Genomic DNA, 230686 nt, shown 5'->3' on the forward strand with positions numbered 1-230686 from the left:
CCACCGCGGGCACGGCGGCGACAGGCACGGCGGCGACAGGCGCGCCCAGCGCGCCCGCCGACGCCGTCGTCATCCGTTCAGCCCGCGACCGGCAGCGCGGCCTGCCGCGACGCCAACTGCTCGCGTGCCGCCGTCAGCGCCGCCGCGTCCGCGCCCGCCGCCTCCAGGGCGAGCAGCCCGGCTCCGAGGATCGGCGCAGCCGTCACCAGCTCGATGTGGGCGAGCGGCGCCCGCTCGGCCAGCCCGGCCTCGACCGCGTTCAGCAGTCTGGCGTCCCGTGCGCCGATCACTCCGCCGCCGAGCACCACGGGCACCGGCCGGTCGAGCAGGTCCAGTCTGCGCAGCGTCGTGGCCGCGAACACGACGATCTCTTCCGCCTGCCGGTCGACGAGCGCGCCGGCCACCGCATCCCCTGCCCTCGCAGCGTCGAGCACGGAGGGCGCGATGCGGGAGAGGTCGCTGTTCGGGATGCGCTCGAAGTGCAGCGCCTCGATGACCTCCGTGACGCCGCCCAGCCCGTACACCGCCGGGATGTCCGTGGTCAGCCTGGTCGCCGGACCCCGCCCGTCCACCGCGCGGGCGGCGTGCCACAGCGCCTGCTCTCCGAGGTGCCAGCCGCCTCCCCAGTCGCCGGACATGATGCCGAGCGACGGATACCGCACCACCTCGCCGTCGGCGCGGACGCCGACGCAGTTGATGCCGGTGCCGCAGACCACGGCCACCGCATCCTGTTCGCTGGTCCCTGCGCGCAGCAGCGCGAACAGGTCGTTGTCGACCACCGCGTCCGCCCAGGCGAATCCCGCGATGCCCTCTCGGAACGCTGCGACCTCGGCGGGGAGGTCGAGGCCGGACAGGTAGATGTTCGCGGCGGCGATCGGGCGGACCCCTGTTTGCGCAAGCAGGTCTTCGATCAGCCCGTCGACCAGGACGGCCGCCTCCGACATCCCGATGATGTGCGGGCTCGACGTCGTTCCGCGCGCGCTCGCGATCACGGTGCCGTCGAGCTCGATCGCGACCGCGTCCGTCTTCGACCCTCCACCGTCGACCGCGATGGCGATGGGCAGCGCAGCGCTCGCGCCGCCCGCGTCGTCCGCCCGGCTCACTTCGCCCACGACAGGTGGTCCCTGTTCCTGGCGATGAGCAGGTCGGTGAGCTTCTCCGCCTTCTCGTACTGTCCGACCAGTGGATGCGCGAGCATCGCCCGCACCACCCGCTCGCGCCCGCCGTGCACTGCCGCGTCCAGCGCCAGCCGCTCGTACCCGGCGACGTGCGAGATGAGCCCGCGCAGGTCGTCGGGCAGCGGGTCGATCGGCAGCGCTGTCACGCCGCCGGCGCCGACGGTGGCCGACACCTCGATCACGTGGTCGTCCGGCAGGAACGGCAGGGAGCCGTCGTTGCGCAGGTTGACCACCTGCGTGTCCCCGCGGTCGCTGGTGAGCGACGCGATCAGGTCGACGGCGGCCTCCGAGTAGAAGGCGCCTCCGCGCTTCGCGAGCTGCTCCGGCTTGGTGTCGACGGACGGGTCGGCGTAGAGCTCCAGCAGCGCGCGCTCCACCTCCTGCACGGCCTCGGCGCGGGTGGGGGAGCCGAGCTGTTCGCGCAGCACCTCGTCGTGGGCGTAGTAGTAGCGCAGATAGTAGCTGGGCACCGTGCCGAGCATCGAGATCAGGGAGGCAGGCAGCTCGATCTCGGAGGCGAGCTCGTCGAGGTGGGTCGCCAGGAGGCCGGGGAGCGCATCCTTGGTGCCCGACGAGTCCGTCACGAATGCCGCGCGCTCCCAGGTGAGGTGGTTGAGCCCCACGTGGCCGAGCGTGATCTGCGTGTGGTCGACGCCGAGCAGGTTCGCGAAGCGGCGCTGGAAGCCGATGGCAACGTTGCAGAGGCCGACAGCGCGGTGGCCCTCCTGCAGCAGGGCGCGGGTGACGATGCCGACGGGGTTGGTGAAGTCGACGATCCACGCATCCGGTTTGGCGTGGGCGCGCACGGCGTCCGCGACGCGCAGCACGACAGGGACCGTGCGCAGCGCCTTGGCGAAGCCGCCGGGCCCCGTGGTCTCCTGCCCGATGCAGCCGCACTCGTGCGGGAACGTCTCGTCCCCGTGGCGCGCTGCCTGCCCGCCGACACGGAGCTGGATCAGCACGGCGTCCGCGTCGGAGACCCCGGCGACGAGGTCGCTCGTCGGCACGATGCGTCCGGTGTGCCCTGCCGCGCGGAACATCCGCTCGCTCATCCCGCCGACCAGCCGCAGCCTGTCGGGGTCGGTGTCGACGAGCCACAGCTCTTCGATGGGGAGGATGTCGCGCATCCTGGCGAACCCGTCGATGAGTTCTGGAGTGTAGGTGGATCCTCCACCGACGACTGCGAGTTTCACTGCTATCCCTTCACGCCTGTGAGTGTGATGCCCTCCACGAATACGCGTTGGGCGAAGAAGAAGATGAGGACGACGGGGATGGTGACGAGCATCGTCATGGCCATCGTGAGCCCCCAGTCGGTGCCGTGCACCCCGCGGAACGACGCCAGGCCGTACGCGACGGGCCAGGCCGCCGGGTTCTCCGACGTGTAGAGCAGGGGGCCGTAGTAGTCGTTCCACGAGTTGAAGAACATGAAGATCGCCGTCGCCGCGATGCCGGGCTTCGCCATCGGAAGCACCACCCGCCAGAGCACGCCGAACTCGCCGTTGCCGTCGATCCGTGCTGCGTCGGCGTACTCGCTCGGGATGGTGAGGAAGAACTGGCGAAGCAGGAAGATCGAGAACGCGTCGCCGAGAAGGTTCGGCAGGATGAGCGGCCAGAGCGTTCCGGTCAGGTTGAGCTGCGACCACATCACATAGATCGGGATGGCCGTGACCTGCGGAGGGAGCAGCATCGCGATGATGATCACGGTGAACAGCACGCCCGAACCGCGGAACTTGATCTTGGCGAGGGCGTACGCGGCAGGAACGCTCGACACCAGCATGAAGACGGTGGCGAGGATCGCGTACAGGGCGGAGTTGCCGAACCACTGCAGCAGCGGCACGGTCGTGAACACCTTCACGTAGTTGTCCCACTGGAACGGCTGCGGCCAGATGGATGCGGTCAGCGTCTGCTCGCTCGACATCAGCGAGGTGAGGAACACGAACACGATCGGGGCGGCGAACAGGATGCCGAGCGCGACCAGCACGATGTGCTCTGCGATCCAGGCGAGCACCCTGCGGCTGCGAAGTGAGCGAGGGGTCGGGATTCGCCCCTGCCGCTTGGCGGGCGCCGCTGGCGGCTTGGTCAGGGTTGCGGAGGTCATTGTGCGCCTTCCGGGGTGAACGCCTTGAACCGGCGAAGCAGGAGGATGAGGATGACGGCGGCCACGACGAACAGGAGCACCGCGAGGGCGGAGGCGTAGCCGAGCTGGTACGTGCCGAAGCCGCGGACGTAGAGCCACTGGGTGTACGTCAGCAGGGAGCCGTCCGGATAGCCGAGGTTGTTGCTGATGCCCTCGCCGATCACCGCCTTGCCTGAGGCGACCCCGGAGGCGACCGCCGCCTCCGTGAAGTACTGGATCGCCGCGATCACCCCGGTGACCACCGAGAACAGCAGGACGGGCGCGATGCTCGGCATCGTCACGTAGCGCACCTTCTGCAGGCCGTTGGCCCCGTCCAGGGATGCTGCTTCGTACTGCTCCTTCGACACGTCGAGCAGGGCGGCGAGGAAGATGATCATGATGTCGCCCATCACCCACACCCCGAGGAGCACGAGCGACGGCTTCGACCAGGCAGGGTCGTTGAACCACAGCGGACCCTGGATGCCGAAGAACTTCAGCACCTGGTTCACCGGGCCGGTGCCGGGGTTGAACAGGAACACGAACGCCACGACGCTCGCGACGGGCGGAACGAGAGCTGGGAGATAGAACAGCGTGCGCCAGAACCCGGATGCGCGCTTCGCCCTGGCGAGGAGCCCGGCGATCAGCAACGCGAAGGCCACCTTCACCGGCACCCAGATCACCACGAACCAGAGCGTGTTGAGGGTGGCCTGCCAGACGTTCGGGTCCTGCGTGAAGAGGTACTGGTAGTTGCGCAGGCCGATCCACTGCGGAGACGACACGAGGTCGAACCGGGTGAACGAGTAGTAGACGGACGCGATCAGCGGGTACACGAAGAAGATCACGAGGCCGAGGAGCGCTGGCGCGAGCAGCGCCAGCGTGACGAGCTTGCGCTTGGTGCGTGCCCGCGAGGGGCGGACGCGTGCCGCCCGCCCCTCGCGGATTGCCGTTGACGTCATGACCTTACGGACCCGTCGTCAGCGCGAGAGCGTCGTTGATCTGCTTGTCGACGTTCTTGAGACCCGCCTGCAGGTCGCCGCCCTGGCTCTGGTACTTGTTCCAGAAGTCCTGGAACGACTGCTGGTATCCGGCGCCGAGCGGGCTGGCGGGGGTGGTGGCCACGTTCGGGCTGGATGCGACGTCGAGGAACGTCTTGTACTGGTCGGAGACCTCGAGCTTCGGCGAGTTGAGCGCGTCCTTCGTGGTCGGCACGTTCTTGAGGCCGTTGGCGAGCTTGACGACCGCATCCGTGTCGGTGGTGAGGTACTTCAGCAGCGCCCAGGCGAGCTCCGGGTTCTTGGAGCCCTTCGAGATGCCGATGATGTTGCCCGTCATGTATCCGCCGCCGTACAGCTCGGTGTGGTCGTCGGCGGTCGGGAACGGAGCAGTGCCGTAGTTCAGCTTCTTCGCCTGGTCGGCGATGAACGCCGTGCGGTACTCACCGTCCATGTTCATGGCCACCTGGCCGGTCTGGAAGGCGTTGTCCGCTGAGAACTCCTGGCCGAGACCGGAGGTGAAGGTGTTCAGCTTGTCCCAGCCGATCTTGTCGACATATGCCTTCTGCCACTCCATCAGCTCTGTCCAGCCCGTGCTGGAGCTGATCGCGCTCGTGCCGTCGGACTTGAGCCAGTCGGCTCCCGCCGCTGGGCCGTAGTGCGCCGCCGCGTTCTCGTACCAGCCCATGGTCGGGTTGAAGCCCAGGGTCTTGATCGAGCCGTCCGGGTTGAACGTGGTCAGCTTGTCCGCCATCGTCTCCAGCTCGGACAGGGTCTTCGGCGGAGCGGTGAAGCCGGCCGCGGAGAGCAGATCCTTGTTGTAGTAGAGGCCGTAGACGTCGGCGAGCATCGGCATCGCGCAGCGAGTGCCCTTGAACTCGGTGTACGACTTCACGGTGTCGGAGAACTGGCTCATGTCGACGCCGTCGCGCTCGATCACCTTGTTGAGGCTGCGGAAGGCGCCGTTGGAGCAGAAGTTGCCGACGATGTCCGTCGAGTACGACAGGCCGACATCCACCTTGCTGCCGGTGGCGATGGCCTTCTGCAGCTTTTCGTCGTCCTGGCCGGAGTGCACCTCGACTTTGATCTTCGGGTTCTTCTTCTCGAAGTCGTCGACGACCGACTGGATGACCTTGGCCTCTCGGTCGGAGAAGAAGTGCCAGAACGAGACGGTGCCGGACAGCTCCTTCGGGGTGTTCGCCTCGAAGGAGGCGCTGCTGCCTCCGCCGGAGCACCCGGCGAGGGCCAGGGCCGCCGCCGCGGCGACCGCGACGGTGGCGATGATGTGACGTTGACGGTGTTTCACGGGTGGTTCCTCACTGATTCCGGTTCGTGATGCGTTCGATGGACGGGTGATGCAGTGGTGCGGGTGCTGCGGTGGAGCGTTGCCGGTGCTCCGCGCTAGGCGGAGATCCTCGACACTTCGGCGAAGAGCGCGTTGCGCACCTCCGCGAGCAGGTGTTCCCGCGCGCCGCGGAGCACGGGGTGCGCAGGCACCCCTGTCGCGACGACGGTGGACGACCCCCAGGAGGCGCGGAGCTCTGCGCTGACGAGCTCGGCGAGCGCGTCGCCGCCCGCACGTCCTGTCGGGCCGCCGAGCACGACCAGCTCTGGATCGAGCAGGGCGAGCACGGGGACCACCCCGACGGCGATGCGCGGCGCCAGTTCGGCGAGCAGCGCATCCCTGGCGGGGGAGGAGGGGATGGCCTCGACGGCGGCGGTGTAGTCGGCGGCGCGCATCCCGTGGCGTTCGGCGAGGCGGGCGACGGTCGGCCCGCCGATCAGGTCCTGCAGGTCCTGGGCGTCCTGGTCGAGCTCCGCGGCGGCGCGGGGGATGGGAAGGTAGCCGATCTCGCCCGCCCCTCCCGACGCTCCGCGGTGGACGGAGCCGCCCTGGTCGACGGAGAGGCCGAGACCGTCTCCCATCCAGAGCAGCGCGAAGCCGCCGGTGTCTCGGCCGACGCCGTCCGTCCGCTCGGCGATGGCGGCGAGGTTCACGTCGTTGTCGATGTGGACGGTGATGCCGAGCGCTGCTTCGAGGTGCGCTGTGATGCCCTGCATGGGCCAGCCTGGCAGCGTCTCGATGAAGGTCAGCTCGTCCGTGCGCGGATCGAGCGCGCCCTGCACGCCGATGCAGACAGCGCTGACGCTCTCGCCGGCGACCCCTGCCGCCTGGCAGGCGCCGTCGATCGCCTCGCGGACGTCGGACTCCGGAGTGCGGTCGGCGTCGGAGACCCGAAGCGGCGTCTCGGCGATGGGATGCTCTGTTCCGCTGGCATCGACGACCGTCGACCGGATGGTGGTGGCGTCGATGTCGATGGCGACGCCGAGCACGCGGTCGGTGCGGACGGCGTAGCTGGCCGCGTTCGGGCCGCGTCCACCTGACACTTCGCCGACGGCGTGGATGAGTCCTGCCGTCTCCAGCCGGGAGACCATCTGGGCCGCTGTCGGCTTCGAGAGGCCGGAGAGTTCGCCGATCCTGTTGCGGGTGAGCACGCCGTGCTCGAGCAGCAAGGACAGGGCTGTGCGGTCATTGGTCTCGCGGAGCCAGGACGGAGTCCCCGGCACTGGTCTGGTGGCCATCGCGCACATCCCTTCGTTGGAACAATCGTGCGTGGTGAATGTATCAGGAAAGTTTCTTAATAGTAAAGAGGCTGTTTCGATGTCGGTGGTCTCCGCCACGATGGACGCACGTCCAGATGGATGCACGCAGCTGCGAGGGGAGCCGCCATGACCGCACGACCAACGCCCATCGACCCGCCGGGCCTGCACGCCAGTCCGGCCTTCGCCCAGGGGATGCTCGCCCAGACAGGGCCGACGCTCTATGTCGGAGGGCAGAACGGCACAGACGCCGAAGGCACCCTGCTCGACGGCCTCCAGGCGCAGACCGAGCAGGCGCTCCGCAACGTCCTGGCCGTGCTCGCAGAGGCCGGCACGGGGCCGGAGTACGTGGTCAAGCTCACGATCTACCTGGCCGTCGGCATCGACCCCGGCGAGGCGTACGCGGCGACCGGCGCGGTGTGGGGAGCGCACCGCACCGCAGTGACGGTGCTCGCAGTCACGCCGGCGCGACCTGGCGCACTCGTGGAGATCGAAGCGGTGGCTGTGCTGCCCGACTGATCGGCATCGCCCGACGGAGCCGGGTCACCGGACGGAGCCGGCTCACCGGCCCGAGCCGGTTCACCGGCCCGAGCCGGCTCACCCGAAGGCGCGGGCGTGCTCCACGAGACGGTCGAACGACGCATCCAGATCGGGGTCGAGACGCTGCCTCGACGCGTCGGCGAGGAACCACTCGACGATCTCGCCTGCACCCGTCGCGAACGGCACGCGCGCCCGGAACTCCGGCACGAGCGCCTTCACCTTGCTGTTGTCGAAGACCATCGAGTTGGCCTTGTCGCCGATGAGCCCAGGACCCAGCTCCGGCACGACGGCGGCGATTGACGCGCTGGAGACGTGCACCAGCTCCGCCTCGACGCCGAGGCCCTCCGCCAGATAGCAGTAGATCTGGTTCCAGGTCGGCGCCTCGTCGGACGTGATGTGGAACGCCTCACCGACCGCCTCCGGGCGCCCGAGCAGGCCGACGTACGCCACCGCGAAGTCGGTGTTGTGCGTGATGGTCCACAGGCTGGTGCCGTCGCCGTGCACCACGACGGGCGCTCCGCGACGCATCCTGGCCAGATCGGTCCAGTGCCCGCTGGTCGGGATGGAGGTGCGGTCGTAGGTGTGCGACGGACGAACGATCGTGACGGGGAATGCGCGCTCGCGGTACGCCTCGACCAGCAGGTCCTCGCAGGCGATCTTGTCGCGCGAGTACTGCCAGAACGGGTTGCGCAGCGGCGTCGACTCCGTGACGGGCAGGCGAGACGGTGGCGTCTGGTACGCAGACGCCGAACTGATGAACACGTACTGCCCGACTCTGCCCTCGAACAGCCGGAAGTCGGTCTGGATGTGCTCTGGCGTGAACGCCAGGAACTCCGACACAACGTCGAAGCTGCGCTCGCCGAGCACGGCGTGAACGCTCTCCGGCTCGCGGATGTCCGCGTGCAGCACTTCCACCCCATCCGGCAGCGGCCGCACCCCGGAACTGCCGCGGTTGATGACGGTCACCTCGTGTCCCGCCTCGAGCGATCGGGCGACACAGGCGGAGCTGATGACCCCCGTACCGCCGATGAAGAGTGACCGTGTCGCTGCCATGCGTGCTCCTCGCTTCGTCGTCGATTTCCCCCAGAGGTCTCAGCGTAGCCCGCGCGTACACTCCGGGGCACACCCGATCCTCCGAAGGGAGCACCCGTGTTCGTCCTGCGTTCCTGGCCAGGTCTCGCCATCGCCTGCGTCGCCGCGATCATCGCCGCCGTGCTGGTCACCGCCGTCGTCGGAGGCATCTTCCGCGCCATCGCGCGGCGGAAGGGGTGGGCTGCCATGCTGATCGCGCGGGCGCGCATCCCGTTCCGCATCCTGCTGATGGTGATCGTGCTGTGGATCGCGGTGGCCATCACCCTGCCCGCCGATGTTCCTGCGGGGTGGAGGGACGCGATCCACCACACCTTCCTCATCCTCACCATCGCCGCGGGCGTCTGGTTCGCGGCGGCGCTCGCCGTCTACGTCGAGGATCTGGGGCTCGACCGCTATCGGCTGGATGTGCCGGACAATCGATACGCGAGGAAGGTGCGCACGCAGGTGCTCATCATCCGGCGGCTCACCATCGTGGCGGCGGTCGTCGTCGGTCTCGGCGCGATCCTGCTGACCTTCCCCGCTCTGCAGGCGGCGGGGGCGAGCATCCTGGCCTCTGCCGGCGTCATCGGGATCATCGCCGGTGTCGCAGCCCAGTCGACGCTCGCGAACCTGTTCGCCGGGCTGCAGCTCGCGTTCAGCGACGCCATCCGGATCGACGACGTGGTGGTGGTGGAGCAGCAGTGGGGGACCATCGAGGAGATCACTCTCACCTACGTGGTCGTGCACATCTGGGACGACCGCAGACTGGTGCTGCCCTCCAGCTACTTCACCACCAAGCCGTTCGAGAACTGGACGAGGCAGCACAGCGAACTGCTGGGCTCCGTCGAGTTCGACCTCGACTGGCGGGTGTCGCCAGGCGGGATGCGCGCTGAGCTCAACCGGGTGCTCGCCACGACCGATCTATGGGACGGCCGCACCGGGGTGCTGCAGGTGACGGATGCGGTCTCCGGCTGGGTGCGCGTGCGCGTTCTGGTGACGGCGCGGGATGCTCCGACCCTGTTCGACCTGCGCTGCCTGGTGCGCGAACGCCTCATCGACTGGATGCAGCGCTACAGTTCAGCATCGCTCCCGCGCACCCGCGTGGAGATGGTGGAGCCGCCGGAGCAGCAGACCCCTCCGCCACGCGCCAGAGCGCAGCAGGAGGCCCGCCTCTTCAGCGGCACCCCGGACGGGGAGCAGCGGGCGGCGCAGTTCACCGAGTCCATCCCGATCCTCCGCGAGGAGGACCTGGACGGCACCCGATGACCAGCGCGCCGTCGCCTCCTGCTCAGCTCACCGCATCCACGGCGGCGAGGATCGCGTCGAGCGCCGCCTGCGGCTGCGACACCATCGACACGTGCGACGCGGCCACCTCGGTGATGGTCGAGCCTGCACGTTCGGCCATGCTGCGCTGGGTCGCGGGCGGGATCACCTTGTCCTCGGTGCCGACGACGGCCCAGCTCGGCAGGCTGCGCCAGGCCGGCGCTCCGACAGGCGTGGTGTTCGCGCCGAGGGTGATCGGGCGCTGGCCGGCGACGATGAGCAGCCTGTCGGCCTCCGGAAGGTCCTGCGCGAACGCGGTGTGCACTGTCGCCGGCTTGAGGAACGCCTCGGCGTCGCCGTCCGGCGAGCCTGGGTAGCCCGCGATGTCGAGCACCGCCGTCGGGTCGGGCACGTCGAGCGCGGAGCCGGAGCCGCCGAGGATCGAGAACACGGTCTCGCCCTCCTCGGGGATGAACGCATCCACGTAGACGAGTGCCTTCACGTCGCCTCCGCCGAGCCCTGCGCCGCTGATCACCACGCCGCCGTACGAGTGGCCGACGAGCACCACCGGCCCCGTCGTTCGCTGGGCGACGAACGAGGCGACGTACGCGGAGTCGCTGATCGGGTTGCGCAGGAGGTTGGTGGGCGCGAGCACGTGGAAGCCCTGCTGCTGCAGGGACGTGGCGACGGCGTTCCAGCTGGAGGCGTCGGCCCAGGCGCCGTGGACGAGGACGATGGTGGGTTTCGCGGACATGGAAGTTCCTTCGTTCGTGCCGGTCCGCGGCCGCTCCGATCGGGCTACCGCGTCGTCAGCGGTGGGTGTGATGGTGATGGAACGTGCACAGACTAGCCCCGCGGGATGAACGCCTGGTAGAGCATCCATTGCCAGCAAACCCACAGTTTCACCGGGACCAACCGCGCGGCGGTCCGTGTTCTATCCACTGACGGCCCAGCAGCCAGCTGTGCCGGAACCCCGTCGAGGAGGACCACGTGTCACACGATTACCGCAAGACCCAGGATGCCGTCTCCCGCCTGACCCCCGAGCAGTACGCCGTCACGCAGCAGGAGGCCACGGAGCCCGCTTTCCGCAACGAGTTCTGGAACAACAAGGAGGCAGGTCTCTACGTCGACATCGTCTCCGGTGAGCCGCTGTTCGCCTCGGTGAACAAGTACGACAGCCGTTCCGGCTGGCCGAGCTTCACTGTGCCTGTCGACCCGGCCAACATCGTCGAGAAGCGCGACAGGACCTTCGGCATGGTCCGCACAGAGGTCCGCTCGGCCCACGGAGACAGCCATCTGGGCCACCTGTTCGACGATGGCCCAGCAGAAGAGGGAGGATTGCGGTACTGCATCAACTCCGCCGCCCTCCGTTTCATCCCGCTCGCCGACCTCGACACCGAGGGATACGGCGACTACCGTCACCTGTTCGAGAATGAGGAGGTCACCCGATGACCGACGCAACACCCACAACGCCTCGCACCGAGAAGGCCGTCCTCGCAGGCGGCTGTTTCTGGGGAGTGGAGGACCTGATCCGCAAGCGCCCCGGCGTGCTCGACACCCGCGTCGGCTACACAGGCGGCGACGTGCCGAACGCGACGTACCGCAACCACGGCACCCACGCCGAGGCCCTGGAGATCATCTTCGACCCGTCGAAGATCAGCTACCGCGACCTGCTGGAGTTCTTCTTCCAGATCCACGATCCGTCGACGAAGAACCGCCAGGGCAACGACGTGGGCACCAGCTACCGCTCGGCGATCTTCTACGAGAACGACGAGCAGCGCCGCATCGCTGAGGACACCATCGCCGACGTCGACGCCTCCGGTCTCTGGCCAGGCCCCGTCGTCACCGAGGTCGAGCCCGCCGGCCCGTTCTGGGAGGCGGAGCCTGAGCACCAGGACTACCTGGAGCGCATCCCGTGGGGGTACACCTGCCACTACGTGCGCCCGGACTGGAAGCTCCCGCGCCGCGAGGACGTCGCGTCGTAGCGCGCACCGCGTCGCACGCACAGAGGCCGCCCCGGAATCGGGACGGCCTCTGTGGTTTCTGGTGCCCCCAGTAGGATTTGAACCTACGGCCTTCTGCTCCGGAGGCAGACGCTCTATCCCCTGAGCTATGGGGGCCAGGGAGTGCCCATCCAGGCTAGCATCCCGCACGCGCGCCCTGTGACGCGCTCCCGCGCCTACTTCGGCACGTTGGCGAGGATGTCCTGCAGCAGGGGAGCGGCGTCGCCAGGTTCGAAGAATGCCGTCGACTCGGCGACGATCCAGTATGCGCCGCGGAAGACCTGCACCTGGCCGGCGGTTCCCTGCTTGAAGTAGCCCTCGACCTCCGGGGGAACGCCGTACGTCGGCACGGGGGTCGCGGCGGTGACCGCGGCGTTCTTCAGGCCTTCGAGCTCGCTCGCCGGCGGCTGCGCGATCGCGACTTCGATCACATCGCCGCTGGTCTGGTTCTGCCACGCGCAGGTGGCGCCTTTCCAGTCGGCGATCTGCTTCTCGAGGCTGCCGTCCTTGGGCTGGTAGCCGGGGTCCGCGCCGAAGTTGGGGTTGTACGCGTACAGCTGGTCGGCCGTGACGATCTGGTCGCAGGTGAGCGTCACCGGCGTCGGCGGGTCGGTCGGCTTCTGTGTCGGCGTCGCGCTCGGCGCCGACGTGCCCCCTGCGTTGTTCTGCGCCGGTGGCGTCGTCGCGTCGCCCGAGCTCTTCGACGGGGCGGCGCACGCGCTCAGCGCCAGCGTGCAGGCGAGGATCACCGCGACGGGCGCGGCGGCTCGGAGGGCGGTGCGGTGGTGCTTGGCCATGCGGTTTCGTTCTCCGTCGGATGGTCGGGATTCGATGAGAGAGGATGCGCGGCGGCGCACATCGCGATGACCCTATCAAGCCTCCTGGTGAGGACCGGCCGCCGTGGCCTGTTCGTTAGGCAATCGATGCAGCCGGTGCCCGGTAGAATCGTTCACCGTGACTCCTGCTGACCTCTCCGCCGCCCTGCTCGACATCGTGACCTCCGTTGTCGACGCGCGACGACAGGGAGCCGGCGACGACGCGGCGCCCGTCGTCGTCACCATCGACGACGTTCCCCTGGAGCGCCCGAAGAACCGCGACCACGGCGACTGGGCATCCAACGTGGCCATGCGTCTCGCCAAGAAGGTGGGCGCCAACCCGCGCGAGCTCGCCACCGAGATCGCCGAGGCCGCCGCATCCATCGACGGTGTCGCCTCCGCGGAGGTCGCCGGTCCAGGGTTCATCAACTTCCGGTTGGATGCTGCTGCCGCCGGGCTGCTCGCGAAGACCATCGTCGAGGCCGGTGACGAGTACGGCAACGGCCACCTCTACGACGGCCTGCTGGTCAACCTGGAGTTCGTCTCCGCCAACCCGACCGGCCCTATCCACATGGGCGGCGTGCGCTGGGCTGCCGTCGGGGACAGCCTCGCCCGCATTCTGCAGGCCGAGGGCGCGGACGTCACCCGCGAGTACTACTTCAACGACCACGGCTCGCAGATCGACCGGTTCGCCCGCAGCCTGCTCGCCGCATACCTCGGAGAGCCGACCCCGGAGGACGGCTACGGCGGAGCGTACATCGGCGACATCGCCGCGCAGGTGGTCGAGCGCTTCGACGGCGACCTCTCCGCTCTGTCGCGCGAGGAGCAGCAGGAGGTGTTCCGCTCCGTCGGCACCGAGCTGATGTTCGCCGAGATCAAGGAGAAGCTGCACGGCTTCGGCGTCGACTTCGACGTCTACTTCCACGAGGACTCGCTGCACGAGTCCGGCGCCGTCGAGCGCGCGATCGAACGCCTGCGCGAGCAGGGTCACATCTTCGAGGAGGACGGCGCCGTCTGGCTCCGTACCACCACGTTCGGCGACGACCGCGACCGCGTCATCATCCGTTCCAATGGCGAGCCGGCGTACATCTCCGGCGACCTCGGCTACTACCTGAACAAGCGGGAGCGCGGCTTCGAGCAGAACCTCATCATGCTCGGCGCAGACCACCACGGTTACGTCGGCCGCCTGATGGCCGCCGTCGAGGCGTTCGGCGACGTCCCCAACGTCAACCTGCAGATCCTGATCGGACAGATGGTCAACCTGGTGCGCGACGGCGAGCCGGTCAAGATGTCCAAGCGCGCAGGCACCATCGTCACCCTCGACGACCTGGTGGATGCGGTGGGCGTGGATGCCGGCCGCTACGCCCTCGTGCGCTCCTCCAGCGACTCGCAGCTCGACATCGACCTCGACCTGCTGAGCAAGCGCAGCAACGAGAACCCCGTCTTCTACGTGCAGTACGCGCACGCCCGCACCCGCTCCGTCGCCACCAACGCGGCAGCAGCGGGCGTGGACCGCAGCGCGTTCGCGCCGGAGCTGCTCACGCACGAGAGCGAGTCCGCTCTGCTCGGCGGTCTGCAGGAGTTCCCGCGGATCGTCGCCCAGGCGGCCGAGCTGCGCGAGCCGCACCGGGTCGCCCGCTACATCGAGGAGCTCGCCGGGCTGTACCACACTTGGTATGCCGCGACCCGCGTCATCCCGCTCGGCGACGAGCCCGTCACCGACCTGCACCGCACCCGCCTGTGGCTGAACGACGCCACCGGCCAGGTGATCCGCAACGGCCTCGGACTGCTCGGGGTCTCCGCTCCGGACAGAATGTAGCTCCGAACGATGACAGACGTGCAGTCCACCGACGTGATCGCCGGCACCGTCCAGCCGCCCAAGCGGCGGCGTACGCTGCGCCTGGTGCTCTGGATCCTCATCCCGATCGTCGCGCTCGTCGCACTGTTCTTCATCGCGGACGCCATCGTGCGCTCTGTGGCTGAGCAGCGCATCTCCGCCGAGGTGGAGAAGAGCCTGCCGGCAGAGGTGAAGGGCGACGTCTCGACGCACATCGGCGGCGTCTCGGTGCTGCAGCAGTACCTGAGCGGCCGGTTCGAGAAGGTCGTGCTCGACGCCCCGAAGCTGGCGGTCAACGGTTCGCCGATCGACGCGACGATCACGGCCACCGGCGTCCCGTCCGACTTCTCCAAGCCCGTCCAGTCGATCGCGGGCTCCCTGACGATCTCGCAGACCTCGCTCAACAAGCTCGTCACCGTCCCCGGCGTCGACGGCGACCTCGCCCTCGGCAATGGAACGCTGAGCTACGACGGCACCGCGTCGCTCCTCGGCCTGCCGATCGGCTACCAGGTCACCGTCGCCCCAGAGGCGGCAGGCAAGACCGTGAACCTGCAACCGGTGGATGCGAAAGTCACCACGGGCGGCTCAGGCGCCCTCGACCTCTCCACGCTGGTCAAGGCGCTGACCAACCGCGGCCCGATCCCGGTCTGCGTCGCCCAGTACCTCCCGGACGGCGTGCTGGTGAACGACATCGCGATCACGAAGGGCTCTGCCACCGTGACGCTGAACGCCGAGCAGTTCGTGGTGAACGAGAAGTCTCTGAAGAGCAAGGGGAGCTGCTGAGGTGGGTCAGCCTGTCTGCTCACTGCCTGTCTGCCGCACCGTCGTAACACGGACGAACCCACCGTCCTGCCCCCGATAGACTTCCGGTACTTCTCCACCGGCTTCAGGGACCAATCCGGGTCCGCTCGCCTCCGAGAGATCCCCACTCGATTCATTCCGTGAGGTTTTCCCTGTGGCTTCTGTGTCCAATCCACTCGCCCCCGGCTGGCTCGCCGTGCCCGGCGACGCCAACGACCTGCATCCCGGCCTGTGGTCGCGCACCGTGGCCAGACAGGACGGGGAGCTCGTCGTCGGCGGTGTCACCGCCACCGAGCTGGCCGCCAGGTACGGCACCCCCGTCTACATCGTCGACGAGGTGGATGCGCGGGAGCGCGCCGCCGAGGTCCGTTCCGCTCTCGTCGGCGCCTTCGAGCGCGTCGGCGGCTCTGCGAAGGTGTACTACGCGGGCAAGGCGTTCCTCAGCATCGAGGTCGCCCGCTGGATGGCGGACGCAGGGCTCAACATCGACGTGTGCAGCGGAGGGGAGCTCGCCGTCGCGCTCGCAGCCGGAGTCGCCCCCGAGCGGCTCGGCTTCCACGGCAACAACAAGTCGCTCGCCGAGATCGACAGGGCCGTCTCGCTCGGGGTCGGAGCGATCATCATCGACAGCCTGCAGGAGATCGACAGGGTCGCGGACGCCGCAGACAGGCACGGGCGCATCCAGTCGGTGCGGCTGCGGGTCAACAGCGGGGTGCACGCGCACACGCACGCGTTCCTCGCGACCGCTCACGAGGATCAGAAGTTCGGGATCGGCCTTGCGGCAGCGCCGGACGCGGTCGCGCGCATCCGGAGCCGTGGCTCGCTGAACTTCCTCGGGCTGCACTGTCACATCGGCTCGCAGATCTTCGGGTCGGACGGCTTCGCGGAGTCCGCCGCGCGGCTCCTCGCCGTGCACACCGAACTGCTCGCGGACGGACCGGTGCCCGAGCTCAACCTCGGCGGCGGGTTCGGCATCGCGTACACCTCCGTCGACGACCCTGCGCCGATCGGGGAGCTCGCGGAGACCATCGCCCAGACCGTCGCATCGCGCTGCGCAGAGCTGGGCATCCCGCTGCCCGTCGTCGCGTTCGAGCCAGGCCGGTCGATCATCGGCACGGCGGGGCTCACGCTCTACACCGCTGGGACCACCAAGGATGTGCCCGTCGCGTTCCAGGACGACGGGGAGACCGCGATTCGCCGCTACGTGAGCGTCGACGGCGGCATGAGCGACAACGCGCGCCCAGCGCTCTACGGCGCGGACTACTCCGTGCGCATCGCCGACCGGGTGTCGGACGCGCCGGCCGAACTGGTGCGCATCGCGGGCAAGCACTGCGAGAGCGGCGACATCGTCGTGGACGCCGACTACCTGCCCGGCGACGTCGCCCCAGGCGACCTGCTCGCCGTACCGGCGACCGGCGCATACTGCTGGTCGCTCGCGAGCAACTACAACTATCTCGGCAGACCGGCCGTGATCGCCGTCCGCGACGGAGCGTCGCGGGTGATCGTGCGGGCGGAGACCGAGGCCGACCTGCTGTCGAGAGACGCCGCGTACGAAGGAGCACAGGCATGATCGAGTACCGCAACCTCCGGGTGGCCCTGCTTGGCGCGGGCTCCGTCGGCTCGCAGGTGGCGCGGCTGCTGCTCGAGCAGGGTGACGAGTTCGCCTCCCGGATCGGGGCGAAGCTCGAACTGGTGGGCATCGCCGTGCGCGACCTGGATGCGCAGCGCGACGTCGACCTGCCGCGCGAGCTGTTCACCACGGACGCGTCGTCGCTCATCCTCGGCGCCGACATCGTCGTGGAGCTGATGGGCGGGGTCGAACCGGCCCGAGGCTACGTGCTCCAGGCGCTCAACTCGGGCGCGGACGTCATCACCGCCAACAAGGCGCTGCTCGCCACGCACGGCCCTGAGCTGTTCGAGGCGGCGGAGCAGGTCGGCGCCCAGCTCTACTACGAGGCCGCCGTCGCCGGCGCCATCCCGATCATCCGCCCGCTGCGCGACAGCCTCGCCGGCGACAGGGTCAACCGCATCCTCGGCATCGTCAACGGCACCACCAACTTCATCCTCGACCGCATGGATGTGCACGGAGAGTCCCTGGCGGACGCCCTCGCCACCGCCACCGACCGCGGATACGCCGAGGCCGACCCCACAGCGGACATCGGCGGCTACGACGCGGCGCAGAAGGCGGCGATCCTCGCCAGCCTCGCGTTCCACACCACCGTGCCGCTGGAATCGGTCTACCGCGAGGGCATCACCTCCGTCACCACCGCGCAGGTGGACGCCGCCAGGGAGGCGGGCTCCGTCATCAAGCTGCTCGCGATCTGCGAGCGCCTGACCGACCCCGAGACGGGAGAAGAGGGCGTCTCCGCCCGCGTGTATCCCGCGCTGATCAGCCGCGACCATCCACTGGCCGCCGTGCACGGGGCGCACAACGCGGTGTTCGTCCAGGCCGCCGCCGCAGGCGACCTCATGTTCTACGGCGCGGGAGCAGGGGGAGTGGAGACGGCGTCCGCCGTGCTCGGCGACCTGGTCTCCGCCGCGCGCCGCCACGTCGTCGGTGGCCCGGGCGTCGCGGAGTCGACGCACGCGCAACTGCCCGTGCTCGACATCGGCCGCGTCGTCACCCGCTACCAGATCACTCTGGATGTGGCCGACCAGCCCGGCGTGCTCGCCGCCGTCGCGCGCATCCTGAGCGACGGCGGGGTGAGCGTCGAGACGGTGCAGCAGTCGGTGCCGAGCACCACGGGACCTGTTCCGCTCCCCGGCGCCGTCGTCATCGCGGGCAACGCTCCGGTTCACGGCAACGGCGCACCCACCGCTACCCTGGTTATCGGCACCCACGAGGCCGAGGAGGCCGCACTCGCGGCCACCGTGGAGGCTCTCGCGGCGAGCGACGCCGTGACAGCCATCTCATCCGTACTCCGAGTCGAAGGATCGTAATGCCCGAGAAAGCGAATAGTCGTCAGTGGCGGGGCGTCCTGCGTGAATACGCGGACCGCCTGAACATCACAGAGGCCACTCCGATCGTGACGCTCGGCGAAGGCGGCACTCCGCTCCTTCCCGCTCCCGCGCTCTCCGCGCGCACGGGTGCGAACGTGTTCGTCAAGTTCGAGGGCATGAACCCGACTGGTTCCTTCAAGGACCGCGGCATGACGATGGCCATCTCGAAGGCCGTCGAGCACGGTGCGAAGGCCGTGATCTGCGCATCCACAGGCAACACCTCTGCGTCGGCGGCCGCGTACGCGACACACGCGGGCATCCAGGCCGTCGTGCTCGTGCCGGAGGGCAAGATCGCGCTGGGCAAGCTCAGCCAGGCCATCGCGCACAACGCGCAGCTGCTGCAGGTGCAGGGCAACTTCGACGACTGTCTCGACATCGCCCGCGACCTCGCCACCAACTACCCCGTCCACCTCGTCAACTCGGTCAACCCCGACCGCATCGAGGGCCAGAAGACGGCGGCCTTCGAGGTCGTCGAGGTCCTGGGAGACGCACCAGACTTCCACATCGTCCCCGTCGGCAACGCGGGCAACTACACGGCGTACCACCGCGGATACACCGAGGAGTTGCAGCGCGGAGAGGCCACCAAGCTGCCCAGGATGTTCGGCTTCCAGGCAGCGGGCAGCGCCCCGATCGTCCTCGGCCAGCCGGTGAAGAACCCGGACACCATCGCCACCGCCATCCGCATCGGCAATCCGGCGTCGTGGGAGCTCGCGCTCAACGCGCGCGACGACAGCGACGGCTACTTCGGCGCGATCTCGGACGAGCACATCCTCGAGGCGCAGCGCATTCTCTCGGCCGAGGTCGGCATCTTCGTCGAGCCGGCGTCGGCGATCAGCGTCGCCGGGCTGCTCGAGCGCTCAGCGGCCGGTGTGATCCCGGCCGGAGCGACGGTCGTCCTCACGGTGACCGGCCACGGTCTGAAGGACCCGCAGTGGGCGCTGCGCACGGCGGACGGCTCCGACGTGCAGCCGACCGTCGTCCCGGTCGACACCACCACCATCGCCGACGTGCTCGGTCTGGTGGCGGCCGAGAAGGCGAACGCGTGACCTTCCAGGCCGCCGACCTGAGCGGCCGTGCCGTCACGGTCAAGGTCCCGGCGACCAGCGCCAACCTGGGCCCAGGCTTCGACACCCTCGGCCTCGCGCTCGCGCTCTACGACGAGCTGCGGGTGTCCGTCCGCGACGAGCCTGGCGCGACCGTCGAGGTCATCGGCGTCGGTGCAGGCGAGGTGCCGACGGACGAGACGAACCTCGTCGTCCGCGCCATCGCGCACACCTTCGAGTCGGTCGGGCTCCCCATGCCCGGCCTCGACCTGGTCGCCCGCAACAGCATCCCGCACGGCAGGGGGATGGGGTCGTCCGGAGCGGCGATCGTGTCCGGCATCATGGCGGCCAAGGGGCTGCTGGAGGGCGTCGTCGACATCGACGCCCAGGGCCTCCTCGCCCTCGCCAACGACATGGAGGGCCACCCGGACAACGTCGCGCCTGCGCTCTTCGGTGGCCTGACGATCGCGTGGGTCACCCCGGAGGGTCCCCGGTTCAAGAAGCTGATCGTGCACCGCGGCGTCTCGCCGCTCGTGCTGGTTCCGCAGCACGTGATGTCGACGGCGCTCGCCCGCAGCCTGCAGCCGCAGTCGGTGCCCCACGAGGATGCGGTCTTCAACGTCTCGCGCTCCGCCCTGCTCGTCGCGGCCCTCATCCAGAGCCCAGAGCTACTGCACGCAGCAACGGAGGACAAGCTCCACCAGAGCTACCGTGCCTCCGCGATGCCGGAGACCGACCGGCTGATCACGCTGCTGCGCGAGAACGGCTTCGCCGCCGTCGTCTCCGGCGCCGGCCCGTCCGTCCTCGTGCTCTGCAGCGACCCGAGCCAGCGGCTCGCCGCCGCGGAGCTCGCCGCCGCGCACTCGGAGACGCCGTGGCAGGCGCTCATGCTCGCGGTCGACTTCAAGGGCGCGACGGTGACGCAGTTCGCGAAACAGGCGGACACGCCGGCCGCCTAGCGTCAAGAGCAGCCCGGCAACAGTGGTAAACTGTGCGTGCACCCGCAGAAACCTCTCCATGAGCGAATCTGATCTTCGGGTGATTTCTAGCAATCATGCCGTCACTCCTACCTGTGCACCCGAGTACCTTTCGGTGACACCACAGAAGCGGTAGTTCATGTGACGAGTGCTCCAGAACGACGGCGAGAATCGCGCGTCGGGGGAAAGGAATCCTCTTCAGTGACTGATGTCGAACTCCACGCCGGGGGCGTGGACACCAGCGACCTGACCTCCCTCAAGGTGGCAGAGCTTCAGGCTCTCGCCGCCCAGTTGGGACTTCAGGGAGCGACCAAGCTTCGCAAGGGCGAGCTCGTTGCGGCCATCGCCGCAGCGCGCACGGAGGCCGCGGGTTCCGCGACCGCCGACGCCCCTGCTGCCGACTCCGCGGACGCACCCGTGGCCGGGCAGGAGAATGCACGCGCAGCATCCCAGGTGCTCATCGAGCCGCTCATCGCAGAGCCGGTCTCCGCTGAGCCGCACGTCGGCGAGGCCGTCCTGCCGGACGCAGCGCCCGCCGAGCAGGCGCCGCGTCGCCGTGGCTCCCGCCGCGCATCCAGTGCGGACGGAACGGGCATCGCAGCAGCGACGCACGTGAACACCGGCGCCACCGGCGTCGAGTCGCTCATCCCCGATGTGGATGCGCTGCTCGACTCCGCGCTCGCCAATCGCGAGTCCGCTGCTCAGCAGGCGACGGCTGGCGCAGAGGGCGACAAGCAGGCGGAGCAGGGCCAGGGTCAGGGGCGCAACCGCCGCCGCGGACGGGGTCAGGCCGGCGACCAGAACGCCCAGCAGGACCAGGGCGAGAAGGCCGAGAACGGTGCAGCCGCGCAGGACGCTGCTGACACGCAGGCCCAGGGCGACGCCCAGGGCGAAGGCGACCAGCAGCCCCGCCAGGGCCGCAACCGCAATCGGAACCGGAACAAGAACTCCCAGAACCAGGGCGGCCAGAACGGTCAGAACCAGGGCGGCCAGCAGGGCGGAGACGGCCAGCAGGCGCAGAACCAGCAGAGCCAGGGTCAGCAGGCCGACCGCGACGACCAGAAGCAGGGCGGCCAGAACGGCCAGCAGAACCGCAACGGTCAGCAGAACCGCAACGGCGGCCAGGACGCGAACCAGGCGGACGACCGCTCCGGCCGCAGCCGCTACCGCGACCGCAAGCGTCGCGGCGGCGTCGGCACGGACGACTTCGAGCCGGAGATCAGCGATGACGACGTCCTCATCCCCGTCGCCGGCATCCTGGACGTGCTCGACAACTACGCCTTCGTCCGCACCTCCGGCTACCTGCCTGGCGCGAGCGACGTCTACGTCTCCCTCGGCCAGGTCAAGAAGTACAACCTGCGCAAGGGCGACGCCGTGGTCGGTGCAATCCGCCAGCCGCGCGAGGGCGAGAACAACGCCCGCCAGAAGTACAACGCGATCGTCAAGGTCGACTCGATCAACGGCCAGACCATCGAAGAGGCCGCCGGTCGCGTCGAGTTCGGCAAGCTGACCCCGCTCTACCCGCAGGAGCGCCTGCGCCTCGAGACGGAGCCCGGCAAGCTGACCCAGCGCATCATCGACCTCGTCGCCCCGATCGGCAAGGGCCAGCGCGGCCTCATCGTCGCGCCCCCGAAGGCCGGCAAGACGATCGTCATGCAGCAGATCGCGAACGCCATCACCACGAACAACCCAGAGGTGCACCTCATGGTCGTCCTGGTGGACGAGCGTCCCGAAGAGGTCACCGACATGCAGCGCACGGTGAAGGGCGAGGTCATCGCCTCCACCTTCGACCGCCCTGCGGAGGACCACACCACGGTCGCCGAGCTCGCCATCGAGCGCGCGAAGCGTCTGGTGGAGCTCGGTCACGACGTCGTCGTGCTGCTCGACTCGATCACCCGCCTGGGACGCGCATACAACCTGGCTGCTCCGGCATCCGGTCGCATCCTCTCCGGTGGTGTCGACGCCTCGGCGCTGTACCCGCCGAAGCGCTTCTTCGGCGCGGCCCGCAACATCGAGCACGGCGGATCGCTCACGATCCTCGCCTCTGCTCTCGTGGAGACCGGGTCCAAGATGGACGAGGTCATCTTCGAGGAGTTCAAGGGCACCGGCAACATGGAGCTCCGCCTCTCGCGTCAGCTCGCCGACAAGCGGATCTTCCCCGCTGTCGACGTCAACGCATCCGGCACCCGCCGCGAAGAGATGCTGATGGGCGCCGACGAGGTCAAGATCACCTGGAAGCTGCGTCGTGCCCTCGCCGGCCTCGACCAGCAGCAGGCGCTCGAGATCGTGCTCGGCCGCCTCAAGGAGACCTCGAGCAACGTCGAGTTCCTGATGCAGGTGCAGAAGTCGATGCCGGCGCCGGCCAACGGTCACGGCACCGCGCACTCGCACGGCCACGAGAACGACCACCGCTAGCTGAGGAGTGCCCGCCGACGTCGCCGCGCGCGATTGTCGACGGGCACTTTTCCGTTCCCGGACACGCTCGTCCCCCTCCAGAAAGCCCGACCCTTCCAGAAAGAAGTCCCATGTTCGAATCGGTGAACAGCCTGATCGCCGAGCACGACGACCTGCAGGAGCAGCTCGCCGACCCTGAACTGCACAGCGACCCCGTGCGCTCCAAGAAGGTCAACCGGCGCTACGCAGAGCTCAGCCGCATCGTCGCCGCGTACCACCAGTGGAAGCAGCTCGAGGACGACCTCGCCGCTGCCAAGGAGCTCGCGGCGGAGGATGAGGCGTTCGCCGAGGAGGTCCCAGGACTCGAGGCGAGCCTGGAGGAGTCGGGGGAGAAGCTGCGCAGGCTCCTCATCCCGCGCGACCCCAACGACAGCCGCGACGTCATCATGGAGATCAAGATGGGCGAAGGCGGGGCGGAGTCCGCGCTGTTCGCGGCCGATCTTCTCCGGATGTATCTGCACTACGCGGAGTCCAAGAAGTGGAAGACCGAGATCCTGGAGCAGACCTCCAGTGACCTCGGCGGCATCAAGGACGTCCAGCTCGCGATCAAGGGCTCGTCCAGCGATCCGGCGGAGGGGGTCTGGGCGCACCTCAAGTACGAGGGCGGCGTGCACCGTGTGCAGCGTGTCCCGGCGACCGAGTCGCAGGGGCGCATCCACACGTCGGCGGCCGGCGTGCTCGTCTTCCCCGAGGTGGACGAGCCGGAGGAGGTCGAGATCAACCAGAACGACCTCAAGATCGACGTCTACCGGTCGAGCGGCCCCGGCGGCCAGTCGGTGAACACCACGGACTCCGCCGTGCGCATCACGCACCTTCCGACGGGCATCGTCGTCGCCATGCAGAACGAGAAGAGCCAGCTGCAGAACCGCGAGGCAGGGATGCGCGTGCTGCGCGCCCGCGTGCTCGCCCGCCAGCAGGAGGAACTGGATGCGGAGGCCGCCGCCGTCCGCAAGAGCCAGATCCGCACGATGGACCGTTCGGAGCGCATCCGCACGTACAACTTCCCGGAGAACCGCATCGCGGACCACCGCACCGGGTACAAGGCGTACAACCTCGACGCCGTCATGAACGGCGCCCTGGAGCCCGTCATCGACTCCTGCATCGCCGCCGACGAGGAATCCCGCCTCGCCGACCTCGCCACCGACTAAAGAATCGACTCCGAAGTTGTTCAGGCGACACGCCGATGGCGAGCCTGAACAACTTCGGAGTCGATTGCGTGGGGACGGGCCTGGTCAGATGTAGATGGCCGGGTCGATCCAGTCGTCGCCGGGGATCTGCTCATGGCCCGTTCGCGGGCGCGCGCGGGCGGGGACGCCGGTGAGGACGGAGCCCTCAGGGGCGTCGTGGATGACGACGGCGTTCGCGCCGACGACACTGTGCGCCCCGAGCGTGATCGCGCCGAGCACCTTCGCACCGGCTCCGACGATCACGCCATTGCCGATGGTGGGATGCCGCTTGCCGTGACCACTGCCCTTCCCGCCCAGCGTGACGCCGTGGTAGAGCATTACGTCGTCGCCGACGAACGTGGTCTCGCCGATCACCACGCCCATCCCGTGGTCGATGAAGAAGCGTCGGCCGATCGTCGCGCCCGGGTGGATCTCGATGCCGGTCAGGAACCGGGTGAACTGCGAGAGGAACCTGGCCGGCATCTTCATGCCGGACCGCCACATCCGGTGCGCCAGACGGTACGACCAGATCGCGTGCAGCCCGGAGTACGCCGTGAAGACCTCGAAGCCGCTGCGCGCCGCAGGGTCGTGCTTGCGCGCGTTCGCGATGTCCTCACGGACGCGGGAGATGAACGCCAACGCCGGTCAGTCCAGCAGGTCGGCCCAGAGCGGGGTCGAGATGTAGCGCTCACCGGTGTCGCACACGACGGCGACGATGGTCTTGCCCGCGTTCTCCGGCCGCTTGGCCAGCTCGAGAGCCGCCCAGACGATCGCGCCCGACGAGATCCCGGCGAGGATGCCCTCCTCGCTGGCGAGCTTCTTGGCGACGTCGATCGCGTCGTCGAACGACGCGTCGATGACCTCGTCGTAGACGGTCGTGTCGAGGATCTCCGGCACGAAGTTGGCGCCGATGCCCTGGATCTTGTGCGGTCCGGGCTTGCCGCCGTTCAGGATGGGGGAGTCGATCGGCTCGACGGCGACCACCTGCACGCCGGGCTTGCGCTCCTTGAGCACCTGGCCGACGCCGGTGATGGTGCCGCCCGTTCCGACTCCGGCGACGAAGATGTCGACGCCGCCGTCGGTGTCCTCCCAGATCTCCTCGGCCGTCGTCGCGCGGTGGATGGCCGGGTTGGCCTCGTTCGCGAACTGCTGCGCCCAGATGGCGTTCTCGGTGGTCGCGACGATCTCCTTGGCCTTCTCGACCGCTCCGCGCATCCCATCGGGACCGGGGGTGAGGACGATCTGTGCACCGAACGCGCGCAACAGCACGCGGCGCTCCTTGCTCATCGTCTCCGGCATCGTGAGGATGACCGTGTATCCGCGGGCAGCGCCGACCATCGCGAGCGCGATGCCGGTGTTGCCGCTCGTGCCCTCCACGATCGTGCCGCCGGGGCGCAGCGCCCCTGCCTTCTCCGCCGCGTCGATGATGGCGACGCCGATGCGGTCCTTGACGCTGCCGGCCGGGTTGTAGAACTCCAGCTTGGCGAGCACGGTCGCCCCCGTGCCCTCCGCGATGCGATTGAGCTTGACGAGCGGGGTCTTCCCGACCGCTTCGGTGATGTTGTCGTAGACGTGACCTGTCATGGCTCTTCCTCGTTGACGCTGGTGGACGGTGTGAAAGCCTTACAACTCTATTCCGTCCCGGAGGGCAGCGGCCTGTGTGACGCCGCCTGACGTGCCGTAGGCTCGATGGGCCATGTCATCCGCAGCGCCAGCAGAGCCCACCGTCCGCGCCGTCCGCGACGAGGTCGTCGCGCTCCTCTCCAGCGCGGGCGTCCCCGACCCCGAGGTCGACGCCGACCTGCTGGTCGGCCACGTGCTCGGCGAGGGGCGCGGGAGGGTGCAGGCCCTCATCCACCTGGATGCGACGGTCGGGGATGCGGACGCGTCGCGCATCAGGAAACTGGCACAACGCCGCGCCACCAGGGAGCCGCTGCAGCACATCACGGGAAAGGCGCCGTTCCGCTCGCTGGAGCTCGCCGTCGGCCCCGGCGTGTTCGTGCCGCGACCGGAGACCGAGCATGTCGTGCAGTTCGCGATCGACGCGCTGCGCGCCGTGCCGAGTCCTGAGCCGATCGGCGTCGACCTCGGCACCGGAAGCGGGGCGATCGCGCTGGCGATGGCGACGGAGGTGCCGCACGCTCGCATCCACGCTGTCGAGAACTCGCCGGAGGCCTTCATCTGGGCGAAGCGCAACGTCGAGGAGTCCGGCGCGACCAACGCCCGTGTCGTGTTCATCGACCTGGCGGACGCGCTGCCGGAGCTCGACGGGACAGTCGACGTCGTCATCTCGAACCCGCCGTACATCCCCGCGGAGGCCATCCCGCGCGACCCGGAGGTGCGGCTGTACGACCCGCCTGCCGCGCTCTACGGCGGACAGGACGGGCTGGATGTAGTGCGCACGATCTCGCGCGTCGCCTGGCGCCTGCTGCACGAGGGAGGGACGCTCGTGCTGGAGCACGGGGAACTGCAGGGCGCGGAGATCCGCGAACTGCTCACCGCGGACGGCTGGCGCGCCGCCGCGACGCACCGCGACCTCACCACGCGCGACCGCACCACGACGGCAGTCCGCTAGCGCTCCGCTCCGCTAGCCGCGGTCGCGCGCTCGGCGCTCCTCCTCCTTGGCCAGCCGCTCGCGCACCTTCGCGATGACCTCGCGCTCGCGCTTGCGCGCCTCCCGCAGCCGGGATTCCGCCTCTCTGCGCGCCTTGGCCGCCTCGCGGATCGCCTTGTCGTTCGGCACCGGCTCCGGGCGCGGCTCGTACGCCACGACCTCCTCGCCGCTGCGCCGCGACGCCACGTAGTGCTCGATGCCGTCCAGGATGCGTTCGAGCCCGAACGCGAAGTCGTCCTGCTCGTCCTCGCCCTCCGCGTCGCTGTATACGCCGGACAGCACCAGCGGTGCCAGGTTCGGGAATCGCCCCGGTGTGACCAGCTCCGCGAGGGCGGCGGTGAACGCCTCCCCGCGTTTCGGCGGGCCGTCGACCTGCCGCGACCTGGTCACATCCCGCTCAACGACGGCAGTGGCACGCGCATACGAGCTCAGCAGCAGCGCCGTCGACATCTTCTCCGGCTCAGTGAGCGGCAGGTCCTTCATCACCCGAAGGCCCCAGTCGAGCACCGCGAGGTTGTTCGGCATGAGCGGCATCCCGGAGATCGGGATGTCGGGGAACCACGGATGCGCCTGGATGACCTGGATGCTCGCCATCGCCCAGAGGCGCAGGCCGCTGCGCCAGTCCGTGTCCTCCTCCTCTGGCGGGATCGGCACGGCGCAGACCGCGTCCTGCATCAGCGCGAGCACGTCGTCCTTGCTGGTGACATAGCGGTAGAGCGACATGGTGGTGAAGCCGAGTGTCGTCGCGATCTTGCTCATCGAGACGGCGGAGAGGCCCTCGTCGTCGGCGAGCTGGATCGCCGCATCCACAATCCGTTCGATGCTCAGCTCGCGCTTCGGCCCGCGCTGCGGACGCTCGGCGACGCCCCAGCTCAGCGCGACGGCGCGGGGGAGTGCTTCTTCGACAGCATCGGCCATGTCGCGCCCTTTCGGTTGTTGACACCCATCCTAGAACTGTGTATACCTTAAACAAAACCGTGTGCAGCATAAACAGTTTGCGTCGTACTCAATAAGACTCGACGCGGAAAGGAACCGATCATGACAGCTCAAGCGATCCAGATCGCCGGTCTCCGGAAGTCGTTCGGCGACCAGCGGGTGCTGGACGGCATCGACCTCACGGTCGCGGCGGGAAGCGTCTTCGCGCTTCTCGGGCCGAACGGCGCGGGCAAGACGACGCTCATCAACATCCTGTCAACGCTGGTCGCGCCGGACGACGGCGCTGCGAGCGTCTGCGGCCACGACGTCGTCCACGACAGAGAGGGCGTCAAACGCTCGATCAGCCTCACCGGCCAGTCCGCGGCCGTCGACGATGTGCTCACCGGCGAGGAGAACCTGCGCATGATGGCGCGGCTCTCCGGATACACGGCGGCCGGCGCCCGCGCGCGGACGGCCGAGCTCATCGAGCGCTTCGACCTCGCCGACGCCGCCCGCAAGCGCGTCAAGGCGTACTCAGGCGGGATGCGCCGCAGGCTGGACCTCGCGCTCAGCCTGGTCGCCACGCCTCCCGTCATCTTCCTCGACGAGCCGACCACCGGCCTCGACACGCGCAGCAGGCAGGCGCTCTGGGCGATGATCCTCGACCTCGCGGCCCAGGGCATCACCATCCTCCTCACCACGCAGTATCTGGAAGAGGCCGACCAGCTCGCCGACCGCATCGCCGTGATCGACCGCGGCGTCGTCGTGGCGGAGGGAACCGCGGCGGAACTCAAGTCGCGCGTCGGGGGAGAAGTCGTCGAGCTGAGGGACGCCGACGACGAGATCGTCCGCGAACTGCCGACCGACGGCACCGTCCACGGACTGCGCGCCGCCATCGACCAGTTGGATGCGGCCGCCCTGCCAGGCGCGAGCGTCAGCATCCGCAAGCCCAGCATGGACGACGTGTTCCTCGCACTCACCTCCGGCGCAGCGACGCCGGCAGCCACCGCAGTCACCGCATCCCGTGCAGCAGAAGAAATGGAGGTCACCCGATGACCGTCGCACTGGAGACCCGCACCACCGCCACCCAGGTCGCCACCGTCGACCGCGCCGTCTCCCGCCTGACCAGCACCGTTGTGTTCATCGGCAGGAGCCTGCGCCACACCGTCCGCAACGTCGAAGCTCTCACGATGGCGATCCTGCTCCCGATCATGTTGATGCTGCTGTTCACCTACGTGTTCGGCGGCGCGATCGACGGCGGGGGAGACTACGTGAACTACGTGGTCCCCGGCATCATCCTGCTCTGCGCGGGGTTCGGCTCGTCGAGCACAGCGGTCGACGTCGCCGACGACATGACGAACGGCATCGTCGACCGGTTCCGCACCATGCCGCTGCACGCCAACGGGGTCATCACCGGCCACGTGGTGGCGAGCCTGGTGCGCAATCTGCTGGCGACGGGCGTCGTCATCGGCGTCGCCCTGGCCGTCGGCTTCCGGCCGACCGCGAACGTCGCGGAATGGCTCGGGGCCATCGGCGTCATCGCGCTGTTCATCCTCGCGATCACCTGGCTGTACGCCGCCATCGGCCTCGCTGCCAAGAACCCGACCGCGGCGAACGGCTACGGATTCGCCCTGCTGTTCCTGCCGTACCTGTCCAGCGCGTTCGTGCCGACGGACACGATGCCGAGCTGGCTGCAGTGGATCGCGGACAACCAGCCGATCACGCCCATCATCGAGACCATCCGCAGCCTGCTCTTCGGCACGGATGCCGGCACCAGGCCGCTCTGGGCGCTCGGCTGGTGCGTCGTCATCATCCTCGGCGCATACCTCTGGGCCGCCTGGCAGTTCCGCCGCAAGGCCGGCCGCCGCTGACCCCCTCCCCGAACAATCGAGCCGGGACTTGTGCACGCGACACGCCGAAGGCAGGCGTGCACAAGTCCCGGCTCGATTGTTCAGGAGGCGGGACGGGTGCGGCCGGCGAACGCGTGGATGGCGGCGCGGAGGCCGTCGGTGTCGAAGGTGCCATCGTCGCGCTTGGTGAAGTGGAATGCGTGCATCCCGGCCTCGCGGGCGCCCTCGACGTTGGCGAGGGAGTCGTCGAACAGGATCGCGTCGCCGGCTGCGACCCCGAAGCGGCCGAGCGCGCGGGTGTAGATGCGGCGCTCCGGCTTGCGGGCGCCGAGCACGGCGGAGACGAGGTCGTTGCCCTGCAGCACGTCGACGATCTCCGGCGTCAGCACGGGGAGCGAGTCCTTGAACGGGATCGGGTTGTTCGACAGCAGCGACACCGTGCCGAGGGTCGCGGCCTCGTGCAGAGCGTCGATCGAGCCCTGGATGGGCGTCATGGCGGCCTTCCTGGCCTCCTGCCACTGCTCGAGGGTGAGGCGGGCGCCTGTCACGTCGGCGAACGCATCCAGGTACTCTGCGCTGGTCGAGTACTCGCCGATCTCGGCCGCGCGCTCGAAGCCTCCCGCCCACCAGCTCGACGCCAAATGGTACTGGCTCACGCCGCCCAGGCTCGCCAGCGCAGGCAGGCGCTTGTGGAAGTCGTAGTCGTAGAGGGTCTTGTCGCAGTCGAAGAAGTAGACATCCATCACGACAAGTATCGACCTCCAGACAGGGAACGCCCTGATCGCTCAACTATCATGGTTCCGACATGGCTCCCATCTACGACTGCTCGGTCGACTCCGAACTCCTTTCCGGCATGAGGCTGGCTCGCGCCGCCATCGGGCGGGGCGAGCTCGTCGTCATTCCGACGGACACCGTTTACGGCGTCGCAGCAGACGCCTTCAACCCCGCCGCCGTCCAACGGCTGCTGGATGCGAAGGGTCGCGGCCGCCAGTCGCCTCCGCCTGTCCTCATCCCCGGCATCCCCACCCTGGCCGCGCTGGCAGAGGATGTCCCGCAGGCCGTGACCGACCTGGTCCAGGAGTTCTGGCCAGGCGGACTCACCGTCGTGCTTCCCGCCCAGCCGTCGCTCGTCTGGGACCTGGGCGAGACCAGAGGCACCGTCGCCCTGCGGATGCCGAGCGACACCATCGCGCTCGAACTCCTCTCCGAGACCGGTCCGCTCGCCGTCTCGTCCGCCAACCTCACCGGCCGCCCCGCCGCCCGCACCGCCGCGGAAGCAGAGGCCATGCTCGCCGACTCCGTCTCCGTGTACCTCGACGGGGGAGAGGCGGGCGCCGGTTACGACCGCGTCGACGGCAAGGACAGCTCGTCCACGATCGTCGACGCGACTGCGCTGGCCGCGGGAACGGGAAAGCTCCGCATCCTGCGTCACGGCGTGATCTCGGCGGAGCAGATCCGTGCCGTCGTCGGCGACCAGCTCGCGGACGACAGCGTGGAGGAGCCCACCGAGACGTCGACGGACGCCTGAGCCGTGACCCTCCTCCTCGCCCTCGCGCTCATCTCGGCCGTCATCACGTTCGGGATGTCGCTGGTCGTCTACAAGCTGAGCCTCAAGTACCGGCTGTACCCGAAGATCCGGGCACGGGATGTGCACACCAGGCCGACCCCGAGGCTCGGCGGCATCGCGATGTTCCTCGGCATCCTGGTGGCGTTCGGCGTCGCCTGGCTGCTGTCGAGCCAGTTCGGCGTCCTGACGCTGATCTTCTCGGACTCCGGGCCGATCCTCGCGATCCTCGGCGCCTCCCTGCTGATCGTGGTGATCGGCGTCGCAGACGACATCTGGGATCTCGACTGGATGACCAAGCTCGCCGGTCAGTTCGTCGCCGCGGGCCTCGTTGCCTGGCTGGGCGTGCAGATCTACTCGCTGCCGATCGGCGGTCTGACGGTCGGGTCGCCGGTGATGAGCATCATCATCACGCTGTTCGCGATCGTGCTGGTGATGAACGCCATCAACTTCATCGACGGCCTCGACGGTCTCGTCGCCGGCGTCGCGCTCATCGCCAACGGCTCGTTCCTGGTCTACACGTATCTGTTGCAGCGCGAGATCAGCCCGCAGAACTACTTCAGCCTCGCCGGGGTGATCGCTGCGATCCTCGTCGGCGCGTGCGCCGGATTCCTTCCGCTCAACTGGCACCCGGCGAAGATGTTCATGGGGGACGCCGGCGCGCTGCTGATCGGCCTGCTGATGGCGACATCGGCGATCTCCGTCACAGGCACGATCAACCCGGAGGCGCTGCAGACGCTCGGCAAGTCGTCGCTCGTCCCCGCGTTCATCCCGATCATCCTGCCGTTCGCCGTGCTGATCGTGCCCCTGCTCGACTTCGGACTCGCCGTCATCAGGCGGCTGCGCGCAGGCAAGTCGCCGTTCAGCGCCGACCGCAAGCACCTGCACCACCGCCTGCTCGACATGGGGCACACGCACCTGCACGCCGTGCTGATCTTCTACGGCTGGACGGCCGTGCTGTCGATCGGCTGCCTGCTGTTCTTCTTCGACCCGTACTGGATGGCGATCGTGTTCATCGCCGTCGGCCTGGTTGTCTGCGCCGCGTTCACGCTCGCCCCGCTGAGCCGCAGGAAAGCCAACGAGGCCGCGGCGGAGCTCGCGCCGGCCGGCACGGACGAAGCGGACGCCACCGCCCGCTACGACCAGCTCGACGCCGCGAGCGAGCACGCCCCCGGCACCGCTCCGACCTCCGCACAGACCACCACCCCCGCACCGCTCAGCAAGGAGACACGATGACCGACCACGACGGCGGAACCCCCGCCGACGGCCGGCCCGCCGAACCAGTCACGCCGCCCGCGGCTGCGCAGGCCGCACTGCCCGCCCAGCCGTCCTCGACGCCCATCCTCAAGGACGTGCTCAAGTACGGCCTCATCCTCGCGGTGATCATCGCCGTGGTCGGGATGATCCTCGGCGGCGTCTTCGCGGGATGGATCGGCGTCACCAGCGCGCTCATCGGCACCGCGATGGCCGTCGTCTTCCTCAGCATCACCGCCCTGAGCATCCTGATCGCCAACAAGTTCGTGGGCACCGACCTGTTCGTCGGCCTCTTCTTCGGCATCGTCCTCGGCGGCTGGCTCCTGAAATTCGTGCTGTTCCTGGTGCTCGCGTTCGTGCTCAGGGACCAGCCGTGGATCAACCCCGTCGTGCTGTTCCTCAGCCTCATCGCCGGGGTGATCGGCTCGCTCGTCGTCGACATGATCGTCGTCTTCCGCTCCCGCGTGCCATACGTCAGCGACGTCACGCTGCCCGGCGAGAAGCGCTGAGCTGTGTCCGATTCGTTACCCTGCGAAAACTCTTGTAGAGTTGTGGTGATTCCCCACCCGCATAGCGCCTCAGGCACCATTTGGCGCATGATCCCGGGTGTCCAAATGTTCGTCGCTGCGAGAGCTTTGGCTCGACGCCCCGAAACAGGAGATAGCGCTGTTAGCTAACGCTGTGAACCTGCTGGTCCAGACCGCAAGCTCCGATGATGGCAGCTTCCACGGTCCGTCGATCGATGAGTTCTTCCCGCCCGCAATCTTTTCCATCGGTGGCTTCGAGGTCAACCGGATCATGGTCATCCGCTTCATCGCGGTGCTGGCCATCGTCCTGATCTTCTGGCTCGGCACCCGTCGCATGAAGATCGTCCCAGGACGATTCCAGTCCGTGGTGGAGATGGGACTCGACTTCGTTCGGGTCAACATCGCAGAGGACCTGCTCGGCAAGAAGGACGGCCGTCGCTTCCTGCCGATCCTCACCACCATCTTCTTCATGGTGCTGTTCATGAACCTGACCGGCATCATCCCCGGTCTGAACATCGCAGGCACCTCGGTGATCGGCGTTCCGCTGGTGCTCGCGATCGTCGCGTACATCTCGTTCATCTACGCAGGTATCAAGGCGAGCCCTGGCAACTTCTTCAAGAACTCGCTGTTCCCGCCCGGTGTGCCGAAGGCGCTGTACATCATCGTCACGCCGATCGAGTTCATCTCGACCTTCGTCCTGCGTCCGATCACCCTGACGCTCCGACTCCTGATGAACATGGTCGTCGGCCACCTGCTCCTCGTGCTGTTCTTCAGCGCGACGGCGTTCTTCCTCTTCACCGCCGGAAGCTGGTGGTCGCTCTTCGGAATCGGCACCTTCGCGTTCGGCTTCGCATTCACCCTGTTCGAGATCCTGGTCGCAGTCCTCCAGGCCTACGTCTTCGCACTGCTCACGGCTGTCTACATTCAGCTCGCAGTCGCCGAGGAACACTAATAACGTTCCGCGCACTCGCACGGAACGCCATCACGGAAGGAAACACATAACGTGGACATCGCTGCTATCTCCGGCAACATTGCCACCGTTGGATACGGTCTCGCGGCCATCGGCCCGGCCATCGGCGTCGGCATCGTGGTCGGCAAGACCATCGAGGGCGTCGCTCGCCAGCCCGAGCTCGCCGGCCGCCTCCAGGTTCTGATGTACATCGGTATCGCATTCACCGAGGCGCTCGCGTTCATCGGTATCGCTACCTACTTCATCTTCACCTCCTAATCAGCCCTCTTTATCTCTCTCAGTAAGGAGGAATGATGCTCCACGGTGTGGTTATCGCCGCAACGGAGGCACCGCGTAATCCGCTCATCCCCGAGTGGTACGACGTCATCGGTTCGCTGATCTGCTTCCTCATCATCCTGTTCTTCTTCTGGAAGCTCGTGCTTCCGCGCGTGAAGAAGCTCCTGGATGAGCGTGCAGAGGCGATCGAGGGCAACATCGCGAAGGCCGACGAGGCTCAGCACAAGGCCGAGGCGCTCCTCGAGGAGTACACCGCTCAGCTCGCCGACGCGCGCGCCGAAGCGGCCAAGATCCGTGAGCAGGCTCGCACCGACGGTCAGAAGATCGTCGCTGAGGCGAAGGACAACGCGACGGTCGAGGCCGCCCGCGTCACCGCCAACGCCCAGGCGCAGATCGAGGCAGAGCGCCAGTCCGCCGTCGTCGCTCTCCGCAGCGAGGTCGGCTCGCTCGCGATCGACCTGGCCTCCGGTGTCATCGGTGAGGCTCTCAACGACGACAAGAAGTCGCAGGCGATCGTCGACCGCTTCCTGGCCGACCTGGACGCCAGCGAAAAGGCAGGGTCGAACAAGTAATGGGAAGCGCCTCCAGAGAAGCACTGGCCAGGTCCGTGTCGGCTCTCGCCGCGCAGGGCTCCAAGGCCGATCTGGCGACGGCCGAAGACCTGTTCGCCGCAGGACGAGTCGTCGCAGACTCCGCCCAGCTCCGAGCAGTGGTCAGCGATCCATCGGCAGACCCCGCAGGCAAGACGGCGCTCGTGCAGCGCGTCTTCGGCTCGCTCTCGGCTCCGGCCGTCGAGCTCCTCGGCGTGATCGCCGCTGAGCGCTGGTCGAGTCAGAACGATGTGCTCGCCGCGATCGAAGAGCTCGGTGTCCGGTCGATCGCCCAGTCGGCGCCGAAGGGCGTCGACATCGCAGCAGAGCTGTTCGCGTTCGGGGGAGCCGTGACCTCCGACGCACAGCTCGAACTCGCGCTGCGCAGCAAGCTCGCGGACCCGACGGCCAAGAGCGAGCTGGTCGAGCGTCTGCTCAACGGCAAGGCGTCCGTCCAGACGGTCGCCATCGTGCGCCAGCTCGTGCTGCAGCCGCGCGGTCGCAGCATCCGCGAAGGTCTTCGCGAAGCCGCCCGCGTCGTGGCAGCTCAGTCCGGCCTCACCGTCGCGACGGTCTTCACCGCGAAGCAGCTCCCCGCTGCGCAGGCCGAGCGCCTGCAGGCTGGGCTCGCAGCGAAGTACGGACAGAAACTCAAGATCAACCAGGTCGTCGACCCCACCATCCTCGGTGGGCTGCGTGTGCAGATCGGCGACGACGTGATCGACGGCAGCATCGCCTCGCGCATCACCGATTTACGACTTCAGCTGGCGGGCTGACCGCCCCAAGATAGGGAACAACGATGGCAGAACTAACGATCAGCCCCGACGAGATCCGGGACGCGCTCAAGGACTTCGTCACCAAGTACGAGCCCACGAAGGCCGCGACCACCGAGGTCGGACACGTCATCGACGCGTCCGACGGCATCGCGCACGTCGAGGGTCTCCCCGGCGTGATGGCGAACGAGCTCATCCGCTTCTCCGACGGCACCCTGGGCCTCGCCCAGAACCTCGACGAGAACGAGATCGGCGTCGTCGTCCTCGGTGAGTTCGACGGCATCGTCGAGGGCATGGAGGTGACCCGCACAGGCGAGGTCCTCTCCGTCCCCGTCGGAGACGGCTACCTCGGCCGCGTCGTCGACCCGCTGGGCAAGCCCATCGACGGTCTCGGCGAGATCGCGTCCGAGGGCCGCCGCGCACTCGAGCTGCAGGCGCCTGGCGTCATGCAGCGCAAGAGCGTGCACGAGCCGCTGCAGACGGGTATCAAGGCGATCGACGCCATGATCCCCGTCGGCCGTGGCCAGCGTCAGCTCATCATCGGCGACCGCCAGACCGGTAAGACGGCCATCGCGATCGACACGATCATCAACCAGAAGGCCAACTGGGAGTCCGGCGACGTCAACAAGCAGGTTCGCTGCATCTACGTCGCCATCGGCCAGAAGGGCTCGACCATCGCCTCGGTGAAGGGCGCGCTCGAGGACGCAGGCGCGATGGAGTACACCACCATCGTCGCAGCTCCTGCCTCCGACCCCGCCGGCTTCAAGTACCTCGCTCCGTACACCGGCTCGGCCATCGGCCAGCACTGGATGTACGGCGGCAAGCACGTCCTCATCATCTTCGACGACCTGTCGAAGCAGGCTGAGGCATACCGCGCCGTTTCGCTCCTCCTGCGTCGTCCGCCGGGACGCGAGGCATACCCCGGTGACGTGTTCTACCTGCACTCCCGCCTGCTCGAGCGTTGCGCCAAGCTGTCCGATGAGCTCGGCGCAGGCTCGATGACCGGACTCCCGATCATCGAGACCAAGGCGAACGACGTCTCGGCGTACATCCCGACCAACGTGATCTCGATCACCGACGGTCAGATCTTCCTGCAGTCCGACCTCTTCAACGCCAACCAGCGTCCGGCGGTCGACGTGGGTATCTCCGTCTCCCGTGTCGGTGGCGACGCGCAGGTGAAGTCGATCAAGAAGGTCTCCGGCACGCTCAAGCTCGAGCTGGCGCAGTACCGCTCGCTCGAGGCGTTCGCGATGTTCGCATCCGACCTCGACCAGGCCAGCCGTCGTCAGCTCGCCAGGGGCGCACGCCTCACCGAGCTGCTCAAGCAGCCGCAGTACTCGCCGTTCCCCGTCGAGGAGCAGGTCGTCTCGATCTGGGCAGGCACCAACGGCAAGCTGGACGAGGTCGCCGTCGAAGACGTGCTGCGCTTCGAGTCCGAACTGCTCGACCACCTGCGTCGCAACACGGACGTCCTGAACGTCCTGCGCGAGACCAACCAGCTCTCCGACGAGACCGTCGCGACGCTCGAGGCAGAGGTCGACAAGTTCAAGCTCGAGTTCCAGACCGGTGAGGGCAAGCCCCTCGCCTCGGTCGGGCGCGAAGAGTTCGAAGCGATCGCCGAAGAGGATGTCAACCAGGAGCGCATCGTCAAGGCGAAGCGCTGAGCCGCGGCACCGCCCGGCGACAGCAGATAGTTACCTAGGAGAGACATGGGAGCGCAACTTCGGGTCTACCGGCAGAAGATCAAGTCTGCCCAGACGACCAAGAAGATCACTCGGGCCATGGAGCTGATCTCCGCCTCACGCATCCAGAAGGCGCAGGCGAGAGTCGCTGCGTCGTCGCCGTACGCCCGCGCCATCACGCGCGCGGTGTCGGCGGTGGCGACGTACTCGAACGTCGAGCACGTCCTCACCACGGAACCGGAGAAGATCGAGCGCGCAGCGATCGTCATCTTCTCCTCCGACCGTGGCCTCGCAGGCGCGTTCAACACGAACGTGCTCAAGGAGTCGGAGAAGCTCGCTGAGCTGCTCCGCAGCCAGGGCAAGGATGTCGTCTACTTCCTGGTCGGACGCAAGGCGAGCGGATACTTCAGTTTCCGCCGCCGCGCGTTCGAGCGGGTCTGGACGGGCGGAACGGACGCTCCGGAGTTCGAGCAGGCCAAGGAGATCGCTGACGCGATCCTCGAATCCTTCCTTCGCGACGCGTCGGACGGCGGCGTGGACGAGATCCACGTCATCTACAACCGCTTCGTGAGCATGCTCACGCAGGAGCCGGAAGTCGTCCGTCTGCTCCCGCTCGAGGTCGTGGAAGGCGTCGAGGAGCCGGGCGACAAGCAGATCCTCCCGCTCTACGAGTTCGAGCCAGACGTCGCAACCGTGCTCGACTCGCTCCTCCCGGTGTACATCGAGAGCCGTATCTTCAACGCCATGCTGCAGTCGGCCGCTTCGAAGCACGCCGCGACGCAGAAGGCGATGAAGTCCGCGAGCGACAACGCGGACAAGCTCATCACCGACTACACCCGCCTGGCCAACAACGCGCGCCAGTCCGAGATCACCCAGCAGATTTCCGAGATCGTCGGCGGTGCGGACGCACTGAGCTCCGCCAAGTAACTCGGACGACACACGTTTAGCAAACGAGAAGAGAAGACACCATGACTACCGCAACCGCCGAAGCCCAGGCTTCGACCGCGCAGCCGGCAGGCGTCGGGCGCATCGCCCGCGTCACCGGCCCTGTGGTCGACATCGAGTTCCCCCACGACTCGATCCCTGGCATCTACAACGCCCTCAAGACGACGATCACCATCGGCGAGGAATCGACCGAGATCACGCTCGAGGTCGCACAGCACCTCGGCGACGACCTCGTCCGCGCCATCGCGCTCAAGCCGACCGACGGCCTGGTCCGCGGCGGAGAGGTCCGCGACACCGGCGCACCGATCTCGGTGCCCGTCGGCGACGTGACCAAGGGCAAGGTGTTCAACGTCACGGGCGACGTTCTCAACGCAGAGCCTGGCGAGACCATCGAGATCACCGAGCGCTGGCCGATCCACCGCCAGCCGCCGGCGTTCGACCAGCTCGAGTCGAAGACCCAGCTCTTCGAGACCGGCATCAAGGTCATCGACCTCCTCACCCCGTACGTGCAGGGTGGAAAGATCGGCCTCTTCGGTGGTGCGGGCGTCGGCAAGACCGTCCTCATCCAGGAGATGATCCAGCGCGTCGCGCAGGACCACGGTGGTGTGTCGGTGTTCGCTGGTGTCGGCGAGCGCACCCGTGAGGGCAACGACCTCATCCACGAGATGGAGGAGGCGGGCGTCTTCGACAAGACGGCCCTCGTCTTCGGCCAGATGGACGAGCCGCCGGGAACGCGTCTGCGCGTCGCCCTGTCCGCGCTGACAATGGCGGAGTACTTCCGCGATGTCCAGAAGCAGGACGTGCTGCTCTTCATCGACAACATCTTCCGCTTCACGCAGGCAGGCTCCGAGGTCTCCACGCTGCTCGGCCGCATGCCGTCCGCCGTGGGTTACCAGCCGAACCTCGCCGACGAGATGGGCCTCCTCCAGGAGCGCATCACCTCGACCCGTGGACACTCGATCACCTCGCTGCAGGCGATCTACGTCCCCGCCGACGACTACACCGACCCGGCTCCGGCGACCACGTTCGCCCACCTCGACGCCACCACGGAGCTCTCCCGTGAGATCGCGTCGAAGGGTCTGTACCCGGCCGTCGACCCGCTGACCTCGACGTCGCGCATCCTCGACCCCCGCTACTTGGGCGCCGACCACTACCGCGTCGCCACCACGGTCAAGCAGATCCTCCAGAAGAACAAGGAACTGCAGGAGATCATCGCCATCCTCGGTGTCGACGAGCTCTCCGAGGAAGACAAGATCACGGTGTCGCGTGCGCGCCGCATCCAGCAGTTCCTCTCGCAGAACACCTACATGGCGAAGAAGTTCACCGGTGTCGAGGGTTCGACGGTTCCGCTCAAGGACACCATCGAGTCGTTCGACGCCATCGCCAAGGGCGAGTTCGACCACGTGGCGGAGCAGGCGTTCTTCAACGTCGGCGCGATCACCGACGTCGAAGAGAAGTGGGCTCAGATCCAGAAGGAGAACGGCTAACAATGGCTGTCCTCAATGTCAGCGTCGTCGCCGCCGACCACGAAGTGTGGTCGGGCGAGGCGAGCATGGTCGTCGCGAAGACGGTCGAGGGTGAGATCGGTATTCTCCCCGGCCACGAACCGCTGCTGGCCATCCTCGCCTCCGGCGAGGTGCGTGTGACCCTGAACGGTGGGGAGTCGATCAAGGCCCAGGCCGACGATGGCTTCCTCTCCGTGGAGAACAACACGGTCACGGTGGTGGCCCGCCAGGCGGAGCTCGTCTGACATGACCGAGCAGCCCGTCATCGTCGATCGTCAGTTCGGCGACGTCCGCGTCCCCATCCTGATCGCGATGGCGGGCCTGCCCGGCTCCGGCAAGTCGACCATCGCCGAGATCATCGGCGCCCGCCTCGGCGCGACCACGGTGTCGGTCGACCCGATCGAGGTGTCGATTCTGCGCGCCGGCATCGACTCCGACCAGCCGACCGGCCTCGCGGCCTACCTCGTGGCCGAGACGATGGCTGAGCAGGTGCTGCAGTCCGGTCACTCCGTGATCGTCGACGCGGTGAACGCCGTGGAGCCCGCCCGGTTGCAGTGGCGCGACCTCGCGGAGCGCTCTGGCGTGAAGCTGCGCGTCATCGAGGTCGTCTGCTCGGACGACGAACTGCACCAGTCGCGCCTCGCGAAGCGTCAGGGTCTCACGGCCGCGTACGCCGTGGAACAGAGCGTCGACGAGTACGACGAGTGGAGGGGCGCGTGCGCCACCCTGCCGCGCGTGACGATCGACACGGCAGCCCCGCTCGGCCAGAACGTCGAGATCGCTCTCGACTTCCTGGTGGCCTAGGTTGCTCATTCTCCTTCCGCCCTCCGAGACCAAGCGCGACGGGGGAGCGGAAGTCCCGCTCGACCTCGACCGACTACGTTTCGGCGCCCTCAAACCGGTCCGCAGGAGCGTGCTCGCCGCTGTCGCTGCGCTCTCCAGGAACCGCGAGCACAGCATCCGGGCGTTGAAGCTCGGTCCCAAGCAGGCCGCCGAGGTCGACCGGAACCGCGCGATCCGTTCGTCGGCGACGATGCCCGCGCTCCGCAGATACACCGGCGTGCTCTACGACGCACTGGATGCGGAGAGCCTGACGGACGACCAGTGGGCGTTCGCGGGAGCGACGGTGGTGGTCCAGTCCGCGCTGCTCGGTCCGGTCGCGGCGACCGACCTCATCCCTGCGTACCGGCTGTCGTTCGACTCGCGCCTGTCGCTCGAGAAGGGCGTCGCGACGCTGAAGAAGCGGTGGGCGCCCGCCGTGGCTGCGGTGTTCGACGCGCATCCCGGGCTGATCATCGACCTGCGGTCGGAAGGCTACGCCGCGCTCGGACCCATTCCTGAGCGGCCGGATGCCCACTACGTGCGCGTGCTCGCCAGGGACGCAGGCGGCCACGTCCGCGCGCTGAACCACTTCAACAAGCAGGCGAAGGGTCTGCTGACCCGCGCGCTGATCGAGGCTGGCATCGACTTCGCGACCACGGACGAGCTGCTCGCCTGGGCCGCGGCGGAAGGCTACGAGTTGCGGAAGGCGGACGACGCCTCAGGCGACCTGGAGCTGATCGTGCCAGAGGTGGCGGGGGAGCCCGGCAAGTTGATGGCTGTGCTCCGCTGAGTCCTTGCCAGCCGCTGAGTGCGCCGGGCGTGCGCGCGGCGGCCGATCCGCGCAGTGGACGTGTGCGGGACGGGAAGCGGGCGTGGGCCCGGTGTCGAAATTGTGCGTGAATCAGTGGTGGAGTTTCAAAAACTGAGATATGCTCAATGGTAGGTGAAGCGTCTCGGATAGCTTCGCATCGGGTAATGCGAGCAATGAGGAGGAGCCAGCCAGCCAACGGGGTGATGGGGGGCGTTCGAAGTCGAACGGTCGCTTCATCTCGTTTATCAGTCGGGCCGACGTCACGGAAACCCGGCGTGATCCCCTCACGCCGATCTCCCAGGCCGGATGCGCGATGACACACTAGTTTCCGCCTGCGGTCGGGCACGTGCGGAGGTGTCATCGCGAGCGAGAATCCGGCGCTTCGAAACGAGTACCGTCGTCGGCCCGACCCTCTTCCGCTGGTCGGCTCATGAGCGCGCTGGTCGGACCGCCTTCGCTGGACGGACCCGGCATCCCGCTGGCATGGGCCTCGTGGTCGGGTGAGCGTCCCGCGCCGGCGTCAGGCGCGGAAGCAGCCTTCGAAGTGGTCGTCGACCATGCCGGTGGCCTGCATCAGGGCGTACATGGTTGTGGGGCCGACGAAGCGCAAGCCGCGGCGACGAAGCTCTTTGCTGAGTGCTGTCGACTCAGCGGTGACAGCTGGCACCTCCGACCAGGCGCGCGGCCGACGGTGGTCCGTCGCTGCGGGCGCGAAGCTCCACATCAGGTCGTTCAGCGGCACATCCAGGGCGAGCACGGCGCGTGCGTTGGAGATGGTGGCGGTGATCTTGCCCCGGTGGCGGATGATCCGCGCATCCTGGAGCAGCCGCTCGACGTCGTCCTCGGTCATGGAGGCGACCGCCTCGACGTCGAACCCGTGGAAGACCTCGCGGAACGCCGGTCGCCTGCGCAGGATGGTGATCCAGGAGAGGCCGGCCTGGAAGCCCTCGAGGCAGAGCTTCTCGTACAGTGCACGGGAGTCGCGCTGCTCGCGGCCCCACTCCTCGTCGTGATAGCGGCGGTACTCGGCGTCGCTCGCCGACCAGGAGCACCTGGCCAGGCCGTCGTCCCCGACGACGACAGCACGACTCGCCGAAACAACGGGACTCGCCGGGTCGGCAGGGCTGGCGGGGACGGGTGCTGGCTGTGTTGGTTCGGTGGTCGCAGAGGTCATGCTGCCAGCATGATCCCTTCGTGGGTGAGCAGCCACAGCTTGGTGGGGATACCGTCGCCTCCGCTGTAGCCGGTGATCTTGCCGGACGACGACAGCACGCGGTGGCAGCCGATGATGATCGGGATGGGGTTCGCGCCGACGGCCCCGCCGATCGCGCGACCGGAGCCGGGGCGGCCGATGCCGTGGCCGAGTTCGCCGTAGGAGGTGAAGGTGCCGAACTCGAGGTCGGCGAGCTGCTGCCAGACCGCGCGCTGGAACTCCGTGCCCTCGAGGGTGACCGGCAGGTCGAAGTCTTTGCGATCGCCGGCGAAATACTCCTGCAGTTGCAGTTCGGCGCGTTCGAGGACCTCGGTCGTGCGCTCAGGGTGCTCTTCGAGGGGGAGGTGCCCTGAACGTTCGATGGAGAGGGAAGTGATGGCGTGACCATCGCTGGTCAGCTCGATGCGGCCGATCGGACTCGGCATCCGTGTGAGATAGGCGAAGGAAGTGCTCATGAGAAGACTCTACGGCGGGCCACCGACGTGTTCTCGCGGAAAACGGACATGGGGGATAAGTCGTCCGACCCCACCGGTTGTGGAGGGATCGGCAGCGCTGCATAGACTTGGAGCATGGCAGAAATCGACTACCGTCCTCTCGGAAACTCGGGGCTCATCGTCTCGACCATCGGCCTTGGCTGCAACAACTTCGGGCGGGAAGGGACCGCATCCGAAACCCAGCAGGGCACGGACGCGGTGATCGGCGCGGCGATCGACGCCGGCGTCACGTTCTTCGACACCGCGGACATCTACGGCAAGGAACGCGGGCTCTCCGAGACCCTGATGGGCACGTCGCTGGCCGGGAAGCGCGACAAGATCGTGCTCGCCACCAAGTTCGGGATGGACATGGCGGGCAGCAACGGACCCGACTGGGGCGTGCGCGGCTCGCGTCGCTACATCCGGCTCGCCGTCGAGGCGTCGCTGCGACGGCTCCGCACCGACTGGATCGACCTCTACCAGTTGCACCAGCCTGACCCCATCACCCCGATCGAGGAGACGCTGGCGGCGCTCGACGACCTCATCACCGAGGGCAAGATCCGCTACATCGGTCACTCGAACCTGGCCGGCTGGCAGATCGCGGAGGCGGAGTTCACCGCCGAGCTGAACGGGCATCCGAAGTTCATCTCGTCGCAGAACGAGTACAGCCTGCTCGTGCGCGACGCCGAGCGCGAGGTGCTTCCTGCCGTCAACCAGTACGGGCTCGGCTTCCTGCCGTACTTCCCGCTCTACAACGGCCTGTTCACGGGGAAGTTCTCGCGCGATGGCGGCCCGGCAGACAGCCGCATCATGATGATCAGGCGACACCTCGTCGACAACGCTCCGTGGGATGCGATCGAGCGCTACCAGGCGTTCTGCGACGAGCGCGGCGTGACCATGCTGGCGGCGACGTTCGCCTGGCTGCTCGCCCAGCCCGGCCTCACCAGCGTGATCGCCGGAGCCACCAAGCCGGAGCAGATCACCGCGAACGCGGAGGCCGCCACCGCCTGGCGCCCCAGTGCGGAGGACCTCGCGGCCATCACCGACATCTTCACCCCTTCCGCCTAGCCGCTTTCATCCCATCGAGCCCAGCTCTCGCCGCTCGCACCGGCGGTGGGACCTGGGCTCGACTGCGTTGGGAGACACTCTGTTCGCTCACAGCGAACGAATTCGTCGTTGTGAGTGAGTACTCACTCCGCGTAGGATCAGCGCGTGGATCTGACGGACGACGAGCTGAAACGTACGCCCCGCGCCCAGCCCCTGAGCGTGGAGGACAGGCGCGCGATGATCGTCGACGCGGTCATCCCGCTGCTGGTCGAACACGGGCGCGGCGTCACGTCGAAGCAGATCGCCGAGGCGGCTGGCATCGCCGAGGGCACGATCTTCCGGGCGTTCGGGGACAAGGAGACGCTGGTGCAGGCCGCGATCGAGAAGTACCTCGATCCTGAGCCGCTCCGGGATGCCCTCCGCGCCATCGACCCCGCCCTCCCGTTCGAGCACAAGATCCGCGCCGTGCTCTACCTGCTGCGCGAGCGGTTCGAGAGCGTCATGCGCATCATGGCCGTCGTCGGCCCGCAACGCCCGCCCGTCCCGCAGGAACGGGGCCAGTTCGTGGCCATCATCGGCCGGCTGCTCGAGCCGGAGGCCGACCGGCTGAACTGGCCGCCGGAGCGCGTCGCCCACCTCCTGCGACTCATCAGCTTCTCGTCTGCTTTCCCCGCCCTCAACGAGGGGATCGAGTTCAGCATCGACGACCTCGCCCGCTTCGCGATGGTCGGCATCGCCGGAGAACCGCTCGACGTCGCCGACTTCCCCGACCTAGCCGACCTTCCCACCGCGGATTCCGGCTACGCGCCGGAGACAGAGCCGGCAACACACACCGCACCAGAAACACAGCCCGCATCCGCACCCTAGGAGATCCCATGCTTCTCAAACTCCTCGGCCGGTTCCTCCGACCGCACTGGCCGCTCCTCGTCGGGGTGGTGGTCTTCCAGCTCGCTCAAGCGCTGCTGTCGCTGTGGCTGCCGACGTTGAACGCCGACATCACAGACAACGGCATCGCCAAGGGCGACACCAACTACATCGTCTGGGTCGGCGCAGGGATGCTCGGGGTCACCCTCGTGCAGGTCGCCTGCTCCATCACCGCGGTGTACTTCGGGGCGAAGGTCGCCATGCGGGTCGGTCGCGACCTGCGCGGCTCGATCTTCCAGAAGGTGGGCGAGTTCTCCGAGCGCGAGGTGTCGAAGTTCGGCGCTCCGTCGCTGATCACCCGCAACACGAACGACGTGCAGCAGGTGCAGATGCTGGTGCTGATGACCTGCACGCTGCTGGTCTCCGCGCCGATCCTGGCGATCGGCGGCATCATCCTCGCGATGCAGCAGGACATCCAGCTCTCCTGGCTGATCGCGGTGAGCGTCCCCATCCTGCTGGTGGCCGTCGGGCTCATCATCTCGCGCATGGTCCCGCTGTTCCGCAAGATGCAGGAGCGGATCGACAGGGTCAACCGGGTGCTGCGCGAACAGCTCACCGGCATCAGGGTGGTGCGCGCGTTCGTCCGCGAAGACATCGAGTCCGGCAGGTTCCAGAAGGCGAACGCGGACGTCACGGACACCGCACTGCGCGCGGGGCGGCTGTTCGCGCTGATGTTCCCGATCGTGATGCTCGTGCTGAACGTCTCGAGCGTCGCGGTGATCTGGTTCGGCGGGTTCCGCATCCAGGACGGGTCGATGCAGATCGGCACGCTGACGGCGTTCCTGCAATACCTGATGCAGATCCTGATGGCGGTGATGATGGCGACGTTCATGGCCGTGCTCGTGCCGCGTGCCGCCGTCTGCGCCGACCGCATCGGCGAGGTGCTCGGCACCGAGTCGTCTGTGCGCATCCCGGAGTCCCCGATCACCGAGCTGGACGCGCACGGCACCCTGGAGTTCGTCGATGTCGGCTTCTCGTACCCGGGAGCGGAGCAGCCGGTGCTGAGCGACGTGACCTTCCTGGCGAAGGCCGGGCAGACCACGGCGATCATCGGAAGCACCGGTTCCGGCAAGACGACGCTGGTCAACCTCATCCCGAGGCTGTTCGACGCGACGAGCGGTATCGTGCTCGTCGACGGCGTGGATGTGGCGGAGCTCGACCCCGACCTGCTCTGGTCGCGCATCGGGCTGGTGCCGCAGAAGCCGTACCTGTTCTCCGGCACGGTCGCATCCAACCTGCGCTACGGCAAGCCTGACGCGACGGACGAGGAACTGTGGCAGGCGCTGGAGATCGCGCAGGCGCGCGACTTCGTCCAGGCGATGGGGGAGAAGCTGGACGCACCGATCGCCCAGGGAGGCACGAACGTCTCCGGCGGTCAGCGGCAGCGGCTCGCCATCGCACGCGCCCTGGTGAAGCGTCCGGAGATCTACGTGTTCGACGACTCGTTCTCCGCGCTCGACACGGCGACGGATGCGCGACTGAGGCACGCGCTGTCGCGTCAGGTCTCCGACGCGACCATGATCGTCGTCGCGCAGCGGGTGTCGACCATCGTCGACGCCGACCAGATCATCGTGCTGGAGGACGGCCGCGTGGTCGGCCGGGGAACGCACGACGAACTCCTGCAGTCCAATGAGACGTACGCCGAGATCGTGTCGTCGCAGCTCACCGCGGAGGAAGCAGCATGAGCGAGAACACCGAAACAGAGGAGCGCGTCCCCGCGCGTCCGCCCGTCCGCCGAGGCCCTGGCGGCGGAGGTCCGTTCGGCGGGATGCAGGGGCCGGTCGAGAAGTCGATGAACTTCGGCCCGTCCGCCAAGCGGCTCGTCGGCCGGCTGCGGCCGGAGGCGATCGGCATCGCGTTCGTCACACTGCTCGCCGTGGTGAGCGTCGTGTTCGCGGTGCTCGGGCCGAAGCTGCTCGGCAACGCGATCAACCTCGTCTTCGCCGGAGCGCTGTCGTCGCAGTTCCCGAAGGGTGCGACGCAGGAGCAGGTGATCGCCGGGCTGCGCGCATCGCACCAGTCCCAGCTCGCCGACCTGCTCTCCGGCACGACCTTCACCCCCGGCGCCGGCATCGACTTCACCGCGGTCGGCGGCGTTCTGATGTGGGTGCTCGCCCTCTACATCCTGTCGTCGGTGTTCAGCTACCTGCAGGCGTACGTGCTCAACGGGATCACCCAGCGCACGGTGTACCGTCTGCGCGAAGAAGTGGAGGCGAAGATCCACCGCCTCCCTCTGCGCTATTTCGACGGGATGCAGCGCGGCGAGCTGCTGAGCCGGGTCACCAACGACATCGACAACATCTCGCAGACCCTGCAGCAGTCGATGAGCCAGCTGCTCACCTCCCTGCTCACCGTCGTCGGCGTGATCGTGATGATGTTCGTCGTCTCCCCGCTGCTCGCCGTGATCGCGCTCATCACCATCCCGCTGACGCTGATCATCACCACGGTGATCGCGAAGCGGTCGCAGAAGCTGTTCGTCGCCCAATGGAAGAACACCGGCGAGCTGAACGGTCAGATCGAGGAGGCCTTCACCGGCCACGCCCTGGTGAAGGTGTTCGGCCGTCACCGCGAGGTGGAGGAGCAGTTCCGGCTGAAGAACGAGGAGATGTACCGGGCGAGCTTCGGCGCTCAGTTCATCTCCGGAATCATCATGCCCGCGATGATGTTCGTCGGGAACCTGATGTACGTCGTGATCGCGGTCGTCGGCGGTCTGCAGGTGGCGAGCGGCGCGATGCAGCTCGGTGACGTGACCGCGTTCATCCAGTACTCGCGTCAGTTCACGCAGCCGCTCACGCAGCTCGGCTCGATGGCCAACCTGCTGCAGTCCGGCGTCGCATCCGCCGAGCGCGTGTTCGAGCTGCTGGATGCGGACGAGCAGTCGAGCGACCCCGCCGACCCGGAGAGCCCGCAGGGCACCAAGGGCCGCCTGGCGTTCGAGGACGTCTCGTTCCGTTACACGGAGGACAAGCCGCTGATCGAGGACCTGTCGCTGGTGGCGCAGCCTGGGCAGACGGTCGCCATCGTCGGCCCGACCGGCGCTGGCAAGACCACGCTGGTGAACCTGATGATGCGGTTCTACGAGCTGGACTCCGGACGCATCACGCTGGACGGCGTAGACATCGCGTCGATGACCAGGCGCGACCTGCGCAGCCGGATGGGCATGGTGCTCCAGGACACCTGGCTGTTCAACGGGACGATCCGCGAGAACATCGCGTACGGCCGGCCGGATGCGACGGAGGAGGAGATCCTCGACGCTGCCCGTGCCACATACGTCGACCGGTTCGTGCACTCGCTGCCGGACGGCTACGACACGGTGCTGGACGACGAGGGCGGCAACGTCTCCGCCGGTGAGAAGCAGCTGCTGACCATCGCGCGGGCGTTCCTCGCCAGGCCGAGCGTCCTCATCCTGGACGAGGCCACGTCGTCGGTCGACACCCGCACCGAGGTGCTGGTGCAGAAGGCGATGGCGGCGCTGCGCACCGACCGCACCTCGTTCGTGATCGCACACCGTCTGTCCACGATCCGGGATGCGGACCTCATCCTGGTGATGGAGGCCGGCCGCATCGTGGAGCAGGGCACGCACAACGAGCTCCTCGCGGCAGGCGGCGCGTACTACACCCTCTACAACGCCCAGTTCGCCGCCCCCGTCTCCGACGAGGCCTGACCCCGGTCCCCTCCACCCCGGGGAGGGGGTCAGTGGCCGGTGAGGGGGGCCATCAGGCGGGCGGCGATGGATGGGCGGCCGGTGACGCGCTCCTCGAGGTCGGCGAGCTCTGTGCCGACGAGGCCGGCGTTCGCGCCGGCGAAGCGGAGCGGCTCCGGCTCCCACTGCGGGGAGCGGTGGCCGACCCAGGGGAGAGCCGTCAGCGCGGTGCGGCGGCCGCCGATCAGATCGGCGATCGTGCGCCCGGCGAGGTTGGTGGTGCTGAGGCCGTCGCCGACGTACCCGCCCGCCCACGCCTCTCGCGCATCCCGGTCGTAGCCGACGCTCGCGTGCCAGTCGCGCGGGACGCCCAGCGGGCCACCCCAGTGGTGCGTGATGCGTGCGCCCGCCGCATCCGGGAACAGCTCGAACAGAGCGCGCATGAGGTGGTCGCGCACGCGAGGGGCACGGTCGTACTCCGGCAGGATCGTGCTGCCGAGGTGGTAGCGGGCGCCCCGGCCGCCGAACGCGAAGCGGTTGTCCGCTGTGCGCTGCCCGTAGATGATGAGGTGCCGGAAGTCGGCGAAGGTCTGGCCGTGCTCGATGCCGATGCTGTCCCAGACGTCGTCGGAGAGCGGCTCGGTCGCGATCATCAGCGAGTACAGCGGCAGGATGCGCCTGCCCACCTGAGGCAGCTGCGAGCCGTACCCCTCTGTCGCGTTCACCACGGTGCCGGCCCTGACCGTGCGCACCAGTCCGCCGGAGACCGTGGTGACGACGCCGTCCGTCCAGGACGTCGCCTCGGTCTTCTCCGCGATGGTCGCACCGCGCGCCTCGACGACCCTGGCGAGACCGCGCACCAGTTTGGCCGGGTGGATGCGCGCGCAATCCGGCGTGAACGTCGCGGCGACCGCATCCGTCGCCCCGAACCTGCTGCGCACGGTGTCCGTGCCGAGGATCGACACCGTGTCGACGCCGAACTCCGCCGCCTCGGCGTACTCCGCCCGTGCCGCGGCGAGCTGGACGCGCGAGCGGGCGAAGGTGACCGTGCCTCCGCGGACGTAGTCGCAGTCGATGCCTTCCTTCTCCGAGACGCGGCCGACCTCGCCGACTGTGTCGATCATCGCGCGGCGCTGGGCGACGGCCGCGGCGAAGCCATAGCGGGCCTGCAGCGCGGAGGCCGACCAGGGGAAGAGCGCTGAGCACCAGCCGCCGTTGCGGCCGGAGGCGCCGAACCCGGCGACCTCCTTCTCCAGCAGCACGATGCGCAGCGACGGGTCGGCCTCCTGCAGGTAGTACGCCGTCCACAGCCCCGTGAGGCCGGCGCCGACGATCGCGACGTCCGCCTCCACGTCCTCACCCAGCCCCGGACGGGGACGGAACCCGTCCTCCGCCTCACTGATCGACTCGAACCAGTACCCGACCCGCTCGTACCCCACGCGCGTCCCCTCTCGTCTCGCCAAAAGATCGAGTCCGGACTTATGCAGGCGACACGCCGTGAAACGCATGCACAAGTCCGGACTCGATTGTGTGGTGGGTGGTTACAGGTGGTTCTCGGCCTCGGTGAGGACGGACTCCAGGATCTGACGGATCTCGGTGAACTCGGCAGGGCCGATGGTGAGCGGCGGGGCGAGCTGGACGACGGGGTCGCCACGGTCGTCCGCGCGGCAGTACAGACCGGCCTCGAACAGCGCCTTCGACAGGAAGCCGCGGAGCAGTCGCTCCGACTCGTCGTCGTCGAACGTCTCCTTGGTCGCCTTGTCCTTCACCAGCTCGATGCCGAAGAAGTAGCCGTCGCCGCGCACATCTCCGACGATCGGCAGCGCGAGCAGCTTCTCCAGCTCTGCGCGGAACAGCGGCGAGTTCTCGCGGACGCGCTCGTTGAGCTTCTCCTCCTCGAAGATGTCGAGGTTCTCCATCGCGACAGCGGCGGAGACGGGGTGACCGCCGAACGTATAGCCGTGGTAGAACGACGTGTTGCCGTGCTTGAACGGCTCGTACAGCTTGTCGCTGATGATCGTCGCGCCGATGGGGGAGTATCCGCTGGTCATCGCCTTCGCGCAGGTGATCATGTCCGGAACGTAGCCGTACTCGTTGCAGGCGAACATGTGGCCGATGCGGCCGAAGGCGCAGATGACCTCGTCGCTGACCATCAGCACGTCGTACTTGTCGCAGATCTCGCGCACACGCTGGAAGTATCCGGGGGGCGGAGGGAAGCATCCGCCGGAGTTCTGCACCGGCTCGAGGAAGATCGCGGCGACGGTCTCAGGACCCTCGAACTGGATCATCTCCTCGATGCGGTTCGCCGCCCACACGCCGAACTGCTCGACATCGTCCGTCGGTGCGCCCATCTCGCCTGCGCGGTAGAAGTTCGTGTTCGGAACGCGGAAGCCGCCGGGCGTCAGGGGCTCGAACATCTCCTTCATGGCGGGGATGCCCGTGATCGCGAGGGCGCCCTGCGGGGTGCCGTGGTACGCGACGGCGCGGGAGAGCACCTTGTGCTTGGTGGGGCGGCCCTGCAGCTTCCAGTAGTACTTGGCGAGCTTGAACGCTGTCTCGACCGCCTCGCCTCCTCCGGTGGAGAAGAAGACGCGGTTGAGGTCGCCCGGCGCGTAGTGCGCGAGGCGGTCGGCGAGCTCGATGGCATTCGGATGCGCGTACGACCAGATCGGGAAGAACGCCAGCTCCTCCGCCTGCTTGGCCGCGGCAGCAGCGAGCCGCTTGCGCCCGTGGCCCGCGTTGACCACGAACAGCCCGGAGAGGCCGTCGATGTACTTCCGGCCGCGGGAGTCGAAGATGTGGTGGCCTTCGCCGCGCGTGATGATGGGGACTCCGTGGCCGTCCTCCATCACCGACTGGCGCGCGAAGTGCATCCAGAGGTGGTCCTTCGCCTTGGCCTGGAGGGCGTCCTCGTCGGCCGTCGAGATGGCGGGGTTTTCTGTGGTGATTGTCATCGTGTTCCCCAGTTGTAGAACTGTTTGTGGAGTTTGAGATAGACGAACGTCTCTGTCGAGAGCACGCCCTCGATGGTTCGGATCTCGGAGTTGAGCATGGTGATCAGATCCAGGTCGTTCTCGCAGACCACCTCGGCGAGGATGTCGAACGTCCCCGCCGTGAGGACCACGTAGTCCACGGACGGCATCGCCGCCAGCTTGTCGGCGACCGCCCTGGTGTCTCCTGTCACCCGCACGCCGATCATCGCCTGCCGGTAGAACCCGAGTTGCATCGGGTCCGTGACGGCGACGATCTGCATGACCCCCGACTCGGTCAGCTTCTGCACGCGCTGGCGCACAGCCGCCTCGCTGAGACCGACGGCTTTGCCGATCTCCGCGTATGAGCGACGGCCGTCGACCTGCAGCTGCTCGATGATCGCCTTCGAGACGTCGTCGATCTGGACAGGCTTGGCGGCAGTGACTGCCCGAGGGGAACTCATGGAGCGATTCTGTCAGTGAGATGACCTTCGGGCAAGCGAATCCGCACGAATCTGTACCGTTTTCTATCGAAATCAGTAGACTTCCGGCATGACAACGCGAGAACTCCGCAATTTCGTGAACGGCTCCTTCACCGATTCGAGGTCCGACGAGCGCCTTCCGCTCATCGACCCGGCGACCGAGGAGGTCTACGCGACCTCACCCGTCTCGACGGCGGACGACGTCGCCGACGCATACCGCGCGGCACAGGATGCGTTCGAGACCTGGGGCGAGACGACACCCAGCGAACGGCAGCTGGCCCTGTTCAGGATCGCCGACGCGATGGAGCAGCGCGCTGAGGAGTTCGCAGACGCAGAGTCGCAGGACACCGGCAAGCCCCGTGCCACCCTCGTCGACGACGAGATCATGCCGTCCGTCGACCAGATCCGCTTCTTCGCAGGAGCGGCGCGCAACCTCGAGGGCCGCTCGGCCGGCGAGTACATGAAGGACCACACCTCCTTCGTGCGCCGCGAGCCGATCGGCGTCGTCGGCCAGGTGACGCCGTGGAACTACCCGCTCAACATGGCGGTCTGGAAGTTCGCGCCTGCGCTCGCCGCCGGGAACACGACGGTGCTGAAGCCCTCGGACACCACGCCGCTGTCCACGCTACTGCTCGCCGAGGTCGCCTCCGAGTTCCTTCCCGCCGGCGTGCTCAACGTCATCACGGGAGACAGGAACACCGGCGCCGCGATGACGGCAGACCCCATCCCGCAGATGATCTCGATCACCGGTTCCGTTCGGGCGGGGATGGAGGTGGCGCGCGCGGCGTCGTTCGATCTGAAGCGCGTGCACCTGGAGCTCGGCGGCAAGGCGCCCGTCATCGTGTTCGACGATGCGGACATCCAGCAGGCCGTCGAAGGAATCGTGGCGGCCGGATATTTCAACGCCGGCCAGGACTGCACGGCGGCGACCCGCCTGCTGGTGCAGGAGGGCATCCACGACGAGTTCGTCGCAGCGCTCACCGCATATGCCCGCGACAACGCCAAGACGGGAGCGCCACGAGAGGACGGCATCCTGTTCGGCCCTGTCAACAACGCCAACCAGCTCGCCCAGGTGAGTGGCTTCATCGACAGGCTGCCCGACCACGCGACCGTGCAGCTCGGCGGCCACCGGCAGGGCGACAAAGGCTACTTCTACGAGGCTACGATCGTGTCCGGCCTCCGCCAGGACGACGAGGCGGTGCAGAACGAGATCTTCGGTCCGGTGCAGACCGTGCAGAAGTTCACCGACGAGGCGGAGGCGCTGCGCCTGGCGAACGGCGTGCAGTACGCCCTGGCATCCTCGGTCTGGACGAAGGACCACGGCACCGCGATGCGCTTCGCGAAGAACCTGGACTTCGGATGCGTGTGGATCAACACGCACATCCCGATCGTCGCCGAGATGCCGCACGGAGGCTTCAAGCACTCCGGCTACGGGAAAGACCTGTCGATGTACGGCTTCGACGACTACACGCGCATCAAGCACGTGATGTCGTACATCGGCTGAGGCGGAGCGCAGGACACTCGGGTATGGTCGCCTCGTCGGGTCATGAGCCCGGCGGGCGACGCCGTTGTCGTGCAACAGCCGCGTGCCCAGGAAACAGCGCGAACGTTGGAGGAATGCGATGAGCATCCGTGAACTGAAGAACTTCGTCGGCGGCGACTACGTCGAATCGCGAGCGACAGAACGCCTCGACATCGTCGACCCTGCGACAGAGGAGGTCATCGCGACGACGCCGGTCTCCACCGAGGAGGACGTCGCGGATGCGTACCGCGCGGCAGCCGGGGCGTTCGAGACCTGGGGAGACACCACGCCGAGCGAGCGCCAGCTGGCCCTGCTCAAGTTCGCCGACGCACTGGAGGAGCGAGCAGAGGAGCTCGCCGACGTCGAGATGCGCGACACCGGCAAGCCGCGCGGCGGCATCGTGCCGGACGAGGTCGAGCCGATGATCGACCAGGTGCGCTTCTTCGCGGGCGCCGCCCGCAACCTCGAAGGCAAGTCGGCGGGGGAGTACCTCAAGGACCACACCTCGTTCGTGCGCCGCGAGCCGATCGGCGTGATCGGGCAGGTGACGCCGTGGAACTACCCGATGATGATGGCCATCTGGAAGATCGCGCCTGCGCTCGCCGCAGGCAACACCGTTGTCCTGAAGCCGAGCGACTCGACACCGTCGTCGTCGCTGCTGCTGGCCGAGATCGCCTCCGAGTTCTTCCCGGCGGGAGCGTTCAACGTCGTCACGGGCGACAGGGACACCGGCCGTGCGCTCGTCGCCGACCGCATCCCGCAGATGGTGTCGATCACCGGGTCCGTCCGGGCAGGGATGCAGGTGGCAGGGTCGGCGGCGCTCGATCTGAAGCGCGTGCACCTGGAGCTCGGCGGCAAAGCGCCCGTCGTGGTCTTCAACGACGCGGACATCGCGGCGGCGGCGGAGGGCATCGCCAGTGCCGGCTTCTACAACGCGGGGCAGGACTGCACGGCGGCCACCAGGGTCCTGGTGCAGGACGGCGTGCACGACGAGTTCGTGGCGGCGCTCGCCGAGTACGCCCGCGACAACGCGAAGACGGGAGGACCGCGCGAGGACGGCGTGTTCTTCGGAGCGCTGTCGAGCGCCGACCAGCTCGCCAAGGTGGAGGGCTTCATCGACAGGCTGCCCGACCACGCCACGCTCGCGCTCGGCGGTCACCGCCAGGGCGACAGGGGATACTTCCACGAGGCGACGATCGTCTCCGATGTCGTCCAGGACGACGAGGTGGTGCAGGACGAGATCTTCGGTCCGGTCATCACGGCGCAGAAGTTCAGCGACGAGGCGGAGGCTCTGCGCTTCGCGAACGGCGTGCAGTACGGGCTGGCCTCGTCGGTGTGGACGCAGAACCACGGCACAGCGATGCGCATGGCGAAGGGACTCGACTTCGGCTGCGTCTGGATCAACACGCACATCCCGCTAGTGGCCGAAATGCCGCACGGCGGGTTCAAACACTCCGGATACGGCAAGGATCTCTCGGCGTACGGCTTCGAAGATTACACTCGGATCAAGCACGTCATGAGCTACATCGGCTCGTAACCCACCACGACCACATCCATGGGAGGAACCTCGGTGTCTCCTGGGTACGTCAGGTACGCGCCGGTCGCTGGCCCGTCGAGGTGGCTGCTGATCGCAGGAAAGCGGTTCGTCGCTGCCGTGGAGAGCTCGGTCGCCGATGCGATCGTGGACACGGTGTGGTGGCTGGCCGACTCCGAGCTGGCGACCATCGAGTCCGTGGTCGGCGCGTTTCCCCTGGTGGGTCAGGATGCGGTGCGCTCGTTCGCGGTCGCAGAGCTCACCGAGCCGAACGCGGCCGGCGAGGTGCTGGTGACGGCGGTCGTGCGCGGCACGGCGGCCATCGACGTCTTCTCCGTCGGCGGGTCCAGGAGGTTCTCCGCCGGGGGTGTGCAGCCGTGGGTGCTCGCCGAGTTCCGGTCGGTGATCGGGCTGGTGATCGGTGGGGACGACCTGCCGACAGGCCCCGTCGCCCGGCTCAGCGTCGGCTCGCTTCCCGTCGGCCTCGGTGTCGTTGACGGCGAGCTGCTGACCTGGACGCTGTCGCCGATCGAGCGGGTCGAGCGCACGGCGCCTGGGCGCTACGTCGGCGGCGGATCGGGGCAGGGCCACGGACAGGGGCAGGACGCAGCGCAGCAGGAGCGGGCGCCAGGCGATCCGGATGCCGACCGTGTCTCCGATGAGACGATCATCCGGGCCAGGCGCGGGGCGAGCATCTTCGCCCACGAGACGGAGGTGTCGCCCTCCGGGCCCGTCGTCGCCGCCCGGCACGAGCTGCAGGGCGCTGTCGACATCGAGCCGCCCTCCGACACGCCCGAGCCGTATACGAACGCATGGACGGATGACACGGCGGCGGCGACGCAGCCCGTGATCCTCCCTCCCGCGCCGTCGCAGTACGCGATCCGGCTCGCATCCGGAGAGGTCTTCGAGCTCGACCTGCCCGTCCTGATCGGCAGGAGGCCGACCGCTCCGCGCATCGACTCCGGGGCTCCTCCGCGGCTGGTGGCGGTCGCGTCGCCTGATCACGAGGTATCGTCGACGCACGTCAGGATCGAGCAGGAGGGCGACGCGGTGGTCGTCACCGACCTGCGCTCCACCAACGGCACCATGGTCACTTCTGCCACGGGGAACGAGTCACGGCTCCGGCCAGGACAGTCCGTCGTCGTGCTCTCCGGCACGACCGTGGAGATCGGCGACGGTAATATCATCGAGATCGTTGCCGCAGGCGGACGCGCTGGCGACGACGCATCCGAACCGACTAGAAGAGGACGCGAGTGACCCAGATCGGTCGCAGCAACAGACGCCATACCGTGGCCGTGCCTGGCGATTCCGACGCGCAGATCAGCCTCGCCTGGGCGGCGCTGAGCGACAAAGGCTATCGAAGGTCCGTCAACGAGGACAGCCTGCTCGCGCGGTCGCCGATCTTCTCCGTCGCGGACGGGATGGGCGGCCACACCGCAGGCGACTTCGCCAGCACGGCGGTCGTCACCAGGCTCGCCGAGCAGGTCTCGGTCGACTTCATCGGCCAGGAAGCCCTCACCAGTGCGCTACGCGCCGCTGTCGACGACATGGGTCGCGGCGTCGGCCACACCGACCTGGGAACCGGCACAACCGTGACGGGCATCGCTCTGACCCTCGTCGACGGCGCCCCGTACTGGCTGGTGTTCAACATCGGCGACTCGCGGGTGTACAGCTACCACGACGGAACGCTGGAGCAGGTCACGGTCGACCACTCGATCGTGCAGGAGCTTCTCGACTCCGGCGCCATCACCCCCGCGGAGGCGGAGGTGCACCCGCACAGCAACGTGATCACCCGCGCCGTCGGCTTCAACGAGGACCCCGTCCCGGACTTCTTCCTCATCCCGATCGTCGCCGGCTCGCGGCTGCTCGTCTGCTCGGACGGGCTCACCAAGGAGCTGACGGAGCACGGCATCCGGTACTTCCTCGGCGAGGGCGCCTCCCCACTGGATGCGGCCCAGCAGCTGATGGATGCGGCCCTCGGCAACGGGGGAAGGGACAACGTCACGGTCGTGGTCGTCGACGTGCTCGCGACGCCGGAGAGCGGGCCGCACGGCGACGGGGTGCCGAGGCGGACCGCGCGACGGCACTGAGCGCGGCCACGCCGACCGTCCGGACTGTCCCCCGAGTTGGGGGTGCGCATCCTGTCCCCAGTCCGGGACCAGGCCGAGTCCCCTCAGCGGGTGCTGCCTACAATTGGGGGACCGTTTTGAGCTTCGACCGACCCGGGAGGCGATATGGCCCGGCGCTTGCCGTCACAGCCGCCTAACCTTCCCGGCTTCTCGTACGTCCGCGTGCTCGGCTCCGGCGGTTTCGCCGACGTCTTCCTCTACGAGCAGAACATGCCACGCCGTCAGGTCGCGGTCAAGGTCATGCTCGCCGAGGTGGTGACGAGTCAGGTCAAGCAGATGTTCCAGGCCGAGGCCAATCTGATGGCCCAGCTGAGCACCCATCCGTCGATTCTCACCGTCTATCAGGCGAGCGTGTCCGCCGACGGCCGCCCGTATCTGGTGATGGAGCTGTGCTCGTCGGCGATCGGCCAGCGCTACCGGATGGAGCCGCTCCCTGTCGCGGAGGCGCTGAGCATCGGCGTGCGGATCGCGAGCGCCGTCGAGACGGCGCACCGCGCAGGGGTGCTGCACAGGGACATCAAGCCGTCGAACATCCTGACCACCGCGTACGGGCATCCCGTGCTGAGCGACTTCGGCATCGCGGCGACCCTCGGCGATGCGGAGGTCACGGAGGCGATCGGGCTGTCCATCCCGTGGTCGGCGCCCGAGGTGCTGCTCGACGAGACGAGCGGGACCATCGCCAGCGAGATCTGGGCGCTCGGCGCGACGATCTACTCGCTGCTCGCCGGCCGGTCGCCGTTCGAGGTGGCAGGCAAGGAGAACACGTCGTCCGAGCTGATCTCCCGGATCACGAAGGGCAGGCCGCAGCCGATCGGCAGGGTGGATGTTCCGCCTCGGCTGGAGCAGGTGCTGCAGAAAGCGATGGCGAAGAAGCCGTCCGCCCGGCAGCGCAGCGTCATCGAGTTCATCAGGGAGCTGCAGGCCGTCGAGACCGAGCTCGGCCTTCCGCAGACGCCGATCGAGGTCGCGATGGACGACTGGGCGCTCGCGACGGCAGACGACCCGGAGGACAGGACCCGTGTGAAGGGCCTCGTCTCCGTCGATCCGTCCGTCGCGCGCAGGCGCAGAAGGAACGCGTCGGCCGCCACGGTGGTGCGTGCTCCCACGCGGACCGTCGTGCGGGAGAGCGCAGGCAGCATGCCGAGCACAACGGCACCTCCGCCCGCCAGGTGGTCGAGGGCGCTCGTGCTGTCGCTCGTCGCCTGCGCCGTGCTGGTGGTAGCCCTCGCCGTGACGGCGACGTTCGTGCTGGTCAGGGTGTCGTCGAGCGGCGAGATCCCCACCGTGCGCGATCTGTCCGGCCGGGTCTCGTCCGGCACCATCGTGTTCAGCTGGACCGATCCAGGGCTTCAGCCGGACGACACATACCAGGTCGCGGTCGGCGACGAGCCGCCGAGCAGTCAGCACGCCACCGAGTTCCGGGTGGATGCGAAACCGGGCGAGACCGTGTGCGTCACCGTCACGGTCAATCGGGACGGGAAGACGGGCGAGCCGAGCGGCCAGAAATGCGTGCAGAGGGCGGACAGCCCGTGATCGGAGCCTGGATCGCGGCGCACAAGTCCCTGGTGGCGACGGCGACGAGCAGCACCGCCGTCGTCGCTCTGGTGACGACGCTCGCCGTCGTCTCCGGCGGCTACAGCGCCCAGCACATGCAGCTGGGGGATGCGGCGGTCTGGGTGTCGAGCGACGCCAAGAAGTCGCTCGGCAGGGCCAACACCGAGATCGACAAGCTGAACTCCGTGGTGACGGGCACCGGCGAGGCGGTCGACGTGGCGCAGGACGGCTCGAACGTCCTGCTGCTGGACAGGGAGACGAACACGCTCGCCGTCGTGGACCCCGCCACGAGCGAGGCGGGCAAGTCGGTGGCGCTTCCTCCCCGGTCGCCGCGCGTCGACATCTCCGGCGACCATGTCTCGCTGCTGTCGCAGGCGACCGGTCAGCTCTGGCTCACGACGGTCTCGCAGCTCGACCAGTTCAACGCGGGGTCCGGCTCGACCATCGACCTCGGCGGCAGGACCGTCGCCGCGATGGATCCCGCCGGCGCCCTGTTCGCCTACCTGCCGGACACCAGGACGGTGACCAGGATCGACGTGACGGGCGCCGAGCCGTCGACCACGTCGCAGAAGGTGCCAACGAAGGGCGACGGCGCTGCGGTGACACTGACCGTCGTCGACGGGAAGTGGGCGCTCTTCGACCCCGATCAGAGCACGCTCTATCTGGCCGGCCGCACGGTCGACCTCTCCGGGCTGCTCTCCACGGGAGACGACCCCGTCCTGCAGCAGTCGTCCTCCTCCGGAGACGCGGTGTGGATCGCGACGAACAACGGGCTGATCAGGGTGCCGTTCGACGGGTCGAAGCCGTCACGCGCGTTCGCGGACGCCTCAGGAGCCCCTGCTGCACCGACGACGGTCGGCGACTGCACATACGCCGCGTGGAGCGGGGGAACGGCGTGGAGCTCGTGCGACGCATCCGGTGCAGGCAAGGCGTCGACGCTCACCAGCGTGCCGGGCGGAGCAGCGCTCGCGTTCCGGGTGAACAAGGACAGGGTGGTCCTGAACGACGGCAAGTCCGGCGTCTCCTGGGCGGTGCAGAGCGGCAACGCGCGCATCGACAACTGGGATGAGCTGGTCGCCAAGAAGAACACCAAGGAGCTGGTCGACCAGTCCAGGCAGGACACGACGCCGCAGTACGAGAAGCAGCAGCAGCCACCCGTCGCCGTCGACGACCAGTTCGGAGCGCGACCTGGGCGAGTAACCCCGCTTCCCGTGCTGCTGAACGACTACGACCCGAACGGCGACGTGCTCACGATCGACTCGTTCACGAGCATCCCGGAGGAGCAGGGCACGCTGGAGCTGACGAACAGCAACCAGCAGCTCCAGATCACGCTGCCGGACACGGCGAGCGGCCTGATCGCGTTCGACTACACGATCTCCGACGGCAGGGGAGGCACGGCTTCGGCGCACGTCGTGGTGTCCGTGCGCCTGCCCACCGAGAACTCTCCACCGGTATGCGTCCGGGCGGCGAAGGCCGTCGTGCAGGCAGGCGGACGCGTCACCAGCTCGGTGCTCGGCGACTGCTACGACCCGGACGGCGACTCGTTCTTCCTGGCAGCGGCGACCGTCCCAGGTCCGGACACCGTGACCTTCACGCCGCAGGGCCAGGTCGCGTTCTCCGACCACGGTCAGGGCGGCGACCTCAAAGACGTGAACCTGGTGGTGTCCGACGCGCTCAGCCAGGGAACGGGCACGCTCGCCGTGACGGTGCGCGCACCTGGCCAGGTGCCGATCATCGCCGACCCGTTCGCCGTGCTCGCGTACCAGGGGCAGGAGGTGACCGTTCAGCCGCTCGCGCACGTGCGGGGAGGCAACGGCACCGTGCGGCTCAGCAACGTGCCGAGCAAGGCGGACGCGACGATCACGCCGGACTACCAGGGCGGAACCTTCCGCTTCGACTCCGACCAGGTCGGCACGCACAACATCGAGTACACCGTCTCGGACGGCGTCGTCACGTCGACGGGGACCGTTCGCATCGACGTGAAGGCCCCTCCCGGCGCGAAGACGGCCCCGATCGCCGTGCCGCACACCGCGTTCATCAGGGAGCAGACCACCCAGGACGTGGACGTGCTGTCCACCGACATCGACCCGTCCGGCGGCGTGCTGCTGGTCACCGGCGTGACCGCCCCTGCCCCGGCGAGCGGCGTGCGCGTCGAGATCCTCGGCCAGCGCACCCTCCGCGTGACGCTGAACCGGCCTCTCGACGCCCCGCTCGACTTCCACTACCAGCTCAGCAACGGGCTCGCGGACGCGGTCGGGACCGTGACCGTGGTGCAACTTCCCCCGCTGACCGTCCACCAGCCGCCGATCGCTGCACCGGACAGCGTCTCGGTCCGCGTCGACGACGTCGTGGACATCCCCGTGCTGGCCAACGACATCCAGCCGGATGGGGACAAGCTCACGCTCGACCCGACGCTGGCGACCCCTCTGCCGTCCGGCGCCGGCCTGCTGTTCACGAGCGGGAGCCAGCTGCGCTATCTCGCGCCGTCCAAGCCGGGAAACTTCACCGCGGCGTACAAGGTCGTCGGAGAGGACGGCCAGTGGGCGACAGCAGAGGTGAACATCGCCGTGCGGGAACGCGACGAGGCGACGAACAATCCTCCTGTCCCGAAGACGGTGACGGCGCGCGTGCTCGCGGGCGACACCGTCCGGGTCACCATCCCGCTGTCCGGCATCGACCCTGACGGGGACTCCGTGCAGCTCATCGGTCAGGAGACCAACCCGCAGAAGGGCGCCGTGATCGGGTCAGGGCCGGACTGGATGGACTTCCAGGCCGGTGACTACGCTGCGGGCACCGACACGTTCAGCTACGCCGTGGTGGATGCGCTCGGCGCCCGCGCCACAGGAACGGTTAGGGTCGGCATCGCCCCGCGCGTCGACGGAGCGCGCAACCCGGTCGCCGTCGAGGACGACGTGACGACCCGCCCTGGCAAGACCCTCAACATCCAGGTGCTGGCCAACGACAGCGACCCGGACGGCAGCCCGCTGACCGTCACCAAGGTGTCGTCGCTCGACGGCAAGGCCAAGGCCAAGATCAGCGGCGACATCGTGGTCGTCACCGCGCCGAAGGCAGAGGGCACATACGGCTTCCTCTACACGATCCAGAACCAGCGCGGAGGCACGAGCGAGAACTTCGTGCGCGTGACGGTGAGCGCGAACGCCCCTCCTGCGAGGCCGATCGTCGCCGACACCTCGCTCGGGCTGTCGGACATCCTCGGCAAGGACAGGGTCAATGTCAACGTCCTGGCGAACGTGTTCTTCGCTGATGGACCGGTCTCCAGCTTGAAGCTCCAGCTCGTGCCAGGCTACGGAACGAGCGCGCAGGTCACGGCGAACAAGCGGATCAGGATCACGATCGGCGCGAAGAGCCAGATCATCCCGTTCAAGGTGAGCAACCCGGACGACGAGTCCGTATCCGGGTACGGTTTCGTGCACGTCCCCGGATACAACGACGCGCTGCCGCAGCTGAAGCGCGGCGCCGCCGATCTCGCGGTGGTCAGCGAGAAGACGCTGACCATCCATCTCAATGACTACATCGTGGCCGTCGGAGGGCGGAAGGTGCGGCTCACGGACGCCGCGACCGTCAGGGCGACCCACGCCAACGGCGATGACCTGGTGGTCAACAACGACACCCTGCAGTACACCAGCGCCGCGCGGTACTTCGGGCCGGCGTCCATCTCGTTCCAGGTGACGGACGGCACATCGGCCGGCGACCCGAACGGCAACGTCGCGACCATCGTGCTGCCGATCCAGGTCGCGCCGCGACAGAACCAGCCACCGGTGTTCACCGGCGCGCTGATCGATTTCGAGCCAGGCCAGTCGAAGACCGTCGACCTCGCCAAGCTCACCAGCTACCCGTATGCGAAGGACCAGAACGAGCTGGTCTTCAGCATTCAGGATCCGAAGCCCGCTGGGGTGTCGACGTCGCTCGACGGCAACAAACTCACGATCGCCGTGGCGGCCGGAACGGCGAAGGGTGCGCATCCGTCCATCTCCATCGGCGTGCGCGATGCGGTCAACGCCGGCCAGGCAGGACGCATCGACATCAACGTGGTGCCGTCGACCAGGCCGCTGGCGAGCCCGCAGTCCGACACCGTGATCGCCCCGCGCGGTCAGACCACCTCGGTGGATGTGCTCGCCAACGACAAAGCGACGAACCCGTTCCCCGACAAGCCGCTGCGCGTCGTCGGTGTGCGCGGCGTGGGGAGCAGCGATCTGCCGGGCGGCGTGACCATCACGCCGAGCGCGGACAACTCGACGCTGAGCATCCAGGTCTCCGCGACGGCGGCTCCCGCCGACGCCACGGTGCAGTACGAGGTCGCGGACGCGACGAACGACCCTGACCGCTACACCTGGGGGACCGTGACGGTGTCGGTGCAGGACAAGCCCGCTCCCGTCTCGAACGTCCAGATCACGGCGTTCGCCGACCGGTCGCTCACCGTCTCGTGGATTCCCGGCGCGTTCAACAACTCGCCGATCACCGGATTCGAGGTGACCGTCGCGAACGCGGGCACTGGCCAGGTGCTGTCGACCACACCGTGCGCGACGACGAGCTGCGCGGTCGGCACTCCCGGCAACGGCCCGGACAACGCGGTCACCGTCACGGTGCGCGCCAAGAACGCGCTCGGGCTGTCGGATCCCACCGCGTACACGGAACCGGTCTGGTCCGACGTGATCCCCGGCGCGCCGTCCGGGCTGTCCTCCCTCCCGCTCGACCACGGACTCCGGATCAGCTGGACCAAGCCGGCCGATGTGCCCGGAGCCAGCCCGATCTCGTCCTACCTGGTGTCGCTCGCCGGGCAGACCGTGCCGTTCGCCGTGCAGCGCGGAGACGCCCCTGGCACGCAGTACTCGCTGAACATCACGGACGCAGGCATCGCGAACGGCGCGGCCATCGGCTTCTCCGTGTCCTCCCGCAACGACTTCTACGCCGGACGCACGAGCTGGAACCAGAGCCAGAGCAGCGGTGTGCCCGCCGGCGCTCCGCTGGTCGTCGGCGCAGGACCGGTGGCGACACCGAGCCAGACGGACGGGTCGACGGCGACGCTGAGCTGGCCGACGGTCTTCGGCGACAACGGCAAGGCGATCACCCGGTACTTCGCCGGCGTCTTCCAGGGCTCCGCGATGCCGAACTGCAGCGTCAGCGGCGTCGAGTCCGGCAACCCGGTGCTGCAGGTCGACCCTCGGTCGTCGTCGTTCATCTCGACGGCGAGCACGAGCACGACCTTCCAAGGGCTGCAGCCGAACACGAGCTACAACTTCGTGGTCTACGCGTACAACGGCCAGGGATGCACGCGCAGCAACGTCGTGACGGCCACGCCGAGGCAGGCGCCTGGCACGCCGACCGCCGTGAGCGTGTCCGGCCCCGTTGCCAACGGGGCGAGCCGCTACGACTTCCGCCTCGACAGCGTGACCTACCGTGCCGGCAGCGGCGCCAACCCGGTCGTCACGTACCGGCTGACCGGCGCAGGCGTGGACGAGACGGCCTCGATCCAGGGCACCTCCGGGATACTGACAGGGACGGGTGTGAACCACTACGGCGTCGCCCTGACGCTGACCATCCTGCGGGTGTGCGAGTTCTACCCGGACGGCAGCAGGCTCTGCAACGACCAGAGCGGCGGGCAGGTCAGCGTGCCGCTCGGCGTCCCTGTGTCGACCGAGCTCGGCGGCGTGCGCTTCACGACGACGACGGACACGACCACCGATCCGGCCACGACCAGCTACGCGTACACCTGGACCTCGTGGCCGACCGGGGCGTACGACAGCGTGACATACACCTGCGACGGTGGGGTCACCCAGACGCCGATGCCAGCCGTGGGGCAGACCGCATCCTGCGCCCCCGTCGATCCGAGCTTCCCGCTCGTGGTCACGGTGAACGTCGGCGGCGCCGCTTACACCCAGAGCTACGCGAGTGCTGCCGTCTTGCAGGGCTAGGAACGGTCATACTGAATGACAATGTCCGCAATGCCAGAACCCCCGCACTTCCAGCACCCCCGCAGTTCCAGAAACGACCGAGCCGAGAACCAGCAGCAGAGAGGCCACGCATGACAATGACCCCTGAGCAGGCGACCTGGTTCTCCGGCGTCTTCGAGCGGCTGGTGTCGAACATCGACAAAGTGCTGCTCGGCAAGGCGCACATCATCCGGCTGTCGCTGACGGCCCTGTTCAGCGAGGGCCACCTGCTGCTGGAGGACTTCCCAGGCACGGGCAAGACCTCGCTGGCCCGCGCCATCGCGCAGAGCGTCCGCGGAACGAGCAACCGCGTGCAGTTCACCCCCGACCTGCTCCCCGGCGACATCACCGGGGTCAACATCTTCGACCAGCGCACAGGCGCTTTCGAGTTCCACCGCGGCCCGGTGTTCGCGAACATCGTGCTCGCGGACGAGATCAACAGGGCGAGCCCGAAGACCCAGTCGGCCCTGCTCGAAGTGATGGAGGAGGAGCAGGTGACGGTCGACGGCGTCCGCCACCAGGTCGGCGCCCCGTTCATGGTCATCGCCACGCAGAACCCGATCGAGCAGGCCGGAACATACCGGCTGCCGGAGGCCCAGCTCGACCGGTTCCTGATGAAGGCGTCGATCGGCTACCCGGACCACGAGGCGACTCTGCGCATCCTGGAGGGCTCGGAGCACCGCGCCCACGAGATCATCGTGCCGGAGGTCATCTCGGCTGCCACGGTGGTGGAGATGGCGGGGATGGCGCGCACCGTCCACGTCGACCCGACCATCAACGACTACGTCTCCCGCCTGGTGGATGCGACCCGCACCGCCGACGAGATCCGTCTCGGCGTCAGCGTGCGCGGCGCCCTGGCACTCGTGCGCGCCTCCAAGACGCTCGCCGCGTCCGCCGGCCGGTACTACGTGACGCCAGACGACGTGAAGGCACTCGCGGAGCCCGTGCTCGCACACCGGCTGGTGCTCGACCCTGAGGCGGAGTTCGAGGGCGTCTCCGCCTCGAGCGTCGTCGCCCAGATCCTGATCGAGACGCCTCCACCAGGGGATCGGGTCGCCGTGTGAGCACGACCGTCAGTCGCACCCAGGCGGAGCTCACCAACGCCAGGGCGAGGATCGTCGGCACCAGGGACGGTTTCCTGGCCGACGCGATCGTCGTCGTCGTGCGGTCGACCTCGGCCGCGTGGCGCGCGGTCTCCGGCGTCGCCCGCAGGGTGGGCTCCGTCGTCACACCGCTCGGCTGGGCGCTCGCCGTCGTCGCGATCCTCGGACTGACCTCCGGCTACGTCTACGGTTGGCTGGAGGCGGTCGTCGTCGGCTGGAGCGCTGTTGCCCTGCTGGCGGTCGCCTCCGGTTACCTGGCAGGGCGCAACGCGTATCGCGTCCAGCTCGCGCTTCCGTCGAACCGCGTGGTCGTCGGCGAGAAGGCGCCAGGAGAGGTGATGGTGCGGAACCCCGGCAGGCGCAGGCTGGCAAGCGTGCGGGTGGAGGTGCCGGTCGGGCACGGACTCGCCGAGTTCGCATCCCCGTCGCTCGGCGGAGGGGAGACGCACTCGGATGTGTTCCTCGTCCCGACCACGCGCAGGGGCATCGTGCCGATCGGGCCGGTGCGGACCGTGCGGGCAGACCCCGTCGGCGTCGTGCGGCGCGAAATGGTGTGGGCGGAGTCGCTCGACCTGTTCGTGCATCCGCGGACCATCGCCATCCCGAGCATGAGCACCGGGTTCGTCCGCGACCTGGAGGGAGCGCCGACCCGCGACCTGACCGCGAGTGACATCGCCTTCCACGCACTGCGCGAGTACGTCCCTGGCGACGAGCGCCGGAACATCCACTGGAAGTCGACGGCGAAGACCGGCAGCTACATGGTGCGGCAGTTCGAGGAGACGCGACGCAGCCACCTGCTGGTGGCGCTCAGCCTGTCGAGCTCCGACTACGGCAATGACGAGGAGTTCGAGCTCGCTGTCAGCGCGGCCGGCTCGCTCGGCGTGCGCGCGATGCTCGACTCGCGCACCGTCTCCGTGGTGGCGAGCGCCAGGACGCCCGACTTCGCGAAGAAGATCGTGCACACGGTCCGGCGGCTCAGCATCGTGAACAGGGGCAGGCTGCTCGACGATCTGGCAGGGGTGGAGCTGGCGCCGACCGCTCTGCGCCTGCCGGAGCTCGCGCAGATCGCGGCGGAGGAGTCGACGGGAACCTCCATCGCCTTCCTGCTCTGCGGCTCGACCGTGACGGCGACGCAGCTGCGTGCGGCTGCATCGCACTTCCCGCTCGGGGTCGACGTGGTCGCCGTCGTCTGCGACGAGGGTGCCGTCCCAGCGCTGCGAAGGGTGTCCGACCTGAGCGTGCTCACGATCGGCTACCTCGAAGATCTGCAGAAGAGCCTCGCGAAGCGGATGGCCACCTGATGGCCGCCGACCGTCCTGCCCGACAGCGGCTGCGCGTCTCCGGCGTCGCCGTCGACACGGCGTTCGCCATCGTCGCCACCGGCCTCGCCGCCTTCGCGTTCTGGCCGGTGTACCAGTCGACCGCGTTCGCGATCATGCTGGGCGTGACACTGCTGGTCGGAGCGGTCATCGCGGTGCTCGGCGCCGTGTTCCGCTGGCCGAGCATCGTGATCGCACCGCTGGTGGTGGTCGTCTACCTCGGCCTCGGGGTGCAGCTCGCCGTGCCTGGCGAGGCGACGGCGGGCGGGCTCCTTCCGACGGCGCAGGGGTTCGGCGACCTGGTGCGCGCCACCTGGCTGAGCTGGAAGCAGCTCGTCACCATCTCGCTGCCTGTCGGGTCGTACCAGGCGCTGCTGGTGCCCGCGTTCATCCTGACGCTGATCGCGGTCGTCGCCACCGTGTCGACAGCGCTGCGCTCTCCGCGGGGCGAGCTGGCGGCCCTGCCGCCGATCCTGCTCATGCTGGCCGGCATCCTGCTCGGGTCGGGCACCTCCGCCGTTCCGCTGTGGCTGGCGCTCAGCCTGTTCGCCGTGCTGCTGGCGTGGATGATCCGGTTCCGGCTGCGACGGCGTGCTGCGTCCGTGCTCAGCCTCACCGAGCAGAGCGGCGTGGTCGTCGAGTCGGCCCGCGACCGGCGGCTGACCGTGGGCCGCACGGTGGTCGGCGCCGCCGTGATCGTCGCCATCGCGGGGGTCGCAGGCACTGCCGCATCCGTGCTGGTCCCGCCCTCCACCGAGCGGCAGGTGGTCAGGACGGCCGTCGAGCAGCCGTTCGACCCCCGCTCGTACCCGAGCCCGCTGAGCGGCTTCCGCTCCTATCTGGAGCCGGCACGCGCCGACCTGCCGATGCTCACGGTCGACGGCCTGCCCTCCGACAGGCGGCTGCGCATCGCGACCCTCGACACCTACGACGGCGTGACGTACTCGGTGGGCACCGACCAGCTCTCCAGCGCCTCAGGATCGTTCACGCGCGTGCCGTACCGGATGGACCAGGCCGGCGTCGTCGGGAAGCGGGACACCATCTCGGTGACCGTGCGCGACTACCGAGGCCCGTGGATCCCCGGCAGCGGCCAACTGCAGCAGATCACCTTCCACGGCTCCGCGGCTCCGACGCTCTCCGGCGCGTTCTTCTACAACGACGTCACCGGCACGGGCGCTGTCACCCGCGGCCTGTCGACGGGCGACAGCTACACGATGGATGCGGTGGTCAAGCCGGAGGTGACGGCCGCCGGTCTCGCCACGGCCGCCCCCGGCAGCGCGATCGTCCCGAAGCCCGCGATCATCCCGGACGAGCTGGCGCAGACGCTGCAGAAGTACACGGCGGGCGTGACGGGCGCTGGCGCGAAGCTCGCAGCAGCTCTCGACGGTCTCGCGGCGGACGGCTACATCAGCCACGGCATCGGAGCGGACGAGCCGCCGAGCCGCTCCGGGCACGGCGCAGACCGCATCACGGAACTGCTCACGGACATGCCGATGCTGGGCGACCAGGAGCAGTACGCGGTGACCGCCGCCCTGATGGCCCGCCAGCTCGGCTTCCCTGCCCGCGTGGTGGTCGGGTTCGTCGCTCCGAAGGATCAGGCGAGCTCGGCCAGGGTCACCTTCACCGGCTCAGACATCTCGGCGTGGATCGAAGTGCAGACGACGGACGGCTGGGTCACGGTCGACCCGACCCCGCCGATCCGCCCTGTGCCGCCGAAGCAGCCGGACCAGCCGACCCAGATCACCCGTCCGCAGACCAACGTGCAGCCCCCTGTCGACGACACTCCTGCGCAGCCGGACGATCCGCCCCAGGCGCAGGTCGACAAGAGCAACACCCCGCAGCCCAACCCGGTGCTGGATGCGCTCATCGCCGTGCTCACGATCGTCGGCTGGACGGTGCTCGGCCTCGCCGTCCTCTCCGCGCCGTTCCTCGCCGTGCTCGCCGCCAAGTGGCGCCGCAGAGCACTGCGGCGCAGGGCGCCGACCTCGGTGGAGCGGATCGCGGGCGGCTGGCGCGAGTTCGCGGACACCGCGGTCGACCACGGATACGATCCGCCGCCTGCCGCGACCCGGAAGGAGTTCGCGGGGACCATCGGCGGCTCGCGGGCGAGCGCCCTGGCAGCGGTCGCCGACCGCGCCGTCTTCAGCCCGATCGCCCCCACCCAGGAGGAAGCCGACACGGTCTGGAAGGCCGTCGACGAACTGCGCGGCCAGCTCGGCAAGCGCGACACACGGTGGAAGCGGATGCTGGCGGCGGTTTCGCTCCGCTCGCTCGGCTACCGTGGGTGGAGAGGCAACGGAAGGAAAGGCAGACGATGAACTGTCGGGTGTGTGGCAGCGAATTGTCGGACGGTACCCTGTTCTGCGGCAACTGCGGGAGCTCGGTCACGGCGGCGCGGGTTCGCCCTCCCGCGGTCGCGGATGCGCGGCCCTCCGACACCTCCATCGTGGAGCGCCTGCCCAAGCCGGCGGTCGCCGGCCGGTTCCTCGGCGCGGCGGACGCCCCGCAGGAGGACGAGGCGCCCGTCCTGGTCGAGGACATCGAGTCCGCGCCTCCCGCAGAGCCGTCCACGGTCACGTACACGCTCAGTTTCTCCACCGGCCCGAGCGTCGAGGTGTCTGGCGGCGGACTGATCGGGCGGCGTCCGATCACCCAGCCGGGGGAGCAGGTCGACCAGCTGATCACCGTCGACGACCCCGCCAGGAGCGTGTCGAAGACGCACCTCGAGTTCGGCATCGAGGCGGGGGAGCTGTGGATCTGCGACAGGTACTCCGGCAACGGGACGGTCGCGCATCCACTGGGCGGCGTCGCGCGGCTCTGCGAGGCCGGCCGCCGCTACCGCGTCACCCGCGGCACGCGCGTCGAGATCGGCGACCAGTGGTTCGACGTCAGCTGACCTGACGTCGCGCCCCCGCGCTCGTACACCCGCGGTCTCCCACCCGCGCTCGCCCACCCTCGGACTCCGTTGGACCGGAGATTCCGGCGCATCCAGCCGTCTTCTCCTTCCGAACGGACACCGCGACGGCGTGTCGCGCGAGAACTCCTGCGGAGCGCTCACGCAGGAGTTTGTCCGCGACACGCCGATCTGGACTCCGTAACGCAGGAGATCCCGGCCGAAAGGGCCGGGATCTCCTGCGTTACGGAACGGCGGCCGTTAGGCGAGCGCGTCGGCGACGGTGGACGACGACAGGCCGTGCGCCTCGGCCACGGCGGCGTTGGTGACGCTTCCGGCGTGCACGTTGAGGCCTAGGGCCAGCGAGGCGTCTGCGGACAGCGCGTCGCGCCAGCCGCGGTTGGCGATGGCGCGGGCGTATGGCAGCGTGGCGTTCGTCAGCGCGTACGTCGAGGTGTGCGGCACGGCGCCCGGCATGTTCGCGACGCAGTAGAACAGCGACTGGTGCACGGTGAACGTGGGGTCGGCGTGCGTCGTCGGGTGCGAGTCGGCGAAGCAGCCGCCCTGGTCGACCGCGATGTCGACGAGCACACTGCCCGGCTTCATCCGGGAGACCAGCTCGTTGCTGACGAGCTTCGGCGCCTTCGCGCCAGGCACGAGCACGGAGCCGATGACGAGGTCGGAGGCGACCACAGCCTTGTCGATCTCGAAGCTGTTCGACGCGATGGTCTTGATGCGGCCGGAGTACAGCGCATCCAGTTCGCGCAGCCGGGCGATGTTCGTGTCGAGCACGGTGACCTCGGCGCCGAGGCCGACAGCGACGGATGTGGCGTTGGTGCCCGCGACGCCGCCGCCGAGCACGGTGACGACGGCCGGGTGGGTGCCCGGCACGCCGGGGATGAGGAGGCCGGGGCCGCCGTTCGGCTTCAGCATCGTGTTCGCGCCGACGATCGGGGCGAGCCGGCCGGCCACCTCGCTCATCGGGGCGAGAAGGGGGAGCGCCCTGGAGGGGAGCTGGACGGTCTCGTACGCGATCGCGGTGACCCCGGAGTCGATCAGCGCGCGGGTCAGCGCTTCCTCAGCGGCGAGATGCAGGTAGGTGAACAGCACGAGCCCCTGACGGAAATAGTCGTACTCGCTCTCGACAGGCTCCTTGACCTTGAGCACCAGGTCGGCGATCTGCCAGGTGGATGCGGCGTCCGGCAGGATCGTCGCGCCGGCGGAGACGTAGAGCTCGTCCGGGATCGAGGAGCCGACCCCCGCCTGCGTCTCCACGTACACCTCGTGTCCGTTCGCCACGAGGTCGTGCACGCCGGCCGGGGTGATCGCCACCCGGAACTCGTTGTTCTTGATCTCGCGGGGGATCGCGACCTTCATGGGGCTCCTTACACATCGACGTGGTGATTCGATCATCACCCTAACCTGAAGTGACCGACGATTTCGACTGTCTGACGGTCGAATTTGTGCTGATTTCGTGAATTCTCAGCGAGGTAGGGACGAATTCCGCCAGCCCGGACTCGCCAAACGAGGCCCCGCGACGGTTTCCCCGGCGAAATGGTCGATTCGGAACGGATTTCGTGAAGATTATGTTTTCCGAATGGACGTTTTGCCCATCGGATGATGCGCTGCGCACCGGCCGTGTGCCAGGATCGACCCACCGCACGGCACACCGGAGTGCGCGGCGGGTTGTTGTGCGTGATCGTGTTCGACCCCGAAGGAGCACCACTCGTGAATTCCAGGCAGCTTCCGCAAGACCCGATGATCCAGAAACTGGTGCAGTCCGCCAGACGTTCGCAACTGACCAGGCGCGGTCTCCTCGCCGGTGCGGGCGCGAGTGCAGCGGCACTGGCCCTCGCCGCGTGTTCGACAGGAGGGGCGTCGAGCAAGCCGACGGCCGCCAAGGACGTCTCGTCGACGGACAAGACCATGACCTGGGCCAACTGGCAGGCGTACCTCGACCAGGACGACAACGGGAAATACCCGACGCTGGAGGCGTTCCAGAAGCAGTCGGGCATCACGGTCAAGTACGACGTCGCGGTCGACGACAACAACACCTACTACGCCAAGGTCAAGGACCAGCTCGCGCTCGGCAAGGACATCGGCGCCGACACCGTCTGTCTCACCGACTGGATGGTCGCCCGCCTCATCCGCTTCGGCTATGTGCAGTCCTTCGACGAGTCGGCCATCCCGAACAAGAAGAACCTCTCGCCTGCTCTGCAGGACGCGGACTTCGACCCCGGGCGCAAGAAGTCGCTCCCTTGGCAGAGCGGCTTCGCCGGGATCTGCTGGAACAAGTCGAAGCTCCCGAACGGCCTCAAGTCCGTCGACGACCTGTGGAAGCCGGAACTCAAGGGCAAGGTCGGCGTGCTGAGCGAGATGCGCGACACGATGGGCCTGCTGATGCTGCAGCAGGGCGTCGACATCTCCAAGAAGTTCAGCGACGACGAATACAACAAGGCCATCGACAAGCTGACCAAGGAGGTCAGCGACGGCCAGATCCGCAACATCAAGGGCAACTCGTACCTCAACGACCTGAAGAGCGGAGACACCCTCGCCGCGATCTGCTGGTCCGGCGACATCACCCAGCTGAACGCCGAGGCCGGCGACAACTGGGAGTTCATCCTCCCTGAGGCGGGCGGAACCCTCTGGAGCGACAACTTCGTCATCCCGATCGGCTCCCCGCGCAAGGCCAACGCCGAGAAGCTGATCGACTACTACTACCAGCCGGAGGTCGCAGCGGAGGTCGCCGCCTGGGTGAACTACATCACCCCGGTGGTCGGCGCCAAGGAGGCCGCGATCAAGATCGACCCCGACCTCGCGGACAACCAGCTCATCTTCCCCGACGACAGCACCCTCTCGAACGCGCACATCTTCCGCACCCTCACCCCGGCAGAGGAGCAGAAGTACCAGGCGGCGTTCCAGAAGGTCATCCTGGGCGCCTGATGGCACGCGGAGCGTTCGCCGAGTCCGGCGCCGACCTGCAACTGGTCGGGATCAAGAAGCGGTTCCCCGGGTTCACAGCGATCGAGAACCTCGACCTGACCATCCCGGCAGGCTCGTTCTTCGCACTGCTCGGGCCGAGTGGATGCGGGAAGACCACCACTCTGCGCCTCGTCGCCGGCCTGGAGGAGCCGACAGAGGGCCAGATCATCATCGGCGGCAAGGACGTCACCAAGACCAAGCCGTTCCAGCGACCGGTCAACACGGTGTTCCAGAGCTACGCCCTGTTCCCGCACATGACCATCCTGGAGAACGTCGCCTTCGGGCTTCGCCGCCGCAAGATCGGCGATCCTGTCACGAAGGCGCACGAGGCGCTGCGGCTGGTCGAGCTCGACCATCTCGCCGCGCGCAGGCCGGCGCAGCTCTCCGGCGGCCAGCAGCAGCGCGTCGCGCTCGCCCGAGCCGTGGTCAACCGTCCTGCCCTGCTGCTCCTGGACGAGCCGCTCGGCGCTCTCGACCTGAAACTGCGGCGCCAGATGCAGCTCGAGCTGAAGTCGATCCAGACCGAGGTCGGCCTCACCTTCGTGCACGTCACGCACGACCAGGAGGAGGCCATGACCATGGCAGACACCGTCGCCGTGATGAACAAGGGCGAGATCGAGCAGATGGGCGCGCCCGCCGTGCTCTACGAGCTGCCGGCCACCGTGTTCGTCGCCAACTTCCTCGGCCAGTCGAACCTGTTCGTCGGCCCGATCCTGGATGGCGGAGGGGACGTCCTCGGCGTCGACGTCGCGGGCCAGCGCATCCAGGTGCCGCGCTCACGTGCCCAGCGCAACACCGGAAACGTCACGGTCGGCGTCCGTCCGGAGAAGCTGACGCTGCACCCTGACCCCTCCGGCATCCCGTCCGGGGCGAACCTGCTCGGCCCCGGCCGTGTGATCGACGTCTCGTTCAGCGGCGTGAGTACTCAGTACCTGGTGGATGTGCCTGGGGCCGGAACGATCGTGGTCTTCGCGCAGAACCTCTCCAGCGGACCCGTCGCCTCCCTGGGCGGAGAGGTGTGGATCGCCTGGGACCCGTCGCACACCTTCGTGCTCGCCGACGAGCCGCCGGCGGACGGCAGGTTCGCGGACGACTCCGACACCCAGATGATCGCGACCCAGGTCAAGGAGCGCATGCTGACGGAGCTCGAGGAGGCCTGATGGCGCTCGCTGCCTTCTCGACGGCCGCGCCGCCGACCCAGGATCAGGAGCCTGCGCAGCGCCGCAGGAGCGGCATCGCCCTGGTGCTGCTGCTGCCCGGCGTGCTGTACCTGGTGCTGTTCTTCCTCACGCCGCTGGTCTCGCTGATCATCACGTCGTTCCAGACCCCGGTCGTCGACGGCGACATCGGCCAGTACCAGGCCGCCTTCCAGTGGCAGAACTACACGGATGCGATCGCCGAGTACTGGCCGCAGATCATCCGGTCGTTCGTCTACGCGATCATCGCCACGGCGGCCGCCCTGGTGATCAGCTACCCGCTGGCGTACTTCATCGGCGTGAAGGTGCGGAAGTACCCCCTGGTGCAGAACCTGCTGATGACCCTCGTCATCGCGCCGTTCTTCATCAGCTTCCTGCTCCGCACGCTGGCCTGGAAGCAACTGCTCTCCGACGACTCCTGGTTCACCAGCTCGCTGAAGGCGCTGTCGATCCTGCCTCCGGACGCGCACGTCACCGGCACGGCGTTCTCTGTCATCTTCGGTCTGACGTACAACTTCATCCCGTTCATGACCCTGCCGCTCTACTCGACGCTGGAGCGGCTGGACGTCCGCTATCTCGAAGCCGGCTCCGACCTGTACGCGAGCGCGTGGACGACGTTCCGCAAGATCACCATCCCGCTGTCGATGCCCGGCATCGTGTCAGGGACGCTGCTGACGTTCATCCCCGCTGCCGGTGACTACATCAACGCCTCTCAGGACTTCCTCGGCGGCGCGGACACCTCGATGATCGGCAACGTCATCGAGACCAACTTCCTGGTGCTGCAGAACTATCCGACGGCCGCGGCGATGTCCGTGGTGCTGATGGCGGTCATCCTGGTGATCGTCGGCGTGTATGTGAAGCGCAGCGGAACGGAGGACCTGCTGTGAGCACCACCACGACCACGACGCGCCCGTCTGGCCAGGCGGCCCGGCCGGGCCCGAACCGCCCGGCGCGCCCTGCGCGGTTCCGCTTCAAGGGTCTCGGCCTCGGCGTCTACGCGTTCCTCGCGCTGGCGTTCCTGCTCATCCCGATCGTCTACACGTTCATCTACTCGTTCAACGACGCGCTCAAGAACAACATCGCCTGGCGCGGGTTCACCTTCCGCAACTGGACGAACGTGTGCGACGCGGCAGGGATCTGCGACGCGTTCATGGCGAGCATCATCATCGGCATCATCGCGACGGTCGTCGCCACGGTGCTCGGCACGATGATCGCGATCGCCCTGATGCGCTACCGGTTCCGTTTCCGCTCGCAGACCAGCCTGCTGCTGTTCCTGCCGATGGCGAGCCCGGAGGTCGTGCTCGGCGCCGGGCTCGCGGCCCAGTTCCTCAGCCTGGGCGTGAACAAGGGGTTCGGCACCATCATCATCGCCCACGTGATGTTCTGCATCAGCTTCGTGGTGGTCACGGTGAAGGCGCGCGTCGCGAGCCTCGACCCCGCGCTGGAGGAGGCCGGCCGCGACCTCTACGGCTCTCCGGTCGCGGTGTTCTGGCGGATAACGTTCCCGCTGCTGCTCCCCGGCATCCTGTCGGCGGCGCTGCTGTCGTTCTCGCTCAGCTTCGACGACTTCATCATCACCAACTTCAATGCGGGCGCCGTCACCACGTTCCCGATGTACATCTACATCGCGGCGTCGCGCGGCATCCCAGCGCAGGCGAATGTGATCGCGTCCGCGGTGTTCATCATCACGATCCTCGTGGTGCTGATCACCCAGCTCACGGCGGCCGCCCGCGCGAAGCGGCTGGCCAAGTACGTGGGCTGATCCCCTGAAGACCCCCAAAGGCGAAACGGCCCGGCAGCACCCAGCTGCCGGGCCGTAACGTCGTTCAGAGCGTCTGAACGTTCAGAACAGGGCGCCAGGCCCCCGCAACACTCCGGATGCGCCTGCCGCGGCCAGGATCGCGCCGAGCGTCACGAGCACCACGATCGCGAACCACACGTCTGCGCGACCGAGCGGCACCGGCTGCCAGACGGTCCGTGGCGTGCGTCCGAGCCCGCGCAGTTCGAGGGTGTGCGCGACGCGCTCCCCGCGGCGGATCGAGCCGACGAGCAGCGCGAACACCGACGCGACCAGTCGCCGCAGGCGTGCCGTCGGGCGTCCCGTGCGTCCGAGCGGGCATCGGACGAGCTGCGCCTGCCGGATGGTCGTCCACTCGGCGCCGAGGTCCTGCAGCATCCGGTAGCCGGCGAGGATCGCGTATGCGACGCGCACGTTCAGTCTCGCCTGCTGATGCAGGCTGTTGACGAGGGCGACGCCGTCCGTCGAGGAGAGGAACGCGACCGCGAGCAGCCCGGTGAGCATGGTGCGCCCTGCGAGCGCGAGGCCGACGAGGATTCCTTCCGAGGTGACCCTGAGCATCCCGGCCTGCCAAAGCACCTCGCCCGGCCGGGTGAGCACGTTCACGACGAACACGCTGAACGCGAAAAGCAGGAACGGGGCGAGCGAGCGGGCGAGGGATGCGACGGGCATCCTGGCGCCGATGGCCGTGGCGGCGAAGGCGACGAGGAACAGCACGGAGGGGGTCACGGGATCGAGCACGAACATCACGGTGAGCGACACCACGAGCATCAGCAGCAGCTTCACGCTCGGGTTGCGCCGCGCGAGCGGGGAGTCGGACACCGTGCGCGCGAATGCGGCGTTCACGACGAGACCCGCGCGCGGTCGACGGCGGCGACGGCCTCGCGCAGCTGCCAGGCCGTCTCGCAGCGCCCAGCGAACCAGCGGAGCAGCCGGGACGGATGCACGCCGGCCGCTTCGAGCAGGTCCGGTCGCCGCAGGGCGGTGAGCAGGTCGCCGTCGTAGAGCACGCCGCCGTCCGCGATCACGATCACCCGGTCGGCCAGTGCGGCGACCACGCGGAGGTCGTGGCTCGCGAACAGCACGGCCCGCCCTCCGGCCGCGGTCTCGCGGAGTACGTCGGCGACGGTTGCGGTGTCGCGGCGGTCGAGCCCGAACGTCGGTTCGTCGGCCAGCAGCACGGAGCGTCCGTGCGCGAGCATCGCCGCGAGGCTCAGCCGCCGCTTCTCGCCTCCGGAGAGCTGATGCGGATGCCGGTGCGCGAGGGAGGAGAGGCGGTGTCTGGCCAGCGTGCGCGCGACATCCAGGCGCTGGACGTCGCGTGCATCCAGGCCGTGCACGAGCTCGCGCTCGACGGTGCCGGCGATGAACTGGTGCTCCGGGTTCTGGAAGACGAGCCCGGGCCGCTCTCCGTCGAGCCGCCCGGCGAGCGGGCGGAGCAGCCCGGCGAGGGTGCGAAGCACCGTCGACTTGCCAGCACCGTTCGCGCCGAGCACGGCGACGATCTCCCCGGCGTGCATGGCGAGGTCGACGTCTCCGACCACGGGAGAGCTCCGATGGCCGACGCTCAGCGCGCTGGCGGTGAGGAGCGGCGCACCGAGCGGGCCGGCGGCGTCCTCCGTCGCGGGTCCGTCGTCCGTCCGGACCGGGATGCACGACTCCAGGAAGGCGTCGAACGTCCCGTCGGCCAGCCGCCCTGCCAGGCCGGTGACGGCCTGCAGCTCGGTGTCGAGCGGCAGCCAGCAGCCGAGGGCGTGCAGGGTCGCCGCGTTGGCGGAGAGGACATCGGCGGTCGGGCCGTCCATCAGCACCGTCCCATCGTCGCCAATGGCGACGGCGCGCTCCGGCAGGCCGGACACCCCGGCGTCGCCGGCGAACTCGTCGAGCCGGTGCTCGACCAGCACGACGGCGGGGCGCGTCTCTCGCACGGCGGCGTCGACCGCCTGCCGCACCGCGTGCACGCCCCGCGCATCCAGCATCGAGGTCGGCTCGTCGAGCAGGAGCACGGCCGGGTGCGCGACGACGGCTGCAGCGAGAGCGACCCGCTGCAACTCGCCGCCCGACAGCTCGGCCGTGGCGCACCCGGCCAGCGCCGTCGCTCCCGCAGTGCGGAGGGCAGCGAGCACGCGGTCGTGGATCTCGGCGGGGGGAACGGCCGCGTTCTCCAGGACCAGGGCGAGCTCCGCATCCACCTGGGGCAGGCAGACGCCGGCCGACGGGTCCTGGCCGACAGCGCCGATGATGGGGGAGCGGTCCACGACGGGGCTCGCTTCTGTGACGCTGTCGCCGATCCGCACGGCGCCGTCGAGCGTGGCGTTGACGCTGTGCGGGATGCTGCCGGAGAGCACCTGCAGCAGCGTCGACTTGCCGGAGCCCGACGGCCCGAACACCAGCACCCGCTCTCCAGCCCCGACCACGAGATCGACGCCGCGCAGCACGGGATGCTCCTGTCGCGCATACCGGACGCCGACGCCGTCGACGGCGATCACCTGGCCGCCGCCGCGTCCCGTCCGATGGCGAAGTTGTCGACCGCGCCCGTGCGCGCGATCGCCAGCACGAGCACCTTGGCGAGCAGGCCGCCGACGATGGCGCCGGAGAGCACCTGGATCACGAATCTCGTCCAGAACAGATCGGTGCCGTACCAGCCCGACCGGAACGCCGAGTAGAAGAACACCGCGCCGGCGCCCAGCGCGCCGGACAGCATGTACCGCACCCAGCCGTAGCTCCGGTAGCGTCCGGCCGCGAACGGCAGCTCGCTTCCCGCGCCCTGGATGGCCGCGGCGATCAGCAGCGTCGGCCCGACCGCCGAGCCGAGGAACACCACCTCGATCACCGAGGCGATCACCTCGGAGACGATCCCGGCGAACGGCCGCCGCACGATCGCGATGGCGAGAGGGGCCACCAGCAGCCAGCCGCCGAGCAGCACGTGCTGCACGAGATCGCCGAACGGCCCTGCCAGCGCGGACAGGGTGATCCAGCCCTGCACCAGCGCCCAGTAGAGGAAGCCGAAAACCACCCCGAGCACGACGACGAGCATGAGGTCGCGCAGCGACCACCTGGTCGCGCTGCCGGGCGCAGCGGTGCCGGGTGCAGCGGTGTCGCCGCTCATCGGCCCGCCTCCGCGGTGCGGGCGATGCTCGGGCTGTTCACGGACACGGTGGCGTGCGTCGTCACGTGCGCGACGGTACGGCCGACGCTCGCCCACGCCGCAGTGATGGTCGTGAGGATGTCCGCGACATCGCCGGAGAGCCTGGTGACGTAGTGGTCGCTGTCGACGAACGTCCCGCTCGCCTTCGCGTCTTCGATGGCCGCGTAGATGTCGCGCATGTGGTCGGCGCTGCGCTCGGGACTGCCGTGGTCGTCCAGCGGGTACAGCGCCCACTGGGCGACCGCTTCCACGCCCGTCGTCGGCACGGTCAGGGGAGCGTCGGAGAAGACCGGAGGGCGGTCCGGCCGCTCGCAGGTGATCTCGCCTGGGCAGCCGCGGGAGAGCATGACGTTGGCGACCACGTGGCGGCCGCCGCGCGACGCGGCGGCGATCAGGCCGCTGACGTAACGAGCGATGTCCTGCTCGGCCCCGGTGAACCAGGTGCTGACGGGGTCGGTCTCGACGGTCAGACCGTCGCGCGGCGTCTCGGCGATGGCGCCCAGGATGACGTCGACGAAGTCGTCGGCCATCACCGAGAGCGTGATGCGTCCGCCGACACCGAATTCGCGCGGCTCGACGGATGGGGTGGGTTCGTTGTGCACTGTCGTGCCCTTCCTGTCGGAGGTGGGGCACGGGAAACGCCGGCGCGCGGGCGCGCACCGACATGCGAGAAATCAGCCTCCCTGCGCTGGCATGATCCAGATCAGGTTCGACGGTCGAAGCGTGTGACGCTTCCTCTCAGCCCGGTTCACCGGACTCCCGTGTTCGTGACCACCCTAGCGTGGTCACGAACACGGGTGCACGACGGCACCGGGTGCACGACGGAACCGGATGCGCATCAGGCGTACGACGCGCGGATCTCCCCGACCTGCACGCCGCGGCCGAGCACGGCGAGGTCGAGCCGGGGTGCGACCGCCGCGACCGCTTCGCGCTCGACGGCGCCCGCGTCGGCCAGCAGGGACAGCGCGACGATGGTCGCCGCCCGCAGGCTGCCGTCGAGGACCTTGAGCGCGACCGAGGTGCCATCCGGCGCCGCCATGACCATCACGCCCTCCGCGCCGAGCTTGGCGAAGATGCCGAGCTCGTCGATCACGATGGTGTTTGCGCGGCCGGGGCCGTCGATGGCCCAGCCGTTGGCGAGCACGGCGTTCTTGAGGCTCGCGGCGTTGCGGTAGAGCGCGAACGGGGAGCCGTCAGACGCCGTCGCGATGCGCTGGATGCCGCGGGCGAGGGTGCTGAGCGCCATCGCGAAGACCGGGGCGCCGCATCCGTCGACGCCGGTCGCGACGACCTTGTCCCCTGTCAGCCGCTCGACCACATCCCGCACCTGCTGCTGCATCGGGTGCTGCGGGTCGAGATAGCTCTCAGTCGGCCAGCCGTTGACCATGCAGGCGAGCAGCATCGCGGCGTGCTTGCCAGAGCAGTTCATGAACAGCGGGCGCTTCACTTCGCCTGCGCGGATCGCGTCGTCTCGCGCCGCCGAGTCGAGCGGCCAGTCGTTCGGGCACTGCAGAGCGTCCTCGGTGAGCTGCGCCTGTGCCAGCAGGCCGCGCACGACGGACAGGTGCGCGGGCGTTCCACCGTGGCTGGCCGTTGCCAGCACAGCGGCGGCACCCTCCAGCGGGACGCCGGAGCCCATGACCGCGATGGCCTGGAACGGCTTCAGACTCGACCGGGGGAACACGGGGGCGTCCGGTGCGCCGAGCGACCGGACGACGGCGCCGTCCGGGCCGAGCACGATGGCGGAGCCGAGGTGGCGGGACTCGACGAACCCGCTGCGCTCGACCACAGCCAGCTCGACGGCCTCGTGTCCGGTGAAGACCGCGGGGCTCACAGCGCTGCGAAGGCGTCGTCGAGCACCTGCACGGCGTCGGCGATCAGCGCGTCGGAGACGGCGAGGCTCGGCAGGAAGCGCAGGACGTTCCCGTACGTCCCCGCGTTGAGCACGAGCACGCCGTGCTGCGCTGCATACGCCACGATGGAGGTGACCGCCTCGGCGTTCGGCTCCTTGGTGGTCGCGCCGGTGCCTGGCTGGACGAGCTCGATGGCCAGCATCGCGCCGATGCCGCGCACGTCGCCGATGATGTCGTACTTCTCCTGGAGTGCGAGCAGCGCCGGCTTGAGCGCCTTCTCGATGCGCTTGCCCTCGTCGAGCAGGTCGTTCTTCTCGATCGACTCGAAGACCGCGACCGCCGCGGCAGCCGCGACCGGGTTGCCGCCGAAGGTGCCGCCGAGGCCGCCTGGCTGAGCGGAGTCCATGATCTCGGCGCGGCCGGTGACGGCGGCGAGCGGAAGGCCGCCCGCGATGCCCTTGGCACTCAGCACCAGGTCGGGGACCAGGCCGAAGTGCTCGCTGGCGTAGTACGCGCCGGTGCGGGCCATGCCGCTCTGGATCTCGTCGGCGATGAACACCACGCCGTTGGCCGTGCACCACTCCTGCAGGGCAGGGAGGTAGCCGTCCGCCGGGACCATGAAGCCGCCCTCGCCCTGGATCGGCTCGACCACGAGGCAGGCCAGGTCGGATGCGCCGACGACCTTCTCGAGGTATGCGATGGTGCGCGCCGCTGCCTCGGCCCCGGTGAGGCCGTCGTGATACGGGTACGAGCTGGGGGCGTGGTAGACGTCGCCCGCGAACGGGCCGAAGCCGGTCGCGTACGGCATGGCTTTGAAGTTCATGGCCATCGTGAGGTTGGTGCGGCCGTGGTATGCGTGGTCGAGCACGGCGACGGCGCGGCGGCCGGTGTGCTTGCGGGCGATCTTGACGCCGTTCTCCACGGCCTCAGCGCCGGAGTTGACCAGCACGGTCTTCTTGGCGTGGTCGCCGGGGGTGTGCTCGGCGAGCAGCTCGGCGACGCGCACGTACTCCTCGTACGGAGTGATCGTGAAGAGCGTGTGGATGACGTCCTGCAGCTGGGCGGCAGCCGCATCCACCACGGAGGTCTCGGTGTGGCCGACCGTCGTCACGCCGATCCCGGCGCCGAAGTCGACGAACTGGTTGCCGTCGACGTCGACCAGGATGGCGCCGTTCGCCTTGGCGATGTAGACGGGAAGGGTGGACGAGACGCCGGTGGGGACGACAGCCAGACGTCGCTGGTGCAGTTCCTGGGACTTCGGGCCGGGTACGGCCGTGACGATGCGGCGTTCTTGCGCAACGCTGTAAACGGGCGCGCTTGTGCTCAGAGTGTCGGTCATGATGTGACGAGTTTAGCTCCGGTGGCAGAATCGGACCATGAAGCTCGAGCACAGCTACGCGATCGACCTGGAATGGACGGGCAACCGGGGGAGCGGCACCAGCGGCTACAAGGACTACGGGCGCGAACACGTCATCACCGCCGAGGGCAAGCACCGCATCGAGGGGTCCGCCGACCGCGCCTTCTTCGGCGACCGCGACCGCTGGAACCCGGAGGAGCTGCTGCTCGCGGCCCTCAGCCAGTGCCACATGCTCAGCTACCTCGCCGAGGCCGCGCGTGCCGGAGTGGTGGTCGTCGGTTACACCGACGCGGCGACGGGTGTCATGGAGCAGACCAACGACGGGGGCGGCCACTTCACCAGCGCGACCCTGCGCCCGCTGGTGACCATCGCCGACCCCGCCCAAGCCGAGCTCGCCGCGTCGCTGCACGCCCCCGCCGCCGCCAAGTGCTTCATCGCCGCTTCCGTGAACTTCCCCGTCCACCACGTCCCCGAGCTCCTCACCCTCGCCTGACGATCGAGCCGGGACTCGTGTACGCGAAACCCTGGCGTGTCGCGTACGCAAGTCCCGGCTCGAATGCTGCGGGAGGTGGGGAGAGGGGGAGCGGGTCAGGCGCAGCCGAAGCGGGCCTGAGGGACGGCGGCGGCCGCGGGCGCCGAGGCTGGGGCGGGCGCTGCGGCGCTCTCGGACTCCGCCCAGCGGTGGATGGCGGCGGCCCAGCGGCCGTCGCGGGTGAGCGGCGGTGGCTGCTCGGTGCCGGAGTCGCGGCGCCTGCGCAGCATGGCCTGTTCGCGTTCGCGCTCGCCGAGTTCGGCGATCGACGTCAGCCACAGTGTGAGCGGATGCATGATAACCACCTAACTTGTTTTGATGGTTAGAGCATACCGTAACCAGTTATCGAGTTACAATGGTTACATGCGTACGAATGCACCCGAGCTGGGCGCCGACCTGCTGGTCGACTTCCTCAACACCTACGACGTGGAGGACGACGTCGACGCCATCGACGACGCCGCCGGATTCGCGGCGTGGGCAGAGGCGCGCGGCGTCGAGCCGGGGGATGCCGCGGAGACCAAGCGGGTGCGGGATGCGCTGCGCTCGGTGGTCGACGGAGAGGCCGCCGACCTGCCCTCCGTCGAGCTGGAGACGATCTGCGGGGAGCGCTCCGTCTGGCTCACCGCCCGCACCGCGGCGCAGGCGGCCGTCGCGAGCTCGCTGGTACTGAGCATCCAGGGCAAGCTCGAGCGGGTGAAGCTCTGCGGAGCAGACGATTGTCGTTGGGCGTTCTACGACAAGTCCCGCAACGGTTCACGCACCTGGTGCAGCATGGGCGTCTGCGGCAACAGGCAGAAGGCCCGCACCTACCGCTCGAAGGCGGGGGAGACCGAGGCGGAGCCCGAGCCTACCGCCGCTCGGGATGCAGAGCCCGCTTGACCCGCTCCACCGCGTTCGCGGGCGGCGCCTCGTTGTAGCGCTCCGCCAGCTCCTGCCCGGTGAGCCCGTGGATGGCGGCCATGATCTCGTCGGTTGCCTGGCGCCGCGCGCGTCCCGACTCCGCCGAACCGTATTTGCTGACGTCGATCGGCTCGCCGAACTTCACGGTGAATTTCCGGATGCGCGGCACCTTCGCCCCGACCGGCTGCAGCTCGTTCGTTCCGATCAGCCCGACGGGAACGACCACCGCCCCTGTCGTGAGGGCGAGCCAGGCGACGCCTGTCCGTCCTTTGTAGAGCCGTCCGTCCAGCGACCGCGTGCCCTCCGGATAGAGGGCGAACGCCGCGCCCGTCTCGATGATGCGCTTGGACTGGTCGAGCGCATCCTGCGCGGCCTGCCCAGCGCCACGCTCGACGCCGACAGCGCCGATCGCGGTGAAGAAGGTGCGGGACAGCCAGCCCTTGAAACCGGTCCCCTCGAAGTAGTGCGACTTGGCGAGGAACTGCACGCGCCGCGGCGCCATCAGCGGGATCACGATGCTGTCGATGAAGGACAGGTGGTTGCTCGCCAGGATGATCGCTCCCGTGCGCGGCACGTTCTTGCGCCCGATGATCGTCGGCCGGTAGAGCAGCCGGGCGATGGGCGCGATGACCGTGCGGCCGAGCAGGTAGACGAAGCCGGGCTTCTTCACCTCGGTCGTCCCAGCGTCGGGTTCGGTCGTCGTCACGGATACGAGCGTAGTCGCGGGTGTATGCCGCGCGCGGAATGCGCGAGAGGCCAGTGGGATCAGCCGCCGTCGAACGGCCGGAGCGGCGCGCAGCCGAATCCGCCGGCGTAGACCAGGCAGGCCGGAACGAAGCCGCTGAACCGCACGGCGAGCGGCGAGCCGAACCACGCGTTGTACAGCCGCGAGAAGTTGAGGTTGCCGAACGTGGAGCACGCTCCTGCCGGGCCGGTCGGTTTGGCGAGCGTCTCGGCGTTCGGCTGGTACGGCGTGTAGTTGTAGAGGTTGGCCGTCGCCTGGTTGGCGATGGTCACTCTGCTCGTGCCGCAGGCGGCGTTCGGGTGGTACTGGATGGTGTTGTCGCCGACCTGGTACCGCCAGTCGCCCGGATGCACGGTGTACTCCCGGAACTGCCAGGCAGCCCGGTACACCTGGTTGAAGAACCCGAAGAACTTCTTGTCGCACTCCGCGGTGTCGGGGCAGGCGTATCCCGTCGCCTTCTGATACCCGGATGCGCTGGGCGCGGTGAGCAGCGACTGCTCCTTCTGCAGCAGCACCAGCAGCACCCGCGGGCTGATCGTGCACGCCGTTGCCACGCGGGCGATGATGCTGCTCGCCCGCTCGTCCCGCTGACCGCGGATCGCCGTGCAGCGGTCCTTCGACGCTGCGACGTTCGGGGTGTCGATGCGGTAGCGCGACAGACAGGGCACCCCGTCCGTCGGCTTGCAGGTGCGCGCGTCGAGGAACTCCTGGATGTCGGCCTGCGTCATCGCGTTCGGGTTGAAGAAGCTGTCGTCGCTGATGATGTCGCCCGGGTCGAACGACGGCTTCTGTTCCGCGAACACGCCGACGGCGGGCACCAGGGTGAAGACGGCGGCCAGGGCGGCCACCCCCGCGATGGCGCGCCAGCGTCGGCGAAGGAATCCCACGGTCAGGCTCAGCCGAAGGTGGCCAGTGCTTCTTCGATCACGGTCGCAGCGTCGTCGATGAGCTCCTCGCTGATCACGACCGAGGGGAGCAGGCGCAGGACGCTGTCCCAGCTTCCTGCGTCGAGGGGGATGACGCCGTTGGCGGTCGCGTGCGCGAGAACGGCCTTGAGCGCATCCGGGTTGGGGGTCTTGGTGCCGGGCACGACGAGCTCGATGCCGAACATCGCGCCCTTGCCTCGCACCTCGCCGACGACGGCGAAGCGGTCGGCCCAGTCGCCGATGCGTGCCCAGAGCGCCCTCTCGACCCGCTGCGCCTCGGCCAGCAGGTCCTCCTTCTCGAAGACGTCGAACACGGCGAGAGCGGCGGCGGTGGAGACCGGGTTGCCGCCGAACGTGCCTCCGATGCCGCCAGGCTGGACCGCATCCATGATCTCGGCGCGCCCGGTGACCGCCGCGAGCGGGAAGCCGCCGGCGATGCCCTTGGCGCTGGTGATGAGGTCGGGGACGACGCCGTGGTGCTCGATCGAGTACCAGGTGCCCGTGCGGCCGATTCCGGCCTGGATCTCGTCGGCGACGAAGACGATGCCGTTCTCCGTGCAGAACTCCGAGAGCCGCTTGAAGTATCCGGGGGCCGGGATGATGATGCCGCCGTCGCCCTGGATCGGCTCGACGAACAGGGCGGCCAGTTCGGTGGCGCCGATGTGGGTGGTGATGTAGTCGATGGTGCGCTCAGCGGCCTCTTCGCCTGTCATCCCCTCCGGGTCGCGGAACGGGTAGCTGATCGGGACGCTGTAGATCTCGCCGGGGAACGGGCCCATGCCTGCGCGCTCCGGCCAGGGGCGGTACGTCATGGCCATGGTGAGATTGGTGCGGCCGTGGAAGGCGTGGTCGAGAGCCGCGATGGCGCGACGGCCGGTGAACTTGCGGGCGATCTTGACGGCGTTCTCGACCGCCTCCGCTCCGGAGTTGACCAGGATGCTGTGCTTCTCGAAGTCTCCTGGCGTGATCTCCGCCAGCCTCTCGGCGACCCGCACGTAGTTCTCGTACGGGGTCACCGTGAACAGCGTGTGCGTGAGCTTCGAGGCCTGCTCGAACGCCGCTGCAGCGACCTCGGGATGCGCGTGGCCGATGGTCGTGACGCCGATGCCGCAGCCGAGGTCGATCAGCCTGTTGCCGTCCACGTCGACCAGGATCGCGCCGGAGCCGGACTCCATGTAGATGTTCGCGAGGGTCCCAGCGCCGCGGCTGACCGACGCCACCCTGCGCTCCTGCAGCTCGATCGAGCGGGGGCCGGGGAGGGCGGTGACGAGGTTGCGGGTCTGCGGAACGGAGAATTCGCGAGTCATGTGCTCCATCGTATGCGGCGCTCGCTGTCAGGTTCGGCAAAGGCGGATGAGGCAGACTGGGTACCCCTGCCCGCATTCCGGAAAGAATCACCGTGCGCAAATCCCTTTCGATCGTCACCGCCGCCCTCGTCGTGGCCGGTCTCGCCGCCTGCAGTTCCGGCGCGCCGAGCGAGTCAGCGACACCGGCGGCGAACGCCTGTCAGAACATCCAGGCGGGTGACACCTCGAAGTCGATCAAGGTGGAAGGGAAGTTCGGCGCGACGCCGAAGGTCACCATCCCGACTCCGCTGAAGACCACGGACATCGAGCGCAGCGTCGTCATCAAGGGCGACGGCGCCGAGGTCAAGGGCGGCGACTCGATCGGCATCGCCCTCGCCGCGTACAACGGAACGACGGGCAAAGAGCTGACCCCCGCGGCCGGCTTCGACGGCCAGCCGTCGCAGTCGATCAAGGTCGACGACAAGGCGTTCGTGCCAGGGCTCGTCCGTGCCGTGGAGTGCCTGCCGCTCAAGTCGCGCGTGGTGCTCACCGCCACCACCAAGCAGGCCTTCGGAGACGTCGACGTCTCCTCGCTCAAGCTCAAGGCGACCGACCCCGTCGTCTTCATCGCCGACCTCCTCGACAAGGAGCCGACAAGGGCGAACGGAAAGTCCGTCACCCCGCCCGCCGGCTTCCCGACCGTGAAGCTCGGCAAGGACGGCGCACCGACGGTGACCATCCCGAAGACCGATCCGCCCACCGAGACCAAGATCGGCGTGCTCAAGCAGGGCGACGGCGCCGTGGTGAAGGCGACGGACACGGTCACCATCCAGTACTCCGGACTGCTCTGGCGCAACAGCCAGGTCTTCGACTCGACCTGGACCAAGGGCCAGCCGTACACGAGCGTCGCTTCGCAGTTCGTGCCCGGCTTCACCAAGGCGCTCGTCGGACAGAAGGTCGGCTCGCAGGTGATCGTCATCATCCCGCCGGCCGACGGTTACGGCGCGCAGGGCAATGGCGACATCAAGGGCACCGACACGATGGTGTTCGTGGTGGACATCCTGAAGGCCGTGAGCTAGAGCGGTTGTGACAGCTCTGCGCCCGCGGTTCCGTAGGCTGGACCCGTGCGCAGAGTCATCATCCTCGGTTCCACCGGTTCGATCGGCACCCAAGCCCTTGACGTCATCGCGGCGAACCCCGACCGCTTCACCGTTGTCGGGCTCACCGCAGGCAGCAACGCGGACGAGCTGGCCGCCCAGGCGGAGCGGTTCCGGGTCGCCGAGACGGCGCTCGGCGCCGACGACTCCGAGCGCCTGGTGCGCGGTGTCGAGGCGGACGTCGTGCTCAACGGCATCACTGGATCGGTGGGCCTCGGCCCGACGCTCGCCGCACTCGAGACGGGGGCGAGCCTCGCGCTCGCCAACAAGGAGTCGCTGATCGTCGGAGGCGCCCTCGTGAAGGCGGCGGCCGCGCCGGGGCAGATCGTGCCGGTCGATTCCGAGCACTCCGCGCTCGCGCAGGCGCTGCGCTCCGGTACGGCCGGCGAGGTCCAGCGGCTGGTGCTGACCGCATCCGGCGGCCCGTTCCGCGGCCGCAGCCGCGCCTCCCTCGCCGATGTGACGCCCGGGGAAGCGCTCGCGCACCCCACCTGGGACATGGGACTCGTCGTCACCACGAACTCGTCGACGCTCGTCAACAAGGGACTCGAGATCATCGAGGCGCACCTGCTGTTCGACGTGCCGTACGACCGGATCGAGGTCACCGTTCATCCCCAGTCAGTCATCCACTCGATGGTCGAGTTCGTGGACGGGTCGACCATCGCGCAGGCGTCCCCACCCGACATGCGGCTTCCGATCTCGCTCGGCCTGGACTGGCCGAACAGGGTGCCGGGCGTCGGCGTCCCTCTGGACTGGTCGGCGGCGCACAGCTGGACGTTCGAGCCGCTCGACAGCGATGCCTTCCCCGCGGTGGCACTCGCGAAGCGCGTCGGAGAGGAGGGCGGGACGTACCCCGCCGTGTTCAACGCCGCCAACGAGCAGGCGGTCGCGGCGTTCCACGCCGGAGCCATCGGCTACCTCGACATCGTCGACACCGTCGAACGGGTCGTTGACGCGCACCGGCCGGACGGCGAGCTCACCCGCGAGAGCCTCGCAGAAGCGGAGCGCTGGGCGCGGGATGCGGCCGACCGGCTGATCGCCGCCGCCTGATCGCCGCCGCCGCATAGCGTTCCCCCTGCTGGTTCCAAGCTGCGCGCCATTACTCTGTAGCCGTGGAATCCGTACTGCTCTTCGTGCTCGGCGTCGTCATCATCCTGGTGGGCGTCGCGCTGTCGATCGCGCTGCACGAGATCGGTCACCTGGTTCCCGCCAAGCTGTTCGGCGTCAAGGTCACGCAGTACATGATCGGCTTCGGCAAGACGCTGTTCTCGTTCCGCCGCGGTGAGACGGAGTACGGCGTCAAAGCCATCCCGCTCGGCGGCTACATCTCGATGATCGGGATGTTCCCCCCTGGCAAGGAGGGCGGTGCGGGCCGCAACGCCACCACCGGGTTCATGCAGGCGATGGCCCAGGATGCGCGCACCGCCAGCGCCGAGACCGTGCTGGTCGGCGAGGAGGACCGCACGTTCTACAAGCTGCCGGTGTGGAAGCGCATCATCATCATGTTCGGCGGCCCGTTCATGAACCTGCTCATCGGCGTCGTGCTCTTCGGCGTGCTGCTGATGGGCTTCGGGACGCCGCAGCAGTCGACAACGGTGGCCACGGTGAGCCAGTGCGTCCTCGCATCGAACAGCACCCGCCAGACCTGTGAGGCGAGCGACCCCGCCGCTCCCGCCGCCGCTGCGGGGATCAAGCCGGGCGACACCATCGTCAGCATCGACGGCACGCCGATCACCAGCTGGGCCCAGTCCACGAAGATCATCCGCGACTCCGCCGACCGCACGCTCTCCGTCGTGATCAAGCGCGACGGCGAGGAGAAGACGCTCGCGGTCACTCCCAGGACCAACGCGGTCGCCAAGACCGACGCATCCGGAGCCGTCGTGAAGAACGCGGACGGCACAGTCGCCACCGTCACGGCAGGGTTCGTCGGCATCGGATCGCTGCAGGAGCTCGTGCCGCAGCCGATCACCTCCGTGCTGCCCGCCGTCGGTGCGCAGACCGGGGCGGTCGTCGGCGTGATCATCCACCTTCCGCAGCGCATGGTCGACGTCTGGAACGCCGCGTTCGGCTCCGGCGAACGCGACCCGAACGGCCCGGTCAGTCTCGTCGGCATCGGGCGGGCGGCCGGAGAACTCACCGCTCTCGACGGCGTGCCGGTGATCGACAAGGTCTACACGATGATCGGGATCCTCGCCTCCCTGAACATCGCGCTGTTCGTCTTCAACCTCATCCCGCTGCTTCCGCTCGACGGCGGCCACATCGCCGGAGCGGCCTGGGAGGGCATCCGGCGCGCCTTCGCCAAGCTGTTCAAGCGTCGCGACCCCGGCCCCGTCGACATGGCCAAACTGATGCCGCTGACCTTCGCGGTCGTCATCGTCCTCGGCGGCATGAGCGTGCTGCTGATGTACGCGGACATCGTCAAGCCGATCAACCTGTTCGGCTAGGCAGCGCACACTCCGCGCCCAGCCGGTTCCCAAACAGCCGCGTAGGATTGGGGACGTGGCAGCAATCAATCTGGGGATGCCGAAGGTTCCCGAAACACTCGCACCCCGACGCAAGTCCCGTCAGATCAAGGTCGGCAAGGTCCTCGTCGGAGGAGACGCCCCCATCAGCGTCCAGTCCATGACGACGACGCCGACCACGAACATCAACGCGACCCTGCAGCAGATCGCCGAGCTCACCGCATCCGGCTGCGACATCGTGCGCGTCGCCGTGCCGAGCCGCGACGACGCGGAAGCGCTGCCGATCATCGCGAAGAAGAGCCAGATCCCGGTGATCGCGGACATCCACTTCCAGCCCAACTACGTGTACGCGGCCATCGACGCCGGGTGCGCGGCCGTGCGCGTGAACCCGGGCAACATCCGCAAGTTCGACGACCAGGTGGGCAAGATCGCCGCCGCTGCCAAGGCGGCGGGCGTCTCGCTCCGCATCGGCGTGAACGCCGGCTCCCTGGAGCCCAGCCTGCTGCAGAAGTACGGCAAGGCCACCCCGGAAGCGCTCGTGGAGAGCGCCGTCTGGGAGGCGAGCCTGTTCGAGGAGCACGACTTCCACGACTTCAAGATCTCGGTCAAGCACAACGACCCCATCGTCATGGTCAAGGCGTACCGGCTCCTCGCCGAGCGCGGCGACTGGCCGCTGCACCTCGGCGTGACGGAGGCGGGGCCGGAGTTCCAGGGCACGATCAAGTCGGCCACGGCGTTCGGCATCCTGCTCTCCGAGGGCATCGGAGACACCATCCGCGTCTCGCTGTCGGCACCGCCTGCGCAGGAGGTCAAGGTCGGCCTGCAGATCCTGCAGTCGCTCAATCTGCGCGAGCGCAAGCTCGAGATCGTCTCCTGCCCGAGCTGCGGACGCGCCCAGGTGGATGTGTACAAGCTCGCCAACGACGTCACCTCGGGGCTCGAGGGCATGAGCGTTCCGCTGCGCGTCGCCGTCATGGGCTGCGTCGTCAACGGGCCGGGCGAGGCACGCGAGGCCGACCTGGGGGTCGCCTCCGGAAACGGCAAGGGCCAGATCTTCGTCAAGGGCCAGGTCATCAAGACCGTGCCGGAGGCCGAGATCGTGCAGACCCTTATCGACGAGGCCAACCGGATCGCCGCCGAGATGCCGGACGCCACCTCGGGCGAACCGACCGTGACGGTCGGCGCGCACTAGGCCACGCAAATCCTCATCTCCACAGGCCCGTCATAGGCGACGCATAGCCGCGCGATCTACCGTGCGGTCATGGGCGTCTCCCTGGTGGTCAGACTGTCGGCCTTCTCGGCCGGGCTGGCGCTCGCGTTCGTGTCCGTCGCATCCGGTGCAGAGGCGGCGCCCGCGATCGTCTCCCGCGTCACGGACGCGACGGCGGACGGCCCCGTGGTGGTCGCGATCGGCGACTCGATCATGGAGGGACACGGCCTCGACCCGTCCGACGCCTGGCCGGCGCTGCTGGCGGGGGAGGACGGCTGGCGGCTCAGCAACCTCGCCAGCGACGGCTCGGGCTTCGTGACGGTCGGCGACAACGGCGACACCTTCGCCGACCAGGTGCACGCTGCCGTGGCCCTGCATCCGGCGGTCGTCATCGTTTCCGGCAGCAGCAACGACCTGGGCGAATCGGATGCGGCGATCGCGCGGGCGACGGACGGTGCGCTGACCGCGCTGAGGGCCGCCCTTCCGCACGCCGAGATCCTCGCCGTGAGCCCGGTCTGGAACGACACTGCCGAGCCTGACCAGTTGCGCACGATCGACGCCGATGTGGTCACGGCCGCCCGGACGATCGGCGCGATCGACCTCGACATCGGCCAGCCGCTCGATGGACAGCGCGACCTCCTCCAGGCCGACGACGTGCATCCGACAGCGGAGGGCCAGGCCGTGATCGCCGCCGCCGTCGAGCGGGCACTCGGGCGGCCGGCGGCCTGACCGCGGCCGCGGGACCGGAGGCGCGGGACCGGCGCCGTCAGACGGCGACCAGCTCCACCTTGCCGTTCGGGATGCTCACCGACAGCAGGCGAACGCGCACCACCGTTCCCGGCAGCACGGTGTCCGGCCTCGGCATCGAGGCGACGACGGCCGGGTCGGCGAGTTGCACCGTCATGTCGCCGTTCCTGATCGCGAGCACGGTGGCGTCGAACTCGTCGCCGATCCTGCCGCTGAGCAGGGCGGCCTCCACCCTGTCCACGCTCGCCGCGCCGAGCTGGGACGCCACTCGCGACGTCGCCCCCATGATCGCAGGCAGCTCTCCGAGCGACGCCGTCGCCCACTCCGGTGGTGTCCGCCCTGCGCACAGCGCCTCGCAGATCACCAGCACCCAGCGGTCGACGAGTCTGCGCAGCGGGGCCGTCGTGTGCGCATACGGTGCGGCGACGGCCGACTGCAGCGGGTCGGCAGGCGCAGTGCCGTCCATCACGACGTAGCCCGCGCCACGGAAGAGCCCTGTGGCCGCCTGCATCACCGCGAGGGCGCGGGGGTCGTGGTGGTCCAGCGTGCGCAGATACTCGCCGTAGGAGACGTCCTGGGGCCAGGGGAGGCCCAGTGCGGTGGTCTGGGCGCGGAACGCGGCGACGGCGTCGTCGGTCGGCGGCGGCATCGTGCGCAGAATGCCGACGCGCGCGTCCAGCATCAGCCGGGCGGCCGCCATCCCGGTCAGCAGCGAGATCTGCGCGTTCCACTCCTCGACGGGCAGCGACGCCCGCCGTTCGAGCGTGTACGCGCCGTCACGGAAGACGATCTCCTCGTCCGGCGCGTTCAGGCTGGCGCCACCTCGCTCCCGCTCGCACTGGATGCGCAGCAGCCCCACCTCGCGCAGCAGCAGGAGCGTCTCCGGTCCTGAGCCGTCGTCGATGGCGGCCTGCGCCTCCTGATACGACCACTGGCGGCGCGACCGGATGCCGGCTCGCGCGACGGAGACGGCCAGCTCCTGCCCGTCCTCGCCGAGCGTCAGTTCCCAGACGAACGCCCCGCGATCCACCCCGGGGAGCAGGGAGCCGGCGTGCTCTCCGATCGCGGCAGGGTGCAACGGGATGCGTCCGTCCGCCGCGTAGACCGTCTGGCCTCTGGTGCGCGCCTCCGTGTCGACGGCGCCGCCGGGACGCACGAGCGCAGGGACGTCGGCGATGGCGTAGCGCACGAGGAAGCCGGCGCCAGCCCGCTCGATGTGGACGGCCTGGTCGAGGTCGGTCGATCCGACGGGGTCGACCGTGAGGAACTCGACCGCGGTCAGATCGCGGTCGGGCAGCGAGATCGTGCTCGCCGCCGCTTCCGCCTCCCTGTCGACGGGCGCAGGGAAGCCGTCCGGCAGACTCAGCGCCGTGCGGAGCTCAGCCAGCGCCGTCGCGAGCTCGCTCTGAGCGGCGGACGCGGTGACGTGCGTTCTGCGGTCAGGCATACGGCCACCCTATTCCGGGGTGGATGCGCGTCCAGTGGCCGGCATCCACGTGCTGAAACATCGGCCACTGTCGCCGACGTCTAACATGGAACGGTGCCTACACGCCTGACGAACTATTTCCTCCGCACCCTCCGTGAAGACCCCTCCGACGCCGAGGTCACCAGCCACAGGCTGCTGGTTCGCGCCGGATACATCCGGCGGCAGGCGCCAGGCATCTTCGCGTGGCTGCCGCTCGGCCTGCGCGTGAAGGCCAAGATCGAGGCGATCATCCGCGAGGAGATGTCCGCGGCGGGGGCGCACGAGGTGCACTTCCCCGCCCTGCTGCCGCGCGAACCGTACGAGGTCACCGGCCGGTGGGAGGAGTACGGCGACGGCCTGTTCCGCCTGCAGGACCGCAAGGGCGCCGACTACCTGCTCGCGCCGACGCACGAAGAGGCGTTCACGCTGCTCGTGAAGGACCTCTATTCGAGCTACAAGGATCTGCCCCTGGCGATCTACCAGATCCAGGACAAGTACCGCGACGAGGCACGCCCCCGCGCCGGTCTCCTGCGCGGCCGCGAGTTCACGATGAAGGACGCGTACACGTTCGACTACACGGATGCGGGGCTCGACGCCAGCTACCAGTCGCAGCGCGACGCGTACGAGCGCATCTTCACCAGGCTCGGGCTCTCGTACGTGATCGTGCAGGCGGACGCCGGCGCGATGGGAGGCTCCCGCAGCGAGGAGTTCCTGCACCCGACCGCGGTCGGCGAGGACACCTTCGTGCGCTCGGAGGGCGGATACGCGGCCAACGTCGAGGCGTTCACCACGCTCGCGCCCCCGGCGCGCTCGTACGAGAAGCTGACGCCCCAGGAAGTGCTCGACACTCCGAACACGCCGACCATCCAGACTCTGGTCGACGTGGCGAACGAGAAGCACCCCCGGCCCGACGGCCGCGCCTGGACCGCAGCGGACACGCTCAAGAACGTCGTGCTCGCGGTGACGCACCTGGACGGCACGCGGGAGCTGGTCGTCGTCGGCCTGCCCGGTGACCGCGAGGTCGAGCTGAAGCGTGCGGAGGTGGCCTTCGCGCCCGGCGAGGTCGAGCCGGCGACGGAAGCGGACTTCCAGAAGCACCCCGGCCTCGTGAAGGGCTACATCGGCCCGTGGGGTGTTGACGGCGCCGTGCTCGGCGAGGAGTCGGCCACGGGCATCCGGTATCTGGTCGACCCTCGTGTGGTGGACGGTTCCGGCTGGATCACCGGCGCGAACATCGACGGCAAGCACGTCTTCGGCCTGGTGGCCGGCCGCGACTTCGCCTGGGACGGCACGGTGGAGGTGGCCGAGGTCAAGGAGGGCGACCCCGCACCGGACGGCTCAGGTCCCGTCGAGCTCGCCCGCGGGATGGAGATCGGTCACGTCTTCCAGCTCGGGCGCAAGTACGCCGACGCGTTCGGCCTCAAGGTGCTCGACGAGAACGGCAAGCTCGTCACGGTCACGATGGGTTCGTACGGCATCGGCGTCACGCGCATCCTGGCGATCATCGCGGAGGAGAACAACGACGACAAGGGCCTGATCTGGCCGGAGTCGGTCGCGCCGTTCGACGTGCACGTCGTCGCAGCCGGCCGCGATCAGCTCGCGTTCGACGTGGCAGAGCAGGTGACGGCTTCGCTGGAGGCCGCCGGCCGCGAGGTGCTGCTCGACGACCGCCCGAAGGTCTCGCCCGGCGTCAAGTTCGGCGACGCGGAGCTCATCGGCGTTCCGCACGTGCTCGTGGTCGGCCGCGGCGCGGCGGACGGCGAGGTCGAGCTCTGGGACCGCCGCACCGGCTCCCGCGAGACGCTCCCCATCGCCGACGCGCTCGCCGCCCTGGGGGCGTAGCGCGCGACTCGTGCGAAAGGTGCGGTCTCGCGTGCCGCGACCGCACCTTTCGCACGAGTCCACAGGGCGGGTTGTCCACAGAAGCCGAGGCCGCGCGGGCTCGGCTGTCCATTTCGGCAACGGTGGATGCATGACTCAGTCACGCGCACTCCCACACCAACTCGTCAACGCACCGTTCGCCACCGCTGTGGCCATCGCGCTCGATGTGGCGCCGCGACGCCTCCGAGCGCTGGATGTGCAGCATCCGTTCCGCGGGGTCAACAGCACGAGCGCGGTCGAGACGATGCTGGAGCGGGCGACGGCATACCGGTCACGGATGCTGCCGGGCCAGGTCTTCAGCCACGAGACCGCCGCCGCCGTGTACGGGATGCCGTTCTCTGGCGCCGAGCGGGGGACCGAGCTGCACGTGAGCGTTGCCTTTCCGCGCACCCCGCCGCGCACCAGAGGCGTTCGCGGACACAGCATCAGCATGGTCGACCAGCGGAGCGTCCGCGGGCTGCCCGTCTGCTCCCCTGTACAGGTGTGGCGGCAGCTCGCCGCTTCGTTGTCCGGACCGGAGCTGACCGCTGTCGGCGACCATATCGTCGGCGCTCGGGCGCGCCATGCGCTGGCGACGATCGACGAACTGCGCGCGACCGCTGCCGTGCCGAGTCGCATTCCCGGCGCTGCTGCGCTGCGCTGGGCGGCCGAGCGCATCCGGTTCGGAGCGGACTCGCGGCCGGAGACCCTGCTGCGGCTGGCGTTGGTCGAGGCGGGGCTGGGGGAGCCCGCCGTGAACCCGCCCGTCTTCGTCGGAGCGCGGCTCGTGCATCCCGATCTCGTCTACTTCGACGAGCGGTTGATCCTGGAGTACGAGGGCGACGGTCACCGCACGGACGCCGCGCAATGGCACGCCGACATCGGGCGGCACGATGCGATGGTCGACTCGGGGTGGCGCGTCGTCCGCGTCACGCGATGCGACCTGTTCGCGGATCGCCCGGCGTTCCTGCTGCGCGTGGCCGAGCTGCTGTCCGCTCGTGCGGTCGGCGCGGTGCTCGTGCGGTCGGCGCGGTGCCGCGGCGGACGTCTCGTGCACAAGGTGCGGTGCGTGCGCTCCCGACCGCACCTTTTGCACGACGCGTGCCGGGCTAGAGGCGGACGGCGACCGCGCGCACGCACCAGAACACGCCGTAGGCGATCAGGCCGACGGCGATCAGGATGAGCAGGAAGACGCCGAACGGGAGCTGGGTCAGCGACTTCAGCGCGCCGTCGAGGCCGCTCGCCTTGCCGGGGTCGAACGTCACGGCGCCGGCGACCACGAGGCCGCCGACGATGCCGAGGGCGACCCCCTTGGAGATGTAGCCGACGCGGCCGAGGGTCGTGGTGACGCCGGCCAGTGCGTTCGGGGGAAGGCGGAGGCCGCGCTCGAAGCGGTGGGTGGCCCCGTTGACGATGAAGCCGATGCCGACCCCGACGATCGCGAGGCCGATGGCGGCGAGCAGGAACACGCCGCCCGGCAGCGAGAGCAGGCGCGAGCTGGCGGACGTCTCGGACGAGGACGCGTCGGAGCGGCCACCGGCCGCGATGCCGATCGCGGTCACGGCGAGCACGGCGTACACGACGCCCTTGGCGATCTCCACGACGCGGGTGGTCGCCTTGGGTGCAACGATCGTCTGCAGGATCTGCCAGAGTGCGAGCGCGATCAGACCGACGATCACCGCCCAGACGACGAACAGGCCGCCAGGCACAGCGACGAGCGCCTGCAGGGCGCCGGACTGGTCGGCGTCGCCGCCCCCTCCAGCGCCGAAAGCGACCGCCAGGGCGATGGCGCCGATCAGGATGTGCAGGATGCCGATGGCCGCGTTTCCGACCCTGGCGAGGATGCGGACAGCCGGGATGCGCTCGACGCGCCTGGCCGCAGACGTGGGGGAGGTCATGATCCGAACGGTACCCCCGTTCCGGCCGGTCGGATCATCGGGTACCGTAGTTAGTCGAGTCCGTCGCGCTGAACGCGACGGCGAGATCTGAATAGAGGAGGCCGGCATGGACATCGACCTCAGCGTCTTGCGTCTCATGGAACGCGAGCGAGAGATTCCCTTCGACGAGCTGGTGCAGATCATCGAGCAGGCGATTCTGACCGCCTACCTGAAGCACACAGACCAGGCCGACCACCGCCACGGGCACACGGAAGAGCCGCCGGCCGCCAGGGTGCACCTGGACAGGAAGACCGGTCACGTCACCGTCTACGTCCCGGAGAAGGACGAAGAGGGCAACGTCATCGGCGAGGCGGAGGACAGCCCGAGCGACTTCGGCCGCATCGCAGCGTTCGCCGCGAAGCAGGTCATCAACCAGCGGCTCCGCGACATCGCCGACGACGCGGTGCTCGGCGAGTTCCGTGGTCGGGAGGGCGACATCGTCGCCGGCGTCATCCAGCAGGGTCCGAACCCGAGGATGATCCACGTCGACCTCGGCAGCGTCGAGGCGATCCTGCCGCCGGAGGAGCAGGTGCCAGGCGAGGAGTACACGCACGGGTCGCGCATCCGGGTGTACGTGACCAGTGTGTCGAAGGGGCTGAAGGGTCCGCAGATCACGGTCTCGCGCACCCACCCGGCGCTCGTGCGCAAGCTGTTCGCGCTCGAGGTCCCCGAGATCGCCAGCGGTGTGGTCGAGATCGTCTCGCTCGCCCGTGAGGCCGGTCACCGCACCAAGATCGCGGTGCGCGCGACCGAGCCCGGCGTGAACGCCAAGGGCGCGTGCATCGGCGAGCTCGGCCAGCGGGTCAGGGCCGTGACCGCAGAGCTGAACAATGAGAAGATCGACATCGTCGACTACTCGCCGGATCTGGCAACGTTCGTGTCCAGTGCTCTGTCGCCCGCCAAGGTGACCAGCGCCTTCGTCATCGACGAATCGCTGAAGGCCGTCCGCGCGCTCGTGCCCGACTACCAGCTCTCGCTCGCCATCGGCAAGGAGGGCCAGAACGCCCGTCTCGCCGCGAAGCTGACGGGCGCGAAGATCGACATCCAGCCGGACTCGATCCTGGACAAAGAATGAGGTCGGGATGGATGACGATCTTCGCGCCGTGCCGACGCGACGGAGTCGTGGCGACACGGTTGCCGCAGGCACACGAGCACATCATCCAGCCCGACTCGATCCTCGACAAGGAGTAGCCGCGCAGGACCTGGGTGGTGCGCGGGTGTAAGATGGAAGCTGTTAGAACGTGCGTCGGATGCCGTTCTCGCGCTCCCCGGTCCTCACTTCTGAGGGTCGTCGCCCAGAACTCGAAACTCGTGGTGGACCATTCCGCCACGCTTCCTGGGCGAGGTGCGTGGCTGCATCCGGTCGTCGGGTGTCTCGACAAAGCCTTGCAGAGGCACGCCTTCGGGCGGGCCTTGAAGGTCGACGGGATGCTCGATACGACGGCCATCCAGGCCGCACTTGAAGAGAACAGGCTGAACGGCACAGTGAACTCAAATGAGTGACAACTAATGAGCGGCTCGAAATGAGACCCGTCCGTAACTAACGGTCTGCCCTGCTAGGGGTAGACCCCCTAGACAGGAGAATTGTGGCTGCCAAACCACGCGTACACGAGGTCGCTACCGAACTCGGAGTAGACAGCAAGATCGCTCTTGCGAAACTGAAGGAAATGGGCGAGTTCGTCAAGGGACCGTCCTCCAGCATCGAACCGCCTGTGGCGCGCAAGCTTCGCGCCGCCCTCGAGGCGGACGGCTTCACGGCCGACAAGGCTGCCGCGGCAGCATCCACCGAGCAGAAGGCTGCTGCGCCCAAGTCGGGTGCCGCGAGCTCTGCTCCCACGCCGGGTGCGACGCGCCCGTCCTCCGCACCCAACCCGGGTGGCACCGCTCCCAAGCCGGCAGCTCCGCTGTCCGTCGCAGAGCGTCAGGCCCTCGCGGAGCAGAAGGCAGCAGCCGAGAAGGCGGAGGCCGACAAGGCAGCTGCAGACGCCAAGGCGAAGGCCGCACAGGATGCTCCGGCAGCCGCGGCCACGACGGAAGCGCCTTCGGACGCCGTCAAGCCGAACACGCCGCGCCCCGCAGGTGGAAACGCCGCGGGGAGCAGCAGCATCCCGCGTCCTGGCGCTCCGCGTCCAGGCAACAACCCCTTCGCATCCAACCAGGGCATGGGTCAGCGCCCGAGCGCTCCCCGTCCTGGCAACAACCCGTTCGCGAGCTCGCAGGGCATGGGTCAGCGACCGACGCCGGGCAACATCCCGCGTCCGACGCCTCCGCGTCCAGGATCGCCGCGTCCCGGCGCTCCTGGTGCAGGCGGAAACCGTCCCGGTCAGCGTCCAGGCGGCGCAGGCGGAAGCCGTCCGGGCTTCCAGCAGCGTCCGGGTGGCGGTGGAGCAGGAGCCGGCGCAGGCGCCGGCGGCGGCTTCCAGCGCCCCGGCGGCGGCTTCGGCGGCCCGCGTCCAGCGGGTGGCGGAGGTGGCCGAGGCCGTGGACCTGGCGGAGGAACCGCCGGTGCGTTCGGTCGTGGTGGCGGCAAGAGCAAGGCTCGCAAGTCGAAGCGCGCCAAGAGGCAGGAATTCGAGCTGAGGGAAGCTCCGTCGCTGGGCGGCGTGAGCGTTCCCCGTGGCGACGGCAACACCGTCGTCCGGCTGCGCCGCGGCGCATCCATCTCGGACTTCGCCGACAAGATCGACGCCAGCCCCGGAAACCTGGTCACCGTGCTGTTCCACCTCGGTGAGATGGCGACGGCGACCGAGTCCCTGGACGAGGCAACGTTCGGTGTGCTGGGCGAAGAACTCGGCTACAAGGTGCAGATCGTGTCCCCGGAGGACGAGGACAAGGAGCTGCTCGAAGGCTTCGACATCGACCTCGACCAGGAGCTCGAGGACGAGACGGACGAAGACCTCGAGATCCGCCCGCCGGTGGTCACCGTCATGGGCCACGTCGACCACGGTAAGACCCGTCTTCTCGACGCGATCCGCAATGCCAACGTCGTCGCAGGCGAGGCAGGTGGCATCACCCAGCACATCGGTGCGTACCAGGTGTGGACGGAGCACGAGGGCATCGAGCGTGCCATCACCTTCATCGACACGCCAGGTCACGAGGCGTTCACCGCCATGCGTGCCCGTGGTGCGCAGGTCACCGACATCGCGATCCTCGTGGTCGCGGCGGACGACGGCATCATGCCGCAGACCATCGAGGCCTTGAACCACGCCCAGGCGGCCGGTGTGCCGATCGTGGTCGCGGTCAACAAGATCGACAAGCCGGACGCCAACCCGGCCAAGGTGCGCCAGCAGCTCACCGAGTTCGGGCTGGTCGCGGAGGAGTACGGCGGAGACGTCATGTTCGTCGACGTGTCCGCCAGGAACGACATCGGCATCCAGGACCTCCTGGACGCGGTGCTGCTCACTGCGGACGCCGGTCTCGACCTGCGCTCCAACCCCAACAAGGATGCGCGCGGTATCGCGATCGAGGCCAAGCTCGACAAGGGCCGCGGTGCTGTCGCGACCGTGCTCATCCAGTCGGGAACGCTGCGCGTCGGCGACTCGATCGTCGCCGGAACGGCTTACGGCCGCGTCCGTGCGATGGTCGACGAGAACGGCGACGCCGTCCACGAGGCCTTCCCGTCGCGTCCCGTGCAGGTGCAGGGTCTCTCCAGCGTTCCGCGTGCAGGTGACACCTTCCTCGTCACAGAGGAAGACCGCACCGCGCGTCAGATCGCCGAGAAGCGCGAAGCAGCAGAGCGCAACGCCATGCTGGCGAAGTCGCGCAAGCGCATCTCGCTCGAGGACTTCACCCGTGCTCTGGAAGAGGGCAAGGTCGAGGCGCTCAATCTCATCATCAAGGGCGACGTGTCCGGTGCCGTGGAGGCCCTGGAAGAGTCCCTGATGAAGATCGAGGTCGACGACTCGGTCCAGCTCCGCATCCTGCACCGCGGCGTCGGCGCGATCACCGAGTCGGACATCGACCTGGCGACCATCGACAACGCGATCGTGATCGGCTTCAACGTCCGCCCGGACGTCAAGGCCCGCGAGCGTGCCGCCCGCGAGGGTGTGGATGTGCGCTTCTACTCGGTCATCTACAACGCGATCGACGACATCGAGAACTCCCTCAAGGGCATGCTCAAGCCGGAGTTCGAAGAGGTCCAGTCCGGTGTCGCCGAGATCCGCGAGGTGTTCCGCTCCTCCAAGTTCGGCAACATCGCCGGTGTCATCGTCCGCTCCGGAACGATCACGCGCAACGCCAAGGCGCGCGTCATCCGCGACGGCGTGGTGGTGGGAGACAACCTCACCATCGAGTCGCTGCGTCGCTTCAAGGACGACGTCACCGAGGTGCGTACGGACTTCGAGGCCGGTATCGGACTCGGCAAGTTCAACGACATCCAGATCGGCGACGAGATCGAGACGACCGAAATGCGGGAGAAGCCCCGCGTCTAGGCATGGACAGGAGGTCCGGAGGGTTCGCTCTCCGGGCCTCCTCCCATCCCGGCACGTGGCATCACGGCACGTGGCATCACGGCAGGTGAAGGAGAGACAACATGGCTGATCCGGCACGCGCGAGGAAGCTCGCGGACAGAATCAAGGTCATCATCGCCAAGCGGCTCGAGCGCGGCGTCCGCGACCCGCGTATGGGCTTCGTGACGATCACCGATGTGCAGGTGACCGGCGATCTGCAGCACGCCTCGGTCTTCTACACGGTGTATGGCACCGACGAGGAGCGCACGGACACGGCGGCGGCGCTTGCTGCGGCCACCGGCATGCTGCGCAGCGAGGTGGGCAAGAACATCACAGCGCGCCTGACCCCGTCGCTGGAGTTCATCCTGGATGCGATCCCGGAGAACGCGGCGCACATCGAGGACCTGCTGCGCGAAGCGCGTCAGCGCGACACCGAGGTGGCCGGGCTGGCCGCCGGTGCCGCGTACGCGGGCGACGAGGACCCGTACGTCAAGCCCCGCGACGAGGACGAAGAGGACTAAGAACACATTCGAGCCGGGACTTGTGCACGCAGCGCTTCGGCGTGTCGCGTGCACAAGTCCCGGCTCGATTGTGTTTTAGGGGAGGGTGTAGCCGGCATCGACGGCGACGGCGAGGCCGTCGGCGAGGAGGCCGGCCAGGGCGCGGTCGCGCTGGGCGGCGTCCGGCCAGACGGCTTCGAGCTCGGCGGCGGAGACCGGGATGTGCGAGGCGCGCAGCTCGGCCAGGATGCGGCCGCGCACCTGCCGGTCGCTTCCCTCGTACTTCTTTTGCACGGCCTTCTTCTGGCCGGCGTACTCCGGATAGCCGGCCTGCCGCCACGCGCACACCTCCGCGAGCGGGCAGACGTCGCAGCGCGGCGTCCTGGCGACGCAGACCAGTGCGCCGAGCTCCATCATCCCGGCGTTGAACGCCGCAGCGGCCGCGCGGTCTGCCGGGAGCAGCGCATCCATCGCCGCCAGGTCGCGTTTTCCGGGAGGGCCAGGCTCGCCCTGGCCGTCGACCGCGCGGGCGATGACCCGGCGGATGTTCGTGTCGACCACCGGGTGCCGGTGGCCGTAGGCGAACACCGCGACCGCACGCGCCGTGTAGTCGCCGATGCCGGGGAGGGCGAGCAGCGCATCCACGTCGTCCGGCACCACGCCGTCGTGGTGTTCGGTGATGGCGACCGCGCAGGCGTGCAGCCACAGCGCGCGGCGCGGGTAGCCGAGCGACTGCCACGCGCGCACGGCCTCGCCTGGAGGGACGGCGGCGAGATCGGCCGGGGTCGGCCAGCGCGTCAGCCACTCCTCGAGGCGCGGGATCACCCGGTTCACCGGGGTCTGCTGCAGCATGAACTCGCTGACAAGGGTGCCCCAGGCGGTGAAGCCGTCCCTGCGCCACGGCAGGTCGCGGCGATTGGCGTGGAACCAGTCGATGACGGAGGAGGAGAACGTGTCGAGCTCCGCATCCGCCATCGTTCCAGCGTAATCGTTGCGGGGCGTTCGACAGATTCGCGGCTTAGGCTCGTGCCATGAAGCTTCCACCGACGCCGCGCGTCCTGTTCCTCCGCGAACTGGTCGGCGAGGTGACGCGCAGTTACGGGCACGGACGCACCATGGTGGCCGTCGACGGCACGACGGACACCGCGTCGTTCGCCGACGACCTCGCCGAGGTGTTCCGCGAGGCGGGCTATGACACCTTCCGGTCGTCGATGACCGACTTCCACCGCCCGCGCGCCGACCGCACCAGGCTCGGGCCGGAGTCCGACCTCGACTACTACCGTTCGTCGTTCGACTACGTGACGTTCCGGCGGGTGCTGATCGACCCGTACCGGATGGCGGGAAGCACCGGTTTCCAGACCGCGGCGTTCGACGAGCGACGGGATGTGCCGATCGAGAGCCGCTGGGAGACCACCGGTCAGGATGCGGTGCTCGTGGTCGACGGCGAGTTCCTGTTGCGGCCGGAGCTGCGCGGCATCTGGCACTACTCCGTCGCGCTGGTGAACACGCCGCAGGACCCGGTCTACGAGAACGACGCCGAGCCGCGGATGTGGGCGAGCGCTCTGGTGGACGACAGCGACCCTGACCTTCCGCGGCGGGTGTTCGCGGACAGCTGCTGACCCCGCCGATGGCGGGCGCGGCGGTTACAGCAGCGCGCGCATCCGGTCGGCGACGACGGCGGGTTCGATGAACGCGCGCGTGCGCTCGACCTCGTGCACCAGGTCGACGATGGCGGCGTTGATCGGCGCCTCTCGCCCGAGCTCGTGCGCTTCGCCGACGATCGCGCCGTTGAGGTAGTCGATCTCGGTGAGCTGGCCGCGCCGGATGCTCTGCAGCGTCGATCCAGGGTTGGGAGTGGCGCCCATCCGGCGCCGCATCGTCAGCGGCACCAGCTGGCCCGCCCAGAGTGGAGCCGCGGCGACGAACCGCAGGATGCCGTTGCTGAGGCCCTGGATGCTGCCGTAGCGGATGCCACGGTCGAAGCCGATCCTGACGGCCTCGCGCATGCTGGCCGTCACGATGCGGCGCAGCGCGCGGTCGCCGAGCGTGTCCTGCGCGCTCAGCCCGGTGATGGCCGGCATGGCGTTGATCTGGTTGACGATGAGCTTGGTCCACTGGGCGCCGTCGAAGTTGGCGACGGCGAACGTCGGCATGGCGGCGTCGAGGACGCGGGTGGCGAAGACGGCGGACTCCGGCGGCTCGCCGCTGCCGGCCCCGATGTAGGTGTTGGCCGCCGTGGTGACGCTGACGCGGCCAGGGGAGAGGAAGCTCGCAGCGTAGAGGGCGAGGGCACCGACGCAGTCCGAGCCTGGCAGCATGGTCGCGGCCTGGCGCAGCCCGGTGAGCCCGTTCTGCACGACGACCACGGGGATGCCGCCGAGGAGGTGCTGGTTCTCGCGGATGGCGGCGGCCGCATCCTGTGCCTTGGTGCACAGGAAGGCGAGTTCCGGCTGGATGCGCAGGATCTCGTCTGCGTCGATCCTGGCCGTGTGCGAGCCCCACGCCCCGTCGAGGCGGAGCCCGTCCGCGCGGATCGCGACGAGCTGCGCTCCGCGCGCCGTCACCTCGACCTGGTGGCCGACGCGATCGAGCAGGGCTGCGATGGTGCCGCCGATGGCTCCCGCTCCGATGACGCCGATCCGCATCCCCCCACCCTAGCCGCGGGCGGGGGGATGCGGTGCCGGGGGCCGACTGAGCGCTCGGGGCGCAGCGCGCTAGTCGACCAGTGCGGCGGCCTGCGCGGAGCCCTCGGCGGCGACCGCCTCGGTGATCTCGGCTTCCGCGTCCTGACGACGGCGGCGGACGATACCGGACGGCAGCGCGAGCGAGATGACGGCGGCGACAGCGAGCACACCGGCGCCGACCCAGATGGAGGGGATGGCCGCATCCACGTAGCCGGTCGGCGTGAGGGTTCCACCCGCGCCGGTGAACACGGCGGTGAGCACGGCGATGCCGAGGGCGACGCCGATCTCGCGGAGCGTGGAGTTGGTGCCGGACGCCTTCGCGTGGTCCGCCGGCTTCATGTTGGCGAGCACCGCGGTGGAGCTCGGCGCGAACACCAGGCCCATGCCGATCCCTGCGAGTGCGAACGGCGGCCACATCGACGAGTACGCGAGGTCGGCGGACAGGGTCAGCGCGATCCAGGCCATCGCGACGGCGAGGAAGGTGAGGCCGAGGAGGATCGGCAGCCGAGTGCCCGTGCGCCCGGAGACGAGGCCGGTGAGCGGCGCGACGACCATCGGTGCGAGCGTCCACGGCATCGTCATCACCCCCGCCTCGAGCGGCGTGTGGCCCTGCACCACCTGCAGGAACTGGATGAGGATGAACACCGCCCCGAAGATGCCGAAGCTGAACGTCACGCCGACCAGGTTGGCCACGGTGAAGCTGCGGTCGCGGAACAGTCGCAGCGGCAGCAGAGGGGCGGATGCCCGGCCCTCCCAGAAGACGAACGCCACCAGCAGCGCAGCACCGGCGATCAGGGCGCCGAGCACTTCGAAGCTGTCCCAGCCGGCATCGTTGCCGCGCACGATCCCGAACACGATGCCGAGGACGCCGGGGCCGGCGAGCAGCAGGCCGACGATGTCGGCGCGGACCCGCTCGCCGAAGCTGTTCGGCAGCGCGGCGAGCACGAGGGGCACGGCGATGATGCCGAGCGGGACGTTCAGCCAGAAGATGGCCTGCCAGTTCCAGCCCTGCACCACGGCGCCGCCGATCAGCGGGCCTGTCGCGACGCCGAGGCCGGCGATGCCTCCCCAGATGCCGATGGCGGCCGGGCGCAGCTTGGCGCTGACACTGCCGGCCAGGAGGGTGAGCGACAGGGGCATGAGGGCCGCCGCTCCGACGCCCTGCACCGCGCGGGCGAGGATGAGCATCCACGGCTCGGTGGCAAGGGCGCTGGCCGCAGAGGCGAGCGTGAAGATGGCGATGCCGCTGAGGAAGACCGTTCGGCGTCCGAACCGGTCGCCGAGGGCGACGGCCATCAGCATGAAGGTGGCGAAGCTGAGGGTGTACGCGTTGATGACCCACTGCAGCTCCTCGATGGAGGCACTGAGGTCTTTCGCGATCACGGGAAGCGCGCTGGTGACGACGAGGTTGTCGAGGGTCGCCATGAACATCGGGAGCGATGCAGCGACGATGGCCAGCCAAATCGGGATGCGGCGGGCGGTGGATGGGGACGACATGCTGCACATCCTGTCGAGTGAATGGGAATGTTGTTATCGGATGATTACAACAGGGTCGAGATTAGTAATCAACTGATAACCTGTCAAGTGTGACCGACAAGATCAGTGAACGCATCCCGTCGGGGGAGCGCAGAGAGCAGATCCTCGCCGCCGCCAGCCTCGTCTTCGGGGAGCGCGGATACTTCGGGGCGACCACCGACCAGATCGCGAAGGCGGCCGGCATCAGCCAGCCGTACGTCGTGCGGATGTTCGGCAGCAAGGAGAACCTCTTCGTCGAGGTGCTCTCCCGCGCGCTCGACAGGCTCCTCGTGACGTTCACGGAGACCATCGACGACTGGAAGGCCGACGGCTCGCCCGACGACCAGATCGCCCGCCTGCTCGGCACCGCATACGTCAACCTGATCGAGGACCGCGGGCTGCTGCTGTCGCTCATGCAGGCGTTCAGCATGGGCCACGACCCTGTGATCGGCGAGAAGGCCAGGCAAGGCTTCATCAGCATCTACCGGCTGCTGCGCGACGACGCCGGCTTCGAGCCGGAGCGCGTCCGCACGTTCCTCGCAGAGGGGATGCTGCTCAACACGCTCCTCGGACTCCGGCTGCCGGAGAAGTACGGGCTGGACGAGGCCGCCACCGAACTCCTCGAGTGCACCTTCCAGACCAAGCTGCAGCTCGTGCTCGACGTCGTGGGCGAGAAGACCGCATGACGGGCTCCGGCATCCTGCTGGTCGACAAGCCGCAGGGCTGGACCAGCCACGACATCGTCGCGCGCACCAGGCGTCTCGCCGGCACCCGCAAGGTCGGGCACGCGGGCACCCTCGATCCGATGGCCACCGGGCTGCTGATCGTCGGCCTCAACTCGTCCACCCGGCTGCTGACCTACATCGTCGGCACGGACAAAGAGTACCTGGCGACCATCCGGCTGGGTGCAACCACGACCACGGACGACGCGGAAGGCGACGTCGTGGAAGAGGCGGCTCCTGATGCGGTCGCAGCGGTCGACGACGACGCCATCCGCTCCGGGATCGCCGACCTCACCGGCGAGATCGAGCAGGTGCCGAGCTCGGTCAGTGCGATCAAGGTCGACGGCAAGCGGGCGTACGCCAGGGTGCGGGCGGGGGAGGAGGTCGTGCTGAAAGCGAGGCCCGTCACCGTCTCGGAGTTCGAACTGCTCGACGTGCGCAGGCTGCCGGCCGCCATCGACCTCGACGTGCGCGTCGTCTGCTCGTCCGGCACATACATCCGCTCGCTCGCCCGCGACCTCGGCGCCGCACTCGGCGTCGGAGGGCACCTCACCGCGCTGCGCCGAACCAGGGTGGGATCGTTCAGGGTGGAGGACGCGCATCCGATCGAGGATGTCGACGTCGCCTCTGCTCTGGTGCCGGCCGCGGAGGCGGCCACGATCCTGTTCGAGCGCTTCGACCTCACGGAGCAGCAGGCCATCGACCTGACGCACGGGAAACGCATCCATGTCGCGGACAGGGAGAATGGGGACGGTGCGCCGCTCGCGGCCATCGCACCGACCGGCCACCTGGTGGGGCTCATCGAGTTCCGCGGAAAGGAAGCAAGAACCCTCGTGAACTTCCCGACAGACGAGATCGCGACCGCATGATCGAGTGGTTCACGACGGTCCAGGTGATCGTGGCCGTCGTCGCAGGCGTGCTCTGCATCGTGCTCGGATTCGCGGGCCGCGTGCCCGGCGACGTCAGCATGGGCGCGCTCGCGCTCGTCGAGGTGCTGCTGGTCGCGCAGCTCATCGTGACGATCGTCGCGCCCGCCGTGGGAAACGAGCCGAGCGGCAGCCTGCCCGAGTTCTACATCTACCTGATCTCCGCGCTCATCCTGCCGCTGGCCGGAGGCTTCTGGGCGCTCATCGAACGCAACAAGTGGTCGACGGTCATCCTGGGCGGCGTGTGCCTCGCCATCGCCGTGATGGTGTACCGGATGGGCCAGATCTGGTTCGTGCAGGGCGCCTGAGCCCCGCACGGGATGCGCGGTGCCTGGCAGCCCGCGCTGCGCGAATAGAATCGTAGGCGATGTCACACCACACCATGTCCGCACGCGACCACTCGGAGGACCCCACCGCGAAGCGGAGGATCACCGGCATCGGACGCGTGCTCGTCTTCGTCTACGGCGTGCTCGCGCTCGCTGCGACGGGGCGCAGCGTCTTCCAGATCATCGACCGCTTCCACGAGGCGCCCGTCGCCTTCACGCTGTCCGCGCTGGCCGCCGTCGTCTACATCGTGGCGACCATCGCCCTGGTCGCTCCAGGTCGCGCCTGGTACCGGGTGGCCTGGATCACCATCACCTTCGAGCTGGTCGGCGTGCTCGTGATCGGCTCGCTCAGCCTGTTCGCCCCCGCAACCCTCGGCCTGCACGACGTGGACCCGTTCGGCCGCGATGCAACCGTGTGGTCTGTGTACGGGATGGGCTACCTGTTCATCCCGCTGGTGCTTCCGATCCTCGGCCTGATCTACCTGCGCGGGCACAAGCCGCGGGGAGCGGCATCGTGAAGCTGTTCCGATCGGTGGCGGAGATCCCGGAGGGCTTCGGCCCGAGCGCGGTGACCATCGGCAAGTTCGACGGCGTGCACACCGGTCACCGTGCCGTCATCGGGCGGCTCTGCGAGGTGGCACGCGAGCGGGGGCTCACCCCGACCGTCATCACCTTCGACAGGAACCCGCTCGAACTGCTCGCACCGGAGAAGTGCCCGACCGCCCTCGTCAGCGTCGAGCAGAAGCTCGACCTGCTCGCCGGCACCGGCGTGGAGGCGACGCTGCTCGTCGCGTTCGACCGCGCGCTCGCCGAGCTCTCTCCTGAGGAGTTCGTCAGACACATCCTGGTCGACAGGCTGCACGCGGCCGCCGTCCTCGTCGGAAGCGACTTCCGGTTCGGGCACCGCGGCGCGGGCGACGTCGGCATGCTGCGCGAACTCGGCCAGAAGTACGGCTTCGTCGTGCACCTCATCGACGACGTGCGGCCGGAGCACGGCAGGCGCGTCTCCTCCACCTGGATCAGGGAACTGCTCGCAGACGGAGACGTCGCGCACGCCGGCGAACTGCTCGGGCACATCCCGACCCTGCGCGGCGTCGTCGTGCACGGCGCGAAGCGGGGCAGGGAGCTTGGCTTCCCGACCGCGAACCTGTCGCCGGAGTCGGAGGGACTGATCCCGGCCGACGGCGTGTACGCCGGCTGGCTCACCGACGGGGACGAGCGCTACCCGGCCGCCATCTCGGTCGGCAACAACCCGACCTTCGAGGGCGTGCCGCAGAAGCAGGTCGAGGCGTACGTGCTCGACCGCGACCTCGACCTCTACGACCACCACGTGGAGATCGCGTTCGTCGAGCGCATCAGAGGCATGGTCGCGTACGCGGGCGTCGAGCCGTTGATCGCGCAGATCACGGACGACGTGGACACCGCCAGACGCATCCTGCAGCCCGAGAACGCCAACTGATGGCGGACGCCTCGACGCGACCGCTCTGGCACGGTCGCGCGATCGCGCTCGTCGGCATCCTGCTGGTCGCCAGCAACCTGCGCACCGCCGTCGCAGCCCTGTCGCCGATCTTCGCCGAGATCCGCACGGAGTTCGCCGTCACGAGCGTGGGGGTCGGCCTGCTCGGGATGCTCCCGCCGATCTTCTTCGCGCTGTTCGGCCTGCTCGCCCCGACGCTGACCCGTAAGGCCAGCCTCGAGGGCGTGATGATCGCCGCGCTCTGCGTGATGCTGCTCGGGCACATCCTGCGTGCCACTGCAGGGTCGTTCGCGATGCTGGCCATCGGCTCCGCCGTGACCTTCGCCGGGATGGGCGTCGGCAACGTGCTGCTGCCTCCGCTGGTGAAACGGTACTTCCCCGACCGGATCGGGCTGGTCACCTCGCTCTACGCGACCGTGATGTCGGTGAGCACGCTGCTGCCGCCGCTGATCGCGGTGCCGGTGGCGGACGCATCCAACTGGCACGTTTCTGTCGGGATGTGGGGCGTTGTGAGCCTGCTGGCCATCCTGCCCTGGCTGCGCATCATCCTGACCAGGCGGCCCGTCCACCCCGCGCACGACGTGGAGGTGGAGGCGGCGGAGCCCGCGATGCTCGGCAAGGTGTGGCACGCGCCGCTCGCCTGGGCGATGGCCGTGGTGTTCGCCGCGTCGAGTCTGAACGCGTACGCGATGTTCGCCTGGCTGCCGGAGATCCTGCACGACGTCGCGGGGTCGACGCCGGCGGAGGCAGGAGCGCTGCTGTCGCTGTACGCGGGGATGGGCATCCCGGCCGGGCTGCTGGTCCCGCTGCTGGCCTCCCGGATGCGCAACGTCGCCCTGCTGCTGTACGCGGGCGTCGGCTTCTTCGTCGCCGGCTATCTCGGGCTGATCCTCGCGCCAGGCGCGGCCACGTGGCTGTGGGTGGTGTTCGCCGGTCTCGGGCCGCTGCTGTTCCCGCTGTGCCTGGTGCTCATCAACGTGCGCACGCGGACCCACGAGGGCTCGGTCGCGCTCAGCGGCTTCACGCAGGGGGTCGGATACACGCTCGGTGCCCTCGGCCCGCTCGCGGTCGGCGTGCTGCACCAGCTCACCGGCGACTGGACCGTCGCCCTCATCGTCCTGATCGGCACCGCCATCGCCGCCGCCCTGGCAGGCACCGTCGTCGCCCGCCCGCACGCCCTCGAGGATCACTTCCGCTGATCCCCAGCGATCGGGCAGGGACGTGTGCACGCGACACGCCGGTGAGAGGCGAGCACACGTCCCGGCTCGATGATGAGGGGGACGGTCAGGGGAGGAGGTGCGCCCGGTGGATGAGGGCGGCCGCGCCGATGAGGGGGCCTTCGGAGGAGAGGGCGGAGGGGATGATGCGGACCTTGCGCACGTAGGGGAAGTAGTGGTTCTCGATGACGCGGCGCATGTGGTCGAACAGGTCCGGCGTCGAGTGCGAGAAGCCGCCGCCGATGGCGACGAGCTCCAGGTCAAGCAGCGCTGTCGCCGAGGCGATGGCGCGGCCGACGGCCTCGCCCGTGCGAGCGATGGCCTGGTGCGCCACCTCGTCGCCCGCGGCGTACGCGGCGGCCAGCTCCTCGCCCGTCGTGCCGGTGAAGCCGTGCTGACGGGCCCACGCGACGGTGTGCGGTCCGGAGGCGATGGCTTCGAGCGCGCTGGGGTTGCCGAACGTGTTCTCTCCGACGATCTCGCCGACCTCGACGTGCCCGATGTGGCCGGCGTTGCCCGTCGGGCCTGTGATGACGCGGCCGCCGACGATGAGGCCGCCTCCGATGCCGGTCGAGACGACCATCCCCATCACGTTGTCGACGCCCTGCGCTGCGCCCACCCAGTGTTCGGCGAGCGTGATCGCGACGCCGTCCATCTCCAGCGTGACAGGGATGTCGAGCCCGGCGTCCGCGACGACGCCCGCGATGAAGTCGCGCATCGGGTAATCGCGCCAGTGCGGCACGTTCAGCGGTGACACCAGGCCCTTGATGCGGTCGATCGGCCCTGCGCAGCCGATGCCGGCTCCGATGAGCACGGCGTCGGCGGGTACGGCGGCGATGGCGTCGCGCACGACTCCGCCGACGGAGGCCTCGAGGTCGGGGACCGTGGCGGTGCGGCCTGTGGGGCGGCGGAAGCGGGTGGATTCGACCAAGCGGCCGTCTGCATCGACGAGCGCGGCTTCGACTTTGGTTCCGCCGAAGTCGACGGCGAGAGCGAGGGGAGTTGGCACGACCCTTACCCTAAAGGAAACCGCCGATGCTCATATGAGCAACATGCGCGCAAGCGTTGCTCGAACGCGCAATCGGTTCCTAAGGTGGAAGCGTGGCCATGAACGACACCGATGAGATCCTCGCCGTGAAAGCCGCTGAGCTGTACTACGAGGCGGGCAAGACCCAGGACGAGATCGGCCTCGCCCTCAGCGTCAGCCGCTGGAAGGTCGGACGGCTGCTCGTCGCGGCGCGCGAGCACGGGTTCGTGCGCATCGAGATCGTGCATCCGAGCGCCAGACGGTTCTCGCTGGAGCGCGAGCTGTGCGGCTTCTACGACCTACAGGACGCCGTCGTCGTGCCCACCCTCGACGCCGACTCGGATGTGCAGGCCCGCGTCGCGCAGGCCGCCGCCGACTACCTCACCACGCTTCGCCCCGTCCCTCGCACGCTCGGCGTGAGCTGGGGACGCACCCTGCACGCCGTTGCAGCGCGCCTGCGGCCCGGCTGGGCGGTGGGCGTGAACCCGGTGCAGATCAACGGCAGCGTGTCCAGTACGCGCCAGGCCACAGCCGCGGCAGACACCGCCGTCGTGATCGCGCGCAAGGCGCAGGGCACAGCGACGCTGCTGCCGAGCCCGGCCATCTTCGAGCACGCGGCTACCCGCCGCGCCATCGAGGCCGACCGCTCTGTGCAGAGCGTGCTCGCGCTGGCGAGGAGCGCATCCGCGTACCTGTTCAGCGCCGGCGTCGTCGACACGAGCTCCGTGCACGTCGACTCCGGCTACCTCACGGCCGACGATGTCGCATCGCTCGCCGACAAGGGCGCGGTCGGCGACGTGGTCGGCCGGTTCATCACGGAGGACGGCCAGGTGGCCGACCCCGAACTCGACGGCAGGACCCTCGGCATCTCGCTGGACGAACTGCGCGCAGCGCGCACCAGCATCGCCGTGATCGCGGGCGAGACCAAGCACAGGGTGGCGCACGCCATCGTGTCGAGCGGGCTCTGCAGCACGATCATCACCGACGAATCCACCGCGAACCACCTGCTCGGCCGCACAGCGGCGAGCTGAAAGAAGGAGTGACGTGACCATCGAAACGACGCCGCCCGTGCGAACCCTCGCACCGGCGGCCAGGGCCGTCGAGGTGCTCGGAGGCGACTTCACCGAAGCCTCCCTGCGCCGCTACCTGAACGGCATTCCGGGGGTCGATGCGGTCGGTCTCGAACAGCGCGCAGCCGGACTCGGCACCCGCTCCATCAAGACCACGAGCAAGGCATGGGCGCTCGACAAGATCATCGAACTGATCGACCTCACCACGCTCGAAGGCGCCGACACGCCAGGCAAGGTGCGCTCGCTGGTGGCCAAGGCCCTCACCCCGGACCCGAGCGATCTCACCGCGCCCCGCCCTGCAGCCGTGTGCGTGTACGGCGACATGGTGCCGTACGCGGTCGAGGCGCTTGGCGCATCCCACGCGGGCCGCTCTGGGGGCGCTCCCGGCAGTGTGAACGTCGCGGCGGTGGCGACCGCGTTCCCGAGCGGGCGCGCATCCCTCGCCGTCAAGCTGGCGGACACCGCGGACGCCGTCGCAGCCGGTGCCGACGAGATCGACATGGTCATCGACCGCGGAGCGTTCCTCTCCGGCCGCTACGGGCTCGTCTTCGACGAGATCGTGGCCGTCAAGGAGGCCTGCCGCCGCCCGGACGGCTCGTACGCCCACCTCAAGGTGATCCTGGAGACCGGTGAGCTGAACACGTACGACAACGTGCGCCGCGCATCCTGGCTGTCGATCCTGGCCGGAGGCGACTTCATCAAGACCTCGACGGGCAAGGTGTCTCCCGCGGCGACGCTGCCCGTCACGCTGCTGATGCTCGAGGTCGTGCGCGACTGGCACAAGCTCACCGGCGAGGAGATCGGCGTGAAGCCCGCTGGCGGCATCCGCTCGTCCAAGGACGCCATCAAGTACCTCGTGACCGTGGCGGAGACGGTCGGGGAGCACTGGCTCCAGCCGCACCTGTTCCGCTTCGGCGCATCCAGCCTGCTGAACGACGTGCTGCTGCAGCGCCAGAAGCTGACGACCGGGCACTACTCCGGCGCCGACTACGTCACGATCGACTGACCGAAGAGACCGAAGGCAGAACAATGAGTTTTCTCGAATACGCACCAGCGCCGGAGTCTCGGGCCATCCTGAACCTCCGCGACCAGTACGGCCTGTTCATCGACGGCGAGTTCGTCGACGGCAACGGCACCCCGTTCCAGACCATCTCCCCGGCGACGGAGGAGCGAATCGCGACCATCTCCACCGCGAACACCGCCGACGTGGATGCGGCCGTCGCCGCCGCGCGCCGGGCGTACGAGCGCACCTGGTCCAGGATGAGCGGCAGTGACCGCGGCAAGTACCTGTTCCGGATCGCGCGCCTCGTGCAGGAGCGCGCCCGTGAGCTCGCCGTGGCGGAGAGCCTCGACAACGGCAAGCCGATCAAGGAGAGCAGGGATGTGGACGTCCCGCTCGTCGCCGCCTGGTTCTTCTACTACGCGGGATGGGCCGACAAGCTCGATCACGCCGGTCTCGGCCCTGCGCCGCGCGCGCTCGGCGTCGCCGCGCAGGTCATCCCGTGGAACTTCCCGCTGCTGATGCTCGCGTGGAAGATCGCACCGGCCCTCGCCGCAGGCAACACCGTCGTGCTCAAGCCGGCGGAGACCACGCCGCTGACCGCTCTGCTGTTCGCAGAGATCGTGCAGCAGGCCGGCCTCCCGGCCGGTGTCGTCAACATCGTCACCGGCGCGGGGGAGACGGGGCGCGACCTGGTCAACCACCCGGATGTGAACAAGGTCGCCTTCACCGGCTCCACCGCCGTCGGCCGCGAGATCGCGCGAGCGGTCGCCGGCACGGACAAGAAGCTCACCCTGGAGCTCGGCGGCAAAGCGGCGAACATCGTCTTCGACGATGCGCCGATCGACCAGGCCGTCGAGGGCATCGTCAACGGGATCTTCTTCAACCAGGGGCACGTCTGCTGCGCAGGCAGCAGGCTCCTGGTGCAGGAGAGCATCCACGACGAGGTCGTCGACCGGCTGAAGAACCGCCTGTCGACGCTGCGCCTCGGCGACCCGCTCGACAAGAACACCGACATCGGCGCGATCAACAGCGCAGAGCAGCTTCGGCGCATCCGCGAGCTGTCCGACATCGGAGAGGCTGAGGGAGCCGACCGCTGGACGGCCGACTGCGCCATCCCGGAGAACGGCTTCTGGTTCGCGCCGACGATCTTCGACAACGTGTCCACCAGCCACCGGATCGCCCGCGAGGAGATCTTCGGGCCTGTGCTGTCCGTGCTCACCTTCCGCACCCCGGCCGAGGCCATCGCCAAGGCGAACAACACCCCGTACGGTCTGTCGGCCGGCATCTGGAGCGACAAGGGCAGCCGCATCCTGGCCGTCGCGGACAAGCTCCGCGCCGGCGTGATCTGGGCGAACACGTTCAACCGGTTCGACCCGGCCAGCCCGTTCGGCGGGTACAAGGAGTCCGGCTACGGCCGCGAGGGCGGCCGCCACGGGCTCGCGGCGTACCTCACGCCCGGCCGTGCGCTTCCCGGCACGTCCGCCGGCGCGCTGACCTCCGCATCCACCACGACCCGCAAGGGAGCGAAGAAATGAGCCGCCTGACCGTGCCGAAGACGTACAAGCTCTACATCGGCGGAAAGTTCCCGCGCAGCGAGTCCGGCCGCACGTACGAGGTCGTCTCGGCGAAGGGCGCGTTCCTGGCCAACGCAGCGAAGGCGTCCCGCAAGGACGCTCGGGATGCGGTCGTCGCCGCCCGAGGAGCCCTCGGCGGCTGGGCCGGCGCCACCGCGTACAACCGCGGGCAGGTGCTCTACCGCATCGCGGAGCTGATGGAGGGTCGTCGTGCCCAGTTCGTCGACGAGATCCAGCAGACGGAGGGCGTCTCGGCGTCGGTCGCAGGCGCCCAGGTGGACGAGGCGATCGACCGCTGGGTCTGGTACGCGGGCTGGGCGGACAAGTTCGCTCAGGTCGTCGGGAACGCCAACCCGGTCGCGGGGCCGTACTTCAACATCTCGGTGCCGGAACCGACCGGCGTCGTGGCGATCGTCGCGCCCCAGGACAGCGGCCTGCTCGGCTTCGTGAGCGCCGTCGCCCCGGCGCTGGTGGCGGGGAACACGGTCGTCGTCGTGGCGAGCGAGCGGTTCCCGCTGTCGGCGATCAGCTTGAGCGAGGTGCTCGCGACCAGCGACGTTCCCGGCGGCGTCGTGAACATCCTGACCGGCTCCCCGGCCGAGATCGCCCCGTGGCTGGCCTCGCACGCCGACGTCAACGCGCTCGACCTGGTCGGCGCAGGAGCGCTGGAGTGGATCGACCTGCAGATCGCAGCGGCGGACACACTCAAGCGCGTGCTCACCCCGGAGAACGGCCAGGACGCAGCTGCGCCGTCGCTCGACCGCATCGCGTTCTTCACCGAGACGAAGACGGTCTGGCACACCAAGTCGCTGATCTGATCCGCGACGGCTCGCGCATCCCGCCATCGCCGTCCTGACGCATCCAGAGGGGTGTACCGCAGTCGTGTGCCGCGGTACACCCCTCGCGGCTTTCAGCTTCTTGGGGGAGGATGGCAGAAAGACTTAGGAGGTCCGGATGACGGATCAGGGGATGTCGGGTATGGGTCCGACCGCCCTCGTCGGGGACAGTCTCACGCAGGGCGGGGACTGGCAGGCGTGGATGCCGGGGGAGACGATCTACAACTTCGGGGTCGGCGGAGACACGTCGGACGACGTGGTCGCGCGGATCTGGGATGTGATCAACGCCCAGCCCGCCGTCGTTGTGCTGCTGATCGGCACGAACGACCTCGCCTGGCGGCGCTCCGTCGAGCACGTGGTGCGCAATGTGGAGACCATTTTGGTGACGCTGCGCAGGGAGCTGCCGGAGACGCGCATCCTGGTGCAGTCCGTGCTCCCGCGCGGTCACGAGTTCGCCGACCAGATCCGCGACATCAACCGCCACCTCTGGCAGTTCGCGCCGACCGTGCACGCCCAGTGGCTCGACCTCTGGCCGTCTCTGGCGCTCGACGACGGCGAGCTGAACCCCGCGTACAGCGACGACAGGCTCCACCTCAACGAGGAGGGCTACCGCGTCTGGGTCAACGAGCTGATCCCCGCGCTGGAGCGCCTGCGCCAGCAGCCGCCCACCAGCCGCGCGATCACCCTCCCCGACCTCGGCGGCGCCGCCTGATCATCGAGTCCGAACCTGTTCACACTCCCACTCGGCGTGTCGCCTGAATAGCTCCGGGCTCGATCATCTGGTGAGGAGGAGGGTCTCGTAAAAGCGGATGCCGCGGAGCCAGGTGGCCACGTGGATGCGCTCGTTGCGGGCGTGCAGGGTCGCGCGTTCCTCGGTGGCCATCTCGAACGGGGTGAAGCGGTAGACGGCGTCGCTGATCGTCGTGAAGTGGCGGCTGTCGCTCGCGCCGAGCATGATGTACGGCGTCACCACGGCATCCGGATGCACGGCCGCGATGCTGCCGGCCACCGCATCCCACTCCGGCCCGCTCGTCGGCGACACCGGGGACGGTTCGCTCGGGTCGACGGCCTGGATCCGCACCAGCGGGTCGTGGATCGCCTTGCGGAGATGGGCGATCGTCTCCGCGACGCTCGAACCGACCGCGATGCGCACGTTCACGACCGCCTCCGCGGTCTCCGGCAGCGCGTTGGCCGCGAGGCTTCCGCTGAGCTGGGTGACGGCCGTCGTCGTCCGCACGATCGCGCGGGTCTCGTCGCTCACTCGGCCCAGCACGGCGACCAGAGCGGGTTTCAGCGTGCGCGCCCTGGTGAACACCGCGCGCAGCGGACCGCTGGCGTGCGCGCCGAGGGTCTCCACCATCTGCAGGTTCGTCTCACTGAGCCTGGCGGGGAAGGGCTTGGCGTTCAGCCGCGTGATCGCGCGCGCCAGCCGCACCGTCGCCGCCAGTTTCGGGGGCGTGGATGCGTGACCGCCGTTCTGCTCGACGGTCAGGCGCACGCTCGTGATGCCCTTCTCGCTGACCCCGACGACCGCGATGGGCTTGGTCACGCCGGGGAAGATGCCCTCCACGACCGCGCCGCCCTCGTCCAGGACCAGTGCCGGCCGGATGCCGCGCTCGGCCAAAGCGGCGACGATCGCCTGCGCTCCTGAGCCGACCGTCTCCTCGTCGTGGCCGAAGCTGAGGTACACGTCCGCCGCGGGAGTGTGGCCGGCCGCGACCAGCGCATCCACTGCTTCGAGGATGGCGACGAGGGCGCCCTTGTCGTCGAGGGTGCCCCTGCTCCAGAGCACGCGGCCGTCTCCGTCGCCGGTGAGCTCCGCACCGAATGGCGGGTGCTGCCAGCCGTCGTCCGTGGCGGGCACGACGTCGTAGTGGGCCATCAGGACCGTCGGCGGGCCGTCGCCCGCTCCGCGCCAGCGGTAGAGCAGCGAGCGGCCGTGCTGCTCGCGTTCGAGCCCGGCGTGCAGTGCTGGGTAGAGCTCGGGGAGGGCGGCGATGAAGCGGTCGAACGCCTCCCAGTCGGTGTCGTCCACCACGTTGCGCGACATGGTCGGGATGCGCAGGAGCGTGCGGAAGCGCTCGAGGGCGGCATCGTCGTCGATGCCGTGGGCGGCGCTCACTCGCCGGCCGCCGTGCGGAACGCGGACAGGGCGTCGTCGGAGAACAGCACGAACCGCACGCGCTCGACCGGCCCGAAGGATGCGGCGAGCACGGCACGGACGGTGCTGACCGCGATGCGCGCCGCATCGTCCATCGGCCAGCCGTAGACCCCGGCGGAGATCGCGGGGAACGCGACGGAGGTCGCGCCGACCTCGCGGGCGACGCGCAGGGACGAGCGGTAGGCGTTCTGCAGCAGCTCCGTGCGGTCCTCGGTGGCCGACCAGACGGGGCCGACCGTGTGGATGACCCAGGTCGCGGCGAGGTCGCCGGCCGTGGTGGCGACGGCCTGGCCGGTCGGGAGGCCGTCAGGGAGCGTCGTCGCGCGCAGTTCGCGGCAGGCGTCGAGGATGGCCGGGCCTCCTCTGCGGTGGATCGCGCCGTCGACGCCGCCTCCGCCGAGTATGGAACTGTTGGCGGAGTTGACGATCGCGTCGACGTGCTCGTCGGTGATGTCGCCCTTGACGATCTGGATGAGGTCGTCCACGGTCAGCCCCTGTTGTTGGAGAGCTCGTATACCTTCAGCAGCTCGACGATCGCGTCGTCGCGCTGGCTGCCGCCCTCCTCGAACATCTCGGACACGTGCGTCTTCAGGTGGTTCTCGACGAGCAGCTTGTTGAGGGAGCCGAGCGACTTCTGGATGGCGAGGGACTGCGTGATGATGTCGATGCAGTAGTCCTCGTTCTCGATCATCTTCTCCAGGCCCCTGAGCTGGCCTTCGAGGATGCGCGTGCGGTGCATGGCGCGTTTCTTGATGTCTGCGATCACCGCTCCAGGATACCGCGCCGATCCCACATACCCCTATGGGGTATGTGTTACAGTCGAAGACATGGAAACGAGCTACGACATCCAGGGCATGACCTGCGCGCACTGCGCACGCGCGGTGACCGAGGAACTCCGGGCGATCGACGGCGTGACAGCGGTCGCGGTCGACGTGGCGGCGGGCACGGCGACGGTCACCAGCGACGCGATCCTGTCTGTGGATGCGGTCGCCGGCGCGGTCGAAGAGGCCGGATACGCGTTGGCCCACCCACGCCGGCTCCCACTGCTGTGACGGGCGCCACGACCGGCGCCACGACCGCGTCAGGCGCATCCGGGCCGGTGGAGCTCGACCTCGCCATCGACGGCATGACCTGCGCGAGCTGCGTGGCGCGCGTCGAGAAGCGCCTCGGCCGCCTCGACGGCGTGACCGCCACCGTCAACCTCGCCACCGAACGCGCCCGCGTCACGGCGCCTGCCTCGATCGACCCTGCGCTGCTCGTGGCCGAGGTCCAGAAGGCCGGCTACGGCGCGCACGTCATCGAAGCGGCCGAACCGCCTCGTGAGGCGGACTCCGGCGCCGCGTTGCGCATCCGGCTGATCGTCAGTGCAGCGCTCACCGTCCCGGTCGTGCTGCTCGCCATGGTTCCCGCCTGGCAGTTCTGGGGCTGGCAGTGGGTCTCGCTGGTGCTGGCGACGCCTGTCGTGCTCTGGGGCGGCTGGCCGTTCCACCGCGCCGCGGCCGTGAACCTGCGGCACGGTGCCGCGACGATGGACACGCTCGTCTCGCTCGGCACGGCCGCCGCATACCTGTGGTCGCTGTGGGCGCTCGTGTTCGGAACGGCGGGCGAGCTCGGGATGCACCACCCGTTCACGTTCGTCGCAGAGCCGGGGAGCGCGTCGGGCGCCATCTATCTGGAGGTCGCCGCAGGTGTCACGACGTTCCTGCTGCTCGGCCGGTTCGTGGAGGAACGGTCGAAGCGCAGGGCGGGCGCCGCTTTGCGCGACCTGCTGCAGGCGGGGGCGAAGGATGTCGCGATCCTCACCGACGACGAGCGCGAGCGGCGCGTTCCCGTCTCCGCCCTCGCGGTGGGCGACAGGTTCGTGGTGCGGCCTGGCGAGCGCATCGCGGCGGACGGCGTCGTGCTGGACGGCGCCGCCGCGGTCGACACGAGCGCGATGACGGGGGAGTCCGTGCCTGTCGAGGTGGCAGGCGGAGGCACCGTGGCGGGAGGGACGATCGCGCACGGCGGCACCATCGTGGTGCGCGCCTCCAGGGTCGGCGCCGACACCCAGCTCGCCAGGATGGCGAAGCTCGTGGAGGAGGCGCAGCTCGGCAAGGCGGGCATCCAGCGGCTGGCCGACCGGATCTCCGGCGTGTTCGTGCCCGTGGTCATCGCGCTCGCGCTGGCGACCTTCCTGGTCTGGATGCTCGTCGGAGGAGGCACGTCGGCGGCCGTCTCCGCCGCTGTCGCCGTGCTCATCGTCGCCTGCCCGTGCGCGCTCGGACTGGCGACCCCGACCGCGCTGCTGGTCGGCACGGGGCGCGCGGCGCAGCTCGGCATCCTGATCACCGGACCGGAGGTGCTCGAACGCACCGGCCGCATCGACACGATCGTCTTCGACAAGACGGGAACGCTCACCACAGGCACGATGACGGTCACCGGCGTCGTGACGGCGGACGGCGCAGAGGAGGACAGTGCAGAGGGGACGGACGCTCTGCTGCTCGCGGCGTCCGCCGAGCGCGGCTCGGAGCATCCGATCGGCAGGGCCATCGCGGCAGCAGTGGATGCGCACGCTCCCGTCTCTGGGTTCCGCGCCGTCGCCGGGTTCGGCGTCACCGCTCTCGTGGACGGGCGGCAGGTCACCGTCGCGCGCGTCGACGACAGCGCAGGGCTCCCTGACACGCTCGCCGCCGCCGTGCGTGCCTCCCGCGCCGCCGGTGCGACGGCGGTGCTCGTCACGGTCGACGACCGCGCCGTCGCCGTGCTGAGCGTCTCCGATCCGCTGCGCGCCGACGCGGAGGAGGCGATCGGGCTGGTCCGCGGACTCGGCCTCGAACCCGTGGTGCTGAGCGGCGACCACGAGGAGACGGTGCGCGCGGTCGTCGGGCCCCTGCGCATCCGGAACGTGGTCGGCGGTGCGACGCCGGAGGGGAAGGCGGAGACCATCGCACGGCTGCAGGAGGACGGCCACTCGGTGGCGATGGTCGGCGACGGCGTCAACGACGCGGCCGCCCTCGCGGCCGCGGACCTCGGGATCGCGATGGGCTCCGGCTCCGACGTGGCGATCGAGGCGGGCGACCTGACCCTGCTGCGCTCCGACCCCGTGCTGGTGGCCGATGCGATCCGGTTGTCACGGCGCACGGTGGCGATCATCAGGGGCAACCTGTTCTGGGCCTTCGCGTACAACGTCGCCGCACTGCCGGTTGCGGCTCTCGGACTGCTGAATCCGATGATCGCTGGGGCGGCAATGGCCTTCTCCAGCGTGTTCGTGGTGCTCAACAGCCTGCGGCTGCGCTCGTTCGCCGGACGCACGATCTCTTCCTGAATCGCGTCATATTCCGCCCCGGGGATGTGTCACTACCAGTGATCCTGTGAGGAGTGTGAGAATCCTTCCGGCGCGCCGTCTGCATTCACCCCTGAAAGGGGGGTGGGGGAGGACATACCGTCGGGTCTATCCTCCACCTAGGGGTTGAGAAATATTCGTTTTACAGGAAAGGCCCGACTTTGCTGAAGAACCTCAGCCCGCTGCTGTCTGGTGCGCTGTTAAGCGCCCTGGATTCCATGCACGATGGCGACATGCTTACCCTTGTCGGCAGCGGCTATCCAGAAGAAGAAATCGTTTCACCCGTCATCCATCTTGGAGAAGTGACCACAGAAGCCGCTGCAGACGCGATCCTCAGTGTGTTCCCTCTCGACAACGAAGACCCGTCGCCGATCACGTTCCTCGATCTCGCCGGTGAACCGTACGATGTCCCAGACGTGGCGTTCGCGGTGAACGGCATCGCATCAGATGCCGAACTCCGTCGCGTGCCCATGACCCGTCTGGAGCTCGGCGAATTCGTCGAGCTCGCCCGCCATTCCGTTGTGACCGTGCGCGTGGGGTCGGACGCCCCACCATGTGCGTTCCTGCTGCGGAAGGGCGCCTGCTGAATCACACGCACAGCTGAACGTGGGCGTGCCGGCGCGATTGCGTCGGCACGCCCCACCAGGCCGCACTGCGGCAGGGCGACTCCGGCAGGCGCAGTGGATGCGCATCCCGCGCCGATCCCGCTGACGTAGACTCGGTGACCGTGTCCCGCTACGCCTCCCAGCCCGCGTTCAACCGCGCAGCGCTCGCGCCAGGAATCCTCGGCGCGATCGTCCTGATCGGCGGCCTCGCCCTGATCGGGGGCGAGTGGTATCTCTACGTGCAGTACGCGGTGAGCATCCTCGCGCTCATCCTCTGCGTGTTCGCCGGGCAGGCGAAGCAGTGGTGGTGGCTGGCCGGGCTCATCCCTGTCGCCGTCATCTGGAACCCGGTCTGGCCGATCGCGTTCGACGACGTCGTGATCCGGCTGCTGCACCTCGCGGGCGCCGTGCTCTTCATCGCCGTCGCCGTCACCGTGAAGATCCCCGTCGATCAACGTCGCTGATTCCGGCATCCTCGCGTAAACTGGTGTGCGCGCCGCCGTTTCACTCGCGACGCATCCCGGCGCTCACCGCGGCGGGCAGGACCATTCGGTTCCCTGTCCGATCGCTGCGCCGGCCCTCACGCCACACGGCGTCCGCTCTTCGTCAGCGCGCGACGCTCCCACTGGAGGACCATGTCTCGTTCCGGTCAACGCACCAGCTCGTCGCGCCAGCAGCAGCGACGCAACCGCCACGCGAACAACGACGGGCTGATCCCCGTCCTCGCGCGCAAAGTGCGGGAGGTGGAGGCCAAGGCCGCTGACGGCAAGAAGCTCGGACCGACCAATCGCACCAAGTTCCAGGTCATCGCGTTCCTGATGCGCGAGGAGCGCGCGCGGGCGAAGTCCGACCCTGAGCTGAGCGACGCCGCGCGCGCCGAGCAGCTCAAACGGCTCGACGGCATCGCGACCATCCTCGCGAAGACCGCCGCGCGCGACACCTCGCTGATCTCTCTGCTGGAGAGCGAGTCGCCGCCGACCGCCACCGCGCAGACCATGCGCCGCGACTGGCTGCTCGAGTCCGGTACAGAGCTCACGCCGGACGACCTCATCATCACGGTGGAGCGGCCCGTCGCCAAGCAGGACAGCGTCATCACGCCGGAACTCGCCGAGAAGCAGGTCATCCCGCAGTCGGTGCGCGCCAGGCAGCTCTCCAACCCGTTTCTCGCCCCCGACTTCTCGAAGGCGACAGCGGCGCAGCCCGCCCCGCGGCGCCGCCTCGACTCGTGGGAGCTGCTCGGCCCCCTGTTCAAGTCGTTCGAGTACGGCTCAGGCGGCCAGGCGGCCAGCATGGACCTGCCGCCGGCGCCCGCGATCGACAGGTACTCGCCTCCCGGCCTGGAGCTGATGCACCACCAGGCGCGCTTCGTGGAGAGCGTCAGGCTCGGCCACCGCAGCTTCCTGCTCGCCGACGAGCCCGGCCTCGGCAAGACCGCCCAGTCGGTGCTCGCGGCGTCCGTCGTCGGCGCGTACCCGCTTCTCGCCGTCGTGCCGAACGTGGTCAAGATGAACTGGGCGCGCGAGGTCGAGCGTTGGACGCCGCACCGCAGGGCCACCGTCATCCACGGAGACGGCGAGGGGCTGGACGCATTCGCCGACGTCGTGATCGTCAACTACGAGGTCCTCGACAGGCACCTCGCCTGGCTCAGCACCCTGGGCTTCAAGGGCATGGTCGTCGACGAGGCGCACTTCATCAAGAACCTGCACTCGCAGCGTTCCAAATACGTTCTCGGGCTCGCCGACGCCATCAAGAAGACCGGCGACCCTCTGCTGCTCGCCCTCACCGGCACGCCGCTGATCAACGACATCGACGACTTCAAGGCCATCTGGCAGTTCCTCGGCTGGATCGACGGCAACAAGCCGTCGCCGGAACTCATGCAGAAGCTGGAGGAGACCGAGCTCACCCCGGCCGACTTCGGGTTCTACGCCGCGGCCCGCGAGGCGGTCATCGACATGGGCATCGTCCGCCGTCGCAAGCTCGACGTCGCCTCCGACCTGCCGAGCCGCCGCGTTGTCGACCTGCCCGTCGAGCTCGACGACGACCTCGGCCGCAGCATCCGTCAGGCGGAGAAGGAGCTGGCGGCGCGCCTCGTCGCGAAGTTCCGCCGCGCATCCGCCGCTGGTCGCCCCGACTCGTTCGACGGTGACGACGACGCGCATCGCACGCACCTCATCCGCCTCGTCGCCCAGTCGGAGCTGGAGGAGTCGAAGTCGGCCAAGAGCGGGGACAACGTCTTCACGATGGTCCGCAAGATCGGCCAGGCGAAGGCCGGGCTGGCGTCCGACTACGCCGCGCAGCTCGCGCGCTCGGTGGGCAAGGTGGTGTTCTTCGCCAAGCACATCGACGTGATGGACGCGGCGGAGGACGCCTTCGCCGCCCGCGACCTGAAGACGATCTCGATCCGCGGCGACCAGACCGCCATCGCGCGCCAGCGCGAGATCGACGCGTTCAACAACGATCCCGAGGTGTCTGTCGCGGTGTGCTCGCTGACCGCGGCGGGCGTCGGGCTCAACCTGCAGGCCGCATCCAACGTGGTGCTGGCCGAGCTGTCCTGGACGGCGGCGGAGCAGACGCAGGCAATCGACCGCGTGCACCGCATCGGTCAGGAGGAGCCGGTCACCGCGTGGCGCATCATCGCTGCGCAGACCATCGACTCGAAGATCGCGGAGCTCATCGACGCCAAGCAGGGCCTCGCCGCCCGTGCTCTCGACGGTTCGGACGTCGAGATCGGCTCCGCGGACTCCGTGCAGCTCGACGCCCTCATCCACCTGCTGGAGGATGCGCTCGGCTAGCGTGCGAATCGTGCGTCAGGCGATGTCGGCGTCGTCCGGGTCGAGCGGCACAGGGCGGTCGTCGTCGGGAACCAGCTCGTCGTCATCGTCGTCGGCGACGGGGAGGTCGTCTTCGTCGCGGACGTTCGGCGCAGGCTCGTAGTCGCCTTCCTGCTCCTCGCGGAAAGCGTCGAGGTCGTCGTCGCCGGGGCGCGTGTCGCTCTCGCTCATGCACCGAGGGTACCTCTCGCGCCGCCGGTGGTCGAGGGCAGATCGACGGGCGCCGCGCGTTCAGTCGAGCTCGAAGACGAAGGACGGCCCCCGCTCGTCGTGCAGGATGCGCGCGCTCCCCGCGAACCCGGAGAAGTCGCCCGTCCCTGTGCCAGGCACGATGTAGCCGAACGCCGAAGGATCGCCAGGGTGCTGCAGCGCGCCGTGGTGCACCGTGAACGACCCTGTGCGCCCGTCCGGCAGCGTTCCTGTCACCCGCTCGGCGGCGAGGTAGCCTCGGCTCTCCTCCGTGCCGGACGACACGAAGTGCGCCACCGACTCGCCGACCAGGCCATCCGTGTACGTCTTGCGCATGGTGATGCCGCCGACCCAGTCTCCGTCGATGCCTGGCAGGTCGGCCGGGTCCCATCCTGTGACGTCGAATCGGGCGGTGATCGTCTCGCGTTCGCTCATCTCTTCACGATAGACAGCGCTGCCGTCCTGGTCTGGAAATTTCGCGACAGAGCGAAACTGCACTAGACAGGGGGAATGCCCCAGCACTCTCAGGTGGAAATCGAACGGAAGTACGACGTCGACGAGAACACGGAGCCCCCGTTCCTGGTCGGCGTCGGCGCCGTGGCGACGGGGTCGAAGCCGGAGACGGCCGAACTCGTCGCCACGTACTTCGACACGGCCGACCTCGCTCTCGCGCACGCGAAGGTCGCCGTGCGCGTCCGCCGTGGAGGCGCAGACGAGGGCTGGCACGTCAAGCTGCCTGCGGAAGAGGGCCGCACGGAGCTGCACTGGGCGCTGACCGACGGCGACGATGTGCCGGCCGAGCTGATCGCATCCATCGGCCAGGTGGCTCCGGATGCACGGGTCGGCGACGCCCGGCTCGTCCCGATCGCGCGGGTGACCAACACCCGCACGACGGTGGTGCTGCAGGACGCGGCCGGGTTCGACCTCGCGGAATTCTGCGACGACCACGTGACAAGCGAGAACCTGCGCACCGGCGGAACGCAGACCTGGCGGGAGTGGGAGGTGGAGCTGCTGAGCGGCGCCCCCGACACGCGCTCCGGCCGCACGGCGCTGCTCGACGAGATCGAGGAGCGGGTGCTCGCGGCTGGCGCCGTGGTGTCGGCCAGCTCGTCCAAGCTGCAGCGCACCCTCGGGCTCTAGCCGCCCGCGCGCGTTGCGCACCGCTCGCACACGCCGATGCTGCCGTGCCGGGCGTTTTTGTGCTGACGACCGGCGTCAGGCATGATTCACAGGTAGCGAATATCACCCAGGGAGCAGCATTTTGAAGATCGGCATCCTCACCAGTGGCGGCGACTGTCCAGGACTGAACGCGGTCATCCGCGGCGCCGTCCTGAAAGGCGACCGCGCCCAGGGCACGGAGTTCGCCGGATTCCGCTACGGCTGGCGCGGCGTCGTCAACGGCGACATCATGCCGCTCGACCGCCACAGCGTGCGCGGACTCTCCCGTCAGGGCGGCACGATCCTCGGTTCCAGCCGCACCAATCCGTTCGAGGGCGACAACGGCGGCCCGGAGAACATCCAGCGCATGATGGACGAGAACGGCATCGACGCGATCATCGCCATCGGAGGCGAGGGCACGCTCACCGCGGCCCGCCGCCTGACCGACGCCGGACTCAAGATCGTCGGCGTTCCGAAGACCATCGACAACGACCTCGCCGCCACCGACTACTCGTTCGGTTTCGACACCGCCGTCGAGATCGCCACGGAGGCCATCGACCGCCTCCGCACCACGGCCGAATCGCACCAGCGCTGCATGGTGGTCGAGGTCATGGGCCGCCACGTCGGCTGGATCGCGCTGCACTCCGGCATGGCAGGGGGAGCGCACGCCATCCTCATCCCCGAGCAGCCGCAGTCGATCGAGCAGATCGTGGAGTGGGTCGAGTCGGTCCGCGACCGCGGAAGGGCGCCGGTCATCGTCGTCTCCGAGGGCTTCCACCTCGACACGATGGAGGAGGCGCACTCCCACAAGGGTTTGGATGCGTTCAACCGTCCGCGCCTCGGCGGAATCGGCGAGATGCTCGCCCCCATGATCGAGGAGCGCACCGGCATCGAGTCGCGAGCGACGGTGCTCGGCCACATGCAGCGCGGCGGCGTGCCGAGCGCGTACGACAGGGTGCTCGCCACGCGCCTCGGCATGGCGGCGGTCGACGCCGTCTACGAGGGACGCTGGGGCTCGATGGTGTCGCTGCGCGGCACGGACGTCGTCAACGTGTCGATCGCGGACGCCACGGGCGGTCTCAAGACGGTTCCGCAGGCGCGCTACGACGAGGCGGCGCTGCTCTTCGGCTGAGTTCGGGGCGCACCCCTGGCGGTCGCGGCAGCCGGAACTAGACTCCTCGTCACAGACGTAAGGAGTTCGTGTGCCCAGGTCCGTTCGATTCGACGAGTTCGGTTCCCGCGAAGTGCTCCACCTGGTCGAGACGGCGCGGCCGTGGCCGGGCGCTGGACAGCTCGTCGTGCGGGTGATGGCAGCCGGCCTCAACGCCATCGACGCCAAGGCGTTCCGGGATGAGCGGGTGGCGGCGCGCTTCGGCGTCACCGCGCCGAGCGGGCTCGGCCAGGACTTCGCCGGTTTCGTCGAAGAGGTGGGAGACGGCGTCACCGGCTTCACGGTCGGAGAGGCGGTGTTCGGGAGCGTGCCGTTCGCGACGTTCGCCGACTTCGTGGTGGTCCACGCCGACGGCGCCGTGCTGCACAAGCCGGACCCGCTCACCTTCGAGGTGGCCGGGTCGCTGGCGACGGTGGGCCGGACGGCGATGGCGACCACCGCATCCCTCAGGTTGCGCGAGCACGACACCGTGCTCGTGAGCGCGGTCGCAGGAGGAGTCGGCGTGCTGGCCGCCCAGCTCGCCGTGCGCGCCGGCGCGACGGTGATCGGGACGGCGAGCGAGGTGCACCACGACTACCTCGAGGGGCTGGGCGTCGTGCCGGTGACATACGGCGACGGCCTGGCCGACCGCATCAGGGACGTGCTGGACGGCGACAGGATCACCGCCGTGCTCGACAATCACGGTGCGGAGACGATCGAGGCGGCCCTGGAGCTCGGCGTGCCCGTCGACCGCATCAACACGATCGCCGCGTTCGGTCCCGCCGCCCACGGTGCGCGAACGGTCGGCGGCTCGGCGGCGGGGAACGCCGAGCTCGCAGAGATCGCGGCCATGCTCGCCGAGGACGAATGCCTGCTGCCGATCGACTCGATCTTCCCGATCGAGCGCGTCGCCGAGGCGTTCGCCAGGCTCGAGGCAGGGCACGTGCGCGGGAAGATCGTGCTGGTCACCGACTGACGGCCGATGTGGGCCGCACCCGGTGGATGCGCTCGCCAGCACCCTGGGAATCGCGGGGAAGGACGCCTAGACTCGCGGACATGGTCTTCCCGCTGAGCGTCAGGAGCATCCGATGATCGCCGACGACACCGCACGCCTTCTCCGTGCAGCAGGGCTCCGCTGGCGGCCCCAGTCAGGGGACACCTTCGCGATCGACCGCGAGGAGCTGGCAGGCGACCGGTTCACCGTGAGCGACATGACCATCGAACCGCACGAGTTTGACACCGGCACCATACTCGGCTTCAACGGCACCACCGAGTGGGCGCTCGACTCGCTGGCCGTGGAGGACGCGCTCTGGATCCCGCGCGAGGACCAGCTGCGCGAGCTGCTCGGCGGCGCCTTCCGGCATCTCGCGCGCACCGACGACGGCTACCGGGTGACCATCCTGCTCGGCGGAGACGAGCGGCAGTTCGAGGACGAGGATGCGGCCACGGCGTACGCGCAGGCGCTGCTGTCGTTGATCGGCGCGTCGGTCTCCTAGCGAGGCCAGCGCGCGGCTCAGGGCGGCTGGCGCGGCTCAGACGCGGCTCAGGCGAAGATCGACGCGTCCAGCTCCGCCACGCTGCGCACCCCGGCGAGCCCCAGCGTGTTGTCGAGCTCCGCGATCGTATTCCTCAGCAGCTCGCGCACTCCGGCCTCTCCCGCGATGGCGAGAGCGTACACGTACGGCCGCCCGATGGCGACGGCGCGGGCGCCGAGCGCGAGCGCGACCACGGCGTCGGCTCCGCTGCGCACGCCGCTGTCGAACAGCACGGGGATGCGGCCGGCCACCGCCTCGACGACACGGGGGAGCGCATCCAGAGCCGGCTGCTCGTTGTCGAGCTGACGTCCGCCGTGCGTCGACACCTGCACGGCGTCCATGCCTGCGTCGACGGCGCGGGAGGCGTCATCGGGATGCAGGATGCCCTTGAGCACGATCGGCAGGGTCGTGCGCTCGCGCAGGAACGCCAGGTCGGCCCAGGTCAGGGCCGGGTTCGCGAAGACCTCAAGGAACGTCTCGATGGCGGCGAGCGGCTCGGGCGAGCGCAGATTGTCGCGCAGCCGGCCGGGGTGGTGCCGCAGGATGCTCGCGAACGAGGCGACGGTGGCGGGAGTCAGCGGCGTGCGCGCGCGTGGACCGCTCGCGGCGATGCGCTCGCGCACCAGGCGTCGGAACACCGGATCGCTCGTGTATTGCGCGATGCCCCTGCCGCGGCTGAACGGCAGGTAGCCGAGGTCGAGGTCCCGCGGCCGCCAGCCGAGAACGTGGGTGTCCAGCGTGACCACGATCGCCTCGCAGCCGGACGCCTCCGCCCGGGAGACCAGGCTCTCGACCAGCTCGTCCGACGAGCTCCAGTAGAGCTGGAACCAGCGGCTCGCGCCGGGGGACACCGCGTCCATCGCGGAGGCGACCTGCTCCATCGGCGTCGATGCCTGGTTGGAGAGCACGGCGGGGGATGCCGAGCGCTGCTGCGGCTCGTGCTGCTCCCGCGTCCGCCGATGGATGCGCGAGATCGAGCACTCCGATCGGCGCGAGCAGCAGCGGGGTCGGCCTCTGCGTGCCGAACAGCTCGATGCCGAGGTCGCGCGACGAGACGTCGCGGAGCACGCGCGGCACGATCCGGTGATCGCCGAACGCCGCGGTGTCCGCCAGGTCGGTGCGCTCCAGCCCAGCAGAGCCCGCGACGTACGCGAACGCCGCCCTGGACATGCGGCGCTCCGCCGCCCGCTCGAGCGCGGGGAAACCGACAGCGATGCGCGGGGTGCGGCCGGAGACGCCCGCCCGGTAGATGGCGGACTGGGCATCGCGGCCGACGCTGGATGGCATGGCAACATTCTGCACCGTGGCCGAGAGTCGGCGGGGCCGAGAGCAGTCGTGGCGGAGAGTCGGCGAGGCGGCGGGTCGGCTGGTCGGCGTGCCGTCAGCGGCCGGTCTGTGCTGCCCGCGCGGTTCAGCGGCCGCGGCGCGGCTTGCGCGAACGCGCGACGGGGCGCTTGCCCTGCTTCGCGCCTGGGCGGTTCTGGCTCTTCGTCGCGCGCGGGGCCTTCTTGGCGTCCTGCTTGGCGGCGTCCGCCTGCGCGGCGGCGACGTCGGGGTTCCGGGAGCTGTGGGCGGTGCGGCCGCGGACGATGCCGATGAACTCGTCGACCAGCTCGTGCTGTGCATCCCGTGGCCAGGCGAGGCCGACCCTGCTGGGCTCCGCGTCCTCCAGCGTCATCGCCACCACGTCTTTGCGACGCAGCGCCTTCGCCACCGACTGTGGCACGACGGCGATGCCGTCGCCCGCCGCGATGCTGCGGAACATCGCCTCCGACGGCACGCCGTCGATGCGCGGCTGGTCGTCGAGGTCGGCCAGGTGCAGCTTCTTCTCCAGGGTGAGCAGGTGCTCGTGGTGCATCGCGACCACGATGTCCTCCGCGTACAGCGGGATCAGGTGCAGGCCGTCCGTGTCGACGGGCTCGCGCACGAACGCCATGTCAGCGCCGCCCGTCTCGATGGCGTCGCGCTGCTCCGCGTCTGCCACGCGGGTCACGACGAGCTGCACCTCCGGGTGCCGCTGCTCGAAGACGCGGGTCCATTTGCCGACGGTCACGCCGAGGGGGAAGACGATCGTGAACGTAGACGGCATCCTCCGAGGGTAGCGAACGGATACCCTTGAAACCATGAGCGCCCAGAAGAAGCCCCAGACGATGAAGGCGGCGACCGCCGCGAAGAAGCTGGGGATCTACCTCCCGGCCGCCCCAGCAGAGTTCCAGGACGGCGAGATCAGCCGCACCGAGTTCGACGAGCTCGCCGCCAACCCGCCGGAGTGGCTGGCGACGCTGCGTGCGGATGGACCGCATCCACGGGATGTTGTCGCCCACAAGCTCGGCGTCTCCAACTCCGGTCTCGCCCGCGGCGGCGTCACGGAGGCGCTCACCACCGCCCAGATCAAGGCGCTCCTGGAGGAGCCTCCTGCGTGGCTCGTCACAGAGCGCGCTACGCAGGCCGCCGTGCACGCGGAGAACGCGCGCGTCAAGGCCCGCAACGCCGAGCGCGCGGCGCGCACCGACTGAGCGCAGCTCTCAGTTCGAGCCGGATGCGTCGCCCCCGGCGCCGCCGCTCGCTTCACCGGAGCGCGCGGCCCTGCTTCCAGCACCGGAGCGAGCCGCCGCCCTGCCGATGACCTCCGGTCCCGTGACGAGGGCGCGGCGCCACGGCGCGACGCCGTCGATCTCGATCTGCAGGGAGAAGCTCAGCACGGTCCTGATGAGGACGATCAGCGCGAGCACCAGGGCGTCGGTGAGGGACGGCGTCGACGTGACCGTCCTGACCAGGTCGGCGGCCACCAGGACCTCCAGGCCGAGCAGGATCACGCCGCCGAAGCTCTGCCTGAGCGTCGTGAAGGCGGTCGCGCCGCTGCGCGACACCACCCAGGCGCGGATCGCGATGCCGACGGCGACGACGAACCCGATGGCCATCGCGCTGACGCCGACCACCTCGAAGGCGATGGCGATGGTCTCGAAGAAGGCGTGACCTGACATGTCAGGACACGTGGACGGCTGGTCGGCGCTTGACGTCGCGCTCCGCCTCGCGGAGCACCTCGCGGGTGACGGGCGCGACCTCGCCGACGCCGGTGATGAGGAAGCGGAACATGTTGGAGATGGGGTTGCCCTCCGTCCACTCGAAATAGATCGTTGGCACGATCCCTGTCACGTCGCGGATCTCCAGCAGCACGGCCGCGATCGTGTTCGGCACGTTTCCCGCCTTCACCTGCAGCACCCGGTAGCCGTGCTTGACCACGCCGTGCACCACCAGGTCCTCCTCGAAGTCGGAGGAGTCGGAGCGGTAGACCTCGATGAAGATGGTGCGCGAGCGCTGCGGGATGTGGCTGAACTTGCGCTCGTCCTTGTTCTTCTGCTCGTACTCCGTGTTGGTGTCGACGTCCGGTTCGTGCGAGATGATGCGGATCTCGCCCTCCTCCGCGTCTTCGAGCACGAAGTCGAGCGCTGTCACGTCGAGCGTCACGCTCGTCGCCCTGAGCTGGAACGAGCGGCCGATGCGGGACACGATCGAGATGGTGAGGATACCGATGATGAACAGGCTTGCGATGCGCAGGCCGTCCGGCCGCTCGAAGATGTTGGCGATGGTCGTGTAGACGAAGATCGCGGTGATGATCGCGAACGCGATCGTCCGTTTCCGCTGCTTCTTCCTGAGCGCCGACAGCGTGACGGCGAGGGAGGCGGAGGTGATCAGCACGAGCACGCCTGTCGCGTATGCGCCGCCCTGCGCATCCACGCCGGCCTGGAAGACGAGCGTGATGATGAACGCGATGAGCGTGAACACCAGCACCAGCGGCCGCACGGCGCGCGCCCACTGCGGCGCCATGCCGTAGCGCGGCAGGTAGCGCGGCACCAGGTTGAGGAGGCCGGCCATCGCCGACGCCCCGGCGAACCACAGGATGAGGATGGTGCTGAGGTCGTAGACGGAGCCGAAGACGCTGCCCAGGTATTCGTGCGCCAGGTAGGCGAGCGCGCGCCCGTTAGCCTGGCCGCCGGACTGGAACTCCTTCTGCGGGATCAGCAGCGTGGTGGTGAAGCTCGACGTGATCAGGAAGCAGCTCATGATGATGGCCGCCGTGGTCAGCAGGCGACCGGCGCCCCGGATGCGCCCCTGCGGGTGCTCGGGGTCGTCGTCCGGCTTGCCCTTGATCTGCGGCATCACGGCGACCCCGGTCTCGAAGCCGGACAGGCCGAGGGCGAGCCGGGGGAAGACGAGCAGCGCGATGGCGATGACCATCAGCGGATCGCCGTGCTGCGTGTTCAGCGCCTGCCACCAGTCGTCGATGGCGCTGACGTGCTGGAACACCTCGACGATGGAGGTGCCGACCACGATCACGTTCAGGGCGAGATACACCGCGACCAGCACGACGGCGATGCCGATGGCCTCCTTGAAGCCTTTCAGGAACACCGCACCGAGCAGGGCGAGCAGGAACAGCGTGATGCCGACCTGGTTGCCGTGGAACCACGACGGCGTGAACGGGTTCTCGATCGCGTGCGCCGTGGCGTCGGCCGCCGAGAGGGTGATCGTGATCATGAAGTCGGTGGCGGCGAAGCCGAGCAGCACGAGCACGAAGAGCTTGCCTGCCCACCAGGGCAGCAGCCGCTCGAGCATCGCGATCGAGCCTGACCCCTTGAAGCTCTCACGCGCGACCCTGCGATACACCGGCAGCGCACCGAGCAGGGTGAGGGCGACGAGCACGAGGGTCGCGAACGGCGAGACCACGCCGGCGGCGAGGGCGGCGATGGCGGGCTGGTAGCCGAGGGTGGAGAAGTAGTCGACGCCGGTGAGGCACATGACCTGCCACCAGGAGTGCTGCCGTTCCGGCTTCCTGCCGTGCGGCCCCTGGTGCGTCCCGCGCTCGTCGACCAGGCCGGAGAGCAGCCAGTGCCGGAACGCCCCGCCGCTCGACCGGGGCTGGGGCTCGTGCGCCTGCCCGGGAGCTGGGGCGGGGCTGGTCGGCGTCTGCTCCGCAGAAGTGCTGGACATCGAGTTCCTTCGTTCTCGCGCAGAACGTCGCGCAACTGAATTGTACGCATCAGGAGATCGCGCCACCGCGCGCGAATGACGCCGAATCAGCGGGTTTCGCCGATCGTTACCAAGCCGAGGTGCGGTAGTCCTTGAGGAACACTCCGTAGAGGTCTTCTCCGGCCTCTCCGCGCACGATCGGGTCGTACACGCGGGCCGCTCCGTCGACGAGGTCGAGCGGGGCGTGGAAGCCCTCCTCCGCCAGGCGCACCTTGGTGTAGTGCGGTCGCTCGTCGGTGATCCAGCCGGTGTCGACGGCCGTCATCAGGATGCGGTCGGTCTCGAACATCTCGCCTGCGCTGGTGCGGGTGAGCATGTTGAGCGCCGCCTTCGCCATGTTGGTGTGCGGGTGGCCTGGGCCCTTGTACCTGCGGCCGAAAACGCCCTCCATCGCGGAGACGTTGACGATGTACGCGCGTCCCGTGCCTGTTTCCGTGCCGGTCGCTGCCGCCATGGATGCGCGCAGCCTGCTGATCAGCAGGAACGGCGCCGTGGTGTTGCAGAGCTGCACCTCGAGCATCTCCAGCGGGTCCACATCCTGGACCGCCTGCGTCCAGCTGTTGACGGTGTGCACGTCCGGCACCAGACCGCCCGCGTCGATCGCGCTGCCGTCGGCGTGCTTGGCGAGCGACGACGAGCCTGGCGCCATCGCGAGCGCTGCGAGTTCGTCCGCGGTCAGCGCCGACGGGCCGGCGAGCTCGGCGACCGTGCCCGCGACGTGCGCGGCCGACAGCAGGGGATGCGCGGCGACGGACGCCTCGAGCGCGTGCGGGTGCGGGTCCGCCGTGTGACCGAACGTCTCCATCTCCGGCAGCGGGCCGTCCGGCAGCGGCTGCGTCTCCGCCTCGGCGAGGAGAGAGTACGCGCCGGCCGAACGGCGGACGGTCTGCGCCGCGTTGTTGATGAGGATGTCGAGCGGGCCGTGCGCGGCAACGGAGTCTGCCAGCGCGATCACCTGGGCGGGGTCGCGCAGGTCGATGCCGACGACGCGGAGGCGGTGCAGCCACTCTCCGGAGTCCGGAAGCTGGGAGAACCGGCGGACTGCATCCCTGGGGAACCGGGTGGTGATGGTGAGGTGCGCGCCGTCGCGCAGCAGGCGCAGCGCGATGTGCATCCCGATCTTGGCGCGGCCCCCGGTGAGGAGGGCGCGCTTGCCGGTGAGGTCGGTGCGGGCATTGCGCTTGGCGTGGCTGATGGCAGCGCAGTCCGGGCAGAGCTGGTGGTAGAAGGCGTCGACCAGCGTGTAGTGCTGTTTGCAGATGTAGCAGGCGCGCGACTTCAGCAGGGTGCCTGCGCTCGCACCCTCCGCACTGGTGGAGAGGTCGAGCCCGCGGGTCTCGTCGTCGATGCGGTCCGGTGCTCCGGTGGCGGTGGCGGCGACGACGGCCTTGTCCGCCTCTGCGACGGCGCGGCGGATCTCCTTGCGCCTGGCCTGCTTGACGGCCTTGAACATGTGCGCGGTCGCGCGGCGGACGGTGATGAAGTCCGGGTGCTCCTCGTCGAGCTCGTGCAGGTTCTCGAGCACGCGCAGGGCCGCGGCGAGGTCGGCGGGGTCGACGCGCGGCGCGTCGGGGGAATCGAGCGGGGAGGAGTCGGGGAGCACCGGAGAATTCTACGCGGTGGCGCCTGGACGCACTTCCAGCCAGCTCAGCCCGCGCAGGTCGATGCACACCCGCTCGCGCTCTTCGACGGCCACGAGGAGCACATCCCCGCACACCGAGCAGCGGACCACCAGCCCGTGATCGTTCGGGTACACCCGCGCGACGGCGACGACGGCCTCGTCTCCGCAGCTCGCACACCGCCCGACCGCACTGGTGATGTCGACGGCGAACACCTCGGAGAGGAGTCCGGCCGCCGCGTTTCCGTCGAGGTAGTCCTGGTCGGTCATGACGCGCCTCCGATTCCGCCATAGCGCTCCGTCTTGATGCGGGAGGGGTCGTGCCCGGCGTCGACCAACCAGCCGGACACGGTCTCGACGAACGCGGTCGCTCCGCAGAGGAAGAATGTGGGGGACGCGCTCGCCGGCAGCGCTGCGGACGCCAGGACCGCCGCCGTGAGGCGTCCGGCCGGCACCGGCCAGTCGGCGGGGGCGGTGCGGGTGTAGACGTATTCGACGGAGAGCGGGGCCGCCGCATCCCGCGCAAGCGCCGCGAGTTCGTCGCGGTAGTAGACCGACTCAGGCGACCGCACAGAGTAGAGCAGCCGGAACGGCGCTGCGCTCGCCGCGGCCGAGTGGGCGCGCGCCATCGACATCAGCGGCACCACACCGGACCCGCCGGCGATGAGCTGGACGGGCGTCAGGTCGCCGGGTCGCCAGACGAACCAGCCGCCGACGGGGCCGCGCACCTCCACCTGGTCGCCGACCATCACGCCGCGCACGAGGTAGGGGGAGACCTCGCCGTCCGCCAGCTCCTCGACCGTCAGCTCCAGTTCGTCGCCAGGCAGCGCAGACGCGATCGAGTACGACCGCACGGCCTGGTAGCCGTCGGGGGCGGTGAGCCGGACATCCACGTGCTGTCCGGCCAGATGTCCGCTGAGGCCGGGGATGCGCAGCCGGAGCGTGCGCGCGGTCGGCGTCTCGAAGCGGGCGGCGATCACGTCCGCGACGCGCCAGGCCGTGCTCACCAGTAGCGCTCTTCCTTCCAGGGATCCCCGTACATGTTGTAGCCGTTGCTCTCCCAGAAGCCCGGCTGGTCCTGCGGAAGCATCTGCAGGCCGTTGACCCATTTCGCGCTCTTCCAGAAGTACAGGTGCGGCACGAGCAGCCGCGCGGGTCCTCCGTGCTCTGGTGCGAGGTCGGCTCCGTCGAAGGTGTGCGCGATCCAGGCCTTGCCGTCGAGCAGGTCGGCGAGCGGGACGTTGGTGGTGTACCCGCCGTATGAGTGCGCCATCGTGTACTCGTACTCGGTGTCGACGCCGTCGAACAGCGTGTCGATGGCGACACCCCGCCACGAGGTGCCGAGCTTGGACCAGCTGGTGACGCAGTGGATGTCCTGGGTCACGTCCTCCTGCGGGAGGGCGAGGAACTCGTCCCAGCTCCAGCGGTGCACCTGTCCCTTCTCCGTGGTGATCGTGAAGGCCCACTCGTCGTGCGTGATGCGCGGAGTGGGGCCGGCGGAGAGCACAGGGAAGCCCTCTGTGAGGTATTGGCCTGGCGGAAGTCGGGTGTCCTCGGTACGGCGGCGGCCGAGGAATCCGGAGGAGATGATTCCCATGCGCGCAGCTTATTCCCCAGCGGGCGGCGCGGTCTATGGTGATGGAATGACCGTCGTGAATCTCGGCACCCCGCGGAGCGCCGCTCTGCGGGACGCTGCGCGACGGGAGACTGCGCCGCGGAGCGCGCCGAGCCTCGACGGACGCCCCGCCGTCCCCGGCCTGATCGACCGGTTCGGCAGGGTCGCCCGCGACCTGCGAGTGTCCGTCACAGAGAAGTGCTCGCTGCGCTGCACGTACTGCATGCCGGAGGACGGGTTGCCGAGCATCCCGCGCGAGGAGCTGCTGACCGCCGCCGAGATCGCCAGGCTGGTGCGCATCGCCGCGCGCGACCTGGGGATCACCGAGGTGCGGTTCACCGGGGGAGAACCGCTGATGCGCGCCGACCTCGCCGAGATCGTCGGGCTGTCCGCGGAGGCGGCGCCAGGGGTGGACCTCTCGATCACGACCAACGGGATCGGGCTGGACCACCGCATCCGGAGCCTGGTGGATGCGGGCCTCACCAGGGTGAACGTCTCGCTCGACACGGTCGACCGCGAGCACTTCGCCCGCCTGACCAGGCGCGACAGGCTCCCCGCGGTCATGGCTGGCATCCGCGCCGCCCACGACGCAGGGCTCACCCCGCTGAAGCTCAACGCGGTGCTGATGCGCGAAACGCTCGCCGGAGCGCCCGCCCTGCTCGCCTGGGCGATCGAGAACGGCTGCCGCCTGCGTTTCATCGAGCAGATGCCGCTCGACGCCGACCACACCTGGATGCGCGACAACATGGTGCCTGCCGCCGAACTCCTGGACGTGCTCGGCACCGGCTTCACGCTCACGGAGGCGGGGAGGGACGACCCGTCCGCCCCAGCGGAGGAGTGGCTGGTCGACGGCGGACCGGCGACGGTCGGGATCATCGCGTCGGTGACCCGCTCGTTCTGCGCCGCGTGCGACCGCACCAGGATCACGGCGGAAGGGACGGTGCGCTCCTGCCTCTTCGGCGACGACGAGACCGACCTGCGCGGTCTGCTCCGCGGCGGGGCGGACGACGCGGAGATCGCGCGCTGGTGGCGCGGGGCGATGTGGGGCAAGCAGGCAGGGCACGGAATCGACGCGGCCGGGTTCGTCCCTCCGCGCAGGAGCATGGGGGCGATCGGTGGCTGACAGTGCGGACGGGGCTGCGGCGACGGTGCTCGTGCGGTACTTCGCCGCGGCGGAGGAGGCGGCGGGGCGGCAGGAGGAGCGCATCCAGCTGGCGGACGCGACCCTCGGCGCACTGCGCGCCGAACTGCTCGCGCGCTACGGGGCGCCGATGGAGCTGGTGCTGCGGTCCGGGTCGTTCCTGGTGGATGCGGTCGTGTCCCGCGACCCTGAGCGACGGGTGACGGGGACCGTGGATGTGCTTCCGCCGTTCGCGGGCGGCTGACCCCGCATCCGCTAGGTTGGGGGCACAGGTGGGGCTGAGCAGGGGAGGCGCGCGATGAGTACACAAGCTGAGACAGGCACGCTGATGAGCGAGTTCGAGGCGATGCGGCGGCGGGGTCGCCGGGTGGCGCTGCTGGTGGTCGCGGCGGTCGTCGCCGGTGTCGGCGCGTGGCTGACAGGGCCGATCGGCGTCGTGATGATCGGGCTCGGGAGCGCAGCAGGCTGGGCGCTTGCCGCACTCGGACTGGTGCTGCTGGCCGCGATGGTCGTGGCGATCATCGCCGCTGCCCGTTCGCGGCTCGCTCCGGAGAGCCGTCCAGGAAAGGCCAACGCCCGCTTCGACGAGCCGGTGCCCTCCCGCAATCCCAACGGCGGCCACGGCATGATCGGCTCCGGCATCGGCGGTCACTGACCCGGCACCCGGCCGGGGGGACGGCCGGACGGGGTCAGGCGGGGTAGACGCGGAGGTCGTCGGGGGAGACGGCGAGGGTGACGGGCGTGCCGGGGGCGAGCGCCAGGTCGGCGACGATCGACGGCGCGACCAGCGCGGGGAGAGCGTCGGTGCGCACCAGGACGAGGTCGGCGCGCGGCTCGAGACCGGTCACCACCGCGGAGATCAGGTTGGCCGTCGCCGTGCCCGGTTCCGCGGCGAGCACGCGCACGCTCGACGGGCGAACGGCCGCCGCGACCCGGTCGCCGGGAGCAGCGGCCTCCACGACGGTCGCCGCGAGGGAGAGGCCGTCGTCGGTGACGATCCCGGATGCGGTGCGCCGCCCCGTCAGCAGCGTCACCCCTGTCAGCTCGGCGGTGAACGCCCTGCGCGGCCGGTCGAGGACGTCGCGGACGGGGCCGTCGTCGACGATGCGGCCGTCGTGCAGCACGATCACGCGATCGGCGAGCAGGTAGGCGTCGAGCGCGTCGTGGCTGACGATGACAGCGGTGCGGCCGTCGAGGGCCCGCGCGAGCGTCTGCCGCACGTCGCCGGTCACCGCGACGTCGAGCGCGGAGAGCGGTTCGTCGAGCAGCAGCAGCCGCGGCTCCGCTGCCAGCGCACGGGCGACGGCCACGCGCTGCGCCTGGCCGCCGGAGAGTTCGTCAGGGCGGCGCGCGGCGAACCCGTCGACGCCGACCCTGCGCAGCCACCCGTCCGCGACAGAGCGGGCATCCGCACGGGATGCGCGTGCTGCCCGCGGACCGAACTCCACGTTCTGCCGAACGGTCAGATGCGGGAACAGCAAGGGCTCCTGCGCGAGCAGCGCGACCCCGCGGCGGTGCGGAGGAGTCCAGGAGCCAGGCAGGTCGAACAGCACGTCGTCGCCGAGCGTCGCCCGGCCGGTGTCCGGGCGGATCAGCCCGGCGAGCATCCCGAGCAGGGTGGACTTGCCTGCGCCGTTCGGGCCGAGCACGGCGACGGTCTCCCCGTCTGCGACGGAGAGGTCGACGTCGACGCCGCGCTCAGCGAGCGTCGCGCGCAGCTGGACGGCCGCCCCGCTCATCGGGCGACCTTCAGACGGCTGCGGGCCGGCTCGCCCGCTCCGTGAGCGACGGCGACCACGATCACGGCGACCACGATCAGCACCAGGGACAGGGCGACCGCCGCGTCCGGGTCCGTCTCGCGCTGGAGGTAGATCTCCAGCGGCAGTGTGCGCGTGACGCCCTGGAGGCTCCCTGCGAAGGTGAGGGTGGCGCCGAACTCGCCGAGCGCCCGCGCGAACGACAGGATCGCGCCGGAGACCAGCGCAGGCAGCACCAGCGGCAAAGTCACCCGGAACAGCACGGTCGCCGGCCGGGCGCCGAGGGTGGCGGCGACGGCCTCGAAACGCGTCCCAGCCGTGCGGAGCGCGCCCTCGAGGCTCAGCACGAGGAACGGGAGGGCGACGAACGTCTGCGCGAGGATCACCGCCGTGGTCGAGAACGCCACGTCGAGCACTCCGCCGAGCAGACCGCGCCTGCCGAACAGGAAGAGCAGTGCCAGGCCGCCGACCACCGGAGGCAGCACCAGCGGGAGCAGCACGATGGCGCGCACCACCCGTTGGCCGGGGAACGGCACGCGCGCGAGCACCGTCGCCATCGGCACGCCGAGCAGCACGCACAGCGCCGTGGCGGCGACGGAGGTGCGCAGGCTCAGCCAGAGCGCGTCCAGCGACGACGGCGATGTGATCAGCGGGAGGAAGTCGGCCCAGTCGACCCTGACCAGCATCGCCACCAGCGGCAGCAGCACGAACAGGCCGCCGACGACCGCGATCACGACGACCCAGGTCGGCACGTCCAGCCGACGCGGAGACGATCCCACGGTCTACGGCGCTCCGAAGCCGGCGGTCTTCAGGACCGCGCGGCCCTTCTCACCGGTGACGAAGTCGACGAACGCCGCGGCCCCGGGGGGATTGGCCGCTGCCTTCAGAGCAACGATCGGATAGGTGTTGACGGTCGACGCAGCCTCCGGGAACGGCACAGAGTCGACCTTGCTTCCCGCGCCCTTGACGTCGGTGACGTAGACGATGCCGGCGTCGGCCTCGCCGGACTCGACCTTGCCGAGCACATCGGTCACCGACGACTCCTGGCTCACCGGCGTCAGGGTCACGCCGCTCGACGCCTCCACCTTCGCGGTGGCTGCACCGCACGGCACCTGCGGGGCGCAGACGACGGTCTTCACCCCCGGCTTCGCCAGGTCGGAGAACGCGGTGATCTTCGCGGGGTTGCCGGGAGGCACGGCGATGGCCAGGACATTGGTGGCGAAGTCGACAGGCTCGCCGTCGGCCAGCTTCGCGGTGGTGACCTTGGCCATGTTGGCCCCGTCGGCCGACGCGAACACGTCGGCGGGCGCTCCCTCGGTGATCTGCGAGACCAGATCGGACGATCCGGCGAAGCTGAACGTCACCTTCGCCCCCGGGTGCTCTGCCTCGAACGCCTTCCCCAGGTCGGTGAAGGTGGCCGTGAGCGAGGCTGCGGCGAACACGGTGACCGTCCCTGAGACGGCATCCGCCGACGGCGACCCCGTGGATGCGCTGGAGGCGGGGGCGGAGGAGGCCGCGCATCCGGTGAGGGCGAGAGCTGCTACGGCGATGACGGCTGCTGCGACGATCCGCTTGCGCACGGTCAGTCCTTTCCGATGGGGGTCTCGACGATGACGGTGGTGGCTTTGACGACCGCGACGGCCACGGAGCCGAGTTCGAGCCCGAGCTCCCGCACGGCCTCGCTGCTCATCAGCGACACCACCCTGTGCGGGCCGCACTGCAGCTCCACCTGCGCCATGACGGTGTCGACGACGATGCTGGTGACCAGGCCGACGAAGCGGTTGCGTGCCGATCGCGCCACACCCGCCGGATCGGTGGGGAGCACGGCGTTCTGTTTGGCGAGCTGGGCGAGCTCGTAGCCGTCGACCACGGTGCGACCTGCGTCGTCCTTCGCGCTGCCGAGCAGTCCGGCGTCGATCCAGCGGCGGACCGTGTCGTCGCTCACCCCGAGGTACAGCGAAGCGTCTTTCACCCGAATCTGCGGCACAGCGCCCACCTTATCCCCGCGTCTGCGTCTCCGCAGCAATCGAGTCCGAAGTTGTTCAGCTCAATGCCCGGCGTGTCGCCTGAACAACTTCGGACTCGATTGCGTGGGAGGGGGCGGAGGGGAGGGCGAGGGGCGGCTAGAGGCCGACCCACTCGGAGACGCCGTCGGCGAAGTGCTGGCGCTTCCAGATCGGCACCTTGGTCTTGATGAGGTCGACCAGGGCGGCGCAGGCCTCGAACGCCTCCGCCCTGTGCGGTGCTGCGACGGCGGCGATGAGTGCTGGGTCGCCGATGGTCAGCGAGCCGACCCTGTGCTCTGCGGCGACCCGCAGACCGCTGCGCGTCGCGATCTCCTCGCAGCACTCGCGGAGGAATCGCTCGGCCTCCGGATGCGCCCGGTAGTCCAGCGAGACGACGCCACGGCCGCCGTCGTGGTCGCGCACGATCCCCTGGAACGACACGACGGCGCCGGACCCCGACCGCCAGACGAACTCGTCGACCGTCGAGCCGTCGAGGGGGTCGGCGCTGATGGCGGCGTACACGTCGCTCATCGGGTGTGGTCGCCCCCGCCGAGCTGGTCGAGCAGGTGCGGGAGCAGGTCGGCGAGCACGGCCAGGCCGTCGGCGACGCCGCCGCGCGAGCCGGGCAGGTTGACCACCAGCGTCCTTCCCGCGACCCCTGCCACGCCCCTGCTGATCGCGGCGAGCGGCGTGTGCTCCGCCCCGCGGGCGCGGAGTGCTTCCGCGACGCCTGGCAGGGTGCGGTCCAGCACGGCGGCCGTCGCCTCCGGGGTGCGGTCGGTGGGGGAGACGCCGGTGCCGCCCGTGGTCAGGAGGACGGCGGGGCGGGCGAGCACCGCATCCCGGATCGCGGAGGCGATGTCAGTGTCGGCGACCACGCGCACCTCCGCTGGAAGCTGCCGCTCGCCGAGCCACGCCGCGATCACCGGGCCGGTGGTGTCCTCCGCCTCGCCCGCTGCGGCCCGCGTGGAGGAGACCACGACGACGGCGGTGGATGCGGCGGGTTCCGTGGCGACCGCGGCCGTCGGTTCCGCCGCCTGCGACTCCTCCGACAGCGACTCCGCCTCCGTCTCCGCGCTCTGGCGCCGCCAGTCGCCGCGCTTGCCTCCGCTCTTCGAGACGAGCTGCACGTCCGTCAGCGTCGCCGCAGGGTCGACCGCCTTGATCATGTCGTGCAGGGTCAGCCCGGCGACAGCGACGGCCGTCAGCGCCTCCATCTCCACCCCGGTGCGCCCGTGGGTCCGGGTGGTCGCCTCGATGGCGATGACGCCGGCGTCGGCATCCAGGGAGAACACGATGTCCACGGCCGTCAGCGGCAGCGGGTGGCACAGCGGGATCAGCTCGGAGGTGCGTTTGGCCCCGCCGATGCCGGCCAGCCGCGCCGTCGCCAGCACATCTGCCTTGGGCAGGTCGTCGGCCCTGACCAGGCGCACGACGTCGGAGCGCGTCACGACGCGGCCGCTGGCCACGGCGACCCTGTCCGTCTCCTGCTTGCCTCCGACGTCGACCATCCGCGCCCTGCCTTCGCCGTCGATGTGGCTGAGTCCGCTCATAGGGTCCACACTGTCACGTCGTCGCCCTCCGCGAGGTCCACGGTGTCCGTCGGCACTTCGATCAGCACGTCGGAACGCGCCATCGCCGCCACCAGATGCGAGCTGGGGCCGGCGACCTGCTGCACCGTGCCGTCCGGCAGGCGCCTGCCGCGCAGGAACTGCCGCTTGCCTGCGACGGAGCGCACGGCCGCGGCGAGCGGCGCAGGAGACGGCGGTGCGGCGGGAAGCCCGGCGGAGGCGCGCAGCAGGTCGCGCAGGAACACCGTGAACGAGACCTGGGTGCTCACCGGGTTGCCGGGGAACGACAGCACGGGAACCCCGGAGACCACGCCGGTCGCCTGCGGCCCACCCGGCTGCATCGCCACCGTCACCACCTCGGCGCCGTGCGGCTCCAGCACCTCCCGCACCACCTCGTACGCGCCCTTCGAGATGCCGCCGGAAGTGACGACGATGTCGCTCACGCTCACCGCGTGCTGCAGGGCGCGCTCGAACTCGGCGTGGTCGTCGGTCGTCGCCGTCCGCACGGAGACGAGTGCGCCGCACTCCTCGACCAGGGCGGCGAGCGCCACCCCGTTCGCGTCGAACACCTGGCCGAACTCGGCGGTCGCGCCCGCGGCCACCAGTTCGGCGCCGGTGGTCAGGATGCCGACCCGCAGGCGGGCGCGCACCTCCACCGCCTCCGCCCCCGCCGCTGCGATGGCGGCCAGGTGGCGGGCGGCCAGCCGGGTGCCGGAATCCACCAGGGTGTCGCCGCGGCGCAGGTCGCTGCCGCGCTCGCGCACGTACTCTCCTGGGCGGCGGGAGCGGCGGATCTCGACAACGGCGCCGGAGAGGTCGTCGTCGCGGCCGAGCACCAGCTCGGTGTCCTCGACCGGCACGACGGCGTCCGCGCCGCTCGGCACAGGAGCGCCGGTCATGATGCGCACGGCGGTTCCCGGGGTGAGGACCACCGGCACCGTGTGCCCGGCAGGGATGTCCCCGCTCACTTCGAGGGCGACGGGCGTGTGCTCGATGTCGGCGGAGCGCACGGCGTATCCGTCCATCTGCGAGTTGCGGAACAGTGGCAGGTCGACGTCCGAGCGCACGGCGACGGCGGTGACCCTGCCGGACGCCTCCGCCAGCGGGACCCGCTCCGCGGCCGCAACGGCGAGCAGCGGCTCGACGAGGCGGGCGATGGTCTCTGCGTGCTCCTCGACCGTGCGCGGTGGCGTCATGTCCTTAGTATCGCGCCAGGTCGCCGTCGATGTCTCTGGCCCAGGCGTCGATGCCGCCGGCGAGCACGATCCCGGATGCGCCCGCCTCCGCCAGCTTCGCCCGTGCGGTCTCCGCGCGCACGCCGTGGTGGCAGACGATCACGAGAGGATCGTCGCCGAGCCGCGCAGCGACGCCTGCTGGGTCGGCCATCACCACCCCGAGCGGCACGAGCAGGGAGCCGGGGATCTCGGCGATGTCCGCCTCCCACGGCTCTCGCACGTCGAGCAGCGTGTGCGGTTCCCCTGCCAGCAGGCGGGCATGCAATTCGGACGGGCTGATGGTGTCTGTCACTCCGCAGAACTCCTCATAGTCGATCAGGCCGGTGATGGGGGATGCACCGGGGTCGCGCTCGTATGCCAGCTCGCGGGTGTCCCCGCGCAGGGCGTCGTGGATCAGCACGCGGCCGAGCAGCGGAACGCCGGTGCCGGTGACGAGTTTCACGGCTTCGCTCACCATGACGCTGCCGATCACGCCGCACACCGAGGGAAGCGCGCCGGCCTCCGCGCAACTCGCAACGCTGCCAGGCTCCGGCGGCACGGGGAACAGATCGCGGTAGTGCGGGCCGTGCTCCGCCCAGCTCACGCCGGCCTGACCGCCGAACTGGTGCACGGCGCCCCAGACCACCGGCAGCCCGGCGAGCACGGCAGCGTCGTTCACCAGGTAGCGGGTGGGGAAGTTGTCGCTTCCGTCGAGCACCAGATCGAACCCGGTCAGGATGCGCTCGGCGTTCTGCGCCGTCAGCCGCTCCGGGAACACGACGATCTCGGTCTCCGCGTCGAGAGCGCGGACGGTCTCCGCCGCGGAGGCCGCCTTGCCGCGGCCGACGTCGGCCGGGGTGTGAACGGTCTGCCTCGGCAGGTTGCTCGGCTCCACCCTGTCGTCGTCCACGATGCCGATGGTTCCGACGCCGGACGCGGCCAGCAGCGGGAGCACAGCGGAACCGAGCCCGCCGGCGCCGACCACGAGGATGCGGGCGTTGCGGAGACGACGCTGGGCGAGCATCCCGAATCCTGGCAGTCGCGCGGTGCGGGCGTAGCGGGCTTCGCGCTCCGGCGAGAGCTCAGGGCCGGGTGCGACGAGGGGAGGGATGCCCATGCACCCAGTATCCTCGCTCGGCGTCAGGAACCGTCACGGCGGGTCAGGCGACCGTGACCTGGATGCTGTGCAGGCCCGTCGCGCCGTTGGGCACGACGTCGGCGACCTTCGAGGTCTGGACCGTGCCGTGCGCATCGGTTGCGCGCACCGTGATGGTGTGTGTCCCCGTGGTGGCCGGCCAGGCGTACTTCCACTGGCGCCAGGTGTCCACCGAGATCGCGTCTGCGAGGGTCGCCTCCTCCCACGGGCCGCTGTCGATCCGCACGTGCACGGCGCTCACGCCGACGTGCTGCGACCAGGCGACGCCGGCCACCGCGACCGTTCCCGCGGCGACCTGACGGCCGGACGCAGGAACGTCGATGCGCGACGACAGCTTGACCGGCCCGCGCTGGGACCAGCCGCGATCCGTCCAGTACGAGGTGACCTTGTCGAACCTGGTCACGTTCAGCTCGACCACCCACTTCGTGGCGGACACGTACCCGTAGAGGCCGGGCACGACCATCCGCACCGGGTAGCCGTGCTCCAGCGGCAGCGGCTGGCCGTTCATCCCGACGGCGAGGATGGCGTTCCGCTCGTCGGTCAGGGCCTCGATCGGCGTGCTGGCCGTCCAGCCGTCCTGGCTCTTCGACAGCACCATGTCGGCGTCCGCGCTCGGTTTCGCGCGCGCCAGCAGGTGCCGGATGGGGTATCCCAGCCAGGTGGCGTTGCTGATCAGGTCGCCGCCGACCTCGTTCGAGACGCAGGTGAGGGTGGTGGTCGACTCCTCCAGGGGCAGCTTCAGGAGTTCGGCGAAGGTCAGCTCGACCTCGTTCTCGACCATCCCGACGATGCGCAGCTTCCAGGTGGCAGGGTCGATGCCGGGGATCTGCAGTGCGGTGTCGATGCGGTAGAAGTCGGCGTTCGGCGTGACGATGGGGGAGAGCCCGGCGATGTCGAACGAAGCTCCCGCGGGGATGGGCGGCGCGACGACCGCGGGCTTCGGCAGGTGGAACGCCGCCCGCGCCGCCGCGGCCGTGCGGTAGCCGGTCGCCACCACCTGACCGACGATCACGGCGAGCGCCCCCGCCGCGGCCGTGGTGCCCGTCGCCGCGAGGAACCGGCGTCGCGTCACAGAGCCGTCCGGCGCGATCCTGGTGGGGGAGGTGCCGCGCAGCATCCTCGCCAGGATGCCGAGCGCGATGATGCCGACGGCCGCCGTGACCACGGAGGGCGCGGCATCCAGCAGCCCGGCGCCGGAGCGGGTGAGCGCGGCGAACACGCCGACAGCGCCGCCGACGCCGATCAGGATGCGCCCGAGCGGCGGCCGACGCAGTTCCAGCCATCCGGCGAGCGCTCCGGCAGCGAGCACGACGATGGCGAGCGAGACGACGAGCACCGCCTTGTCGCCCGTGCCGAAGAGGGCGATCACGCCTTCCTTCAGCCAGGCGGGCACCAGGTCGATGATCAGAGCGCCGACCACGAGCACGGGGCTGCCGTTCTGCACGAGGAACGCACTGACGAGTTCCCCTGCACCGACACCGGCGAGCACGCTCGCCACCCCGGCAGCGGCCGGACGCCAGAACGACACCATGGCGCGAGGCTAGGCGCGCAAGCTGTGACGATGTCGAGTGCGGCACGGGCGTGGGAGGCTTGGGTCACGATGTCAGAACGCAGTCAGCTCCGCGTCGGGACGATCCCCGGCTACACCGGTCCAGCCAGCCTGGACGACGACGCCCTCTACGACACCTTCGTGGCGTGGGTGGAGGAGGGCGGCATCAGCCTCTACCCGGCCCAGGACGAGTCGGTGATCGAGGTCGTCGCGGGAGCGAACCTCATCCTGAGCACACCGACAGGCACCGGCAAGTCGCTCGTCGCCGTCGGCGCCCACTTCGCCGCGCTCGCTCGCGGGGAGCGCAGCTTCTACACCGCGCCGATCAAGGCGCTCGTCTCGGAGAAGTTCTTCTCCCTTGTCGAGATCTTCGGCGCGGAGAACGTCGGCATGATGACCGGAGACTCCGCGGTCAACGCCGACGCCCCGATCATCTGCTGCACAGCTGAGATCCTCGCCAACCTCGCCCTCCGCCACGGGGCGGACACCCCGGTGGGCCAGGTGGTGATGGACGAGTTCCACTTCTACTCCGACCCTGACCGAGGCTGGGCGTGGCAGGTGCCGCTGCTGACTCTGCCTCGCACGCAGTTCGTGCTCATGTCGGCGACCCTCGGCGACGTCACGGCGCTCGCCGACGACCTCAGCGCGCGCACTGGCCGCGAGACGGCGACCGTCACCGGCGTCGAGCGTCCGGTGCCTCTGCACTACTACTACGAGGTCACCCCGGCGCACGAGACGGTCGAAGACCTCCTCAGCACGGGGCAGGCGCCCATCTACATCGTCCACTTCTCCCAGCTCGCAGCGCTCGAACGGGCGCAGGCGCTCTCCAGCGCGCGCATCGCCAGCAGGGAGCAGCGGGATGCGATCGCCGAGCTGATCGGCGAGTTCCGGTTCACGACCTCGTTCGGCAAGACCCTCTCGCGCCTGCTCAGGCAGAGCATCGGCGTGCACCACGCCGGGATGCTGCCCAAGTACCGCAGGCTGGTCGAGCAGCTGGCCCAGCGGGGGATGCTCAGGGTGATCTGTGGAACGGACACGCTCGGCGTCGGCATCAACGTCCCGATCAGGACGGTGCTGCTGACCGCCCTCACCAAGTTCGACGGCACCAGGATGCGGCAGCTCAACGCCCGCGAGTTCCACCAGATCGCCGGGCGAGCAGGGCGGGCGGGCTACGACACGGCAGGCACGGTCGTCGCCCAGGCTCCCGAGCACGAGTCGGAGAACCTGAAAGCGATCGAGAAGGCGGGCGACGATCCGAAGAAGCGTCGCAAGATCGTCCGCAAGAAGGCGCCGGACGGGTTCGTGTCGTGGGGCGAGCCGTCGTTCAGGAAGCTGATCGAGGCCGAACCGGAGACCCTCACCTCCTCCATGCAGATCACCAGCGCGATGCTCATCAACGTGATCGGCCGCGGGGGAGACGTCTACGGGCACGTCCGCGCCCTGGTGTTCGACAACCATGAGCCATGGAAACGGCAGCTCGCCCTCGCCAGGCGCGCCATCGGCCTGTTCCGCTCCCTGCTCACCGCGGGCGTGGTGGAGAACGTCGACGGGCGCATCCAGTTGACGGTGGACCTGCAACCGAACTTCGCTCTCAACCAGCCGCTGTCCCCGTTCGCGCTCGCCGCCTTCGAGCTGTTCGACCCCGAGGCGCCGGAGTACGCGCTCGACATCGTGTCCGTGGTCGAGGCGACCCTCGACGACCCGCGCCCTGTGCTGTCCGCGCAGCAATTCCAGGCGCGCGGAGAGGCCGTCGCGGCGATGAAGGCGGACGGCGTGGAGTACGACGACAGGATGGAGGCGCTGGAACAGGTCACGCATCCACAGCCCCACGCCGAACTGCTGGCGGCGGCGTTCTCCACCTATGCCGCCAGCCAGCCCTGGGTGGCCGACTTCGAGCTCAGCCCGAAGTCGGTGGTGCGCGACCTGTACGAGCGCGCGATGACGTTCGGCGAGTACATCGCCCTCTACAAGCTCGCCCGCTCGGAGGGAGTGGTGCTCCGCTACCTGTCCGACGCGTACCGCGCCCTCGGCCAGACGGTGCCGGCCGACCTTCGCACGGACGACCTCCGCGACCTGATCGAGTGGCTCGGCGAACTGGTCAGACAGGTCGACTCCAGCCTGCTCGACGAGTGGGAGGAGCTCATCCACCCGGATGCGTCCGCCCACGCCGCCTCCGCGAGCGAGCTGGCCCCTCCTCCACCCCGCAATGTCACGACGAACCGGCGCGCGTTCTTCGTGCTGGTGCGCAACGAGCTGTTCCGCCGCGTGCAGCTCGCCGCCCTCGACAGGGTGCAGGACCTGGGAGCGGTGGAGGTCGAGGCGGCGTCACTGGCCGGCCTGGCCACCCCGACCTTCACGGAGCTCGACTGGGATGAGGCGCTGGAGGCGTACTACGCGGACCACGACGAGATCGGCACGGATGCTGCTGCACGCTCGGCGGCGATGATCATCGTCGACGAGACGGCGGCGGCGGCCGACGGTGTGTGGAAGGTGCGGCAGATCCTCGCCGATCCGGCGGGCGACCACGACTGGGGCATCACCGCCGAGGTTCTGCTCGCCGCCTCGGCAGAGGCGGGGGTCGCCGTGGTGTCGGTGACAGGGGTGGGGCGGCTGTAGCCCGCCCCACCGTCGTGGTCACCCCACGTGGTGCCGGCGCTCGAGTGCAGCGCCCTCCACATCCACGTTCGGCAGGACGCGGTCGAGCCAGCGCGGAAGCCACCACGCCGAGCGGCCGAGCAGGTGCATCAGGGCCGGCATCAGCAGCATCCGCACCACGAACGCGTCGACGAGCACGCCGAAGGCGAGGCCGAAGCCGATCGACCGGATCATCGTGGAGTCGCTGAACACGAAGCCGCCGAAGACCGAGATCATGATGAGGGCCGCAGCGATCACCACGGTGCGGCCCGCCCGCAGGCCCTTCACGACCGCCAGGCGCGCGGGGGCGCCGTGCACGTACGCCTCGCGCATCCCGGAGGCCAGGAAGAGCTGGTAGTCCATCGCGAGCCCGAACAGGATGCCGACCAGGATCACCGGCAGGAAGCTCAGGATGGGGCCGGTGTGGATGCCGAGCGCCTCGGCGCCCCAGCCCCACTGGAACAGGGCCGTGATGGCGCCGTAGGTCGCGAACAGCGACAGGATGAAGCCGCCCGTCGCGATCAGCGGCACCAGCAGCGAGCGGAACACCAGGATCATGATCAGCAGTGACAGCCCCACCACCACCAGCAGGTAGAGCGGCAGCACATCCGCGAGGTTCTGCGAGATGTCGAGGTTGATCGCGGTCTGGCCGGAGACGCCGAGGGTGATGTCGCCGTTCACCGTCCCGATGGCGCGGAGGTCGCCGACGAGCTTCTCGGTCGAGACGCTGTTCGGGCCTTCGGCCGGGACCACCTGGAACGCCATCAGCCTGTGGTCGTCCGAGACCGCGATCGGGGCGACGGCGACCACGTCCTTCTGGTCGGCGAGCTTCCCGGCGATGTCGAGCTGCGTCGATGTCACCTGGTCGTCCTGCAGCCCGGCGGGGATGTTCGCGGTGACCAGCAGCGGACCGGTCGCTCCGTCGCCGAAGGCGTCCGCCGTCTGCTGGAACGCGTTGTACGTGGTCGAGCCGACGGGCTCGGAGGAACCGTCCGGCAGGCCCACCCGCATCGACAGGGCGGGGATGGCGACGACCAGCAGCGCGGCGGCGGTCGCCACGACCGTGATCACGGCGCGCCAGGTCGACATCGGCTTGGCCGCGGTGTCGTCGTGGTGCACCTGGCCGACCTTCGCCCTCGCCCGCTTGGACAGCAGGCGGGTGCCGAGGAGGCCGAGGATTGCGGGGGTCAGCGTGATCGCGATGAGCACCGCGAGGATCACGGCGACGGCGCCGACCGTGCCCATCAGGCCGAGGAACGGCACGCCGGTGACGTTCAGGGCGAGGAGTGCGACGACGACGGTCGTGCCGGCGAACACGACGGCGTTGCCCGATGTGCCGTTCGCGAGGCCGACGGACTCGTGCGGCTCCGCACCCTCCAGGAGCTGGCGTCTGTGCCGCTTCACGATGAACAGCGAGTAGTCGATGCCGACTGCGAGGCCGAGCATGATGGCGAGCACGGGCGTCACGGACGCCATGTCCACGATTCCGGAGAACGCCAGCGAGCCGAGCGCTGCGACGCCGACGCCGAACAGGGCGGTGACGAGGGGGAGCGCTGCCGCGACGAGCGAGCCGAGCACCACGACGAGGACGATCGCGGCGAACACGACGCCGACGGCCTCGCCGACGCCGACGATCTGCGGAACGCCCTGCGCGATGTCGGTGGAGAACGAGACGGTCACCCCGTCGATCGGCTTCGACTCGAAGTGCTCGATGACGGCCTGCTTGGAGTCCTCCGACAGCTCGAGGCGCGGCTCGGTGAACGCCACGTTCACCAGCGCCGTCGCGCCGTCCTTCGACACCACGCGGATGCCGTCGGACAGCTTCAGGAGCTCCGCCCCCTGCTCCAGCTCCTTCTGCTTCGCCGCGATCGTGGCCTCGTTCGCGTCGATCGTCTGCTGCTGGGCGTCGAGCTGGGTGGTCGGCAGCCCTGCCGCTTCGAGCTGCTGCTTCGCCGCATCCAGTTGCTGCTGCCCTGCGTCGAGCTGCGCGGATGCCTGGTCCAGCTGTGCGCGTCCGTCGGTGACCTGGGCCCGGCGGTCCGCTCGCTGCTTCTCCGTGCTGAACGGGTCGATGATGTCTGCCACGTCCGGCAGGCCGTCCCCGTCCTTCACGAGTGCGCTGATGTCGTCGCGCTGCTCAGAGGTGAACGCCGTGCCGTCCTTCGTCTGGAACACCACTGTTCCCGAGGCTCCGGCGTAGTCGGGGAGCTTCTTGGTGAGCTGGTCCACCACGGCACCGGATGCGGTCCCAGGCACGTCGAAGCTCGTCGTCAGGCCCTTGAAGCCGATCAGGAATCCGCCGACGGCGATGCCGAGCACGATGATCCAGGCGATCACCACCCGCCAGGCTCTGCGTGCGGAGAACTTCCCGAGGCGGTACAGCAGTTCGGCCATTTCGCATCCCTTTCGTGGCATCCGCGTCGATAATACGCAACGGTTCGTCTCGATAAATGCAGGTAAGCTGTGAGCCATGCCGGAAGGACGACGAGGAGCACCCCGCAGCGAAGCGGCGCGGCTCGCGATCCTCGAAGCGACGGCAGCGCTCTTCGCCGAGCGAGGCTACGACCACCTCAGCATCGAGGGCATCGCCGCTCGTGCAGGGGTGGGAAAGCAGACCGTCTACCGCTGGTGGTCCGGCAAGAGCGCGTTGATCGCCGAGTGCCTGCTCGAAGGCATGCTGCTGCCGGAGCGTTTCGTCCTCGCAGACACCGGAGACCTCAGGGACGACCTCACAGCGTGGCTCACCGAGGTGCTGTCCGTGCTCGAGGGTCCGGCGGGAGAGGGGTTGTTCCGTTCGCTGATCGCGGCGGCGACGGAGAACGCCGACGTCGGCAGCAGGCTGCGCGAGTCCCTCGCCGATCCCCGGCTCTTCGCTACCAGGCTGAGGGATGCGCGCGCATCCGGAGAGCTGCGGGCGGACCTCCCGATCGACGACGTCAGCGAGACCGTGATCGGCGCTCTGATCTTCCGCGCGCTCGCCGGCGCACCCTCCGACGCGGGATTTGCGGCGCGGCTGGTCGATCTCGTCCTCGGACCCCGGCCGCTCGCCCCGCGAGCCTGCGCGTGAAGTTGACCTGATCCCGCTGCCGTGTGAGTATTTTCGTGGTTGCCTAACAGCGCCAGGTCATTTGCATGAATCCCCGATGAACTCTGGCGGGGAGGACTGTGTCCCGACACGAGAAAGTATCCGGTGGATCTCACCCTCATCGTCGTGCTGGTCATCGCGCTGGCCCTGTTCTTCGACTTCACCAACGGCTTCCATGACACCGCGAACGCGATGGCCACTCCCATCGCCACGGGTGCAATGCGGCCGAAGGTCGCTGTCGCCCTCGCCGCCGTCCTGAACCTGGTCGGAGCGTTCCTCTCCACCGAGGTCGCGAAGACCATCTCGGGCGGCATCATCAAAGAGGGGTCAGGGGGAGTCCAGATCACCCCTGAGCTGATCTTCGCCGGTCTCGTCGGCGCGATCATCTGGAACATGGTGACCTGGCTGCTCGGACTTCCGTCCTCGTCCAGCCACGCCCTGTTCGGCGGTCTGATCGGTGCGGCTCTCGTCGGCGCCGGCCTCGGCTCCGTCGACTTCGTCGTCGTGCTCGACAAGGTCATCCTGCCCGCGCTGATCGCCCCGGTCACGGCCGGCGTCGTCGCGTACTGCGCGACCAAGCTCGCATACTGGATCACCCGCCGCTACGACGGTCGCCCCGATGGTCGCGGCGGGTTCCGCTACGGCCAGATCTTCTCCTCCTCCCTCGTCGCGCTCTCGCACGGCACCAACGACGCGCAGAAGACGATGGGCGTCATCACGCTCACCCTCATCGCCGCCGGGGTCCAGACCGCCGGGTCCGGCCCGGAGCTCTGGGTGGTCGTCGCCTGTGCGCTCGCCATCGCGATCGGCACGTACTCCGGCGGCTGGCGCATCATCCGCACGCTCGGCCGCGGCCTCACCGAGGTGAAGCCCGCGCAGGGCTTCGCCGCGGAGACGAGCACGGCGGCGACCATCCTGGCCTCCAGCCACCTCGGATTCGCCCTGTCCACGACGCAGGTGGCCTCCGGCTCCGTCATCGGCTCCGGCCTCGGCCGCCGTGGCGCCTCCGTGCGCTGGGGAACGGCAGGCAGGATCGCCCTCGGCTGGCTGCTCACCCTCCCCGCCGCCGGAATCGTCGGCGCCGTCTCCGCCTGGCTGGTCGACCTCGGCCCGATCGGCCTCGCCATCGACGCCATCGCAGCGGTCGTGGTGATCGTGTTGATCTTCTGGCTCTCCAGCCGCAACAAGGTGGACAGCAAGAACGCCGTCGCCCCTGCACCCGTGCAGGGCGTGAGCGAGGTGGCCGCATCCGGTCGCGCCGTGAAGATCAAGAAGGTGAAGCCGCTCAAGAAGCCGCGCGGCAAGGAGAAGGAGTCAGCATGATCGACTGGATCGCCTTCCTCGTCGTCTTCGCCGCATCCATCGTCGGCGCCTGCGTTGTCGTCGGCCTGTACGCGTTCGGCACGCGCCTGCTCGCGGTCGCCGGCCGCGCCCTGTTCGTCGAACCGGTCGAGTTCACGGACGCCATTACGGTCATCTCGCCGGAGGAAGCGGCCCGCGCGCTCAAGAAGGCGGCGAAGGCCCGCAAGAAGAACCCACTGTCCGACGCCCAGAAGCGCTGGGCGCTGACGGGCGCGTACGCCTGCTTCGTCGGCTGCGGCCTCGCCGTGCTGTACGGGCTCTACCTGATCATCCCGTTCTTCCACCAGTGAGCGCGGCGCCCGGCCGTCACCGGCCGGGGCACGAGGTGTCCGCTCAGTCGGTGCCGCGGAGGCGGGCGATGGTGCGCATCAGGTGGTACACGACGATCGCAGCGATGGTGCCGAGGGCGATGCCGTTGAAGGTGAGCTGGCCGAGGTGCAGGGTGAAGTCTGCGATGCCGATGATGAGGGCCGTCGCCGCGGTGAACTGGTTGACCGGCTTGGAGAAGTCGACCTTGTTGTCGAGCCAGATCTTCACGCCGATGATGCCGATGAGGCCGTAGAGCGCCGTGGTCACGCCGCCGAGCACTCCGGCAGGGATCGTGTTGATCACCGCGCCGATCTTGGGCGAGAGGCCGAGCAGCACGGCCACGAAGCCCGCCACCCAGTACGCGGCGGTCGAGTAGATGCGCGTGGCGGCCATCACGCCGATGTTCTCGCCGTACGTCGTCGTGCCTGAACCGCCGAAGAAGCCGGCGATGGTGGTCGCCAGGCCGTCGGCGAAGAGCGCGCGGCCGGTGAGCTTGTTCACCGCCGGGTCGGTGAGCTGGGCGACGCCGCGGATGTGGCCGACGTTCTCCGCCACCAGCACGAGCACCACGGGGAGGAAGGCGGGCAGGATGCCGAACGTCGCGCCGGGGTTCTCGAACGGGTTGGCAGGGAACGCGAACGTGGGGAAGCCGATCCAGTCGGCCTTCGCGACGGCGGAGAAGTCGACCTCGCCGAGGATGACGGCGAAGATGTAGCCGACCACGACGCCGATGAAGATCGACAGGCGGCCGAGCAGGCCCCTGAACAGCACGGTGCTGAGCAGGACCGCGAGCAGCGTGACGATGGCCGTCCACGGCGCCGCCATGAAGTTCTTGCCTGCGGCGGGCGCCAGGTTGAACCCGATCAGCGCCACGATGGCACCGGCGACCACAGGCGGCATCAGGGCGTCGATCCACCCGGTGCCGGTCAGGATGACGATCCCGCCCACGATGGCCAGCAGGATGCCGACGGCCACGATGCCGAACAGGGCGCTGCCCATCCCGTTGCTGACCGTGGCGGCGGTGATCGGCGCGATGAACGCGAACGACGACCCCAGGTAACTGGGCAGCCGGTTGCCGGTGATCAGCAGGAACAGGATGGTGCCGATGCCGGAGAACAGCAGCGTGGTGCTCGGCGGGAAGTGCGTGAGGACGGGGACGAGGAACGTCGCGCCGAACATCGCGACGACGTGCTGGGCGCCGAGGCCGATGGTGCGCGGCCAGGTGAGCCGCTCGCCTGGCAGCACGACCGTGGAGGCCGAGACGTTCTTTCCGTCGCCGTGGAGTTTCCAGGGAAGTGGCATGGCGCATCCTTCGCGTCGTATGGGGCGGTGCGGGCGTCTAGGCTTGTTCCCGCGCATTCGCGCAGGAAAGCCCTCGCCAGATACTACGGGAGACGAACTTGTCCGCATCGCCAACGAACACCACGCAGGCGCCGACGTTCCGCAATCGGCTCGACCGGTTCTTCGAGATCAGCGCCAGAGGCTCGAACTGGGCCACGGAGCTGCGCGGCGGCGTCCTGACCTTCGTGACCATGGCGTACATCGTCATCCTCAACCCGCTGATCCTCGGCGGAACGGAGGACGTGGCAGGTCACTCGCTGCAGGGAACGCAGCTCGCCGCCGTCACCGCGCTCAGCGCCGGAGTGATGACCGTGCTGTTCGGCCTCGTGGCCCGTCTGCCGTTCGCGTTCGCGGCCGGGCTCGGCATCAACTCGTTCCTCGCGGTCAATGTGGTGAAGATCCTCACCTGGCAGGAGGCGATGGGCCTCGTCGTCATCAACGGCGTCATCATCGTGATCCTCGCCGCCACCGGCCTGCGCCGCCTGATCTTCAACGCGGTTCCCGCCCAGCTCAAGACGGCGATCACGGTCGGCATCGGCCTGTTCATCGCGTTCATCGGCTTCGTCGACAGCGGGTTCGTGCGCAGCACCAACCTGTCGTCGCCGCCCGTTCAGCTGGGCGAGGCAGGGTCGATCGCGACCGTCCCCACCGTCGTGTTCCTCATCGCGCTCGTCATCATGGCCGTCCTGATGGCCCGCAAGGTGAAGGGCGCGCTCCTGATCGGCATCGTCGCAGCGACCATCGTCGCGATCATCGCCGAGGCGATCTTCCACGTCGGCCCGTCGCTCGGCAAGAACCCGGCAGGCTGGAACCTCACCGTCCCGCAGCTCCCCACCTCGCTCGTCGCGCTGCCGGACCTCAGCCTCGTCGGCCAGTTCGACGTGGTCGGCTCGTTCGGCCGCATCGGCGCCCTCGCGGCGATCATGCTCATCTTCACCCTGGTCTTCACCAACTTCTTCGACGCGATGGGCTCGATGACCGGCCTCGCCCGCAGCGCGGGCCTCGCCAAGGAGGACGGCACGTTCCCGCGCCTGCAGCCCGCGCTCATCGTGGAGGGTGTCGGCGCCATCGTCGGCGGCGGAACGTCCGCCTCGTCGAACACGGTGTTCGTCGAGTCGGCCTCCGGCATCGGCGAGGGGGCGAAGACCGGGTTCGCCAGCGTCATCACCGGTGCGCTGTTCCTGCTCGCGATGTTCTTCACCCCACTCACCCAGGTGGTGCCGCTCGAGGTCGCCGCCGCTGCGCTCGTCATCGTGGGTGCGCTCATGGTGGTGCAGATCCGCCACATCGACTTCTCGGAGTTCTCCAGCGTGCTGCCGGTGTTCCTGACGATCATCGTGATGCCGCTGACATACTCGATCGCGAACGGCATCGGCGTGGGCTTCATCAGCTGGGTGCTCATCCGGTCGCTGGCAGGCAAGGCACGCGAGATCAGCCCGCTGCTGTGGATCGTGGCCGCCGGGTTCCTCGTCTACTTCGCCCGTGGACCGATCGAGGCGATCCTGCCGCACTAGCGTGCGCAGGAAGTCAGGGTGACCCCTGAGCGGAATCGGGGGATAACCGGATGGTGCTGCTACGCATCCACCGGTTGACTGGAAGCACATCGTCAACCGAGGAGAACCAGCAATCATGACCACCAACGTCGCCTACCAGGCCCCCGCCAGGACGCTCAGCATCACGAGCTTCGTGCTCGGGCTCGCGTCGATCGTCTTCGGCTGGACGTTCGTCGCGCCGCTCGCCGGCCTCGTGGTCGGCATCATGGCTGTCGGCCGCGAGCCGCAGGGCAAGACGTTCGCCGTCTGGGGCATCGTCCTCAACGCGATCATGCTCGCCGGGGCCATCTTCGTCGCCATGCTCGCCGTCGTCGGCGCAGGAATCGGCCTCGCCTTCCTCCCGTTCGCCTGGCTCTAGCCACCGCATCCATCGAGCCCAGGGCTCTCACCGTTCCGTAGTTCGACGGTGAGAGACCTGGGCTCGATCGTTTGGGAGAATGGGGGACGTGGAAGAGCAGAAGCAGGTCGGCCGGCAGCGCAGTTTCGTGACCAGGGGACGGAAGACCGAGGCGCAGACCAGGGCGATCGACGAGCTCTGGCCGGTCTACGGCGTCGATTTCGACAGCGCGCCCATCGATCTGGATGCGGTGTTCGGCCGCACAGCGCCGCGCGCGGTGGAGATCGGCTTCGGCAACGGGGAGAACCTGCTCACCCTGGCAGAGCGGCACCCGGACACCGACTTCCTCGGCGTCGAGGTGCACGGGGCGGGCGTCGGCCGCGTGCTGGGCGAACTGCGCACCCGCGGTCTCGAGAACATCCGGCTGGTGCGGCACGACGCCGTCGAGGTGTTCGAGCACGGCCTCGCTGAGCACAGCGTCGACGAGGTCATGATCTACTTCCCCGACCCGTGGCCGAAGGCCCGTCACCACGGCCGCCGCATCGTGCAGCCGGACGTCGCGACGCTGATCGTGCGCGCCCTCGCGCCCACCGGCGTGCTCCGGCTCGCCACCGACTGGGAGCCATACGCCGAGCACATGGTGCAGGTGCTGGATGCGGAACCCGGCCTGGTCAACGTCGCAGGAGACGCCCGCTTCGTACCCCGCCCGGACGACCGTCCCGTCACGAAGTTCGAGCGCAGGGGCGAGGGCCTCGGACACGCGATCTTCGACCTGGAGTACCGGCCTGCCGCGCATCCGTAGGATGGCCGCATGACACCTGCGCAGACCGCCGGCGACCTCCGCGTCGCGTTCGACCGTGGCATCACCAAACCGCTGTCCTGGCGACTCGCCCAGCTGAAGGCCATGCGCAGGATGCTCACCGAGCGGTCGGCGGAGTTCGAGGACGCCCTGCTGGCCGACCTCGGCAAGAACCCGACGGAGTCGCAGATCGCCGAGCTGGGCTTCGTGGTCGGCGAGATCGACCACATGGTCAGGCACCTGCGGCGCTGGCTGCGGCCGAAGCGGGTGAGCGTGCCCGGCGCGCTGCTTCCTGCGGGCGCATCCATCGTCAGGGAGCCCGTCGGGCTGGTGCTCGTCATCGCCCCGTGGAACTACCCCGTGCAGCTGCTGCTCGCGCCGGCGGTGGGCGCCATCGCAGCGGGCAACGCCGTCGTGCTCAAGCCGAGCGAGCTGGCGCCCGCCACGTCCGCGGCGATGGCGAGGCTGATCCCCGAGTACCTCGACCGGCGCGCTGTCGCTGTCGTGGAGGGCGGCGTGCCGGAGACCACAGAGCTGCTCGCCCAGCGCTGGGACCACATCTTCTACACCGGCAACGGCCGCGTCGGACGCATCGTCGCTGCGGCCGCTGTCGAGAACCTGACCCCTGTCACGCTCGAGCTCGGCGGAAAGTCGCCCGTCTACGTGGACGACACGGTCGACCTGGCCGCTGCTGCTGCGCGCATCGCGTGGGGCAAGTTCATGAATGCGGGCCAGACCTGCGTCGCGCCGGACTACGTGCTGGCGACGCCCGCCGTCGCCGCCCGGCTGGCGACGGCGCTGGCCGCGGCCGTGACGACGCTCTACGGCGACGACCCGGCGGCCAGCCCCGACTACGGCCGCATCGTCGACGACCGCCAGTTCCAGCGCCTCGCCGCCCTGCTGGATGCGGGGACCACCGTCACGGGCGGAACGTACGACGCGGCATCCCGCTACCTGGCGCCCACCGTCATCGTCGACGTGCCCCGTGACGCACCGGTCATGCGGGAGGAGATCTTCGGCCCCATCCTGCCGATCGTCGCGGTGGACGGGCCGGACGACGCCATCCGGTACATCGCATCCGGTGACAAGCCGCTCGCCCTCTACGTGTTCAGCGAGAGCGCGAAGATCCGCCGCCGCTTCCTCACCGAGACGAGCTCCGGTGCTGTCGGCTTCGGCGTGCCTGCTGCGCACCTCGCGGTGGCGGGGCTGCCGTTCGGCGGGGTCGGGGAGAGCGGCATGGGCGCGTACCACGGCGAGCGGTCGCTGCAGACGTTCAGCCACGAGAAGGCCGTGCTGACCAAGTCGCTGAAGCCGGACACCCTGCGGCTGATCTACCCGCCGTTCACCGAGGCGAAGGACAAATTCGCCCGGGGGCTGCTCCGCAAGCTCGGCTGAACCGTTTCGCCCGTAACCTCCGTGGATGCACGCGGTAGGCTCGTATGGTCGGTGGCCACGAACAACCGACATGAACAATGCCACCCGCACAACGACAGGCAACGGAGCCAACCGTGAATTCCCCCACAGCAATGATGGACGAGCCGAAAACCCACCCGATTCCCGTGATCGACGCTTCCCAGAACGTCTCAGACGTCCCGACCCCGACCGCGGACGGCGGCCCCGTCCGCACCGAATCGGACTCGCTCGGCACCAGAGAGATCCCTGCGGACGCGTACTGGGGCGTCCACACCTCTCGGGCGCTGGAGAACTTCCAGATCGCCAAGCGACCCATCTCCGTCTACCCCGATCTCATCGTCGCCCTGGCCAGCGTGAAGCAGGCCGCAGCGCGCGCGAACCTGGAGATCGGCGTGCTGGACAAGCACAAGGCCGCGCTGATCGACAAGGCCTGCCAGCTCATCATCGACGGCCAGTACCACGACCAGTTCGTGGTCGGCGTGATGCAGGGCGGCGCAGGAACGTCGACGAACATGAACGCCAACGAGGTCATCGCGAACGTCGCGCTCGAACTCGACGGCCACGCCAAGGGCGAGTACCAGTACATCAGCCCGATCGACGACGTCAACCGCAGCCAGAGCACGAACGACACGTACCCGACGGCCATCAAGATCGCCCTCACCTTCGCGCTCGGCCACCTGCTCGACGAACTCGCCAAGCTCCGCGACTCCTTCGCAGACAAGGGCAAGGAGTTCCGCCACGTCCTCAAGGTCGGCCGCACGCAGTTGCAGGATGCGGTTCCGATGACCCTCGGCCAGGAGTTCCACGGCTTCGCCACGACGCTCACCGAGGACCACGCCCGTCTCACGGAGACCAAGTGGCTGCTGGCCGAGATCAACCTCGGCGCGACAGCGATCGGCACCGGCATCACCGCGGACCCCGGGTACGCCGCCGCGGCCGTCCGCCACCTCAACGTGATCACCGGGCTCAATCTGGAGACCGCCCCCGACCTCATCGAGTCGACCTCGGACGCCGGAGCGTTCATGTCGTTCTCCGGCTCGCTCAAGCGCAGCGCCATCAAGCTGTCGAAGATCTGCAACGACCTGCGCCTGCTCTCCAGCGGCCCGCAGGCCGGTCTCGGCGAGATCAACCTCCCGCCGCGTCAGGCCGGTTCCAGCATCATGCCCGGCAAGGTCAACCCTGTCATTCCCGAGGTCGTCAACCAGGTCGCCTTCTCGGTGGCCGGCGCCGACGTGACCGTGACGATGGCCGCAGAGGGCGGTCAGCTCCAGCTCAACGCATTCGAGCCTGTCATCGCGCACTCGCTGCTGCAGTCGATCACCTGGATGACCCAGGCGTTCCACACCCTCCGCGTCAACTGCGTCGACGGCATCACCGCCAACGAGGAGCGCCTGGGCGCGATGGTCGGCTCGTCCGTCGGCGTCATCACGGCGCTCATGCCGCACATCGGATACGCGGCGGCCGCTGCGCTCGCCAAGACGGCGCTGCTGACCGGCGGCAATGTCGCCGACCTGGTGGTCGAGGCGAAGTTGATGAGCCGCGAGGACGTCACCAGGCTGCTCTCGCCCGCCCGGTTGAGCGGACTCGAGGCGATCACCACGGCCATCCCGATCATCGAGACAGAGGCGTAACGCAGGACGAACGCGGCGACACGCCGCCGGGGTCTCCGTTCGGACGGAGATACCGGCGGATGTCGCCGCGTTCTCCTGTTCTGCGGGCGCTCGCGACGTCAGTCGCGGCGGGCGTCCTCGGCCCGCTCCGCGCGGTGGAAGAGGGCGACCATGTCGCGGGCGAGCTGGTGCGGTGCGGTCTCGCACGGGCTGTGGCCGGTGCTGTAGACGGCGAGCGTCGCGCCGAGCGCCTGCGCGTTGGCGGCGTGCAGGTGGGTCGGCCACAGGTCGTGGTTGCCTGTCGCCACCAGCAACGGGATGCGCAGGGCGGCGACCCTGCCCCGCACATCCGGAACCCGCTTCATCAGCCCGACGATGTCGTCGACACTGGAGCGCCTGGTGAGCGAGAACCGGGAGCGCACGAACGCGAGCCTGGACGGCGGCACCTTGTTCTTGTTGGTGACGATTCCCCAGATCATCAGCCCAGCGCCCTGGCGGCCGTTCAGGAACCAGCTCAGCCAGCCGATCACGCGCACCCCACGGAACGCCTGCCCTGGCTCCGGCGGCGTGGTCAGCAGCGTGAGGCTGCGGAACAGGTGCGGATGCTCGACCAGCGCGAGCTGCGCCAGCACACCGGCGAACGAGTAGCCGAGCACGTGCGCAGGAGGACCGGACTGCAGGAACGCCACGATGTCGGTGACGAGCAGTTCGTAGGTGTAGTGGCCTCCCGGCACCGGACCGGCGTCTGCGGACTCGTACTGGCCGGCGATGTCGAAGCTCTCGACGTGGTATCCGGCAGCGACGAGGATCGGCGCGAGCAGGTAGAAGTCCTCCTTCGACCCCGTCACGCCGGGGATGAGGACGACGCGCGGGTCTGCCGGGTCGCCGAGCGAGACGACGGAGAGCTCTCCACTCGGGGCGGCGAACCGCGAGAAGACGGCGCCGACCGGCGCGACGGACCAGTCGATGTCGGGAAGCCCGGCATCGAGTCGCGCAGCGTCGTCGTCACCTCCGGCGACCCCTGGCCGCCTCTCACCGATGGACACCCTTCCACGCTAGCCGACACGCCGGACGTTTCGTGCCAAGCGCGCGTTTTCGTGACGCAGCTGCCCGCCCGATAGCCTGGGTGGGTGAGATTCTCGCACCTCAGCTCCACCACAGATCCAACGCCGCGTCTCGCGGCCGTCATCGGCGACGGCGCCCTCTTCCTGGAGGAGGTGATGGATGAGGCCCCTCGCGATCTGCAGGACCTCATCGAGCGGGGCGACGGCGCCCTCTCCCACGTCACGGCGGTCGTGAACAACGCCATCGCCCAGCACACGAGTCTCACGCCGGTCAGAGAGCTTCGTCACGCCTCGGCGGTGCTGCGCCCACCCTCGGTGATCGCGATCGGCGCGAACTACGCCGCGCACGCCTCCGAACTGGCGCTGCGCAGCGAGAAGGCGGCCACCATCTTCTCGCTCTGGCCCAACTCGCTCGCCGGTCACGGCGGCACGACGACGTGGCCAGGTGACCTGACGACCCAGGTCGACTACGAGGCGGAGCTCGGCGTCATCATCGGCAAGCCGGCCAAGGATGTGTCTGTGCAGGATGCGCTCGACTACGTCTGGGGCTACACGGTCGTCAACGACATCACGGCGCGCGACCTCCAGTTCTCCGAGGCGCAGTGGTCGCGCTGCAAGTCGTTCGACGGCTTCACCCCGAACGGACCTGTCGTGGTGACCGCCGACGAGATCCGCGACCCGCAGGACCTGTGGCTGACGACGAACGTCGACGGCACGATCCTGCAGGACGCGTCGACGGCCGACATGGTGCGGTCCGTCGCGGAGATCGTCTCCTACCTGTCGCGGTCTGCGACCATCCCGCCTGGCACCCTCATCTCCACGGGTAGCCCCGGCGGTGCAGGGTACTCGCGCACGCCGCCGGTGTTCCTCAAGGACCACTCGACGGTGACCGTCTCGATCGGCGGGATCGGCTACCTCACCACATACTGCCGCGTCACCTGATCAGGCGATGGCGCCTGGCGCCTCGTCGGCGTGCTCGTCCTCCCAGCGGCGGCGGGCGGCTCGGCGACGCCACGGCGACTCCTCCGGCAGGTGCATCCTGAGCGTGTTGTACGCCCAGCCGAGGCGGCGTCCGAAGCCGCGCCAGGTGCTGAACGGCCGGGCGGAGATGCCGACGGTGAGCCGCTCGTCGTAGCGCACGAGCTGGTCGGGGTCCAGGTGGATGGCGAGGTCGAGGTCGTCGTGGATCTCGCGCATCCCGCGGTGGACGCGGCCGCGCACGCGCTCCCAGACCTCGCGGCGCATGGCGAAGTTGGAGCCGAAGATCGGCGGGTGGCCGAGCCAGATCTCCATCGACCAGAAGTAGCCGCCGATGTAGAGCGTCTGCCCGAGGCCCGCGATGAACGTGTTGCCGTCGTAGAAGATGCCCGGACCGGTCAGCACGCCGATCTCCGGTGCGTCCACGAACTCGGCCTCGATGTGCAGCAGCCAGTCGACAGGAGGACGGGAGTCGGCGTCGAGCCGCGCGATGATGTCGGAGGTCGCAGCGTCGTACCCGGTGGATGCGGCCGGCCAGATCCCGCGCTGCGACTGCCCGATCACGCGTGCGCCCCTGGCCGCGGCGACCTGAGCGGTGTCGTCCGTGCTGCCGTTGTCGACGACGATGATCTCGTCGGCCTGCCTCAGCTGGGCCGCCAGATCGTCGAGGCAGCGCGCGAGCATCTCCGAGTCGTTCAGTGCTGGGATCACGACGGCGATGGTCGGCACGTGCGAGATCCCCTCCTCCTGCGAATGCGTGTAAGTCGCTGGAAAGCCTACGCCTGGGAGGACCTCCAGAGGTGCATTCCGGCGTAGCTGCGCCACGGAGCCCAGCGCGAGCCATACGACGCGAGGGCGCGCGCCTCGTCCGGCAGGCCGAGTCTCGCCGCACCCTGGCGGATGGCGAGGTCGCTGGTGAGCAGGATGTCCGGGCTGCCGAGCACGCGCATCGCGATGTAGCCGGCCGTCCACGGTCCGATGCCAGGGAGAGCGGTGAGCCTGGACTCCAGCTCCTCGCGCGACTCGCCGACGTCGATGACGAGCTCGCCTGACGCGATGGCTGCTGCGGTGTCGACGATGGTGTCGATGCGTTTCGCAGGCCCGCGCAGCACCTCCCTGCCGTGCTCGGCGATGTCGGCGGCGGTGGGGAAGAGGCGGGTGAAACCGCCGAGGTCGATCGGGTGCCCGAGAGCGTCGGTGAGCCTGGTGAGCGCTGTGCGCGCCGCGGGGACGGAGATCTGCTGGCCGATCAGGGCGCGGAAGACGATCTCCTCCGCGTCCACGGCACCTGGCACGCGGCGTCCTGGCGCTGCGGCGACGCTCGCGGCGAGGGCCGGGTCGGCGGAGAGGGCGTCGTCGATGGCGGCGGCGTCCGCATCCAGGTCGAGCAGCCGGCGGACGCGGGCCACGAGCGGTGCGAGGTCCGCGACATCGGCCAGGGTGGCGTCGCACTCGACGAACGGGGCGGTCGCCGTGCCTCCCACGGCGAGCCGCACGACGGCAGGGCCGTGGGGGAGCGAGAGCGCGCGGGCGTATCCGTCGGCGCCTCCGGTCTCGACCCCCGAGATCGACCTGGCGCCGAGGAAGCCGAGGACGGCCGCTCCGTCGAACGGTGCGCGGGCAGGGAGCCGCAGGCTCATGGTCGCGGCGCCAGGGGCGGTGTCCGTGCCGGCGCGGTGGTCGGCGTGCCCGTCTGCGTGCCCGGCGGCGGGTCCGCCCGGCCTGGATGCCGTCCTGCTCTTCGCCGACGCGCGGATCGCGCCTGGGGTGGTGCGGTAGATGTCGGCCATCGTCTCGTTGAATTGGCGAACGCTGGTGAACCCGGCCGCGAACGCCACATCCGTGATCGACAGGTCGGTTCCTGCGAGCAGCAGCCTGGCGGTCTGCGCCCTGTGCGCCCTGGCGAGGGCGAGCGGGCCGGCTCCCAGCTCGGACGCGAGTACCCGCCCGAGGTGACGGGGCGTGTATCCGAGGCGCTTGGCCAGACCCGGCACGCCGTCGCGCTCCACGGTGCCGTCGGCGATGAGGCGCATGGCGCGGGCGGCGAGATCGTCGCGGGTGTTCCACTCCGGCGAGCCTGGCACGGCGTCCGGCAGGCAGCGCTTGCACGCGCGCAGTCCTGCCTCGTGCGCGGCCGCCGCGGTGAGGTAGAAGGTGACGTTGCCCGGTTTCGGAGCGACGGCGGGGCAGCTCGGGCGGCAGTAGATGCCGGTGGAGTGCACGCCGGTGATGAACTGGCCGTCGAACCGCGCGTCTCTGGCGCTCATCGCACGGTAGCGCTCGGCGAAGACGGGGTCGGCGAGCTTGTCTGTTTCGCGGTTCATGCCTCCAGCCTCGCACCAGCCGCCGACGTTCGGCAGCGGAAAACGGACATTACCCGCGATCAATATGCTGAACCGCATGGATGTTCTGGAGTGGTTGTCCGCAGCGCTCGGCGAAGAGGCGGTCGCGGCCGGCGTGCTGAGCACCGATCGGGATGCGCTCGACGCGGCCCGCACGGACCGCTCCGGCTGGATCGCGGACGGCCGCCCGCTGGCCGTCGTCAACGCCACAGCCGTCGAGCACGTGCAGGCGACCATGCGGGCGGCGAGCGAATTCCGCATCCCCGTCGTGCCGCGCGGCGCAGGGACGGGGCTCGCGGGCGGCGCCAACGGCACGGAGGGTTCCATCGTCCTCAGCGTCGCCGGCATGAACCGCATCCTGGAGATCTCCGGCGACGACGAGCTGGCCGTGATCGAGCCAGGAGTGATCAACGCCGACCTGAACGACGCCCTCGAACCGTACGGTCTCTTCTTCGCGCCGGACCCGGCGAGCAAGGCCATCTCGACGGTCGGCGGCAACATCGCCACCAACGCGGGCGGTCTGCTCTGCGCCAAGTACGGCGTCACCCGCGAGGCCGTGCTCGCCCTCGACGTCGTGCTGGCGGACGGCCGCCTCGTGAAGCTGGGGCACCGCACCGTGAAGGGCGTGACGGGGTACGACCTCACCGCGCTCTTCGTCGGCTCGGAGGGGACGCTCGGCGTGATCGTCGGAGCGACCGTGCGCGCCCTGCCGATCCCGGCGGGGCAGCCGACGACCATCGGCGCGATCTTCCCCGATGTGCGTGCGGCGGCCGCCGCGGCGGCCATGGTCACCGCCTCCCGCCTCCGCCCAGCGGTGATGGAACTGCTCGACGCCGCGTCGCTCGAGCGCATCTCCTCGTATCTCGGCGAGGACACCATCCGCCGGGCGTTCGGGGTCACAGGAGGCGGAAGCTACCTGCTGGTGCAGTTCGACGGCCCGAGCGCGCAGGCGGACGCCGACGCAGCGGCTGTCCTCGTCCGCGAGGCAGGCGGCGCCGTGCGCGTCTCCGCGGACGCTGAGGAGGGCGAGCGGCTACTCGCGATCCGCCGCGCCTTCCATCCGGCGCTCGCCGCGACGGGGGAGGTGCTCATCGAAGACATCTCTGTTCCGCGATCCAGGATGCCCGAGATGTTCGCCGCCATCGAGCGCATCTCCGAGAAGCACGGCGTCGCCATCCCGACCGTTGCGCACGCCGGCGACGGCAACCTGCACCCGAACTTCGTGTACTCCGGCGCCGAAGTGCCTCCCGTGGTGTGGGAGGCGGCCAACGAGCTGTTCCGCACGGCGATGGAGCTGGGGGGAACGCTCACCGGCGAGCACGGTGTCGGCGTCCTGAAACGCCGCTGGCTCGCCGATGAGCTCGGCCCGGACTCCTACGACCTGCAGGTCAAGCTCAAGTCGGTCTTCGACCCGCTCGGCATCCTGAACCCTGGCAAGGTCTTCGGCTGACCCGTCCGCCGGACAGCAGGTGGCCGCAGCGGATGCGCGTCAGCGCACCGCCGCGGGCAGCAGCACCTCCACGTCCGCGTACGCGCGCTCTGCCGTGCGCGACGGCACGTCGAACACCCGCGCCGCCTCAGAAGACGTGTCGAACGGCGTCCAGCCTGGGTCTCCGTCGGCGATGAACGACACCGCTGCGCCGTGCACGTCGTCGGCGAGCGACTGCGGAGGGTTCGCCCCCGCGATGTATTCGACCCGTTCGGCCGCCAGGCAGTCGAAGAAGAACGGCATGTCCAGGCAGTGGCACGCGCCTCCGATGGTCGGGGACGGCCAGGCGAACCGGTAGAGCCAGGTGGGTGCGCCCGTCTCCGCCCGCTCTGCGGCGAGCGTCAGCGCCGTCGTGCGGAACATCCGGTCGGTGATGTACTGGCCGAGGATGTCTGCCGTGTCGCGACCGGCGTTGGCGTCGACGTAGGCCGCGACGGTCTCCTCGGCGAGGCCGAATCTGCCGAGGACGGCGGCGGCGGGCACGGCGGCAAGTGCATCCCGCTGCGCCGTCAGCGCCATGTTGAACTCGTTGTCCGTGGCGCCGAGCACGAGTTCCTTGTCGGCGCCGACGCCGGAGCGGATGGCGTCTGCGACGCTCTGCGGCAGCAGTTCCCCGTCAACGACAGGGCCCCAGACAAGGCCGCCGGAGGCGAGCTGGACGAGACCGGCGAGCGGATCCTCCTCTGCGCCTGGCTCGGGCGCTGGAGACGCGAGCTGCGCCTGCAGGCCGAGGACAGTCGCCTCGTCGAGCGAGGAGAGCCCCGCCCTGGTGGGCGGCACGCCGCCGAGCTCGGCCAGCCGTCGGCCGTACGTCTCCGCTTCGGCGACGGGCAGATCGCTGGTGGCGCCGGAGATGCTGATGGCACGCTGGAACAGCCCGGAGGCCCGGGGGACGGCGAGCAGGGTGAGCACGGCGCCGCCACCTGCCGATTGGCCGGCGATCGTCACCAGCGCCGGATCGCCGCCGAACGCTGCGATGTTGTCGCGCACCCACTCCAGTGCGAGCAACCAGTCCAGGATGCCGCGGTTCTGCGGGGCGTCCTCGATCCAGCCGAAGCCGTCGAAGCCGAGCCGGTACGAGACGGACACGGTGACCACTCCGTCTCTGTTGAAGGCGGCGCCGTCGTACCAGGGGCTCGCCGGGGAACCAGCGATGAATCCGCCGCCGTGGATGTAGACGAGGACGGGCAGCCGCGCATGCCGGTCGCCTGGCGCGGGCGTGAAGACGTTCACGTTGAGCGTGGACTCGCCGGGGTACGACGGCTCGGGGATCAGGGTGATCTCCGAGAGCGCGGCGCGCTGCGGCGTGGCGCCGTACGCGGTCGTGTCTCGCACGCCGTCCCACGGCGCGTGCGCGACGGGGGCGGCGAAGCGGAGGTCGCCGGTCGGCGCTTCGGCGAACGGGATGCCGAGGAAGGCGGCAGAGCCGTCGCGCCAGAGCCCGCGGACGCGCCCTGCTGTCGTGTCGGCCTCTGGGGCGGTCGGCAGGGTGGTCTGTGTTGTCGACATGGGGGTCGTGTCCTTTCTCAGCGGACGCTCTTGATGGGGATGAGCACGAGAGCCGCGAGCGCGACGGCCACCATGCCGAAGATGAACAGGGCAGGATAGCCGCCCGCGGCGCCGATCAGGACGGCGGCGATGGTGGGGCTGAGCGCCTGCGGGATGTTCGTCGCGATGTTCAGGATGCCGAGATCCTTCGCGGCCGCGGTGCCGCCGCCGGGAAGAACCTCGGTCATCAGCGCGGTGTCGCACGCCATGTACAGGCCGAAGCCGAAGCCGTTCACGGCGCTCATCACGAGCATCCCTGTCACGTTCGGCGCGATCAGCGGGATGCTGAGACCGACGACCATGAGCGCGCTGGCGGCGTAGATGAACACCTTGCGCCTGCCCAGCTTGTCGCTCAGCCAGCCGGCGAGGGAAATGGAGACGACGGTGGTCACCAGCGACGCCAGGCTGAGCAGCCCGATCGTCGAGTTGGCCTGCCCGATGGACATCCCGATGTAGTCGGTGAGGATGAAGAGCTGGTATCCGAACGTCACGAAGTAGCCGAGGATGAACAGGAAGCGCGCCGCGAACGCCCAGGCGAAGTCCGGATTGGTGCGCGGGTTGATCCAGAACCCCGACAGGAACTGCTTCCAGCTGAAGGGCGGATGCACGGCGTCCTTGCTCGAGAAGTCCCTGTTGAGCAGCACGAACGCGAGGGTGAGGACGAGAACCGCCGCCCCGAACACGGTGTAGCCGACGCCCACGTTCGCGGCGAGCTGCCCGGCGACGAGCACGCCGATCGTGCCGCCCGCCATCGTGCCGACGCCGACCATCGCGGAGGCGACACCGCGGCGGCTGCGCGGGAAGCGGTCGGGCGTGATCGCGCTGAGCGGCCCCTGCAGAGCGTTGAGGGCCACCTGGATGATGACCCAGAACACGGTGATCCAGACGATCGAGCTGAGCGATCCCAGCCCGGCGAGGAAGACGGCTCCGACCGCGGCGCCGATGATCATCCACGGAGCGCGCCGGCCGAGGCGGGACCGCGTCCGGTCGCTGAACGCGCCGACGATGGGCTGGGCGAACAGTGTGAAGACGAACGACACGGTGGTCACGATGGCGAGGTTGCCGACCTTGTTCGCCGGGTCGATGGCCTGCACCTGGTTGGGGAGGAGCACGGCGATCAGGCCGGAGTACGTCGCGAACAGCACGAGCGAGGTGACGGCGAGCGACGGCAGCAGGCGGCGGGTGGCGCTCGGCGACGAGGCGGTGGATGTGCGGGATGTGGGGGAGGTCGCGGTGGGGAAGGCGGCGGGGGTCGGCGCTGCTGTCGCGGCTGCTGCTGTCGCGGCTGCTGCTGTCGCGGCTGCTGCTGTCGCGGCTGCTGCTGTCGCGGCTGCTGCTGCGGCGGACTGGGAGGGCTCTGGCGGTTCGACGACGGGATCCAACGCGGGGTTCTGAGTAGGCACAACACTCCTCTTCGTTGAGTCGGTGCGGCTGGGGAAGCCGGACGGCGCGAAAACCATGCGTCGCTCGGTAATGAGTATGGCGAAGACGGTTAGTTAATTCAAGGGTTGAATTATTGCGATTCGACTGCGATAGGGAGGGGCGGCAACGGAGGGGGCGAGGCGGCTCGCCTGCGGCTCGCCTGCCGGCCTCAGCGCGCGGCGAGGCGCAGGGGGTCGGCGATGGCCGCATCCCTGGCCTGGTGCAGCGCGCCGAGCAGCGCGGCGTCCGCACCGAGGCGGCCGGCGACGATCGGGGGTGTGGGGGCGAGCGCCCCGTCGACGCCGAGCCGCAGTCGCGGCGTCGTCGCCTCCGCGATCTGCTGCGACAGGTCGGCCCAGTAGCCGCCCAGCACGATCACGGACGGGTCGAGCGTCATCCGGAGGATCGCGATCGTCCTGGCGATCCACACCGAAGCGGAGGCGAACGCTGCGGTCGCAGTAGGCTCGCCAGCGCGCACGCGCTCGACGAACGCGGCGAGGGCGGCGGTGAGGCCGTCGCGGTCGCGGACGTCCGCCATTCCTGCGGCTGCGAGCACCACGTCTGGACCGGCGACGTTCACGAGGCACCCGCGCTGCCCGCAGGCGCAGGGGAGGCCGTCGTGGTCGACAGGGAGATGTCCGACGGCCCCGGCCAGCGCGTGCGCTCCCTGGATGAACGCGCCGTCCGCGAGGTATGCGCCGCCGATTCCACTGTTGCTCTTGAGGTAGAGCACGAATCGCTCGCCCGGCAGCAACTGCGCCTCGGCGAGCGCGGCGGGCTCGTCGGAGCTGAGGAGCGCGTCGGCGGGCAGGCGCGGCTCGCGCGCGCGGAGCATCCCGAGCACATCAACCTGTCCCCAGCCGAGGTCGGTGTCGGCCAGGACGATGCGCGGCTCCCCGCCGACCGGCGCGAGCACGACGACCGTGAGCCCGACCGGAGCGCGGCAGAGGCTGTCCAGCTCGTCCAGCCCTGCGCCGATGACGTGTGCGGCGACATCGATGACCGCATCGGGGTCGCCCATCGGCCGACCGTGATGCTCTGCGACGCGCACCAGCTCCTCTCCGGCGAGGTCGTGGGCGAGGAAGATGGCCTGGTCGGCGTCGAGCTGCACAGCGGCGAACGCGAACCCGTCCGCCGCGAGCGTCAGCATCGTCCGGGGGCGGCCGGTGCCGGAGGCGACCACCGAGGACTCGCGCACCAGCCCGGCGTCGCTCAGAACATCGACCAGCGCGGTGACGGTGCCGCGGGACAGCCCGACCGCCGCCGCCAGTTCGCTGCGCGAGCTCGGTCCGTCGACCAGCCGGCGCATCAGCAGCCCCAGGTTGTGGATGCGGACATCGGCGCTGTCCAGGCCGGCGGGAGAACTCATAGCGTCAGAATCTCACACCGAGCCTGGCTGTTAAAGACTCGACGCCCGGTGGTGCGGCGATGCCTGCGACTCTCCCGGGCGACGAGTTGATCTTGTGATCTACCTACAGCGTGCTCCGCATCCCGGGCGAGCGCAAGAGCGGATTTCGGACATGCGCTCTCAGAGAACGGACTTTGACGCGGGGCTGCCCAGCCAGTTGGATGGACGCATGGCAGAAAACACCAACCAGAAGCCCGAAGTCGACGCCCCCGACGGCCCGGCTCCCGAGGCGCTCGAAATCGTCGACATCGTCGAGGGCACCGGCCCGGAGGCGACAGCAGGCTCCAAGGTGGACGTGCACTACCTCGGCGTCGAGTACGAGACCGGCGAGGAGTTCGACTCCTCCTGGAGCCGCGGGCAGTCCATCAACTTCCCGCTCAACAACCTCATCAAGGGCTGGCAGGACGGCATCCCCGGCATGAAGGTCGGCGGCCGTCGCAAGCTCACCGTCCCGCCCGCGCAGGCGTACGGCCCGGCAGGCGGAGGGCACCCGCTCTCCGGCAAGACGCTCATCTTCGTGATCGACCTGCTCGGCGTCTCCTAAACCAGCGCACGATTCATCCAGAAGGTGCGGTGCGGCTCGTCCGCACCGCACCTTCTGCGTGTGGGCTCCGGTCAGAGCGCCGGCGGGTGCATGAGGGTCGGGATGGCGATGCGGTTCCAGACGTTGATGGTGGCGATGGCGAGCAGCAGGTTCGCCAGCGCTTCCGCGCCGAACTCGGCGAGCGCCCTGGCGTAGAGGTCGTCGGAGACGCCGCCCTGGATGAGCGTGACCTCCTCTGTCAGCTCCAAGGCGACCCGTTCCCGCTCGCTGAACCACTCCGATTCGCGCCAGGTGATGACCGAGAACACCTTGCGCAGGGGATAGCCGCCCGCCTGCAGGTCGACGGAGTGCATATCGACGCAGAACGTGCATCCATTGATCTGGGATGCACGGAGCTTGATGAGGTCGCCGAGAGGTTCCTCGACGTGCTGGCCGACGTAGCCGTCGAGGTTGATGACCTTGCGGTAGCCGTCGGGGACGACGGAGGAGATGTCGATTCGTTCTGTCATGTGCTCAGCCTAAAAACGCCAATGGCCGCGTGTAAGCTCCAATCCAGCACATTCCGATCAGGCCAATCTCGGGGGTTCTCGTGGACGTCCACGTGCAGATCGACGGCAGGGGAGACCGCGCCGACCGCATCTACCGGCAGCTGCGCGACGCCGTGCTCGACGGGCGGCTCCGGCACGGCGAGCGCCTCCCGGCCACGAGAGAGCTCGCCGAGCGGCTGTCCGTCTCGCGCACGACCGTCGCGACGGCGTACGAGCGCCTCACCGCGGAGGGCTACCTCAGCGCGCGGGTGGGCTCTGGAACGTTCGTGTCTGCGCCGACCGCCGAGCCGACCGGGTCCGCCGAGCGCGAGGAGAGAACGGCAGCGCGTCCCGTCGAGCGGTGGGCGAACATCCACGACCCGCTGTGGTCGGAGCCGTTGCCGATCGCGTACGACTTCAGCGTCGGCACCCCAGACCCCGCGCTGTTCCCCGCCGAGTCGTGGCGCCGGTTCGTCGCTGCCGAGCTGCGCGGCGGCATCCTGCGCTCCGGCCACTACCGCGACCCTTCGGGGCTGCAGCGGCTGCGGGATGCCCTCGCCAGGCACCTCGGGGTTGCACGCTCGGTGGATGCGCTGGCCGACGACATCCTGATCACGAGCGGGGCGCAGCAGGCGTTCGACCTGATCGGCCGGGTGCTGCTCGAACCCGGCGACGTGGTCGCGGTCGAAGACCCTGGCTATCCACCGGTGCGTCAGTTGTTCGAGACGATGGGGGCGCAGGTCGTGCCGGTGCCCGTCGACGGCGACGGCATCCGGGTGGATGCGCTGCCCCCGGCCGCGAAGCTCGTGTACGTGACGCCGTCGCACCAGTTCCCGCTCGGCGGCGTGCTCTCGTTCGAACGCCGCACGAGGTTGCTGGCCTGGGCGAGCGAGCACGACGCCGTGATCGTCGAGGACGACTACGACAGCGAGTATCGATACGCTGACCGTCCGCTCGACCCGCTTCAGCGCCTCGACACCGAGGGGAGGGTGGTCTACGTCGGCACCTTCTCCAAGACGATGCTGCCGGCGCTCCGGCTCGGCTTCCTGGTGGCGCCGCCGTCGCTGCTGCCTGCGCTGCGCAGCGCGAAGCGCCTCACCGACTGGCACAACGACCACGTGACCCAGGCGGCGATGGCGCGTTTCATCGACTCCGGCGGCTTCGCCAGGCACGTCCGTCAGGCCACGAAACACTACGGGATGCGGCAGCGCCAGATCCTGGAGCAGGCGGAGGCGCAGCTCGGCGGGACGCTGCGTGCCGTGCCATCGGTGGCCGGCCTGCACGTCTGCCTGCTGCCGGTGGACGGCGCGGCGTTCGACTCCGACCGTGCAGCAGCAGAGGCTGCCGCATCCGGTGTCTCCGTGCAGTCGATCGCGCGCTTCGGCATCGGCGCAGCACCGGTCTCCGGCCTGATGCTGGGCTTCGGCGCGATCGCGCCGGACGACGTGCCGGACGGCCTGCGCGTGCTCGCGCGCGCCGTGGCGCGGGCGAGCACGCGCGGCTGACGCGGCGCTCAGGCGGTGGACCGGCTCAGATCGCCGACCAGCCGCCGTCCGACGCGAGGACGACGCCGCTGACGTTGGCGGAGTCGTCGCTGAGCAGCCAGGTGATGGATGCGGCGAGCTGCTCCGGCTGCGCGACCGGCGGCACCATGGTCTGCATCAGCGGGCCGAGGCGCTGGCCGGCCCACTCCGAGCGGAACGGCGCCTCGATGTTGGTGGCGACAGGGCCGGGCGCGACCGCGTTGGTGCGGATGCCCTTCGGCGTGTAGAAGACCGAGGTGGACTTGGTGTACCCGACGACGGCGTGCTTCGACGTGGTGTACGCGACGCCGGCCGCCGAGCCGCGGAGGCCGGCCTCGGAGCTGACGTTGACGATCGAGCCGGAGCCCGCCTCCAGCATCACAGGGAGCACGGCGCGGGTGAGTCGCATGATCGCGGTGATGTTGATGTTCAGGACGCGGTCCCAGGTGGCGTCGTCGATCTCGGCGGCGGGCTGGAAGCCGTCCATGATCCCCGCGACGTTGGCGAGCGCATCCACGCGTCCGCCTGCGGCGGCGAGGATCTCCGCGATGGTCTCCTCGCTGGAGACGTCGCCCGCGACGGTCACCAGGTCGAGGTCGGGGTGCTCGGCGGTGAGCGCCTCCAGACGATCGGGGGCGATGTCGCTGGCGATGACGCGGCCGCCCTCCGAAGCGATGCGGAGCGCCGTCGCCCTCCCGATGCCAGAGCCGGCGCCCGTGACGATGGCGGTTTTGCCTGCGAAGCGAGCGGAATCGTTTGTGCTCATTCCAGAATCTCCTGTGTCGTGTGTGGCGCTCGAGGTGGGCGTCGATGTATTTATAGCACTCGGTGCCATAATGGGAGATGTGAATTCGCCAGCAGCCGAATCGGGCCCCCGCCGCCGCGGTCGCCCGGTCGACGTCGACCCGGACGAGGTCGCCCTGCTCGCCCTCCGTCACTTCGCCGAGCACGGCTACGAGGCCACCACGATGGACGACATCGCGCGCATCGCGGGGATCGGCAGGCGCACGCTGTTCCGCTACTTCCCGAGCAAGCCGGCGCTGGTCTGGGGCGGCATGGAGCCGGTCGTCGAGCGCACCAAGGCAGAATTGGATGCGGCCACGCCCGACGAGCCGACCGCCTCCGTGTTGCGCCGCGCCATCGCCCGCTCGCTCGACATGCCGCCCGACCGCATCGAGGCGACCAGGCGGCGCCTGCTGCTGATCGGCTCCGACGACTCCCTGATCGCGTTCGGCCTCGGCAGGCTCGCGCTCAACAGGGACGTGCTCGCGGCCTTCATCGCCCGCCGCACGGCGTCGGAGCCCGGCGGCCTGCACGCGAGCGTGCTCGCCGACGCGCTCTCCGCCGCGTCGTTCTCCGCCCTCCTCTGGTGGGCGGCCAACAGCGACCAGGAGCCCGCTGCCGTCGTCGCAGAGGCGCTGGCCGCCATCGGCGGCTGACCCCAGGCGACGCGCTCGGGTTCTGTCGCTCAGCCGTTCGGCAGAATCACCGCCCTGCCGCGGATCTTCCCCTCGTGCAGCCGCTCGTACGCCTTCGGCGCCTCGTCCAGGGAGTACGTCTCGATCTCCACCTCGATGGACCCCGCGCGGGCCAGGTCGAGCACTTCGATCAGCTCAGCGCGGGAACCCCAGTACGGGGTGCGGACGGCGACGTCGTATGCGATGCGTCCGAATCCGACCGCCAGCGCACCTCCGCCGATGCCGACGATCGTCACGTCGCCCTCTGTCGCCGCTATCGCTCCCGCGAGCTCGACGGTCGGCTGGACGCCGACGAAGTCGAAGACCGCGTTCGCACCGCGTCCGTCGGTGAGTTCGCGGACTCTCGCCACCGCATCATGGTTGGACAGCAGTGCGTGGTGGGCGCCGACCGCCATCGCCAGGTCGAGCTTCTCCTGGTTGACGTCCAGGGCGATCACGGTCGCTCCGGAGATCGCGCGGAGGATCTGGATGCCGACGTGGCCGAGCCCGCCGGTGCCGATCACGACGGCCGTCGTGCCCGCGCCGAGCTTCGGCAGTGCGTTCTTGATCGCGTGGTACGGGGTCAGCCCGGCGTCGGTGAGCGACACGTTCGCCACGGGGTCGAGGCCGTCGAGCGGAACCAGGTGGCGCTCGCTGTCGACCACCAGGTACTCGGCCATCGAGCCAGGGGAACCGAGCCCCGGAGGGCGGATGCCCTCCGCCTGCGCGTTGAGGCAGTAGTTCTCCTTGCCCTGGGCGCACATCAGGCAGCGGCCGCAGCCCCACGGACCGTAGACCGCGACCGCATCGCCCTTCTTCACGCCGGTGACCCCGTCGCCGACAGCCTCGACGACGCCGGCGCCCTCGTGGCCGAGGGTGAGCGGGAGGCCGTAGACGTACTGGTCGGCCGGCAGGCCCATGATGAACTCGTCGGAGTGGCAGACTCCGGCGGCGGTGACCTTCAGCAGCACCTGGCCTGGGCCGATCTGCGGGTCGGGGATCTCGACGACCTCTGGGCGGGAACCGATCTCACGATATTGGAGTGCCTTCATATGCCGCACGTTACTCCGGGCGGGTGTCCTCAGGACAGGCCGTCGGTCCCATCCGCGCGCGGGCCGCATCCCCGCTGGTCTGGTAAGCTTTCCAGGTTGCCGTCTAACGGCCGCGGATAAAGAGAGCCCAGGCATTCGGCCATCGGGCACCGCGCAACGAGAGAAAGGGGATCACCTCTATGGCACTTGATGCAGACGTCAAGAAGGCGATCATCGAAGAGTACGCGACCCACCCCGGTGACACCGGATCCCCCGAGGTTCAGGTTGCAATCCTGACCAAGCGGATCAAGGACCTCACCGAGCACCTCAAGGAGCACAAGCACGACCACCACTCGCGTCGTGGCCTGCTCCTCCTGGTCGGTCAGCGTCGCCGCCTGCTCGGCTACCTGTCGGACATCGACATCGCCCGTTACCGCTCGCTGATCGAGCGTCTCGGCCTCCGTCGATAACGCAGGAGTCGCGCGCGTAGCAGCTCATCGCTGAAACCGCGAGCTTCTTACGAACGGGCCGTCACCCTCCGGGTGGCGGCCCGTTTCGTCGTTCCTGGGCGAGTCGCGGCCGCTAGAGTCGTCGCGTGGCCTGTCGGTTCGTGCCGTACATCGTCGTCGGCGTTGTCCATCTCGTCTGTGTGCTCGCGGGCGCGGCGACACTCGTCGCCGTCACGAAGCCGCTGCTGATGCCCGTGCTGCTGGTGTGCCTGCTCTGGGCGCTTCCGGTCCGGCGCGGCGAGGTGGCGCTGCTCGGGTCGCTCGCGGTGCTGTTCGGCTGGCTGGGCGACGTCTCGCTGATGGATGCCGGCCCCGGTTTCGTGATCGGCCTCGGCTTCTTCCTGCTCGGGCACCTCGCATACGTCGTGTTGTTCTGGCGACGGATGCGGTTCCGCCGTCCGCGCTGGTGGAGCGTCCTCTACCTGGCCTGGTTCGCGGCCCTGCTCGCCGTGCTCGCCCCGCACGCCGGCGCCCTGTTGGCGCCCCTCGCGGCGTACGGGCTCGCCCTCGTGGCGCTCGGCGCATCCGGGAGCGCGTGCAACCGCTGGATTTCGGTGGGAGCAGCCTGCTTCGTCGTCTCGGACAGCCTGCTCGGCCTCGACCGGTTCCTCCCGGGGTTCGCGCTGTGGCAGATCGACTTCCTCATCATGCTCAGCTATCTGGCCGCGCAGGGACTGATCTGTGTCGGCATCGTGCGCACGGCGCGCTCGCGGCTGCCTGCCGCATCCGCTGTCGCGTCGGCCGCACGCCTCGTGCCGTGGGCGCGGTCGCGGAGGCGGTGACCGCACGTTTCGCACGAGTCGTGCGGCGAAGGCGGGGAAGCGGCTAGGCGGTGCGCGCGACGACCGCGCGGTCGACGAGGGTCGCGGCGACGAGCGCCGACGCGACGACGGCGACGCCGATCACCACACCGAGCAGGCCGATCAGCGGCGACGCCAGCGGCAGCGCGAGCAGCAGCACCACGGCGATGCCGGTCTTCAACGGCCGCACCACCACCTCGTCCACCAGCGGCTTGTGCAGCACGTACAGCAGCAGCAGGAACACCGCGACCGGCACCGCGACCGCGTACTCCACCACCGCGTCCGACACCGCAGCGCCTCCCTCCGAGCCGCGCTGCACCGCCACCTCCAGGCCGGCACCGAGCGCTGCGAGCGAGGCGAACACCAGATAGTGCCCGTAGCCCCAGTAGAACGATCGGCCGCGCCGCGTGCTCAGCCCTTCCGCCGCCGGCTCCAGGAAGTACAGCCACCACAGCGCGAATAGCAGCACCAGTCCGGCCGAGGCGATCACCACCAGTGTGACGGAGACGCCGTTGGCCTCCAGCGCGTGCTGCACTCCGATCGCCGACGCCGACACCGACTCGCCGAGCACGATGATCGTGAACAGCCCGTAGCGCTCGGCGATGTGGTGCGGGTGCCACGAGGTCTTTCCCGTCCGCTCCGCCCAGATCGGCACGGAGAGGTCGAGCGCCGCCGCGATCAGGAAGGTCCATACTCCGGTCTCCGGCGGCAGGAACAGCCTGGACACCCACAGCACCTGCACCGCAGCCACGCCGGCTGCGTAGCGGAACGCCGTCGCCCTGCCCTGCGGATGCTCGATCCCGGCCCTGATCCACTGGCTCACCAGCCCGACGCGCATGATCAGGTAGCCGATCGTGATGGCCGTGAAGTCGCCGCCGCCGAACGCGCTCGGCACACCGGCAGCGAGCACGAGGACGCCGCCCATCTGCACGAGCGTCGTGATCCGGTACGGCACATCGTCGGTGTCGTACGCGGAGGCGAACCAGGTGAAGTTCATCCACGCCCACCAGATCGCGAAGAACACCATCAGATACGGCCCGATGTCACTGGAGAGATGCCCGCCCAGCGTCGCCTCCGCGAGCTGGGCTGCGACCTGGGCGATGGCGACCACGAACGTCAGGTCGAAGAGCAGTTCGAGCGGACTCGAGACGCGGTGGGGCTCGTTCGTGGCGCGGCCGGTCATCGGAATGCGGAAGGCGCTGGTCATGCACTCATTCTGGCGCGGAGGCCCCTGGTGTGCGCCGCCCGTCGGCGTGCGCCAGCATAGGGGTATGCTCCGCCGCCATCCCGTCCTCATCGTCGTCACGGTGGTGTATCTGCTCGCCGTCGCCTGGATCACCATGTCGCCGCAGCCGCAGGACTCTGCGCAGAACCATTTCATCCGCGACGTCATCGCCCAGATCGGCCGCTTCCCTCCCACCTCGTGGGTCACGTACAGCGGCGTCGAGTTCACCGCGAACATCGCGATGTTCGTACCGATGGGCGTGCTGTTCACGCTGCTGCTCGGGATGCGCAGGTGGTGGATCGCCCTCATCATCGGTTTCGCGGCGACCTGCACGATCGAGTTCGTCCAGCTCTTCCTGCCGACCAGGTACAGCGACGTGCACGACATCGTCGCGAACACCGCAGGGACGGTGATCGGCGTCGGGATCGTCGCGCTCGCCGTCTGGCAGAGACGGCGCGGGAATAGGAAGGCCATCCCCTCCGTTGATGACGATATCCATGCAAACGCATTGAAATAGGAGCAGCGGAAATGCAGTTCGGAATCTTCAGTGTCGGCGACATCACCACCGACCCCACCACCGGTCAGACGCCGACCGACGCCTCGCGTCTGCAGGACGTCCTCACGATCGCCCAGCACGCGGAAGAGGTCGGCCTCGACGTCTTCGCGATGGGTGAGCACCACAACCCGCCGTTCTTCCCGTCGAGCCCTGTCGCCATCAACAGCTACCTCGCCGCCAAGACCAGCCGCATCATCCTGTCGACCGCCACGACGCTGATCACCACCAACGACCCTGTGCGCATCGCCGAGGAGTACGCGATGCTGCAGCACCTGTCCGGCGGCAGGATGGACCTCACGCTCGGCCGAGGCAACACCGGCCCCGTGTACCCGTGGTTCGGCGAGGACATCCGCCAGGGCATCCCGCTCGCGCTCGAGAAGTACGCGCTGCTGCGCCGTCTGTGGACAGAGGACTTCGTGGACTGGGATGGCAAGTTCCGCACCCCGCTCCAGGGCTTCCAGTCCACCCCGCGTCCGCTCGACGACGTGCCCCCGTTCGTCTGGCACGGCAGCATCCGCAGCCCGGAGATCGCCGAGCAGGCCGCGTACTACGGCGACGGCTTCTTCGCGAACCACATCTTCTGGCCGGCATCGCACACCCAGCAGATGGTGGCGCTCTACCGCCAGCGCTTCGAGCACTACGGTCACGGCACGGCCGACCAGGCGATCGTCGGCCTCGGCGGTCAAGTCTTCATGCGCAAGAACTCGCAGGATGCGGTGGCCGAGTTCCGTCCGTACTTCGACAACGCGCCGGTGTACGGCCACGGCCCGACTCTGGAGGAGTTCACCTCGCAGACGCCGCTGACCGTCGGCAGCCCGCAGGAGGTCATCGACCGCACGCTCGGCTTCCGCGACTACGTCGGCGACTACCAGCGCCAGCTCTGGCTGCTCGACCACGCCGGTCTCCCGCTGAAGACCGTCCTGGAGCAGCTCGACATCCTCGGTGGCGAGGTCGTGCCCGTGCTCCGCACGGAGTTCGCGAAGGACCGCCCTGCGCACGTGCCGGACGGCCCCACCCACGCCGCGATGGTCGCAGACCGCGACGCCGCTGAGCTCGTCGCCGACGCGGACGCGGCAGCCGCCGACGGCGCATCCACTGTTTCGGGGGTGAAGTGATGACCACCCGTAAGCTCGCCGTCGTCTCCGCCGGCCTCAGCCAGCCGTCGTCGTCCCGGCTCCTGGCCGACCGGCTCGCGGAGGCGACGGTGCGCAGGCTCGAAGAGCAGGGCATCGAGGTCGAGGTGACCACGATCGAGCTGCGCGATGTTGCGAAGGACGTGACCAACAACCTGCTCGCCGGATTCCCCAGCCCCGCCCTCGCCGACGTCATCGAGACGGTGACGGGAGCGGACGGCCTGATCGCGGTGACGCCGATCTTTACCACGAGCTACAGCGGGATGTTCAAGTCGTTCTTCGACATCCTCGACCCGACCGCGTTGGACGGGATGCCCGTGCTGATCGGCGCGACAGGCGGCACCGACCGCCACTCGCTCGCACTCGACTACGCCATGCGTCCGATGTTCACCTACCTGCACAGCGTGGTCGTGCCGACCTCCGTCTATGCGGCGTCGGCGGACTGGGGGAGCGGGGCGGACACCGTGAAGGCTCTGCCGGATCGCATCGAGCGCGCGGCGGGGGAGCTCGCGGCGCTGGTCAGCGCCTCGGACCGGTCGGCGCAGCTGAAGGACCCGTTCGCACTCGACGGCGACTTCGCCTCCATGATCGGCGGGTTCCAGGGCGACTGAGCCGCCGCAGGTTCGCGGGTCGCGACCGGGTCCCGATCCCCGTCGCGACCCGCGAGTATGTTCGGGGGATGAGCCGCGAGACCGTCGAGAAGTCCAGACCGGATGCGCCTGAGCAGTTCTTCGAGGCAGAGGCGGCAGGGCTGCGCTGGCTGGGCGACGCGACAGCATCCGGAGGCGCACGAGTGGTCGCCATCGTGGAGGTCGCCCCCGGCCGGATCGTGCTGGAGCGCGTCGGCGGCGGCCGCCCGTCCGGGGATGCTGCCCGCGCGTTCGGCGCGGCGCTCGCCGTGACGCACGCGGCGGGCGCTGCGGCGTTCGGCGCACCACCGGACGGCTGGGACGGCCCGCTCTACATCGGCAAGCGTTCGCTGCCCTCTGCGGAGGAGACGTCGTGGGGACGGTTCTATGCCCGCGACCGCATCCAGCCGTACCTCGCCATCGCGGTGGACGCGGGAGGGGTCGCGGCATCGCAGCTCCCGGTGATCAGTGCGGCCGTCGACCGGATCTCCTCCGGCGAGCTAGACGACGGGGAGCCGCCTGCGCGCATCCACGGTGATCTGTGGAACGGCAACCTGCTGTGGGATGCGCGCGGCGGCATCCTCATCGACCCGGCCGCCCACGGGGGTCACCGCGAGACCGACCTCGCGATGCTCGCCCTCTTCGGCGCCCCGCACCTGGACGAGATCACCGCGGGCTACGACGCCGCCGCCCCGCTGCGCGCCGGCTGGCGGGACCGCATCCCGCTGCACCAGCTGCATCCATTGGCGGTGCACGCGGCGTCGTACGGGCCGTCGTACGGCGACGCCCTCGCGGACGCCGCGCGCGCCACACTCGCGCTTCCCGCCGGATTGACGGGCTGACCTGCTAGGATTCTTGCGGTTGGCTGTATGCCGACCGCAACTCAATACTGAGTACCAAACGGAGCAGGCTGGCAGGAGCTGGTCCTCGGTGGTGGTATCCGGATGCGCGCATCGCGCAACCGTGTATTTCTACTGATGGCCAGACGGGCACAGAACCGCGCACAGGCACTCGACGTCACACGACAGCCGATGCCACCTGTGCGCAGGAAGCCGCACGTACACGGAGGACTTCCGTGTCGATCTGCCTGTTCCCCTGCTCCGATGGAGGAGTCGCCGCCCATACGGGGCGACGACGTAAAACAAAGGAGAAAGACCTCTTGGAAGGTCCCGAAATCAAGTTCGCCGAAGCAGTCCTGGACAATGGACGCTTCGGCACCCGCACGGTCCGGTTCGAAACCGGACGCCTCGCACAGCAGGCACAGGGCGCCGTCGCCGCCTACCTCGACGAGGAGACCATGCTGCTGAGCGCGACCAGCGCCAGCAAGCACCCGAAGGACAACTTCGACTTCTTCCCGCTGACCGTCGACGTCGAAGAGCGTTCGTACGCGGCAGGCAAGATCCCCGGCTCGTTCTTCCGTCGTGAGGGCCGCCCCTCCACCGAGGCGATCCTCGTCTGCCGTCTGATCGACCGGCCTCTGCGTCCGTCGTTCGTCGACGGCCTGCGCAACGAGGTCCAGATCGTCATCACCGTCCTGAGCATCGCCCCCGACGAGTTCTACGACGCTCTGGCGATCAACGCCGCATCCATGTCGACCCAGATATCCGGCCTGCCGTTCAGCGGCCCGATCGCCGCGGTGCGCCTCGCGCTCATCCCCGGCAACGGCGCAGCTGAAGACCAGTGGATCGCGTTCCCGAAGGCGTCGCAGCTTGAGGAGGCCGTCTTCGACATCGTCGTCGCCGGTCGCGTGATCACCGACAAGAACGGCCAGGAAGACGTCGCGATCATGATGGTCGAGGCCGAGGCCACCGAGGGCAGCTGGAACCTCATCCAGGGCGGCGCCACCAAGCCGAACGAAGAGGTCGTCGCACAGGGCCTCGAGGCCGCGAAGCCGTTCCTCAAGCAGCTCGTCGCCGCGCAGAACGTCGTCGCGGAGCAGGCGGCGAAGGACATCGCAGACTACCCGGTGTTCCTGCCGTACACGCAGGAGACCTACGACAACGTCGCCGGCCTCGCATACGACGAGCTCGTCAACGTCTACCAGATCGCCGACAAGATCCAGCGCCAGAACGCCGACGACGCCCTCAAGGAGCGCGTCAAGGTCGCCCTGACCGAGAAGGTCGAAGCCGGTGTGCTCCCCGCAGAGACGCTCACGCAGTTCTCCGCGGCGTACAAGTCGGTGTCCAAGGTCGTCATGCGCGGACGCGTCCTCCGCGAGGGCATCCGCATCGACGGCCGCGGCCTGACCGACATCCGTCCGCTCGACGCAGAGGTGCAGGTCATCCCGCGCGTCCACGGTTCGGCGATCTTCCAGCGCGGAGAGACCCAGATCCTGGGCGTCACCACGCTGAACATGCTCAAGATGGAGCAGCAGATCGACTCGCTGTCGCCCGTCACCAAGAAGCGCTACCTGCACCACTACAACTTCCCGCCGTACTCGACCGGTGAGACCGGCCGGGTCGGTTCGCCGAAGCGTCGCGAGATCGGGCACGGCTTCCTCGCCGAGCGCGCGCTCGTGCCGGTGCTGCCGAGCCGCGACGAGTTCCCGTACGCGATCCGTCAGGTGTCCGAGGCTCTCGGCTCCAACGGCTCGACGTCGATGGGCTCCGTCTGCGCATCCACCCTGTCGCTGCTGAACGCCGGTGTGCCGCTGCGCGCCCCTGTCGCAGGCATCGCGATGGGCCTCATCTCCGACACGGTCGACGGTGAGACCAGGTACGCGGCGCTCACCGACATCCTCGGTGCGGAAGACGCCCTCGGCGACATGGACTTCAAGGTCGCAGGCACGAGCGAGTTCGTCACGGCGATCCAGCTCGACACCAAGCTCGACGGCATCCCCTCCGCGGTGCTCGCCGGTGCGCTGAAGCAGGCGAAGGATGCTCGCACGACCATCCTGAGCGTGCTGAACGCCGCTATCGATCAGCCGGACGAGATGGCCCCGACCGCGCCCCGCGTGATCTCGGTCCAGATCCCCGTCGACAAGATCGGCGAGCTGATCGGCCCGAAGGGCAAGACGATCAACGCCATCCAGGACGAGACCGGCGCCGACATCTCCATCGAGGAGGACGGCACCGTCTACATCGGCGCCGTCGACGGCCCGTCTGCCGAGGCAGCCCGTGCCCAGGTGAACGCGATCGCGAACCCCACCAACCCGGAGGTCGGCGAGCAGTTCCTCGGAACCGTCGTCAAGATCGCCGCGTTCGGTGCGTTCGTCTCGCTTCTTCCCGGCAAGGACGGCCTGCTGCACATCTCCGAGGTGCGCAAGCTCGCCGGTGGCAAGCGCGTCGAGAACGTCGAGGACGTGCTCGGGGTCGGCCAGAAGATCCTGGTGGAGATCACCAAGATCGACGACCGCGGCAAGCTGTCGCTCGCCCCGGTGCTCGCCGAGGCCGACGACGCGGACACGCACGGCCGCGACGCCGCCAGCGAGGGCCCCACGGCTCCCGCCGAAGGCGAGTAGTCCCGTTCCACACGAAGGCCGTCCCGACTCCGTCGGGGCGGCCTTCGTCGTCCCCGCCCCCAAATAATCGAGTCCGAAGTTATTCATGCGACACGCCGGGTCAGGCCGTGAATAACTTCGGACTCGATTATTTGGCGGCGTCGCGGGCGAGGAGGGGGTGCAGGCGGTACGGGATGAGCTCGCCCATGTCGAGGGCGGTCTCCGCGCGCTCGACGCCGTCCGCGGCCTGGATGGCGCCCGTGATGCGGAAGAGGTCCTCCGCGTCCGTGCAGACCACCCGCACGAGCAGATCGGACGGGCCGGACAGCCCGTGCGCCGACACGATCTCCGGGATGGTGGCGAGCTGTTCGACGATCGACGCGAGCTTCTGCTGATGCACATGCACCGTCACGAACGCCGCGAGCGGATAGCCGGCGGCAAGCGCGCTGATGCGCCTGTCGAACGACAGGAACACCCCGGAGCGCTCCAGTTCTGCCACGCGGGACTGCACCGTGTTGCGGCTCAGCCCGAGCCGGTCGGCGAGGGAGACATTGGTCGCCCTCGGGTCCTCCGCGATGGCCACGAGGATGCGTCGGTCGGTGCTGTCGATAGTGCGCATAGTGTGAAAGCTAGCACGCGGCGACACGCCCGGATAGTGCACTGTGCACGGTCGACACGCCGATGGTTGTGCGGGGTGACCCGAAAGCGTAACGTTCCCGGTAATTCCGGCAAGGAGGCCGGAAGCCGGTTCATGGCGCCACAAGCGCGAGGGCCGGACGTGAGAGTGAAGGTTGCGTGAACCGTGACGATCGACAATCAACCAGGCATCCGGATGTCAGACGACGACGGCCGGATGGACGATGTGCACCTCGGCGAGCTCCGTCTCGGCGGCATCGACACCGTACAGCTAATGACTCCCGACGGGATGCGGTTGAGCGACGATCGGTACGACGCCTGGATCTCGGACATCGGCGACGAGCAGCTCCTCTCGTTCTACGAGGACATGGTCGTCATCCGCCGCATCGACACAGAGGCCACCGCCCTGCAGCGTCAGGGTGAGCTCGGCCTGTGGCCGCCGCTGCTCGGTCAGGAGGCCGCGCAGATCGGCTCCGGTCGCGCCCTCCGCTCCGACGACTTCGTGTTCTCCAGCTACCGGGAGAACGGCGTCGCATACTGCCGCGGCGCTCAGCTCACCGACCTGGTGCGGGTCTGGCGCGGCACAGCGCAGTCCGGCTGGAACCCGTACGACATCAACATGGCGACCCCGCAGGTCATCATCGGCGCTCAGACGCTGCACGCCACCGGATACGCCCTCGGGATCCAGGCGGACGGAACGGACGCGGTCGCCGTCGCCTACTTCGGGGATGGCGCGACCAGCGAGGGCGACGTGAACGAGGCCATGATCTTCGCCGCAACATACGCCGCTCCCGTCATCTTCTTCTGCCAGAACAACCAGTACGCGATCTCCGAGCCGGTCTCCCTGCAGGCGCAGCGGCCGATCGCAGAGCGCGCTCCCGGCTTCGGCATCCCGAGTGTGCGGGTGGACGGCAACGACGTGCTCGCCGTGCTCGCGGTGATGCGGTCGGCCCTCGAGCGGGCGCGGACCGGCGGCGGCCCGACCTTCATCGAGGCCGTCACATACCGGATGGGCCCGCACACCACCGCTGACGACCCCACCCGCTACCGCGACCCGGCCGAGCTGGAGCAGTGGAAGGTGAAAGACCCGCTCGCCCGGGTCGGCGCGTACCTCAGCAGGCAGGGTGCGCTCTCCGCCGACCGGGAGGAGCAGGTCGCCGCGAAGGCGGACCGTGTCGCCGCCGAGTTGCGCGCCGGCTGCGTTTCGCTACCAGACCCCGACCCGATGACCGTGTTCGACAACGTGTATGCGGAAGCGCACACCGGCATCGCCCGCCAGCGCGATCACTACTCGCGCTACCTCAGAACGTTCGTCGGAGGTGACGGGCGATGACCACCCTCACGATGGCGAAAGCCATCAACGCCGGTCTCCGCGCTGCGCTGGCAGGCGACGAGCACGTGGTGCTGATGGGCGAGGACATCGGAACCCTCGGCGGCGTCTACCGCGTGACGGACGGCCTGCAGACCGAGTTCGGCCCGCGCAGGGTGATGGACTCGCCGCTCGCGGAGTCCGGCATCCTGGGCACAGCCGTCGGGATGGCGTACCGCGGCTACCGCCCGGTGGTGGAGATCCAGTTCGACGGGTTCATCTACCCGGCGTTCGACCAGATTGTCAGCCAGGTGGCGCGGATGCACTACCGCACGGCAGGCGCTGTGCGGATGCCGATCACGATCCGCGTGCCGTTCGCCGGAGGGATCGGGGCTGCTGAGCACCACTCCGACTCGCCGGAGGCCTACTTCGCGCACGCCGCCGGCCTGCGCGTCGTGAGCCCGTCGAGCCCGGAGGACGCGTACACCCTCATCCAGCAGGCCATCGCCTCCGACGACCCCGTGCTCTACTTCGAGCCGAAGCGCCGCTACCACGTCAAGGGCGAGGTCGACGAGACCGCAGCCCTGGCGGACGCCCGCCCCATGGGCACGGCGCGCGTCGTGGTCCCCGGCGACGACCTGACGCTCGTCACGTACGGCGGGCTGGTGCAGACGGCACGGGATGCGGCCGCTGCGGCCTCCGACGACGGCCTGTCCGTCGAGGTGATCGACCTGCGCTCGCTCTCTCCGCTCGACGTCGACACAGTCGCAGAGTCTGTGCGGAAGACCGGCCGCCTCGTGATCTCGCACGAGGCTGCGCTGTCCGGCGGGATGGGCGCGGAGATCGCCGCCTGCATCACGGAGCGCTGCTTCTACTACCTGGAGCACGCCCCTGTGCGCGTGACAGGGCACGACATCCCGTACCCGGCCGCGAAGCTGGAGGGCGCGCACCTGCCCGACCTCGACCGCATCCTGGACGGTGTCGACCGCGCGATGGATCGCCCGAACTCGCTGACCGGGGTGGAGGAGCTGTGACCGTCAAGGAGTTCGCCCTGCCAGACCTGGGCGAGGGACTGACAGAGTCGGAGCTGGTGAGCTGGAAGGTCGCGGTCGGCGACACGGTGCAGCTCAACCAGATCATCGCAGAGGTGGAGACCGCGAAGGCGCTCGTGGAGCTGCCGGCCCCGTACGAGGGCCGGGTGTCGCAGCTGTTCGTGGAGCCCGGCGTGACGGTCGCTGTCGGCGAGCGGATCGTGGCGTTCGAGGTCGGAGCGGCGGAGGACGCAGCGGAGGAGCCTGCGGCCGAGCGGCCAGAGGTCGCGCCGGCAGTGGATGCGGCTGCCACGGCAGACGCGCCGGAACCGAACCTCGTCGGGTACGGGGCGAAGGCAGACTCGGCCACGAGGCCGCAGCGACGCGCCCGCCCCGGAATCGTGACCGTCTCCGTTCAGACGGAGACGAAACGGCACACGGTCGCTGGTGAGCGCCCACGGGCGACGCCTCCCGTGCGCAAGCTGGCTCGCGAGCGCGGCGTCGACCTGGCGAGCATCCCTGGGACGGGGGAGCGGGGGCTGGTGACGCGCCACGACGTGGAGGCGTTCCTGGCTGCGCCCGCCGCGCCCGCCGCACACCTGGCAACGTCCGCGGAGACGCCCTCTGCGGTGCCGGGGGCGCGGGAGACGCGCATCCCGATCAAGGGCGTGCGCAAGGCGACGGCAGACGCGATGGTGCGGAGCGCTTTCACCGCACCGCAGGCCACCGTCTTCCTGACGGTCGACGCCACCCCGACGATGGAGCTGCTCGACCGGCTTCGTGCTGGGACGGACACCCGGGAGCGCCGCCCCGGCCTGCTCACGGTGATCGCGAAGGCGCTCTGCATCGCCGTGCGCCGAACGCCGGAGGTCAACGCCAGCTGGGACGACGCTGCGCAGGAGATCGTGCAGTTCGGCTACGTGAATCTCGGGATCGCCGCGGCGACGCCGCGCGGGCTGGTCGTGCCGACGATCCGGGATGCGGACGCACTCGGCCTCGGTGACCTGGCCGCGAGCATCCGGAGCCTGGCGGAGACGGCGCGGGCGGGACGCACCAGTCCGGAGGCGATGTCGGGCGGAACGATCACCATCACCAACGTCGGCGTGTTCGGAGTGGACGCCGGCACGCCGATCCTGACGCCGGGCGAGGCGGCGATCCTCGCGGTCGGCGCCGTGCGACGCCAGCCGTGGGAGCACCGCGGCGACATCGCGCTGCGCGACGTGCTGACGCTCGCCCTCTCGTTCGACCACCGCGTGGTCGACGGGGAGCAGGCCGCCCGCTTCATCGCCGACATCGGCAGGATCGTCGCAGACCCCGCCTCCGTCATCGCCCTGGTCTGATCCGTCCCCGGCCTCCGCGCGAACGGAGGTCGGGGCGGTCCTGGCCGGGCGACGTGGGGGCTAGGCGTGCAGGGCGGCGTTGAGCTCGATGCCGCCGCCGGCGCGACGGAGGACCTCGACGGCGCCGGTGAGGGAGTTGCGGCGGAAGAGCAGGCCGGGCACGCCGGACAGCTCGACCGCCTTGACCGTGCGCGGCGCGCCGTCCGCGGTGGGGGCGTCGCCGACGACGACCACCTTGGTGCCCGCCGTCACGTAAAGCCCTGCCTCGACCACCGTGTCGTCGCCGATCGAGATGCCGATGCCGGAGTTCGCTCCGAGCAGGGCGCGCTCGCCGATCGCCACGCGCTGCGTGCCTCCGCCGCTCAGCGTCCCCATGATGGATGCGCCGCCGCCGATGTCCGAGCCGTCGCCGACCGCGACGCCCTGCGAGATGCGGCCCTCGACCATCGAGGTGCCGAGCGTACCTGCGTTGAAGTTCACGAAGCCCTCGTGCATCACCGTCGTGCCGGGCGCGAGGTGCGCGCCGAGGCGCACGCGCGACGCGTCGGCGATGCGCACACGGTCCGGCGTGACGTAGTCGAGCAGGCGAGGGAACTTGTCGATGCCCGTCACGTGGATGCCTGCACGCTGCAGCTGCGGGCGCAGGCGGGAGAAGTCAGCGGGATGCACCGGGCCGGCGTTCGTCCACGCCACGATCGGCAGGTGGCCGAACACGCCGTCGAGGTTGAGGGTGTTCGGGGCGGCGAGGAGGTGGGAGAGCAGGTGGAGGCGGAGGTACGCATCCGGGGTCGACGCCGGGGCGGCATCCAGGTCGATCTCCACCGTCACGATGTCCACGCGCACGTTGCGGCGGGCGTCCTCGACGGCCAGCGCCTCGAATTCCGCCGGTGCGATCCAGCGGTCGCGCCCTGCCGGGATCGAGCCGAGACGCGGCTCCGGGAACCAGGTGTCGAGCACGGTGCCGTCGCCCGCGACGGTCGCGAGGCCGTAGCCCCAGGCGGTGCGGGGGGATGCTGGCGCGGCGGATTCGGAGGAAACGTCGGAGGGCATGGCTCTAGATTAGTAGGGTGCCCCTCGACCTCAGCGCCTCGTCCATCGACATCACCCGCCAGATCTGCGACATCGAGTCGGTGTCCGGCAACGAGAAGGAACTGGCAGACGCCATCGTGGAGGCCCTCAGCGGCCTCGGCCATCTGGAGATCATCAGGGACGGCGACACGGTTGTCGCCCGCACCAACCTCGGCAGGGACCGTCGAGCGGTGATCGCCGGTCACATCGACACCGTCCCGCTGAACGACAACCTCCCCACCAGGTTCGAGACCATCGACGGCATCCAGTACCTCTGGGGTCGCGGCACCGTGGACATGAAGTCGGGCACCGCCGTGCAGCTCAAGCTCGCCGCGGAGCTCACCGACCCCGCCATCGACATCACCTGGATGTGGTACGACCACGAGGAGGTCTCCGCCGACCTCAACGGCCTCGGCCGCCTCGCCCGCAACCGGCCGGACCTGTTCGAGGGCGACTTCGCCATCCTGGGCGAGCCGAGCAACGGCGTCGTCGAGGGCGGCTGCAACGGCAACCTCCGCGTCGAGGTCCGCACCTACGGCCTGCGCGCGCACTCCGCACGCGGCTGGATCGGTGAGAACGCCATCCACAAGGCGACGCCCATCCTGGACACCCTGGCCGCGTACCAGGCGCGTGAGGTCGAGGTCGACGGGCTGGTGTACCGCGAAGGCCTCAACGCCGTCGGCATCAGCGGCGGGGTGGCAGGCAACATCATCCCCGACGAGTGCATGGTGCACATCAACTACCGCTTCGCGCCGTCGCGCAGCTCGGAGGACGCCATCGCGCACATGCACGAGCTGTTCGGCGACTACGAGATCACCGTCGTCGACCGCGCCGACGGCGCCCGCCCTGGGCTGGATGCCCCGCTCGCGCAGGAGTTCCTCGCCGCGGTCGGCGGGGTGGCCAAGCCGAAGTACGGCTGGACGGATGTGGCGCGGTTCAGTGCCATGGGCATCCCCGCCGTCAACTACGGCCCAGGCGACCCTCTGAAGGCGCACGCCGACGACGAGCGCGTCGCCGTCGACCAGATCACGGCCGTCGAGGCGGGACTCCGCGCCTGGCTCACCGGTGCTCCCCGCCGCTGAGCTGGACGCGCCGCAGCAGGCGGGGCCGGTCCGGCGCGCCTGGGCGCGGTGGTGGGTGCCCGTCCTGGCCGTGTACGCGGCGAGCAGGGTCGTCTCGACCGTTCTGCTGCTGATCTTCGCGAGTGTGCAGGGGCAGAACCCCTGGACGGGCGCGCATCCCGACTACTTCTCGTTCGCGACGATCTGGGACGGGCTCTGGTACAACATCGTCGCCGTCTCCGGCTACCCGTCCAGCCTGCCGACCGTCGACGGCATCCACGTCACGGAGAACGCCTGGGCGTTCATGCCGGGCTATCCCGGCCTGGTGAACGTTGTCATGTTCCTGACCAGGATGCCCTGGGCGCCCGCCGCGGTCACCGTGTCCGTGCTCTGCGGCGCAGGGGCGGCGCTCGTGTTCTACCGGCTGATGCTGCGGGTCGGCCTGTCGGCGTCGACCAGCCTGTTCGCCGTCGTGCTGTTCTGCGTCTCGCCTGTCTCGCCGCTATTCCAGCTCGCGTACGCAGAGTCGCTGTACGTGCTGCTGCTCGCCACCGCACTGCTGCTCCTGGTGGAGCGCCGTTACGGCTGGCTGTTCCCCGTCGTCACCGTCATGGCGTTCACCAGGCCGAGCGGGCTCGCCTTCGCCCTGGCGCTCGGGATGCACGTGATCTACCGCTGGGTGGTGCGCCGACGCGATCCCTTCCCGGTACGAGACCGCATCCTGAGCGTGTCGCTGACGGTGTTCAGCGGGCTGGCAGGGCTGGCGTGGCCGGCCATCGCTGCGCTCGCCACGGGCTCGATCACGGCGTACACCGACACCGAGCTCGCCTGGCGCGCTCCATACATCGGCTACCAGCACCTCGTGCCGTTCTCGTCGTGGTTCCAGGGCGCGTACTGGTGGTCGAACACGATGCTCGGGCTGCCCGGCTGGCTCGGCATCGCGGTGCTCGTCGTCGTGCTCGCCCTGTTCGCCGTCGCCCTGTTCTCGCCAGGGGTGCGCAGGCTCGGGGTCGACCTGTGGTTCTGGATCGTGGCGTACGCGCTCTATCTGCTCGCGGTGTTCTTCCCGCAGTCGAGCACGTTCCGGCTGCTCATGCCCCTCTTCCCGCTGCTCGGCGCAATGGCACTGCCGCGAAGAAGGGTGTACCGCGTGGGCATGGTGGTGCTGTTCGTCGCGCTGCAGGTGGGCTGGCTGGCGGTGGCGTGGGGTGTCGACGGAGCGGACTGGTCGCCGCCGTGATCGGCTGTCCGCCCCGAACGCGGGTGGATTCGATTTCCACCCGTCCGCCCCGATGACAGATAATAGACAAACATCCACGAAAGGGGAGCTGCATGGCGGCCATGAAGCCGAGGACCGGGGACGGGCCAATGGAGGCTGTGAAGGAGGGTCGGCTCATTATCGTGCGGGTGCCGCTCGAAGGTGGGGGACGGCTCGTCGTCTCCGTCAACGACGCGGAAGCCAAAGAACTTCACGATGCTCTCGCGAGCGTCGTGACGACCTCCTAGCGCACACGAACGACTACCCGAAGAACGGGCCCCCGATGGGGCCCGTTCTGCGTTTCCGGGGCAGCATGGCGCTCCGAAGCGGCCGAACGGCTGCGGCGCTAGGGCGTCAGCTTGGTGAGCTGGAGCAGGCCGTCTCCGGCCGGTGACACGGCGGCGATGACGGCGCCGGACGCCGCGGTCTCTGTGATGAGTGTGCGGAAGCCGGTCGCGACGTCGTCGCGGGCGGCAGGGTCTGCGACGCGTCCCTTCCACAGGGCGTGCGCCACGAGCACGGTGCCGCCTGGGCGGACGAGCCGCAGCCCGTGCTCGACGTACTCGATCACCGAAGCGGGGTCGGCGTCGACGAAGACGATGTCGTAGGAGTTCTCGTTCATCCGGGGGAGCACCTCCAGTGCCCTGCCGGTGATGAGGCGCACGCGGTTGGATGCGATGCCGGCCTCGGTGAAGAAGCCGCGCGCGTGCTGCTGGTGGTCGACCTCCGCGTCGATCGAGGTGAGCTGCGCGTCCGTCCCCCCTGTGAGAAGCCACAGGCCGGAGACGCCGACGCCGGTGCCGATCTCCACGATGCTCTCCGCCGCCGTCGCTGCGACCACGATCGCGGCCTGCGCTCCGATGCTCGGGGCGATCGGCTCGATGCCCAGTTCGAGCGACTGCTGGCGTGCGCGCGCGATGACGTCGCTCTCGACGATGACGTCGTCGGCGAACTTCCAATTCGAATCTTTGTCAGACACAGTGCTCCCGATGCTCTCTCGACCCAGGATACGGCTCCGACGCACAGCGTCACCGCAGGCGCGACCGCGATACCCTTGTCTCGTGTTCGGTCTGACTTTCGACAAGTTGCTCATCGTGGCGGTGATCGCTGCGTTTCTGCTTGGTCCCGAACGTCTTCCGACCTACGCTGCCAAGCTCGGCAAGTTCACCAGGTCGCTCCGTGATTTCGCCAACGGCGCCAAGTCCAGGATGCGCGACGAGATGGGCCCGGAGTTCGACGAGGTCGACTGGAAGAAGCTCGACCCCCGCCAGTACGACCCGCGCCGGATCATCCGTGAGGCGTTGCTCGACGATCCCGCCGCCGCAGCCACGGTCACGGAGAGCGCCATCAAACCGGTGACAGAGTCGGCGTACGCGCAGCGCAAGCGCAAGCTCGAGGCCGGCTCCGTCCCGCCGTTCGACACCGAATCCACCTGAGCCGAATCCACCTGGCGGCTCCCGCATCCAATACGATGCGGGAATGATCGCAACGGAGCAGACGGTCGCGCGCGCGACGGTCACCCGCTACGCCATCGGCTCGCTTGGCACGGGTGGCTTCTCCACCCTCCCCGGCCTCGTCCTCGTCTACTACCTCACAGACTCTCTGGGGGTCGCCGCGATCGTCGCCGGCCTGGTGGTGACGCTCGCCAAGGTGTGGGATGTGGTGATCGACCCTGTGATCGGCGCCCGGTCCGACCGGATGCTCGCCGTCGGGGGGTCCCGTCGTCCGATGATGGTGCTCGGCGCCGTCTCGCTCCCCGCCTTCTTCCTGCTGACCTTCGCCGTGCCTGTCGGAACGCCGCAGCCGCTGGCCGTCGTGTGGGTGTTCCTGGCGTTCCTGCTCACGGCGACGGCGTTCAGCCTGTTCCAGGTGCCGTACATCGCGCTCCCGGCGGAGCTGGCGTCCGGCTACGACCAGCGGACCAGGCTGCTGACCTGGCGCGTCGTGGTCCTCACCTTCGCGATCCTGCTGTTCGGCGCCGGCGGCCCCGCGCTTCGTTCCCTCGGCGGCGACGACAGCTTCGCCGGGTACTTCCTGATGGCGCTCGTGGCCGGGGTGGTGATCGGGGCGGGGATGCTCGTGTCGGCGTTCGTCGCGCCGCGCGGACCGGCAGCCACGGTCGTGCCGCCGAAAGTGGGCGTGCTGACGACGCTGCGCACCAACTACGCGGCAGGCGTGCGGGTGCTCCGGGACAGCCAGCCGTTCCGCGCGCTGCTGCTGACCTTCCTGCTGCAGGGGCTCGCCACTGGGCTGATGCTGGCCGGCGCGAACTACGTCGCCACCTGGGTGCTGCACTCCGAGGACGCCGTGACGTTCCTGTTCGTCGCGCTGATCGGCCCCGCGCTGATCGTGACGCCGCTCTGGGGCGTGGTGTCGCGGCGGATCGGCAAGGAGCGCGGTTTCGTCGCGGCGAGCATCCTGTTCGGAGTGGCGGCGCTGTCGATGCTGCTGCTGCTCTGGGTCCCCGGCGCGTGGGTGTATGCGCCTGTCGCGCTGGTGGGAGCGGGGTACGCGGGGATGCAGTCGCTTCCGATGGCGATGCTGCCCGACGTCATCTCGCACGACGCCGCGCGCAACGGGCCGGGAAGGGCAGGGACGTTCGGCGGTATGTGGACGGCGGGGGAGACGACGGGAATGGCTCTCGGCGCGACCGTGCTGACGATCATCCTGGCGCTCACCGGCTACGTCTCCAGTTTCGTGACGACGACGTCGCATCCCGAGGCCGTGCAGTCCGCCGGCGCCGTCGCCGGCATCGTGATCGGCTTCAGCATCGTCCCAGCGGGGATCGTGGCGCTCAGCCTCCTCCCGCTCTCCCGGTATCGCCTGCGCAAGGAGGACATCGATGGTCGTGTTTGACTCGGCGGCGATCCTGGGGCGGTTGGCCGCGCTCAGGGCCGCGGACGCCCCGACCCACGGCGGGCGGGTGCTGAGCTACGTCTACGACTCCGGCCTCGCCGAGGTGGACGAACTCGCCGCGCAGGCGATGCGGCTGGTGCAGCCGGTCAACGGGCTCGACCCGACCACGTTCACGTCCGTCGCGGTGATGGAACGGGAGGTGCTCGGCTTCGCACGCGAACTGCTGCACGGCGCAGACGACGTGGTGGGCTCCGTCACCTCCGGCGGCACGGAGTCGTGCCTCCTCGCGGTGAAGACGGCGCGCGACGTCTGGCGGGCGGCGGGAGGAACGGGACGGGCACGGATGGTCGCGCCGGTGACCGTGCACGCGGCGTTCCAGAAGGCTGCGCACTACTTCGATGTGGAGCTGGAACTGGTCTCCGTGCATCCGGAGACCTGGGTGGTGGACGCCGCCGCCATCGTCGACAGGCTGGGGCCGGACGTGGCGCTCGTCGTGGTCTCTGCTCCCGGCTATCCGCTCGCGGCCCTCGATCCGGTGGAGGAGGTCGCAACGGCCTGTGCGGCGGAGGGCATCGCCTGCCATGTGGATGCGTGCATCGGCGGCTGGATCCTGCCGTTCTGGCGGGCTGCGGACGGTTCGCCGCTCCCGCTCTGGGACTTCCGCGTACCGGGCGTGACCAGCATCTCGGCCGACCTGCACAAGTTCGGCTATGCGCCGAAGGGTGCGAGCGTGCTGCTGCAGCGCGGACGGGACAGGCAGCGGATGCAGTACTTCGCCACCACGGGCTGGCCAGGCTATCCCGTGGTCAATCCGACGATGCTCGGCTCCAAGTCGGCCGGCGCGCTCGCGGCGTCGTGGGCGATCGTGCAGGCCCTCGGGGCGCGCGGGTTCGCCGAGCTCGCGGAGTCCTGCCGCAGGGCCACCAGAGCGCTGGCCGACATCGTCGGCGACATCGATGGGCTGCGGATCGTCGGCGACCCCGTCGGGCCGCTGCTCGCCGTCGCCACCGACGAGTCCGTTCCCGCCGAGCGCCGGGTCGACCCGCACCACTGGGCGGACAGGGCAGGGCACCGCGGCTGGCACCTGCAGTTGCAGCCGGGACTGGTGCAGCCGGACGGCACGCGCCTCCCGCACACCACGCACCTCACGATCACCCCGGTGACCGAGGAGCGCGTGGACGAGTTGGAGGCGGCGCTGCGCGCATCCGCCGACGAGGTGCGCGGCGTGCCGCGCGTGGACCCAGCCGCGATCCTGGGGGCGCTTCCGCCCGGGCTCGCGGAGGGGCTCGCGGGTGGGCAGGCGGCCGGACAGCTCGACGCGGAGTCCGCCTGGGGCGTTCTCCAGGCGATCGGGCTGGCCGGCGCGAGCGACGACACCTCCGGCGCCCGCTTGCCGGACGACCTGGCGCCGTTCCTGGCGCTGATCGAGGCGCTGCCGCGACCGCTCACCGAGCGGCTGCTGATCGAGCTGCTTGCTCGGATCGTGGAGCCGACGGAGAGCTGACGCGGGTCAGAGCACCGAGATCCCGAGCTTGCGCCCTGACAGCCCGCGCGCCCTGGTGGCGAGCCGGTCGGCCACCGAGCGGATCGCCTCCGCCGACGCATCCGCCGGGTCGGTCACCACGATCGGCGCACCCGTGTCGCCGCCCGCCCGCAACGGGATGCTCAGCGGCACGGAGGCGAGCAGCGGCACCTGCTCGTCCTGCCCGGCGGAGAGCCTGCGCGCGACCTCCGCGCCTCCACCGCTGCCGAACAGGTCGAGCACCGTGCCGTCCGGCTGGGGGAGCCCCGCCATGTTCTCGATGACGCCGATGACCTTCTGGCCGGTCTGCCTGGCGAGCACGCCGCTGCGCTCCGCGACGTCGGCGGCGGCCGGCTGAGGGGTGGTCACCACGATCACCTCGGCGTTCGGCAGGAGCTGGCCGACGGAGATGGCCACGTCGCCCGTGCCGGGTGGCAGGTCGAGCAGGAGCACGTCGAGATCACCGAAGAACACGTCGCCGAGGAACTGCTGGATGGTGCGGTGCAGCATCGGGCCGCGCCAGGCGACGGCGGCGGACGGTGAGTCGACGAACATCCCGATCGAGACCACCTTCACGCCGTATGCGACAGGGGGGAGGATCATGTCGTCGACGCGCGTCGGGCGCTGCGCGACCCCGTCGGCGTCGGTGAGGCCGAGGATGCCGGGGATGGAGAAGCCGTGCACGTCGGCGTCGACGATCCCCACCCGCAGGCCGCGCTCCGCGAGCGCCACGGCCAGGTTGGCCGTGACGGTCGACTTGCCGACGCCGCCCTTGCCGCTGGTCACCGCGTACACCCTGGTGAGCGAGTCCGGGCCGAACTGCTGCGCCCTGGACGCCCTGCCGCCGCGGAGCTTCTCGGTGAGCGCCCTGCGCTCCTCCTTCGACATCACGGTGACGTCGACCGTCACCGAGGTGACGCCTGGCACGCTCGCGGTGGCGGTGCGCACATCCCGTTCGATCGTGTCGGCAGCAGGGCAGCCGACGATGGTCAGCTTGACGCAGACGGTCGCGTTGCCCGACGGGTCGACGGTGACGTCGCCGACCATGTCGAGCTCGGTGATGGGCTTGCGGATCTCGGGGTCGAGCACGCCGCCGAGGGCGCGCCTGACCGTCCCAGGCAGGTCAGACACGTGCCTGCTCGCTGTCGTCCTCACGCTTGTCCAGATCGTCGAGGAGGGCGCGCAGCTCCGCGCGGATGAAGTCCTTCGTCGCCATGTCCTTGATCGCGAGCCGCAGCGCGACGACCTCGCGTGCCAGGTACTCGGTGTCGGCCAGGTTGCGCTCAGCGCGCTGCCTGTCCTGCTCGATCTGAACCCTGTCGCGGTCGTCCTGCCTGTTCTGGGCGAGCAGGATGAGCGGCGCGGCGTACGAGGCCTGCAGCGAAAGCACGAGCGTCAGAGCGATGAAGCCGAGCGAGATCGAGTCGAAGCGCCAGGCGACGGGGGCGAGCGTGTTCCAGGCCATCCAGAAGATGACGAAGACGGTGAGCCCGAGGATGAACCACGGGGTGCCCATCGCGCGGGCGATCCACTCGGTGAACCGGCCGAAGCGGTCGTTGTTGTCGACCGTTCCGCGGCGGGGGATGACGGTCGTGCGGAGGCCCTTGGGCGCATCCAGTCTGGTGTCCTGCTTACCTCGTGCCATTGCCGCCCCTCCTTCCGTTCACAATGCGGATACTGCCGGTCTGATCCGAGACGGGCGCGCGTTTCACGAGCTCGTCTTCGTCGTCGCGACTTCGCCAGTCGTCTGGCAGCAGGTAGTCGAGGATGTCGTCAATGGTCACCACCCCGACCAGTCGGTGGTTGTCGTCCACGACGGGGACGGAGACCAGGTTGTAGCTCGCCAGGATGCGCGACACCTCGGCCGCCGACGTGTTGGCCGTCACCGGCTCCAGGCTCGGGTCGAGCAGGGTGCCGAGGCGGACGTGCGGCGGGTAGCGGAGCATCCGCTGGAAGTGCACGACGCCGAGGAATCGCCCGGTGGGCGCCTCGTACGGCGGCAGGGTGACGCAGACTGCGGCCCCGAGCGCTGGCGCGAGCTCGTGCCTCCTGATGAGGGCGAGGCCCTCCGCGACGGTGGCGTCGGCGGAGACGATGATCGGCTCCGTGGTCATCAGACCGCCCGCGGTGTCCGGTGCGTAGCTCAGGAGCATGCGCACGTCCTCCGCCTCCTCCGGCTGCATCAGCTCGAGCAGGTGCTCTCCTCGCTCGTCGGAGAGCTGCGCGATGAGGTCGGCGGCGTCGTCCGGCTCCATCTGGTCGAGCACGTCGGCCGCGCGGTCGTCGTCGAGCTGGGCGAGGATCTGCACCTGCTCGCTCTCCGGCATCTCCTCGAGCACGTCGGCGAGCCGGTTGTCCGGCAGTTCCTCCGCGACTTCGAGCATCCGCTGCTGGGGGAGGTCGAGCAGCGTGTTCGCGAGGTCGGCCGGTTTCAGCTCGGAGTACGTCGCGATCAGCTGCTCGGCGGACTGCGCCTCGCCGCGTTCCTGCTTCTCGCGCACCTCGTTCCAGGAGGCGAAGGTGGTCGGCCCCTTGCCGAACGGGGACGACCCGGTCTTCGGGCGGCGCACGAACAACTGGCTGATCGCCCACTCGCCCGTCGACGACTCTTCGATCGCGACGTCCTCGATGGTCGCCTCGCCCGTGCCGTCCGCGAACACCACCTTGCGGCCGAGCATCTCGGCGATCACCCGCACCTCGCCGCCGCGCTGCTCGAACCGCCGCACGTTGATGAGCCCGGTGGTGATGATCTGGCCACTGCCGATGCTGGTCACGCGACCGATCGACACGAACACGCGGCGCTTGCCGGGGATCTCGACGATCAGGCCCACGACGCGCGGCGGATCGCTTTTGCGGTAGACCACCAGGACGTCGCGCACCTTGCCGACCCTGTCGCCTGCAGGGTCGAAAACGGTGCACCCGGCCAAACGGGCGACGAACACTCTGGTGGCACTCACAGGTAATAACTTAAGCCCTCCAGACGTGAGCAGCCTGCGGATGGAAGAATGGGGCGATGAGCAGTCAGAGCCCGCTAGGCGGACGCACCCGTGCCCTGTTCCCCACGCTGCCGCGGGGAGAGGTCGTCGCGACCTACGAAACGTACCCGGAGGCGCAGCAGGCGGTCGACGTTCTGGCCCGTGCCGACTTCCCCGTCGACAAGGTCTCGATCGTCGGAAGCGACCTGAAGAGCGTCGAGCGGGTGACAGGCAAGCTGACCTGGGGTCGCGTCGCCGTGGCCGGTGCGGCCTCCGGCGCCTGGCTCGGAATCTTCTTCGGACTGCTGCTTGTCATCTTCTCCCCGCAGGTCAGTTTCGCGTTCGTGATCGCCGCCGTGCTGATCGGCGCCGGGTTCGGGATGCTCTTCGGCATCGTGTCGTACGCCATCAACCGGCGCCGCCGCGACTACACCTCGGTGATGCAGGTGATCGCCACCAGCTACTCGGTGCTGGTGGACTCCGAGCTCGTCAACCGCGCCCGCAACCTGATGCAGGGCGGAACGGACGGCGGGCGGGAGGCGCCCGTCGCGCATCCGGCCGACCCGCCGGCGGCTCCGCACCCGAGCGACCCGCCGCCGCCGTTCCCTCCGACGCAGCATCCCAGCGACCCGCCGCCCGCTCCTCCTGCGCCTCCTGTGCCGCCCACCTCTCCCACCCCTCCTGCGCCGCCCGTCCCGCCGGCGCCGCCCGCGGCGGAGGAGCCCCGCTAAGCGCGAAAACGTTGTCCTGCGCCGCCCAGAAGGCGCATGATGAACTCGGCACGCCTACCCGGCACGACATCACCGAGGATCGTCATGAAGGAAGCCGCAGACCAGGACACTCCGAGCTCGGACGCGATCCGAGACCGGTTCGACACCCTGTCAGCACTCGCAGGAGACCTGGCAGGGCATTTCGCCGTCGAACCCCTGCTGGAGCGCATCCTGCGCCACACTCTGCACCTGCTGGACTGCGACAGCGGCTCGATCTGCACCGTGGACGAGACCGCTGGCACATACCGCAAGGACGCCGACCTCGGCGTCGGCTGCCAGTCCGGGCAGACCTTCCCGCTGGACGAGGGCGTCACGGGCGAGGTCGTTCGCGCCCGTCGCACGGTCGTGTTCGACGAGTACGCCGATGTGCGTGGCGGCCACATCACCGGAAGCGACCGTGACAGGCTGCACGCGACGATCGGCGTGCCGATCCGCTGGAACGACGCGATCATCGGGGCGCTCGTGCTGTTCAGCCGCGACCGGGCCAGGCGGTTCGGCTCGGCAGACGCCGCCCTGCTGGAGAGCTTCGCCGCCCACGCGGCCATCGCCATCACGAACGCGCGGCTGTTCGCCATCGCGGAGCAGCGCGCGCGGGAGGCCGCTGTCGCGTCCGAGCGCGAACGGGTGGTCAGGGATGTGCACGACACCGTGGGGAGAGGACTCGCCGACATCCTGCTCAACATCGACGAGGCCGAACGCCGGCTCGCGACGGGAGCCGATGCTGCCGTCGCCCTCGGCCAGGCGCGCGTCGCTGCCCGCTCCGCCCTCAGCGAGACCCAGCGCACGGTGCTCGGGCTGGGACCGGAACAGCTCGACGGTCGCTCGCTGAGCGAGGCGATCGCCCTGGAGCTCGCCTGGGCGGAATCCGCAGCGGGGCTGCGCACCGAGCTGGTCGCCGTCGGAGAGCCCGGCCTGCTCGCGGCGGAGACGGCCAGGCAGCTGTTCCGGATCGTGCAGGAGTCGCTGACGAACGTCGTCGAGCACGCAGGCGCATCCACCGTCAGGGTCGGCATCGTCTACGGGGAGAGCGACGTGACCGCGATCGTGGACGACGACGGCCGCGGGTTCGACGTCGCAGGGCTCGCCGACGCGCCGCGCCGCCCGCTGCGCGGCCTCGGGCTGCAGGGGCTCGCCGCTCGCGCACAGCACGTCGACGGGACGGTGCACATCGAGTCGACGCCAGGCTGGGGCACCAGGGTGCGCGCCGAACTCCCGGTGCGACCGGTGGAGCGCGACGAGCAGACGCACGCGCGCTGGCGGGTCATGGTTGTGCACGCGAGCGCCGTCATCCGGTCGGGGCTGGTCAGGATGCTCGCCCTGGCCGAGCCGGAGATCCAGGTGGTGGCGGAGGTCGCCGACGCGGAGAGCGCTGTGGAGGCGTACGACCTGCTGCGCCCGAACGTCGTGCTCGCCGACCTCGACCTGCCGCACGTCGACGGCGTGCAGCTCACGTCCTACCTGCGTGCGGCCGACCAGAAGGCGAGGGTCGTGCTGCTGATCGGGGCCGTCGCCGACGACAGGCTGCTGGGTGCGACAGGCGTCGGCGCCGTCGGGTTCATCGAGCAGAGTGCCGACGCTGCCGCCATCGCGCGCAGTGTCGTCGCCGCTGCCAGAGGCGATCTGCTGCTGAGCCCGGAGTTCCTCAGCAGGTACAGCGTCTCGCTGACCGGGGGAGGAGCGGACGACGCCTTCACCCCGCGCGAGCGGGAGGTGCGCGCCCTGATCCAGCTCGGCCGGCCGGACAAGCAGATCGCGGCCGAACTGCACATCTCGGTGAAGACGGTCGAGAAGCACGTCGGCTCGCTGCTGCGGAAGACCGGAGCGGCCAACCGCACGGCGCTCGCCGGTCTGGGCGCCCAGCGCGACTGAGGTGGGCGGGAGATCCCTACCTACCGGGTAGGGGGACCCCCGTGTCCGCAGCGGGCGCGGCCTGCATACGCTGGCAGCGGATCGAGGAGGTCGCCATGCCCGTCGTGTCGCTGAAGGAGATCGTGGACCGCGCGTTCGCGGAACGCTACGGCGTCCCCGCCATCAACATCGTCAACGACCTCACCCTCGAGGCGGTGCTCGCCGGGGCAGTGGATGCGCGTTCCCCCGTCATCGTGCAGACCTCCGTGAAGACGGTGAAGTCGATCGGCTCCGACGTGCTGTTCGCAATGTGGACGGCGATGACGAAGGACATCGACGTGCCCGTCACCCTGCACCTCGACCACTGCCCTGAGCGTGCCGTCATCACCGAGTGCCTGGACCGCGGCTGGAACTCTGTGCTGTTCGACGCATCCACGTTGACCGTCGAGGAGAACCAGCGGCAGACCGTCGAGGTCGTCGCGGAGGCGCGCAGGCACGGCGCGCACGTCGAAGGCGAGATCGAGGCGATCAAGGGCGTGGAGGACGGCATCGGCGCCGACACGGAGCCGGCCAGGCAGAGCCTCGACACCGCCATCCGCTTCATCACCGAGACCGGCGTAGATGTGTTCGCCCCCTCCATCGGCAACGCCCACGGCGTGTACTCGGCGACGCCGGAGCTCGACTTCGAGCGGGTCACCGACCTGGTGCAGGCCACGAACATCCCGATCGCCCTGCACGGCGGCAGCGGCATGACAACGCAGCAGTTCGGCGACCTCATTGCCAGGGGATGCGCGAAGGTCAACATCTCCACGGCGCTCAAGATCGAGTTCATGAAGGCCAACCTCGCCTTCCTGAAACAGGCGGAGGCGGGCGACAAGTGGGATCCCCCCTCGCTGTTCCGCGACGTGCGCTCGCACATCGTCTCGCTCACCACCGGGCTCGCCGACACCTTCGGCAGCGCAGGGAAGGCCTGGTGAGCCGTGCCTGCCCTCATCTTCGACTGCGACGGCGTGCTTGCTGACACCGAGCGGAACGGACACCTCCCCGCGTTCAACAGGACGTTCGAGGAGGAGGGCGTCCCCGCGCACTGGAGCGATGACGACTACCGGCAGAAGGTGCTCATCGGCGGAGGCAAGGAGCGCATGGCGAGCATCCTGACGCCGGAGTTCGTCGCGGCCACAGGGCTGCCGTCCGACGCTGACGGTCAGCGGGACATGCTCGCGCGCTGGCACAGGCGCAAGACGGCGATCTACACCGAGCTGGTGGAGTCCGGCGCGCTTCCGGCGCGGCCGGGCATCCGGCGGATCGCGGAGCAGGCGGACGCTGCTGGATGGGCGCTCGCTGTCGCATCCACGTCGGCGGAGCCCAGCGTGCGCGCCGTGCTCGAGCACGCGGTCGGGCCGGAGCTCGCCGCGCGGTTCAGCGTGTTCGCCGGCGATATCGTGCCGGCGAAGAAGCCGGCGCCCGACATCTACCTGCTCGCCATCGACAGGCTCGGGATCGGCGTGGACGACGCCGTGGTGATCGAGGACAGCGGCAACGGGGTGCAGGCGGCCGTCGCCGCGGGGCTCCGCACGGTCGTGACGGTGAGCACGTACACGGTCGACGAGGACTTCAGCGGCGCATCCATCGTGCTCAGCTCGCTCGGCGACGACGAGGAGCCCGCGCGGATCATCGCCGCGCCCGCCGGTGTGCGGCCGGGCGACACGGTGACCATCGACGACATCGCCGCGGTGCTCGCAGCGCCCAGGCCATCGGCGACGCCGGATAGGACAGCAGAGGACAGGACATGACGACGCAGAGCTTCAGCGACACCGAGTTCGTGGTCAACACGATCGCCAGGACGGCGGTCGACAACGAGAAGGAGTTCGGCGACCTCGACTCCGTCGTCGGAGACGGCGACTTCGGCTTCTCCCTCGCCCGCGGATTCGAGATCGTGCTCACCGACTGGGACACCTACGACCGCAGCGACATCGGCACGTTCCTGCAGAAGATCGCCGTGGTCATCACCGGCCGCATCGGCGGCACCTCCGGGCCGATCTGGGGCACGGCGTTCCTGCGCGGCGCGGCCATCGCGAAGGGCAAGGTCGAGCTCAGCGGCGACGATGTGGTCGCCATGCTCCGCTCCGTGATGGACGGCATCAAAGCCCGCGGCAACGCCGAACTCGGCGACAAGACGCTGCTCGACGCCATCGCCCCGATGACCGACGCCATCGAGAGCGGCCTCGCCGATGGCGCATCCAGTGACGAGATCGTCGCGCGCGCTGCCGCGGCGGCACGGGATGCGGCAGACGCGACGGTCACCATGCAGGCAAGACGCGGCAGGGCCGCGTACACGGGCGAGCGCAGCATCGGCTCGCCGGACCCCGGCGCCGTCGCCGTCGCGGTCATCCTCGAACGTCTCGCCTCCACCTGGGCGAGCCGACCTCTGCAGTCCCAGTGAACGACACCGAGCGAAACCCGTGGAGAGAACAATGAAGAAGTTCGTCAACGATCCGCAGCAGTACGTCCCGGAGATGCTCAAGGGCATCGCCCTCGCCAACCCTGACACCCTCCGGTACGTCCCGGAGTACAACCTCATCATGCGCACAGACGCGCCGAGGGAGGACAAAGTCTCGATCATCCAGGGCTCAGGCTCCGGGCACGAGCCTGCGCACGTCCTCACCGTCGGCCGCGGGATGCTCGACGGCGCCTGCCCAGGCGACGTCTTCGCCGCCCCGCCGATGGACTACGTCTACGAGACCACCAAGCTGCTCGCGTCGCCCAAGGGCGTGCTGCTGCTGGTGAACAACTACACCGGTGACCGGATGGCGTTCGACATGGCCCAGGAGATGAGCCTCGCGGACGGCGTCGACGTGAAGACCCTGTTCATCGACGACGATGTGTCGGTGAAGGACTCCACATACACGGTCGGTCGCCGCGGCGTCGCGGGGAACTTCTTCGTGATGAAGGCGGTCGGAGCGGCGTCCGAGGCGGGAGCGGACCTCGACGAGCTGATCAGGATCGGCGAGAAGGTCAACTCCGTCACCCGCACGATGGGGCTCGCCCTCACCGCCTGCACGCCGCCGGCCAAGGGCTCCCCGCTGTTCGAACTGGGCGACGACGAGATCGAGATCGGCGTCGGCATCCACGGTGAGCCAGGACGACGCCGCGCGAAGATCGAGCCGGCGAACGACCTGGTCGACGAACTCCTCGAACCGGTCATCGCCGACCTGCCGTACGTGAGCGGCGACCGGGTGGCGCTGATGGTCAACGGCCTCGGCGGCACACCGATCAGCGAGCTGTACATCGCGTACGGCTATGCGCACGAACAGCTCGCTGCGCGCGGCATCACGGTCGCCCGCAGCTATGTGGGCGAGTACTGCACCTCGCTCGACATGGCCGGCGCATCCATCACCCTGGTGCGGCTCGACGACGAGATCGAGCAGTTGCTGGCCGCGCCCGCCGAGATCGGACTGCACATCTTCTGACGCTGCGCGATCCGATCCGCGGCTGCGCTGGCCGACGCCCGAGAACTCAGCGCAGCCGCCGGACCCACGCCTCGACGTCGTCCGCGGTGCGCGGGATGGCGATGGAGAGGTTCTCCGCGCCGTCCTCCGTCACCAGGATGTTGTCCTCGATGCGCACGCCGATGCCGCGGAACGCCTCCGGAACCGTGAGGTCGTCCGGCTGGAAGTACAGCCCCGGCTCGATCGTGAACGTCATGCCGGCTTCGAGCACGCCGTCGAGGTAGAGCTCGCGGCGGGCCTGCGCGCAGTCGTGCACATCCAGCCCGAGGTGGTGGCTGGTGCCGTGCACCATGTAGCGGCGGTGGTGCTGGTTGTCGGCCTGCAGCGCCTCCTCCGCGGTGACGGGGAGCAGACCCCACTCGGCTGTGCGCTTCGCGATCACGCCCATGGCGGTCGCGTGGATCTCGCGGAACCGGATGCCTGGCCGCACGATGGCGAATGCAGCGTCCGCTGCCTCGCGCACCGCCTCGTAGACCAGGCGCTGCGTCTCGCTGAACGTGCCGTCGATGGGGAAGGTGCGCGTGATGTCGGCGGTGTAATAGCTGTCGACCTCGACGCCGGCGTCGAGCAGGATGAGGTCGCCTGGCACCACAGGGCCGTCGTTGCGCGTCCAGTGCAGGATGCACGCGTGCGGCCCGCTCGCCGCGATCGTGTCGTAGCCGACCGCGTTTCCGTCAGCGCGGGCGCGTCCGTTGAACACGCCCTCCACCAGGCGCTCGCCCCGTGGATGCGCTGTGATCCGCTCCAGGTCGCCGATCACGTCGTCGAAGCCCAGCGCTGTGGCGGCGACGGCGGCGCGCAGCTCCGCGATCTCGTACGCGTCCTTGACGAGCCGCAGCTCGGACAGGTCCCGGGCGAGCTGGTCGTCCGCCTCATGCTGCTCCGGGTCGTAACCGGGGGCGGACGCGTCGTCACCTGCGAGGACGATGCGCAGCGCATCCACCGTGTCGGTCAGCGCAGGGTCGGCCTCGCGCAGGACCAGGGTGTCCGCATCCGTGGCGTCGATGACGGCGTCGAGCTCGGCGATGCCTCTGGTCGGCAGGGCGAGGTCGCTGGCGACCTGCGCGAGCGACGGGCGGGGTCCGATCCAGAACTCGCCGATCTCCGGGTTGGCGTAGAACTCGTCGGAGTCCCTGCCCGCCCGCTCGCGGAAGTAGAGGGTGGCGTCGTGACCGGCGTCCGTCGGCTCGAGCACCAGGACGCTGCCGGGCTCGGAGTCGGAGCCCCAGCCGGTGAGGTGGGCGAACGCCGAGTGCGCGCGGAAGGCGTAGTCGGTGTCGTTGGAGCGCTGCTTGAGGCGACCGGCGGGAATGATCACGCGCTTGCCGCGGTACAGCTCGGAGACCTTCGCGCGCCTGGCGGCCGCGAACGAGGCCTGCTCCCTGGCCTCTGGCAGGGTTTCCTCCCGCTCCGCCCACCCGCTTCCGATGAACTCCTTGAAGCCGTCGGAGCCCGGCGTGGTGGACCTGCTGGACGTGGCGCGAGGAGCGGGGGCGGCGGTTGCTGGCTGAGTCGGCTGCTGCGAGGACATGCCGACCATTCTTCCACTCCTAGGATGGAGTGCATGGCTGATGAGCGACGCTTCCGTGGTCCCATCGACCTGCACACCCACTCGTCCGTCTCCGACGGCACGGAGACACCGGCCGAGCTGGTACGGGCAGCAGCGGTCGCCGGGCTCGGCACCGTCGCGCTCACCGACCACGACTCCACAGCAGGGTGGCTGGATGCGGCTGCCGCCGGTGCAGAGGTCGGGGTCACCGTCATCCCCGGCATGGAGCTCAGCACCCGCATCGAGTTCGCGAGCGTGCACATGCTCGGCTACCTCTTCGACCCCGGCAACCCTGCGCTGGTCGCGGAGACGGCGCGCATCCGCCAGGGGAGGCTGACCCGCGCCGAGGAGATGGTCGACCGCATCGCGCAGGACTACGACATCACCTGGGCGGACGTGATGGATCAGGCGACGGAGGGCGCGACGGTCGGCAGGCCGCACATCGCAGACGCGCTCGTGGCCCGCGGGCTCGCCACGGACCGCAGTGCGGCTTTCGCCGGCATCCTGCACTGGCGGGGAGGCTACTACCAGCCGCACTACGCGCCGGCGCCGCTGACCGGGGTGCGGCTGATCCGCGAGGCGGGCGGCGTTCCCGTGCTCGCGCATCCCGCGACGGGCGGCCGCGGACGGGTGATCCCCGAGGATCGTCTGGCCAGACTGGTGGATGCGGGTCTGTTCGGCCTGGAGATCGACCACCGCGAGAACACCGAGGACGGCAAGGCCAGACTGCACGAGCTCGCCGCCAGATTCGGGCTCGCTGTGACGGGCTCCAGCGACTACCACGGGGAGGGGAAACCGAACCGGCTGGGGGAGAACACCACCGATCCTGAGGTTCTTGACAGGATCATCGAAGAAGCGACAGGCGCGGCGCCCTTCTACGCGTCCTGACTTTTTGTGCTTAGCCTGGGTCGGGCGCGAACGATCGCGCTTTGCGAGAACGCACGCGAATCGAGGTCTGGTGTGAGCCGAGGACGCTGGTCGGCGACAGCCGCAGCCGCGGTGCTCATCGCCGCCATCGTGACGGCCGGCGGTGCATCCCCTGCTCTCGCCGACACGTCATACCCGTCGTGGGACGACGTGCAGGCCGCGAAGGCGAACGCCGCGGCCAGCCAGGCGGAAGTCGACCGCATCAACGGCCTGCTCGCCACCCTGCAGACCTCGGCGAACGCGGCAGGCGACCTCGCCGTCAAGCGGGCAGGGGAGTACGGGCAGGCGGAGGCCGCCCTGCAGACCGCGACCCAGAAGGCAGACGACCTGCGCGGCGAGGCGGAGTCCGCGACGACCAAGGCAGCGTCGCTGCGTTCGCAGAGCGGAAAGCTCGCAGAGCAGCTCACACGCTCCGGTGGCTCGGAGCTGTCTGTCCGGCTCTTCCTGACCGGCAACAACTCCGCCACCTCATCCCAGCTCCTCTACCAGCTCGGCGCGATGTCGAAGCTGGCCGACCAGGCGAGCACGCTGTTCGCGCAGGCCACGGCGCAGAAGAACCTGGCCGCATCCCTCAGCCAGCAGGCGGCGGCGGCACGCACCATCCGCGACCAGTTGGCGACGCAGGCCAAGACGGCGCTGGATGCTGCGAAGGCGGCGAAGCAGGCTGCGGATGCGCAGCTCGCCGACCAGAAGCAGCACGCCACAACGCTCTACGCCCAGCTCGCCACGCTGAAGAACACCGAGGCGTCCGTCGAGCAGAAGTACGCCGAGGGCGTCCAGGCCGCGCAGGAAGCGGCGGCTCAGGCGGCCGCAGCCGCTGCGGCGGCCGGCGACGGTGGAGCGGACGGCTTCGCGCCGCCGCCGGGCGTCGACGTCGATCCGGCCGGCGCCCAGAACTACGCCTCCAGCGTGCTCGGCTCGTACGGCTGGGGCGGCGATCAGATGGGCTGCCTCATCCGGCTGTGGAACCAGGAGTCCGGTTGGCGCACGGACGCGTACAACACCTCCAGTGGCGCGTACGGCATCCCGCAGGCGCTCCCGGCGAGCAAGCTCGCGAGCGCGGGCAGCGACTGGATGACCAACTACCGCACCCAGATCAACTGGGGCCTCGGCTACATCAGCGGCCGCTACGGCTCGCCCTGCGGGGCCTGGAACCACGAAATCGGCTACAACTGGTACTGATCCCCGCCGCCAACGCAATCGAGCCCGGACTTCTTCACCCGCCACGCCGAGGCGATGGGGGAAGAAGTCCGGGCTCGATTGCTGTGAGGCCTAGGCGGTGGGAGCCGCGGGGGCTCCACCGCGGGAGCGGCGGCGACGGCGGCGCGGTGCGCTGTTGCCGTCGTGGTGCTCTGCCCCTCCGCCGTCGTGGGTGCCTGCCGCCTGCACGGGCGCGTCCGCGGCGGGAGCGGTCTCTGCCGCTCCTGTTCCGCTCGGGCGTCCTCCGCGGGTGCGGCGGCGACGGGGCTGGCCGTCGCCTGCGGTGTCAGCGGAGCGCTGGCCGCCCTCGGAGCGTCCGCCCTCGGAGCGTCCGCCGGAGCGACCGCCGTCCGAGCGTCCGCCGGAGCGTGGCGCGCTCTCGGTCTTCACGGCGGGGGTCGCCTTGAGGCGGCCCTTCGATCCTGCAGGGATGTCCAGGTCGCTGAACAGGTGCGGAGACGACGAGTACGTCTCGGTCGGCTCCGGCTGCCCGAACTCGAGAGCGCGGTTGATCAGCGCCCACTTGTGCAGGTCTTCCCAGTCCACGAAGGTGACGGCGATGCCCGTCTTCCCCGCGCGGCCGGTGCGGCCCGCACGGTGCAGGTAGGTCTTCTCGTCGTCCGGGATGGTGTGGTTGATCACGTGCGTGACGTCGTCGACGTCGATGCCGCGGGCGGCGACGTCCGTGGCGATCAGGATGTCCTTCTTGCCTGCCTTGAACGCGGCCATGGCGCGCTCGCGCTGCTCCTGGTTGAGGTCGCCGTGCACGGCTGCGGCGTTGAAGCCGCGGTCGTTGAGCTCCTCGACCAGCTTGGCGGCTGCGCGCTTGGTGCGCGTGAAGACGACCGTCTTGCCGCGGCCCTCCGCCTGGAGGATGCGGGCGACGACCTCGTCTTTGTCGAGCGAGTGCGCGCGGTAGATCAGGTGCTTGATGTTCGCCTGGATCTGGCCCTCGTCGGGGTCCGTCGCGCGGATGTGGATGGGGCGCGTCATGAAGCGACGGGCCAGCGCCACGATCGGGCCGGGCATCGTCGCCGAGAACAGCATGGTGTGGCGGGTGGCAGGGGTCTGCGCGAACAGCTTCTCGATGTCGGCGAGGAAGCCGAGATCGAGCATCTTGTCCGCCTCGTCCAGCACCATCTCGCGCACGTTGCCGAGGTTGAGGAGGCGCTGCCCTGCGAGGTCGAGCAGACGGCCTGGGGTGCCGACCACGATCTGCGCGCCGGACTTGAGCTGCGCGATCTGCCCTTCGTACGCCTTGCCGCCGTAGATGGCGACGACCTCTGTGTCGCGGTTCGCGGCGGCCTGCGAGAGGTCCTCGAAGACCTGGACGCACAGCTCGCGGGTCGGAACGACGACGAGAGCCTGCACGCCCGGCTCCGGGTGGAGGCCGAGGCGCTGGATGATCGGGAGGCCGAAGCCGAAGGTCTTGCCCGTTCCCGTCTTGGCCTGGCCGATGATGTCCTGGCCGTCGAGCGCGAGCGGGATGGTCTGCGCCTGGATGGGGAACGGCTCGATGATGCCCTTGGCTGCGAGCGCATCGACCATGTCCTGGTCGACGTTGAGTTCTGAGAATGTCACTGGTGAATATGCCTGTCGATCGTGAGTGAAAGGTCTACGCCTTGTCCTCGTTCGCAGGCGTAGGGCCGTCGATCCAGCGCCGACGGCATCACAAGCCTACTGGACGTCCCCGTTACACTGCTGTACGTGGCATCCCTGTTCTCCCGACGCCGGCCTCCGGTCGAGCTTCCCCGTCTGACGCCGCGGAGCACGCCGACGCAGGCGATCCGCATCGATCTGCACGAGGTGATGCCCGATCTGCTGCCGTATCTCGGCCAGGCCGCCTACCTCCAGCTCGAGGCGTTCCAGACGCTCTCCCGTGTCGTCGGCGAGGTGGATGCGCTCTCCGCGAAGGAAAAGGTGTCTGCCGCGGCCGGGCACGCGCTCTCCAAGCACCAGGGTGTCGTGGCGGAGATCAGGCGCAGGGGAGACGATCCGGCGGAGGTGATGAAGCCGTTCGCCGACGAGATCGACGGCTTCAGCGCGCTGACCACGGGATCGGACTGGCGGGAGACGCTCCTCGCCGTCCTGGTGACGAGCGGACTGCTCGACGACTTCTTCATCCGGCTCTCCGTCGGCCTTCCCGGCGACGTCGGCCCCCGCATCGGGCAGCTGCTCGGCTCCGACGGCGGCCAGGACGGCATCCTGGACGTGCTGCGCGACGAGATCGAGGCGGACCCCAAGCTGGCGTCGCGGCTCGCGATGTGGGGCAGGCGCCTCGTCGGGGACACCCTGCTCGTGGCACGCTCTGCGCTGCACCTCTCCGGCAATGCCGCGAAGGACGACGAGCGCATCGAGCCGATCTTCACCGAGCTGATCGCGGCGCACACGCGCCGCATGGACGCCCTCGGGCTCACCGCGTAACGGCTCGGCGCCGGGCAGAAGCATCCATCAGGTGGATGCGCGGACCGGGCTCAGCGCGCGACGGCGCCCTTGCTGAGGTCGGCGAGCAGACGGTCGTCCTGCGCCGTGCGGACGCGGCCGATCACGATGTCGGACACCGCGACGATGACGGCGGTCCCGACGAGCGTGATCCACCAGATCCAGCCGCCGTTCCACTTCAGGCCCGCCCAGGTGAGCGCGACCCAGAGGGCGCTCGACACCATGACCCCGAGAGCGGGGATGAGCACGGCGCCGTGCGTGTGACGGTGCGGCAGGAAGTAGCGCGCTGCGAGGCCGATGATGGCCCCGCCGAGTGCGACGAAGAGCAGTTCCACGCTGGCGAATCTAGCCGACGAAGCCGATGCGGCGCGACTCGTCGGAGCCGACCTCGACGTATGCGATGCCTGCCGTCGGGATGACGTACAGCTTGCCCTTGTTGTCGGTGAGGCGGACGAAGCCGGTGCCGCTCGAGAGCGCTGCCTCCACCTGCGAGGCGATCTCCTCCGCCGTCTGCGACGACTCGAAGCTGAGCTCGCGAGGAGCGTTGACGATTCCGATGCGGATCTCCACGTGTGGTGCCTTTCGAATCTGACCGGCGGATGTGAGTTCAGACTACGACACTCGCATGACGGCGCTGCGCAACGTTCTCTGTCGGCGGACGCCGGTACCGTTTCAGACATGACGATCCGAGGTTTCCGGCCGCGCCCCTCAGCGGGGCAGACCGCAGGAGACCTCGCTTCCCCGACCGAGCTGGACGACACGCAGGCGGCCGTCCTCTCCTTGCCGGACGGGGCATCCGGCTCGGTGATCGGGGCTCCGGGAACGGGCAAGACCACGACGCTCGTCGAGGCGCTGGCCGAACGCGTGCTCGAGCGCGGATACGCAACGGTCGAGGTGCTCGCGCTCAGCGCATCCCGGTCGGCGGCGACGCGCCTGCGCGACAGGATCGCGCTGCGGATCGGCGTTCCGACGAACGGCCCGTTGGCGAGGACCGCGACCTCGCTCGCCTTCCAGCTCTCCGGCGAGCGCGCACGGGCGAATGCCCAGGAGCCGCCCCGCCTCCTCACCGGAGGAGAGCAGGACCAGATCATCGCGGAACTCATCGCAGGCCATCTGGAAGACGGCACGGGCCCCGCGTGGCCGGAGCCGCTGGTCGCGGACGTGCGGCTGCTGCGTGGCTTCCGCACAGAGCTGCGCGAGCTCATGGCGCGCTGCGTCGAGCTCGGGATCACGCCCAGCAGGCTGTCCGAGCTCGGCGCGATCGCCGGTCACGACGAGTGGCGGGCGGCAGCACGGTTCATCGCCGAGTACCAGCGCGTCGTCGACAGCTATCGCGGCACCTTCGTCGACTCGGCCGAGCTGATCGCCGAGGCGGTGTCCGTCGTGCGTGCAGGCAGCTCGCTCGACCGGCTGCGCGCGATCTTCGTCGACGACCTGCAGGAGGCGACGCTCGCCACCGTCTCCCTGCTGCGCGCCTTCGCCGCCCGCGGCGTCGCCATCGTGGCCTTCGGCGATCCGGACGTCGCGTCCACGACGTTCCGCGGGGCTGAGGCGACGGCTATCGGCCAGCTCGAGGCACGGCTCGGCGTTCCTGTCGACAGGTTCGTGCTCGGCACAGCACACCGGCAGACGCCGGCGCTGCGCGACCTGACGACGCGGGTGACCGAGCGCATCGGCACGGCGGCGGCCGGTGTCCAACGGCTCGCAGCCGCAGGCAGGGATGCGCGCGCCTCCGGCCAGGAGGTCGTGCGGATCGAGGCGTCGTCCGCGCCTGCGGAGGCCGCGCGGCTCGCGCGACGGCTGCGCGAGCAGCACCTGCTGAACGGCGTGCCGTGGAACAGGATGGCGGTGGTCGTCCGCTCCGGCGCGCACGTCCCTGGCCTCGCCAGGTCGCTCGCCGTCGCCGAGGTCCCCACCAAGACCAGCGTGGCCGGCCGCGCGTTGCGCGACGATTTCGCCGCACGCCAGCTCATCACGGTCGTCGGCGTCGAGCTCGGCGCGGTCGAGCTCACGCCGTCCGTGGTCTCCGACTTGCTGCTCGGGCCGTTCGGCGGCCTCGACGGCATCAGCCTGCGCCGTCTGCGGCTCGCGCTCCGTCAGGAGGAGCTGGCCGGAGAAGGCAACCGCTCCGCCGACGACCTGCTGGTCGAGGCGCTCGGCGCTCCAGGTCGCTTCGCGACGATCGACTCAGCACCTGCGCGGCGCGCCTCCCGGCTCGCGGAGACCATCGCCGGAGGAAGCCAGAAGGCAGAGGGCGGCGCGACGATCGAGGAGCTGCTCTGGCACGCCTGGGAGCGCAGCGGCCTCGCCAAGCGCTGGCTGGAGCAGTCGGAACGCAGCGGCATCGTCGCCGACGAGGCCAACCGGCACCTGGACGGCGTCGTCGCCTTGTTCACCGCCGCCAGACGTTTCGTCGAGCGCTACCCGGAGCGGCCGGCGTCCGACTTCGTCGTCGAACTGCTCGGCGCCGAAGTGCCGGAGGACACGCTCGCCGCGCAGACGGCGGGCGAGGCCGTGCTGGTCTGCACGCCGAGCGCCACCATCGGCGCGGAGTTCGACATCGTCGCCGTCGCAGGTCTCCAGGAGAGCGTCTGGCCCAACCTGCGGCTCCGCGGCTCCCTGCTGCACCCGCAGAAGCTCGCGGACGCCAACGCGGGCACAACGTCGGACACTGTGGACGAACGCGCCCAGGTGCTCGGCGACGAGCTCAGGATGTTCGCGCTCGCCGTGTCCCGCGCCAGAACGCAGGTCATCCTCACGGCCACCGCCAACGACGACGAGCAGCCGTCGCCGTTCCTGCGCCTGGCGGCCGACCTCGCGTTCGACGACACGGACGACTCCGTGCATCCCCTGTCGCTGCGCGGGATGGTCGGGCGGCTGCGGCGTCGTCTGGTCACGACCGGCGCGCCCGACGCCGCCGACGCGCTCGCCAGGCTCTCTATCGCAGAGGTCGAGGGCGCGGACCCCGGCGATTGGTACGGCCTGATCGCCCCGTCCACGGAGGAGCCGCTGGTCGACCTCGACGACCCGGATGCGGTGGTGCGCGTGTCCCCGTCGCGCCTGGAGACCTTCGAGAAGTCGCCGCTCGCCTGGTTCGTGGATGCGATGGCGTCCTCCCCGAGCGGGCTCGCCGCCGGAATCGGCACGGTGGTGCACGCGGTGATGGAGCAGGTGAGCACCGAACCGGACGGCGACCTCAGCGTCGAACGGGTGTGGCGCGGCGTCGAGGAACGCTGGAACGAGCTGCAGTTCGAGTCTCCGTGGCTCGAGGAGAAGGAGCGCAGGCGCACCAGGAAGCTCGCAGAGGGGGTCTCCGAATACCTGCGTGACTTCGAGCGGGCAGGAGGCGCGCTGCTCGGTTCGGAGGGCGCCTTCGAGCTCACGGTCGGCCGCGCCATGATCCGCGGCACCATCGACCGCGTCGAACGCACACCGGAAGGAACCATCGTCATCGTCGACCTCAAGACGGGCAACACCGTGCCCACTGCTGCGCAGGTGGCAGGCCACGCGCAGCTCGGCGCGTACCAGCTGGCCATGGAGCACGGGGCGGTGGATGCGGCGGGCGATGCCCCGTCCGGCGGGGCGAAGCTGCTCTACGTGAGCAAGGGAGTGCGCGGCAAGGGCTACCGTGAGGTCGCGCAGGAGCGCGTCGACAGCGAAGCGCTCGACCGGCTCACGGCCCGCGTCGAGGAGGCGGCGGCCGGGATGGCAGGGAGCACGTTCGCCGGAGTGGTCGACCTCGGAGACAGGGACCCGCACGCGAAGTACGAGTACCGCATCCACCTGGTCCCGGCGGTCAGCGCATGATCGAGGAGAACGGCGACCGCCTGCTGGAGTGGGGGGCGGAAGAGGCGACGCTCGACTTCGTGGAGCAGGCGTTCACGCTGGCGCACGAGGAGCATCCACGCCCTGCGCGCAGGATCAGCGCGGTCGAGATCGCCGAGGCGTTGGGCCTGCCGAGCCCGACGCTGCAGCAGCAGGCCGTGATCGAGGCGCCGCTCGAGCCGGCGATCGTCGTGGCTGGGGCAGGCAGCGGCAAGACGGAGACGATGGCCAACCGGGTGGTCTGGCTGCTCGCCAACGGTCACGTGCGCGTTCCGGAGATCCTTGGCTTGACCTTCACCCGCAAGGCGGCGGGCGAGCTCGCGATCCGCATCAGGAAGCGCATCGAGCAGCTCGTCGCCTCCGGACTGACCGATATCGAATTCGATCCGTTCGACGCGCCGGAGGTGGCGACGTACAACGCGTTCGCCAACGCGATCTTCCGCGAGAACGCGCTGCTGATCGGCCGCGAGCCGGAGTCGGCGGTGCTCAGCGAGGCGTCGGCCTGGCAGCTCGCCAGGCGTCTCGTCGTGACGAGCACGGACGACAGGCTGGTCGAGCTGGAGAAGAGCGTCGACACCGTCACCTCCGCCGTCATCTCGCTGAGTCGCGCGCTCAGCGAGAACGTCGTCGACGCGGCGGACGTCGAGCGGATGACGGAGCGCTTCCTGACCATCGCCGACCTCCCGACCGGCAGCGGGCGGGTCAAGGAGCTGTACGCCTCCGTGCGCGCGGCGATCGCCGTCGTCGGCGCGCTTCCTCCTCTGCTCGACCTGGCGGAGCAGTTCGCCGCCGAGAAGGTGCGGCGCGGTTTCGTCGAGTACTCCGACCAGGTCGCGCTCGCCCTGCGCGTCAGCGAGCGCGTGCCGTCCGTCGCAGACGACTACCGTGCCCGCTACCGGGTGGTGCTGCTCGACGAGTACCAGGACACCTCCGTGGTGCAGACCCGGCTGCTGTCCGGGCTGTTCGGCGGTCAGGCGGTCATGGCCGTCGGAGACCCGCACCAGTCGATCTACGGCTGGCGTGGCGCGAGCGCGGCCAACCTCGGCCGGTTCTCGCTCGACTTCACCGGAACGCGCGACGGAGCGGCCGAGTACGCGCTGAGCACGAGCTGGCGCAACCCGACGAGCGTCCTCGACGCCGCGAACGCGCTGGTCGCGCCGCTGACGGCGAGCTCGCCGGTGCACGTCGAGCAGCTCCAGCCGCGGCCGGGAGCGGAGCATGGCGAACTGATCGCCGTCTTCGAGCAGACCGTGGCAGACGAGGCGGAGGCGGTCGCCGCGTGGCTGGGCGAGCGCCTGGCCACCAGGGATGCGCGGGGAGCCGTGCCGAGCGCTGCCATGCTCTGCCGCTCGCTGAAGAAGATCGACGTCTTCACGTCGGCGCTCTCGCGCAGGAACATCCCGTATCACGTGCTCGGTCTCGGCGGGCTGCTCGAACAGCCGGTGATCGCCGACCTGGTGAGCGCCATGCGCGTCATGCACGATCCGACCGCCGGCTCGGAGCTCATCCGTCTGCTGACCGGCGCACGCTGGCGCATCGGCCCGAAGGACATCGCCGCCCTCCGCAACGTCGCGTCCTGGCTCGCCGCCCGCGACCACCGGTTCCAGGAGCTGGACCCGGAGGTTCGCAGGCGTCTCCGTCAGTCCGTCGCGAGTGACGAGTCCGCCTCCCTGGTGGATGCGCTGGACTTCGTGGTCGAGGCCAAGGAGGGCCACTCGCAGCTCTCCGCGTTCAGCGAGGACGGACTGCACAGGATGCGCCTGGCCGGTCGTCAGCTCGACCACCTGCGCTCGCGGGTGGGCCTCGACCTTCTCGACCTGGTGACGCTCGTGCAGCAGGAGCTGCTGCTCGACATCGAGGTCGCGGCGAACGAGACGGCGCAGCTCGGGCAGGCGAGCCTCGACGCTTTCGCCGAGCAGGTGTCGTCCTACCTGGCGAGCGACGACCAGGCGACTCTCGGCTCGTTCCTGGCCTGGCTGGCGGAGGCGGAGCGCCGCGACAACCTCGCGCCGCGCAGCGAGGAGCCGGAGCCCGGCACGGTGCAGATCCTGACCATCCACGGGTCGAAGGGTCTCGAGTGGGACATCGTCGCCGTGCCTCGGATGGTCGACGGCGAACTTCCTGGCGCCCCGCAGAGCAAACGCGGCTGGTTCGAGTTCGGCGCTCTGCCGTACGAGTTCCGCGGAGACTCCACCGAACTGCCCGTGCTCGCCTGGCGCACCGCAGAGACGCAGAAAGACGTAGACGAGTCGATGACGGCGTTCGAGGAGGAGATCGTCGCCAGGCACGCGGCGGAGCAGCGTCGGCTGATCTATGTCGCCGTCACCAGGGCGAAGGAGCACCTGCTGCTCTCCGGCTCGTACTGGTCGACGCAGAAGAAGCCGCGCGGACCGGGCGCATACCTGCTGGAACTGCAGGCGGCGGGGCTGCTGCCCGACGACGCGTTCCCCGAGTGCGACGAGCCGGACGAGAACCCGTTCGCCATCGACGCCCAGACCGTGACCTGGCCGCTCGACCCGCTGGGCTCGCGCCACCAGAGGGTGCACGCCGCTGCGGCCGCTGTCCAGGCGGCGATCGAGCGAGGGCCCGGCGACGGCGGCGTGTACGCGAACGACCTCGACCTGCTGCTCGCCGAGCGCGCGCGCAGGGAGAGCGACGCCGGACTGGTCGAGCTGCCGACGCGCATCCCCGCCTCGCGGTTCAAGGACTACGTGTCGGACCCCGCGTCCGTCGCCGCAGCACTCCGCCGTCCGATGCCGGAGCGGCCGTACCGGCAGACGCGCCTCGGAACGCTGTTCCACGGCTGGGTGGAGCAGCGCTACGGCACACTCGCCGGCGCAGCGGACGTGATCGACGCCGCGGCGAACGAGCTGGACGATCCGGCAGGCGAGCTGCTCGAGGCCGAACAGCTCGCCGAGCTGCAGCGCACCTTCGCCGCCAGCGAGTGGGCGGGCCGCAGGCCGGACGAGGTGGAGATCGAGATCCACGTGACCCTCGCAGGGCAGGTGGTCGTCTGCAAGCTGGACGCGGTCTACCCGGCCGACGACGGCGTGCACAGCCACCAGATCGTCGACTGGAAGACCGGCAAGGCGCCGCGCGACGCCGCCGACCTGGAGCGCAAGCAGCTCCAGCTCGCGCTCTACCGGCTGGCGTACGCGCAGTACGCCGGGGTCGACCCGGAATCGATCGACGCCGTGTTCTACTTCGTGGCGGACGACGAGGTCATCCGGCCGGAGCGGCTCTACTCTGCGGAGGAGCTGCGGTCGCTCTGGTCGTCGTCGACGGGCTTCATCCCGCCGGCGTGACCGTATGCGTCCGAGTTCCGGTCGCCAGGAGTCCTGTCGAGCATCGCCTCGACGTCGTCGATCGCGAGGATCGGTCCCGTCGCGGTCGACAACGGGGTGACGGCGTTGCTGTGCACCCGGTCGACCAGGCCGTCGAGCATCCCGACGGCGTCGTCCACGATGCTCTGGTCGCGCACCTCGCGGCCGTGCAGCAGCCAGCGAGCGACCTCCAGTTCCGCGTAGAGCATCGCGCGCTGGGTGAACTGCCGGTCGGTGGCCACCTGGCGGGTGGAGGCGTACGCGCCGAGCGCGCCCTCCGTCGCCTCTGGGTTCATGGCGAGCAGCCAGTGCAGATCGCGGGCAGGGTCGCCGACGCGCAGCGCCGACCAGCCGAGCACGGCGAGAACGGTGTCGTCCTCGACCAGGAACGAGTCCGCCGTGAGCGCGCCGTTGACCACGGTCGGCTGGAACTGCCAGAGCGACTGGTCGGCGGACGCATCCCGCCAGCGGTCGCGCAGGGCACTCGGCAGGAGGCCGGTGGAAGCGGCGGACTCGATCAGCGCGGTGGTGGAGGTGTGGCACTCCGCCGCGCTCAGCACGGGAAGCCCTGCCTCGCCGACGAAGTTGGTCGGAAGGGTGTGGATGGCCGCGATGGCGTGCCCGATCGACCCGGCGAGCCCGTCGCCGGGCGGAATGTCGTCCACATCGATGTGGTGGCCGGGCAGGAAGTCGTAGACGATCGCTCGCGTTCCACCGACGGGTGCCTGGCCGAGGTAGCTCGGCACGTCGAACGGCAGACGGCTGCGGATGCCGGTCGTGAGAGCGCGGAGGGCGACGAGGTCGGCGCTCTGCTCGGTCTCCGCCGCCTGCGACGTCGGCACGCGGATGACCGAGGTCGCCCCGTCTCTGCCGCTGAGCAGCGCGGAGTCGAACTCGCCTGCGCCCCCGAGGGTGTAGCTGCGGGCACCGGAGACCTCGAGCCCCGGCACGGCCGAAGTGGCCAGCGCGGCTAGAGTGAGATGGGATCTGGCCATGCGCCAAGGTTAATTGGACTTCCCCGCGTGAGCCGTTCGCCACGCCCCGAAAGGACCTCGATGTCGCCCATCCCGTTCGATTCGCTGCCGCTCTCGCGTCACGCCGTCGACCGAGACCATGTGTCACGGTCGCGCCCTGCGCTCTTCGACGAGCTCTGGGAGGAGCCGTCGACCCGTGTGCTCGCGCTGTGGAAGGGCAGGGCGCTGCTCACGGCGGAGAGCGTCGAGGCTGCGACGCCCGCCGCCGACGGCTGGGGCTCATCCACTGCCGGGGGCGCGGCACTCGACCTGCTTCCCGTCGAGCGGGTGACCTCCGCGCTGGTCAGGGTGTACCTGGGTCGCACGCTCGTCGCCTCCGAACGCGAGCCGGTCGGCACCGCCGTCGTGCTCGAAGTGCTCACCGACGCCGCGGCGCAGGAGCTCGAACCCGACGAGGCCCGCTGGGGAAACCTCCGCACCGTCGCCACGGCCCTCACCGACCGGGATGCCGGCCTCTTCACCGAGGCGCTCGCGATCGCCAACTGGCACGCGTCGCACACCCACTGCCCGCGCTGCGGAACGCCGACCGTGGTGGAGCAGGCCGGCTGGGTGCGCCGCTGCTTCGAGGACGGCTCCGAGGTGTTCCCTCGCACCGATCCGGCGGTGATCGTCACCGTGCTGGATGCGGACGACCGGCTGCTGCTCGGCTCGAACGCGATGTGGGAGAACTCCCGGTACTCGCTGCTCGCCGGATTCGTGGAGCCGGGGGAGTCGTTCGAGTCCGCCGTGCAGCGCGAGATCTTCGAGGAGGCGGGCATCCGGGTGGTCGACCCGCAGTACAAGGGATCGCAGCCGTGGCCGTTCCCCGCGTCCGTGATGGTCGGCTTCACCGCCAGGCTCGCCGATGACCAGTCGCCGACGGGTCTCGCGCCGGACGGCGAGGAGATCCTCGACCTGCGCTGGTTCAGCCGCGCCGAGCTGTGGGATGCGCGTGAGCAGGTCATCCTGCCCGGCCGCTCCTCGATCGCCCGGGCCCTCATCGAGGACTGGTACGGCGGCTCGCTGGACGAGCCCCCAGCCGAGCCGTCGGCGGCGCAGTGAACCCGGACACGCTGCTCGACGGGCTGGACGCGCAGCAGAGGGTCGCGGCGGAGGCACTGCTCGGGCCGGTGTGCATCCTGGCGGGTGCGGGAACGGGCAAGACGCGCGCGATCACGCACCGCATCGCGTACGGGGTCGCCTCCGGCGCGTACGCGCCCAACCGGGTCATGGCGCTCACCTTCACCAACCGCGCCGCCGCCGAACTGCGCGGCCGTCTTCGTCAGCTCGGCGCAGCCGGGGTCGCCGCTCGCACCTTCCACGCCGCCGCGCTGTCCCAGCTGAACTTCTTCTGGCCGCAGGTGGTCGGTGGCCAGCTGCCGAGCGTGCTCGACGGCAAGGGCAGAGTGCTCGGTCACGCCGCCGAGCGTCTCGGACTGAAAGTGGACACCGCGACGCTCAGGGATGTGGCCGCCGAGGTGGAGTGGCGCAAGGTCTCCGGGCTCACCGTCGAGCAGTACGCCGCAACGGTCGCCGACCGCACGATCCCTGGCACCCTGACGGCGGATCAGCTGGTGCTGATGCTGCAGACCTACGAAGACCTCAAGGACGAGCGCAAGCAGATCGACTTCGAGGACGTGCTGCTGGTCTGCGCCGGCATGATCGAGATCGAGCCGGCCGTTGCGATGCAGGTGCGCGAGCAGTACCGCTTCTTCGTGGTCGACGAGTACCAGGACGTCTCCCCATTGCAGCAGCAGCTGCTCGACCTGTGGCTGGGCGGGCGCCGCGATGTCTGCGTCGTCGGAGACGCCAGCCAGACCATCTACTCGTTCGCGGGGGCGCGCAGCGAGTACCTGCTCGACTTCGAGCGCGCGCATCCGGGGGCGACAGTGGTGCGGCTGGAGCAGAACTACCGGTCGACACCCGCCGTGGTGAACGCGGCGAACCGGCTGATGCGCGGACGCGCTGGGGCGCTGACGCTGCACTCGGCAGCGGCAGCGGCAGCGGATACGGGCGCCGTGGATGCGGAGGAGCCGGGCACCATCCCAGCCCCGACCTCGCACGAGAACGACCGCGACGAAGCCCGCGCCGTCGCGCAGAAGATCGCCGCCGAGCTGGCCGGGGGAGCGAAGCCCGAGGACATCGCGATCCTCTATCGCGTGAACGTGCAGGCCGCAGCCATCGAGCAGGCCCTCGGCGATCTCGGGATCAGCTACCAGGTCCGTGGTTCCAAGCGGTTCTTCGACCTGCCGGAGGTGCGCCAGGCGATCATGTCGCTGCGCGCGGCCAGCGTTGCGGTCGGCGACGAGCCGCTGTTCAAGTCGGTCAGCGACGTGCTGCGCTCCCTCGGCTGGAGCCAGGAGCCTCCGGAGACGCGCGGCGCCGTGCGCGACCGCTGGGAGTCGCTCAACGCGATCATGGGGCTGGTGGACACGATGCCTGCCGGCACGTCGTTCCGCACGTTCACCGACGAACTCCTCACCCGCCAGGCCGGTCAGCACGAGCCGACGCTGTCGGCGGTCACCCTCGCGACCCTGCACTCGGCGAAGGGCCTGGAGTGGGAGTCGGTGTACCTGGTCGGCCTCAGCGAGGGTCTCGTGCCGATCAGTTACGCGAAGAGCTTCGAGCAGATCGACGAGGAGCGCCGCCTGCTCTACGTCGGCATCACCAGGGCGCGCAGCAGACTCCAGCTGAGCTGGTCGCAGACCGGGCAGTACGCCGGGCGCTCGTCGGTGCGCCAGCCGTCGCGGTTCCTCGCTGAGATGGCCCCGCCCGTTCCGGTGAATCGCTGAGCAGTCCGGCGTGCTGTCAGCGCTCCGGCGTCGGCAGCGTCAGGCAGCCGCACGCGGGATGCGGTTCCCAGCTCCGCTCCGCCCGAGCACCGTCCGCGTAGTCGACCGTCACGCTCGACCCGCTGAGCGAGCGCCCGCCGCCCAGCCGGTCGAGCACGGCGAACCCGGCGACACCGGCGGCGGCGCTTCCGATGAGTGGAGTCTCTCGCCGTGCATCCCTTGTGTGGAGCTGGGCGGCCATCGCGGGCCACGCAGGGTCGGCGTCCGTGCGGTGCAGGTCGACGCAGCCGAGGCACGGCCCAGCGCCGGGATCGACGAGCGGTCCGACGCGCACCCGTTCGTCGCCGAACACGACGGCGAGGTGCGGCACGTCCCTCCGCAGCCAGCGTCGGTGCCGCTCCGGTTCGATCGCGAACGAGCCGACGACGACCGCGACGGCGGCCGTGTCGACCGCCGGGTCGGTCCAGGACAGCCCGCTTCGCACGTCCACCCCTCCGGCGTCGAGCACTTCGATCAGTCGCGCGGCGGTGTGACCGGCGCCGTCGACCACGGCGACCGGACGCCCGCCGGCTCGCTCGCTTTCCTGCTCCGCGCCGCGTGGCACGGCGAGCACGGGCGCCAGCCGTTCCAGCAACCGCGCGGGAGCGCCGGCGTCGGCCCGCGCTCTCCGCGCCACCATCTGCAGGCCGGACATCGTGACGCCGGCCTCGAGCGCCACGAGCATCCGCTCGTCGGCGTTGCTCAGGTCGTCCAGCGTCAGGATCGCCCTGTCCACGCCGAACTGCAGGCTGCTCGGCGACCGCCAGACCCGGTGGATGCGTGGATCGAGTGCGTAGACCATCCAGGCATCATGCCGCAGATCGCCGAAGCCCGCAGAAGTTATCCACAGGCGCGCAGCGCACACGGAAAAGCGCCGCAGCCCGAGGGATGCGGCGCCAGGCGGGACGGGGCTGTCACTCCTCCGTCGGTCGCTCCGTGTCTCCGCGCAGGAGGTCGTCGAGCGCCTGGTCGATCGCGTCGCGCTCCGGCTCCTGGCCGTTCGCGGACGCGGTCAGGCGGGCGACGATCGCCGACGGGTCGTCGAGGTCGGTGGACTGGGGGAGCAGATCGGGGTGCGACCACAGGTCGTCTCTGGCCTCCTGGCCGACAGCATCCGTGACCGCCTGCCACATGGCCGCGGCGTCGCGCAGCCTGCGAGGGCGCAGCTCGAGGCCGACGAGCGTGGCGAACGCCGATTCGGCCGGGCCTCCGGACGCGCGGCGGCGGCGGACCATCTCGGCGATGGCGTCCGCCTTCGGCAGCAGCGTCGTGGCGTTGGCCGTGACCACGTCCACCCAGCCTTCGACGAGAGCGAGCACCGTCTCCAGGCGGGCGAGCGCTTCCTGCTGCTCCTCCGTCTTCGGCGGGATGAGCGCGCCGCTGACCATCGCCTCGCGCAGCTCTTCCGGGTTGGACGGGTCGAAACTCTCCGCCAGCTCTTCGAGCCGGTCGGTGTCGATGGTGATCCCCTTCGCGAACGCCGTGATCTGCGTGATCAGCTGGAGTCGCAGCCACTTGGCGTGGCGGAACAGCCTGGCGTGGGCGAGCTCGCGCACCGCGAGGTAGAGCTGCACCTGGTCGATCGGGATGTCGAGTCCGTCGCCGAACTCTGCGACGTTCTGGGGGAGAAGCGCCGCTTGGCCGTCCGCGAGGAGCGGGATGCCGATGTCGCCTCCCGAGACGACCTCCTTGGCGAGCTGGCCGACCACCTGGCCGAGCTGCATCGCGAACAGGGCGCCTCCGACGCTGCGCATGATCTGCCCGGCGTTGGCGAGCATCCCCTGCATCTCCTCAGGCGCCTGCTCGGTGAGCACACGGGTGAGCGCGTCGGAGATGCTGAGGGCGACGGGCTCGGCGAGCTGGGTCCAGAGCGGCATGGTCTGGCGTGCCCACTCTGCGCGGCCGATGAGCTGCGGAGGGCTGGTGAGCTCGGAGACCGTGGTGACCTGGTCGAGCCAGAGTGCTGCGACGTTGAACGCCTGGTCGAGGGTGGCGCGCTCGGCCGGGGTGACGGCGTGCGCTCCGTCCGACGCGAGCGTGCGCGCCTGCTCCAGGGAGAGATCCCAGTTGATGCCGCCGTCGGTGCTGCGCATCGCGTTCTGCAGCTGGCCGATCAGGGCCTGGATGCTCGCAGGATCGCTCGGAAGCCCAGCGGCTCCCGCGAGCTGGCTCGGGTCGATGGACGCGTTGCCGGAGAGCATCTCGCGCAGCAGGCGGGCCAGCTCGTCGTCCGGCTCCTGGTTGGGATCGTCGGCCATCGTTACGCCTCTTTCCTGTGGTCCGGCATTCAGGCTCGGAATCTACGCTAGACCGTGAACGACGGCGCAGGGTGAGAATTGGCCTAGGCTCGGCCTGGCGGATGTGCGCCTGTGGCGAACAGGCGGCCGATCGGCCGATGCAACACACGAAAGGGACAGTGCGTGAGCCTCTTCACCGACGACGAACTGCAGCCGGATGCGGGAGGGAGCCCCACACGCGTCGCTCCGCCGAAGCGGGTGATCGCCGGGTGGATCGCCGTCGGCGTCGCCGTCGCGCTCACCCTCGTCCTCGCCGTCGCGCCCGCTCCGTTCGTGATCGAGCAGCCTGGCCCGGTGTTCAACACGCTCGGCAAGGACCAGCCGGTCGGCTCGAAGCCGAGCGACGACGCGAAGCCGCTCATCACCATCCCGTCGCAGAAGACGTACCCGACCTCCGGCTCGCTCGACCTGCTCACCGTCTCCGTCGTCGGCAACCCCGATCAGCGGCCGAGCTGGTTCGACATCATCTCCGCCTGGTTCCAGCCGAGCAAGGCCGTGCTGCCCGTCGACGTCGTCTTCCCTCCTGGAACCACCACAGAGCAGTCGAACGCCGAGAACGCCGCGCTGATGGTCAACTCGCAGCAGGATGCGGTGGCCGCCGCCCTCAACCACCTCGGCTACCACTTCCCCGAGGCTGTGGCGGTCAAGCAGATCATCAAAGGGACCCCTGCCGCCGACGTCCTGAAGGTGGACGACGAGATCACCAGCGTGAACGGCGAGCCCGTGCCGGGGGTCGCAACACTGCGGTCGCTGATCGAGAAGAACGGGACGGACAAGGCGGCCGAGATCGGGATCATCCGCGGCGGCACGGCATCCACGGTGTCGATCACGCCGGTGAAGTCCGGCGGTCAGACCGTGCTCGGCATCGGTGCGGGAATGGACTACACCTTCCCGTTCGACGTGAAGATCCAGCTCGACAACGTCGGAGGTCCGAGCGCCGGCCAGATGTTCGCGCTCGGGATCATGGATCAGCTCACCCCCGGATACCTCAACGGGGGTAAGAAGATCGCAGGAACCGGCACGATCGACAACGAGGGCAACATCGGAGCCATCGGCGGCATCAGGCAGAAGATGTACGCGGCCCGCGACACAGGAGGGGCGACGTACTTCCTCGCGCCGGCGTCGAACTGCAACGAGGTGACCGGCCACATCCCGTCCGGGCTGCACGTGTTCGCTGTGAAGACGCTCGACGACTCGCTCGCGGCACTGAAGGCGATCAGCTCGGGAGGCGGCACCTCCGGGCTCGCAACCTGTCCGACTTCATAGAGCTCCTCATAGCGCTTACATAGGCTTCTCAGACGGGCGTGTGCGATACGGCGTTCTCCAAGCGAGCGACGCCTAGGATGGATTTCTGACCTTGCCACGCGAGAGCAATGAGGGCCATTCGTGAGTTCAACAGCAACAGTCCGACCCCCTGGGCGCCGCCGCGCGGCCATCTGGATCACCCTGGGTGTGATCGTCGCACTGGTGATCCTGTTCTTCGTCTTCGCCGGACTGTATGCCGACATCCTCTGGTATCAGCAGGTCGGGTTCCTGAACGTGCTCACCACGCAGTGGTTCGGCGCGATCTCGATGTTCTTCATCGGCTTCCTCGGCATGGCGCTCCCGCTCTGGCTGTCGATCCAGCTCGCGTACCGGCTGCGTCCGGTGTACGCCAAGCTGAACTCGCAGCTGGACAGGTACCAGCAGGTCGTCGAGCCGCTGCGCCGTCTCGCGATGTACGGCATCCCGATCGTCTTCGGCATCTTCGCCGGGGTCTCGGCAGGCAGCCGCTGGCAGACCGCCGCGATGTGGATCAACGGCACGGCGTACGGCAAGACCGATCCGCTGTTCCACCTCGACATCGGGTTCTACCTGTTCGCGCTGCCGTTCTACCGCGGCGCCGTCGGCTTCGCCTCTGCCGTCGTGCTGATCGCGCTGCTGGCCACGCTCGCCACCTGCTACCTCTACGGGTCGATCAGGGTGAGCGGCCGTGAGGTGCGCATCTCGAAGGCGGCGCGCATCCAGATCTCGGTCATCGCCGCGCTCTACCTGCTGCTGCAGGGCGTGAGCATCTGGCTCGACCGCTACGCCACCGTCACGGACTCCAACGTCAACGACATGATCAACGGCGCCGCGTACACCGACGTGAACGCGACCATCCCCGGCCGCGCCGTACTCGCCGGAGCCGCGGTCTTCGTGGCCATCCTCTTCATCCTCACGGCGTTCATCGGCCGCTGGCGGTTCCCGGTTGTCGGCACGGCGCTGCTCATCGTCGCGGCCCTCGTGGTCGGCGCGATCTACCCGTGGGTGGTGCAGCGCTTCCAGGTCGAGCCGAGCCAGAAGACGCTCGAGACGCCGTTCGTGCAAGACGGCATCGACGCGACGAGGGATGCGTACGGCCTGAGCAACATCGACGTCATCCCGTACAACGCGACAACGGACGTCGAGCAGGGCCAGCTGCGGCAGGACGCGCAGACCACCGCGCAGATCCGCATCATCGACCCCGCCGTCGTCAGCCCGTCGTTCCGGCAGCTCGAGCAGTTCCGCCAGTACTACGCGTTCCCGAACAACCTCGCCGTCGACCGCTACGACATCGACGGCAAGGAGCAGGACGCGGTGGTCGCGGTGCGCGAGCTGCAGCAGTCCGGCCTCACCAGCGCCCGCAACTGGTACAACGACACCATCGTGTACACCCACGGATACGGTCTCGTCGCCGCGTACGGCAACAAGCGCTCGACGGACGGCCAGCCCGTGTTCCTGGAGTCCGGCATCCCGAGCCAGGGGTCGCTCGGCACATACGAGCCGCGGATCTACTTCGGCCAGCAGTCCCCGACGTACTCGATCGTCGGCGGCCCGAAGGGTGGAAAGAACGTCGAGCTCGACTATCCGGGCGGCGAGGGAGACGCGCAGCAGACGTACACCACGTTCAACGGCAACGGCGGCCCGAAGCTCGACAACATCTTCAAGCGGCTCGTCTACGCGCTGAAGTTCCAGGACGAGCAGATCGTGCTGTCGGACGCGGTCAACAACGACTCGCAGATTCTCTACGACCGCGACCCGATCAAGCGCGTGCAGAAGGTGGCTCCTTACCTGACGCTCGATTCGCAGGCGTACCCGACCGTGGTCGACGGCCGCGTCAAGTGGGTCATCGACGGATACACCACGAGCGACCAGTACCCGTACTCGCACGTCGGCAGCCTGAGCGACGCGATCGCGGACACCGAGACGCCGAAGCCCGCGTACGCGTTCGACGACATCAACTACATCCGCAACTCGGTGAAGGCCACGGTCGACGCATACGACGGCTCGGTCACGCTCTACGCCTGGGACGCCAAGGACCCTGTGCTCAAGACGTGGGAGAAGATCTATCCAGCCACGGTCAAGCCGATGAGCGACATGAGCTCGCAGCTCCTCAGCCACGTGCGCTACCCGGCGGACATGTTCAAGGTGCAGCGCTCGGTGCTCGGTCAGTACCACGTGACGGACGCCGGATCGTTCTACTCGCGTGAGGACGCCTGGACGACGCCGAACGACCCCGTGTCGTCGCCGACGGATCCGACGCTGCAACCGCCGTACTACCTGACGATGCAGATGCCAGGGCAGACCGCGCCGTCGTTCTCGCTGTACACCACGTTCATACCCCAGGCGTCCAGCGAATCGAGCAGATCGGTGCTCAAGGGCTATCTGGCCGTCGACTCGGATGCGGGCTCCACCAAGGGGAAGGTGTCCTCGGCATACGGCAAGTTGAGACTCTTGACCCTGCCATCGAGCGATACGGTGCCAGGGCCTGGACAGGTGCAGAACACCTTCAACTCGGATCCGACGGTCTCGGCGCAGCTCA

Annotated in this window: 212 protein-coding genes, 1 tRNA gene, 1 pseudogene and 1 riboswitch (2 of these 215 running past the window's edge); of the genes and pseudogenes, 129 read left to right on the forward strand and 85 right to left on the reverse strand. The window is 69.3% G+C overall.

Annotation, left to right across the window (positions count from 1 at the left end; all coding sequences use genetic code 11):
* The 7 genes from ASE16_RS05465 to ASE16_RS05495 all read right to left on the reverse strand — a co-directional run.
* Positions 1-24 carry the 5' end (the start) of a protein-L-isoaspartate(D-aspartate) O-methyltransferase gene (locus ASE16_RS05465; RefSeq protein WP_268765803.1) on the reverse strand. The gene continues 657 nt to the left of window position 1, outside the view, so only the first 24 of its 681 coding nucleotides appear in the window; it begins with the start codon at positions 22-24; its stop codon lies beyond the left edge, outside the window.
* 53 nt (positions 25-77) lie between these two features.
* Positions 78-1112 carry an N-acetylglucosamine kinase gene (locus ASE16_RS05470; protein WP_235500384.1) on the reverse strand — a complete coding sequence of 345 codons (1035 nt, stop codon included), beginning with the start codon at positions 1110-1112 and terminating at the stop codon, positions 78-80.
* Positions 1100-2371, reverse strand: coding sequence for a 6-phospho-beta-glucosidase (locus tag ASE16_RS05475; RefSeq protein ID WP_055891942.1), 1272 nt, complete (start codon positions 2369-2371; stop codon positions 1100-1102). Before ASE16_RS05475 ends, ASE16_RS05470 begins: the two co-directional genes overlap by 13 nt.
* Positions 2372-2373: 2 nt before the next feature.
* Positions 2374-3276: a carbohydrate ABC transporter permease gene (locus ASE16_RS05480; protein ID WP_055891944.1), complete on the reverse strand. Its 903-nt coding sequence runs from the start codon at positions 3274-3276 to the stop codon at positions 2374-2376.
* Positions 3273-4250 carry a carbohydrate ABC transporter permease gene (locus tag ASE16_RS05485; RefSeq protein ID WP_055891947.1) on the reverse strand — a complete coding sequence of 326 codons (978 nt, stop codon included), beginning with the start codon at positions 4248-4250 and terminating at the stop codon, positions 3273-3275. Before ASE16_RS05485 ends, ASE16_RS05480 begins: the two co-directional genes overlap by 4 nt.
* A gap of 4 nt (positions 4251-4254) precedes the next feature.
* Positions 4255-5592, reverse strand: coding sequence for an ABC transporter substrate-binding protein (locus ASE16_RS05490; protein ID WP_055891950.1), 1338 nt, complete (start codon positions 5590-5592; stop codon positions 4255-4257).
* A 95-nt stretch (positions 5593-5687) separates the two neighbouring features.
* Positions 5688-6869: an ROK family transcriptional regulator gene (locus ASE16_RS05495; RefSeq protein ID WP_055891953.1), complete on the reverse strand. Its 1182-nt coding sequence runs from the start codon at positions 6867-6869 to the stop codon at positions 5688-5690.
* Positions 6870-7016: 147 nt separating this feature from the next.
* On the opposite strand from ASE16_RS05495, the gene ASE16_RS05500 reads away from it, so the two are divergent.
* Positions 7017-7406, forward strand: coding sequence for a RidA family protein (locus ASE16_RS05500; protein ID WP_055891956.1), 390 nt, complete (start codon positions 7017-7019; stop codon positions 7404-7406).
* 78 nt (positions 7407-7484) lie between these two features.
* On the opposite strand, the gene ASE16_RS05505 is transcribed toward ASE16_RS05500, so the two are convergent.
* On the reverse strand, positions 7485-8480 hold the full coding sequence (locus ASE16_RS05505; protein ID WP_055891959.1) for an SDR family oxidoreductase: 996 nt from the start codon (positions 8478-8480) through the stop codon (positions 7485-7487).
* Positions 8481-8576: 96 nt separating this feature from the next.
* Here ASE16_RS05505 and ASE16_RS05510 point away from each other — a divergent pair, with 96 nt between their 5' ends.
* Complete coding sequence (locus ASE16_RS05510; protein WP_082581265.1) at positions 8577-9764, forward strand: mechanosensitive ion channel family protein; 1188 nt, start codon at positions 8577-8579, stop codon at positions 9762-9764.
* A gap of 22 nt (positions 9765-9786) precedes the next feature.
* Here ASE16_RS05510 and ASE16_RS05515 read toward each other — a convergent pair whose 3' ends face one another.
* A complete protein-coding gene (locus ASE16_RS05515) occupies positions 9787-10515 on the reverse strand; it encodes an alpha/beta fold hydrolase (RefSeq protein ID WP_055891962.1) in 729 nt (242 codons plus the stop codon).
* Between the two features lie 236 nt (positions 10516-10751).
* Between ASE16_RS05515 and msrB the strand changes: the two genes are divergently transcribed.
* Positions 10752-11213, forward strand: coding sequence for a peptide-methionine (R)-S-oxide reductase MsrB (msrB, locus tag ASE16_RS05520; protein WP_055891965.1), 462 nt, complete (start codon positions 10752-10754; stop codon positions 11211-11213).
* Complete coding sequence (msrA, locus tag ASE16_RS05525; RefSeq protein ID WP_055891968.1) at positions 11210-11746, forward strand: peptide-methionine (S)-S-oxide reductase MsrA; 537 nt, start codon at positions 11210-11212, stop codon at positions 11744-11746. Before msrB ends, msrA begins: the two co-directional genes overlap by 4 nt.
* Before the next feature lie 59 nt (positions 11747-11805).
* Here msrA and ASE16_RS05530 read toward each other — a convergent pair.
* A tRNA-Arg gene (locus ASE16_RS05530) sits at positions 11806-11881 on the reverse strand.
* A gap of 59 nt (positions 11882-11940) precedes the next feature.
* A complete protein-coding gene (locus ASE16_RS05535) occupies positions 11941-12561 on the reverse strand; it encodes a hypothetical protein (RefSeq protein WP_055891971.1) in 621 nt (206 codons plus the stop codon).
* 157 nt (positions 12562-12718) lie between these two features.
* On the opposite strand from ASE16_RS05535, the gene argS reads away from it, so the two are divergent.
* From argS to prfA, 8 genes are all read left to right on the forward strand, one after another.
* Positions 12719-14398 carry an arginine--tRNA ligase gene (argS, locus tag ASE16_RS05540; RefSeq protein ID WP_055891974.1) on the forward strand — a complete coding sequence of 560 codons (1680 nt, stop codon included), beginning with the start codon at positions 12719-12721 and terminating at the stop codon, positions 14396-14398.
* Between the two features lie 9 nt (positions 14399-14407).
* Complete coding sequence (locus ASE16_RS05545; protein WP_055891977.1) at positions 14408-15199, forward strand: DUF2993 domain-containing protein; 792 nt, start codon at positions 14408-14410, stop codon at positions 15197-15199.
* Positions 15200-15371: 172 nt separating this feature from the next.
* A complete protein-coding gene (lysA, locus tag ASE16_RS05550) occupies positions 15372-16787 on the forward strand; it encodes a diaminopimelate decarboxylase (protein ID WP_055891980.1) in 1416 nt (471 codons plus the stop codon).
* Entirely contained in the window at positions 16784-18157 is a 1374-nt protein-coding gene (locus ASE16_RS05555; protein WP_055891983.1) for a homoserine dehydrogenase, read from the forward strand. Before lysA ends, ASE16_RS05555 begins: the two co-directional genes overlap by 4 nt.
* Positions 18157-19263, forward strand: coding sequence for a threonine synthase (gene thrC, locus ASE16_RS05560; protein ID WP_055891986.1), 1107 nt, complete (start codon positions 18157-18159; stop codon positions 19261-19263). The genes ASE16_RS05555 and thrC overlap by 1 nt, the downstream gene beginning before the upstream one ends.
* Complete coding sequence (thrB, locus tag ASE16_RS05565; RefSeq protein ID WP_055891991.1) at positions 19260-20219, forward strand: homoserine kinase; 960 nt, start codon at positions 19260-19262, stop codon at positions 20217-20219. Before thrC ends, thrB begins: the two co-directional genes overlap by 4 nt.
* Positions 20220-20438: 219 nt before the next feature.
* On the forward strand, positions 20439-22652 hold the full coding sequence (rho, locus tag ASE16_RS05570; RefSeq protein WP_055891994.1) for a transcription termination factor Rho: 2214 nt from the start codon (positions 20439-20441) through the stop codon (positions 22650-22652).
* Between the two features lie 110 nt (positions 22653-22762).
* Positions 22763-23839, forward strand: a complete 1077-nt coding sequence (gene prfA / locus ASE16_RS05575) for a peptide chain release factor 1 (protein WP_055891997.1) — start codon at positions 22763-22765, stop codon at positions 23837-23839.
* Between the two features lie 84 nt (positions 23840-23923).
* Here prfA and epsC read toward each other — a convergent pair whose 3' ends face one another.
* Together epsC and cysK are read right to left on the reverse strand one after the other, a co-directional pair.
* Positions 23924-24496: a serine O-acetyltransferase EpsC gene (gene epsC / locus ASE16_RS05580; RefSeq protein WP_055892001.1), complete on the reverse strand. Its 573-nt coding sequence runs from the start codon at positions 24494-24496 to the stop codon at positions 23924-23926.
* A 6-nt stretch (positions 24497-24502) separates the two neighbouring features.
* Positions 24503-25441: a cysteine synthase A gene (gene cysK, locus ASE16_RS05585; RefSeq protein ID WP_055892004.1), complete on the reverse strand. Its 939-nt coding sequence runs from the start codon at positions 25439-25441 to the stop codon at positions 24503-24505.
* A gap of 112 nt (positions 25442-25553) precedes the next feature.
* Between cysK and prmC the strand changes: the two genes are divergently transcribed.
* A complete protein-coding gene (gene prmC, locus ASE16_RS05590) occupies positions 25554-26432 on the forward strand; it encodes a peptide chain release factor N(5)-glutamine methyltransferase (protein ID WP_055892007.1) in 879 nt (292 codons plus the stop codon).
* A 12-nt stretch (positions 26433-26444) separates the two neighbouring features.
* Here prmC and ASE16_RS05595 read toward each other — a convergent pair whose 3' ends face one another.
* Positions 26445-27389, reverse strand: coding sequence for a TetR/AcrR family transcriptional regulator (locus tag ASE16_RS05595; protein WP_055892010.1), 945 nt, complete (start codon positions 27387-27389; stop codon positions 26445-26447).
* 120 nt (positions 27390-27509) lie between these two features.
* Between ASE16_RS05595 and ASE16_RS05600 the strand changes: the two genes are divergently transcribed.
* Both ASE16_RS05600 and ASE16_RS05605 read left to right on the forward strand, forming a co-directional pair.
* A complete protein-coding gene (locus ASE16_RS05600) occupies positions 27510-28442 on the forward strand; it encodes an ATP-binding cassette domain-containing protein (RefSeq protein WP_055892013.1) in 933 nt (310 codons plus the stop codon).
* On the forward strand, positions 28439-29257 hold the full coding sequence (locus ASE16_RS05605; RefSeq protein WP_055892016.1) for an ABC transporter permease: 819 nt from the start codon (positions 28439-28441) through the stop codon (positions 29255-29257). Before ASE16_RS05600 ends, ASE16_RS05605 begins: the two co-directional genes overlap by 4 nt.
* Before the next feature lie 80 nt (positions 29258-29337).
* Here ASE16_RS05605 and ASE16_RS05610 read toward each other — a convergent pair whose 3' ends face one another.
* Entirely contained in the window at positions 29338-29979 is a 642-nt protein-coding gene (locus tag ASE16_RS05610) for an HAD family hydrolase (RefSeq protein WP_055892021.1), read from the reverse strand.
* A gap of 62 nt (positions 29980-30041) precedes the next feature.
* Here ASE16_RS05610 and ASE16_RS05615 point away from each other — a divergent pair, with 62 nt between their 5' ends.
* The 13 genes from ASE16_RS05615 (at position 30042) to ASE16_RS05675 (ending at position 40934) form a co-directional block, all read left to right on the forward strand.
* Positions 30042-30764 (forward strand): L-threonylcarbamoyladenylate synthase, encoded by a 723-nt coding sequence (locus ASE16_RS05615; RefSeq protein WP_055892026.1) that lies wholly within the window; start codon positions 30042-30044, stop codon positions 30762-30764.
* Between the two features lie 3 nt (positions 30765-30767).
* Positions 30768-32036 (forward strand): MraY family glycosyltransferase, encoded by a 1269-nt coding sequence (locus ASE16_RS05620; RefSeq protein ID WP_055892030.1) that lies wholly within the window; start codon positions 30768-30770, stop codon positions 32034-32036.
* On the forward strand, positions 32033-32563 hold the full coding sequence (locus ASE16_RS05625) for a hypothetical protein (protein ID WP_055892035.1): 531 nt from the start codon (positions 32033-32035) through the stop codon (positions 32561-32563). Before ASE16_RS05620 ends, ASE16_RS05625 begins: the two co-directional genes overlap by 4 nt.
* Positions 32564-32735: 172 nt before the next feature.
* A complete protein-coding gene (atpB, locus tag ASE16_RS05630) occupies positions 32736-33533 on the forward strand; it encodes a F0F1 ATP synthase subunit A (RefSeq protein WP_055892038.1) in 798 nt (265 codons plus the stop codon).
* 51 nt (positions 33534-33584) lie between these two features.
* Positions 33585-33809: an ATP synthase F0 subunit C gene (atpE, locus tag ASE16_RS05635; RefSeq protein ID WP_055892042.1), complete on the forward strand. Its 225-nt coding sequence runs from the start codon at positions 33585-33587 to the stop codon at positions 33807-33809.
* 35 nt (positions 33810-33844) lie between these two features.
* Positions 33845-34399, forward strand: coding sequence for a F0F1 ATP synthase subunit B (locus tag ASE16_RS05640; RefSeq protein ID WP_055894311.1), 555 nt, complete (start codon positions 33845-33847; stop codon positions 34397-34399).
* A complete protein-coding gene (locus ASE16_RS05645; protein ID WP_055892046.1) occupies positions 34399-35193 on the forward strand; it encodes a F0F1 ATP synthase subunit delta in 795 nt (264 codons plus the stop codon). The genes ASE16_RS05640 and ASE16_RS05645 overlap by 1 nt, the downstream gene beginning before the upstream one ends.
* Positions 35194-35216: 23 nt before the next feature.
* Positions 35217-36854 (forward strand): F0F1 ATP synthase subunit alpha, encoded by a 1638-nt coding sequence (gene atpA, locus ASE16_RS05650; RefSeq protein WP_055892049.1) that lies wholly within the window; start codon positions 35217-35219, stop codon positions 36852-36854.
* A 45-nt stretch (positions 36855-36899) separates the two neighbouring features.
* Positions 36900-37799, forward strand: a complete 900-nt coding sequence (locus ASE16_RS05655; protein WP_055892052.1) for a F0F1 ATP synthase subunit gamma — start codon at positions 36900-36902, stop codon at positions 37797-37799.
* 41 nt (positions 37800-37840) lie between these two features.
* The gene (gene atpD / locus ASE16_RS05660) at positions 37841-39304 is read left to right on the forward strand and encodes a F0F1 ATP synthase subunit beta (protein WP_055892055.1); all 1464 of its coding nucleotides are present in this window, start codon (positions 37841-37843) and stop codon (positions 39302-39304) included.
* A 2-nt stretch (positions 39305-39306) separates the two neighbouring features.
* A complete protein-coding gene (locus ASE16_RS05665; protein ID WP_055892062.1) occupies positions 39307-39567 on the forward strand; it encodes a F0F1 ATP synthase subunit epsilon in 261 nt (86 codons plus the stop codon).
* A 1-nt stretch (position 39568) separates the two neighbouring features.
* Positions 39569-40126 (forward strand): AAA family ATPase, encoded by a 558-nt coding sequence (locus ASE16_RS05670; protein WP_055892065.1) that lies wholly within the window; start codon positions 39569-39571, stop codon positions 40124-40126.
* 1 nt (position 40127) lies between these two features.
* Positions 40128-40934, forward strand: coding sequence for a YaaA family protein (locus ASE16_RS05675; RefSeq protein WP_055892068.1), 807 nt, complete (start codon positions 40128-40130; stop codon positions 40932-40934).
* A gap of 541 nt (positions 40935-41475) precedes the next feature.
* Here ASE16_RS05675 and ASE16_RS05680 read toward each other — a convergent pair.
* On the reverse strand, positions 41476-42129 hold the full coding sequence (locus tag ASE16_RS05680; RefSeq protein WP_082581267.1) for a DNA-3-methyladenine glycosylase I: 654 nt from the start codon (positions 42127-42129) through the stop codon (positions 41476-41478).
* Complete coding sequence (locus tag ASE16_RS05685) at positions 42126-42623, reverse strand: methylated-DNA--[protein]-cysteine S-methyltransferase (RefSeq protein ID WP_055892072.1); 498 nt, start codon at positions 42621-42623, stop codon at positions 42126-42128. The genes ASE16_RS05680 and ASE16_RS05685 overlap by 4 nt, the downstream gene beginning before the upstream one ends.
* Positions 42624-42737: 114 nt before the next feature.
* Between ASE16_RS05685 and ASE16_RS05690 the strand changes: the two genes are divergently transcribed.
* The 4 genes from ASE16_RS05690 to ASE16_RS05705 all read left to right on the forward strand — a co-directional run bounded on the left by ASE16_RS05690 (position 42738) and on the right by ASE16_RS05705 (position 48276).
* Positions 42738-43709: an aldo/keto reductase gene (locus ASE16_RS05690; RefSeq protein ID WP_055892075.1), complete on the forward strand. Its 972-nt coding sequence runs from the start codon at positions 42738-42740 to the stop codon at positions 43707-43709.
* A gap of 144 nt (positions 43710-43853) precedes the next feature.
* Positions 43854-44555 (forward strand): TetR/AcrR family transcriptional regulator, encoded by a 702-nt coding sequence (locus ASE16_RS05695; protein WP_235500385.1) that lies wholly within the window; start codon positions 43854-43856, stop codon positions 44553-44555.
* Positions 44556-44563: 8 nt separating this feature from the next.
* Positions 44564-46297, forward strand: coding sequence for an ABC transporter ATP-binding protein (locus ASE16_RS05700; RefSeq protein ID WP_055892078.1), 1734 nt, complete (start codon positions 44564-44566; stop codon positions 46295-46297).
* Positions 46294-48276 (forward strand): ABC transporter ATP-binding protein, encoded by a 1983-nt coding sequence (locus ASE16_RS05705; RefSeq protein ID WP_055892081.1) that lies wholly within the window; start codon positions 46294-46296, stop codon positions 48274-48276. The genes ASE16_RS05700 and ASE16_RS05705 overlap by 4 nt, the downstream gene beginning before the upstream one ends.
* 29 nt (positions 48277-48305) lie before the next feature.
* Here ASE16_RS05705 and ASE16_RS05710 read toward each other — a convergent pair whose 3' ends face one another.
* The 3 genes from ASE16_RS05710 to ASE16_RS05720 form a co-directional block, all read right to left on the reverse strand.
* Positions 48306-49694 (reverse strand): NAD(P)/FAD-dependent oxidoreductase, encoded by a 1389-nt coding sequence (locus tag ASE16_RS05710; protein WP_055892084.1) that lies wholly within the window; start codon positions 49692-49694, stop codon positions 48306-48308.
* Positions 49695-49796: 102 nt separating this feature from the next.
* Positions 49797-51209: an aspartate aminotransferase family protein gene (locus ASE16_RS05715; protein WP_055892087.1), complete on the reverse strand. Its 1413-nt coding sequence runs from the start codon at positions 51207-51209 to the stop codon at positions 49797-49799.
* The gene (locus tag ASE16_RS05720) at positions 51206-51688 is read right to left on the reverse strand and encodes an Lrp/AsnC family transcriptional regulator (RefSeq protein WP_055892090.1); all 483 of its coding nucleotides are present in this window, start codon (positions 51686-51688) and stop codon (positions 51206-51208) included. Before ASE16_RS05720 ends, ASE16_RS05715 begins: the two co-directional genes overlap by 4 nt.
* A gap of 88 nt (positions 51689-51776) precedes the next feature.
* Here ASE16_RS05720 and ASE16_RS05725 point away from each other — a divergent pair, with 88 nt between their 5' ends.
* The 10 genes from ASE16_RS05725 to ASE16_RS05770 all read left to right on the forward strand — a co-directional run bounded on the left by ASE16_RS05725 (position 51777) and on the right by ASE16_RS05770 (position 69714).
* On the forward strand, positions 51777-53210 hold the full coding sequence (locus ASE16_RS05725; protein ID WP_055892093.1) for a gamma-aminobutyraldehyde dehydrogenase: 1434 nt from the start codon (positions 51777-51779) through the stop codon (positions 53208-53210).
* Positions 53211-53328: 118 nt separating this feature from the next.
* Entirely contained in the window at positions 53329-54765 is a 1437-nt protein-coding gene (locus tag ASE16_RS05730; RefSeq protein WP_055892096.1) for a gamma-aminobutyraldehyde dehydrogenase, read from the forward strand.
* Positions 54766-54798: 33 nt separating this feature from the next.
* Complete coding sequence (locus ASE16_RS05735; RefSeq protein ID WP_082581268.1) at positions 54799-56019, forward strand: FHA domain-containing protein; 1221 nt, start codon at positions 54799-54801, stop codon at positions 56017-56019.
* Complete coding sequence (locus ASE16_RS05740; RefSeq protein ID WP_055892103.1) at positions 56016-56852, forward strand: protein phosphatase 2C domain-containing protein; 837 nt, start codon at positions 56016-56018, stop codon at positions 56850-56852. Before ASE16_RS05735 ends, ASE16_RS05740 begins: the two co-directional genes overlap by 4 nt.
* Positions 56853-56996: 144 nt before the next feature.
* Positions 56997-58424, forward strand: coding sequence for a serine/threonine-protein kinase (locus tag ASE16_RS05745; RefSeq protein ID WP_055892108.1), 1428 nt, complete (start codon positions 56997-56999; stop codon positions 58422-58424).
* Complete coding sequence (locus tag ASE16_RS05750) at positions 58397-64378, forward strand: Ig-like domain-containing protein (protein WP_055892110.1); 5982 nt, start codon at positions 58397-58399, stop codon at positions 64376-64378. Before ASE16_RS05745 ends, ASE16_RS05750 begins: the two co-directional genes overlap by 28 nt.
* A 110-nt stretch (positions 64379-64488) precedes the next feature.
* Positions 64489-65460 carry an AAA family ATPase gene (locus ASE16_RS05755; RefSeq protein WP_055892113.1) on the forward strand — a complete coding sequence of 324 codons (972 nt, stop codon included), beginning with the start codon at positions 64489-64491 and terminating at the stop codon, positions 65458-65460.
* Positions 65457-66800 (forward strand): DUF58 domain-containing protein, encoded by a 1344-nt coding sequence (locus ASE16_RS05760; protein ID WP_055892117.1) that lies wholly within the window; start codon positions 65457-65459, stop codon positions 66798-66800. Before ASE16_RS05755 ends, ASE16_RS05760 begins: the two co-directional genes overlap by 4 nt.
* A complete protein-coding gene (locus ASE16_RS05765; protein ID WP_055892120.1) occupies positions 66800-69136 on the forward strand; it encodes a DUF3488 and transglutaminase-like domain-containing protein in 2337 nt (778 codons plus the stop codon). Before ASE16_RS05760 ends, ASE16_RS05765 begins: the two co-directional genes overlap by 1 nt.
* A gap of 23 nt (positions 69137-69159) precedes the next feature.
* A complete protein-coding gene (locus ASE16_RS05770) occupies positions 69160-69714 on the forward strand; it encodes a hypothetical protein (RefSeq protein WP_235500386.1) in 555 nt (184 codons plus the stop codon).
* A gap of 258 nt (positions 69715-69972) precedes the next feature.
* On the opposite strand, the gene ald is transcribed toward ASE16_RS05770, so the two are convergent.
* Positions 69973-71088: an alanine dehydrogenase gene (gene ald / locus ASE16_RS05775; RefSeq protein ID WP_055892127.1), complete on the reverse strand. Its 1116-nt coding sequence runs from the start codon at positions 71086-71088 to the stop codon at positions 69973-69975.
* Between the two features lie 381 nt (positions 71089-71469).
* Here ald and ASE16_RS05780 point away from each other — a divergent pair, with 381 nt between their 5' ends.
* The 4 genes from ASE16_RS05780 to ASE16_RS05795 all read left to right on the forward strand — a co-directional run bounded on the left by ASE16_RS05780 (position 71470) and on the right by ASE16_RS05795 (position 75651).
* On the forward strand, positions 71470-72654 hold the full coding sequence (locus ASE16_RS05780; RefSeq protein ID WP_055894315.1) for an ABC transporter substrate-binding protein: 1185 nt from the start codon (positions 71470-71472) through the stop codon (positions 72652-72654).
* Positions 72654-73853, forward strand: a complete 1200-nt coding sequence (locus ASE16_RS05785; protein WP_055892130.1) for an ABC transporter ATP-binding protein — start codon at positions 72654-72656, stop codon at positions 73851-73853. Before ASE16_RS05780 ends, ASE16_RS05785 begins: the two co-directional genes overlap by 1 nt.
* The gene (locus tag ASE16_RS05790; RefSeq protein ID WP_055892132.1) at positions 73853-74776 is read left to right on the forward strand and encodes an ABC transporter permease; all 924 of its coding nucleotides are present in this window, start codon (positions 73853-73855) and stop codon (positions 74774-74776) included. The genes ASE16_RS05785 and ASE16_RS05790 overlap by 1 nt, the downstream gene beginning before the upstream one ends.
* Positions 74777-74898: 122 nt before the next feature.
* Positions 74899-75651 (forward strand): ABC transporter permease, encoded by a 753-nt coding sequence (locus ASE16_RS05795; protein ID WP_055894318.1) that lies wholly within the window; start codon positions 74899-74901, stop codon positions 75649-75651.
* An 81-nt stretch (positions 75652-75732) separates the two neighbouring features.
* Here ASE16_RS05795 and ASE16_RS05800 read toward each other — a convergent pair whose 3' ends face one another.
* The 6 genes from ASE16_RS05800 to gabT form a co-directional block, all read right to left on the reverse strand.
* Positions 75733-76533, reverse strand: coding sequence for an energy-coupling factor transporter transmembrane component T family protein (locus ASE16_RS05800; protein ID WP_055892134.1), 801 nt, complete (start codon positions 76531-76533; stop codon positions 75733-75735).
* The gene (locus tag ASE16_RS05805) at positions 76530-78176 is read right to left on the reverse strand and encodes an ABC transporter ATP-binding protein (protein ID WP_055892136.1); all 1647 of its coding nucleotides are present in this window, start codon (positions 78174-78176) and stop codon (positions 76530-76532) included. The genes ASE16_RS05800 and ASE16_RS05805 overlap by 4 nt, the downstream gene beginning before the upstream one ends.
* Positions 78173-78796 carry an ECF transporter S component gene (locus ASE16_RS05810; protein ID WP_055892138.1) on the reverse strand — a complete coding sequence of 208 codons (624 nt, stop codon included), beginning with the start codon at positions 78794-78796 and terminating at the stop codon, positions 78173-78175. Before ASE16_RS05810 ends, ASE16_RS05805 begins: the two co-directional genes overlap by 4 nt.
* Positions 78793-79437, reverse strand: coding sequence for a YkoF family thiamine/hydroxymethylpyrimidine-binding protein (locus ASE16_RS05815; RefSeq protein WP_055892141.1), 645 nt, complete (start codon positions 79435-79437; stop codon positions 78793-78795). Before ASE16_RS05815 ends, ASE16_RS05810 begins: the two co-directional genes overlap by 4 nt.
* Before the next feature lie 61 nt (positions 79438-79498).
* Positions 79499-79608: riboswitch (TPP riboswitch) on the reverse strand.
* 65 nt (positions 79609-79673) lie between these two features.
* Entirely contained in the window at positions 79674-80669 is a 996-nt protein-coding gene (locus ASE16_RS05820) for an asparaginase (protein ID WP_055892144.1), read from the reverse strand.
* Positions 80666-82027 carry a 4-aminobutyrate--2-oxoglutarate transaminase gene (gabT, locus tag ASE16_RS05825; RefSeq protein ID WP_055892147.1) on the reverse strand — a complete coding sequence of 454 codons (1362 nt, stop codon included), beginning with the start codon at positions 82025-82027 and terminating at the stop codon, positions 80666-80668. The genes ASE16_RS05820 and gabT overlap by 4 nt, the downstream gene beginning before the upstream one ends.
* Before the next feature lie 37 nt (positions 82028-82064).
* Between gabT and ASE16_RS05830 the strand changes: the two genes are divergently transcribed.
* On the forward strand, positions 82065-82538 hold the full coding sequence (locus ASE16_RS05830; RefSeq protein ID WP_055892150.1) for an OsmC family protein: 474 nt from the start codon (positions 82065-82067) through the stop codon (positions 82536-82538).
* A gap of 95 nt (positions 82539-82633) precedes the next feature.
* Here ASE16_RS05830 and ASE16_RS05835 read toward each other — a convergent pair whose 3' ends face one another.
* The gene (locus ASE16_RS05835) at positions 82634-82873 is read right to left on the reverse strand and encodes a hypothetical protein (RefSeq protein ID WP_055892153.1); all 240 of its coding nucleotides are present in this window, start codon (positions 82871-82873) and stop codon (positions 82634-82636) included.
* Between the two features lie 67 nt (positions 82874-82940).
* On the opposite strand from ASE16_RS05835, the gene ASE16_RS05840 reads away from it, so the two are divergent.
* Positions 82941-83456 (forward strand): CGNR zinc finger domain-containing protein, encoded by a 516-nt coding sequence (locus ASE16_RS05840; protein WP_055892156.1) that lies wholly within the window; start codon positions 82941-82943, stop codon positions 83454-83456.
* On the opposite strand, the gene ASE16_RS05845 is transcribed toward ASE16_RS05840, so the two are convergent.
* The 3 genes from ASE16_RS05845 to ASE16_RS05855 are packed head-to-tail and all read right to left on the reverse strand — an operon-like array spanning position 83425 to position 86464.
* Positions 83425-84183, reverse strand: coding sequence for a lysophospholipid acyltransferase family protein (locus tag ASE16_RS05845; protein ID WP_055892159.1), 759 nt, complete (start codon positions 84181-84183; stop codon positions 83425-83427). The genes ASE16_RS05840 and ASE16_RS05845 overlap by 32 nt on opposite strands.
* Positions 84184-84242: 59 nt before the next feature.
* Positions 84243-85109, reverse strand: coding sequence for a hypothetical protein (locus tag ASE16_RS05850; protein ID WP_055892162.1), 867 nt, complete (start codon positions 85107-85109; stop codon positions 84243-84245).
* Positions 85110-85117: 8 nt separating this feature from the next.
* Positions 85118-86464: an aminotransferase class III-fold pyridoxal phosphate-dependent enzyme gene (locus ASE16_RS05855; protein WP_082581270.1), complete on the reverse strand. Its 1347-nt coding sequence runs from the start codon at positions 86462-86464 to the stop codon at positions 85118-85120.
* Between the two features lie 83 nt (positions 86465-86547).
* Here ASE16_RS05855 and ASE16_RS05860 point away from each other — a divergent pair, with 83 nt between their 5' ends.
* From ASE16_RS05860 to ASE16_RS05880, 5 genes are all read left to right on the forward strand, one after another.
* On the forward strand, positions 86548-87513 hold the full coding sequence (locus tag ASE16_RS05860; protein WP_235500387.1) for an FKBP-type peptidyl-prolyl cis-trans isomerase: 966 nt from the start codon (positions 86548-86550) through the stop codon (positions 87511-87513).
* 45 nt (positions 87514-87558) lie between these two features.
* A complete protein-coding gene (locus tag ASE16_RS05865; RefSeq protein ID WP_055892171.1) occupies positions 87559-88641 on the forward strand; it encodes a 1-deoxy-D-xylulose-5-phosphate reductoisomerase in 1083 nt (360 codons plus the stop codon).
* A gap of 62 nt (positions 88642-88703) precedes the next feature.
* Complete coding sequence (locus tag ASE16_RS05870) at positions 88704-90035, forward strand: M50 family metallopeptidase (protein WP_055892173.1); 1332 nt, start codon at positions 88704-88706, stop codon at positions 90033-90035.
* Between the two features lie 55 nt (positions 90036-90090).
* Complete coding sequence (ispG, locus tag ASE16_RS05875) at positions 90091-91245, forward strand: flavodoxin-dependent (E)-4-hydroxy-3-methylbut-2-enyl-diphosphate synthase (protein WP_200949579.1); 1155 nt, start codon at positions 90091-90093, stop codon at positions 91243-91245.
* A gap of 69 nt (positions 91246-91314) precedes the next feature.
* Positions 91315-91992 carry an SGNH/GDSL hydrolase family protein gene (locus ASE16_RS05880; protein ID WP_055892179.1) on the forward strand — a complete coding sequence of 226 codons (678 nt, stop codon included), beginning with the start codon at positions 91315-91317 and terminating at the stop codon, positions 91990-91992.
* 37 nt (positions 91993-92029) lie between these two features.
* On the opposite strand, the gene ASE16_RS05885 is transcribed toward ASE16_RS05880, so the two are convergent.
* Positions 92030-93457, reverse strand: coding sequence for an RNB domain-containing ribonuclease (locus ASE16_RS05885; RefSeq protein WP_055892182.1), 1428 nt, complete (start codon positions 93455-93457; stop codon positions 92030-92032).
* Positions 93458-93550: 93 nt separating this feature from the next.
* On the opposite strand from ASE16_RS05885, the gene ASE16_RS05890 reads away from it, so the two are divergent.
* Together ASE16_RS05890 and ASE16_RS05895 are read left to right on the forward strand one after the other, a co-directional pair.
* Positions 93551-95317 carry a proline--tRNA ligase gene (locus tag ASE16_RS05890; protein WP_055892189.1) on the forward strand — a complete coding sequence of 589 codons (1767 nt, stop codon included), beginning with the start codon at positions 93551-93553 and terminating at the stop codon, positions 95315-95317.
* 130 nt (positions 95318-95447) lie between these two features.
* The gene (locus ASE16_RS05895) at positions 95448-96518 is read left to right on the forward strand and encodes an endonuclease domain-containing protein (RefSeq protein ID WP_055892192.1); all 1071 of its coding nucleotides are present in this window, start codon (positions 95448-95450) and stop codon (positions 96516-96518) included.
* Here the strand turns inward: ASE16_RS05895 and ASE16_RS05900 are convergent.
* The gene (locus tag ASE16_RS05900; protein ID WP_055892195.1) at positions 96445-97233 is read right to left on the reverse strand and encodes a DUF1206 domain-containing protein; all 789 of its coding nucleotides are present in this window, start codon (positions 97231-97233) and stop codon (positions 96445-96447) included. The genes ASE16_RS05895 and ASE16_RS05900 overlap by 74 nt on opposite strands.
* 106 nt (positions 97234-97339) lie before the next feature.
* Here ASE16_RS05900 and nusA point away from each other — a divergent pair, with 106 nt between their 5' ends.
* The 4 genes from nusA (at position 97340) to rbfA (ending at position 102241) form a co-directional block, all read left to right on the forward strand.
* Positions 97340-98347 (forward strand): transcription termination factor NusA, encoded by a 1008-nt coding sequence (nusA, locus tag ASE16_RS05905; RefSeq protein ID WP_055892198.1) that lies wholly within the window; start codon positions 97340-97342, stop codon positions 98345-98347.
* A 149-nt stretch (positions 98348-98496) separates the two neighbouring features.
* Positions 98497-98775, forward strand: a complete 279-nt coding sequence (locus ASE16_RS05910) for a YlxR family protein (RefSeq protein ID WP_055894320.1) — start codon at positions 98497-98499, stop codon at positions 98773-98775.
* Between the two features lie 83 nt (positions 98776-98858).
* Positions 98859-101702 carry a translation initiation factor IF-2 gene (gene infB, locus ASE16_RS05915; RefSeq protein WP_055892201.1) on the forward strand — a complete coding sequence of 948 codons (2844 nt, stop codon included), beginning with the start codon at positions 98859-98861 and terminating at the stop codon, positions 101700-101702.
* Between the two features lie 101 nt (positions 101703-101803).
* Positions 101804-102241, forward strand: coding sequence for a 30S ribosome-binding factor RbfA (gene rbfA / locus ASE16_RS05920; RefSeq protein WP_055892204.1), 438 nt, complete (start codon positions 101804-101806; stop codon positions 102239-102241).
* 75 nt (positions 102242-102316) lie between these two features.
* Here the strand turns inward: rbfA and ASE16_RS05925 are convergent, their stop codons facing one another.
* Complete coding sequence (locus tag ASE16_RS05925) at positions 102317-103195, reverse strand: A/G-specific adenine glycosylase (protein WP_055892209.1); 879 nt, start codon at positions 103193-103195, stop codon at positions 102317-102319.
* Between the two features lie 56 nt (positions 103196-103251).
* Between ASE16_RS05925 and ASE16_RS05930 the strand changes: the two genes are divergently transcribed.
* Positions 103252-103839, forward strand: coding sequence for a hypothetical protein (locus ASE16_RS05930; protein WP_055892212.1), 588 nt, complete (start codon positions 103252-103254; stop codon positions 103837-103839).
* Between the two features lie 24 nt (positions 103840-103863).
* Here the strand turns inward: ASE16_RS05930 and ASE16_RS05935 are convergent, their stop codons facing one another.
* A complete protein-coding gene (locus tag ASE16_RS05935) occupies positions 103864-104865 on the reverse strand; it encodes a ketopantoate reductase family protein (protein WP_055892215.1) in 1002 nt (333 codons plus the stop codon).
* 69 nt (positions 104866-104934) lie between these two features.
* A complete protein-coding gene (locus tag ASE16_RS05940) occupies positions 104935-106401 on the reverse strand; it encodes a DHA2 family efflux MFS transporter permease subunit (protein ID WP_082581271.1) in 1467 nt (488 codons plus the stop codon).
* An 89-nt stretch (positions 106402-106490) separates the two neighbouring features.
* On the opposite strand from ASE16_RS05940, the gene ASE16_RS05945 reads away from it, so the two are divergent.
* The 6 genes from ASE16_RS05945 to ASE16_RS05970 are packed head-to-tail and all read left to right on the forward strand — an operon-like array spanning position 106491 to position 111069.
* On the forward strand, positions 106491-107105 hold the full coding sequence (locus ASE16_RS05945; RefSeq protein ID WP_055892218.1) for a TetR/AcrR family transcriptional regulator: 615 nt from the start codon (positions 106491-106493) through the stop codon (positions 107103-107105).
* The gene (gene truB, locus ASE16_RS05950) at positions 107102-108010 is read left to right on the forward strand and encodes a tRNA pseudouridine(55) synthase TruB (protein WP_055892221.1); all 909 of its coding nucleotides are present in this window, start codon (positions 107102-107104) and stop codon (positions 108008-108010) included. Before ASE16_RS05945 ends, truB begins: the two co-directional genes overlap by 4 nt.
* Entirely contained in the window at positions 108007-108375 is a 369-nt protein-coding gene (locus tag ASE16_RS05955; RefSeq protein WP_055892223.1) for a hypothetical protein, read from the forward strand. Before truB ends, ASE16_RS05955 begins: the two co-directional genes overlap by 4 nt.
* 59 nt (positions 108376-108434) lie before the next feature.
* A complete protein-coding gene (locus ASE16_RS05960; RefSeq protein ID WP_055892226.1) occupies positions 108435-108911 on the forward strand; it encodes a hypothetical protein in 477 nt (158 codons plus the stop codon).
* Positions 108908-109852, forward strand: a complete 945-nt coding sequence (locus ASE16_RS05965) for a bifunctional riboflavin kinase/FAD synthetase (RefSeq protein ID WP_055892229.1) — start codon at positions 108908-108910, stop codon at positions 109850-109852. Before ASE16_RS05960 ends, ASE16_RS05965 begins: the two co-directional genes overlap by 4 nt.
* Positions 109852-111069, forward strand: a complete 1218-nt coding sequence (locus ASE16_RS05970) for an MFS transporter (RefSeq protein WP_055892231.1) — start codon at positions 109852-109854, stop codon at positions 111067-111069. Before ASE16_RS05965 ends, ASE16_RS05970 begins: the two co-directional genes overlap by 1 nt.
* 85 nt (positions 111070-111154) lie before the next feature.
* On the opposite strand, the gene ASE16_RS05975 is transcribed toward ASE16_RS05970, so the two are convergent.
* Entirely contained in the window at positions 111155-112096 is a 942-nt protein-coding gene (locus ASE16_RS05975; protein ID WP_055892234.1) for an ROK family protein, read from the reverse strand.
* 98 nt (positions 112097-112194) lie between these two features.
* On the opposite strand from ASE16_RS05975, the gene ASE16_RS05980 reads away from it, so the two are divergent.
* The 5 genes from ASE16_RS05980 (at position 112195) to ASE16_RS06000 (ending at position 117309) form a co-directional block, all read left to right on the forward strand.
* Complete coding sequence (locus ASE16_RS05980) at positions 112195-113145, forward strand: sugar-binding transcriptional regulator (RefSeq protein WP_055892237.1); 951 nt, start codon at positions 112195-112197, stop codon at positions 113143-113145.
* Positions 113146-113158: 13 nt separating this feature from the next.
* Positions 113159-114190: a deoxyribose-phosphate aldolase gene (gene deoC / locus ASE16_RS05985; protein ID WP_055892240.1), complete on the forward strand. Its 1032-nt coding sequence runs from the start codon at positions 113159-113161 to the stop codon at positions 114188-114190.
* Between the two features lie 23 nt (positions 114191-114213).
* On the forward strand, positions 114214-115722 hold the full coding sequence (locus tag ASE16_RS05990; RefSeq protein ID WP_055892244.1) for an aldehyde dehydrogenase family protein: 1509 nt from the start codon (positions 114214-114216) through the stop codon (positions 115720-115722).
* Positions 115719-116579 carry an aldehyde dehydrogenase family protein gene (locus ASE16_RS05995; protein ID WP_055892247.1) on the forward strand — a complete coding sequence of 287 codons (861 nt, stop codon included), beginning with the start codon at positions 115719-115721 and terminating at the stop codon, positions 116577-116579. The genes ASE16_RS05990 and ASE16_RS05995 overlap by 4 nt, the downstream gene beginning before the upstream one ends.
* 136 nt (positions 116580-116715) lie before the next feature.
* Positions 116716-117309 carry a GDSL-type esterase/lipase family protein gene (locus ASE16_RS06000; RefSeq protein WP_055892250.1) on the forward strand — a complete coding sequence of 198 codons (594 nt, stop codon included), beginning with the start codon at positions 116716-116718 and terminating at the stop codon, positions 117307-117309.
* 63 nt (positions 117310-117372) lie between these two features.
* Here the strand turns inward: ASE16_RS06000 and ASE16_RS06005 are convergent, their stop codons facing one another.
* The 3 genes from ASE16_RS06005 to ASE16_RS06015 form a co-directional block, all read right to left on the reverse strand.
* Positions 117373-118647 carry a M20/M25/M40 family metallo-hydrolase gene (locus ASE16_RS06005; RefSeq protein ID WP_055894321.1) on the reverse strand — a complete coding sequence of 425 codons (1275 nt, stop codon included), beginning with the start codon at positions 118645-118647 and terminating at the stop codon, positions 117373-117375.
* 68 nt (positions 118648-118715) lie between these two features.
* Positions 118716-119243, reverse strand: a complete 528-nt coding sequence (locus ASE16_RS06010) for an O-acetyl-ADP-ribose deacetylase (protein ID WP_055892253.1) — start codon at positions 119241-119243, stop codon at positions 118716-118718.
* 2 nt (positions 119244-119245) lie between these two features.
* The gene (locus ASE16_RS06015; RefSeq protein ID WP_055892256.1) at positions 119246-119524 is read right to left on the reverse strand and encodes a metal-sensitive transcriptional regulator; all 279 of its coding nucleotides are present in this window, start codon (positions 119522-119524) and stop codon (positions 119246-119248) included.
* A gap of 61 nt (positions 119525-119585) precedes the next feature.
* On the opposite strand from ASE16_RS06015, the gene ASE16_RS19970 reads away from it, so the two are divergent.
* The 5 genes from ASE16_RS19970 (at position 119586) to ASE16_RS06040 (ending at position 125480) form a co-directional block, all read left to right on the forward strand.
* Complete coding sequence (locus tag ASE16_RS19970; protein WP_055892258.1) at positions 119586-119810, forward strand: heavy-metal-associated domain-containing protein; 225 nt, start codon at positions 119586-119588, stop codon at positions 119808-119810.
* Positions 119807-122065, forward strand: coding sequence for a heavy metal translocating P-type ATPase (locus tag ASE16_RS06025; RefSeq protein ID WP_268765790.1), 2259 nt, complete (start codon positions 119807-119809; stop codon positions 122063-122065). Before ASE16_RS19970 ends, ASE16_RS06025 begins: the two co-directional genes overlap by 4 nt.
* A 179-nt stretch (positions 122066-122244) precedes the next feature.
* The gene (locus ASE16_RS06030) at positions 122245-122670 is read left to right on the forward strand and encodes an RbsD/FucU domain-containing protein (RefSeq protein ID WP_055892261.1); all 426 of its coding nucleotides are present in this window, start codon (positions 122245-122247) and stop codon (positions 122668-122670) included.
* A 140-nt stretch (positions 122671-122810) separates the two neighbouring features.
* Positions 122811-123152, forward strand: coding sequence for a DUF6804 family protein (locus ASE16_RS06035; RefSeq protein WP_235500389.1), 342 nt, complete (start codon positions 122811-122813; stop codon positions 123150-123152).
* Between the two features lie 171 nt (positions 123153-123323).
* The gene (locus ASE16_RS06040) at positions 123324-125480 is read left to right on the forward strand and encodes a DEAD/DEAH box helicase (protein ID WP_055892266.1); all 2157 of its coding nucleotides are present in this window, start codon (positions 123324-123326) and stop codon (positions 125478-125480) included.
* Between the two features lie 15 nt (positions 125481-125495).
* Here the strand turns inward: ASE16_RS06040 and ASE16_RS06045 are convergent, their stop codons facing one another.
* Positions 125496-125690 carry a hypothetical protein gene (locus ASE16_RS06045; protein ID WP_055892270.1) on the reverse strand — a complete coding sequence of 65 codons (195 nt, stop codon included), beginning with the start codon at positions 125688-125690 and terminating at the stop codon, positions 125496-125498.
* Between the two features lie 60 nt (positions 125691-125750).
* Positions 125751-126143, reverse strand: a complete 393-nt coding sequence (locus ASE16_RS06050; protein WP_055892272.1) for a DUF3224 domain-containing protein — start codon at positions 126141-126143, stop codon at positions 125751-125753.
* 75 nt (positions 126144-126218) lie between these two features.
* Here ASE16_RS06050 and ASE16_RS06055 point away from each other — a divergent pair, with 75 nt between their 5' ends.
* The 4 genes from ASE16_RS06055 to ASE16_RS06070 all read left to right on the forward strand — a co-directional run bounded on the left by ASE16_RS06055 (position 126219) and on the right by ASE16_RS06070 (position 129512).
* Positions 126219-126848: a CYTH domain-containing protein gene (locus tag ASE16_RS06055; protein WP_055892275.1), complete on the forward strand. Its 630-nt coding sequence runs from the start codon at positions 126219-126221 to the stop codon at positions 126846-126848.
* Positions 126849-126969: 121 nt separating this feature from the next.
* A complete protein-coding gene (locus ASE16_RS06060; RefSeq protein ID WP_055892278.1) occupies positions 126970-127998 on the forward strand; it encodes a 6-phosphofructokinase in 1029 nt (342 codons plus the stop codon).
* A gap of 70 nt (positions 127999-128068) precedes the next feature.
* Positions 128069-128992: an NADP-dependent oxidoreductase gene (locus tag ASE16_RS06065; RefSeq protein WP_055892282.1), complete on the forward strand. Its 924-nt coding sequence runs from the start codon at positions 128069-128071 to the stop codon at positions 128990-128992.
* Positions 128993-129104: 112 nt separating this feature from the next.
* The gene (locus ASE16_RS06070) at positions 129105-129512 is read left to right on the forward strand and encodes a hypothetical protein (protein WP_055892284.1); all 408 of its coding nucleotides are present in this window, start codon (positions 129105-129107) and stop codon (positions 129510-129512) included.
* A gap of 47 nt (positions 129513-129559) precedes the next feature.
* Here the strand turns inward: ASE16_RS06070 and ASE16_RS06075 are convergent, their stop codons facing one another.
* The 3 genes and pseudogenes from ASE16_RS06075 to ASE16_RS06080 form a co-directional block, all read right to left on the reverse strand.
* A complete protein-coding gene (locus tag ASE16_RS06075; RefSeq protein WP_321164229.1) occupies positions 129560-130459 on the reverse strand; it encodes an alpha-hydroxy-acid oxidizing protein in 900 nt (299 codons plus the stop codon).
* 64 nt (positions 130460-130523) lie between these two features.
* A pseudogene (locus ASE16_RS20310) lies at positions 130524-130838 on the reverse strand (alpha-hydroxy-acid oxidizing protein); the annotation flags it as partial.
* Positions 130839-130962: 124 nt separating this feature from the next.
* Complete coding sequence (locus ASE16_RS06080) at positions 130963-131640, reverse strand: LysR family substrate-binding domain-containing protein (protein WP_055892288.1); 678 nt, start codon at positions 131638-131640, stop codon at positions 130963-130965.
* Positions 131641-131674: 34 nt separating this feature from the next.
* Between ASE16_RS06080 and ASE16_RS06085 the strand changes: the two genes are divergently transcribed.
* Complete coding sequence (locus ASE16_RS06085) at positions 131675-132067, forward strand: DUF5997 family protein (RefSeq protein ID WP_055892291.1); 393 nt, start codon at positions 131675-131677, stop codon at positions 132065-132067.
* 9 nt (positions 132068-132076) lie between these two features.
* Here ASE16_RS06085 and ASE16_RS06090 read toward each other — a convergent pair whose 3' ends face one another.
* The 6 genes from ASE16_RS06090 to ASE16_RS06115 form a co-directional block, all read right to left on the reverse strand.
* Entirely contained in the window at positions 132077-132535 is a 459-nt protein-coding gene (locus tag ASE16_RS06090; protein WP_055892292.1) for a DUF1622 domain-containing protein, read from the reverse strand.
* A gap of 1 nt (position 132536) precedes the next feature.
* A complete protein-coding gene (locus ASE16_RS06095) occupies positions 132537-134540 on the reverse strand; it encodes a hypothetical protein (RefSeq protein ID WP_055892294.1) in 2004 nt (667 codons plus the stop codon).
* Between the two features lie 106 nt (positions 134541-134646).
* Complete coding sequence (locus tag ASE16_RS06100; RefSeq protein WP_055892299.1) at positions 134647-136182, reverse strand: SDR family NAD(P)-dependent oxidoreductase; 1536 nt, start codon at positions 136180-136182, stop codon at positions 134647-134649.
* Positions 136183-136191: 9 nt separating this feature from the next.
* On the reverse strand, positions 136192-136467 hold the full coding sequence (locus tag ASE16_RS06105; RefSeq protein WP_055892302.1) for a DUF6510 family protein: 276 nt from the start codon (positions 136465-136467) through the stop codon (positions 136192-136194).
* Positions 136464-137204: an FAD-binding oxidoreductase gene (locus tag ASE16_RS06110; RefSeq protein WP_055892307.1), complete on the reverse strand. Its 741-nt coding sequence runs from the start codon at positions 137202-137204 to the stop codon at positions 136464-136466. Before ASE16_RS06110 ends, ASE16_RS06105 begins: the two co-directional genes overlap by 4 nt.
* Positions 137201-137794, reverse strand: a complete 594-nt coding sequence (locus ASE16_RS06115; RefSeq protein WP_200949580.1) for a sulfite oxidase-like oxidoreductase — start codon at positions 137792-137794, stop codon at positions 137201-137203. Before ASE16_RS06115 ends, ASE16_RS06110 begins: the two co-directional genes overlap by 4 nt.
* Positions 137795-137840: 46 nt before the next feature.
* On the opposite strand from ASE16_RS06115, the gene moaA reads away from it, so the two are divergent.
* Genes moaA through ASE16_RS06130 form a run of 3 tightly spaced genes read left to right on the forward strand, consistent with a single transcriptional unit; the run spans position 137841 to position 139608 of the window.
* Positions 137841-138935 (forward strand): GTP 3',8-cyclase MoaA, encoded by a 1095-nt coding sequence (gene moaA / locus ASE16_RS06120; protein ID WP_055892309.1) that lies wholly within the window; start codon positions 137841-137843, stop codon positions 138933-138935.
* The gene (locus ASE16_RS06125) at positions 138928-139197 is read left to right on the forward strand and encodes a MoaD/ThiS family protein (protein ID WP_055892313.1); all 270 of its coding nucleotides are present in this window, start codon (positions 138928-138930) and stop codon (positions 139195-139197) included. The genes moaA and ASE16_RS06125 overlap by 8 nt, the downstream gene beginning before the upstream one ends.
* 54 nt (positions 139198-139251) lie before the next feature.
* On the forward strand, positions 139252-139608 hold the full coding sequence (locus ASE16_RS06130) for a hypothetical protein (RefSeq protein WP_157480167.1): 357 nt from the start codon (positions 139252-139254) through the stop codon (positions 139606-139608).
* A gap of 34 nt (positions 139609-139642) precedes the next feature.
* On the opposite strand, the gene ASE16_RS06135 is transcribed toward ASE16_RS06130, so the two are convergent.
* From ASE16_RS06135 to ASE16_RS06175, 9 genes are all read right to left on the reverse strand, one after another.
* Positions 139643-140692, reverse strand: coding sequence for a sulfate/molybdate ABC transporter ATP-binding protein (locus ASE16_RS06135; RefSeq protein WP_055892318.1), 1050 nt, complete (start codon positions 140690-140692; stop codon positions 139643-139645).
* Positions 140689-141489, reverse strand: a complete 801-nt coding sequence (locus ASE16_RS06140; RefSeq protein WP_055892322.1) for an ABC transporter permease — start codon at positions 141487-141489, stop codon at positions 140689-140691. Before ASE16_RS06140 ends, ASE16_RS06135 begins: the two co-directional genes overlap by 4 nt.
* Positions 141490-141492: 3 nt before the next feature.
* Positions 141493-142296, reverse strand: coding sequence for a molybdate ABC transporter substrate-binding protein (gene modA / locus ASE16_RS06145; protein ID WP_055894328.1), 804 nt, complete (start codon positions 142294-142296; stop codon positions 141493-141495).
* Complete coding sequence (locus tag ASE16_RS06150) at positions 142293-142697, reverse strand: TOBE domain-containing protein (RefSeq protein WP_055894329.1); 405 nt, start codon at positions 142695-142697, stop codon at positions 142293-142295. The genes modA and ASE16_RS06150 overlap by 4 nt, the downstream gene beginning before the upstream one ends.
* A 136-nt stretch (positions 142698-142833) precedes the next feature.
* Positions 142834-143247 (reverse strand): molybdenum cofactor biosynthesis protein MoaE, encoded by a 414-nt coding sequence (locus ASE16_RS06155; protein ID WP_055892326.1) that lies wholly within the window; start codon positions 143245-143247, stop codon positions 142834-142836.
* Positions 143244-144269 (reverse strand): bifunctional molybdenum cofactor biosynthesis protein MoaC/MoaB, encoded by a 1026-nt coding sequence (gene moaCB / locus ASE16_RS06160; RefSeq protein WP_055892330.1) that lies wholly within the window; start codon positions 144267-144269, stop codon positions 143244-143246. Before moaCB ends, ASE16_RS06155 begins: the two co-directional genes overlap by 4 nt.
* Positions 144266-145483, reverse strand: a complete 1218-nt coding sequence (glp, locus tag ASE16_RS06165) for a gephyrin-like molybdotransferase Glp (protein ID WP_055892334.1) — start codon at positions 145481-145483, stop codon at positions 144266-144268. Before glp ends, moaCB begins: the two co-directional genes overlap by 4 nt.
* 4 nt (positions 145484-145487) lie before the next feature.
* Positions 145488-146618, reverse strand: coding sequence for a ThiF family adenylyltransferase (locus tag ASE16_RS06170; RefSeq protein ID WP_055892338.1), 1131 nt, complete (start codon positions 146616-146618; stop codon positions 145488-145490).
* Positions 146619-146661: 43 nt separating this feature from the next.
* Entirely contained in the window at positions 146662-148188 is a 1527-nt protein-coding gene (locus tag ASE16_RS06175; RefSeq protein WP_055892341.1) for a molybdopterin-dependent oxidoreductase, read from the reverse strand.
* Positions 148189-148257: 69 nt separating this feature from the next.
* On the opposite strand from ASE16_RS06175, the gene ASE16_RS06180 reads away from it, so the two are divergent.
* The gene (locus ASE16_RS06180; protein WP_055892345.1) at positions 148258-150822 is read left to right on the forward strand and encodes a DEAD/DEAH box helicase; all 2565 of its coding nucleotides are present in this window, start codon (positions 148258-148260) and stop codon (positions 150820-150822) included.
* Positions 150823-150840: 18 nt separating this feature from the next.
* Here the strand turns inward: ASE16_RS06180 and ASE16_RS06185 are convergent, their stop codons facing one another.
* Complete coding sequence (locus ASE16_RS06185; protein WP_055892352.1) at positions 150841-153234, reverse strand: MMPL family transporter; 2394 nt, start codon at positions 153232-153234, stop codon at positions 150841-150843.
* Between the two features lie 76 nt (positions 153235-153310).
* Between ASE16_RS06185 and ASE16_RS06190 the strand changes: the two genes are divergently transcribed.
* The 3 genes from ASE16_RS06190 to ASE16_RS06200 all read left to right on the forward strand — a co-directional run bounded on the left by ASE16_RS06190 (position 153311) and on the right by ASE16_RS06200 (position 155577).
* Entirely contained in the window at positions 153311-153907 is a 597-nt protein-coding gene (locus ASE16_RS06190) for a TetR/AcrR family transcriptional regulator (RefSeq protein ID WP_055892355.1), read from the forward strand.
* A gap of 123 nt (positions 153908-154030) precedes the next feature.
* Positions 154031-155248, forward strand: a complete 1218-nt coding sequence (locus tag ASE16_RS06195; protein ID WP_055892358.1) for an inorganic phosphate transporter — start codon at positions 154031-154033, stop codon at positions 155246-155248.
* Positions 155245-155577, forward strand: coding sequence for a hypothetical protein (locus ASE16_RS06200; RefSeq protein ID WP_055892361.1), 333 nt, complete (start codon positions 155245-155247; stop codon positions 155575-155577). The genes ASE16_RS06195 and ASE16_RS06200 overlap by 4 nt, the downstream gene beginning before the upstream one ends.
* A 43-nt stretch (positions 155578-155620) precedes the next feature.
* Here the strand turns inward: ASE16_RS06200 and ASE16_RS06205 are convergent, their stop codons facing one another.
* A complete protein-coding gene (locus tag ASE16_RS06205) occupies positions 155621-156898 on the reverse strand; it encodes a uracil-xanthine permease family protein (protein ID WP_055892366.1) in 1278 nt (425 codons plus the stop codon).
* A gap of 98 nt (positions 156899-156996) precedes the next feature.
* Here ASE16_RS06205 and ASE16_RS06210 point away from each other — a divergent pair, with 98 nt between their 5' ends.
* From ASE16_RS06210 to ASE16_RS06230, 5 genes are all read left to right on the forward strand, one after another.
* Positions 156997-158451: an NCS2 family permease gene (locus ASE16_RS06210; protein ID WP_200949581.1), complete on the forward strand. Its 1455-nt coding sequence runs from the start codon at positions 156997-156999 to the stop codon at positions 158449-158451.
* Between the two features lie 115 nt (positions 158452-158566).
* Positions 158567-158848 (forward strand): hypothetical protein, encoded by a 282-nt coding sequence (locus ASE16_RS06215; protein ID WP_235500391.1) that lies wholly within the window; start codon positions 158567-158569, stop codon positions 158846-158848.
* An 88-nt stretch (positions 158849-158936) separates the two neighbouring features.
* Positions 158937-159629, forward strand: a complete 693-nt coding sequence (trmB, locus tag ASE16_RS06220; RefSeq protein WP_235500392.1) for a tRNA (guanosine(46)-N7)-methyltransferase TrmB — start codon at positions 158937-158939, stop codon at positions 159627-159629.
* Between the two features lie 9 nt (positions 159630-159638).
* Complete coding sequence (locus ASE16_RS06225; RefSeq protein ID WP_055892377.1) at positions 159639-161021, forward strand: aldehyde dehydrogenase family protein; 1383 nt, start codon at positions 159639-159641, stop codon at positions 161019-161021.
* A gap of 134 nt (positions 161022-161155) precedes the next feature.
* Entirely contained in the window at positions 161156-162670 is a 1515-nt protein-coding gene (locus tag ASE16_RS06230) for an aspartate ammonia-lyase (protein ID WP_055894335.1), read from the forward strand.
* Positions 162671-162768: 98 nt separating this feature from the next.
* Here ASE16_RS06230 and ASE16_RS06235 read toward each other — a convergent pair whose 3' ends face one another.
* Entirely contained in the window at positions 162769-163695 is a 927-nt protein-coding gene (locus ASE16_RS06235; RefSeq protein WP_055892380.1) for an alpha/beta fold hydrolase, read from the reverse strand.
* Between the two features lie 84 nt (positions 163696-163779).
* Between ASE16_RS06235 and ASE16_RS06240 the strand changes: the two genes are divergently transcribed.
* The gene (locus tag ASE16_RS06240) at positions 163780-164655 is read left to right on the forward strand and encodes a fumarylacetoacetate hydrolase family protein (protein WP_055892384.1); all 876 of its coding nucleotides are present in this window, start codon (positions 163780-163782) and stop codon (positions 164653-164655) included.
* On the opposite strand, the gene ASE16_RS06245 is transcribed toward ASE16_RS06240, so the two are convergent.
* Both ASE16_RS06245 and ASE16_RS06250 read right to left on the reverse strand, forming a co-directional pair.
* Positions 164656-165420, reverse strand: coding sequence for a glycosyltransferase family 2 protein (locus ASE16_RS06245; protein ID WP_055892387.1), 765 nt, complete (start codon positions 165418-165420; stop codon positions 164656-164658).
* 47 nt (positions 165421-165467) lie between these two features.
* Positions 165468-167015 (reverse strand): DNA-3-methyladenine glycosylase 2 family protein, encoded by a 1548-nt coding sequence (locus tag ASE16_RS06250; protein ID WP_200949582.1) that lies wholly within the window; start codon positions 167013-167015, stop codon positions 165468-165470.
* Positions 167016-167091: 76 nt separating this feature from the next.
* Here ASE16_RS06250 and ASE16_RS06255 point away from each other — a divergent pair, with 76 nt between their 5' ends.
* Positions 167092-168483: an FAD-binding oxidoreductase gene (locus tag ASE16_RS06255; RefSeq protein WP_055894340.1), complete on the forward strand. Its 1392-nt coding sequence runs from the start codon at positions 167092-167094 to the stop codon at positions 168481-168483.
* Between the two features lie 39 nt (positions 168484-168522).
* Here the strand turns inward: ASE16_RS06255 and ASE16_RS06260 are convergent, their stop codons facing one another.
* The 3 genes from ASE16_RS06260 to ASE16_RS06270 form a co-directional block, all read right to left on the reverse strand.
* Positions 168523-170031, reverse strand: a complete 1509-nt coding sequence (locus ASE16_RS06260; protein WP_055892391.1) for a carboxylesterase/lipase family protein — start codon at positions 170029-170031, stop codon at positions 168523-168525.
* Between the two features lie 17 nt (positions 170032-170048).
* Positions 170049-171473, reverse strand: coding sequence for an MFS transporter (locus ASE16_RS06265; protein ID WP_235500393.1), 1425 nt, complete (start codon positions 171471-171473; stop codon positions 170049-170051).
* A gap of 188 nt (positions 171474-171661) precedes the next feature.
* The gene (locus ASE16_RS06270; protein WP_055892395.1) at positions 171662-172861 is read right to left on the reverse strand and encodes an ROK family transcriptional regulator; all 1200 of its coding nucleotides are present in this window, start codon (positions 172859-172861) and stop codon (positions 171662-171664) included.
* 208 nt (positions 172862-173069) lie between these two features.
* On the opposite strand from ASE16_RS06270, the gene ASE16_RS06275 reads away from it, so the two are divergent.
* The gene (locus ASE16_RS06275) at positions 173070-173444 is read left to right on the forward strand and encodes an FKBP-type peptidyl-prolyl cis-trans isomerase (RefSeq protein WP_055892399.1); all 375 of its coding nucleotides are present in this window, start codon (positions 173070-173072) and stop codon (positions 173442-173444) included.
* 71 nt (positions 173445-173515) lie between these two features.
* Here the strand turns inward: ASE16_RS06275 and ASE16_RS06280 are convergent, their stop codons facing one another.
* The gene (locus ASE16_RS06280; RefSeq protein WP_055892402.1) at positions 173516-173953 is read right to left on the reverse strand and encodes a carboxymuconolactone decarboxylase family protein; all 438 of its coding nucleotides are present in this window, start codon (positions 173951-173953) and stop codon (positions 173516-173518) included.
* Between the two features lie 80 nt (positions 173954-174033).
* Here ASE16_RS06280 and ASE16_RS06285 point away from each other — a divergent pair, with 80 nt between their 5' ends.
* Positions 174034-175476, forward strand: a complete 1443-nt coding sequence (locus ASE16_RS06285; RefSeq protein ID WP_055892406.1) for a PLP-dependent aminotransferase family protein — start codon at positions 174034-174036, stop codon at positions 175474-175476.
* A 25-nt stretch (positions 175477-175501) separates the two neighbouring features.
* Here ASE16_RS06285 and ASE16_RS06290 read toward each other — a convergent pair whose 3' ends face one another.
* Positions 175502-176260 carry an SDR family NAD(P)-dependent oxidoreductase gene (locus tag ASE16_RS06290; protein WP_055892409.1) on the reverse strand — a complete coding sequence of 253 codons (759 nt, stop codon included), beginning with the start codon at positions 176258-176260 and terminating at the stop codon, positions 175502-175504.
* Between the two features lie 79 nt (positions 176261-176339).
* Here ASE16_RS06290 and ASE16_RS06295 point away from each other — a divergent pair, with 79 nt between their 5' ends.
* Positions 176340-176933: a TetR family transcriptional regulator gene (locus ASE16_RS06295; RefSeq protein ID WP_055894342.1), complete on the forward strand. Its 594-nt coding sequence runs from the start codon at positions 176340-176342 to the stop codon at positions 176931-176933.
* 29 nt (positions 176934-176962) lie between these two features.
* Here the strand turns inward: ASE16_RS06295 and ASE16_RS06300 are convergent, their stop codons facing one another.
* On the reverse strand, positions 176963-178003 hold the full coding sequence (locus ASE16_RS06300) for an NAD(P)-dependent alcohol dehydrogenase (protein WP_055892412.1): 1041 nt from the start codon (positions 178001-178003) through the stop codon (positions 176963-176965).
* A 179-nt stretch (positions 178004-178182) separates the two neighbouring features.
* Here ASE16_RS06300 and rpsO point away from each other — a divergent pair, with 179 nt between their 5' ends.
* Complete coding sequence (rpsO, locus tag ASE16_RS06305) at positions 178183-178452, forward strand: 30S ribosomal protein S15 (RefSeq protein WP_055892416.1); 270 nt, start codon at positions 178183-178185, stop codon at positions 178450-178452.
* A 125-nt stretch (positions 178453-178577) separates the two neighbouring features.
* Complete coding sequence (locus ASE16_RS06310; protein ID WP_055892420.1) at positions 178578-179273, forward strand: lysoplasmalogenase family protein; 696 nt, start codon at positions 178578-178580, stop codon at positions 179271-179273.
* A gap of 43 nt (positions 179274-179316) precedes the next feature.
* Here ASE16_RS06310 and ASE16_RS06315 read toward each other — a convergent pair whose 3' ends face one another.
* Positions 179317-180498 carry a low temperature requirement protein A gene (locus ASE16_RS06315; protein ID WP_055892423.1) on the reverse strand — a complete coding sequence of 394 codons (1182 nt, stop codon included), beginning with the start codon at positions 180496-180498 and terminating at the stop codon, positions 179317-179319.
* Positions 180499-180562: 64 nt separating this feature from the next.
* Between ASE16_RS06315 and ASE16_RS06320 the strand changes: the two genes are divergently transcribed.
* The 5 genes from ASE16_RS06320 (at position 180563) to ASE16_RS06340 (ending at position 186294) form a co-directional block, all read left to right on the forward strand.
* A complete protein-coding gene (locus tag ASE16_RS06320) occupies positions 180563-181033 on the forward strand; it encodes a VanZ family protein (RefSeq protein WP_082581277.1) in 471 nt (156 codons plus the stop codon).
* An 11-nt stretch (positions 181034-181044) separates the two neighbouring features.
* Positions 181045-182187, forward strand: coding sequence for an LLM class flavin-dependent oxidoreductase (locus ASE16_RS06325; protein WP_055892426.1), 1143 nt, complete (start codon positions 181045-181047; stop codon positions 182185-182187).
* Positions 182187-182816, forward strand: a complete 630-nt coding sequence (locus tag ASE16_RS06330) for an FMN reductase (protein ID WP_055892430.1) — start codon at positions 182187-182189, stop codon at positions 182814-182816. Before ASE16_RS06325 ends, ASE16_RS06330 begins: the two co-directional genes overlap by 1 nt.
* A 68-nt stretch (positions 182817-182884) precedes the next feature.
* Positions 182885-183676 carry a fructosamine kinase family protein gene (locus ASE16_RS06335; RefSeq protein WP_055892434.1) on the forward strand — a complete coding sequence of 264 codons (792 nt, stop codon included), beginning with the start codon at positions 182885-182887 and terminating at the stop codon, positions 183674-183676.
* A 317-nt stretch (positions 183677-183993) separates the two neighbouring features.
* Entirely contained in the window at positions 183994-186294 is a 2301-nt protein-coding gene (locus ASE16_RS06340) for a polyribonucleotide nucleotidyltransferase (RefSeq protein ID WP_055892438.1), read from the forward strand.
* A gap of 127 nt (positions 186295-186421) precedes the next feature.
* On the opposite strand, the gene ASE16_RS06345 is transcribed toward ASE16_RS06340, so the two are convergent.
* Entirely contained in the window at positions 186422-186892 is a 471-nt protein-coding gene (locus tag ASE16_RS06345; RefSeq protein WP_055892441.1) for an Lrp/AsnC family transcriptional regulator, read from the reverse strand.
* Positions 186893-187126: 234 nt separating this feature from the next.
* Here ASE16_RS06345 and pdhA point away from each other — a divergent pair, with 234 nt between their 5' ends.
* The 3 genes from pdhA to ASE16_RS06360 are packed head-to-tail and all read left to right on the forward strand — an operon-like array spanning position 187127 to position 190589.
* Positions 187127-188242, forward strand: coding sequence for a pyruvate dehydrogenase (acetyl-transferring) E1 component subunit alpha (gene pdhA, locus ASE16_RS06350; protein WP_055894345.1), 1116 nt, complete (start codon positions 187127-187129; stop codon positions 188240-188242).
* Positions 188239-189252, forward strand: coding sequence for an alpha-ketoacid dehydrogenase subunit beta (locus ASE16_RS06355; protein ID WP_055892444.1), 1014 nt, complete (start codon positions 188239-188241; stop codon positions 189250-189252). The genes pdhA and ASE16_RS06355 overlap by 4 nt, the downstream gene beginning before the upstream one ends.
* The gene (locus tag ASE16_RS06360; RefSeq protein ID WP_055892448.1) at positions 189249-190589 is read left to right on the forward strand and encodes a dihydrolipoamide acetyltransferase family protein; all 1341 of its coding nucleotides are present in this window, start codon (positions 189249-189251) and stop codon (positions 190587-190589) included. The genes ASE16_RS06355 and ASE16_RS06360 overlap by 4 nt, the downstream gene beginning before the upstream one ends.
* 60 nt (positions 190590-190649) lie before the next feature.
* Here ASE16_RS06360 and dapD read toward each other — a convergent pair whose 3' ends face one another.
* Entirely contained in the window at positions 190650-191639 is a 990-nt protein-coding gene (gene dapD / locus ASE16_RS06365) for a 2,3,4,5-tetrahydropyridine-2,6-dicarboxylate N-succinyltransferase (RefSeq protein WP_055892453.1), read from the reverse strand.
* 17 nt (positions 191640-191656) lie between these two features.
* On the opposite strand from dapD, the gene dapE reads away from it, so the two are divergent.
* From dapE to ASE16_RS19370, 3 genes are all read left to right on the forward strand, one after another.
* Positions 191657-192739, forward strand: coding sequence for a succinyl-diaminopimelate desuccinylase (gene dapE, locus ASE16_RS06370; RefSeq protein ID WP_055892456.1), 1083 nt, complete (start codon positions 191657-191659; stop codon positions 192737-192739).
* The gene (locus ASE16_RS06375) at positions 192723-193958 is read left to right on the forward strand and encodes a hypothetical protein (RefSeq protein ID WP_055892459.1); all 1236 of its coding nucleotides are present in this window, start codon (positions 192723-192725) and stop codon (positions 193956-193958) included. Before dapE ends, ASE16_RS06375 begins: the two co-directional genes overlap by 17 nt.
* Positions 193959-194050: 92 nt before the next feature.
* Positions 194051-194224 (forward strand): DUF3117 domain-containing protein, encoded by a 174-nt coding sequence (locus ASE16_RS19370; protein WP_082581279.1) that lies wholly within the window; start codon positions 194051-194053, stop codon positions 194222-194224.
* A 98-nt stretch (positions 194225-194322) separates the two neighbouring features.
* Here the strand turns inward: ASE16_RS19370 and ASE16_RS06380 are convergent, their stop codons facing one another.
* Positions 194323-194955, reverse strand: a complete 633-nt coding sequence (locus ASE16_RS06380) for an O-methyltransferase (protein ID WP_055892463.1) — start codon at positions 194953-194955, stop codon at positions 194323-194325.
* Between the two features lie 82 nt (positions 194956-195037).
* On the opposite strand from ASE16_RS06380, the gene ASE16_RS06385 reads away from it, so the two are divergent.
* From ASE16_RS06385 to ASE16_RS06395, 3 genes are read left to right on the forward strand one after another with little or no spacing between them, the layout of a single operon-like run.
* Positions 195038-195412 (forward strand): twin-arginine translocase TatA/TatE family subunit, encoded by a 375-nt coding sequence (locus ASE16_RS06385; RefSeq protein WP_055892466.1) that lies wholly within the window; start codon positions 195038-195040, stop codon positions 195410-195412.
* 43 nt (positions 195413-195455) lie between these two features.
* Entirely contained in the window at positions 195456-196832 is a 1377-nt protein-coding gene (locus ASE16_RS06390) for an MFS transporter (protein WP_055892470.1), read from the forward strand.
* Complete coding sequence (locus ASE16_RS06395; protein WP_055892473.1) at positions 196819-198336, forward strand: pyridoxal phosphate-dependent decarboxylase family protein; 1518 nt, start codon at positions 196819-196821, stop codon at positions 198334-198336. The genes ASE16_RS06390 and ASE16_RS06395 overlap by 14 nt, the downstream gene beginning before the upstream one ends.
* Positions 198337-198342: 6 nt before the next feature.
* Here ASE16_RS06395 and ASE16_RS06400 read toward each other — a convergent pair whose 3' ends face one another.
* The 3 genes from ASE16_RS06400 to ASE16_RS06410 are packed head-to-tail and all read right to left on the reverse strand — an operon-like array spanning position 198343 to position 201311.
* Complete coding sequence (locus ASE16_RS06400) at positions 198343-199485, reverse strand: Mrp/NBP35 family ATP-binding protein (protein ID WP_157480171.1); 1143 nt, start codon at positions 199483-199485, stop codon at positions 198343-198345.
* Positions 199478-199999, reverse strand: a complete 522-nt coding sequence (locus ASE16_RS06405) for a DUF1003 domain-containing protein (RefSeq protein WP_055892479.1) — start codon at positions 199997-199999, stop codon at positions 199478-199480. The genes ASE16_RS06400 and ASE16_RS06405 overlap by 8 nt, the downstream gene beginning before the upstream one ends.
* Positions 199986-201311: a magnesium transporter MgtE N-terminal domain-containing protein gene (locus ASE16_RS06410; protein WP_055892482.1), complete on the reverse strand. Its 1326-nt coding sequence runs from the start codon at positions 201309-201311 to the stop codon at positions 199986-199988. The genes ASE16_RS06405 and ASE16_RS06410 overlap by 14 nt, the downstream gene beginning before the upstream one ends.
* A 56-nt stretch (positions 201312-201367) precedes the next feature.
* Here ASE16_RS06410 and ASE16_RS06415 point away from each other — a divergent pair, with 56 nt between their 5' ends.
* From ASE16_RS06415 to dhaK, 6 genes are all read left to right on the forward strand, one after another.
* A complete protein-coding gene (locus ASE16_RS06415; RefSeq protein ID WP_055892485.1) occupies positions 201368-202060 on the forward strand; it encodes a general stress protein in 693 nt (230 codons plus the stop codon).
* Between the two features lie 84 nt (positions 202061-202144).
* Positions 202145-203968 (forward strand): GAF domain-containing protein, encoded by a 1824-nt coding sequence (locus ASE16_RS06420; RefSeq protein WP_055892488.1) that lies wholly within the window; start codon positions 202145-202147, stop codon positions 203966-203968.
* A 95-nt stretch (positions 203969-204063) separates the two neighbouring features.
* A complete protein-coding gene (locus tag ASE16_RS06425; protein ID WP_055892491.1) occupies positions 204064-204924 on the forward strand; it encodes a class II fructose-bisphosphate aldolase in 861 nt (286 codons plus the stop codon).
* Between the two features lie 3 nt (positions 204925-204927).
* Complete coding sequence (locus tag ASE16_RS06430) at positions 204928-205740, forward strand: HAD-IA family hydrolase (RefSeq protein ID WP_055892494.1); 813 nt, start codon at positions 204928-204930, stop codon at positions 205738-205740.
* Positions 205737-206390 carry a dihydroxyacetone kinase subunit DhaL gene (gene dhaL / locus ASE16_RS06435; protein WP_055892497.1) on the forward strand — a complete coding sequence of 218 codons (654 nt, stop codon included), beginning with the start codon at positions 205737-205739 and terminating at the stop codon, positions 206388-206390. The genes ASE16_RS06430 and dhaL overlap by 4 nt, the downstream gene beginning before the upstream one ends.
* A 31-nt stretch (positions 206391-206421) precedes the next feature.
* Positions 206422-207417, forward strand: coding sequence for a dihydroxyacetone kinase subunit DhaK (gene dhaK / locus ASE16_RS06440; RefSeq protein ID WP_055892499.1), 996 nt, complete (start codon positions 206422-206424; stop codon positions 207415-207417).
* A gap of 46 nt (positions 207418-207463) precedes the next feature.
* On the opposite strand, the gene ASE16_RS06445 is transcribed toward dhaK, so the two are convergent.
* Positions 207464-208987, reverse strand: a complete 1524-nt coding sequence (locus ASE16_RS06445) for an aminopeptidase P family protein (RefSeq protein WP_055894347.1) — start codon at positions 208985-208987, stop codon at positions 207464-207466.
* A gap of 33 nt (positions 208988-209020) precedes the next feature.
* Here ASE16_RS06445 and ASE16_RS06450 point away from each other — a divergent pair, with 33 nt between their 5' ends.
* On the forward strand, positions 209021-209893 hold the full coding sequence (locus tag ASE16_RS06450) for a PHP domain-containing protein (RefSeq protein ID WP_055892503.1): 873 nt from the start codon (positions 209021-209023) through the stop codon (positions 209891-209893).
* A gap of 72 nt (positions 209894-209965) precedes the next feature.
* Positions 209966-211114 carry a lytic transglycosylase domain-containing protein gene (locus tag ASE16_RS06455; protein WP_055892506.1) on the forward strand — a complete coding sequence of 383 codons (1149 nt, stop codon included), beginning with the start codon at positions 209966-209968 and terminating at the stop codon, positions 211112-211114.
* Positions 211115-211204: 90 nt separating this feature from the next.
* Here ASE16_RS06455 and ASE16_RS06460 read toward each other — a convergent pair whose 3' ends face one another.
* Positions 211205-212713 (reverse strand): DEAD/DEAH box helicase, encoded by a 1509-nt coding sequence (locus tag ASE16_RS06460; protein ID WP_055892510.1) that lies wholly within the window; start codon positions 212711-212713, stop codon positions 211205-211207.
* 126 nt (positions 212714-212839) lie between these two features.
* Here ASE16_RS06460 and ASE16_RS06465 point away from each other — a divergent pair, with 126 nt between their 5' ends.
* Positions 212840-213556, forward strand: coding sequence for a ferritin-like fold-containing protein (locus ASE16_RS06465; RefSeq protein ID WP_055892514.1), 717 nt, complete (start codon positions 212840-212842; stop codon positions 213554-213556).
* A 50-nt stretch (positions 213557-213606) separates the two neighbouring features.
* On the opposite strand, the gene ASE16_RS06470 is transcribed toward ASE16_RS06465, so the two are convergent.
* Both ASE16_RS06470 and ASE16_RS06475 read right to left on the reverse strand, forming a co-directional pair.
* The gene (locus ASE16_RS06470) at positions 213607-213909 is read right to left on the reverse strand and encodes a hypothetical protein (protein ID WP_055892517.1); all 303 of its coding nucleotides are present in this window, start codon (positions 213907-213909) and stop codon (positions 213607-213609) included.
* 10 nt (positions 213910-213919) lie between these two features.
* Positions 213920-214144 carry a DUF3107 domain-containing protein gene (locus ASE16_RS06475; protein WP_055892520.1) on the reverse strand — a complete coding sequence of 75 codons (225 nt, stop codon included), beginning with the start codon at positions 214142-214144 and terminating at the stop codon, positions 213920-213922.
* A gap of 108 nt (positions 214145-214252) precedes the next feature.
* On the opposite strand from ASE16_RS06475, the gene ASE16_RS06480 reads away from it, so the two are divergent.
* Both ASE16_RS06480 and ASE16_RS06485 read left to right on the forward strand, forming a co-directional pair.
* Positions 214253-217381, forward strand: coding sequence for an ATP-dependent helicase (locus ASE16_RS06480; protein WP_055892523.1), 3129 nt, complete (start codon positions 214253-214255; stop codon positions 217379-217381).
* A complete protein-coding gene (locus ASE16_RS06485; RefSeq protein ID WP_055892526.1) occupies positions 217378-220704 on the forward strand; it encodes an ATP-dependent DNA helicase in 3327 nt (1108 codons plus the stop codon). The genes ASE16_RS06480 and ASE16_RS06485 overlap by 4 nt, the downstream gene beginning before the upstream one ends.
* Here ASE16_RS06485 and ASE16_RS06490 read toward each other — a convergent pair.
* The gene (locus tag ASE16_RS06490; RefSeq protein ID WP_055892528.1) at positions 220641-221717 is read right to left on the reverse strand and encodes a phosphotransferase; all 1077 of its coding nucleotides are present in this window, start codon (positions 221715-221717) and stop codon (positions 220641-220643) included. The genes ASE16_RS06485 and ASE16_RS06490 overlap by 64 nt on opposite strands.
* Positions 221718-221777: 60 nt before the next feature.
* Between ASE16_RS06490 and nudC the strand changes: the two genes are divergently transcribed.
* Both nudC and ASE16_RS06500 read left to right on the forward strand, forming a co-directional pair.
* Positions 221778-222797: an NAD(+) diphosphatase gene (gene nudC, locus ASE16_RS06495; RefSeq protein ID WP_055892531.1), complete on the forward strand. Its 1020-nt coding sequence runs from the start codon at positions 221778-221780 to the stop codon at positions 222795-222797.
* On the forward strand, positions 222794-224527 hold the full coding sequence (locus tag ASE16_RS06500; protein ID WP_157480173.1) for an ATP-dependent helicase: 1734 nt from the start codon (positions 222794-222796) through the stop codon (positions 224525-224527). The genes nudC and ASE16_RS06500 overlap by 4 nt, the downstream gene beginning before the upstream one ends.
* A gap of 16 nt (positions 224528-224543) precedes the next feature.
* On the opposite strand, the gene ASE16_RS06505 is transcribed toward ASE16_RS06500, so the two are convergent.
* On the reverse strand, positions 224544-225368 hold the full coding sequence (locus tag ASE16_RS06505; protein ID WP_055892535.1) for a hypothetical protein: 825 nt from the start codon (positions 225366-225368) through the stop codon (positions 224544-224546).
* Between the two features lie 112 nt (positions 225369-225480).
* A complete protein-coding gene (locus tag ASE16_RS06510) occupies positions 225481-226824 on the reverse strand; it encodes a zinc-dependent metalloprotease (RefSeq protein WP_055892537.1) in 1344 nt (447 codons plus the stop codon).
* A gap of 162 nt (positions 226825-226986) precedes the next feature.
* Here ASE16_RS06510 and ASE16_RS06515 point away from each other — a divergent pair, with 162 nt between their 5' ends.
* Both ASE16_RS06515 and ASE16_RS06520 read left to right on the forward strand, forming a co-directional pair.
* On the forward strand, positions 226987-228129 hold the full coding sequence (locus ASE16_RS06515; protein WP_055892541.1) for a PDZ domain-containing protein: 1143 nt from the start codon (positions 226987-226989) through the stop codon (positions 228127-228129).
* A 120-nt stretch (positions 228130-228249) separates the two neighbouring features.
* Positions 228250-230686 carry the 5' portion of a UPF0182 family protein gene (locus ASE16_RS06520; protein WP_200949583.1) on the forward strand. The gene runs 503 nt beyond the window's last position, so 2437 of the gene's 2940 nt are visible here — the first part of the coding sequence; it begins with the start codon at positions 228250-228252; its stop codon lies beyond the right edge, outside the window.

The organism is Leifsonia sp. Root227 (assembly GCF_001428745.1).
Lineage (GTDB): Bacteria > Actinomycetota > Actinomycetes > Actinomycetales > Microbacteriaceae > Leifsonia.

Bases quoted from the DNA above. Each gene is read 5' to 3' on its own strand.
- ASE16_RS06090 (WP_055892292.1), bottom strand. From the start codon at position 132,535: ATGTCAGGTCACGCCTTCTTCGAGACCATCGCCATCGCCTTCGAGGTG.
- ASE16_RS06130 (WP_157480167.1), top strand. From the start codon at position 139,252: ATGAGTACACAAGCTGAGACAGGCACGCTGATGAGCGAGTTCGAGGCG.
- rpsO (WP_055892416.1), top strand. From the start codon at position 178,183: ATGGCACTTGATGCAGACGTCAAGAAGGCGATCATCGAAGAGTACGCG.
- ASE16_RS05925 (WP_055892209.1), bottom strand. From the start codon at position 103,195: ATGGCGGATGCGGAGCTCGACACGTTCTCCTCCTCCGTCATCGACTGG.
- ASE16_RS05655 (WP_055892052.1), top strand. From the start codon at position 36,900: ATGGGAGCGCAACTTCGGGTCTACCGGCAGAAGATCAAGTCTGCCCAG.
- ASE16_RS05495 (WP_055891953.1), bottom strand. From the start codon at position 6,869: ATGGCCACCAGACCAGTGCCGGGGACTCCGTCCTGGCTCCGCGAGACC.
- ASE16_RS06480 (WP_055892523.1), top strand. From the start codon at position 214,253: ATGACGATCCGAGGTTTCCGGCCGCGCCCCTCAGCGGGGCAGACCGCA.
- ASE16_RS06040 (WP_055892266.1), top strand. From the start codon at position 123,324: ATGTCTCGTTCCGGTCAACGCACCAGCTCGTCGCGCCAGCAGCAGCGA.
- ASE16_RS05485 (WP_055891947.1), bottom strand. From the start codon at position 4,250: ATGACGTCAACGGCAATCCGCGAGGGGCGGGCGGCACGCGTCCGCCCC.
- ASE16_RS05625 (WP_055892035.1), top strand. From the start codon at position 32,033: ATGACCGACCACGACGGCGGAACCCCCGCCGACGGCCGGCCCGCCGAA.
- ASE16_RS05880 (WP_055892179.1), top strand. From the start codon at position 91,315: ATGGGCGTCTCCCTGGTGGTCAGACTGTCGGCCTTCTCGGCCGGGCTG.
- pdhA (WP_055894345.1), top strand. From the start codon at position 187,127: ATGGACGATGTGCACCTCGGCGAGCTCCGTCTCGGCGGCATCGACACC.
- gabT (WP_055892147.1), bottom strand. From the start codon at position 82,027: ATGACCGACACTCTGAGCACAAGCGCGCCCGTTTACAGCGTTGCGCAA.
- ASE16_RS06270 (WP_055892395.1), bottom strand. From the start codon at position 172,861: ATGAGTTCTCCCGCCGGCCTGGACAGCGCCGATGTCCGCATCCACAAC.
- atpA (WP_055892049.1), top strand. From the start codon at position 35,217: ATGGCAGAACTAACGATCAGCCCCGACGAGATCCGGGACGCGCTCAAG.
- ASE16_RS06250 (WP_200949582.1), bottom strand. From the start codon at position 167,015: ATGAACCGCGAAACAGACAAGCTCGCCGACCCCGTCTTCGCCGAGCGC.
- ASE16_RS05995 (WP_055892247.1), top strand. From the start codon at position 115,719: ATGAGCCGCCTGACCGTGCCGAAGACGTACAAGCTCTACATCGGCGGA.
- ASE16_RS05780 (WP_055894315.1), top strand. From the start codon at position 71,470: ATGATCCAGAAACTGGTGCAGTCCGCCAGACGTTCGCAACTGACCAGG.
- ASE16_RS05730 (WP_055892096.1), top strand. From the start codon at position 53,329: ATGAGCATCCGTGAACTGAAGAACTTCGTCGGCGGCGACTACGTCGAA.
- ASE16_RS06315 (WP_055892423.1), bottom strand. From the start codon at position 180,498: ATGACCAGCGCCTTCCGCATTCCGATGACCGGCCGCGCCACGAACGAG.
- ASE16_RS06320 (WP_082581277.1), top strand. From the start codon at position 180,563: ATGCTCCGCCGCCATCCCGTCCTCATCGTCGTCACGGTGGTGTATCTG.
- ASE16_RS19970 (WP_055892258.1), top strand. From the start codon at position 119,586: ATGGAAACGAGCTACGACATCCAGGGCATGACCTGCGCGCACTGCGCA.
- ASE16_RS06345 (WP_055892441.1), bottom strand. From the start codon at position 186,892: ATGCGCACTATCGACAGCACCGACCGACGCATCCTCGTGGCCATCGCG.
- ald (WP_055892127.1), bottom strand. From the start codon at position 71,088: ATGAAGGTCGCGATCCCCCGCGAGATCAAGAACAACGAGTTCCGGGTG.
- ASE16_RS05990 (WP_055892244.1), top strand. From the start codon at position 114,214: ATGAGTTTTCTCGAATACGCACCAGCGCCGGAGTCTCGGGCCATCCTG.
- ASE16_RS05705 (WP_055892081.1), top strand. From the start codon at position 46,294: ATGAGCGAGAACACCGAAACAGAGGAGCGCGTCCCCGCGCGTCCGCCC.
- nusA (WP_055892198.1), top strand. From the start codon at position 97,340: ATGGACATCGACCTCAGCGTCTTGCGTCTCATGGAACGCGAGCGAGAG.
- ASE16_RS06175 (WP_055892341.1), bottom strand. From the start codon at position 148,188: ATGGTGTCGTTCTGGCGTCCGGCCGCTGCCGGGGTGGCGAGCGTGCTC.
- ASE16_RS06485 (WP_055892526.1), top strand. From the start codon at position 217,378: ATGATCGAGGAGAACGGCGACCGCCTGCTGGAGTGGGGGGCGGAAGAG.
- ASE16_RS06415 (WP_055892485.1), top strand. From the start codon at position 201,368: ATGAGCAGTCAGAGCCCGCTAGGCGGACGCACCCGTGCCCTGTTCCCC.
- ASE16_RS05785 (WP_055892130.1), top strand. From the start codon at position 72,654: ATGGCACGCGGAGCGTTCGCCGAGTCCGGCGCCGACCTGCAACTGGTC.
- ASE16_RS05505 (WP_055891959.1), bottom strand. From the start codon at position 8,480: ATGGCAGCGACACGGTCACTCTTCATCGGCGGTACGGGGGTCATCAGC.
- ASE16_RS05970 (WP_055892231.1), top strand. From the start codon at position 109,852: ATGGCGGACGCCTCGACGCGACCGCTCTGGCACGGTCGCGCGATCGCG.
- thrC (WP_055891986.1), top strand. From the start codon at position 18,157: ATGCCCGAGAAAGCGAATAGTCGTCAGTGGCGGGGCGTCCTGCGTGAA.
- ASE16_RS05665 (WP_055892062.1), top strand. From the start codon at position 39,307: ATGGCTGTCCTCAATGTCAGCGTCGTCGCCGCCGACCACGAAGTGTGG.
- ASE16_RS06405 (WP_055892479.1), bottom strand. From the start codon at position 199,999: ATGGCACGAGGTAAGCAGGACACCAGACTGGATGCGCCCAAGGGCCTC.
- ASE16_RS06490 (WP_055892528.1), bottom strand. From the start codon at position 221,717: ATGGCCAGATCCCATCTCACTCTAGCCGCGCTGGCCACTTCGGCCGTG.
- ASE16_RS06005 (WP_055894321.1), bottom strand. From the start codon at position 118,647: ATGTCGCGCAACGTGGTGGACGACACCGACTGGGAGGCGTTCGACCGC.
- ASE16_RS06080 (WP_055892288.1), bottom strand. From the start codon at position 131,640: ATGCCGTCTACGTTCACGATCGTCTTCCCCCTCGGCGTGACCGTCGGC.
- rbfA (WP_055892204.1), top strand. From the start codon at position 101,804: ATGGCTGATCCGGCACGCGCGAGGAAGCTCGCGGACAGAATCAAGGTC.
- ASE16_RS06510 (WP_055892537.1), bottom strand. From the start codon at position 226,824: ATGGCCGACGATCCCAACCAGGAGCCGGACGACGAGCTGGCCCGCCTG.
- ASE16_RS05750 (WP_055892110.1), top strand. From the start codon at position 58,397: ATGCGTGCAGAGGGCGGACAGCCCGTGATCGGAGCCTGGATCGCGGCG.
- ASE16_RS06325 (WP_055892426.1), top strand. From the start codon at position 181,045: ATGCAGTTCGGAATCTTCAGTGTCGGCGACATCACCACCGACCCCACC.
- ASE16_RS06450 (WP_055892503.1), top strand. From the start codon at position 209,021: ATGGCTGATGAGCGACGCTTCCGTGGTCCCATCGACCTGCACACCCAC.
- ASE16_RS05810 (WP_055892138.1), bottom strand. From the start codon at position 78,796: ATGAGCGGCGACACCGCTGCACCCGGCACCGCTGCGCCCGGCAGCGCG.
- ASE16_RS06390 (WP_055892470.1), top strand. From the start codon at position 195,456: ATGATCGCAACGGAGCAGACGGTCGCGCGCGCGACGGTCACCCGCTAC.
- atpD (WP_055892055.1), top strand. From the start codon at position 37,841: ATGACTACCGCAACCGCCGAAGCCCAGGCTTCGACCGCGCAGCCGGCA.
- ASE16_RS05670 (WP_055892065.1), top strand. From the start codon at position 39,569: ATGACCGAGCAGCCCGTCATCGTCGATCGTCAGTTCGGCGACGTCCGC.
- ASE16_RS05500 (WP_055891956.1), top strand. From the start codon at position 7,017: ATGACCGCACGACCAACGCCCATCGACCCGCCGGGCCTGCACGCCAGT.
- ASE16_RS05545 (WP_055891977.1), top strand. From the start codon at position 14,408: ATGACAGACGTGCAGTCCACCGACGTGATCGCCGGCACCGTCCAGCCG.
- ASE16_RS05935 (WP_055892215.1), bottom strand. From the start codon at position 104,865: ATGCGGATCGGCGTCATCGGAGCGGGAGCCATCGGCGGCACCATCGCA.
- ASE16_RS06395 (WP_055892473.1), top strand. From the start codon at position 196,819: ATGGTCGTGTTTGACTCGGCGGCGATCCTGGGGCGGTTGGCCGCGCTC.
- ASE16_RS06300 (WP_055892412.1), bottom strand. From the start codon at position 178,003: ATGAAGGCACTCCAATATCGTGAGATCGGTTCCCGCCCAGAGGTCGTC.
- ASE16_RS05610 (WP_055892021.1), bottom strand. From the start codon at position 29,979: ATGGATGTCTACTTCTTCGACTGCGACAAGACCCTCTACGACTACGAC.
- ASE16_RS06135 (WP_055892318.1), bottom strand. From the start codon at position 140,692: ATGAGCGGGGCGGCCGTCCAGCTGCGCGCGACGCTCGCTGAGCGCGGC.
- ASE16_RS05855 (WP_082581270.1), bottom strand. From the start codon at position 86,464: ATGGAGCACATGACTCGCGAATTCTCCGTTCCGCAGACCCGCAACCTC.
- ASE16_RS05515 (WP_055891962.1), bottom strand. From the start codon at position 10,515: ATGTCCGCGAAACCCACCATCGTCCTCGTCCACGGCGCCTGGGCCGAC.
- ASE16_RS06215 (WP_235500391.1), top strand. From the start codon at position 158,567: ATGACCACCAACGTCGCCTACCAGGCCCCCGCCAGGACGCTCAGCATC.
- ASE16_RS06200 (WP_055892361.1), top strand. From the start codon at position 155,245: ATGATCGACTGGATCGCCTTCCTCGTCGTCTTCGCCGCATCCATCGTC.
- ASE16_RS06105 (WP_055892302.1), bottom strand. From the start codon at position 136,467: ATGACCGACCAGGACTACCTCGACGGAAACGCGGCGGCCGGACTCCTC.
- ASE16_RS06290 (WP_055892409.1), bottom strand. From the start codon at position 176,260: ATGAGCACAAACGATTCCGCTCGCTTCGCAGGCAAAACCGCCATCGTC.
- ASE16_RS05605 (WP_055892016.1), top strand. From the start codon at position 28,439: ATGACCGTCGCACTGGAGACCCGCACCACCGCCACCCAGGTCGCCACC.
- prmC (WP_055892007.1), top strand. From the start codon at position 25,554: ATGTCATCCGCAGCGCCAGCAGAGCCCACCGTCCGCGCCGTCCGCGAC.
- ASE16_RS06420 (WP_055892488.1), top strand. From the start codon at position 202,145: ATGAAGGAAGCCGCAGACCAGGACACTCCGAGCTCGGACGCGATCCGA.
- ASE16_RS05980 (WP_055892237.1), top strand. From the start codon at position 112,195: ATGAACGACACCGATGAGATCCTCGCCGTGAAAGCCGCTGAGCTGTAC.
- ASE16_RS06055 (WP_055892275.1), top strand. From the start codon at position 126,219: ATGCCCCAGCACTCTCAGGTGGAAATCGAACGGAAGTACGACGTCGAC.
- ASE16_RS19370 (WP_082581279.1), top strand. From the start codon at position 194,051: ATGGCGGCCATGAAGCCGAGGACCGGGGACGGGCCAATGGAGGCTGTG.
- ASE16_RS06230 (WP_055894335.1), top strand. From the start codon at position 161,156: ATGGACGAGCCGAAAACCCACCCGATTCCCGTGATCGACGCTTCCCAG.
- ASE16_RS06000 (WP_055892250.1), top strand. From the start codon at position 116,716: ATGACGGATCAGGGGATGTCGGGTATGGGTCCGACCGCCCTCGTCGGG.
- ASE16_RS05600 (WP_055892013.1), top strand. From the start codon at position 27,510: ATGACAGCTCAAGCGATCCAGATCGCCGGTCTCCGGAAGTCGTTCGGC.
- ASE16_RS05895 (WP_055892192.1), top strand. From the start codon at position 95,448: ATGACTCAGTCACGCGCACTCCCACACCAACTCGTCAACGCACCGTTC.
- ASE16_RS05595 (WP_055892010.1), bottom strand. From the start codon at position 27,389: ATGGCCGATGCTGTCGAAGAAGCACTCCCCCGCGCCGTCGCGCTGAGC.
- ASE16_RS05900 (WP_055892195.1), bottom strand. From the start codon at position 97,233: ATGACCTCCCCCACGTCTGCGGCCAGGCGCGTCGAGCGCATCCCGGCT.
- ASE16_RS05955 (WP_055892223.1), top strand. From the start codon at position 108,007: ATGATCGAGTGGTTCACGACGGTCCAGGTGATCGTGGCCGTCGTCGCA.
- dhaL (WP_055892497.1), top strand. From the start codon at position 205,737: ATGACGACGCAGAGCTTCAGCGACACCGAGTTCGTGGTCAACACGATC.
- ASE16_RS06115 (WP_200949580.1), bottom strand. From the start codon at position 137,794: ATGGGAATCATCTCCTCCGGATTCCTCGGCCGCCGCCGTACCGAGGAC.
- ASE16_RS05555 (WP_055891983.1), top strand. From the start codon at position 16,784: ATGATCGAGTACCGCAACCTCCGGGTGGCCCTGCTTGGCGCGGGCTCC.
- ASE16_RS05725 (WP_055892093.1), top strand. From the start codon at position 51,777: ATGACAACGCGAGAACTCCGCAATTTCGTGAACGGCTCCTTCACCGAT.
- prfA (WP_055891997.1), top strand. From the start codon at position 22,763: ATGTTCGAATCGGTGAACAGCCTGATCGCCGAGCACGACGACCTGCAG.
- ASE16_RS06085 (WP_055892291.1), top strand. From the start codon at position 131,675: ATGAGCGCCCAGAAGAAGCCCCAGACGATGAAGGCGGCGACCGCCGCG.
- ASE16_RS06280 (WP_055892402.1), bottom strand. From the start codon at position 173,953: ATGACAGAACGAATCGACATCTCCTCCGTCGTCCCCGACGGCTACCGC.
- ASE16_RS06425 (WP_055892491.1), top strand. From the start codon at position 204,064: ATGCCCGTCGTGTCGCTGAAGGAGATCGTGGACCGCGCGTTCGCGGAA.
- ASE16_RS05640 (WP_055894311.1), top strand. From the start codon at position 33,845: ATGCTCCACGGTGTGGTTATCGCCGCAACGGAGGCACCGCGTAATCCG.
- ASE16_RS06095 (WP_055892294.1), bottom strand. From the start codon at position 134,540: ATGTCCAGCACTTCTGCGGAGCAGACGCCGACCAGCCCCGCCCCAGCT.
- ASE16_RS05885 (WP_055892182.1), bottom strand. From the start codon at position 93,457: ATGCCTGACCGCAGAACGCACGTCACCGCGTCCGCCGCTCAGAGCGAG.
- ASE16_RS06505 (WP_055892535.1), bottom strand. From the start codon at position 225,368: ATGGTCTACGCACTCGATCCACGCATCCACCGGGTCTGGCGGTCGCCG.
- ASE16_RS05700 (WP_055892078.1), top strand. From the start codon at position 44,564: ATGCTTCTCAAACTCCTCGGCCGGTTCCTCCGACCGCACTGGCCGCTC.
- ASE16_RS06335 (WP_055892434.1), top strand. From the start codon at position 182,885: ATGAGCCGCGAGACCGTCGAGAAGTCCAGACCGGATGCGCCTGAGCAG.
- ASE16_RS06355 (WP_055892444.1), top strand. From the start codon at position 188,239: ATGACCACCCTCACGATGGCGAAAGCCATCAACGCCGGTCTCCGCGCT.
- dapD (WP_055892453.1), bottom strand. From the start codon at position 191,639: ATGCCCTCCGACGTTTCCTCCGAATCCGCCGCGCCAGCATCCCCCCGC.
- ASE16_RS06185 (WP_055892352.1), bottom strand. From the start codon at position 153,234: ATGGCCGAACTGCTGTACCGCCTCGGGAAGTTCTCCGCACGCAGAGCC.
- ASE16_RS05615 (WP_055892026.1), top strand. From the start codon at position 30,042: ATGGCTCCCATCTACGACTGCTCGGTCGACTCCGAACTCCTTTCCGGC.
- ASE16_RS06190 (WP_055892355.1), top strand. From the start codon at position 153,311: ATGCCGGAAGGACGACGAGGAGCACCCCGCAGCGAAGCGGCGCGGCTC.
- ASE16_RS05685 (WP_055892072.1), bottom strand. From the start codon at position 42,623: ATGAGCACTTCCTTCGCCTATCTCACACGGATGCCGAGTCCGATCGGC.
- ASE16_RS06205 (WP_055892366.1), bottom strand. From the start codon at position 156,898: ATGCCACTTCCCTGGAAACTCCACGGCGACGGAAAGAACGTCTCGGCC.
- ASE16_RS06445 (WP_055894347.1), bottom strand. From the start codon at position 208,987: ATGTCCTCGCAGCAGCCGACTCAGCCAGCAACCGCCGCCCCCGCTCCT.
- glp (WP_055892334.1), bottom strand. From the start codon at position 145,483: ATGACGCCACCGCGCACGGTCGAGGAGCACGCAGAGACCATCGCCCGC.
- ASE16_RS06330 (WP_055892430.1), top strand. From the start codon at position 182,187: ATGACCACCCGTAAGCTCGCCGTCGTCTCCGCCGGCCTCAGCCAGCCG.
- truB (WP_055892221.1), top strand. From the start codon at position 107,102: ATGACGGGCTCCGGCATCCTGCTGGTCGACAAGCCGCAGGGCTGGACC.
- ASE16_RS05940 (WP_082581271.1), bottom strand. From the start codon at position 106,401: ATGTCGTCCCCATCCACCGCCCGCCGCATCCCGATTTGGCTGGCCATC.
- ASE16_RS05830 (WP_055892150.1), top strand. From the start codon at position 82,065: ATGAAGCTCGAGCACAGCTACGCGATCGACCTGGAATGGACGGGCAAC.
- ASE16_RS05720 (WP_055892090.1), bottom strand. From the start codon at position 51,688: ATGAGTTCCCCTCGGGCAGTCACTGCCGCCAAGCCTGTCCAGATCGAC.
- ASE16_RS06045 (WP_055892270.1), bottom strand. From the start codon at position 125,690: ATGAGCGAGAGCGACACGCGCCCCGGCGACGACGACCTCGACGCTTTC.
- ASE16_RS05480 (WP_055891944.1), bottom strand. From the start codon at position 3,276: ATGACCTCCGCAACCCTGACCAAGCCGCCAGCGGCGCCCGCCAAGCGG.
- ASE16_RS06255 (WP_055894340.1), top strand. From the start codon at position 167,092: ATGGATGTTCTGGAGTGGTTGTCCGCAGCGCTCGGCGAAGAGGCGGTC.
- ASE16_RS06180 (WP_055892345.1), top strand. From the start codon at position 148,258: ATGTCAGAACGCAGTCAGCTCCGCGTCGGGACGATCCCCGGCTACACC.
- ASE16_RS05960 (WP_055892226.1), top strand. From the start codon at position 108,435: ATGTCACACCACACCATGTCCGCACGCGACCACTCGGAGGACCCCACC.
- cysK (WP_055892004.1), bottom strand. From the start codon at position 25,441: ATGACAGGTCACGTCTACGACAACATCACCGAAGCGGTCGGGAAGACC.
- ASE16_RS05755 (WP_055892113.1), top strand. From the start codon at position 64,489: ATGACAATGACCCCTGAGCAGGCGACCTGGTTCTCCGGCGTCTTCGAG.
- dhaK (WP_055892499.1), top strand. From the start codon at position 206,422: ATGAAGAAGTTCGTCAACGATCCGCAGCAGTACGTCCCGGAGATGCTC.
- ASE16_RS06275 (WP_055892399.1), top strand. From the start codon at position 173,070: ATGGCAGAAAACACCAACCAGAAGCCCGAAGTCGACGCCCCCGACGGC.
- ASE16_RS06155 (WP_055892326.1), bottom strand. From the start codon at position 143,247: ATGAGCGACGTGTACGCCGCCATCAGCGCCGACCCCCTCGACGGCTCG.
- ASE16_RS05715 (WP_055892087.1), bottom strand. From the start codon at position 51,209: ATGACAATCACCACAGAAAACCCCGCCATCTCGACGGCCGACGAGGAC.
- ASE16_RS06070 (WP_055892284.1), top strand. From the start codon at position 129,105: ATGATCGCCGACGACACCGCACGCCTTCTCCGTGCAGCAGGGCTCCGC.
- ASE16_RS05840 (WP_055892156.1), top strand. From the start codon at position 82,941: ATGCGTACGAATGCACCCGAGCTGGGCGCCGACCTGCTGGTCGACTTC.
- ASE16_RS05645 (WP_055892046.1), top strand. From the start codon at position 34,399: ATGGGAAGCGCCTCCAGAGAAGCACTGGCCAGGTCCGTGTCGGCTCTC.
- ASE16_RS05680 (WP_082581267.1), bottom strand. From the start codon at position 42,129: ATGACCTCTGCGACCACCGAACCAACACAGCCAGCACCCGTCCCCGCC.
- ASE16_RS05535 (WP_055891971.1), bottom strand. From the start codon at position 12,561: ATGGCCAAGCACCACCGCACCGCCCTCCGAGCCGCCGCGCCCGTCGCG.
- ASE16_RS05790 (WP_055892132.1), top strand. From the start codon at position 73,853: ATGGCGCTCGCTGCCTTCTCGACGGCCGCGCCGCCGACCCAGGATCAG.
- ASE16_RS05910 (WP_055894320.1), top strand. From the start codon at position 98,497: ATGGAAGCTGTTAGAACGTGCGTCGGATGCCGTTCTCGCGCTCCCCGG.
- ASE16_RS05690 (WP_055892075.1), top strand. From the start codon at position 42,738: ATGGCAGAAATCGACTACCGTCCTCTCGGAAACTCGGGGCTCATCGTC.
- msrA (WP_055891968.1), top strand. From the start codon at position 11,210: ATGACCGACGCAACACCCACAACGCCTCGCACCGAGAAGGCCGTCCTC.
- ASE16_RS06050 (WP_055892272.1), bottom strand. From the start codon at position 126,143: ATGAGCGAACGCGAGACGATCACCGCCCGATTCGACGTCACAGGATGG.
- moaA (WP_055892309.1), top strand. From the start codon at position 137,841: ATGACCGTCGTGAATCTCGGCACCCCGCGGAGCGCCGCTCTGCGGGAC.
- moaCB (WP_055892330.1), bottom strand. From the start codon at position 144,269: ATGAGCGGACTCAGCCACATCGACGGCGAAGGCAGGGCGCGGATGGTC.
- ASE16_RS06170 (WP_055892338.1), bottom strand. From the start codon at position 146,618: ATGGGCATCCCTCCCCTCGTCGCACCCGGCCCTGAGCTCTCGCCGGAG.
- ASE16_RS05930 (WP_055892212.1), top strand. From the start codon at position 103,252: ATGAAGCTTCCACCGACGCCGCGCGTCCTGTTCCTCCGCGAACTGGTC.
- ASE16_RS06225 (WP_055892377.1), top strand. From the start codon at position 159,639: ATGACACCTGCGCAGACCGCCGGCGACCTCCGCGTCGCGTTCGACCGT.
- ASE16_RS05765 (WP_055892120.1), top strand. From the start codon at position 66,800: ATGGCCGCCGACCGTCCTGCCCGACAGCGGCTGCGCGTCTCCGGCGTC.
- ASE16_RS05835 (WP_055892153.1), bottom strand. From the start codon at position 82,873: ATGCATCCGCTCACACTGTGGCTGACGTCGATCGCCGAACTCGGCGAG.
- nudC (WP_055892531.1), top strand. From the start codon at position 221,778: ATGTCGCCCATCCCGTTCGATTCGCTGCCGCTCTCGCGTCACGCCGTC.
- ASE16_RS05745 (WP_055892108.1), top strand. From the start codon at position 56,997: ATGGCCCGGCGCTTGCCGTCACAGCCGCCTAACCTTCCCGGCTTCTCG.
- ASE16_RS06260 (WP_055892391.1), bottom strand. From the start codon at position 170,031: ATGTCGACAACACAGACCACCCTGCCGACCGCCCCAGAGGCCGACACG.